211 protein-coding genes and 5 tRNA genes (1 of these 216 only partly in view) are annotated in these 230,686 nt (G+C 61.1%); 122 read left to right on the top strand and 94 right to left on the bottom strand.

Annotated elements, in window-relative coordinates; genetic code table 11:
* The 3 genes from THALAR_RS05310 to gyrA form a co-directional block, all read right to left on the bottom strand.
* Positions 1-458, bottom strand: partial view of a class I SAM-dependent DNA methyltransferase gene (locus THALAR_RS05310; RefSeq protein WP_021100470.1) — the 5' portion only. The gene continues 154 nt to the left of window position 1, outside the view; 458 of the gene's 612 nt are visible here — the first part of the coding sequence; the start codon lies at positions 456-458; its stop codon lies beyond the left edge, outside the window.
* Positions 459-479: 21 nt separating this feature from the next.
* Entirely contained in the window at positions 480-1,838 is a 1,359-nt protein-coding gene (gene trmFO / locus THALAR_RS05305) for a methylenetetrahydrofolate--tRNA-(uracil(54)-C(5))-methyltransferase (FADH(2)-oxidizing) TrmFO (protein WP_021100469.1), read from the bottom strand.
* A 75-nt stretch (positions 1,839-1,913) separates the two neighbouring features.
* Complete coding sequence (gene gyrA / locus THALAR_RS05300) at positions 1,914-4,667, bottom strand: DNA gyrase subunit A (protein WP_021100468.1); 2,754 nt, start codon at positions 4,665-4,667, stop codon at positions 1,914-1,916.
* Between the two features lie 204 nt (positions 4,668-4,871).
* On the opposite strand from gyrA, the gene THALAR_RS05295 reads away from it, so the two are divergent.
* Entirely contained in the window at positions 4,872-5,141 is a 270-nt protein-coding gene (locus THALAR_RS05295) for an usg protein (protein ID WP_021100467.1), read from the top strand.
* On the opposite strand, the gene THALAR_RS05290 is transcribed toward THALAR_RS05295, so the two are convergent.
* Both THALAR_RS05290 and THALAR_RS05285 read right to left on the bottom strand, forming a co-directional pair.
* Complete coding sequence (locus tag THALAR_RS05290; RefSeq protein WP_021100466.1) at positions 5,138-5,596, bottom strand: disulfide bond formation protein B; 459 nt, start codon at positions 5,594-5,596, stop codon at positions 5,138-5,140. The genes THALAR_RS05295 and THALAR_RS05290 overlap by 4 nt on opposite strands.
* A 2-nt stretch (positions 5,597-5,598) precedes the next feature.
* Positions 5,599-6,177, bottom strand: a complete 579-nt coding sequence (locus THALAR_RS05285; RefSeq protein WP_040817743.1) for a YqaA family protein — start codon at positions 6,175-6,177, stop codon at positions 5,599-5,601.
* A gap of 118 nt (positions 6,178-6,295) precedes the next feature.
* Here THALAR_RS05285 and ypfJ point away from each other — a divergent pair, with 118 nt between their 5' ends.
* The 3 genes from ypfJ to THALAR_RS05270 all read left to right on the top strand — a co-directional run bounded on the left by ypfJ (position 6,296) and on the right by THALAR_RS05270 (position 9,174).
* Positions 6,296-7,156 carry a KPN_02809 family neutral zinc metallopeptidase gene (gene ypfJ / locus THALAR_RS05280; RefSeq protein ID WP_021100464.1) on the top strand — a complete coding sequence of 287 codons (861 nt, stop codon included), beginning with the start codon at positions 6,296-6,298 and terminating at the stop codon, positions 7,154-7,156.
* Between the two features lie 84 nt (positions 7,157-7,240).
* Positions 7,241-7,825 (top strand): TRAP transporter small permease, encoded by a 585-nt coding sequence (locus tag THALAR_RS05275; protein WP_021100463.1) that lies wholly within the window; start codon positions 7,241-7,243, stop codon positions 7,823-7,825.
* Positions 7,822-9,174, top strand: coding sequence for a TRAP transporter large permease (locus tag THALAR_RS05270; RefSeq protein WP_021100462.1), 1,353 nt, complete (start codon positions 7,822-7,824; stop codon positions 9,172-9,174). Before THALAR_RS05275 ends, THALAR_RS05270 begins: the two co-directional genes overlap by 4 nt.
* Here THALAR_RS05270 and THALAR_RS05265 read toward each other — a convergent pair.
* A complete protein-coding gene (locus tag THALAR_RS05265) occupies positions 9,171-9,689 on the bottom strand; it encodes a glutathione peroxidase (protein ID WP_021100461.1) in 519 nt (172 codons plus the stop codon). The genes THALAR_RS05270 and THALAR_RS05265 overlap by 4 nt on opposite strands.
* Positions 9,690-9,847: 158 nt before the next feature.
* On the opposite strand from THALAR_RS05265, the gene THALAR_RS05260 reads away from it, so the two are divergent.
* From THALAR_RS05260 to THALAR_RS18035, 3 genes are all read left to right on the top strand, one after another.
* Positions 9,848-9,931 (top strand) — tRNA-Leu (locus THALAR_RS05260).
* An 889-nt stretch (positions 9,932-10,820) separates the two neighbouring features.
* Positions 10,821-10,973 (top strand): hypothetical protein, encoded by a 153-nt coding sequence (locus tag THALAR_RS18340; RefSeq protein WP_021100460.1) that lies wholly within the window; start codon positions 10,821-10,823, stop codon positions 10,971-10,973.
* On the top strand, positions 10,973-15,730 hold the full coding sequence (locus THALAR_RS18035; protein ID WP_021100459.1) for a cadherin-like domain-containing protein: 4,758 nt from the start codon (positions 10,973-10,975) through the stop codon (positions 15,728-15,730). The genes THALAR_RS18340 and THALAR_RS18035 overlap by 1 nt, the downstream gene beginning before the upstream one ends.
* Positions 15,731-15,945: 215 nt before the next feature.
* On the opposite strand, the gene THALAR_RS05250 is transcribed toward THALAR_RS18035, so the two are convergent.
* The 7 genes from THALAR_RS05250 to THALAR_RS05220 all read right to left on the bottom strand — a co-directional run bounded on the left by THALAR_RS05250 (position 15,946) and on the right by THALAR_RS05220 (position 21,090).
* Positions 15,946-16,533: a nucleotidyltransferase family protein gene (locus tag THALAR_RS05250; protein WP_040817253.1), complete on the bottom strand. Its 588-nt coding sequence runs from the start codon at positions 16,531-16,533 to the stop codon at positions 15,946-15,948.
* Positions 16,530-16,865, bottom strand: a complete 336-nt coding sequence (locus THALAR_RS05245) for a DMT family transporter (RefSeq protein ID WP_021100457.1) — start codon at positions 16,863-16,865, stop codon at positions 16,530-16,532. Before THALAR_RS05245 ends, THALAR_RS05250 begins: the two co-directional genes overlap by 4 nt.
* A gap of 125 nt (positions 16,866-16,990) precedes the next feature.
* Entirely contained in the window at positions 16,991-18,199 is a 1,209-nt protein-coding gene (locus THALAR_RS05240; protein WP_021100456.1) for an NADP-dependent isocitrate dehydrogenase, read from the bottom strand.
* 115 nt (positions 18,200-18,314) lie between these two features.
* Positions 18,315-18,893 (bottom strand): HD domain-containing protein, encoded by a 579-nt coding sequence (locus THALAR_RS05235; protein WP_021100455.1) that lies wholly within the window; start codon positions 18,891-18,893, stop codon positions 18,315-18,317.
* Positions 18,894-18,938: 45 nt separating this feature from the next.
* Positions 18,939-20,063 carry a hypothetical protein gene (locus THALAR_RS05230; RefSeq protein ID WP_021100454.1) on the bottom strand — a complete coding sequence of 375 codons (1,125 nt, stop codon included), beginning with the start codon at positions 20,061-20,063 and terminating at the stop codon, positions 18,939-18,941.
* Between the two features lie 104 nt (positions 20,064-20,167).
* Positions 20,168-20,434 carry a hypothetical protein gene (locus THALAR_RS05225; protein ID WP_021100453.1) on the bottom strand — a complete coding sequence of 89 codons (267 nt, stop codon included), beginning with the start codon at positions 20,432-20,434 and terminating at the stop codon, positions 20,168-20,170.
* Entirely contained in the window at positions 20,434-21,090 is a 657-nt protein-coding gene (locus THALAR_RS05220) for an alpha/beta hydrolase (protein WP_021100452.1), read from the bottom strand. The genes THALAR_RS05225 and THALAR_RS05220 overlap by 1 nt, the downstream gene beginning before the upstream one ends.
* A 172-nt stretch (positions 21,091-21,262) precedes the next feature.
* Here THALAR_RS05220 and iscR point away from each other — a divergent pair, with 172 nt between their 5' ends.
* From iscR to THALAR_RS05165, 11 genes are all read left to right on the top strand, one after another.
* Positions 21,263-21,724 carry a Fe-S cluster assembly transcriptional regulator IscR gene (iscR, locus tag THALAR_RS05215; RefSeq protein ID WP_040817250.1) on the top strand — a complete coding sequence of 154 codons (462 nt, stop codon included), beginning with the start codon at positions 21,263-21,265 and terminating at the stop codon, positions 21,722-21,724.
* Position 21,725: 1 nt separating this feature from the next.
* Positions 21,726-22,769, top strand: a complete 1,044-nt coding sequence (locus THALAR_RS05210) for a cysteine desulfurase family protein (RefSeq protein ID WP_021100450.1) — start codon at positions 21,726-21,728, stop codon at positions 22,767-22,769.
* A gap of 17 nt (positions 22,770-22,786) precedes the next feature.
* Positions 22,787-24,313 (top strand): Fe-S cluster assembly protein SufB, encoded by a 1,527-nt coding sequence (gene sufB, locus THALAR_RS05205; RefSeq protein WP_021100449.1) that lies wholly within the window; start codon positions 22,787-22,789, stop codon positions 24,311-24,313.
* Positions 24,314-24,426: 113 nt separating this feature from the next.
* Positions 24,427-24,999: a hypothetical protein gene (locus THALAR_RS05200; protein WP_021100448.1), complete on the top strand. Its 573-nt coding sequence runs from the start codon at positions 24,427-24,429 to the stop codon at positions 24,997-24,999.
* Positions 25,000-25,086: 87 nt separating this feature from the next.
* A complete protein-coding gene (locus tag THALAR_RS05195; RefSeq protein ID WP_021100447.1) occupies positions 25,087-25,593 on the top strand; it encodes a hypothetical protein in 507 nt (168 codons plus the stop codon).
* A gap of 86 nt (positions 25,594-25,679) precedes the next feature.
* Positions 25,680-26,435: a Fe-S cluster assembly ATPase SufC gene (sufC, locus tag THALAR_RS05190; protein WP_021100446.1), complete on the top strand. Its 756-nt coding sequence runs from the start codon at positions 25,680-25,682 to the stop codon at positions 26,433-26,435.
* Between the two features lie 43 nt (positions 26,436-26,478).
* Positions 26,479-27,720, top strand: a complete 1,242-nt coding sequence (gene sufD, locus THALAR_RS05185; protein WP_051153655.1) for a Fe-S cluster assembly protein SufD — start codon at positions 26,479-26,481, stop codon at positions 27,718-27,720.
* 4 nt (positions 27,721-27,724) lie between these two features.
* Positions 27,725-28,213: a YIP1 family protein gene (locus tag THALAR_RS05180; protein ID WP_021100444.1), complete on the top strand. Its 489-nt coding sequence runs from the start codon at positions 27,725-27,727 to the stop codon at positions 28,211-28,213.
* Complete coding sequence (locus tag THALAR_RS05175; RefSeq protein ID WP_021100443.1) at positions 28,213-28,809, top strand: Yip1 family protein; 597 nt, start codon at positions 28,213-28,215, stop codon at positions 28,807-28,809. Before THALAR_RS05180 ends, THALAR_RS05175 begins: the two co-directional genes overlap by 1 nt.
* Positions 28,802-30,022, top strand: coding sequence for a cysteine desulfurase (locus THALAR_RS05170; protein ID WP_021100442.1), 1,221 nt, complete (start codon positions 28,802-28,804; stop codon positions 30,020-30,022). The genes THALAR_RS05175 and THALAR_RS05170 overlap by 8 nt, the downstream gene beginning before the upstream one ends.
* A gap of 173 nt (positions 30,023-30,195) precedes the next feature.
* A tRNA-Arg gene (locus THALAR_RS05165) sits at positions 30,196-30,272 on the top strand.
* A gap of 76 nt (positions 30,273-30,348) precedes the next feature.
* Here the strand turns inward: THALAR_RS05165 and THALAR_RS05160 are convergent.
* Complete coding sequence (locus THALAR_RS05160; RefSeq protein WP_021100441.1) at positions 30,349-30,918, bottom strand: YcbK family protein; 570 nt, start codon at positions 30,916-30,918, stop codon at positions 30,349-30,351.
* A gap of 325 nt (positions 30,919-31,243) precedes the next feature.
* Here THALAR_RS05160 and THALAR_RS05155 point away from each other — a divergent pair, with 325 nt between their 5' ends.
* From THALAR_RS05155 to THALAR_RS05135, 5 genes are all read left to right on the top strand, one after another.
* Positions 31,244-32,854: a L,D-transpeptidase family protein gene (locus THALAR_RS05155; RefSeq protein ID WP_021100440.1), complete on the top strand. Its 1,611-nt coding sequence runs from the start codon at positions 31,244-31,246 to the stop codon at positions 32,852-32,854.
* Positions 32,855-32,927: 73 nt separating this feature from the next.
* The gene (gene lpxD / locus THALAR_RS05150) at positions 32,928-33,992 is read left to right on the top strand and encodes a UDP-3-O-(3-hydroxymyristoyl)glucosamine N-acyltransferase (protein WP_021100439.1); all 1,065 of its coding nucleotides are present in this window, start codon (positions 32,928-32,930) and stop codon (positions 33,990-33,992) included.
* Positions 33,993-34,058: 66 nt separating this feature from the next.
* Positions 34,059-34,325 (top strand): acyl carrier protein, encoded by a 267-nt coding sequence (locus tag THALAR_RS05145; RefSeq protein ID WP_021100438.1) that lies wholly within the window; start codon positions 34,059-34,061, stop codon positions 34,323-34,325.
* 7 nt (positions 34,326-34,332) lie between these two features.
* Positions 34,333-35,541, top strand: a complete 1,209-nt coding sequence (locus tag THALAR_RS05140) for a beta-ketoacyl-[acyl-carrier-protein] synthase family protein (RefSeq protein ID WP_021100437.1) — start codon at positions 34,333-34,335, stop codon at positions 35,539-35,541.
* A 114-nt stretch (positions 35,542-35,655) separates the two neighbouring features.
* A complete protein-coding gene (locus tag THALAR_RS05135; protein WP_021100436.1) occupies positions 35,656-36,105 on the top strand; it encodes a DUF4399 domain-containing protein in 450 nt (149 codons plus the stop codon).
* Between the two features lie 17 nt (positions 36,106-36,122).
* Here THALAR_RS05135 and THALAR_RS05130 read toward each other — a convergent pair whose 3' ends face one another.
* Positions 36,123-37,121: a GlxA family transcriptional regulator gene (locus tag THALAR_RS05130; protein WP_051153576.1), complete on the bottom strand. Its 999-nt coding sequence runs from the start codon at positions 37,119-37,121 to the stop codon at positions 36,123-36,125.
* A gap of 167 nt (positions 37,122-37,288) precedes the next feature.
* Between THALAR_RS05130 and THALAR_RS05125 the strand changes: the two genes are divergently transcribed.
* The gene (locus THALAR_RS05125) at positions 37,289-38,659 is read left to right on the top strand and encodes a class II 3-deoxy-7-phosphoheptulonate synthase (RefSeq protein WP_040817736.1); all 1,371 of its coding nucleotides are present in this window, start codon (positions 37,289-37,291) and stop codon (positions 38,657-38,659) included.
* Between the two features lie 53 nt (positions 38,660-38,712).
* Here THALAR_RS05125 and THALAR_RS05120 read toward each other — a convergent pair whose 3' ends face one another.
* Positions 38,713-39,426 (bottom strand): PAS domain-containing protein, encoded by a 714-nt coding sequence (locus THALAR_RS05120; protein WP_021100433.1) that lies wholly within the window; start codon positions 39,424-39,426, stop codon positions 38,713-38,715.
* 185 nt (positions 39,427-39,611) lie between these two features.
* On the opposite strand from THALAR_RS05120, the gene THALAR_RS05115 reads away from it, so the two are divergent.
* Genes THALAR_RS05115 through THALAR_RS05105 form a run of 3 tightly spaced genes read left to right on the top strand, consistent with a single transcriptional unit; the run spans position 39,612 to position 41,664 of the window.
* On the top strand, positions 39,612-40,496 hold the full coding sequence (locus THALAR_RS05115) for a YicC/YloC family endoribonuclease (RefSeq protein ID WP_021100432.1): 885 nt from the start codon (positions 39,612-39,614) through the stop codon (positions 40,494-40,496).
* 2 nt (positions 40,497-40,498) lie between these two features.
* On the top strand, positions 40,499-41,140 hold the full coding sequence (gmk, locus tag THALAR_RS05110) for a guanylate kinase (protein WP_021100431.1): 642 nt from the start codon (positions 40,499-40,501) through the stop codon (positions 41,138-41,140).
* The gene (locus THALAR_RS05105) at positions 41,137-41,664 is read left to right on the top strand and encodes a gamma carbonic anhydrase family protein (protein WP_021100430.1); all 528 of its coding nucleotides are present in this window, start codon (positions 41,137-41,139) and stop codon (positions 41,662-41,664) included. The genes gmk and THALAR_RS05105 overlap by 4 nt, the downstream gene beginning before the upstream one ends.
* Here THALAR_RS05105 and THALAR_RS05100 read toward each other — a convergent pair.
* Complete coding sequence (locus THALAR_RS05100) at positions 41,661-42,299, bottom strand: histidine phosphotransferase family protein (protein ID WP_021100429.1); 639 nt, start codon at positions 42,297-42,299, stop codon at positions 41,661-41,663. The two genes, THALAR_RS05105 and THALAR_RS05100, sit on opposite strands and share 4 nt — an antisense overlap.
* 1 nt (position 42,300) lies before the next feature.
* On the opposite strand from THALAR_RS05100, the gene THALAR_RS18030 reads away from it, so the two are divergent.
* The 3 genes from THALAR_RS18030 (at position 42,301) to THALAR_RS05090 (ending at position 44,164) form a co-directional block, all read left to right on the top strand.
* Entirely contained in the window at positions 42,301-42,474 is a 174-nt protein-coding gene (locus THALAR_RS18030; RefSeq protein ID WP_021100428.1) for a DUF3553 domain-containing protein, read from the top strand.
* Positions 42,475-42,545: 71 nt separating this feature from the next.
* On the top strand, positions 42,546-43,313 hold the full coding sequence (locus THALAR_RS05095; RefSeq protein WP_021100427.1) for a GNAT family N-acetyltransferase: 768 nt from the start codon (positions 42,546-42,548) through the stop codon (positions 43,311-43,313).
* Positions 43,310-44,164 carry a lysophospholipid acyltransferase family protein gene (locus tag THALAR_RS05090; protein ID WP_051153572.1) on the top strand — a complete coding sequence of 285 codons (855 nt, stop codon included), beginning with the start codon at positions 43,310-43,312 and terminating at the stop codon, positions 44,162-44,164. Before THALAR_RS05095 ends, THALAR_RS05090 begins: the two co-directional genes overlap by 4 nt.
* Here the strand turns inward: THALAR_RS05090 and THALAR_RS05085 are convergent.
* Positions 44,124-44,765: a thiamine phosphate synthase gene (locus tag THALAR_RS05085; RefSeq protein WP_021100425.1), complete on the bottom strand. Its 642-nt coding sequence runs from the start codon at positions 44,763-44,765 to the stop codon at positions 44,124-44,126. The genes THALAR_RS05090 and THALAR_RS05085 overlap by 41 nt on opposite strands.
* A 115-nt stretch (positions 44,766-44,880) precedes the next feature.
* On the opposite strand from THALAR_RS05085, the gene THALAR_RS05080 reads away from it, so the two are divergent.
* Genes THALAR_RS05080 through THALAR_RS05070 form a run of 3 tightly spaced genes read left to right on the top strand, consistent with a single transcriptional unit; the run spans position 44,881 to position 48,318 of the window.
* Complete coding sequence (locus THALAR_RS05080; RefSeq protein ID WP_021100424.1) at positions 44,881-45,654, top strand: RNA methyltransferase; 774 nt, start codon at positions 44,881-44,883, stop codon at positions 45,652-45,654.
* 54 nt (positions 45,655-45,708) lie between these two features.
* A complete protein-coding gene (gene ctaA, locus THALAR_RS05075; protein ID WP_021100423.1) occupies positions 45,709-46,845 on the top strand; it encodes a heme A synthase in 1,137 nt (378 codons plus the stop codon).
* Positions 46,846-46,848: 3 nt separating this feature from the next.
* Positions 46,849-48,318: a carboxypeptidase M32 gene (locus tag THALAR_RS05070; protein WP_021100422.1), complete on the top strand. Its 1,470-nt coding sequence runs from the start codon at positions 46,849-46,851 to the stop codon at positions 48,316-48,318.
* Here the strand turns inward: THALAR_RS05070 and THALAR_RS05065 are convergent.
* From THALAR_RS05065 to miaA, 7 genes are all read right to left on the bottom strand, one after another.
* Positions 48,306-49,148 (bottom strand): DUF1206 domain-containing protein, encoded by an 843-nt coding sequence (locus THALAR_RS05065; protein ID WP_021100421.1) that lies wholly within the window; start codon positions 49,146-49,148, stop codon positions 48,306-48,308. The two genes, THALAR_RS05070 and THALAR_RS05065, sit on opposite strands and share 13 nt — an antisense overlap.
* A 57-nt stretch (positions 49,149-49,205) precedes the next feature.
* On the bottom strand, positions 49,206-51,293 hold the full coding sequence (locus THALAR_RS05060; protein WP_021100420.1) for a dipeptide ABC transporter ATP-binding protein: 2,088 nt from the start codon (positions 51,291-51,293) through the stop codon (positions 49,206-49,208).
* 77 nt (positions 51,294-51,370) lie between these two features.
* Positions 51,371-52,828: an ABC transporter permease gene (locus tag THALAR_RS05055; protein WP_021100419.1), complete on the bottom strand. Its 1,458-nt coding sequence runs from the start codon at positions 52,826-52,828 to the stop codon at positions 51,371-51,373.
* Positions 52,828-53,877 carry an ABC transporter permease gene (locus THALAR_RS05050; RefSeq protein WP_021100418.1) on the bottom strand — a complete coding sequence of 350 codons (1,050 nt, stop codon included), beginning with the start codon at positions 53,875-53,877 and terminating at the stop codon, positions 52,828-52,830. Before THALAR_RS05050 ends, THALAR_RS05055 begins: the two co-directional genes overlap by 1 nt.
* A gap of 135 nt (positions 53,878-54,012) precedes the next feature.
* Positions 54,013-55,686 carry an ABC transporter substrate-binding protein gene (locus tag THALAR_RS05045; protein ID WP_021100417.1) on the bottom strand — a complete coding sequence of 558 codons (1,674 nt, stop codon included), beginning with the start codon at positions 55,684-55,686 and terminating at the stop codon, positions 54,013-54,015.
* Positions 55,687-55,960: 274 nt separating this feature from the next.
* Positions 55,961-56,743 carry an AraC family transcriptional regulator gene (locus tag THALAR_RS05040; RefSeq protein WP_021100415.1) on the bottom strand — a complete coding sequence of 261 codons (783 nt, stop codon included), beginning with the start codon at positions 56,741-56,743 and terminating at the stop codon, positions 55,961-55,963.
* Between the two features lie 103 nt (positions 56,744-56,846).
* Positions 56,847-57,725, bottom strand: a complete 879-nt coding sequence (gene miaA, locus THALAR_RS05035) for a tRNA (adenosine(37)-N6)-dimethylallyltransferase MiaA (protein WP_021100414.1) — start codon at positions 57,723-57,725, stop codon at positions 56,847-56,849.
* Positions 57,726-57,860: 135 nt separating this feature from the next.
* Here miaA and pyrH point away from each other — a divergent pair, with 135 nt between their 5' ends.
* Positions 57,861-58,586 (top strand): UMP kinase, encoded by a 726-nt coding sequence (gene pyrH, locus THALAR_RS05030; RefSeq protein ID WP_021100413.1) that lies wholly within the window; start codon positions 57,861-57,863, stop codon positions 58,584-58,586.
* Positions 58,587-58,599: 13 nt separating this feature from the next.
* Here the strand turns inward: pyrH and THALAR_RS05025 are convergent, their stop codons facing one another.
* The gene (locus tag THALAR_RS05025; protein ID WP_021100412.1) at positions 58,600-59,256 is read right to left on the bottom strand and encodes a hypothetical protein; all 657 of its coding nucleotides are present in this window, start codon (positions 59,254-59,256) and stop codon (positions 58,600-58,602) included.
* A 259-nt stretch (positions 59,257-59,515) separates the two neighbouring features.
* Here THALAR_RS05025 and frr point away from each other — a divergent pair, with 259 nt between their 5' ends.
* The 13 genes from frr to THALAR_RS04960 all read left to right on the top strand — a co-directional run bounded on the left by frr (position 59,516) and on the right by THALAR_RS04960 (position 74,033).
* A complete protein-coding gene (gene frr, locus THALAR_RS05020) occupies positions 59,516-60,079 on the top strand; it encodes a ribosome recycling factor (protein WP_040817727.1) in 564 nt (187 codons plus the stop codon).
* Positions 60,080-60,173: 94 nt separating this feature from the next.
* Entirely contained in the window at positions 60,174-60,899 is a 726-nt protein-coding gene (uppS, locus tag THALAR_RS05015) for a polyprenyl diphosphate synthase (RefSeq protein WP_021100410.1), read from the top strand.
* Between the two features lie 33 nt (positions 60,900-60,932).
* Positions 60,933-61,724, top strand: coding sequence for a phosphatidate cytidylyltransferase (locus tag THALAR_RS05010; RefSeq protein WP_021100409.1), 792 nt, complete (start codon positions 60,933-60,935; stop codon positions 61,722-61,724).
* The gene (dxr, locus tag THALAR_RS05005; RefSeq protein WP_021100408.1) at positions 61,724-62,887 is read left to right on the top strand and encodes a 1-deoxy-D-xylulose-5-phosphate reductoisomerase; all 1,164 of its coding nucleotides are present in this window, start codon (positions 61,724-61,726) and stop codon (positions 62,885-62,887) included. Before THALAR_RS05010 ends, dxr begins: the two co-directional genes overlap by 1 nt.
* A gap of 32 nt (positions 62,888-62,919) precedes the next feature.
* Positions 62,920-64,254: an RIP metalloprotease RseP gene (gene rseP / locus THALAR_RS05000; RefSeq protein WP_021100407.1), complete on the top strand. Its 1,335-nt coding sequence runs from the start codon at positions 62,920-62,922 to the stop codon at positions 64,252-64,254.
* Positions 64,255-64,687: 433 nt separating this feature from the next.
* Complete coding sequence (gene bamA / locus THALAR_RS04995) at positions 64,688-66,925, top strand: outer membrane protein assembly factor BamA (protein ID WP_245622347.1); 2,238 nt, start codon at positions 64,688-64,690, stop codon at positions 66,923-66,925.
* Between the two features lie 2 nt (positions 66,926-66,927).
* Positions 66,928-67,542: an OmpH family outer membrane protein gene (locus tag THALAR_RS04990; RefSeq protein ID WP_083483390.1), complete on the top strand. Its 615-nt coding sequence runs from the start codon at positions 66,928-66,930 to the stop codon at positions 67,540-67,542.
* Between the two features lie 65 nt (positions 67,543-67,607).
* Entirely contained in the window at positions 67,608-68,063 is a 456-nt protein-coding gene (fabZ, locus tag THALAR_RS04985; RefSeq protein WP_021100404.1) for a 3-hydroxyacyl-ACP dehydratase FabZ, read from the top strand.
* On the top strand, positions 68,060-68,845 hold the full coding sequence (lpxA, locus tag THALAR_RS04980; RefSeq protein WP_021100403.1) for an acyl-ACP--UDP-N-acetylglucosamine O-acyltransferase: 786 nt from the start codon (positions 68,060-68,062) through the stop codon (positions 68,843-68,845). The genes fabZ and lpxA overlap by 4 nt, the downstream gene beginning before the upstream one ends.
* Positions 68,845-69,708 carry an LpxI family protein gene (locus tag THALAR_RS04975; RefSeq protein WP_021100402.1) on the top strand — a complete coding sequence of 288 codons (864 nt, stop codon included), beginning with the start codon at positions 68,845-68,847 and terminating at the stop codon, positions 69,706-69,708. Before lpxA ends, THALAR_RS04975 begins: the two co-directional genes overlap by 1 nt.
* Positions 69,705-70,892 carry a lipid-A-disaccharide synthase gene (lpxB, locus tag THALAR_RS04970; RefSeq protein ID WP_021100401.1) on the top strand — a complete coding sequence of 396 codons (1,188 nt, stop codon included), beginning with the start codon at positions 69,705-69,707 and terminating at the stop codon, positions 70,890-70,892. Before THALAR_RS04975 ends, lpxB begins: the two co-directional genes overlap by 4 nt.
* A gap of 48 nt (positions 70,893-70,940) precedes the next feature.
* On the top strand, positions 70,941-73,715 hold the full coding sequence (locus THALAR_RS04965; protein WP_021100400.1) for a [protein-PII] uridylyltransferase family protein: 2,775 nt from the start codon (positions 70,941-70,943) through the stop codon (positions 73,713-73,715).
* Positions 73,716-73,760: 45 nt separating this feature from the next.
* Positions 73,761-74,033, top strand: a complete 273-nt coding sequence (locus tag THALAR_RS04960) for a hypothetical protein (protein WP_021100399.1) — start codon at positions 73,761-73,763, stop codon at positions 74,031-74,033.
* Positions 74,034-74,091: 58 nt separating this feature from the next.
* Here THALAR_RS04960 and THALAR_RS04955 read toward each other — a convergent pair whose 3' ends face one another.
* Complete coding sequence (locus THALAR_RS04955) at positions 74,092-74,754, bottom strand: invasion associated locus B family protein (protein ID WP_021100398.1); 663 nt, start codon at positions 74,752-74,754, stop codon at positions 74,092-74,094.
* Positions 74,755-75,190: 436 nt separating this feature from the next.
* Here THALAR_RS04955 and THALAR_RS04950 point away from each other — a divergent pair, with 436 nt between their 5' ends.
* The gene (locus tag THALAR_RS04950; RefSeq protein ID WP_040817720.1) at positions 75,191-76,744 is read left to right on the top strand and encodes a helicase HerA-like domain-containing protein; all 1,554 of its coding nucleotides are present in this window, start codon (positions 75,191-75,193) and stop codon (positions 76,742-76,744) included.
* 51 nt (positions 76,745-76,795) lie between these two features.
* Here the strand turns inward: THALAR_RS04950 and mazG are convergent, their stop codons facing one another.
* Positions 76,796-77,605, bottom strand: coding sequence for a nucleoside triphosphate pyrophosphohydrolase (gene mazG / locus THALAR_RS04945; protein ID WP_021100396.1), 810 nt, complete (start codon positions 77,603-77,605; stop codon positions 76,796-76,798).
* A gap of 58 nt (positions 77,606-77,663) precedes the next feature.
* Here mazG and THALAR_RS04940 point away from each other — a divergent pair, with 58 nt between their 5' ends.
* Positions 77,664-78,824 carry a M20 aminoacylase family protein gene (locus THALAR_RS04940; protein ID WP_021100395.1) on the top strand — a complete coding sequence of 387 codons (1,161 nt, stop codon included), beginning with the start codon at positions 77,664-77,666 and terminating at the stop codon, positions 78,822-78,824.
* Here the strand turns inward: THALAR_RS04940 and THALAR_RS04935 are convergent.
* Positions 78,821-79,324, bottom strand: a complete 504-nt coding sequence (locus THALAR_RS04935; RefSeq protein ID WP_021100394.1) for a flavin reductase family protein — start codon at positions 79,322-79,324, stop codon at positions 78,821-78,823. The two genes, THALAR_RS04940 and THALAR_RS04935, sit on opposite strands and share 4 nt — an antisense overlap.
* 118 nt (positions 79,325-79,442) lie before the next feature.
* On the opposite strand from THALAR_RS04935, the gene THALAR_RS04930 reads away from it, so the two are divergent.
* From THALAR_RS04930 to THALAR_RS04890, 9 genes are all read left to right on the top strand, one after another.
* Positions 79,443-80,825: an aminotransferase gene (locus THALAR_RS04930; RefSeq protein WP_021100393.1), complete on the top strand. Its 1,383-nt coding sequence runs from the start codon at positions 79,443-79,445 to the stop codon at positions 80,823-80,825.
* Positions 80,826-81,794, top strand: a complete 969-nt coding sequence (gene speB / locus THALAR_RS04925) for an agmatinase (RefSeq protein WP_021100392.1) — start codon at positions 80,826-80,828, stop codon at positions 81,792-81,794. It abuts the gene before it with no gap.
* Complete coding sequence (gene speB, locus THALAR_RS04920) at positions 81,794-82,735, top strand: agmatinase (protein ID WP_021100391.1); 942 nt, start codon at positions 81,794-81,796, stop codon at positions 82,733-82,735. Before speB (THALAR_RS04925) ends, speB (THALAR_RS04920) begins: the two co-directional genes overlap by 1 nt.
* 70 nt (positions 82,736-82,805) lie before the next feature.
* The gene (locus THALAR_RS04915) at positions 82,806-83,618 is read left to right on the top strand and encodes a glutamate racemase (RefSeq protein WP_021100390.1); all 813 of its coding nucleotides are present in this window, start codon (positions 82,806-82,808) and stop codon (positions 83,616-83,618) included.
* Between the two features lie 55 nt (positions 83,619-83,673).
* Positions 83,674-84,702, top strand: coding sequence for an N-acetyl-gamma-glutamyl-phosphate reductase (argC, locus tag THALAR_RS04910; RefSeq protein WP_021100389.1), 1,029 nt, complete (start codon positions 83,674-83,676; stop codon positions 84,700-84,702).
* Between the two features lie 10 nt (positions 84,703-84,712).
* Complete coding sequence (ccmE, locus tag THALAR_RS04905) at positions 84,713-85,159, top strand: cytochrome c maturation protein CcmE (protein WP_021100388.1); 447 nt, start codon at positions 84,713-84,715, stop codon at positions 85,157-85,159.
* 57 nt (positions 85,160-85,216) lie between these two features.
* Entirely contained in the window at positions 85,217-85,828 is a 612-nt protein-coding gene (locus THALAR_RS04900) for a holin-associated N-acetylmuramidase (RefSeq protein ID WP_021100387.1), read from the top strand.
* Complete coding sequence (locus tag THALAR_RS04895; protein WP_021100386.1) at positions 85,819-86,295, top strand: holin family protein; 477 nt, start codon at positions 85,819-85,821, stop codon at positions 86,293-86,295. The genes THALAR_RS04900 and THALAR_RS04895 overlap by 10 nt, the downstream gene beginning before the upstream one ends.
* 86 nt (positions 86,296-86,381) lie before the next feature.
* Positions 86,382-87,158, top strand: coding sequence for an enoyl-CoA hydratase-related protein (locus tag THALAR_RS04890; RefSeq protein ID WP_021100385.1), 777 nt, complete (start codon positions 86,382-86,384; stop codon positions 87,156-87,158).
* A gap of 53 nt (positions 87,159-87,211) precedes the next feature.
* On the opposite strand, the gene THALAR_RS04885 is transcribed toward THALAR_RS04890, so the two are convergent.
* Together THALAR_RS04885 and gltX are read right to left on the bottom strand one after the other, a co-directional pair.
* A complete protein-coding gene (locus tag THALAR_RS04885) occupies positions 87,212-88,501 on the bottom strand; it encodes a citrate synthase (protein ID WP_021100384.1) in 1,290 nt (429 codons plus the stop codon).
* A gap of 118 nt (positions 88,502-88,619) precedes the next feature.
* A complete protein-coding gene (gltX, locus tag THALAR_RS04880) occupies positions 88,620-90,023 on the bottom strand; it encodes a glutamate--tRNA ligase (RefSeq protein ID WP_040817237.1) in 1,404 nt (467 codons plus the stop codon).
* A 139-nt stretch (positions 90,024-90,162) separates the two neighbouring features.
* On the opposite strand from gltX, the gene THALAR_RS04875 reads away from it, so the two are divergent.
* Positions 90,163-92,247 carry a ComEC/Rec2 family competence protein gene (locus THALAR_RS04875; protein WP_083483389.1) on the top strand — a complete coding sequence of 695 codons (2,085 nt, stop codon included), beginning with the start codon at positions 90,163-90,165 and terminating at the stop codon, positions 92,245-92,247.
* On the opposite strand, the gene lexA is transcribed toward THALAR_RS04875, so the two are convergent.
* The 6 genes from lexA to THALAR_RS04845 form a co-directional block, all read right to left on the bottom strand.
* Complete coding sequence (gene lexA, locus THALAR_RS04870; protein ID WP_021100381.1) at positions 92,241-92,927, bottom strand: transcriptional repressor LexA; 687 nt, start codon at positions 92,925-92,927, stop codon at positions 92,241-92,243. The two genes, THALAR_RS04875 and lexA, sit on opposite strands and share 7 nt — an antisense overlap.
* A gap of 83 nt (positions 92,928-93,010) precedes the next feature.
* A complete protein-coding gene (locus THALAR_RS04865; RefSeq protein WP_021100380.1) occupies positions 93,011-94,183 on the bottom strand; it encodes a molybdopterin molybdotransferase MoeA in 1,173 nt (390 codons plus the stop codon).
* Positions 94,183-94,662 carry a cyclic pyranopterin monophosphate synthase MoaC gene (gene moaC, locus THALAR_RS04860; RefSeq protein ID WP_021100379.1) on the bottom strand — a complete coding sequence of 160 codons (480 nt, stop codon included), beginning with the start codon at positions 94,660-94,662 and terminating at the stop codon, positions 94,183-94,185. Before moaC ends, THALAR_RS04865 begins: the two co-directional genes overlap by 1 nt.
* A complete protein-coding gene (gene trpC / locus THALAR_RS04855; RefSeq protein WP_021100378.1) occupies positions 94,663-95,478 on the bottom strand; it encodes an indole-3-glycerol phosphate synthase TrpC in 816 nt (271 codons plus the stop codon).
* Entirely contained in the window at positions 95,475-96,494 is a 1,020-nt protein-coding gene (gene trpD / locus THALAR_RS04850; RefSeq protein WP_021100377.1) for an anthranilate phosphoribosyltransferase, read from the bottom strand. The genes trpC and trpD overlap by 4 nt, the downstream gene beginning before the upstream one ends.
* Positions 96,491-97,084 carry an anthranilate synthase component II gene (locus THALAR_RS04845; RefSeq protein ID WP_040817232.1) on the bottom strand — a complete coding sequence of 198 codons (594 nt, stop codon included), beginning with the start codon at positions 97,082-97,084 and terminating at the stop codon, positions 96,491-96,493. Before THALAR_RS04845 ends, trpD begins: the two co-directional genes overlap by 4 nt.
* 178 nt (positions 97,085-97,262) lie before the next feature.
* Between THALAR_RS04845 and THALAR_RS04840 the strand changes: the two genes are divergently transcribed.
* The gene (locus tag THALAR_RS04840) at positions 97,263-98,789 is read left to right on the top strand and encodes a divergent polysaccharide deacetylase family protein (protein WP_021100375.1); all 1,527 of its coding nucleotides are present in this window, start codon (positions 97,263-97,265) and stop codon (positions 98,787-98,789) included.
* Here the strand turns inward: THALAR_RS04840 and trpE are convergent.
* The 6 genes from trpE to fabI all read right to left on the bottom strand — a co-directional run bounded on the left by trpE (position 98,786) and on the right by fabI (position 105,351).
* Positions 98,786-100,297, bottom strand: a complete 1,512-nt coding sequence (trpE, locus tag THALAR_RS04835) for an anthranilate synthase component I (protein ID WP_021100374.1) — start codon at positions 100,295-100,297, stop codon at positions 98,786-98,788. The genes THALAR_RS04840 and trpE overlap by 4 nt on opposite strands.
* Before the next feature lie 3 nt (positions 100,298-100,300).
* A complete protein-coding gene (locus tag THALAR_RS04830) occupies positions 100,301-102,157 on the bottom strand; it encodes a peptidyl-prolyl cis-trans isomerase (RefSeq protein WP_021100373.1) in 1,857 nt (618 codons plus the stop codon).
* A 67-nt stretch (positions 102,158-102,224) separates the two neighbouring features.
* Positions 102,225-103,397 (bottom strand): aminotransferase, encoded by a 1,173-nt coding sequence (locus tag THALAR_RS04825; RefSeq protein ID WP_021100372.1) that lies wholly within the window; start codon positions 103,395-103,397, stop codon positions 102,225-102,227.
* Between the two features lie 25 nt (positions 103,398-103,422).
* Positions 103,423-103,923, bottom strand: coding sequence for a xanthine phosphoribosyltransferase (gene gpt, locus THALAR_RS04820; RefSeq protein ID WP_021100371.1), 501 nt, complete (start codon positions 103,921-103,923; stop codon positions 103,423-103,425).
* A gap of 13 nt (positions 103,924-103,936) precedes the next feature.
* A complete protein-coding gene (locus THALAR_RS04815) occupies positions 103,937-104,551 on the bottom strand; it encodes a LysE family translocator (protein ID WP_021100370.1) in 615 nt (204 codons plus the stop codon).
* Positions 104,548-105,351 carry an enoyl-ACP reductase FabI gene (gene fabI / locus THALAR_RS04810; RefSeq protein ID WP_021100369.1) on the bottom strand — a complete coding sequence of 268 codons (804 nt, stop codon included), beginning with the start codon at positions 105,349-105,351 and terminating at the stop codon, positions 104,548-104,550. Before fabI ends, THALAR_RS04815 begins: the two co-directional genes overlap by 4 nt.
* A gap of 225 nt (positions 105,352-105,576) precedes the next feature.
* Between fabI and pdxH the strand changes: the two genes are divergently transcribed.
* From pdxH to THALAR_RS04785, 5 genes are all read left to right on the top strand, one after another.
* Complete coding sequence (gene pdxH / locus THALAR_RS04805) at positions 105,577-106,182, top strand: pyridoxamine 5'-phosphate oxidase (protein WP_021100368.1); 606 nt, start codon at positions 105,577-105,579, stop codon at positions 106,180-106,182.
* A gap of 160 nt (positions 106,183-106,342) precedes the next feature.
* On the top strand, positions 106,343-106,873 hold the full coding sequence (locus THALAR_RS04800; RefSeq protein WP_040817229.1) for a cold-shock protein: 531 nt from the start codon (positions 106,343-106,345) through the stop codon (positions 106,871-106,873).
* Positions 106,800-107,339, top strand: a complete 540-nt coding sequence (locus THALAR_RS04795) for a DUF192 domain-containing protein (protein WP_245622346.1) — start codon at positions 106,800-106,802, stop codon at positions 107,337-107,339. Before THALAR_RS04800 ends, THALAR_RS04795 begins: the two co-directional genes overlap by 74 nt.
* A 45-nt stretch (positions 107,340-107,384) precedes the next feature.
* Positions 107,385-107,461, top strand: a tRNA-Pro gene (locus THALAR_RS04790).
* A gap of 648 nt (positions 107,462-108,109) precedes the next feature.
* Complete coding sequence (locus THALAR_RS04785) at positions 108,110-111,796, top strand: vitamin B12-dependent ribonucleotide reductase (protein WP_021100365.1); 3,687 nt, start codon at positions 108,110-108,112, stop codon at positions 111,794-111,796.
* 188 nt (positions 111,797-111,984) lie between these two features.
* Here the strand turns inward: THALAR_RS04785 and THALAR_RS04780 are convergent, their stop codons facing one another.
* From THALAR_RS04780 to THALAR_RS04765, 4 genes are all read right to left on the bottom strand, one after another.
* A complete protein-coding gene (locus THALAR_RS04780) occupies positions 111,985-112,620 on the bottom strand; it encodes a DUF6639 family protein (protein WP_322786912.1) in 636 nt (211 codons plus the stop codon).
* A 320-nt stretch (positions 112,621-112,940) separates the two neighbouring features.
* Complete coding sequence (locus tag THALAR_RS04775) at positions 112,941-114,554, bottom strand: BCCT family transporter (protein ID WP_021100363.1); 1,614 nt, start codon at positions 114,552-114,554, stop codon at positions 112,941-112,943.
* Between the two features lie 122 nt (positions 114,555-114,676).
* Positions 114,677-114,883, bottom strand: a complete 207-nt coding sequence (locus THALAR_RS04770) for a hypothetical protein (RefSeq protein WP_021100362.1) — start codon at positions 114,881-114,883, stop codon at positions 114,677-114,679.
* The gene (locus tag THALAR_RS04765) at positions 114,880-116,034 is read right to left on the bottom strand and encodes an aromatic ring-hydroxylating oxygenase subunit alpha (protein WP_021100361.1); all 1,155 of its coding nucleotides are present in this window, start codon (positions 116,032-116,034) and stop codon (positions 114,880-114,882) included. The genes THALAR_RS04770 and THALAR_RS04765 overlap by 4 nt, the downstream gene beginning before the upstream one ends.
* A gap of 352 nt (positions 116,035-116,386) precedes the next feature.
* Here THALAR_RS04765 and THALAR_RS04760 point away from each other — a divergent pair, with 352 nt between their 5' ends.
* On the top strand, positions 116,387-116,626 hold the full coding sequence (locus THALAR_RS04760) for an EF-hand domain-containing protein (RefSeq protein WP_021100359.1): 240 nt from the start codon (positions 116,387-116,389) through the stop codon (positions 116,624-116,626).
* Positions 116,627-116,730: 104 nt separating this feature from the next.
* Here the strand turns inward: THALAR_RS04760 and ilvN are convergent, their stop codons facing one another.
* The 7 genes from ilvN to THALAR_RS04725 form a co-directional block, all read right to left on the bottom strand.
* A complete protein-coding gene (gene ilvN / locus THALAR_RS04755) occupies positions 116,731-117,294 on the bottom strand; it encodes an acetolactate synthase small subunit (RefSeq protein WP_021100358.1) in 564 nt (187 codons plus the stop codon).
* Positions 117,295-117,367: 73 nt separating this feature from the next.
* Positions 117,368-117,736 carry a hypothetical protein gene (locus tag THALAR_RS04750; protein ID WP_021100356.1) on the bottom strand — a complete coding sequence of 123 codons (369 nt, stop codon included), beginning with the start codon at positions 117,734-117,736 and terminating at the stop codon, positions 117,368-117,370.
* Positions 117,736-118,347, bottom strand: a complete 612-nt coding sequence (locus tag THALAR_RS04745) for a hypothetical protein (RefSeq protein ID WP_040817226.1) — start codon at positions 118,345-118,347, stop codon at positions 117,736-117,738. Before THALAR_RS04745 ends, THALAR_RS04750 begins: the two co-directional genes overlap by 1 nt.
* A 3-nt stretch (positions 118,348-118,350) precedes the next feature.
* On the bottom strand, positions 118,351-120,111 hold the full coding sequence (locus THALAR_RS04740) for an acetolactate synthase 3 large subunit (RefSeq protein ID WP_021100354.1): 1,761 nt from the start codon (positions 120,109-120,111) through the stop codon (positions 118,351-118,353).
* Between the two features lie 305 nt (positions 120,112-120,416).
* The gene (locus THALAR_RS04735) at positions 120,417-121,184 is read right to left on the bottom strand and encodes a hydroxypyruvate isomerase family protein (protein ID WP_021100353.1); all 768 of its coding nucleotides are present in this window, start codon (positions 121,182-121,184) and stop codon (positions 120,417-120,419) included.
* The gene (gene otnC / locus THALAR_RS04730) at positions 121,184-121,828 is read right to left on the bottom strand and encodes a 3-oxo-tetronate 4-phosphate decarboxylase (RefSeq protein WP_021100352.1); all 645 of its coding nucleotides are present in this window, start codon (positions 121,826-121,828) and stop codon (positions 121,184-121,186) included. Before otnC ends, THALAR_RS04735 begins: the two co-directional genes overlap by 1 nt.
* Positions 121,829-121,886: 58 nt before the next feature.
* The gene (locus THALAR_RS04725) at positions 121,887-123,077 is read right to left on the bottom strand and encodes a winged helix-turn-helix domain-containing protein (protein ID WP_021100351.1); all 1,191 of its coding nucleotides are present in this window, start codon (positions 123,075-123,077) and stop codon (positions 121,887-121,889) included.
* Between the two features lie 102 nt (positions 123,078-123,179).
* Here THALAR_RS04725 and THALAR_RS04720 point away from each other — a divergent pair, with 102 nt between their 5' ends.
* Entirely contained in the window at positions 123,180-124,370 is a 1,191-nt protein-coding gene (locus THALAR_RS04720) for an FAD-dependent monooxygenase (protein ID WP_021100350.1), read from the top strand.
* Positions 124,371-124,380: 10 nt separating this feature from the next.
* Here THALAR_RS04720 and THALAR_RS04715 read toward each other — a convergent pair whose 3' ends face one another.
* The 6 genes from THALAR_RS04715 to THALAR_RS04690 form a co-directional block, all read right to left on the bottom strand.
* Positions 124,381-126,009, bottom strand: coding sequence for a ComEC/Rec2 family competence protein (locus tag THALAR_RS04715; RefSeq protein WP_021100349.1), 1,629 nt, complete (start codon positions 126,007-126,009; stop codon positions 124,381-124,383).
* Positions 126,006-128,204 carry a gluzincin family metallopeptidase gene (locus THALAR_RS04710; protein ID WP_021100348.1) on the bottom strand — a complete coding sequence of 733 codons (2,199 nt, stop codon included), beginning with the start codon at positions 128,202-128,204 and terminating at the stop codon, positions 126,006-126,008. The genes THALAR_RS04715 and THALAR_RS04710 overlap by 4 nt, the downstream gene beginning before the upstream one ends.
* Positions 128,201-129,367, bottom strand: a complete 1,167-nt coding sequence (locus THALAR_RS04705) for a patatin-like phospholipase family protein (protein ID WP_021100347.1) — start codon at positions 129,365-129,367, stop codon at positions 128,201-128,203. The genes THALAR_RS04710 and THALAR_RS04705 overlap by 4 nt, the downstream gene beginning before the upstream one ends.
* 582 nt (positions 129,368-129,949) lie before the next feature.
* The gene (locus tag THALAR_RS04700; protein ID WP_021100346.1) at positions 129,950-130,921 is read right to left on the bottom strand and encodes a glucokinase; all 972 of its coding nucleotides are present in this window, start codon (positions 130,919-130,921) and stop codon (positions 129,950-129,952) included.
* Between the two features lie 3 nt (positions 130,922-130,924).
* Positions 130,925-132,238, bottom strand: a complete 1,314-nt coding sequence (locus tag THALAR_RS04695) for a GH1 family beta-glucosidase (RefSeq protein WP_021100345.1) — start codon at positions 132,236-132,238, stop codon at positions 130,925-130,927.
* Positions 132,238-133,269: a substrate-binding domain-containing protein gene (locus tag THALAR_RS04690; RefSeq protein ID WP_021100344.1), complete on the bottom strand. Its 1,032-nt coding sequence runs from the start codon at positions 133,267-133,269 to the stop codon at positions 132,238-132,240. Before THALAR_RS04690 ends, THALAR_RS04695 begins: the two co-directional genes overlap by 1 nt.
* Before the next feature lie 278 nt (positions 133,270-133,547).
* Here THALAR_RS04690 and THALAR_RS04685 point away from each other — a divergent pair, with 278 nt between their 5' ends.
* From THALAR_RS04685 to THALAR_RS04630, 12 genes are all read left to right on the top strand, one after another.
* Positions 133,548-134,903, top strand: a complete 1,356-nt coding sequence (locus THALAR_RS04685) for an ABC transporter substrate-binding protein (RefSeq protein ID WP_021100343.1) — start codon at positions 133,548-133,550, stop codon at positions 134,901-134,903.
* Positions 134,904-134,976: 73 nt separating this feature from the next.
* On the top strand, positions 134,977-135,954 hold the full coding sequence (locus THALAR_RS04680; protein WP_021100342.1) for a carbohydrate ABC transporter permease: 978 nt from the start codon (positions 134,977-134,979) through the stop codon (positions 135,952-135,954).
* Entirely contained in the window at positions 135,954-137,078 is a 1,125-nt protein-coding gene (locus THALAR_RS04675; protein ID WP_021100341.1) for a carbohydrate ABC transporter permease, read from the top strand. Before THALAR_RS04680 ends, THALAR_RS04675 begins: the two co-directional genes overlap by 1 nt.
* 12 nt (positions 137,079-137,090) lie before the next feature.
* Complete coding sequence (bglA, locus tag THALAR_RS04670; protein ID WP_021100340.1) at positions 137,091-138,743, top strand: beta-galactosidase BglA; 1,653 nt, start codon at positions 137,091-137,093, stop codon at positions 138,741-138,743.
* A gap of 16 nt (positions 138,744-138,759) precedes the next feature.
* Positions 138,760-139,857, top strand: a complete 1,098-nt coding sequence (locus tag THALAR_RS04665) for an ABC transporter ATP-binding protein (protein ID WP_021100339.1) — start codon at positions 138,760-138,762, stop codon at positions 139,855-139,857.
* Between the two features lie 207 nt (positions 139,858-140,064).
* On the top strand, positions 140,065-140,367 hold the full coding sequence (locus THALAR_RS04660; RefSeq protein WP_021100338.1) for a hypothetical protein: 303 nt from the start codon (positions 140,065-140,067) through the stop codon (positions 140,365-140,367).
* Positions 140,368-140,483: 116 nt separating this feature from the next.
* Positions 140,484-141,023, top strand: a complete 540-nt coding sequence (locus THALAR_RS04655) for a peptide-methionine (R)-S-oxide reductase (protein WP_021100337.1) — start codon at positions 140,484-140,486, stop codon at positions 141,021-141,023.
* Positions 141,024-141,230: 207 nt separating this feature from the next.
* The gene (locus THALAR_RS04650; RefSeq protein ID WP_021100336.1) at positions 141,231-141,602 is read left to right on the top strand and encodes a hypothetical protein; all 372 of its coding nucleotides are present in this window, start codon (positions 141,231-141,233) and stop codon (positions 141,600-141,602) included.
* Between the two features lie 123 nt (positions 141,603-141,725).
* A complete protein-coding gene (locus THALAR_RS04645) occupies positions 141,726-142,619 on the top strand; it encodes a phosphoenolpyruvate carboxykinase (ATP) (protein WP_051153567.1) in 894 nt (297 codons plus the stop codon).
* Positions 142,620-142,907, top strand: coding sequence for a PqqD family protein (locus THALAR_RS04640; protein WP_021100334.1), 288 nt, complete (start codon positions 142,620-142,622; stop codon positions 142,905-142,907). It abuts the gene before it with no gap.
* A 93-nt stretch (positions 142,908-143,000) separates the two neighbouring features.
* On the top strand, positions 143,001-144,806 hold the full coding sequence (gene edd / locus THALAR_RS04635; RefSeq protein WP_021100333.1) for a phosphogluconate dehydratase: 1,806 nt from the start codon (positions 143,001-143,003) through the stop codon (positions 144,804-144,806).
* Between the two features lie 68 nt (positions 144,807-144,874).
* Positions 144,875-145,516: a bifunctional 4-hydroxy-2-oxoglutarate aldolase/2-dehydro-3-deoxy-phosphogluconate aldolase gene (locus THALAR_RS04630; RefSeq protein ID WP_021100332.1), complete on the top strand. Its 642-nt coding sequence runs from the start codon at positions 144,875-144,877 to the stop codon at positions 145,514-145,516.
* Here THALAR_RS04630 and THALAR_RS04625 read toward each other — a convergent pair.
* From THALAR_RS04625 to THALAR_RS04610, 4 genes are all read right to left on the bottom strand, one after another.
* Positions 145,513-146,379: an urea carboxylase-associated family protein gene (locus tag THALAR_RS04625; RefSeq protein ID WP_021100331.1), complete on the bottom strand. Its 867-nt coding sequence runs from the start codon at positions 146,377-146,379 to the stop codon at positions 145,513-145,515. The genes THALAR_RS04630 and THALAR_RS04625 overlap by 4 nt on opposite strands.
* Positions 146,380-146,446: 67 nt before the next feature.
* Positions 146,447-147,301, bottom strand: a complete 855-nt coding sequence (locus THALAR_RS04620) for a mechanosensitive ion channel family protein (protein WP_040817218.1) — start codon at positions 147,299-147,301, stop codon at positions 146,447-146,449.
* Positions 147,302-147,389: 88 nt separating this feature from the next.
* Positions 147,390-148,952 carry a trimethylamine methyltransferase family protein gene (locus THALAR_RS04615; protein ID WP_021100329.1) on the bottom strand — a complete coding sequence of 521 codons (1,563 nt, stop codon included), beginning with the start codon at positions 148,950-148,952 and terminating at the stop codon, positions 147,390-147,392.
* A gap of 223 nt (positions 148,953-149,175) precedes the next feature.
* Entirely contained in the window at positions 149,176-150,306 is a 1,131-nt protein-coding gene (locus THALAR_RS04610; RefSeq protein WP_021100328.1) for a TPM domain-containing protein, read from the bottom strand.
* 238 nt (positions 150,307-150,544) lie between these two features.
* Between THALAR_RS04610 and THALAR_RS04605 the strand changes: the two genes are divergently transcribed.
* Positions 150,545-151,147 (top strand): outer membrane protein, encoded by a 603-nt coding sequence (locus THALAR_RS04605; RefSeq protein ID WP_021100327.1) that lies wholly within the window; start codon positions 150,545-150,547, stop codon positions 151,145-151,147.
* A gap of 54 nt (positions 151,148-151,201) precedes the next feature.
* Here the strand turns inward: THALAR_RS04605 and THALAR_RS04600 are convergent, their stop codons facing one another.
* Positions 151,202-151,996 (bottom strand): isocitrate lyase/PEP mutase family protein, encoded by a 795-nt coding sequence (locus THALAR_RS04600; protein ID WP_021100326.1) that lies wholly within the window; start codon positions 151,994-151,996, stop codon positions 151,202-151,204.
* Positions 151,993-153,165, bottom strand: a complete 1,173-nt coding sequence (locus THALAR_RS04595) for a pyridoxal phosphate-dependent aminotransferase (protein ID WP_021100325.1) — start codon at positions 153,163-153,165, stop codon at positions 151,993-151,995. Before THALAR_RS04595 ends, THALAR_RS04600 begins: the two co-directional genes overlap by 4 nt.
* Before the next feature lie 246 nt (positions 153,166-153,411).
* Between THALAR_RS04595 and cysS the strand changes: the two genes are divergently transcribed.
* From cysS to THALAR_RS04580, 3 genes are read left to right on the top strand one after another with little or no spacing between them, the layout of a single operon-like run.
* Positions 153,412-154,812 (top strand): cysteine--tRNA ligase, encoded by a 1,401-nt coding sequence (gene cysS, locus THALAR_RS04590; RefSeq protein WP_040817214.1) that lies wholly within the window; start codon positions 153,412-153,414, stop codon positions 154,810-154,812.
* Positions 154,809-156,425, top strand: coding sequence for a citramalate synthase (gene cimA, locus THALAR_RS04585; RefSeq protein WP_021100322.1), 1,617 nt, complete (start codon positions 154,809-154,811; stop codon positions 156,423-156,425). Before cysS ends, cimA begins: the two co-directional genes overlap by 4 nt.
* Positions 156,415-157,167, top strand: coding sequence for a squalene/phytoene synthase family protein (locus THALAR_RS04580; RefSeq protein WP_021100321.1), 753 nt, complete (start codon positions 156,415-156,417; stop codon positions 157,165-157,167). The genes cimA and THALAR_RS04580 overlap by 11 nt, the downstream gene beginning before the upstream one ends.
* Here the strand turns inward: THALAR_RS04580 and THALAR_RS04575 are convergent.
* Genes THALAR_RS04575 through cobA form a run of 3 tightly spaced genes read right to left on the bottom strand, consistent with a single transcriptional unit; the run spans position 157,164 to position 160,540 of the window.
* A complete protein-coding gene (locus THALAR_RS04575) occupies positions 157,164-158,396 on the bottom strand; it encodes an MFS transporter (protein WP_021100320.1) in 1,233 nt (410 codons plus the stop codon). The two genes, THALAR_RS04580 and THALAR_RS04575, sit on opposite strands and share 4 nt — an antisense overlap.
* 9 nt (positions 158,397-158,405) lie before the next feature.
* On the bottom strand, positions 158,406-159,692 hold the full coding sequence (locus THALAR_RS04570) for a cobyrinate a,c-diamide synthase (RefSeq protein WP_021100319.1): 1,287 nt from the start codon (positions 159,690-159,692) through the stop codon (positions 158,406-158,408).
* Complete coding sequence (gene cobA / locus THALAR_RS04565) at positions 159,689-160,540, bottom strand: uroporphyrinogen-III C-methyltransferase (protein ID WP_021100318.1); 852 nt, start codon at positions 160,538-160,540, stop codon at positions 159,689-159,691. Before cobA ends, THALAR_RS04570 begins: the two co-directional genes overlap by 4 nt.
* A 97-nt stretch (positions 160,541-160,637) precedes the next feature.
* Between cobA and THALAR_RS04560 the strand changes: the two genes are divergently transcribed.
* From THALAR_RS04560 to THALAR_RS04540, 5 genes are all read left to right on the top strand, one after another.
* Entirely contained in the window at positions 160,638-161,681 is a 1,044-nt protein-coding gene (locus THALAR_RS04560) for a cobalt-precorrin-5B (C(1))-methyltransferase (protein WP_021100317.1), read from the top strand.
* On the top strand, positions 161,678-162,415 hold the full coding sequence (locus THALAR_RS04555) for a cobalt-precorrin-6A reductase (protein ID WP_021100316.1): 738 nt from the start codon (positions 161,678-161,680) through the stop codon (positions 162,413-162,415). The genes THALAR_RS04560 and THALAR_RS04555 overlap by 4 nt, the downstream gene beginning before the upstream one ends.
* A complete protein-coding gene (locus THALAR_RS04550; RefSeq protein WP_021100315.1) occupies positions 162,396-163,019 on the top strand; it encodes a DNA-3-methyladenine glycosylase family protein in 624 nt (207 codons plus the stop codon). Before THALAR_RS04555 ends, THALAR_RS04550 begins: the two co-directional genes overlap by 20 nt.
* A complete protein-coding gene (locus THALAR_RS04545; RefSeq protein WP_021100314.1) occupies positions 163,016-163,687 on the top strand; it encodes an alpha/beta hydrolase in 672 nt (223 codons plus the stop codon). Before THALAR_RS04550 ends, THALAR_RS04545 begins: the two co-directional genes overlap by 4 nt.
* A 148-nt stretch (positions 163,688-163,835) precedes the next feature.
* Positions 163,836-164,420, top strand: a complete 585-nt coding sequence (locus THALAR_RS04540; protein WP_040817208.1) for an HNH endonuclease — start codon at positions 163,836-163,838, stop codon at positions 164,418-164,420.
* On the opposite strand, the gene THALAR_RS04535 is transcribed toward THALAR_RS04540, so the two are convergent.
* Both THALAR_RS04535 and THALAR_RS04530 read right to left on the bottom strand, forming a co-directional pair.
* On the bottom strand, positions 164,417-165,316 hold the full coding sequence (locus THALAR_RS04535) for a cation diffusion facilitator family transporter (RefSeq protein WP_021100312.1): 900 nt from the start codon (positions 165,314-165,316) through the stop codon (positions 164,417-164,419). The two genes, THALAR_RS04540 and THALAR_RS04535, sit on opposite strands and share 4 nt — an antisense overlap.
* 9 nt (positions 165,317-165,325) lie before the next feature.
* On the bottom strand, positions 165,326-166,279 hold the full coding sequence (locus tag THALAR_RS04530; RefSeq protein ID WP_021100311.1) for a radical SAM protein: 954 nt from the start codon (positions 166,277-166,279) through the stop codon (positions 165,326-165,328).
* 191 nt (positions 166,280-166,470) lie between these two features.
* On the opposite strand from THALAR_RS04530, the gene zwf reads away from it, so the two are divergent.
* Genes zwf through pgi form a run of 3 tightly spaced genes read left to right on the top strand, consistent with a single transcriptional unit; the run spans position 166,471 to position 170,170 of the window.
* Positions 166,471-167,922, top strand: coding sequence for a glucose-6-phosphate dehydrogenase (zwf, locus tag THALAR_RS04525; RefSeq protein ID WP_021100310.1), 1,452 nt, complete (start codon positions 166,471-166,473; stop codon positions 167,920-167,922).
* Complete coding sequence (pgl, locus tag THALAR_RS04520) at positions 167,922-168,569, top strand: 6-phosphogluconolactonase (protein ID WP_021100309.1); 648 nt, start codon at positions 167,922-167,924, stop codon at positions 168,567-168,569. The genes zwf and pgl overlap by 1 nt, the downstream gene beginning before the upstream one ends.
* Positions 168,569-170,170, top strand: a complete 1,602-nt coding sequence (gene pgi, locus THALAR_RS04515) for a glucose-6-phosphate isomerase (RefSeq protein WP_021100308.1) — start codon at positions 168,569-168,571, stop codon at positions 170,168-170,170. Before pgl ends, pgi begins: the two co-directional genes overlap by 1 nt.
* On the opposite strand, the gene THALAR_RS04510 is transcribed toward pgi, so the two are convergent.
* The 7 genes from THALAR_RS04510 to THALAR_RS04480 all read right to left on the bottom strand — a co-directional run bounded on the left by THALAR_RS04510 (position 170,167) and on the right by THALAR_RS04480 (position 176,496).
* Positions 170,167-170,640, bottom strand: a complete 474-nt coding sequence (locus tag THALAR_RS04510; RefSeq protein WP_021100307.1) for an acyl-CoA thioesterase — start codon at positions 170,638-170,640, stop codon at positions 170,167-170,169. The two genes, pgi and THALAR_RS04510, sit on opposite strands and share 4 nt — an antisense overlap.
* 6 nt (positions 170,641-170,646) lie before the next feature.
* A tRNA-Gly gene (locus THALAR_RS04505) sits at positions 170,647-170,720 on the bottom strand.
* A gap of 34 nt (positions 170,721-170,754) precedes the next feature.
* Positions 170,755-172,788, bottom strand: a complete 2,034-nt coding sequence (locus THALAR_RS04500) for an ASKHA domain-containing protein (protein ID WP_021100306.1) — start codon at positions 172,786-172,788, stop codon at positions 170,755-170,757.
* A gap of 124 nt (positions 172,789-172,912) precedes the next feature.
* On the bottom strand, positions 172,913-174,055 hold the full coding sequence (locus THALAR_RS04495) for a sterol desaturase family protein (protein WP_021100305.1): 1,143 nt from the start codon (positions 174,053-174,055) through the stop codon (positions 172,913-172,915).
* A gap of 91 nt (positions 174,056-174,146) precedes the next feature.
* Positions 174,147-175,229 carry a methyltetrahydrofolate cobalamin methyltransferase gene (locus THALAR_RS04490; RefSeq protein WP_021100304.1) on the bottom strand — a complete coding sequence of 361 codons (1,083 nt, stop codon included), beginning with the start codon at positions 175,227-175,229 and terminating at the stop codon, positions 174,147-174,149.
* A 12-nt stretch (positions 175,230-175,241) separates the two neighbouring features.
* Positions 175,242-176,165: a methylenetetrahydrofolate reductase gene (locus THALAR_RS04485; RefSeq protein WP_021100303.1), complete on the bottom strand. Its 924-nt coding sequence runs from the start codon at positions 176,163-176,165 to the stop codon at positions 175,242-175,244.
* A gap of 31 nt (positions 176,166-176,196) precedes the next feature.
* Entirely contained in the window at positions 176,197-176,496 is a 300-nt protein-coding gene (locus THALAR_RS04480; RefSeq protein ID WP_021100302.1) for a virulence factor, read from the bottom strand.
* A gap of 264 nt (positions 176,497-176,760) precedes the next feature.
* Here THALAR_RS04480 and THALAR_RS04475 point away from each other — a divergent pair, with 264 nt between their 5' ends.
* Together THALAR_RS04475 and THALAR_RS04470 are read left to right on the top strand one after the other, a co-directional pair.
* On the top strand, positions 176,761-177,903 hold the full coding sequence (locus THALAR_RS04475) for a Ppx/GppA phosphatase family protein (RefSeq protein WP_021100301.1): 1,143 nt from the start codon (positions 176,761-176,763) through the stop codon (positions 177,901-177,903).
* Between the two features lie 73 nt (positions 177,904-177,976).
* Entirely contained in the window at positions 177,977-178,720 is a 744-nt protein-coding gene (locus THALAR_RS04470; RefSeq protein WP_021100300.1) for an RlmE family RNA methyltransferase, read from the top strand.
* Here the strand turns inward: THALAR_RS04470 and THALAR_RS04465 are convergent.
* Together THALAR_RS04465 and THALAR_RS04460 are read right to left on the bottom strand one after the other, a co-directional pair.
* On the bottom strand, positions 178,701-179,765 hold the full coding sequence (locus THALAR_RS04465) for an acyltransferase family protein (protein ID WP_021100299.1): 1,065 nt from the start codon (positions 179,763-179,765) through the stop codon (positions 178,701-178,703). The two genes, THALAR_RS04470 and THALAR_RS04465, sit on opposite strands and share 20 nt — an antisense overlap.
* Entirely contained in the window at positions 179,762-180,217 is a 456-nt protein-coding gene (locus THALAR_RS04460; protein WP_040817205.1) for a YaiI/YqxD family protein, read from the bottom strand. The genes THALAR_RS04465 and THALAR_RS04460 overlap by 4 nt, the downstream gene beginning before the upstream one ends.
* A 114-nt stretch (positions 180,218-180,331) precedes the next feature.
* Between THALAR_RS04460 and guaB the strand changes: the two genes are divergently transcribed.
* From guaB to THALAR_RS04445, 3 genes are all read left to right on the top strand, one after another.
* Positions 180,332-181,780, top strand: a complete 1,449-nt coding sequence (gene guaB / locus THALAR_RS04455; RefSeq protein ID WP_021100297.1) for an IMP dehydrogenase — start codon at positions 180,332-180,334, stop codon at positions 181,778-181,780.
* Positions 181,781-182,959, top strand: coding sequence for an RsmB/NOP family class I SAM-dependent RNA methyltransferase (locus THALAR_RS04450; RefSeq protein WP_021100296.1), 1,179 nt, complete (start codon positions 181,781-181,783; stop codon positions 182,957-182,959).
* Between the two features lie 144 nt (positions 182,960-183,103).
* Positions 183,104-185,356, top strand: a complete 2,253-nt coding sequence (locus THALAR_RS04445) for a hybrid sensor histidine kinase/response regulator (RefSeq protein ID WP_021100295.1) — start codon at positions 183,104-183,106, stop codon at positions 185,354-185,356.
* 13 nt (positions 185,357-185,369) lie between these two features.
* On the opposite strand, the gene THALAR_RS04440 is transcribed toward THALAR_RS04445, so the two are convergent.
* Positions 185,370-185,984 (bottom strand): hypothetical protein, encoded by a 615-nt coding sequence (locus tag THALAR_RS04440; RefSeq protein WP_021100294.1) that lies wholly within the window; start codon positions 185,982-185,984, stop codon positions 185,370-185,372.
* A gap of 180 nt (positions 185,985-186,164) precedes the next feature.
* On the opposite strand from THALAR_RS04440, the gene recA reads away from it, so the two are divergent.
* The 3 genes from recA to THALAR_RS04425 all read left to right on the top strand — a co-directional run bounded on the left by recA (position 186,165) and on the right by THALAR_RS04425 (position 190,338).
* Positions 186,165-187,259 (top strand): recombinase RecA, encoded by a 1,095-nt coding sequence (recA, locus tag THALAR_RS04435; RefSeq protein ID WP_021100293.1) that lies wholly within the window; start codon positions 186,165-186,167, stop codon positions 187,257-187,259.
* 138 nt (positions 187,260-187,397) lie between these two features.
* On the top strand, positions 187,398-190,046 hold the full coding sequence (gene alaS / locus THALAR_RS04430) for an alanine--tRNA ligase (RefSeq protein WP_021100292.1): 2,649 nt from the start codon (positions 187,398-187,400) through the stop codon (positions 190,044-190,046).
* Position 190,047: 1 nt separating this feature from the next.
* The gene (locus THALAR_RS04425) at positions 190,048-190,338 is read left to right on the top strand and encodes a DUF1330 domain-containing protein (RefSeq protein ID WP_021100291.1); all 291 of its coding nucleotides are present in this window, start codon (positions 190,048-190,050) and stop codon (positions 190,336-190,338) included.
* A 72-nt stretch (positions 190,339-190,410) separates the two neighbouring features.
* Here the strand turns inward: THALAR_RS04425 and THALAR_RS04420 are convergent, their stop codons facing one another.
* Positions 190,411-192,819 carry a GcvT family protein gene (locus THALAR_RS04420; RefSeq protein ID WP_021100290.1) on the bottom strand — a complete coding sequence of 803 codons (2,409 nt, stop codon included), beginning with the start codon at positions 192,817-192,819 and terminating at the stop codon, positions 190,411-190,413.
* Positions 192,820-192,919: 100 nt separating this feature from the next.
* On the opposite strand from THALAR_RS04420, the gene THALAR_RS04415 reads away from it, so the two are divergent.
* Together THALAR_RS04415 and THALAR_RS04410 are read left to right on the top strand one after the other, a co-directional pair.
* Positions 192,920-194,254, top strand: a complete 1,335-nt coding sequence (locus THALAR_RS04415; protein ID WP_021100288.1) for a DUF2254 domain-containing protein — start codon at positions 192,920-192,922, stop codon at positions 194,252-194,254.
* Between the two features lie 95 nt (positions 194,255-194,349).
* On the top strand, positions 194,350-196,761 hold the full coding sequence (locus tag THALAR_RS04410; protein ID WP_040817200.1) for a GcvT family protein: 2,412 nt from the start codon (positions 194,350-194,352) through the stop codon (positions 196,759-196,761).
* Positions 196,762-196,865: 104 nt separating this feature from the next.
* Here the strand turns inward: THALAR_RS04410 and THALAR_RS04405 are convergent, their stop codons facing one another.
* The 6 genes from THALAR_RS04405 to THALAR_RS04380 form a co-directional block, all read right to left on the bottom strand.
* On the bottom strand, positions 196,866-198,170 hold the full coding sequence (locus THALAR_RS04405) for a branched-chain amino acid ABC transporter permease (RefSeq protein ID WP_021100286.1): 1,305 nt from the start codon (positions 198,168-198,170) through the stop codon (positions 196,866-196,868).
* The gene (locus tag THALAR_RS04400) at positions 198,167-199,177 is read right to left on the bottom strand and encodes a branched-chain amino acid ABC transporter permease (protein WP_021100285.1); all 1,011 of its coding nucleotides are present in this window, start codon (positions 199,175-199,177) and stop codon (positions 198,167-198,169) included. The genes THALAR_RS04405 and THALAR_RS04400 overlap by 4 nt, the downstream gene beginning before the upstream one ends.
* The gene (locus THALAR_RS04395) at positions 199,177-199,521 is read right to left on the bottom strand and encodes a hypothetical protein (protein ID WP_021100284.1); all 345 of its coding nucleotides are present in this window, start codon (positions 199,519-199,521) and stop codon (positions 199,177-199,179) included. The genes THALAR_RS04400 and THALAR_RS04395 overlap by 1 nt, the downstream gene beginning before the upstream one ends.
* A 2-nt stretch (positions 199,522-199,523) precedes the next feature.
* Positions 199,524-200,360, bottom strand: a complete 837-nt coding sequence (locus tag THALAR_RS04390) for an ABC transporter ATP-binding protein (protein ID WP_021100283.1) — start codon at positions 200,358-200,360, stop codon at positions 199,524-199,526.
* Complete coding sequence (locus tag THALAR_RS04385) at positions 200,357-201,136, bottom strand: ABC transporter ATP-binding protein (RefSeq protein WP_021100282.1); 780 nt, start codon at positions 201,134-201,136, stop codon at positions 200,357-200,359. The genes THALAR_RS04390 and THALAR_RS04385 overlap by 4 nt, the downstream gene beginning before the upstream one ends.
* 70 nt (positions 201,137-201,206) lie before the next feature.
* The gene (locus tag THALAR_RS04380; protein ID WP_021100281.1) at positions 201,207-202,388 is read right to left on the bottom strand and encodes an ABC transporter substrate-binding protein; all 1,182 of its coding nucleotides are present in this window, start codon (positions 202,386-202,388) and stop codon (positions 201,207-201,209) included.
* 197 nt (positions 202,389-202,585) lie between these two features.
* On the opposite strand from THALAR_RS04380, the gene THALAR_RS04375 reads away from it, so the two are divergent.
* Complete coding sequence (locus THALAR_RS04375) at positions 202,586-203,674, top strand: PQQ-dependent sugar dehydrogenase (RefSeq protein ID WP_021100280.1); 1,089 nt, start codon at positions 202,586-202,588, stop codon at positions 203,672-203,674.
* An 87-nt stretch (positions 203,675-203,761) separates the two neighbouring features.
* Here THALAR_RS04375 and THALAR_RS04370 read toward each other — a convergent pair whose 3' ends face one another.
* From THALAR_RS04370 to THALAR_RS04360, 3 genes are read right to left on the bottom strand one after another with little or no spacing between them, the layout of a single operon-like run.
* Positions 203,762-205,162 (bottom strand): TRAP transporter large permease, encoded by a 1,401-nt coding sequence (locus tag THALAR_RS04370; RefSeq protein WP_021100279.1) that lies wholly within the window; start codon positions 205,160-205,162, stop codon positions 203,762-203,764.
* Positions 205,163-205,792, bottom strand: coding sequence for a TRAP transporter small permease subunit (locus tag THALAR_RS04365; protein ID WP_021100278.1), 630 nt, complete (start codon positions 205,790-205,792; stop codon positions 205,163-205,165).
* Between the two features lie 56 nt (positions 205,793-205,848).
* On the bottom strand, positions 205,849-206,862 hold the full coding sequence (locus THALAR_RS04360; RefSeq protein ID WP_021100277.1) for a C4-dicarboxylate TRAP transporter substrate-binding protein: 1,014 nt from the start codon (positions 206,860-206,862) through the stop codon (positions 205,849-205,851).
* Positions 206,863-206,963: 101 nt separating this feature from the next.
* Between THALAR_RS04360 and THALAR_RS04355 the strand changes: the two genes are divergently transcribed.
* Genes THALAR_RS04355 through THALAR_RS04340 form a run of 4 tightly spaced genes read left to right on the top strand, consistent with a single transcriptional unit; the run spans position 206,964 to position 211,243 of the window.
* Positions 206,964-207,728, top strand: coding sequence for an HpcH/HpaI aldolase family protein (locus tag THALAR_RS04355; RefSeq protein WP_021100276.1), 765 nt, complete (start codon positions 206,964-206,966; stop codon positions 207,726-207,728).
* Between the two features lie 24 nt (positions 207,729-207,752).
* A complete protein-coding gene (gene gloB, locus THALAR_RS04350; protein ID WP_021100275.1) occupies positions 207,753-208,508 on the top strand; it encodes a hydroxyacylglutathione hydrolase in 756 nt (251 codons plus the stop codon).
* A gap of 60 nt (positions 208,509-208,568) precedes the next feature.
* On the top strand, positions 208,569-209,804 hold the full coding sequence (locus tag THALAR_RS04345; RefSeq protein WP_021100274.1) for a putative DNA modification/repair radical SAM protein: 1,236 nt from the start codon (positions 208,569-208,571) through the stop codon (positions 209,802-209,804).
* A complete protein-coding gene (locus tag THALAR_RS04340) occupies positions 209,801-211,243 on the top strand; it encodes a UdgX family uracil-DNA binding protein (RefSeq protein WP_021100273.1) in 1,443 nt (480 codons plus the stop codon). The genes THALAR_RS04345 and THALAR_RS04340 overlap by 4 nt, the downstream gene beginning before the upstream one ends.
* Here the strand turns inward: THALAR_RS04340 and THALAR_RS04335 are convergent.
* From THALAR_RS04335 to THALAR_RS04325, 3 genes are all read right to left on the bottom strand, one after another.
* Positions 211,233-213,683, bottom strand: a complete 2,451-nt coding sequence (locus tag THALAR_RS04335; RefSeq protein WP_021100272.1) for a GcvT family protein — start codon at positions 213,681-213,683, stop codon at positions 211,233-211,235. The two genes, THALAR_RS04340 and THALAR_RS04335, sit on opposite strands and share 11 nt — an antisense overlap.
* 119 nt (positions 213,684-213,802) lie before the next feature.
* Positions 213,803-214,765, bottom strand: a complete 963-nt coding sequence (locus THALAR_RS04330; RefSeq protein ID WP_021100271.1) for a LysR family transcriptional regulator — start codon at positions 214,763-214,765, stop codon at positions 213,803-213,805.
* Between the two features lie 105 nt (positions 214,766-214,870).
* Positions 214,871-214,960: transfer RNA gene (locus tag THALAR_RS04325), tRNA-Ser, on the bottom strand.
* 181 nt (positions 214,961-215,141) lie between these two features.
* Here THALAR_RS04325 and THALAR_RS04320 point away from each other — a divergent pair.
* The 16 genes from THALAR_RS04320 (at position 215,142) to THALAR_RS04245 (ending at position 230,654) form a co-directional block, all read left to right on the top strand.
* Positions 215,142-215,963 (top strand): hypothetical protein, encoded by an 822-nt coding sequence (locus tag THALAR_RS04320; RefSeq protein ID WP_021100270.1) that lies wholly within the window; start codon positions 215,142-215,144, stop codon positions 215,961-215,963.
* Between the two features lie 190 nt (positions 215,964-216,153).
* Positions 216,154-216,885, top strand: coding sequence for a 50S ribosomal protein L21 (locus THALAR_RS04315; RefSeq protein ID WP_021100269.1), 732 nt, complete (start codon positions 216,154-216,156; stop codon positions 216,883-216,885).
* A 12-nt stretch (positions 216,886-216,897) separates the two neighbouring features.
* Positions 216,898-217,167 carry a 50S ribosomal protein L27 gene (gene rpmA, locus THALAR_RS04310; RefSeq protein ID WP_021100268.1) on the top strand — a complete coding sequence of 90 codons (270 nt, stop codon included), beginning with the start codon at positions 216,898-216,900 and terminating at the stop codon, positions 217,165-217,167.
* Between the two features lie 81 nt (positions 217,168-217,248).
* Positions 217,249-217,848, top strand: coding sequence for a LysE family translocator (locus tag THALAR_RS04305; RefSeq protein ID WP_021100267.1), 600 nt, complete (start codon positions 217,249-217,251; stop codon positions 217,846-217,848).
* Positions 217,848-218,384: a GNAT family N-acetyltransferase gene (locus THALAR_RS04300; RefSeq protein ID WP_021100266.1), complete on the top strand. Its 537-nt coding sequence runs from the start codon at positions 217,848-217,850 to the stop codon at positions 218,382-218,384. Before THALAR_RS04305 ends, THALAR_RS04300 begins: the two co-directional genes overlap by 1 nt.
* A 56-nt stretch (positions 218,385-218,440) precedes the next feature.
* Positions 218,441-219,478, top strand: a complete 1,038-nt coding sequence (obgE, locus tag THALAR_RS04295) for a GTPase ObgE (protein WP_021100265.1) — start codon at positions 218,441-218,443, stop codon at positions 219,476-219,478.
* Positions 219,466-220,581: a glutamate 5-kinase gene (gene proB / locus THALAR_RS04290; protein ID WP_021100264.1), complete on the top strand. Its 1,116-nt coding sequence runs from the start codon at positions 219,466-219,468 to the stop codon at positions 220,579-220,581. The genes obgE and proB overlap by 13 nt, the downstream gene beginning before the upstream one ends.
* Positions 220,582-220,599: 18 nt before the next feature.
* Positions 220,600-221,865, top strand: coding sequence for a glutamate-5-semialdehyde dehydrogenase (locus THALAR_RS04285; RefSeq protein WP_021100263.1), 1,266 nt, complete (start codon positions 220,600-220,602; stop codon positions 221,863-221,865).
* A gap of 20 nt (positions 221,866-221,885) precedes the next feature.
* On the top strand, positions 221,886-222,911 hold the full coding sequence (locus THALAR_RS04280) for an ATP-binding protein (protein ID WP_021100262.1): 1,026 nt from the start codon (positions 221,886-221,888) through the stop codon (positions 222,909-222,911).
* A 142-nt stretch (positions 222,912-223,053) separates the two neighbouring features.
* Positions 223,054-224,034, top strand: coding sequence for a PstS family phosphate ABC transporter substrate-binding protein (locus THALAR_RS04275; protein ID WP_021100261.1), 981 nt, complete (start codon positions 223,054-223,056; stop codon positions 224,032-224,034).
* A 61-nt stretch (positions 224,035-224,095) separates the two neighbouring features.
* The gene (gene pstC / locus THALAR_RS04270) at positions 224,096-225,472 is read left to right on the top strand and encodes a phosphate ABC transporter permease subunit PstC (RefSeq protein ID WP_021100260.1); all 1,377 of its coding nucleotides are present in this window, start codon (positions 224,096-224,098) and stop codon (positions 225,470-225,472) included.
* A gap of 21 nt (positions 225,473-225,493) precedes the next feature.
* Positions 225,494-227,263, top strand: a complete 1,770-nt coding sequence (gene pstA / locus THALAR_RS18025; protein ID WP_211264783.1) for a phosphate ABC transporter permease PstA — start codon at positions 225,494-225,496, stop codon at positions 227,261-227,263.
* Positions 227,264-227,304: 41 nt separating this feature from the next.
* Positions 227,305-228,069 (top strand): phosphate ABC transporter ATP-binding protein PstB, encoded by a 765-nt coding sequence (gene pstB / locus THALAR_RS04260; RefSeq protein ID WP_245622345.1) that lies wholly within the window; start codon positions 227,305-227,307, stop codon positions 228,067-228,069.
* 12 nt (positions 228,070-228,081) lie between these two features.
* Positions 228,082-228,801, top strand: a complete 720-nt coding sequence (gene phoU / locus THALAR_RS04255; RefSeq protein ID WP_021100257.1) for a phosphate signaling complex protein PhoU — start codon at positions 228,082-228,084, stop codon at positions 228,799-228,801.
* Position 228,802: 1 nt separating this feature from the next.
* A complete protein-coding gene (phoB, locus tag THALAR_RS04250; protein WP_021100256.1) occupies positions 228,803-229,489 on the top strand; it encodes a phosphate regulon transcriptional regulator PhoB in 687 nt (228 codons plus the stop codon).
* Between the two features lie 166 nt (positions 229,490-229,655).
* Positions 229,656-230,654, top strand: a complete 999-nt coding sequence (locus tag THALAR_RS04245; protein ID WP_169788514.1) for an IS30 family transposase — start codon at positions 229,656-229,658, stop codon at positions 230,652-230,654.
* Positions 230,655-230,686: the final 32 nt, after the last annotated feature.

The raw sequence follows: 230,686 nt of genomic DNA, 5'->3' as shown, positions 1-230,686 counted from the left end.
AAGCCGAACAGGCCGCCCGACGGCAAAAGATTCATCAACGTATCCATCAATGACGCTGGCCCCGCGCCGGTCGAGATTACACCGATGGCGGTGATCGCGTGATAATCGCCGGTCTGGAATGGTAGGGGCTTTGACAAATCCAGCTCGATCAGATTTCGAAAATGGCCTGTCTCACGCGCCTGTGACAGCATGCCGGTTGAAGGATCGGCGCCATCAATGGTGATAAATCCGGCCGACTTCAATGCGCCGCCGGATAGCCCCGTGCCGCAGCCATAGTCCAGTAGTGGTTTGGTCAGATCGTGGCTGACCTGCGCCATGGCGCGTGCCAGACGTGCGGGTGTCTGATAACCGTTCTCTGCGATTTCGGCATCGTAACTCTCCGACCATTCGTCATAAAGTTTGCGCGTCGCGTCTTCGCCAGTGGTCTCGTAAACCTTATCGAGAAACTTGTCCGCCATCGTGACAGCGTGACAAATTCCTCAAGCCGCGTCCAGTCGCGCGTCTTCAAGCCAGCGTGTCCAGGCCTCTTTTGCGCGGTCGGTATACATTTTGTAGCGCGTCGCGCGGTTCTTGCGGCCGGTTTTTGCGTCAACCACAGGAGGAAACAGGCCGAAGTTAATGTTCATCGGTTGGAACGTCTTGGCATCCGCTCCGCCGGTGATGTGAGTCACCAATGCGCCCATTGCAGTCGCTGGCGAGGGTGTGCCGAGGTCACGGCCCAGAATTTCAGCGGCAGCATAGCGCCCGGCAAGTAGACCCATGGCAGCGGATTCAACGTAGCCTTCCACGCCAGTGATCTGGCCCGCGAAGCGCAGATGCGGCTTTGACTTCAGGCGCATCTGGTCGTCGAGCAGCGTCGGCGAGTTGATGAACGTATTGCGGTGAATACCACCAAGCCGCGCAAACTCCGCCTCTTCCAGCCCGGGGATCATGCGCAAAACTTCTTTCTGCGCGCCGTATTTCATCTTGGTCTGAAAGCCGACGATGTTGAACAAGGTGCCAAGCGCGTTGTCGCGGCGCAGTTGCACGATGGCGTGAGCCTTAACTGTCGGTTGGTGCGGGTTTGTCAGCCCGACAGGCTTCATCGGGCCATAACGCAACGTCTCGCGGCCACGCTCGGCCATGACCTCAATAGGCAGGCAGCCGTCGAAGTAGCCTGCGGTTTCACCTTCCTTGAACTCGGTTTTCTCTGACGCCAGCAGCGCGTCGATAAACGCCTCGTAGGTGTCCTTGTCCATCGGACAGTTGAGATAGGCGGTGCGGTCCTCCTCGGTCTCTCCCTTGTCGTAGCGGGATTGGAACCAAGCCTTTTCCATGTTGATCGTGTCGAAATAGACGATCGGCGCGATGGCGTCGAAGAAGGCCAGCGCGTCCTGTCCGGTCTCGGCAGCGATGGCGTCGGCAAGCTCGGGCGAGGTCAAAGGCCCGGTGGCGATGATCCAGTGACCGTCGGTGGGCAACTCGTTAACCGGTTCGTAAGAGACCGAGATATTCGGGTGCGCCTTCAGCTTCTCTGTTACCGACTGCGCGAACGGGTCACGATCCACGGCCAAGGCACCGCCAGCGGGCAGGGCGTGTTTGTCGGCCATTTCCATGATGATCCCGCCCGCCTGACGCATCTCCCAATGCAGCAGCCCTACGGCATTCTGCTCGCTATCGTCGGAGCGGAAGGAGTTGGAACAGACCATCTCCGCCAGATCGCCGGTACGGTGGGCGAAGGTTTCGACCTTGGGGCGCATTTCGTGGATGACCACTTTGACGCCCATATTGGCGGCCTGCCACGCGGCTTCAGACCCCGCCATGCCGCCGCCGATGATATTTAGGATGCTATCTGTCATGGCGCTGATCTAGCGCAGCGCGGGCGGAAGCACAAAGCAAAATGGCCGCCTGTGTAGGCGACCATATATCTATGTTCAGCTTTCCTCAGAAGGGGTCTCGCCGCCCTCATCTGCGACGTCTTCCTCGCCCTGATCGGCAATCCATGCCACCGAGACGACTTCCTCGCCCTTGCCGGTGTCAAACACCTTGACCCCGCCCGCAGAGCGGGAGCGGAAGGAGATACCGTCGACAGGGCAGCGGATCGACTGGCCCTTGGAAGTGGCGAGCATGATCTGGTCGCTCATCTCTACGGGGAAGGAGGCGACGATCTCGCCGCCGCGCATTGCCTTGTCCATCGCGGTGACCCCCATACCGCCGCGCCCGCGCACGGGGTAGTCGTGCGACGAGCTAAGTTTGCCCGCGCCGCCCTTGGTGATGGTCAGGATCAGATCCTCGTAGGCGGACATCTCGGCGTAGCGTTCCTGCGTGATGTCGCCAGCGGGTGCTTCCTCATCTTCTACTTCAGCATCATCCGCCAAGCCCATGACTGCACGGCGCATTTTCAGATAGGCGGTACGCTCTGCCGGGTCGGCCTCGAAGTGGCGGATCACCGACATAGAGACGACTTTCTGGCCGTCCTTCAGGCGGATGCCACGCACGCCTGTGGAGTTACGCGACGAGAAGACACGCACATCGGTCGACGGGAAGCGGATGGCGCGGCCCGCATTGGTGATCAGCATGATATCGTCGTTTTCGTCGCAGATGCGGGCATTCACCAGTTCCACGCCGTCCGGCAGCTTCATCGCGATCTTGCCGTTGCGCATGACGTTGGTGAAGTCCGACAGCGCGTTGCGGCGCACGTCGCCTGCGGTGGTGGCAAAGACGATCTGCAAATCGCCCCAATCTTTCTCGTCACGGTCCACCGGCATGATCGCCGCGATGGAGACGCCGGTCGGAATTGGCAGGATGTTGACGATGGCCTTGCCCTTGGCGGTGCGGCCCCCTTGCGGCAGGCGCCAGGTCTTGAGCTTGTAGGCCATGCCATCCGTCGTGAAGAACAGCAGTTGCGTGTGGGTGTTGGCCACGAAGAGTTGCGTGACCACGTCGTCGTCCTTGGTGGCCATGCCCGACAGCCCCTTGCCGCCGCGCCGCTGTGCGCGGAATTCGGCCAGAGGGGTGCGCTTGATCCAACCCGATTGGGTGATCGTGACGACCATGTCCTCTTTCTCGATCAGGTCTTCGTCTTCCATGTCGCCGGACCAGTCCACGATCTCGGTGCGGCGGGGAACGGCGAATTGTTCTTTGACCTCTTGCAGCTCGGTGCTGATGATCTCCATGATCCGCTCGCGGGAGCGAAGGATGGCGAGGTATTCGGTGATCTTCTTGGCAAGCTCTTCCAGTTCGTCGGTGACTTCCTTGACCCCGATTTGGGTCAGGCGTTGCAGGCGCAAATCGAGAATGGCGCGGGCCTGCGTTTCCGACAGGTGATAGGTGCCATCGTCGTTGACCGTATGGGTCGGGTCGTCGATCAGGCGAATATATTGCGCGATGTCAGCCGCAGGCCAAGCGCGGGTCATAAGGCGGGTGCGGGCCTCGGCAGCGTCGGCGGAGGAACGGATGGTCTGGACCACCTCGTCGATATTGGTGACGGCCACGGCCAGACCACACAGGATATGGCTGCGTTCGCGGGCTTTGCGCAGCTCGAACGCTGTGCGGCGGGCGACGACTTCCTCGCGGAAGGCCACGAAGTTGGTCAGGAACGTGCGGAGGGTCAACTGCTCCGGCTTGCCGCCGTTCAGCGCCAGCATGTTGCAGGCGAAAGAGGTCTGCATGGGCGTAAATCGGAACAATTGGTTCAGCACGACTTCAGCAGTCGCGTCGCGCTTCAACTCCACCACCACACGCACGCCCACGCGGTCGGATTCGTCCTGCACGTGGCTGATGCCTTCGATCTTCTTGTCGCGGGCGGTTTCCGCGATCCGCTCGATCATAGTCGCCTTGTTCACCTGATAGGGAATCTCGGAGATAATGATGGCGAAGCGATCTTTGCGGATTTCTTCCACATGGGTCTTCGCCCGCACGATGACGGAGCCGCGACCCTCGGTATATGCCTTGATCGCGCCGGAGCGGCCAAGGATGATGCCACCCGTCGGGAAGTCCGGGGCGGGCACGTATTCCATCAACTGATGCTCGTCCAGATCGGGGGCCTCGATCAAAGCCAAAGTTGCGTCGATCACCTCACCCAGATTATGCGGCGGAATATTCGTCGCCATACCAACCGCAATGCCGCCAGCGCCGTTAACCAGCATGTTTGGGAAGCGGGCGGGCAGGACCGTCGGTTCGCGGTCCTTGCCGTCATAGTTGTCCTGGAAGTCGACCGTGTCTTTTTCAATGTCCGCGAGCAGGGAGGCCGCGGGCTTGTCCATCCGCACCTCGGTATATCGCATCGCGGCGGGGTTATCGCCGTCCATGGAGCCGAAGTTGCCTTGCCCGTCCAGAAGCGGCAGTGACATGGAGAAATCCTGCGCCATCCGGACCAGCGCGTCGTAGATCGCGCTGTCGCCGTGCGGGTGGTATTTACCCATGACATCGCCCACGGGGCGGGCCGACTTCTTGTAGGATTTGTCGTGCGTATTGCCGGTCTCGTGCATCGCGTAGAGGATGCGGCGATGCACCGGTTTCAAGCCGTCACGCAGATCGGGAATCGCCCGCGAAATAATCACGCTCATCGCGTATTCGAGGAAGGAGGTCTTCATCTCTTCCGAGATGTTGATCTGCGGCCCGTCATGATGCATGCGGAAGGGCGTGTTTTCTTCTTCGTTTTCAGGGGTTTCCGGCGTGTCGCTCACGGTGGGTCCGATCTCGTGTTGGATGCGCCTCAGGGCGTCTATATCTAGTTGGGCGCACTATAGACCAACCTAGGTTTAGGGTGCAATGGGGGCGGGGCGATTGCGCTGGCAGCCATCACATGCAAGTGACAACATCATGTTTTTGTTGCTTTTTTATACGAATGTGGAAATCTGATTGTGCAGGGATCAAAAAGGGAGGCGAAAATGCCCCAATCAGAGACCGAACTGATGCTGAGCGGATACGGGCTGACCACAGCGGAAATGTTCTACCGGATGCCCGACTATCAAAGCGTGCTGAATTCGTATGTCTGGCAGGATTACGACCTGGCTCCGGACTACCCGAAGCTGTTTGGCTTTATCGAGTTTTGGCAGGACAAGATCGAAGGCCCGCTTCATTCGGTGAGGTTTTGCCATCGCAAGCTGATAAGTCCGGGAGAGTGGCGCAACGTGGTGCAGGAAATCACCCTACACTAGGCGCTGCGCCGTGCGGCGACGATCCATAGCCCCGCAAGGAACAACGAGATGATGGCGTTCCATCCGGCCATGGAAATACCGGCCAGCGCCCACGGAATTTCGTCACAGCGCACCAAGGGGGCGGCCATGATCTGTTCCAGCAATTGCTCGGGCGTCAGGTTCGAGATGTCGCCAGAGCTGCAAGCCGTCGGGCCTTCCCACCATTTCTGCTCGACCCCTGCGTGGTAAACACCGATCAGACCCGTCGTCGCAGCGGCGAGGGCGCCAAGCAGCGCCACAATACGACTGGGTATGACCAGAAACGCTATGCCGATGACGAATGCGAAAGCGTGGGGCCAGCGTTGCCAGATGCACATCTGGCAGGGGGGATAGCCCAACATCTGAAAGATGAACGCCCCGGCCAGCAGCAGCGCGGAGCCACCTGCAGCCGTGACCACAATGTGGGCGCGGGACATGCTCATAGATATCTCACCAATATAAAGCCGCCCAGAAGCGCGGCAACGAAAAGCGACAGGACCAACCCAAGCCGCCTTTCGATGAAGTTACGGATCGGATCACCGAATTTCCACAGCAGGGCGGCGACCAGGAAGAATCGCGCCCCGCGGGCGATGATGGATGTAACGATAAATGTGCCCAAAGGCATCCCGGTCCAGCCTGACATTATGGTGATGACCTTGTAGGGGAACGGTGTCAGTCCCGCGATCAGCACGGGCCAGAACCCCATATCGTTGAACCGGGTGTTGAACTCCAGCGCGGCGTCGCCTTTGCCCAGCATCTCCAGAATGGGTCGCCCGATCTGTTCGAACGCCAGCGCGCCGATAGCATAGCCCAGCAGACCACCGGTGACAGACGCCGCCATCGCCAGCCCCGCGATCAGGAAAGCTTTGTTGGGGCGCGCAATGATCATCGGGATCATCAGCAGGTCCGGCGGGATCGGAAAGAAAGAGCTTTCGGCAAACGCCACAATAACCAATGCCCACATGGCATAGGGGTGATCAGCCAAGGACAGCGTCCAGCGGTAGAGACGTTTCATTATCGGTCCTGCTCGTCCAGTTTGCACCTGCTTATGGTTGCCGGTTGCAAAAAGGGTGTGTTTTGCCTTCAATGCACCATGGCCCCATTGAGCCACCAAGTCCAGCACGAGGAGCACTGAAATGCGTTGGAAAGGCCGGCGAGGTAGCCGCAACATCGAAGATCGTCGCACGCAACGCGGATCAGTGCGCGCAGGCAAGGCAGGCGGAATCGGCGGATTGGGCCTGCTTGCCATCGTCGTGGTGGGGTATTTCCTTGGTGTGGACGTGACGCCACTCTTGCAGGCGACGGGCGGCGGGCAGGTCACCACCGGTGGTGGTGAGATTACCGAGGCCGACCGTCAAGCCGGACAGTTCGTCTCTGTGGTGCTGGCAGATACCGAAGAAGTCTGGACCGAGATTTTCCACGAGCAGGTCGGCCAGCCCTACAACCCGGCCACCTTGGTGCTGTTCAAGGGCGCGACCCAAAGCCCGTGCGGCGGCGCGTCCGGCGCGTCGGGGCCATTCTATTGTCCTGCAGACAACAAGGCGTATCTGGATACGGAGTTCTTCACCACGCTGTCCCGCCGCCTCGGCGCATCCGGCGATTTTGCGGCGGCTTACGTGGTGGCCCACGAAATCGCCCATCATGTGCAGGACGAATTGGGGATCCTGTCCCAAGCCAACCGTATCCGCCAACAGGTGAGCGAGGCGGAGAGCAACGCCATTTCCGTGCGGATCGAGTTGCAGGCCGATTGTCTCTCGGGCGTCTGGGCGCGCTACGCGCAGGCCCGCTTCAACTCGCTGGAAAACGGCGACCTGAAGGAAGCGGTCAACGCCGCCAAGCAGATCGGAGACGACACCTTGCAACGCAACGCGGGCCGCCGTCCGAACCCGCACAGCTTCACCCACGGCACCTCCGAGCAGCGCCAGCGCTGGTTCTCCATTGGCTACAAAGAGGCCTCGATTCAAAGTTGCGATACCTTCAGCACCGACCGTCTGTAGCACGTCCTGCGGAAAAGCCCTGTAAATCGTCGGCAAACCTCTATAGGTGCGCGCTGAAAGGTTTTGGCTAGGCTAGGGGACGGCATGGCAATCGCGGCTCACTGGGAGGCCCGTATCGGTCGGGTGCTCGGCGTTTTGTGCCGATGGCTCGCCTATGCTGGCGGCTTTGTCCTCGTTGCCGCAGCTTTGGTCACCGTGGTTTCCGTAATCGGGCGTTACTTTGTCTTCGCGGGTCTGGCTCCCGTGAGGGGCGACTTCGAGTTGGTTGAGGCCGGTTGCGCCATCGCCATTTTCAGCTTCCTTCCATGGTGCCAGTTGAACCGCGGTCATGTGACCGTAGATGTTCTCGTCGATCGCATGCCTGCGCGAGCAAAGGCCGTGCTTGGGCTGGTTGGGGACATTACAATTACGGTGCTGTCCGGTCTGATCCTGTGGAGGCTCTATCTGGGGTTCGGCGAGAAGTTCCCCTACGGCTCTGACACGTTTCGCAGCGTGTTGGGGATGGGGTCAAAGCCCTACTATCCCGAAACCACCTACGAGTTGGAATTGCCCGTCTGGATACCCTACGGGCTTGCGACCATCGGGGCTGCGCTGTTTTTCGTCGTCAGTCTCTATACCGTCTGGCGCGCGCTAAACTGGGTGCTGGCCGGGGGCGAGGTCGCCATATGAGCGGTTTGGAGCTGGCCCTATCCGGTTTTGGCCTGATGCTGCTGGCAATTTTCCTGCGCGTCCCGATTGCCGCCGCGATGTTCGGGGCGGGGTTTATCGGCACGTGGATCGTGCTGGGCCGCCCGTCCGCCACACTCAGCCAAATGAAGACACTGACCTACGACACGTTCTCCAGCTACTCGCTAACCATCGTGCCGCTATTCCTGCTGATGGGGCAATTCGCCACCAAGTCCGGCATGAGCGCGGCCTTGTTCCAAGCCGCCTCCGATTGGCTGGGGCACCGCAAGGGCGGCGTGGCAATGGCGGCTGTGGGAGCCTGCGCGGGGTTTGGCGCTGTCTGCGGCTCGTCCCTGGCCACGGCCAGCACGATGGGGCAGGTGGCCTTGCCGGAGATGCGCAAACGCGGCTATTCCGACGCGCTGAGCACCGGTGTACTGGCGGCGGGTGGCACGCTGGGCATCCTGATCCCGCCCTCCATTATACTCGTGATCTACGCGATCCTCACCGAGCAGAATATCGTCAAACTCTTCGTGGCCGCCTTGATCCCCGGATTGCTGGCCGCATTGGGCTACATGCTGACGGTTGCGATCTACGTGCGGATCAAGCCCGGCTCGGGGCCGGTGGCGGAGCGCAAACCGATTGCAGAAAGGCTGCGCACCTTGGTGCGGGTCTGGCCAGTGGTGGTGATCTTCGTGCTGGTGATGGGCGGCATCGCGGCGGACTGGAACTGGGCCATGCCCGGCGTGCAGGCGCTGTTCACACCAACCGAGGGCGCGGCGGTGGGCGCGATTGCCACCGGTCTATACGGCGTTGCTACGCGCACCCTGAACTGGGCGGCGTTCAAGCTGTCGATACTGGAGACCGCGCAGGCCTCCGCCATGATCTTCCTGATCGTCTTCGGGGCGCAGGTGTTCAACTCATTCCTGGCTTTCACGCAGGCACCGCAAGCCTTGGCCGAATGGGTCACCGTGCAAGGCTTCGCCCCCATGACGGTGCTGCTGGCGATGTTGTTGTGCTATCTGGCTTTCGGCTGTGTGATGGATAGTCTTTCGATGATCCTGCTGACGGTGCCGATATTCTTCCCGATCGTCGAGACGCTGGATTTCGGCATGAGCGCAGAGGCCACCGCGATCTGGTTCGGTATTCTCGCCCTGATCGTGGTCGAGGTTGGGCTGATCACGCCGCCGGTAGGCATGAACCTGTTCATCATCAATCAGGTGGATCGCGACATTCCGATTTCGCAAACCTATCGCGGGGTCTTGCCCTTCGTGGCGTCCGATCTCGTGCGCGTGGTTTTGCTTTTGGCTTTCCCAAGCATCACGCTTTGGCTTGTCGGGGTGATGTTTTAGGAGCCCGCCAGCAGCGCCTCGATCCGGCTGCGGATGCTGTTACCCATCGGCTTGGCACCGGAGCCGAACGTGGCAACCACCTTGCCGTTCCCATCCAGCAGAACCTTGTTGAAGTTCCAGCGCGGGGAAAATCCGACCTGCGCTTTGACGTCTTTATAGAACGGGTGCGCCTGCGTGCCGCGCACGCGCGTGACCTCTGTCATCGGCAGATCCAACGCGAAGTTGACGGCGCAGAACTCCTTTACCTGCTCGTCCGTGGCAAGCTCCTGATTGAAATCGTCTGACGGCACCGCAAGGACCACCAACCCCTTGTCGCGATAGGTGTCGTAGAGCGCCTGAAGCCCATCATATTGTTTCGTGAAAGCACACAGCGAGGCGGTGTTGGCCACCAGAACGGGTCTGCCTTTCCATGCATCGAGGTCGATCTTGCCCCCGTCAATGCTGGCGAAGGTAAACCCGAAAGCAGGTGTCAGGGTCAGGAAAACTGCGGTGGCAAAGGAAAGCAGGGCGCGCATGATGAAATCTCCATTCGTTAAGAGGGGATATAGCGGTCGGCAGGCAAGTTTCAAAAACTGTTCGATATGGCAATCGACGAATTGACGCGCCTGACCGCATTGGCTAAACCGCTCGCACCTCTGGTGGCGGCTACCACGTCACCCGTCAGAGACAAGGGGCCCGAGTGGCGGAATGGTAGACGCGACGGATTCAAAATCCGTTGCCGCGAGGCGTGTCGGTTCGAGTCCGACCTCGGGTACCAACTTGAACCACCACGCATGAGCGGGTGTCGGCTTCCTCTCTCCGGCTGTGATATTTTGGGTATGACCAAATTTTGTGACTTCGATGGAAGAATTGCGGCAGAGGGCGACGGTGAGGGCAATCTTTAGTTTAAGCCCATACTGTTGCTGATGGGAAAACGGTCTCCTTGGATCTGTCAAAGCTGACGGGGGGAGCTAGGCGGCACTCCGAATCAAAAATTGAAAATTCTCAACATTTTCGGAACAGTCGTCCGAATTTCGATCGATTGTGTTGTCGTTTCTTAGGGAGAAAAAGTTCATAACTGTTCCCTTGGTTAATTGAAAACGTAAGAAAAAACATATCCGCTGGAAGGGTTTTGTGCAGATTACGCCGCCACTTGATCAAGACGTCGTAATTTTTGAGAATGTCGGCACAATACCTTGATACGGATGAATTTTACGCCCTCTCTGAAATGACGAGCTGCCGACCGGCCGCCCAGTTTTAGCGTCTCATCCTACCTCGGGTCTCGCTAACTTCGTTCCCCATATTTTGTCGCTGGCCAGTCCGCGCATTTCAAAAAAGAAGACCATTCCAAGGCGAGCAGGCGAGATTCCGCTTTTGAGCCCAGTCAAAGGTAAGTAAAATCATACCAAGCTCAGCTGGGGGGCGAAGACATAAGGCCACGGGGGCGGCCGCACGACAGCGCATCACTGCCGGATGCGGGAGCGAGTTGTGTGACTGCACGTGTGCCGGATCGGATTTCGACGGTTAGTTTGCTGACGGCGCACCGTCGGCACATGTGGTCACCTGAAACTCCCCCTCAATTTGGTACCGCGTCGAACGTGTGGCTGCTGCGGTGGCGTCTTCGTTTCGAAACGGGTGAAATGAAACGCAATGCCTAAGGGGATATCATGGCTGAAACACTGGTGATCGCAGGTCTGTTGACCACGTCGTTTACCATGCTGGTCATGTTTAATCCGCCACGCATGCGCGTTGCGAAATTAACGAATTTGCGAGACCAGAAGCTTATAGACCGGTTGTCACGCAATCACGGGAGCTTTTAGTGCCTGATATTCTACTGACATTCGAAGATCTGCGCGCTGGAGACGTGGTTAATGGTCAATATGCGGCCGATGGCGTGACTATCAGCTCGGGCGATGCCAATAAGCCTCCGATGGTTTTCGACACCGACAATCCGACTGGCGGTGACAAAGATCTTGCGACCAACAATCTTGGCAACGTCATGATTATCTCGGAAGATGGCGACAGCAATGACCCTGATGACAACGCAGGCGGCGGCACTTTTGTTTTCAACTTCGACGATCCCTCCAAGGTCGTAAATTTCCGCGCACTGGACGTCGAGGAGGGAGGCACTGTCCGCCTCTATAATGACAACGGTCAGCTGGTCAAAACCGTTGATATTCCCTGCACCAGCAACAATGGCCAGGTCACCGTAAACCTGAATGCCGAAGGCGTTGCGCGGATGGAGGTTGAGCTTTGCGGCTCCGGTGCCATCGACAATATTTTCTACGTAACGCCCGAAGTCGCTCTGGAACTTGACGGTGTGGTGGAAGGCTCCGCCGGGGCGGATGTGATCGACGTGGCCTACGACGGGGACCCGGACGGCGACCGGATCGACGCGAATGACGAAATATTGCCGGGCGAGGGGCCGAACGACGATATCGTTGACGCTTTTGGTGGTGACGACACTATTTCTTCCGGTGAAGGTAACGATGAGGTTTATGCAGGCTCGGGCGATGACACCGTCGATGGCGGCGCAGGTGATGACATCATCTATGGCGACAGCAATTACGAGGGCCCTGGCGCGGGTGTCTCCGGTCGCGAAAGCCTCAAGTGGAGCGAAGCGCCCGGCTTCGGAAACAACGCAGATGCGTCGGGCTTCACCCAAAACACGGGCGACGTCGACGTAACATTTTCGATCCTGCGGGAATCCGGCCGTGCCGATACCGGCTATGAGACCGATACGCAGTTTGTCGACGGTATCGACACGGGCTCCGACACCGCAAATTCCCAAAGCTCGCTCTACTCTGTGACCAACGGCGAGGACAACGACGCCGACTACAAGCTGGAGTTCTCCGATGCGGTCGAGAACGTCCAGTTCCGAGTTAACGACATTGATGGCGATGGCGTTGTGCGGATCAAGGCGTTCGACGAGGAAGGCAACCCGATTGAGGTTCTGCTGGAAGCGGGTGACAGGGTCAGGCTGAAAGACACGGATGGCGTGTCCGGCAACGACACCGGCGACAGCCGTGGCGGGTATGGCAGTGACGACGATGCACGCTTCTCGATGCTGGTGACGATTCCGGGCCCGGTTTCCCGCATTATCATCGAGCACGATCAGAACGACGACGACAATTCCGGCATAAATATCACGGATGTGTATTTCGACGCACCGGAACTGGTCGATAACGGCGAGGATGGCGACGACACCCTGTCTGGCGGCGCCGGAGACGATACAATCTTCGGCGAAGGTGGCGACGACACGTTGCAAGGCGACGAAGGCGACGACACGCTGGATGGCGGCGACGGCGACGACATGCTGACGGGCGGCGCAGGGGCAGACACCGTCTCGGGCGGCGCAGGCCGCGACACAATCATCGGCGGTAACAACGGCGACAGCGTCGACGGCGGCACGTCCGGCGATGACTACGACGTGCTGGATCTCACAGGTGAAGGACCGTTCCGCGTTGTGAACGAAACCGAAGACGGCGACGGCGATAGCACGTCCGGCACCGTTGAATTTCTTGACGGCAATGGCGATGTGACCGGTTCTCTCCAGTTCACCGAGATCGAGCAAATCATCGGCGACCGCGTCAATCAGGGTCCGGACGCAGAAGACGATGAGGCATCGACGGATGAAGATGTGTCGGTCGATATCGCGGTATTGGGCAACGATACCGATCCCGAAGACGACACGCTGACCGTCATTTCGGCAGAGGCGGAAAACGGCACGGTCACCATCAACTCAGACGGCACCATCACCTATACGCCTGACGCAAACTTCAATGGCCATGACACGATCACCTACGTGATCGAGGATGAAGCCGGCAACACGGATACGGCGACGGTCTTGGTGACCGTCTCCCCGATCAAGGACGATCCGGACGCCGTCGACGACAGCGACAGCACCGACGAGGACACTCCGATCACCGTGGACCTGCTGGCCAACGACACCGATGTGGACGGCGACACGCTGAGCGTCGCCAGCGCCACGGTTCCGGCCGAGCAGGGCAGCTTGGTCGACAATGGCGACGGCACAGTGATTTTCACGCCGACACCGGACTTCAATGGAACGGCGACGATCTCCTACACGATCTCCGACGGCAATGGCGGCACCGACTCGGCAATCCACACCATCGAGGTGACGCCGGTCAACGACGCGCCCGAGGCGGAAGACGACACCGCGCAGACCAACAACCTTACGCCGGTGACCATACCCGTTCTTGATAACGACACCGATCCCGATGGCGACATGCTGTCGGTGACCGAAGCGACCGTGGATGTGGGCGAGGTCAGCATCAACCCGGATGGGACGCTGGAATATACCCCCGTGCCCGAATTCGGCGGTGAGACGACAATCACGTATACGATCACCGATGGAAATGGCGGGTTCGACACTGCGACCGTTGCGGTCAACGTGAACAACGGCATCGTTGAAGGCACCGTCGGCGACGACTTGATCGACGTCAACTACACCGGCGACCCCGAGGGCGACATGATCGACGCGGGCGACGCATTCCTGCCGGGCGAAGGGCCGGATGACGATATCGTTCTGGCGGGTGCCGGTGACGACACCGTGCTGGCAGGGAATGGCGATGACACCGTTTACGGCGAAGACGGCGACGACACGTTGAGCGGTCAGGTCGGGGACGACTTCCTATCTGGCGGCGCGGGCGACGACGAGATTGCCGGTGGCCTCGGCGACGACACCATTGAGGGTGGCGATGGCGATGACGTCATTCGCGGCAACCAGGGTGAGGACGTGATTGACGGCGGCGACGGCGACGACACCATCGGCGGCGGTGATGGCAACGACATCATAGATGGTGGCGCTGGCGATGATACAATCCAGGCCGGTGATGGCGATGATACCGTCGTAGGCGGTCTAGGTGAAGACAACCTCCAAGGCAATGACGGTGACGACACCATCGAGGGCAACGACGGGGATGACACCATCTCAGGCGGGGCAGGTAACGACAGCATCGACGCAGGCGACGGGAACGACAACGTCATGGGTGGCTCTGGCGACGACGTCGTCGATTTGGGTGCTGGTGACGATACCGCCCAAACGGGCTCTGGCAACGATACCGTGTCGGGGGGCGACGGTGACGACACCATCACGACCAATGACGGCCGCGACACCGTGTTTGGCGGGGATGGCGACGACATCATCGACACCTCGGGTCACAGCCCTTTGCCTGATCTGGGCTATCCCGGGCTGTTCCCAAGCGACCCGAACCCCAACGACGATATCGACTTTGTTGATGGCGGGGATGGCGACGACATCATCCGCACCGGCGACGATGCCGACACCATTCTAGGCGGCGCAGGCAACGATACGATCGACGGCGGGCTTGACGCCGACATCATTGACGGTGGCGATGGCGACGACCGGATCGTCGGTGGCGAGGGTTCCGACATCATCAATGCAGGCGCGGGCGACGATATCGTCTATGCAGGCATCGACCCCGATCTGGGGCTGCCGGACAATCTGGACATCACCGACGAGGATACTGGTGGATTAAGCCCTGACTTAGTGACCAATAACGGCCAGGACGTGGTTAGCGGTGGTGACGGCAACGATACCATCTATGGTGCAGACGACGATGACGTGCTGAGCGGGGACGCAGGCGATGACTTCATCGACGGTGGTCTCGACGACGACACAATCGACGGCGGCACCGGCAACGACACGCTGATCGGTGGTCAGGGCGCGGACACCATTTCCGGTGGCGACGACCGCGACACGATCATCGTGGACAATGCCGAGGACGGCATCGGCGACGTCATCGACGGCGGCACCGGCTCCACCGCGCCGGGGGATGTGGACGACTTTGACACCTTGGACCTGACCGGCTCCGGCCCGCTGCGGATCGTGGGTCAGACCACGGATGCGGACGGCAACTCGACCTCCGGCACGGTCGAGTTCCTCGACGGTGTTGGCGGGAATGTCGTCGGGTCGCTTCAGTTCTCTGAAATCGAGCAGATCGTGCCATGCTTCACGCCGGGCACCTCGATTGCTACACCCCGCGGCGAAGTGCTGGTCGAAGATCTGATGGTCGGCGACAAAGTCATCACGCGCGATAACGGCATTCAGGAGATCCGCTGGATCGGCGCCAAGCGTATGGATGGCCGCGAATTTCAGAACAATCCGCACCTCCAACCGGTTCGCATCCAGCAGGGCTCTCTCGGGAATGGTCTGCCCGAACGTGACATGATGGTCAGTCCCAACCACCGGATGCTGGTCAACAACGACCGTGTTGCGCTTTACTTTGAGGAGAACGAGGTGCTTGTCTCGGCCAAGCATCTTGTGAACCCGAGTGAAGGCATCCAGAGCATTGCCTCGATGGGGACGAGCTATATTCATTTTATGTTCGACAATCATGAGGTGGTGCTGTCCAACGGTGCATGGACAGAGAGTTTCCAGCCGGGTGACTACAGCCTGAAAGCCATCGGAAACGCGCAACGCAACGAAATTTTCGAGCTGTTCCCTGAGTTGCAGGGCGAAGCCGGTCGGGAAGCTTATGCCTCTGCCCGACTCACGCTGAAGAAGCACGAAGCGAAATTGCTGTTCAAATAGTATGATCAGCGATCCGGCGGTCCCTTGAGGGGAGCCGTCATAAGAGTAACGAGTAACGGTTTGTGGATAGGCCGCCCTTCGGGGCGGCCTTTTCCGTTCGACGGGCCCGACCCTAGTTTCGGCACTTCATGCCGGCGCATGAGAATGCAATTTCCGGACTGATGTCTAAGGTTTGATCAGGGCAGGTAGAGACAAGCTGGTCCGATCCTGAACCCTCACCGCCGGGCCCGCCACTCTGCCCAGTCCTCGGGTGTATCGAGGTCTCTCAACGCGGCGGGACCGATGGGAACGAGCACGGTTTCTGCCTTGTGACGTCGCAATACCGGCTGCGCGCCAGTGTCGCCTTCGAGCTGCGCCATTTCGCTGAACAGCGCCTTGCGGATCATCACAGGATGACCAGCCTTGCCGCTGTGATCCGAGCCGCGCAGGGCCTTGGCCAGGGGATGCGCCTTCGCCGCCGCCACGACCTTGTCCAGATGCGTCGTGGTCAGATCCGGCATGTCGGCCAATACGATCAAGGCCGCGTCAGCAGTCAGGCCGTGCAAACCGACATTCAATGAATGGGAAAGCCCCAGGCCCGAAGCTTCATTGACGACGATCTCCACGTTCAGACCTGACAGAGCCTGCCTGTGTTCAAGGCGGTCAGGCGGCAGCACAACCCGTACCGCGTCGACCGCCGCATTCAGGCACGTGATCGCGCGGTCCCTGAGAAGCGGCACACCGTCGATATCCTCCAGCAACTTGTCGCGCCCGCCCATCCGCGACGACGCCCCGCCCGCCAAAAGAAGAGCTGTTACTCTCAATGGGTCGCCGTGGAAGAAAACAGGTTGATGACTATGATGCCTGACAAAATCAGGCTCATGCCCAGCACCGCCGCGAGATCCAGCTTTTGCCCGAAATAGAGCCAGCCGATCAGGGCGATAAAGAAAATGCCAAGACCCGACCACAACGCATACATGACGCCCACGGGCATGAATTTCAGGGTGAGCGACAGGAAGTAGAACGCAATCGCAAAGCTGAAAAACGCCAGAACGGAAGGCCAGAGGCGCGTAAACTGCTGCGAAGCCTGTATCGACGAGGTGCCGATGGTCTCGGCGGCGACGGCGATAATCAGATAGATGTAGTGGGTGGGCATTCTTATCTCCATGCTCAGCCGAGATGCTTGGAGGCTAGTGCTAATTTCCGCGAAATGCCACTGGCAGAACGGAAAAAGGGCCGGCGTTGCAGCCAGCCCTTTTCTGAATTCATTACAATACGTTGTTACATCGCCTTGTTGAGGTTTTCGTCGATTTTCTCGAGGAAGCCTTCGGTTGTCAGCCATTTCTGATCCGGCCCAACCAGCAAGGCGAGGTCTTTGGTCATGAAGCCGCTTTCAACGGTGTCCACGACAACCTTCTCCAGCGTTTCGGCGAAGTTCAGCAGCTGGCTGTTGTCGTCCAGCTTGGCGCGGTGCTTCAGGCCACCGGTCCATGCAAAGATCGACGCGATGGAGTTGGTCGAAGTGCCCTCGCCCTTCTGGTGCTGGCGGTAATGGCGGGTCACGGTGCCGTGTGCCGCCTCGGACTCGACGATCTTGCCATCGGGCGTCATCAGCTGCGAGGTCATCAGGCCAAGCGAGCCGAAGCCTTGCGCCACGGTGTCGGACTGCACGTCGCCGTCGTAGTTCTTACAGGCCCAGACATACCCGCCCGACCATTTCATCGCGGACGCGACCATGTCGTCGATCAGGCGGTGCTCGTAGGTGATACCGGCTTCCTTGAACTTGTCTGCGAACTCAGCGTCGAAGATGCGTTGGAAGATCAACATGAACTGACCGTCATACTGCTTCAGGATCGTGTTCTTTGTAGACAGATAAACCGGATAGTTCCGCTTCAGGCCGTAGTTGAACGACGCGCGGGCGAAATCCTCGATGCTGCTGTCGAGGTTATACATGCCCATGTAGATGCCGGACGACGGGGCGTCGAAGACTTCCTCTTCCATCACGGTGCCGTCTTCACCGACGAATTTCATCGACAGCTTGCCCGGCCCGGGGAATTTCATATCCGTGGCGCGATACTGGTCACCGAAGGCGTGACGGCCAATGACGATGGGCTGGGTCCAGCCGGGCACAAGGCGGGGAACGTTGGAACAGATGATCGGCTCGCGGAACACAACACCACCGAGGATGTTGCGGATCGTGCCGTTGGGGGAGCGCCACATCTTCTTGAGGCCGAATTCCTCGACGCGGGCTTCGTCCGGCGTGATGGTCGCACATTTGACGCCAACGCCGTATTTCTTGATCGCCTCTGCCGCGTCGATGGTGATCTGGTCGTCGGTCTCGTCGCGGGCCTCGATTCCGAGGTCATAGTATTTCAGGCCGATGTCCAGATAGGGCAGGATCAGTTTCTTCTTGATGAAGTCCCAGATGATGCGGGTCATTTCGTCGCCGTCGAGTTCGACGACGGGGTTTTCTACCTTGATCTTGGACATGTGTGCCTCCGGCAAATGGGGAATCTATTGCGCGTCTCATAGCGCACCTTGTAACGCTTGGGAAGACGGTATGCCGTTGTATACGAAAATGATGCGGGTTGACGCTTGCGGCGTCTCAGCGGGCGTCAAACCATGCGTCGATGCGGGATCTGAGGTGCTGCCAAAGCATCGGAGCCCCGCGCCGGACCTTGACACCGACGCGCGTCTCCAGCTGCGCGGCGCTGACGTTGAATTCCGGCCAGGTGCCGCCCCCGGTCTCCAGATTGGCGACGACAGGCTGCACACGGTCTACGGATTTCGCGAAGATTGCATCGTCGGTTTCTGCCGCCTCGAATTCGTCCCAGAGCGCACGGAATTCTGCGGCTTGGTTCGGAGGAAGCAGTCCGAAAATGCGGTCGGCGGCGGCCTGCTCGATAGCCTCCATCGCGGCGGGGTCGTGATCGCCGTGGATAGGAGTGTCGCCTGCGTCGATCTCCACCAGATCGTGGAGCAGCAGCATTTTGATGACGCGGTCGATGTTGACGGGACGGTGCGCATGCTCTGCCAGCACCATGGCGTAAAGCGCAATGTGCCAGCTATGCTCGCCCGAGTTTTCACAGCGCGAGCCGTCGCAGAGTGACGTGGCGCGGGATACGGATTTGAGTTTGTCGGCCTCGATGAGAAAGGCCATTTGCGCGGAGAGGATATCGGTCATGGCGCGACCCTGACATAGGATCGCGCCGGAGAATAGTAGCTTTGACTAGCGCCCTGTGATGACCCTCGCAGGGGCGCGGAACTTGTCGAGATCGTCCGATGTGCCAGCCGACACCTTGCCGTCACGGTAGAAGGCAAAGATCATGTTATTCTCGCCATCCACCGCCATGCCGACCACGTCGTTCGGGGTGTAGCCCGGTGCCAGCGTGTAGCGGTAGGGCGCGCGACGACTGCCCAGATTGTCGGACGTGCCGACGGACACCCGCCCGTCGCGATACCACGCGAAGTTGTTGTTGTTCTCGCCGTCTACGCCCATGCCGACGATATCGTTCGGAGTGTACCCCGACGGTAGGCGGTAGCGGTAGGGCGCACGCTTGCTGTCCAGATCGCTGGTAGATCCAGCGATCACACGCCCATCGCGCAGCCATGCGAAGACCATGTTGTTGAAGCCATCCAACCCGAAACCCACGATGTCATTGCGGTTGACACCGGGTGCCACAAGGAAGGGGTAGGGGTGCCGGTAGTTGTGGATGCGGGTCGTTGAGCCAGCGAAGGCGGTGCCGTTCACGTCCCAGCCGAAGACGTAGTTGTTCTCACCATCCAGAGCGAAGCCTAGCATCTTCGTCGCGTCGTAGCGACCGCGGCCCGGACCGGCATAGTCGTAGGGTTGTAGCCGTTGCACGCAACGCATCATCTGCTGTGGCACGGTATTGTCATACAGGTCCGAGCCCTTGTCGTTGCTGCTGTGTTTATAACCGGCATTGTGCATGAGTTCATGGGCGATCAGGCTCGCAACGACATCACGATCATTGTCGCGCACAAAATCGCGGTCGATTTTCAGTTTGCCGCGCTTGAAGATCGTCCGGTGCGCCCGGCCGTCGGCTTCGGTGATCTTTCGGCACTGGAATGTGGTGACCGCAGCACGGCGTAGGTTTTCAACCATCTTCTTGGGGCCATGACGCTGATGCTCGACCACGTAGGCGCGGTCCATGCAGTTCTCCAGCTCGGAGCGCTGACTGCCGCGCCTTGTATTGAGAAACCGGTAAGCCTCGATGAGCTTTTCTTTGACGGCAGTGCCGCAGCTTTGAAATCGCACGCCCGTCTGGGCCTGGGCCGGTGCTGTGGAAGTGGCGACGAGAGCAGTGGCCACCATGAATGCGTAAATGCGCATGGGTCGTCCTCCTGATGAAATCCGTGGGGCGGGCCAAATTGAGCGGCCCGCCTTCAGGGTAGATCAGGGGGTGCGTGAACTCCGAGTGAGAAGGGCGTGAAGCGCTAGTGGTCGGAGGTCTCGATCAGGTCGCCGGTGCTGGGCAAATCGGACTCGACCACCTTGCCTGCCAGCTTGTCCTTGAGAAACTTGATCGCCCGCGCCTCGGCCTTGCGGACGCGCACGGCTGTCAGGAAGGCCTCTTGCGTGGTCTGGGACGACGCGCCGATCAGCGTGGCCACATGCGGAATGACGCTTTCGTCATCCAACTCGTTTTCGACAGCAATTGCCTTCTTTGCAAGGTTGTCTGCGATGTCTTCGGTGATACCCATCAGCGCGTGTTCTCCGTCAGGCGGCGCTGGACATATTCCTCAACGGAGCCTGTCAGCGTGTCCATGTGGTCGTTCTCAAAGAAGTGGCCGGCGCCTTCGACTTCTTGGTGGGTGATGGTGATCCCCTTTTGCTCGTGTAGCTTGCCAACCAGATTGACGGTGTCCTGCGGCGGCGCCACGCGGTCGCCGAGGCCGTTGATCACCAAACCCGAGGACGGGCAGGGGGCGAGGAACGAGAAGTCATACATGTTGGCGGGCGGCGAGACCGAGATGAAGCCGGTGATCTCGGGGCGGCGCATCAAGAGCTGCATGCCGATCCACGCACCGAAGCTGAAGCCTGCGACCCAGCAATGCTTGGCGTTCTGGTTCATCGACTGAAGGTAGTCGAGCGCCGAGGCCGCGTCGGACAACTCCCCGATGCCTTGGTCGTATTCACCTTGGCTGCGGCCGACGCCACGGAAGTTAAACCGCAGCACGTTGAAGCCCATGTTATGGAACGTGTAGTGCAGGTTGTAGACCACGCGGTTGTTCATCGTGCCGCCGAATTGCGGATGCGGGTGCAGGATGATCGCGATTGGCGCGTCGCGCTTGCCTTTGTGGGGGTGGTAGCGGCCTTCAAGGCGGCCTTCCGGTCCGGGGAAAATCACTTCGGGCATAGGCGTCTTTCCTTGCGTCAGATTAAGAGCTGCCCCATATAGTTGACGAGATTGCTCAGGTAATCTAGAATAATTCTAAGTTGTCCGACATAGGCGCCGGACAGGTCAAATTGAGTTAAGGTCTGCGCCTGCCAGCGTCAATGTTATTCGCCTATTTTCGAGGGATTACACGATGAAACTCAGCACTAAAGGCCGCTACGCAATGGTCGCGCTGGCGGACCTTGCGCAAAGCGCAGGTGACGGGCTGGTGTCCTTGGGTGAAATTTCCAAACGCCAAGACGTCTCACTGCCGTATCTGGAGCAACTTTTCGTCAAGTTGCGCCGCGCGGGTCTGGTCGAGTCCGTGCGTGGTCCGGGGGGCGGGTACCGCCTTGCCAAATCGCCTGACGCTATCCGCGTATCGGAGGTACTTGAGGCGGTCGACGAAACCGTAAGCGCAATGCACACCGGCGCGGGCGCGTCGGGGGCGTCGTCGGGGTCCAAGGCGCAAAGCATGACGAACCGGCTTTGGGAGAGTCTGTCGGCGCATGTGTATGTGTTTTTGCACCAGACCCGCCTGTCGGATGTGATCGAGAACGAGTTGACCCCGTGCCCTGCGGTGCCGACCTTATTCACCGTGGTGGACGAGAGCTGACATGGCGCGCGTCTATCTGGATCATAACGCGACGATGCCACTGCGCCGGGAGGCGCGGGACGCTATGATCGCGGCGATGGATGTGGTGGGGAACCCGTCATCGGTCCATGCCGAGGGGCGCGCGGCTAAGGGTGTCATCGAGAGGGCGCGGGCGCAGATATCCGACGCGATTGGCGCATCCGGCGCGGATATCGTTTTTACCTCCTCCGCGACTGAGGCGGCGGCTCTGGCTTGCGCCGGACGCGGATTGCAAAGCGCGGCGGTGGAGCACGATGCGGTAGCGGCGTGGACGTCCGGCGATTTGCCGGTGGATGAACGCGGCAAGGTGACTGTGAGCGACCCTGAACGGACTGCGTTGCAACTGGCCAACAGCGAAACCGGCATATTGCAGGAATTACCCGAAGGGCTTGCGGTTTCGGACATGACGCAAGCCTTCGGCAAGATCCCTGTCGCCTTTTCCTGGTCTGGCGTGGATATGGCGCTGATCTCCGCGCACAAGCTGGGTGGCTCCAAAGGTGTCGGCGCATTGCTGTTGCGCCAAGGGCTGGATGTGGAGGCACGGATCAAGGGCGGGGGACAGGAAATGGGCCGCCGCTCCGGCACGGAGAACGTTATCGGCATCGCCGGATTTGGTGCGGCAGCAGAGGCTGCGGCGCGTGATTTGGCCGCTGGGGTATGGGATCGGGTTGCGGAACTTAGAAATATTCTAGAAAAGGCCATTGAGGCCGAAACAAAGAATACTATTTTAGTAGGGAATGGATCGGACCGGCTGCCCAACACGCTGTGTTTTGCAACGCCGGGCTGGAAAGGCGAGACGCAGGTGATGGCGATGGACCTTGCGGGGTTTGCGGTGTCTGCGGGGTCGGCCTGCTCCAGCGGCAAGGTCAAGGCCAGCCGGACGGTGGCGGCCATGGGATATGACGACACGGTCGCGGCCAGCACCCTCCGGGTGTCTCTTGGTCCCGACACGACGGAAGAACAAATCCTTCGCTTCGCGGATGCGTGGTTGAAGGCAGAACGGAAATTTCACGCCAAGGCGGCGTGATAACAAGGAGACAGGGCATGTCGCTTGAGGAAGTCGTAGACAACGTCAAAGAGGGCGTCGATCAGGATACCGTAGATGCGGTCCGCGAAGTGGGCGGCAAGTATAAATACGGCTGGAACACCGAGATCGAGATGGACTACGCGCCGAAGGGCCTCAACGAGGACATCGTGCGCCTGATCTCCGAGAAAAACGAAGAGCCGGAATGGATGCTGGAGTGGCGTCTGCAAGCCTATCGTCGTTGGGAAAAGATGACCGAGCCGACATGGGCGATGGTGCATTACCCGAAGATCGACTTCCAGGACCAGTACTACTACGCCTCGCCAAAATCCATGGCAGAGAAGCCCAAGTCGCTGGATGATGTCGACCCCAAACTGCTGGAAACATACAAAAAGCTGGGAATTCCGCTGAAAGAACAAATGATCCTTGCGGGTGTCGAAGGCGCGGAAGAGTTGACCGATGCGCCACGCAAGGTGGCTGTGGACGCGGTGTTCGACTCCGTCTCGGTCGGGACGACGTTCCAAGCCGAACTGAAAAAGGCTGGCGTTATTTTCTGCTCCATCTCTGACGCGATCAAAGAGCATCCTGAACTGGTAAAGAAATACCTTGGCTCGGTCGTGCCACAGTCGGACAACTTCTATGCGACGCTGAACTCTGCCGTCTTCTCTGACGGCTCGTTCGTCTACATCCCGCCGGGGGTTCGCTGCCCGATGGAGCTGTCCACCTATTTCCGCATCAACGCGGAAAACACCGGCCAGTTCGAACGCACGCTGATCATCGCCGACAAGGAGTCCTACGTCTCCTACCTCGAAGGTTGCACCGCGCCCATGCGCGACACCAACCAGTTGCACGCGGCGGTGGTGGAACTGGTACTGCTTGAAGACGCTGAGATCAAATATTCCACCGTCCAGAACTGGTATCCGGGCGACGAGGAAGGCAAGGGCGGTATCTACAACTTCGTCACCAAGCGCGCCGATTGCCGTGGCGACCGCTCCAAGGTGATGTGGACGCAGGTGGAAACCGGCTCTGCGGTGACGTGGAAGTACCCCAGCTGCATCCTGCGCGGCGACGATTCACAGGGCGAGTTCTATTCCATCGCCATCGCCAACAACATGCAGCAGGCCGACACCGGCACCAAGATGATCCATCTTGGCAAGCGCACCAAGTCGCGCATCGTCTCCAAGGGGATTTCTGCGGGCAAGGCGCAAAACACCTATCGCGGGCTGGTCTCGATGCACCCGAAAGCCAAGGAATCGCGCAACTATACGCAATGCGACAGCTTGCTGATCGGCGACAAATGCGGCGCACACACGGTTCCCTATATCGAGGTGAAGAACAATTCTTCGCGGGTGGAGCACGAGGCAACGACATCGAAAGTCGACGACGATCAGGTCTTCTACTGCCGCCAGCGCGGTATGGACGAGGAAGAGGCCGTCGCGTTGATCGTGAACGGTTTCGCCAAGGAAGTGCTGCAAGCGCTGCCGATGGAGTTCGCCATGGAAGCGCAGCAACTGGTTGCAATCTCGCTTGAGGGGAGCGTGGGGTAAGCTCCACACTCCTGTACCGTTGTTAAGGATACCTAAAATCTCCAGCTTCTTGCCATATTCCGGCCCTGATGCCCCTCTAACCCTATCCGTGACCACGGATGGAGGGGCTTCCCATGAGTATGGCGGACGCGAGCTTTCAGGAGCGGCTGGCACGGATCAACGCAGGACAGAGTTACGTGGCCGAAGGGCTGCTGGCCAATGGCGAGTTGCACAAGATCCGGAAGCGACAGGAAAAGGGCAAAGCGCCAAAGCCTGTGGCGACCATGGGTGTTCAGGAAAAGAAGAAGTTTCCGTTCAAGCGGTTGATCATATCCTTCCTGATGGGGATCTTCGCCTTCTTCGGCGGCAGCCTCGGCGCGTTTCATGCGACCCAGTCGGTGCCGTCGGAATTCGATCAATACCGCCCCTTGGTGGAGGCACTGGGACCACTGGGAATGTCGGGTGTACTGGCGTTCTTCATGTTCTATGTGTCCGGCTTCCGCTCGGTCTGGTTGGTCGGCACGATCGTCGCCGGACTGTCGGCAGCCAGTTTTGCGGAACCTCACCTGGCGCGCGCCGCGCCGGACCTTTGGACGCAGATGTATTCGGCCGACTACGCCGACGCGAAGAAGTTCGAAGCCTTCGCGCAAGCGACACGCTGGGGGTTGGCCCCGCCGCCCGAGCTTGCTGCGCCGGAGGCGGACTGACACCTTGCCCAACTGAAGTTGAGTTTTCGCCCAACTTCGGTCCCAGTTTTCAGCAAGATCATTGCTACAACAGCAAGGATCTCGGCAATGGCACAGATGGACGACTTTCAGGCACGCCTGTCCCGCATCGGGGCGGAACAGAGCAATCAGCCCGCGGGGCTGGTGCAGCCAACGCGAAAACCGACGCAGGAGGTCAACCTCAACGGCTCGATGCTGGAGAACGCAAAGTATCCGGCAAGCATCGCGGGAGCGTTTGTTCTGGGCCTGTTGGCGGTGTTCTTCAGTCGCTTCGTTCGCTTTCATTTGTTGGGGCTCGCCGATCCAGAGTCCGATATCTTCCTCGCAACTGTGGCGGATGGCGGCATGGCGCTGGCCGTGGGCTTTTGCCTCAGGCAAATGTTCAAGCTGGAAGGTGCAGAATGGATTTCGGCGCAGGCCGCTGGCGTGACTGTAATGGTCGCCGCGATGCACAATCTTGTGCACATCTGGCCGGATACGTTTGCGCTGATCTTCGATCCGGAGTGGACCGCGTTCGTGCTGGATACGACGGAGTTTCGCACAATGCGAATAATGGAATATATCCTGCCGTTCTAGGCGGAAACACCACAACCACATTCAATTCGAAATCTGACAGGCGTTGCTTTGCGACGTCTGTCTTGCTGTGACAAGAGAGAAAAACTATGTTGGAAATCAAAAACCTGCACGTCGAACTTGAAGAAGAGGATAAGCAAATCCTCAAAGGTGTGGACCTGAGTGTCGGTGCGGGCCAGGTGCATGCGATCATGGGGCCGAATGGCTCTGGCAAGTCCACGCTTTCCTACGTGCTGTCCGGGAAGGATGGCTACGAGGTCACTGATGGCTCCGCCACACTGGACGCTGTCGACATTCTGGACATGGACCCTGAGGAGCGTGCGGCGGCTGGCCTGTTTCTGGCATTCCAGTATCCGGTGGAAATTCCCGGCGTGGGCAACATGACATTCCTGCGTACGGCAGTGAATGCGCAGCGCAAGGCGCGGGGCGAGGACGAGATGTCCGCAGGCGACTTCCTCAAGTTCATCCGCGAGAAGGCCAAAAGCCTGAACATCGACGCGGAGATGCTGAAGCGCCCGGTCAACGTCGGGTTCTCCGGCGGTGAGAAGAAGCGCAACGAAATCCTGCAAATGGCGATGCTAGAGCCCAAAATGTGCATCCTCGACGAGACCGACTCGGGTCTTGATGTTGATGCGATGAAACTGGTTGCCGAAGGCGTCAACGCGCTGCGCTCGGAAGGACGGTCGTTCCTGGTTATCACGCATTACCAGCGCCTGCTGGACCATATCAAACCGGACGTGGTCCATATCATGGCCGACGGGAAAATCATCAAATCGGGCGGGCCGGAGCTGGCGCTGGAGGTCGAAAACAACGGCTACGCAGATCTGCTCGCAGAGGTGGCCTGAGATGGTGGGAATGTCAGCAACAGCGAACACGCAAGCCGGAGCCATGCGTGAACTGCCATTGGGGCAGGGCGCATGGGCACAAACTGCGCGCGGTGATGCGGCAGCGCGCCTGCTTGAAATGGGACAGCCCCACAAGCGCGATGAATATTGGAAATACACCGACCCGACTTCGCTCACGGCCGTAGAAGCTTCGAAAGCAGAGGTGTTCGACGATGACGAGAGCCCATTGTTCGAAGACATGGACATGCTGCGCGTCGTCTTCGTCGATGGCGACTTCGACGAGGAAGCCTCCAGTGATCTGAGCATGGAAAATGTCGAAATCACTCGCCTGGCGAACGCCGCAGGTGCCGATATCCACTGGGCGAAGGATCTATACGGCGTTCTGGAAGCGCGGGGCCAAACTCCGGTGAAGCGGCCTTTGGCTGCCATGAACACGGCCTATGCCACGGACGGTTTGCTGGTTAGGGTAACGGGTAAGGTGTCGAAGCCGATCCATCTGGTTTACCTGCACCGCGACGAGACCTCCGACGCGATCCTGCACCATTGCATCAGCGTGGAGAAGGGCGGCGACGTGACGATCATCGAGAGCGGTCCGGCAGCGGCGCGGTTCAACAAATGCATGGAAGTCGAGGTGGCCGATGGCGCGGCCTTCCATCATGTTCGCGCTCAAGGGCGTGACCATGAGCGTCGCGCCGCCACGCACATGTTCGCGCGTCTCGGGCGGGAAAGCTCCTTCAAGAGCTTCACGCTGACCTTTAATGGTGTGTTGACACGCAATGAGTGCATTATCGAGCTGACCGGCGACGACGCCGCGGCCCACGTTGCCGGAGCGGCCGTGGGTGATGGTGACTTCCACCATGACGATACGGTTTTCATCACCCATGACGCGGTGAACTGCGAAAGCCGTCAGGTTTTCAAGAAAGTGCTTCGCAACGGTGCGACCGGGGTGTTCCAAGGCAAGATCCTCGTCAAAGCCGGTGCTCAGAAGACCGATGGCTACCAGATCAGCCAGGCGCTTTTGCTGGACGATGACAGCCAGTTTCTGGCCAAACCGGAGTTGGAAATCTACGCCGACGACGTCGCCTGCTCGCACGGGTCCACCTCCGGCGCGATTGACGAGGATGCACTCTTCTACCTGCGCTCGCGCGGCGTGCCGGAGAATGCGGCACAGAACCTGCTGGTGCTGGCGTTCCTTGGCGAAGCGCTGGAAGAGATCGAGAGCGAAGAGCTGGCAGCGGAACTGCGGGACCGGCTAGAGGCGTGGTTCTCGCGACGTCACGGCTGATCCTGTGTCCACGGCCAACGCCATATTCAAAAGCTACCGCGCCCCGCGCGCGGTAGCGCGGTCCTTTCGTGACGCCGGAGCGGACGAAGCAACGGGGCTGGGCTGGCTGTTCGCGGCCTGCATCCTGTTTTTCGTGGCGCGTCTGCCTGCGCTGGCTCGCACGTCGCATCTCAGCGAAGGGGAAGTCCCGTTGTTCGGGCTGGCCCTCGGCACGTTTTTCGGAACGATGCTGCTTGCGCCGATCTTCTTTTACGTTTTGGCGAGCCTGAGCCATTTGATCGCCCGCCAGTTCGGCGGTCAAGGCAACGTTACCGATGCGCGGCTGGCAATGTTCTGGGGGTTGCTTGCGTCGGCTCCGTTTGTGTTGTTTCAAGGCTTGGTCGCTGCGTTGATAGGTGCGGGCGTTCAGGCGAACCTTATGGCCGTGCTGTCATTCGCCGTTTTCTTGTGGGTCTGGATCAACTCGTTGTTGGAATTGGAAGGGCGGGGCTGATGTTGGGCTACCTGATACAACTGACGACCGAGACATTGCGGCGTCCGACGGACGCGGCCAATACAGTGCTGGGCATCAAGCTGGATCGCAAGGTGCTTTGGATGGCACTTGCGTTGGTGTCGGTGGTGTCGGTGCTGTTCACCGAGCTGACCATGCTGTTCGTGCCGTCCGAAATGGTCACAGGGCAAGGCCCGATGCCAAGTAGCCCGCTGCTATTGGGGCTGGTCATCTGGGGCCTGCTGGTCGTGTCGGTGTTCTTCACACACTATGTCGGTCGCGTTTTTGACGGTCAGGGTGATCTGGACGGTAGCCTGAAAACGATCATCTGGATGCAGATGGTTCTACTGGTTTTGCAGGTTGGTCAGATTGCCCTGTTCCTGATCTCCCCGGTTCTTGCGATCCTGTTTGGATGGCTCGCTGCGCTTTATGTGTTCTACGTGTTTCTGCAATTTGTCCGCGTGCTACACGGGTTCAATTCACTTGGGCTGGTATTCGCGGGGGCGATGATTTCGCTGTTCGGCTTGATATTCGGAATTGCGATAGCGATTGGGCTGATCGCAGCCATATTTGGATTGGAGGTGGGCGCGAATGTATGACGTCCAGAAGATACGCGCCGATTTCCCGATCCTGAGCCGGACGGTCAACGGCAAGCCTTTGGTGTACCTCGACAACGGCGCGTCGGCGCAGAAGCCGCAGGTGGTCATTGACGCCGTCACGCAGGCTTACGCACACGAATACGCCAATGTGCATCGCGGTTTGCATTACTTGTCCAATCTGGCGACCGACAAATACGAGGCGGTGCGGGGCAAGGTGGCATCCTTCCTTGGGGCAAAATCCGAGGACGAGATCATCTTCAACTCCGGTACCACCGAGGGCATCAACATGGTGGCCTACGGCTGGGCGGCGCCGCGCATGGAGGCGGGCGACGAAATCATCCTGAGCGTGATGGAGCATCACGCCAATATTGTGCCTTGGCATTTCCTGCGCGAGCGTCAGGGCGTGAAGTTGGTGTGGGTCGACGTGGACGCCAATGGCGACCTGGACCCGCAAAAGGTGATCGACGCGATCACGCCGCGCACCAAGCTGATTGCGGTGACGCATATGTCGAATGTGCTGGGCACCGTAGTAGATGTGAAAACGATTTGCGACGCCGCGCGGTCGCGGGGGGTACCAGTTCTGGTCGATGGCTCGCAAGCCGCAGTGCATATGCCGGTGAACGTGGCCGAGATCGGGTGCGACTTTTATGCGGTAACCGGGCACAAGCTCTATGGTCCGTCCAGCTCCGGCGCGATCTATGTGCGGGCCGAGCGGATGGCGGAGATGCGACCGTTCATCGGTGGCGGTGATATGATCCGCGACGTGCACAAGGACGAGGTGATCTACAACGACGCGCCGATGAAGTTCGAGGCAGGCACGCCCGGTATCGTACAGATGATCGGTATGGGCGTCGCGTTGGACTATATGAGCGGTATCGGGATGGAGAACATCGCGGCGCATGAGCGCGAGTTGTGCGCCTATGCGCGCTCGAAGCTGGACGGGCTGAACTGGGTGAACGTGCAAGGACAGTCCGCCGGGAAGGGCGCGATCTTCTCGTTCACTTTGGAGGGTGCGGCGCATGCACATGACATCTCGACCGTGCTGGACAAAAAGGGCGTGGCCGTGCGCGCGGGGCAGCATTGCGCCCAACCCTTGATGGAGCATATGGGTCTGACCGCGACCTGTCGCGCGTCCTTCGGGATGTACAACACCAAGTCGGAGGTGGATGCGCTGGTCGACGCACTGGAGCTGTGTCACGAACTGTTCGCTTGATCCAAATGAGCGCTACCGCGCACTTCTGAGTCTACAGGGTTGCGACGCGACGCCAGAATTTCTGACGCTGAGCCGCAGGATAGGGCAGGAGCCTCCGGCGGAGGTATTTGGAGAAAAAAGAAGTCCGATTTAGCGTTGCGGCAGCGTGGGTGCGCTTGTATAGCGGTGCGCAGGCACCCGTAGCTCAGCTGGATAGAGCGCTGCCCTCCGAAGGCAGAGGCCAGAGGTTCGAATCCTCTCGGGTGCGCCAAATTCTTTGGGTTTGAACACGAAAAAAGCTGCCCTCGAAACGAGGTCGGCCCAGATTTTCGGATTTTAGATGATGCCTAGCGACCCCAGACGCGCACCGGACCGCAATCCATATGGACGAAGTTGGAGCTGGAGTAGCGACCTACGCCGCCTGCGGAGCATGACGACGCCGCGCGGGAAATCTGACCGACAGAGCGTGACGACAGACGCAGATCTGCTGCCTGACCCTTCATATGCAGCGAGTTCTTGGCAACACCGCGCGAGCGCGAGCGCAGCATGGCGTTGGTTTTTGGCGACCGGTAGCCCGATAGGAGCATATAGGGTTCGCCGACACCCATCAGGTTGTGTGACGCGGCCATGATGTCGATCGTACGAGTGTCCATGTTGATGGCGCTGTTCTGACGCCAGTCGCGCATGAAGTAATTCACCTCTTTCAGCGCTTCTTTGATATATTCCCCTTCGATCCAGTAGATCATGTCGATCTTTTCGCCGGTACGGCCGGAATACATCTTGATGCGGCGCACATCACCTGCGCCTTTCAGGAAGCCGAATGCTTTGGAGTAAACCGGTGCCGCGCTCAAAGTGGTTGCTGCGAAAGCGCCCAGAAGCGCGCGCCGAGTCATCAGTGCGGAAGAAGTGTCGCTCATGATAGTGTCTGTCCCGTATTGCCCTAAGCCGCTGCCACGGCTGTCGTCTTTTTGGTCCCCAGATGCGGACTGCTATGCCACAAGTTGATTCTATTACCAAGTACAGTCTCAAACAGAGGCGTTAATAAGGTAGAAATAGGCGAAATTTTGCGCAGTTGTCTTTGCGGCAGGTCAAGGTGGCGACCACTACATCCGGTAGTCAGAAGGTTGCTCAATCGCAACGTGATGAAAAAAAGGCAGCATATTGTCATGAATGTGAGTGGACTCTGAGCGTGCCGTCAAATGTAGTTGTTGCAAACCAGTGTTTGTTTAGAGGTGTGCTGCCATGACCCTTTCCCCGACCCGTCGGTCAACTTTGAAACTTATCGCCGCAGGCGTGGCGGGCGCTATGTTGCCGAGTTTCGGGGCGGGGCGAGCGGATGCCGCTGTCACCGCGCTCAAGCAGTCCATTGCAGAGGCCGCGGCGCGGGACGAAGGGCTGTCAACTTTCTACCGTAAAAGGAACTACAAGCCGGTCTTCGTCGGCAAGGGGGATAGCCGTCGTTGCGCGGCGTTGCTCAGAGCGTTGGAGCGTGCGGGGGATCACGGCCTTCCAGTGGGCGCGTATGACGCGGATGGATTGAAGGCCGCAATGAAGGATGCGCGCACGCCATCCGATATGGGGCGTGTGGAGGTCGAGGCGGCCAAGCGGATGCTGGATTTTGCCGACCATATGCGGTCAGGCGTCCTAGATCCGCGCAGTGTTGACAACATGTTGGTGATGGACGTCCCGCGCTACGATCGCGCCTCCACCATTGATGCGTTCGCGAAATCCAATCCGGCCGCGTTCCTGAGAAAGATGGCGCCGCGCAAGCCGGAATATGTCCGGCTTCAGAAAGAGAAGCTGAAGCTTGAAAAACTGCTGGCGCGTGGCGGTTGGGGTGACAAGGTTCAGGCCAAGACGCTCAAACCCGGTGAGACAGGTGGGGCCGTCATCCAGCTTCGCAACCGGCTGATCCGCATGGGTTATCTGCGGAAATCGGCGTCGCAAACCTATGACGCCAAGATGCAGGCGGCAGTTCAGTCGTTTCAGGTAAATCACGGTTTGGCGCCCGATGGTGTCGCGGGCGGCTCGACCATCGCGCAGATCAATCAGGACGTGCAGGATCGGCTACAGCAGGTTCTGGTCGCGATGGAGCGGCAGCGGTGGAACTCCAGGCCGATGGAAAAGCACCACATCTGGGTCAACATTCCGGATTTCCACGTGGATATCATCAAGAACGGCAAGTCCACGTTCCGGTCCCGTGTGGTGGTGGGCAAGAACACGTCTGACCGACGCACGCCCGAGTTCTCCGACAAGATGGAATTCATGGTGGTCAACCCAAGCTGGTATGTCCCACGGTCCATTGTCACCAAGGAATACCTGCCCTTGATGCAGCGCAACCGGGGGGCGGCCCGGCAGTTGCAAATCATCGGCCGGAACGGGCGTCCGGTGAATCGCGCAAACATCAATTTCGCGCAGTATAACGCCCGCAACTTTCCATATTCGATGAAGCAGCCCCCCTCCAAGGGGAATGCTTTGGGTTTGGTCAAGTTCATGTTTCCCAACAAGCACAACATTTACCTGCACGACACGCCGTCCAAATCGCTGTTCGGACAAGAGATGCGCGCGTTCAGCCACGGCTGTATTCGTGTCCACAAGCCGTTTGATTTTGCCTACGCGCTGCTGGCCAACCAGGAAAGCAATCCGGAGGGGTTTTTCCAGAACGTCTTGCGGACAGGGCAGGAGCGACGGGTCGATTTGCGCGAGCCGATGCCGGTTCACATTGCCTATTACACCGCTTGGGTGGATGCGAAGGGGCAGGCGCATTACCGCAATGACGTCTACAACCGCGACAGCCGGATTTTTGACGCCTTGAGCAGGGCCGGGGTTTCGCTGGGCTCGGTTGCAAGCTAAACCTGTTTGGTAAGGTCTTACAGGCGCGTTGCGGGCGGACCGCGGCGCGCCTTTTCATTTGCCGGAGCATAGCATGACGGAATTCACCCTAGACCAAATCGCGACCGCTTTGGGTGCCGTGGTGGAAGGCGATGCGGAGCTGACCGTGGTCGGTGCGGCGGAGCCGGCATCGGCGCGGGCGGATCAACTGGCGCTGGCGATGGACCCGAAATACGCCGATGGCCTAGCGAAGGGGTCTGCGCAGGCGGCGATCCTATGGCAGGGCGCAGACTGGCGGGCCTTGGGGCTGAAGGCAGCCATCTTTGTGCCGCGTCCGCGCTATGCCATGTCCGGCCTGACCACGCTGATGGACCCCGGCCCGGAGATAGAACCGGGCATCCACCCGACAGCCATTGTCCACCAAAGTGCAAAGATCGTCGATGGCGCGGCCATTGGTCCGTTCGTTGTGATCGGACGCGATGTGATCATCGGGGAGAACGCGCGCATAGCGTCGCATGCGTCGGTGGCGGAAGGATCAACTATTGGCCGCAATGCACTGATATTGCAGGGGGTTCGCATTGGCGCGCGTGTGGTTGTTGGCGACAACTTCATAGCGCAACCGGGCTGCGTCATTGGCGCTGACGGGTTTTCCTTCGTGACGCCCGAGAAAAGCGGCGTCGAGAATGTGCGCAAGTCCTTGGGGGATCAGGGAGAGGCCGCGCAGCAAAGCTGGACGCGCATTCATTCGCTTGGGGGCGTCAGGATCGGCAACGATGTCGAGATCGGCGCAAACAGCGCGATTGACCGCGGCACCATTCGGGACACCTCGATTGGCAACGGCACCAAACTCGATAACCTCGTCCATCTCGGCCACAACGTGCAGGTTGGCGAGGATTGCCTGTTGTGCGGACAGGTCGGCATCGCGGGCTCCTCGCGTATTGGCAACCGCGTTGTACTGGCGGGGCAATGCGGCGTGAACGACAACATCTTCGTCGGCGACGATGTGATTGCGGGCGGGGCCTCCAAGATATTTACCAATGCCCCTGCGGGACGGGTTCTGTTGGGCTACCCTGCGGTGAAAATGGAGAGCCATATCGAAATGCAGAAGTCGCTTCGCCGCCTGCCGCGCTTTATGAAGTCTTTGAAACCGGACAATTAGCCTGTGGCAAATCCTGCCCCAAATGCTTAAATCTTCGACAACACGATCAAGACTGGGGACGGTTGTATGGCCGAGAATGTCGACCACAGGGTAATCGCGATCATCGCCGAACAGGCGGTGCTGGAGGTGGAGGACGTCAAGATGGACTCCACGCTTGAGGATTTGGGGATCGACAGCTTGGGGCTGGTCGAAAGCATTTTTGCCATCGAGGAGGAATTCGATATCTCGGTTCCGTTCAACGCCAATGACCCTAAGGCCAGCGAGTTCGACATATCAAGCGTGCGCAGCATCATCGCCGCCGTGAAGGGCCTTCTGGCCGAGCAGAAAGGCTAGCCGCACAATGCACAGGGTTGTCATCACCGGCCAAGGCACGATCAACGCCTTGGGGGCCGATGTGGCGCATACATTGGATGCATTCAGGGCGGGTCGCTGTGGTATTGGCGAGTTGGACATTCGGGATGTTGAGCGCTTGTCCATCCGTATCGGCGGGCAAGTGAAAAACTACGACCCCAACGCAGAGTTCAACCGCCAGAAGATCGCGCTCTACGACCGCTACACCCAATTTGCCCTGCTCGCCGCAAGGGAAGCGTTGGCCCAGTCAGGGCTGACATTCTCGGACCAGCTGGCCGCTGAGGCGGGCGTTGTGCTGGGCACCGCAGGCGGCGGGATGAACACGCAGGACGAGAACTATCGCGCGGTTTATGAGGAGGGGAAAAACCGGGTGCATCCCTTTGTCGTGCCGAAGCTCATGAACAACGCCGCCGCGTCGCATGTGTCGATGGAATACAACCTGAAAGGCCCGTCCTTCACGGTCGCCACCGCCTGCGCTTCGTCCAACCATGCGATGGGGCTGGCGTTCCAGTTCGTGCGCTCCGGTATGACCAAGGCGATGGTGACAGGCGGCTCCGAATCCATGCTGTGCTTTGGTGGGGTGAAGGCGTGGGAGGGGCTTCGTGTCATGTCAAAGGACGCCTGCCGCCCGTTCTCGGCCAACCGGAACGGCATGGTGCAGGGCGAGGGCGCGGCGATCTTTGTGTTCGAGGAGTACGAGCACGCCAAGGCGCGTGGGGCTGAAATTCTGGCCGAAGTCATAGGCTTCGCCATGACATCGGATGCGGCGGATATCGTGATGCCGTCCAAGCAAGGGGCGGCGCGGGCCATCTCCGGCGCATTGACTGACGCGGGGCTAAACCCTTCCGATGTCGCCTATATCAACGCGCATGGCACCGGCACGGCGGCCAATGACAAGACCGAATGCGCGGCTGTCGCGGATGTGTTCGGAGCCCACGCCGACAAGTTGATGCTCTCATCGACCAAATCCATGCATGGTCATGTGATCGGCGGCACCGGTGCGATCGAGCTTCTGGCCTGCATCATGGCGCTGCGCGAGGGCGTGGTGGCACCGACCATCAACTATGAAGAGCCCGACCCCGAATGTGCGCTTGACGTGGTCCCGAACGAGGCGCGTCAGGCGCAGGTCGATGTGGCGCTGTCCAATGCGTTCGCCTTCGGGGGCATGAACGCAGTGCTGGCGCTGCGGGCGGTCTGAAAGCAAGTCACGGAAATTTTTCTTGAAGATATAGGTCATTAACCCACGTTATTGCCAGTGAAAGCGTGAGAGACGAAATCTCCGCCAAGTGTTCAAAACAGGAAGGGTGAAAGAATGAAGCATATCATGTTCGCCGCAGCTCTTGGCTGCGCTCAGATCGCTGGCCTTGCGGCGTTTGCCGGTGACCGTCCGTCCGTGCCGGGGACCGAGACCTACATCGTCAATCTCAAGGACGGTGATGTCGTGAGCAGTCCTGTCACCATACTCTTTGGCGTCAAGGGCATGGGCGTCGCGCCAGCAGGGATCGAGAAGGACGGCACGGGTCATCACCACTTGCTTATCAACCGTCCACCTATGGGGCAGGGCGAGGATGGTGCGGAAGAGTACGACTATGGCATGGTCGGCTCCGACAACCTGATCCACTACGGTGGCGGGCAGACGGAGACTGTTCTCGACCTGCCGCCCGGCGATCACACCCTGCAACTGGTGTTCGCGGACCTCAACCATGTGCCGTTCGAGCCGTCGGTCGAATCCGAGCAGATCACCATCACGGTTTCGGAATAATCAAAGCGGCGCGGGTGCTAAGGAGTCCGCGTCGCCTGCGCTCCACGCTCGCGGTAAGGCGTGGTGTCGTAATGCGCACGGTAGCATTTGGAGAAATGCGACGGCGATGCGAAGCCGCAGGCTAGCGCCACGTTAATCACGCTCATGTCGGTTTGCATCAGCAGGTTTCGTGCCTTTTGCAGGCGGATTTCCATGTAGTAGCGTTTGGGGCTGCGGTTCAGATAGCGGCGGAACAGGCGCTCCAGTTGGCGCGTGGACATGCCGACCTCTTTGGCCAGCAGCGACGGGCTGATCGGTTCTTCCACGTTGATCTCCATCATCTGGATCACGCGGCTCAACTTGGGGTGGCGCACCCCGATGCGTGTGGGGATAGATAGGCGCTGCTGGTCCTGATCGGTGCGGATGGAGGAATAAATCTGCTGGTCGGCCACCATGCTGGCGACGTCTTCGCCAAGGTCCGAGGCGATGATCTTCAGCATCAGGTCAATGGACGACGTGCCGCCCGCTGTGGTCATCCGGTTGCCATCTACGACGAAAACGGATTTGGTCAGTTCCACATCCTCGAATTCTTCGGTGAAGCTGTCCTGATTTTCCCAGTGGATCGTCGCCCGCTTCCCGTCCAGCAAACCTGCGCGGGCAAGCGCATAGGGCGCCGTGCAAAGCGCACCGATCACTACGCCGCGCCGCGCCTCTCGACGTAGCCAGTTCAACAGACGTTTGGTCGTCGCTTCCTGCACATGGGTGCCACCGCACAGAATGATCGTGTCATCGCGCAGGACCTCGTCCAGATCCATATCCAGCTTGTAGCTGATGCCGGAAGAGCACGAGATCGTGTCGCCACCTTCGCCTGCCAGCAGCCACTCGTAGCTGTCCGGCACCATGCGGTTGGCGATACGCAAGGCATCGACCGCGCCCGCAAAGCTGAGCATGGTGAAATTGTCCATCAATACGAAAATATAGCGCCGCTTCTTGGTGGGGACCAACGGAGCCGCGCTCTGGGTATCTTTGTGAGCCACGCGGCGGACCTCCCAATCCTAACGCCTCAAGGACGGAAAACGACATTGGTGATGTCGATTCCGTGTCTCCACCCTTAGCTGAGTTTTCGACATTGGCAAGCCCTTGAGTGTGGGGTAATACACGAGGCTTAATTACGGCAACGCTATCATTGATGGAGTATATGACCATGGCACAGGCTTGGACAAAGTCGGACTGGCGCAACAAACCACGCGTGCAGATGCCCGATTATCTGGACGCAGACGCCCTCGGGGCCGTCGAGGCCCAGCTTGCCAAGTATCCGCCATTGGTTTTTGCAGGCGAGGCACGCAAGCTGAAATCGGCGCTGGCATCGGTGTCGCGCGGCGAGGCGTTCCTGCTGCAAGGCGGCGACTGCGCCGAGAGCTTCGCAGAGTTCTCCGCAGACACGATCCGCGACACGTTCAAGGTGATGCTGCAAATGGCGATGGTGCTGACCTACGGCGCCAAGGTGCCGGTAGTCAAAGTGGGCCGCATGGCCGGGCAGTTCGCCAAGCCGCGTTCCGCGCCGACCGAGGTGAAGGATGGCGTGGAGCTGCCCAGCTACCGCGGCGATATCATCAACGAGCTCGAGTTCACCCCGGAAGCCCGCATCCCTGACCCAAAAAAGATGCTGCAAGCCTACACGCAGGCGGCGGCTTCGCTGAACCTGCTACGCGCGTTCTCGACAGGTGGCTATGCCGACGTGCATCAGGTCCATGCGTGGACGCTTGGCTTCACCGAGGGCGAGAAGGCGGCGCAATACCGTGAGATGGCGAATAACATCTCTGCCGCGCTGGACTTCATGAGCGCCGCTGGCGTCACGCAGGAAACGGCGCATACATTGCAGTCTGTGGACTTCTACACCTCGCACGAGGCGCTGCTGCTGGAATATGAAGAAGCGCTTTGCCGGATCGACAGCACCTCCGGCTTACCGGTGGCGGGTTCGGGTCACATGATCTGGATCGGCGACCGCACCCGTCAGCCTGACGGGGCCCATGTCGAGTTCGCGCGCGGTGTGCAAAACCCCATCGGTTTGAAATGCGGCCCGACGACCACGGCAGAAGACCTCAAGGTATTGATGTCGAAGTTGAACCCGACGAACGAGGCGGGCCGTCTGACCCTGATCGCACGCTTTGGTGCGGGCAATGTGGGCGAGCATCTGCCGCGGCTGATCAAGACCGTCAAGGACGAGGGGGCCAACGTCGTTTGGACCTGCGATCCCATGCACGGCAACACGATCAAGTCGTCGACGGGCTACAAAACGCGGCCGTTTGACTCGGTGCTGCGTGAAGTGCGCGAGTTCTTCGCAATTCACGCCTCCGAAGGTACGATCCCCGGTGGCGTCCATTTCGAGATGACCGGCAAGGATGTGACCGAATGCACCGGTGGTGTTCGTGCTGTCACCGACGAGGACCTGTCTGACCGCTATCACACTGCTTGCGATCCGCGCCTGAACGCGTCGCAGTCGCTGGAACTGGCGTTTCTGGTGTCGGAGGAACTGTCAGCCCTGCGCGAGGAGCGAAACCGCGCAGCGGGCTGATTTTGCGTTAGGTTCAAGACTTGAAAGCCGGACCCGAGGGTCCGGCTTTTTTGTTAGTCCTGCGGGGTGTCGCTGACCACCAGACGCAAATGCGGTCCGCCTTCGGGGCAACCGGCCTGCGCAGTGAACGGCTGCTGTGTCTCGCCAAAGCCGCTCGCGAGCGGTGTGTCCTTTACATGCTGCTCTTCCGGCGAAACCTCTCGGGTCTGTTCGCCGTTGATCAAGCTGGTGACCCGCGTTTCCTGAACGCGGAAACGTCTTGGGGCAAGCCCTACGACTCCCTCGGTCGTGAAGCAGCCGATGGCGCGGTCGACCTTACCACCGTCGCTTTTAAGCGGCAGGATCAGAAGGCGCGCACGTAACAGGCTGCCATTCGTGTCCTCGGAGATCATAATGTATTCGTGAATTTCCGGCTGCGTGAACACGCGCTCCAGCATGGCCGAGAAGCGGGCACGGCTGGATGGCGAGATAAACGAGCGCAGTGGCATGCCCCGCACTTCCATTCCCATCAGATCGTTCAGGTGCATCCCCGCAAGGCGGAACCGGATTGCTCCGGGTTGCAGGCGTTCCAGGATGAAGCCGTATTCCAGAGCACCGGTAATCTCGCGCGGGTCTATTTCCGAGCGCAGCGGCACAAGGCGCCCGCCGCGCAAGCTTTCCCAATAGCTGCGCATTTCGCTGAGGGCGGATATATCCCGCTTCGCCTGATGCTGCCAAAGCGAAACGATTTCCGCACCGTGAGAAGTTTGACTGTGCTGCTGTGTCATCCGTCTACCCCAAGCGTGGCCCCCCGACCGCGCATCCGATTTTCAATGTCTTAGCGTTTCGTCAGAACGCGTTGTGATCATTCGCAGGGTTTGGTACCCCGAAGGTGCAAATGATTACTATTGTCTTAATATGGCACAGATGTTGCCCGAAGTGGGTTTCTAAAGTGTTAACAGGTTAACCCGCTATGATCCGATCCATGACCGCCTTCGCTTCCCGCACCGACCGAGCCGGTCAGGTCTCGTGGACACTTGAGATGCGTGGTGTGAACGCCAAGGGCCTTGATATCCGTCTACGCTTGCCCGAACGACTGATGGCACAGGAGCAGCCCATTCGCGCCAAGCTGGCCAAGGCTTTTGCGAGAGGAGCGATCAGTGCAACATTGCGGCTGGATGAAGACGGCTTTGAGAGCGCTGTACAACTCGATGAGCATGCTCTGGAAAGCTACATCCTCGCCGCAATCCGTGTGCGGTCGATGGCGAAGAACAAGGGATTGCGGCTGACCGAGTCGACGGCAACGGACTATCTGGCCCTGCGCGGCGTCATGCAGAGCGCTGCCGGAACGGGGCCACTGCCGGAGGCCGATATTCTTGCCAGCTTCGATGCCGCTATCGTCGATTTTGCCGCGATGCGTGCCTCTGAGGGGGCAGCGCTCGATGAGGTGTTGCGCCAGCACCTGGCACAGATCGCTGGCCTGACCGCCGAGGCATCACAACTGGCAGCCGCGCGGAAGGATCAGGTGGCGTTGCAGCTAAAAACGAACCTTGCCCGTATTCTGGACAATGCGGACGGTGCCGACCCGGACCGTGTGGCGCAGGAACTGGCGTTGCTGGCCGTGAAAGCCGACGTGTCGGAAGAAATCGACCGCTTGTCCGCCCATGTCGCTGCGGCTGAGGTCTTGCTCGACAGTGACGGACCTGTCGGCCGCAAGCTCGATTTCCTGATGCAGGAATTCAACCGCGAGGCGAACACGTTATGCTCGAAGTCCGGCGCAGCGGAGCTGACGCGCGTGGGCCTTGACCTCAAAGCCGTGATCGACCAGATGCGAGAGCAAGTTCAAAACGTGGAGTAGCTATGACAGCCCGGCGCGGAATTCTGATCATCCTTTCGTCGCCCTCAGGCGCTGGCAAATCCACGCTGGCAGGGCGCTTGATGAAATGGGACGACAGCTTGTCCTTTTCCGTCTCCGCGACGACCCGCCCCCCGCGGGAGGGCGAACAGGACGGGCGTGAATACTACTTCCGCAGCCACGACGACTTCCGCAAGATGGTCGCGGAGGGTGAAATGCTGGAACACGCAGAAGTTTTCGACAATCTCTACGGCTCCCCCAAAGGGCCTGTGGAGGACGCGATCAAGGAAGGGCGCGACGTGATCTTCGACATCGACTGGCAGGGCGGCCAGCAGGTGCGCAACTCCGGTCTGGCCGAGGATGTGGTGTCGATTTTCATCCTGCCGCCGTCGATCGTGGAGTTGGAAAAACGCCTTAGATCCCGCGCGCAGGACAGCGACGAGGTGATCGCCGCCCGAATGCAGAAAAGCCGCGACGAGATCAGCCATTGGGCGGAATATGACTACTGTCTGGTGAACCACGACCTTGATGTCGCAGAAGAGCAGTTGAAAGCTATCCTTATCGCGGAGCGCCTGAAGCGCTCGCGCCAGCCGCATCTGATGACTTTGGTGCGCGAACTCAATGAAGAATATGAGGCCCGCAAATGACCCTTTACGCACTCGACGGTGTTTCCCCGCAACTGCCTGACAGCACGGATTTCTGGATTGCGCCCGATGCAAATCTGATCGGCGACATCTTGATCGAAGAGGGCGCGTCGGTCTGGTTTGGCGCGACCCTGCGCGGTGACAACGAACGGATCACGGTGGGGCGCGGCTCCAACATTCAGGAAAACTGCGTGCTGCACACCGATATGGGCTACCCGCTCGTCATCGGTCCGAATTGCACTATCGGGCACAAGGCGATGCTGCACGGCTGCACCATTGGCGAAGGCTCCTTGATCGGGATGGGCGCGACGGTGCTCAACGGTGCAAAAATCGGCAAGGGTTGCCTTATCGGGGCAGGGGCATTGGTAACCGAAGGCAAGGAAATTCCCGACGGCTCGCTGGTAATGGGTGCACCGGGCAAGGTCGTGCGGGAACTTGATGACAAAGCGAAAGCCGCGCTGATCGCGTCCGCAAAGGGCTACCAAGCCAACATGCGCCGCTTCCGCGACGGGTTGCAAAAACTCTAGACGTCGTAGCGCAAGGAGACAGCACTGTCGGAATGGCCCGCCTGCGCGGTTGCGCCAAGCTGAGCCAGTGCATCGCGCAACAAGATGAACTGAACCTGCGCTGCTGACAGGTCTCCCGCCTTGGTCGCTTTCGGCATCAACACGCTCCAGACCTCTGGCTCGACGCGGATCTTCTCGCCGTAGGCCTGCATCTGCCAGCTTCCCCGGTCACAGCGCAAAACGATCTTGCCGCCCGCAGGCAGCGCGGTTTCAAGGCATAGCACGCCCAGCAGCGCGATCTTTGCTTCCTGACGGCTGACGTCGGAGGTCGGCTCCCACATCACCTGAATGCGGCCACTGGCGTAGCAATCTCCAAGGAGCTTGACGATGTCGCCGCGCGCCATGCGCTGTCCCGCACTTGCTACCCCGAAAGCCAGCCGGAACAGGCGCACCCGTGCATTGGCGTTTGCGATACTCTCCTCGATCAGCGTAAGTTCGGGTGAGGGTGGCAGGCCGGACATGACCAAAAGCTCCATCCCGTTGCTGATCGCGCCTATAGGACTGATAAGATCGTGGCAGATGCGGGACGCCAGAAGGGACGCGGTGTCCTTCAGGTCAATCGCATCATCGACGTCGGAGAGTGCTTTGTCGGACAATATGAACTCCTTGCTGGAACCCGGAATGCTGGTGCGAAATCCGGCCGAGCCCGAATGGGGCCTCGGACAAGTTCAATCTAACATAAATGGTAAAATAACCGTTAATTTTGAGAATATGGGAAAAATGACATTGGAAAGTGCCAATATTGCACTGACACTGCAATTCGACCCCTGAGCCCGCCGGCATTGCCTTGAGCGCCGTTCGCGCTTATCTCCAAACAACTCCTGTTCCTAGTCTTGTTGGCCATGACCCTGTCAAAACCGCAGTTTCAAACCCGTCTGGCCCAATCCCCTGCCGATCTGCGTGCCTCGCAACAGCTGCGCTATCGCGTGTTCGTGGAGGAATTGGACGGCGACGGGGATCAAGTTGATCACGAAGCCGGATTGGAGCGCGATGCGTTCGATCCGTTCTTCGATCACCTGATTCTGCTGGACCACGCGCACAAGCCGGAGCAGGTCGTAGGCGTCTACCGTCTGCTTCGCGGTGATGCGTTGCCCGACGGCATGTCGTTTTACAGCGAGGGAGAATACGATCTGGGACCGCTCAAGCGCAGCGGGCGCCGCTTGCTGGAGTTGGGACGGTCCTGCGTCCATCCCGACTACCGGGGCGGGGCGGCCATGTTCCATCTGTGGCAGGCCCTGGCGGAGTATATCCAGCTCCACAGGATCGACATTCTGTTCGGCGTGGCTTCTTTCCATGGTACCGATGTCGACGCCGTGGCGCATTCCCTGTCGCTCTTGCACCACGCACATCTCGCGCCGCCAGAGTTGCGGCCACGCGCATTGACACATCAGCCGATGGACCTGATCCAGCCTGATCAGATCGACCGCTTGAAGGCCATGCGCGACACACCAGCTCTGATCAAGGCCTACTTGCGGCTTGGCGGCATGGTTGGGGACGGGGCCTATATTGATCACGAATTCAACACGATAGACGTCTGTCTTGTGATGGACACCGCGCGGATGTCACAAAAGCACCGCGCCATCTATTCCCGCGATCGCGCCGCAGTATGAAGGCGACTTGGGATAGCGGACAGCCACCGCCGCATGAGCGGCTTGGGCTGATGGCGTGGCTCCGCGTGGTGATGCGGGGGGTGCCGTTGGCGTTTCTGGTGTTTGGCGGCTTGATCGTCCTGCTGCTGGTTCGTCTGATCGAACGCCCGTTTCATGGCTTTCATCGCCCTTGGACCCCGCACATCACCCGCGTCGTTTGCCGCTCTTCGTTCGTCCTGCTGGGCATCAAGTTCCGGTCCGAAGGACACCCGATGACCGAGCGCGGCGCGGTCGTGGCGAACCACTGTAGCTGGCTGGACATCTTTGCCCTGAACGCCCGCAAGCGGGTTTATTTCGTGTCGAAATCGGAGGTGGCGAAGTGGCCCGGCATCGGCTGGCTGGCACGGTCCACCGGCACCGTCTTTATTGACCGCGATCCGCGTCAGGCGCGGGCGCAGAAAGAACTGTTCGAGAAACGTCTGCTGGCCGGTCACAAGCTGTTGTTTTTTCCTGAAGGAACAAGCTCTGACGGCATTCGGATTTTGCCATTCAAATCAACGCTTTTTGCGGCGTTTTTCACACCTCAATTGAAGGACGCGCTAAATGTGCAGCCGGTGACGCTCTCCTATCAGGCGCCCGACGGGGCCGATCCACGAATGTACGGCTGGTGGGGCGATATGGAGTTTGGCCCGCATTTGTTGCAAACGCTGGCTGCGTCGCCGCAGGGGCAGATCACGGTGACATACCACGCCCCGCTCAAAGTCTCAGACTTCGCCAGTCGCAAGGATTTGGCCATGACCTGCGAGAAGATCGTGCGGTCGGGGCTGAAACTCAGCCCAGCGGCGCAAGCACTGCTTTCAGAGCCGCGCTAGGGTTGTCGTCGCGCCAGATTTCCTCGCCGATGGCGAAGAAATCGGTGTAGGGGGCAAGACGCTCGACTGCTTCAACATTCACAGCGCCTTCGGCGACGACTGGCAATTCGATCATCTGCGACCACCACTCGAACGCCTCGGTCTCGGCCACCTGACCGTCGCCCAAAGCGGTTTCCCCGATTGGGCCGAGCGAGATGTAATCCGCGCCGCTTTCGCCCGCGCTCATGCCCTCGTGACGTGACGGGCCGCAGAACGCGCCGATCACCGCGTCGCCGCCGATTTCCTTGCGCACGTAGCGGACGGAGCGGGCGCCATCGAGCAAATGAACGCCGTCGAGGCCCAGCTTTTCGACCAGCAGGAAGTGGCTTTCGATCACCAGCGGAATATCGCGGGAATGTGCTTGTTCGCGGATCAGGTCGGCGGCGCGTGCGATCTTGTCCTCGTCCTTGGTGGCAAGGCTTAGACGCAGACAGGCGATCTCTACGTCATCAAGGACGCGGGCCAGCTTTGCGGGGAAGCTCGACAGCTCGAATTCGGGCGGGGTGATCAGGTAAACCTGTGGGGTTTCAGGGCCCTCTTGGGCAGTGTCGTTCTGGGCCATGGTCGTCTCCGCCGTTGTTTGGCCCCTCATAACGGGGGCGGCTGGCGCTCACAAGGGTGTTGCGGGGCAGGGCGTGCGGGCCTAAACGGTGCTGCACTGAACTAGGCGAGGCTTCATGTCCGGCACCGACCACCAATCCCAAGCCCCGTGGGGCGGCCCGCAACCCACGGTTGTGTTGGTCGCGCCGCAAATGGGCGAGAATATCGGCTCCTCCGCCCGCGCGATGTGGAATTTCGGGCTAGAGCGGATGCGGCTCGTCAACCCGCGCGACGGATGGCCGAACCCGGCGGCGGTCGCGACGGCCTCGGGGGCTGCGCGGGTGCTGGATCACGTGCGGGTTTTCGACGGCACAGCCGACGCTTTGGGCGATATGGACTATGTTTTCGCCACCACCGCACGGTCGCGCGATCTGACCAAGCCCGTGATGACGCCGGAGCGCGCGATGGAACACGCCCGCGCCATGACGGAGGCAGGTAAGCGCGTCGGCATCATGTTCGGGCCGGAGCGGGCAGGGCTGGAAAACGTCGATATCGCGCAGGCCAATGCGCTGATCTCGGTGCCGGTGAACCCCGGTTTCGCGTCGTTGAACCTTGCGCAATGCGTGTTGCTGGTGGCCTATGAGTGGCGCCGTCAAACCGGTGAGGACGCGCCGGAAGTGGTGGAGATGGCAGGCACCGAATTCGCCACGCAGGTCGAGGTGGAGAAGCTCTACGAGCATTTCGCACAGCGGCTGGACGCCGCGGGATTCTTCTTCCCCGACCACAAGGCGGATTCGATGCGGCTGAACCTGCGCAATATGTTCTCGCGCCTGCCAATGACGCAGGCGGATATCCAGACGTTCCACGGCATGCTGCGACAGTTTGTGCGGTGGAAAGAGCGTGGCGACTGACTTGTCGGCCTTGGCCCCTCGGCCTAGGTTGAACGCGAACAGATGAGGCATGAAATGGCAGGCAAGCGCAGCATTTTCGAAGAGGTCGACAAGGCCGAGAAACCCGTAGCCCAACCCGGCGCGATTGACCGCGCGGCCAGCCGTGGCAATCGTCGCGGCATCCGCGCGTGGTTGATGGTGCTGTTTGCGCTGGTCGTGGTGATGATCGCCGTGGGCGGGCTGACCCGTCTGACCGATAGCGGGTTGTCCATCACGGAATGGAAACCCGTCACCGGCGCGATGCCACCCATGTCGGAGGCCGCATGGGAGGTTGAGCTGGAGAAATACCGCGCCATCCCCGAATACCAGTTGCAAAACAAGGGCATGAGCATGTCCGAGTTCAAGACGATCTACTGGTGGGAATGGGGTCACCGCCAGCTTGGTCGCTTCATTGGCGTCGTTTGGGCCGTGGGCTTCCTGTGGTTTCTGCTACGCAAGCAGATCCCGACAGGCTGGACCGGCCGCCTGATCGCGGTCGGCGCACTTGGCGGGCTGCAAGGGGTGATTGGCTGGTGGATGGTGTCCTCCGGGCTTACGGGTCAGATGCTGGACGTGGCGTCCTACCGGCTGGCGACGCATCTGGGACTGGCCTTCGTCATCCTCGGGTTGATCGCGTGGTATGTGTTCTTGCTGGGCCGCCGCGAAGCGGATCTGATGCAGGCGCGGCGCTCCGGTGTGCCATGGCTGACGCGGCTGGCGACTGTTCTGGTGGCGCTGGCATATCTGCAAATCATAGTCGGCGCACTGGTTGCGGGCATCGACGCGGGGCGCACCTATACGGACTGGCCGCTGATGGCGGGCGACGTGTTCCCTGAACTGGCGTTCGAACACACCCCGGCATGGCGCAACTTCTTCGAGAGCGAGGCGCTGGTGCAGTTCAACCACCGGATGCTGGGTTACGTCCTGTTTGCGTTCGCCATGTTCGTCTGGTGGCGTTCCCGCCGCGCGGCAAGCCGCGCGGTGAAGCAGTCTTTCGACTGGATGGCGGTGATGATGTTCGGACAACTGGTGCTGGGCATCGGCACCGTGCTTTACGCGGCCCCGTGGCACCTGGCGATCATCCACCAGTTCGGCGCAGTGGTGCTGATCTGCCTGATCCTGCGCGCGCGGTTCCTGAGCATCTATCCCATCGCACAATCCGTCAGGACCTGAGGCATGACCGCATTCGAAGACTTGATGGCGTTCGAGCGCACGACGCAGGCGCTGGCTTCCGTCGCAGGGCGCACCGGCTGGGATCAGGAGACGGTCATGCCCGAAGGCGCGGCGGCGCTGCGGTCCGAAGAGATGGCGGCGATGGAAGCCGTGCTTCATGCGCGGCGCACGGATGGTCGGATCGGGGAGTGGCTGGAAAAGGCCGAAGCGCCGGATGAGGCTGGCGAAGCGGCGCTGCGCCACCTGAAACGCTCCTTCGCGCGCAATACCAAAGTGCCGGAGCGGCTGGCGACCGACATCGCACGGCAGACCTCTGCGGGGCAGGGTATCTGGGCCAAGGCGCGCGCGGAGAACGACTTTGCCTCTTTCGCCCCGACGCTGACCCGTATGATCGAATTGAAGCGGGAGGAGGCGGCGTGCCTTGCAAATGGCGGCGATCTTTATGACGCGCTGTTGGAGGACTACGAGCCCGGCATGACCGGCGCGGAGCTGCAAAGCCTCTTCGACCGGATGCGTCCGCGTCTGGTGGACTTGCGCCGCCGCGTACTGGAGGCTGACGCCCCCGCGCCGCTGGACCGTGAATTCGACGAGGCGGGGCAGATGGCGCTGTCGTCCAAGCTGGCTCAGGTGTTTGGCTACGATCTGACACGCGGGCGGATCGACAAGGCGGTGCATCCGTTCTCCAGCGGCTCCGGCACCGATGTGCGCATCACTACCCGCACCGCGCCGCGCGATCCGTTCAACTGCTTCTATTCTACCATCCACGAGGTCGGACACGCCTGCTACGAGCAGGGCATCCGCGACGACTACGCTCTCACGCCTTTGGGTGCGGGCGTGTCGATGGGCGTGCATGAAAGCCAGTCGCGGATATACGAGAACCAGCTTGGCCGCTCGCGGGCGTTCACCGGCTGGCTCTACGGCCAGATGCGTGACCAGTTCGGCGATTTTGGCGTGGCGGACGAGGATGGGTTCTACAAGGTCGTGAACCGCGTCGGCTCCGGTTATATCCGCACCGAGGCGGACGAGGTGCATTACAACCTGCACGTGATGCTCCGCTTCGACCTGGAACGCCAGTTGATCGCCGGACAGCTTGAGGTTGCCGATCTGGAAGACGCATGGAACGCGCGGTTCGAGGCGGATTTCGGCATTGCCGTAGACAAGCCTGCGAACGGTGTGTTGCAAGACGTTCATTGGTCCTTCGGGCTGTTCGGCTATTTCCCGACCTACAGTCTGGGCAATGTCTACGCGGGGTGCCTGTATCAGACGCTGCGGGATGCGGTGCCCGCTTTGGACAGTGACTTAGCACGCGGCGATACCTCGGGTGCTACAACATGGTTGCGTGACAACCTCCAGCAGTTCGGTGGGTTGCGGGAGCCAAGCGACACCATCGAGCACGCCTGCGGCTTCGCGCCGTTCGAGGGGCCTTTGCTGGACTATCTGGAAACGAAGTTCACCGCGCTCTACGAGGTCTGAGCCTTGGCCCACGCGCCCAGCGTCTCGATATTTCCGTGGCTCAGTTTAGGCACGGAGCGGTATGCGGCGTTGACGAAGCAAAACAGCGCGAAGGCGAGCAGGCCAACGCATAAGCCGGTGACGAATATCTGGCCGTAAAGTTGGCTTGACAGCGTGTCAAACACCTCCCCCAAGCCTCCGGCTTGCTGTGCTTGGGCTCTCCAACCGGCAAGGCTGAGCAATCCGCCGATGATGGAAATCGCGATGCCCTGCGCCGCTATACCGGCCTCCAACACGTAGTTGAGATGTTGGGTCACGGGATTGGATTCGAGATGATCCTGATAGGACCGAGACACCGCCTTGTAGAAGTAATAGAGCCCCGCACAGATCGTAATCGCGCCGGCGCCCATGACGGCATAGCGGCCCAACGGGGCGGACAGCACGGCGGACACCACCTCATCTATTGAGCCGCCGCCGTCGTCTGACTCATCGACAGAGAAGGCCGCGATTATTGCCACTGCGCCGATCAGCAGGTGCAGAAGGCCTGTCACGCCTTGGGCGACACGGGCAATGATGCCTTTAGGCGAGTTGCCATGGTCCTCCAGATCGAACACCGCGCAGACCAGGCGCCACACGCAATAGGCCAGCATCCCCACGGCGATCAGACCTAGAAGCAAGTCGCCAAGTGTCGATCTGCTGAGGTCGGAAAACACCTCGGACGGACCGCTGGCGCTGCCCCCTTGCCAGATGGTCCAGAGCGACACACCCGCCACGCTCAGATAGGCGAGACCGCGACCGGCATAGCCTGCGCGCATGAGGTGGATGGTCCAGTCGAGATCGGATTGCGCCACGGGCGTGCTCCCTTTGTTCAAGGAAGAACCCGCAATAACGTCTTTCGTTCCCTGCGCCTATTCGGCTGCGATTTTGATGACCGGCTCCATACGGGCAAGGATGTCGTCGGCGAGGTGGCATTTGACCTGATGGCCTTCCGCCAATGTGCGCACGGGCGGGACATCCTTCTCACACAGGTTGCCCGGCACCTGATCCTTCCAGCGGCAGCGCGTCTGGAACGGGCAGCCGGGCGGCGGGTTCATTGCAGACGGGATGTCCCCCTCCAGCACGATATGCTGCTTCTCGATGGAGGTGTCAGCAATCGGAACCGCTGACAACAGCGCTTCGGTATAGGGGTGGTAGGGCGGCTGGAAGACCTGATCGGTCGTGCCCATTTCCACGACATGTCCAAGATACATTACCATAACGCGATCAGACAGATAGCGCACGATGCTCAAGTCGTGGGAGATGAACAGAAGCGTGGTTTTGTTCTCACGCTGGATCTCCATCAAGAGGTCCGTGACTGCTGCCTGAACCGACACGTCGAGGGCGGAGACAGGCTCGTCCGCGACCACGATCTTGGCGTCACCGGCGAAGGCACGGGCGATGCCGACGCGTTGCTTTTGCCCGCCTGACAACTGGCGTGGCATGCGGCCCGCAAATTCACGGGGCAGTTTCACGAGGTCGAGCAGTTCCAGCATACGTTGCTTGCGGTCGTCCTCGGTATCCCCGATGCCGAAAATTTCCAGCGCCCGGATGATCTGGCGGCCCACCGTCATCGACGGATTGAGCGTGTCGAACGGGTTCTGGAATACCATCTGCACGTTGGAGATCGTCTTGGTGTCGCGCTCCTCGATGGGAATATCCTGAATTTCGCGATTGTGGAGCAGGATTTTGCCGTCTGTTGCCGTCTCCAGACCCATCAGAACCTTGGCGAAGGTGGACTTGCCGCAACCGGACTCGCCGACGATGGCGAGGGTCTCGGATTCGCGGGCCTCGAAGCTGAGGGTTTCGTTGGCTTTCACCACCTTCTTGTTGGACCCGCCGAACAGCGCTGATGCCGCAACCTCATAGTATTTCTTGAGGTTTTCCATCTTCAGCACGACGTCGCCCGGCTCGGCCTTCTCAGTGGTGACCGCAGCGGCGATGGGGGCGTTCCAGTCGATTTCCTCGATGCGCAGGCAGCGGGAGCCGTGGCGGTCGTTGCCCCTGATCTTTTGCATCTTGATGTCGCCCTGATCGCACAAGCCCTCCTTGAAGTAGTCGCAACGCGGGCCGAAATTGCACCCTTGAGGGCGCTCGTGGGGCAGGGGAAAGTTGCCCGGAATGGCGACCAGCGGTCGCGCATTTTTGTCGGCACCCGGTAGCGGGATGGAGCGGAACAGGGCCTGCGTATAAGGGTGCTGCATATCGTCGAAGACGTCTTCGATGGAGCCAGTCTCCACCGCCTCGCCGGAATACATCACGCAGATGCGGTCGCAGGTTTCCAGCACCAGCCCGAGGTTGTGCGAGATGAACAGCATGGACGTGCCGTATTTCTTGCCAAGGTCCTTGACCAGGTCGACCACGGCGGCCTCCACTGTCACATCCAACGCGGTGGTCGGCTCGTCGAGGATCAGCAGAGAAGGCTTTGACATCAAGGCCATAGCGATCACGATGCGCTGTTGCTGACCGCCCGACAACTGGTGCGGGAAGCTATTAAGAATGCGCTTGGGGTCGGGCAGTTTGACGTCTGTGACGACTTCCAAGGCGCGCTCGTAGGCCTCTTTCTCGGAGGTGCCGAAATGGATCATCGGCACTTCCATAAGCTGCTTGCCGATGCGCATGGCGGGGTTGAGAGACGCCATAGGCTCTTGATAAATCATGGCAATTTCGGAGCCGCGGATGTTGCGCAGCTCCTCGGCGCTCATCTGGCCCAGATCGCGGCCTTTGAACTTGATGGAGCCACCGACGACGCTGCCGTTGACGCCTAAATCCTGCATGACGCCAAGGGCCACGGTGGACTTGCCGCAACCGGACTCGCCCACGAGGCCCATGGCCTCGCCGGGTTGCACGGTGCAGGAGAAATCCATCACGGCGGGGATCTCTCGAAGGCGGGTGAAGAAGGAAATGGACAGTTGGTCAATTTCCAGGATCGGGCCGGAATAGGTCTCTGCGTCAGCCATTTTGCAGGCCTCCCTGAGGTTGTTTTTGGGGGTCTGCGAAGCGTCGGCAAAGTGTCGGCTTTTTGTCGGGCATCATGTCAGTCCTTCAGGCTTTCTTCGCGCAGGCCGTCTGCGAGCAGGTTGAGCCCCAGAACGAGGCTCATGAGCGCGATGGCAGGCACGATTGCAGGATGGGGATAGACGCTGAGCAGGCGTCGGCCGGCGTTGATCGTCGTTCCCCAATCAGGGCTTTCCGAGGACAGGCCAAGGCCGAAGAAGCCCAAGGTGCCGAGCAAGATTGTCGTATAGCCGATGCGCAGGCAGAAATCGACGATCAGCGGGCCACGGGCGTTGGGCAGGATTTCCCACAGCATGATATACCACGGACCCTCGCCACGGGTTTGACCCGCCGCCACATAGTCCCGCGTTTTGATGTCGAGCACGAGGCCCCGCACGATCCGGAACACGGTGGGGGAGTTCACGAACACCACCGAGACGAACACGATCAACACGCCGCCATCAATGGAGATCAGGCCGAGCGGGTCCGCGTCCCATGCCAGCCCCAGATAGAGATAGCCGCCGATGAGGACCGTCAGGCCCACATAGAGGTTGCGCTTGGACGGCTGCGTGAAAAAGCGCGAGTCGAACAGGACCACGAGGAAGACCAGCGGGAACAGGAACAGGATCGACGCGAGGATCGTCGGCACGGTCCAGATATAGTTGGTGCCGGGGATCGGGATGCCTGCCGCGCGGATTTCCGGCGTGACCAGCAGGAAGAACAGCAAGATCACCGGGAAGGCGAGGACCAGATTGGCAAGGAAGCTGATGATTGTGTCCAGCTTGCCGCCGAAATATCCGGCGGGCAGGCCCAGCGTGATGCCGACCATGAAGGCAAACAGCGTCGCCGCTGGTGCAATCACCAGAACCACCTGAGAGCCTTGGACCACCCGGCTGAACACGTCGCGCGCAAGGTTGTCGCCGCCTAATAGGTAGTGGCTGTAATCGCCTTCCTCCGCGCCGCGCAGGGGCGTTCCGGGCAGCTTGTTCTTCATGCCGGAAACCTGACCGAGCGGATCATGGGTGATGACCATATCCATCGCCACGAAGATGGCGGTGAACACCCAGAACATGACGATTGCGAAACCGACCATGCCGATGGGACTGTCGAACAGCTTGCCGTAAAGGCCCAGCTTGCGTTTGTAGGTGATCGACAGGACGAAGGTCACGGCGAGCGCGATCCAGACGGGCAGGAAGCGCATACCAAGTTCGCCGATGATGCCCGCCGCGCCAAAGGGTAGCACGATGCCCGCAAGCGGGTAGATCAGCGCCAGAACCAGCGTGACGATCCCGAGCGGCAGGATGAAGCGGCTGAGCGCGTCGGAGTTTGTGCCTCCCGCCGCCATCGTGCCGTCCGAGGAAGTGAAGGTGTATTTGGCGTTCTCGTAGGTGCTGAGGAGGATGTAGCCGATAACGGCGAGGATCAGCCCAAGCGCTGCGAGCGCGAAAAGCGGGTTCAGGTAGGTGCCGAGCGCACCCGTCCAGGTAAGCGGCTCCATTATGAAATCCTAATGCGTGGGTTGAGGAACACGTAGCCGATATCGGAGATCAGCTGCGTCACGAGCACGACGATCACCGCGACGACAGAGCCGCCGAGCAGCAGGTCGATATCGTTGTTCGAGGCGGCCTGCACCAGCATCCAGCCGAAGCCCTTGTAGTTGAACAGGGTCTCGGTGATGACGACGCCGGTCAGCAGATAGGGGAACTGCAACATGATGACGGTGAACGGCGCGATCAGCGCGTTGCGCAGGGCGTGCTTCATGACGATGTTGGGGAAGCTCACGCCCTTGAGGCGGGCGGTGCGGATGTATTGCGCGGTCATGACCTCGGCCATGGAGGCGCGGGTCATGCGGGCGACGTAGCCCACGCCGTAAAGCGCGATGGTGGCGACGGGCAGGGTGATGTTGGCCCATGTGAAGTCTTCCATCGCCGATGTGGCGGAGCCTTTGAACCATTTGAGGCCGAAGGCAGACGAGGCAAACACGGCGATGAAGATCACACCGGAGACATATTCGGGCGTCGCAGACGACGCGATGGAGAAGGTGGAGAGCGTCCGGTCCATCCGGCTGCCCTCTCGCATACCCGCCAGCACGCCGATGATAAGCGCGGCGGGGATCATCACGGCGAAGGCCAGCAGCGCCAGCCAGCCGGTTAGCGCGAGGCGTTTGGAGATGATCGTGCCTGCGTCGTCCTTGAAGGTGGACGAATATCCCCATTCCCCCTGCAACACCCCGCAATAGCGTGGCGCGGTCTCGGGCGTGTTCACGCCCTCGCGGATACATTTGCCGGTGGTTACGCCCGCCTCGTTCGTGGTGACGTGGTTGGGCAGCACCCCGAGCCAGCGTCCGTATTTGACGGGCAGGGGGGCAAGATAGCCTTCGCGCGTGAGATAGCTGGCCACGGCCTCGTCCGACATACGGAAGTTGCCTTGGGTTTTGGCCAGCTTTTCGAGGTTGGGGTAGAGGTTCGTCATGAAGAACACGATGAAGGTGAGGCAGAGCGCCGTCAGTAACATCACGCCGACACGACGGAGGATAAACATTCCCATCGGGTGTCCCTGTTGGTTGGCTGCCGCGCCGCGCCCTTGGGGCGTCTTGTGACCGGATACAAGTGCAGCCGGATGCGGTAGCTAGTTGGCAGGAAGGGCCGCCTTGGCGGGCGGCCCTTCTTGGTGGTTGGCCGCTTAGGCGGCGAAGCCGTATTTGTAGATCTGGGGCAGATACGCGATGTGCATCTCGGTGCCCACGACCCCCGGCTTGCTGTGGCGGTAAAGCGAGCGCCAGTAGGGCTGCAACGTCACGCCTTCGTCGCGCATGATGGTCTGGAGCTTTTCCGAGACCACGCGGCGCTTGTCTGCATCGGCGATGGAGTTGGCCTCGGCCAGCGCCGCGTCAAACTCGGCGTTGGAGAAGGCGGCTTCGTTCCACGCCTCGCCGGAGCGGTAGGCGAGACCAAGGATCTGGACGCCCAGCGGGCGGTGGTTCCAGTTTGTCGACGAGAAGCCGTATTTGGTCCAGTCGTTCCAGAAGGTTGTGCCCGGAATGATGGTCCGCTTGATGTTGAAGCCCGCGTCGCGCAGCTGCGCGCCCACCGCGTCGGTGGTGTTCTTGCGCCAGTCATCGTCGATGGAGATCAGCTCGAACTCGTAATCGGCCATGCCTGCTTCTTCGAGCAGCGCTTTGGCCTTGGCTGGATCGTATTCCAGACCTGGCACGTCAGCGTGTTCGGGATGCATCGGGCCGACATGGGTGTTCTCGGCGACCTGACCCTGATTGGCGTAGCCCAGCTCAAGGCAAACGGCGCGGTCTACGGCATGAGCGATGGCTTGGCGGACGCGCACATCTGCGTAGGGCTTGTTGCCGTCGGCATCCACAGCTTCCTGGTTCGGACGGATGACGATGGTAGCGCCGGACGCAACCTCGGAGCGTTCCCAGCCTAGGCCGTCGAACACGTCCACGAACTCGCCGACGTTTTCGTACATCGTGTCGATCTCGTCAGCTTCGGCGGCGGCGAGCCATGCGGCGGGGTCCTGACCGTAGTCGATATATTCGATCCGGTCGAGATATGCGCCTTTGCCTGCGGCGTAGCCCCACCAGTCATGGTCCTCGTTGCGCACGATGACCGCCTTGACGCCGACTTCCAGCGATTCAGGTTTGTAGGGGCCGGTGCCGACCGGGTTGGCCAACATGTCCTCGGGCGTGCCGGTGGCGGAGCCGTGGTAGACCGCTGCCGGATAGTCCGACATGCCCGCGATCAGGGTGATGTCGGGGGCGGGCAGGTTCAGCTTGACGGTGTGGCTGTCCACGACCTCCACGGCGCCGTCGATGACCTTGTTGGTGTTGGCGTCGATCAGAATGGCGAAGCGGCCCGCCATGGAGTTGCCTTCCACATCCTTGTCGCACCATGCGCTGATGACACGCGCCACGTCTTCGGCGGTGAAGTCGTCACCGTTGTTCCACTTCACGCCCTGACGGACGTTCAAGGTGTATTCGGTGGCGTCGTCGTTGATCTCCCACGACTCCAGCAACATCGGCGCGAACGTGCCGTCATTGTTGTACTCGACCATGTATTCCAGCCAACCGGCGGTGAAATAGGCGATCTGGGTCCAGTCGAATGTGCGCGGGTCTTTCAGCGCGCGGACTTCCATTTGCATCCGGAGCGTGCCGCCCTGCTGGGCGTGGGCCTCGGCTGCGGCGGGCGTCGCGCCGATCATGCCGTAGGCGGCGGTGGCGGTGACGCCGAGCATGGTTGCCCGTGCCATGAACTCGCGGCGATCCATCAGGCCCGCCTTGTGTTCTTCCGCATACATATCGACCGCTGGATGCACCGGCTGGCCGTTGATGGTTTCAATCGTCATGTTTGTCTCCCTGTAGACTTTGACTTGCAGAGGGCAGGCAACTCGACCGGATTTTTCCGCGTCGGCCTGCATGAATTGTGGATTGAGTTAAACTCTTGCGTCTCCCCTCAACGCTCCGGACGTCATTGCGCAATATATTTGGCGCGAGGTCAACGGCTGGAACCGTCAGGCTGGCGTCTGAAAGCGACATACCCTACGTCAATTAGCGACATTGTGAGGACGCTTTTCTGCTATCCGGCAAAAAATGCTTAGAAAGCAGGTCCGTTCGGGAAAATTATCTGGATTTGCGGAAAGCAGAGGGGCTTTTTCCCGTATGTGTCTGAAAGGCCCGTGTAAAGTAGGCAGGACTGGAGAATCCCAGTTTTTCCGCGATGTCCTGAACGGGGCGGTCGGTGTGCAGCAATGCCTCGCACGCGGCCTGAATGACGCGTTCCTGCAACAGCGCGGAGGCGGGTTTGCCCACCGCGTTCTGGGTCAGGCGTGTCAGGTGGGTCGGTGTCACTTGCAGATCGGCGGCGAACTCGCCCAGCGACTTGCCGTCGCGGTGGCCGATACTGACAACATGGCTGAACTTGCGCAGCACACGTTCCGACTTGCCAAGCTCGCCCTGCGGCTGGTCGGCCAGGGCACGGTCCAGCCAGACGCCGAGCATCATCGCATAGGCCATCACGGCGCGGCGTTGTCCGGGCCGCTCCTCGTTCGACTCGCGCAACAAGGAGTCGATCAGACCTGTGATTTCGCTTTGCATCTGCACCGTGGTCGCCTTGAGCAAGGCGGGCCATTTCGGAAATCCTGCGCTTTCATCGAGGGGCAGGGAGACGACCATGCCCTGCGGGCTGGCGAACATCTCGTAGCTGAACAGGGTATGGGGCGGGATGAACACGGCGGTATTTGGCCCGATGCCGCGCATCCGGCAATCCACCATAATGCGACCCTGACCGCGGGTAATCCAGAACAGGATCGGGTAATCGAGCGATTGCGCGGCGTCGGTGCGCCACGCCTCGGAGCGCTGATGGGTCGCAAGAGTTTCGACTTTGGGTAATGGCTGGTGGGTCATTGAACGCCTGAAAATCTGGAATTGCGAGAAAAGCACGCTTGATCAGTCAATTAGTAGATGGCGCGGCTTGAGGCGTCAAATGTCGAATTACGGCAATTTTGTGTCAAAGGCCCAAATTATCGGCGGAAATTTGCGCCCAGTCCTTCATGCGGGCGCGAAACCATGTCCGTTGACGCTTTGCATATTGGCGCGAAGCGATAATTGCGCGCTCGCGGGCCTCGTCGAGCGAAATTTCGCCGGTCAGATGTGCCATAAGCTCAGGCCCGCCGATTGCCTTGGCGGAGGGGCGCTGGATGTCCCAGTCGTGCTGCAAGGCCCGCACCTCGTCCAGAGCGCCCTGTTGCAGCATCAGATCGAACCGGCGTGTGATCCGGTCATCTAGCCAAGGGACGGGAGCGTTGAGAACGAAGGCGGCGCAATCCTCGCGGCGGAGCGTCGGGGGCGGAGTGTCGGCCTGCCATGAGGTGATGGAGCGGCCGGTGGTCTCCAGCACCTCCCACGCGCGTTGCACCCGTGCGCGGTTGAGCGTGTCGATGCGGGCGGTGGTCTCGGCGTCGAGGGCGGCGAGCATGTCCTCGCGGGTCAGGGCTTCGGCCTTCTGGCGCACATTCGCGGGGATCGGCGGGATATCGGCCAGCCCTTGCGTGAGTGCCATGAAGTTCAGCCCGGTGCCACCGACGATGATCGGGCGGATGCCGCTGTCCAGCAGCGCGGTCACATCCCGAAGCCAGTGGCCGGTGGAGTAGGTGTCGCGGTAGGATATGTGCCCGTAGAGCGCATGGGGCGCCTGCGCCAGTTCGCTGTCATCGGGGCGTGCCGACAGCACCCGCCAGCAGTCGAACACCTGCAAGGCGTCGGCATTGACGATCGTGCCGCCCTGCGTGGTCGCGATATGCAGCGCCAGCGCCGACTTGCCCGACGCGGTCGGGCCTGCGATCAAAACGGGCTGCGTGGCGTCGATCTGGTCAAGAATGGGCGTCATGGGGCGGGGGGATTCCGTTTAATATGTGTCTGGTTCGCGGGCGCGGACGCTTGGTCGTTGAAACCTGTGCGGTTTTCGGACATTTTGCCGACAATTTGCAACTGCTCAAATCGCCCCGCAGAAAGGCTGCCCCAAATGACCGACGAACCCAAGACGACCTACAAGCGTGTCATGTTGAAAATTTCCGGCGAGGCGCTGATGGGGGATCAGGGCTTTGGCTTGCATCCGCCGACCGTGGAGCGTATCGCGCGGGAGGTGCAGTCGGTCCACGAAATGGGCGTGGAGATCTGCATGGTGATCGGCGGCGGTAACATCTTCCGTGGGCTGCAAGGCTCGGCGCAGGGGATGGAGCGGACCACGGCGGATTACATGGGAATGCTGGCCACGGTGATGAACGCGCTGGCGATGCAGGGTGCGCTGGAGGCGTTGGGCATCCACACGCGGGTCATTTCGGCGATCACCATGAACGAGGTGGCGGAGCCCTATATACGCCGCCGCGCGGTGCGCCACCTTGAGAAAAAGCGGGTCTGCATTTTCGCGGCCGGCACCGGCAACCCCTATTTCACCACCGACACCGCCGCGACGCTGCGCGCCAACGAGATGTCCTGCGAGGCGATCTTCAAGGGCACCAAGGTTGACGGTGTCTACGACAAGGACCCCGCCAAGTTCGACGATGCCGTGCGCTACGACGAGGTCAGCTTCGACGACGTGCTGCAGAAGCGGCTCGGGGTCATGGACGCCTCCGCCATCGCGCTGGCCCGCGACAACGACCTGCCGATCATCGTATTCTCGCTGGACGAGCCGGGCGGGTTCAAGGGGATCCTTGCGGGCGAGGGGACCTATACAATCGTCAAGGATTGAGGCTAAACAACCACTAAGCCGTGGGCAGCGTCAGCAAGTTGTCCCTGCTTCCACCGCTGAGTGGAACCTCGAGAGTTACCGAAGTGCCATTGATATCAAGAGTACAGGGGAATGTGACGAGGTGGTAGTTGTAGGTCGCCGCTGCATGGGTGGTTGAGTAATAGATCAGCATTTCCCCGCGGCACATTGCGGTGGTAGCGCGGCCGTCTTCGGATGCGACGACCAGGTGGTACTCCTTGAACGGGCCCTGAACGGCATTGACCTGCAAAGCCGGCGTGGTGTTGTGCTGCTTTTTGCGGTCGTGATTGGCGCCATTTCCGTTGACGATAGCCAGAATGCCCGGACGTCTTGCGGTGGGTATGTTTTTGAAAGAAATGGTGTGCTTGCCGCCGCTGCCCTTTCCCTTCACACGATCAATAAGATCGTGGTTGAGGGACAGGATGCGGTTTTCCATCTCACCCAACCATAGATGATGTTTGTCAAAATTTTCGCAGTCCTGAACCATCGTCTTTATAATGGAGCGTGCTACAGCTTTTCGGCATTTGGACGCGCCTTGGCGGTCGTTCCATTTGGCCATGGCGGTTTGCTCGTCGTATTCCACACCATCGACGGTAAGGCCGTCGGCAAGAAAATCGTAACTCCGTGTGGCTGGGTTCCAAACTTTTTTCATGGGAACTCCTCTGTATTGAAATGGAGGGACACCAAGGCAACCTGATAAAAATGCGGCGCGTCGAAAATGGCGAAAGTGCCGTCGCCTGCGGGGTAGTGAACAAATAACTTACGCTACGTTAATTGAGCGTGTGGAACTCGCTGTTGCAAGAAAATTCCGCATTTGGGCACATTGCGAAGCGTCTTGATTGTGAACTGGCCTTGCTGCGCGTGTTGCTTTAGATAAGGCGCAAATTCAACGAATGTACACGGATCATACCATGTCTGACGACTTCATGCTCGACACCGACGATATCCAACGCCGCATGGACGGTGCCATGGCTTCCCTGCGGACCGAATTCGGCTCTCTGCGCACGGGGCGGGCTTCCGGCTCGATGCTGGAGCCTGTGATGGTGGATGCCTATGGCTCCATGACACCGATCAACCAGGTGGGCACCGTCAACGTGCCGGAGCCGCGCATGGTGACGATCAACGTGTGGGACAAAGGGCTGGTCGGCAAAGTGGAAAAAGCTATTCGGGAAAGTGGCTTGGGGATCAATCCTCAACTAAATGGCACAATCATCATGCTGCCGATCCCGGAATTGAACGAGGAACGCCGCCGCGAGTTGACGAAGGTGGCGGGTCAGTATGCGGAGCATGCCCGCGTGGCCATCCGCAACATCCGCCGTGACGCGATGGACCAGATCAAGAAAGCCAAGGCCGACGGCATCTCCGAAGACGACCAGAAATTCTGGGAGACAGAGGTGCAGAACATGATCGACGCGCAGATCAAGCTGGTGGATCAGGCGCTGGAGAACAAGCAAGAAGAGATCATGCAGGTCTGAGAGGCCACACATTTCGCCAAGGTTGAAAAGGCCGCCTGACAGGGGCGGCCTTTTGCAGTAAAGAGTATCCAAGAACATAATTCGAGGTCACACATTGAGCATTGTCGACATCAACCCTGACGGGCCCAAGCATGTGGCCATCATCATGGATGGCAACGGACGTTGGGCCACGCAGCGCAACCGTCCGCGGTTGTTCGGCCACCAGGCGGGCGCCAAGCGCGTGCGTCAGGCTGTGGAGACATGCCCGAAGCTGGGCGTCAAGTATCTGACAATATTTGCCTTTTCCACCGAGAACTGGAAACGCACCCAGTCCGAGGTGTCCGGCCTGATGGCGCTGTTCCGCCGCTATATCCAGCGGGAGGCGAACTATCTGCACCGGCTCGGCACCCGCGTGCGCTTTATCGGCGACCGCGAAAAACTGGACAAGAAGCTTCAGGCGCTGATGGACTATCTCGAAAAGCTGACCGAGAATAACGACACGACGCACCTGACCATTGCGCTGAACTACGGCGCGCGGGACGAAGTGACCCGCGCCACGCAGCGTCTGGCGGTCGAGATTGCGGAAAAGCGCCTACGGCCCGAGCAGGTCAATTCAGAGGTGCTGGCCTCGTTCCTTGACACCTACGTGCTGCCGGACCCTGATCTGGTGATCCGCACGTCGGGCGAGGCACGCATTTCCAACTTCCTGCTGTGGCAGTCGGCCTATGCGGAATATGAATTTATCGACACCCACTGGCCCGATTTCACGCCTGAAGTGTTCGAGGCCGTGGTGGCACGCTATGGCAACCGCGACCGCCGTTTCGGCGCCGTGAAGGCCTGATAGGCAGCTCGCCTGCAACTATGGGGAGCCGACATGAGCGCACCATCTGAAAAGTTCTCGGATCTTGCGGCCCGCATGAGTTCCGGCGCGGCGATGGCCGTGGTCGGCATCGGCGCGGTTTGGGCTGGCGGCATATGGTTCATGGCCTTGCTGACGCTGGTTTGCGCGGCATTGATCTGGGAGCTGGTCAAAATGCTTGGCGGCGACCAGAACCGTGCGTTGATCATGGCCGCAATCGCGGCGGTGTCGTTTCTGGCGGTGAGCCTGTTGCCGACCGGTGTCGGCCTGCCGTTCATCCTGCTGCCCGCCATCGCGGGCATCGCGCTTTTGCAGCAGAACCGCACGCTCTACATGGTCTTCGCCGCGTTGATCGTCATTTCCTGCTACGGGCTGGCGATCTTGCGGGGGGATTTCGGCTTCGAGTGGATGCTGTGGCTGACACTGGTGGTCATAGCGACGGATGTGCTGGGATATTTCGCGGGGCGCATCTTTGGCGGGCCTAAGTTCTGGCCTCGCGTCAGCCCCAAGAAGACGTGGTCCGGCACCGTGGCGGGCTGGATTGCCGCGGCAATCGTGGGGGCGATGTTCATGAGCATCCCCGGCGTGGGATTTGAGATTATTGGCATTTCCATAGCGATTTCAATGGCGTCGCAGATGGGCGACATTGCCGAGAGCGCGATGAAGCGCAAGATGGGGGTCAAGGATTCCTCGAACCTGATCCCCGGCCATGGGGGTGTGTTCGACCGGTTTGACGGGATGCTTGGCGCGTCGGTGTTCTTGCTGCTGATCGAGCAAATCGTGGACTTCCCGCCGGTTCTGGGCTGATGCGCAAGGTTACGATTTTCGGCTCCACCGGCTCGATCGGGGAGAATACGGTTGATTTGATCGCCGCTGCGCCGGAGCGCTACGACGTGGTGGCCCTGACTGGCGGGCGCAATGTGGCAAGGCTGGCGGAGCAGGCGATCGCGCTGCGGGCTGATCTGGCGGTGACTGCGTTTGATGACAAGTATGACGAGTTGAAAGCCGCACTTGCGGGCAGCGGCGTCGAAGTCGCGGCGGGGGCGCAGGCCGTGGCGGACGCGGCGGACCGTCCGGCGGATTGGTTCATGTCCGCGATCGTAGGGGCCGCCGGTCTGGTTCCGGGGCTGCGGGCCTTGCGCCATGGGACGACTCTTGCGCTGGCGAACAAGGAGTCGCTGGTCACCGCGGGGCCGCATTTGATGGCGGAGGCGGCGAAATACGGGGCCACGATCCTGCCGGTGGACAGCGAACACTCGGCGGTGTTTCAGGCGCTGGTGGGCGAGGATATTCAAGCGGTGGAGCGGGTGATTATCACCGCATCGGGCGGCGCGTTTCGTGACTGGCCGCTTGAGGCGCTGGAGAATGCCACCTTGGCCGAGGCCTCGGCCCATCCGAATTGGGACATGGGGCAGCGGATCACCATCGACAGCGCGTCGATGTTTAACAAAGCCATGGAGCTTATTGAAACCAAAGAGTTCTTTGGCGTTCATCCTGACATGATCGAAGCGGTTGTGCATCCCGAAAGCCTGATCCACGCGCTGGTGGGGTTCCGCGATGGCGGGTTGATGGCGCATCTTGGGCCGCCCGACATGCGCCACGCCATCGGCTACGCGCTGCATTGGCCGGACCGCGGGCATGTGCCGGTGGAGCGGCTTGATCTGGCGCAGATCGGCAGCCTCAATTTCCGGGTCGCGGATGAGGCCCGCTATCCCGCCTTGCGCATCGCACGGGATGTGATGGAGACCGGCGGGCTGTCGGGGGCTGCGTTCAACGCCGCGAAAGAGGCGGCGCTGGACGCGTTCATCGCCGGAGAGCTTGGGTTTCTTGGCATGGCGCGGGTTGTTGACGAAGTTTTGAACCGTTTGCAGCGGGACAATGGCCTTAGTTGCGACATACTCACCCTTGATAAGGTGCTGGAAACAGACCATTTGGCACGCAAGGCTGTGAAAGATGCGCTGGCGCGTTAGACGCCGGATCAAGAGACGCGAAAGGGCGGTTTATGGATATTTTGGGGATGCTTCCCTCGTTCGGTGGCTTTTTCGGCTCTGTGCTGGCGTTTATCGTGGCGCTGAGCGTCATCGTGGCGATCCATGAATATGGCCACTACATCGTCGGCCGCTGGTGCGGCATCCATGCGGAGGTGTTCTCGCTCGGGTTCGGGCCGGTGCTGTATTCTCGCGTGGACAAGCGCGGCACACGCTGGCAGGTCGCGGCGCTTCCTTTCGGCGGCTACGTCAAGTTTCTGGGCGATTCCGACGCGGCGTCTGGCAAGGACGGGGAGGCGATCTCCTCGCTGTCGGATGCAGAGCGGAAACGCACGATGCATGGCGCGGACCTTTGGCGACGTGCGGCGACCGTTGCCGCAGGACCGGTGTTTAACTTCATCCTGTCGATCTTTGTTTTTGCAGGGATTTTCCTGTTTTCCGGGACGACGACCGACGACGCGGTGATCGGCAAGCTGAAACCGCTGCCCGGTCCGGTGGACATGTTCGAGCCGGGGGACCGGCTGCTGAAAGTGGGCGATGCGGAGATCGCGTCGCTGGAGGATTTTTACACCGCCGCGCGCGATGCCGAGCCGTCCCCGACCGTGACCTATGAGGTCGAGCGCGACGGGCAGGTCACCAGCTTTGACAGCGTGTTTCCGTTCCCGCCGGTGATCGACCAGTTGCAGCCGAAATCGGCAGCAATGGATGGCGGGCTTGAAGTGGGCGACGTGATCCAGTCCGTCAATGGCACGCCGGTCTATGCGCTCAGCGAAGTGCAGGCGGCGGCGGCTGAGGGTCAGGACAACCCGATGGAGCTGCTGGTCTGGCGCAATGGCGAGGTGCTGGAAAAGACACTGACGCCGCGCCAGCGTGATCTGCCGACGGCGGACGGATTCGAGAGCCGCTGGCTGATTGGCTTTTCCGGCGGTGCCTTCTTCGAGCCGCCGCGCATCACATTGGGGGCAGGGGATGCGTTCTGGGGCGGCATCCAGCAAACATGGTTCATCGCCCAATCCAGCCTGTCGGGCATGTGGCATATGGTGACCGGCGCGATCAGCTCATGCAACATTCAAGGGCCCATCGGGATCGCTCAGACATCCGGCGACATGGCATCGCAAGGCGTGGCGGAGTTCATCTGGTTCATTGCGGTGCTGTCCACGGCGGTGGGTTTGCTGAACCTGTTTCCGATTCCGGTGCTGGATGGCGGCCACCTGGTCTTCTACGCCTACGAGGCGGTCGTGGGGCGTCCGCCCAGCGATAAAGCCTTGAACGCCATGATGATGACAGGCCTGTTTTTACTGCTGTCGCTGATGGTTTTTGCCCTGTCCAATGACTTCTTTTGTTCGTGATGTTGCCCCAATTGCGCCTTAATTGAGCGCGATAATTGGTTAGTCTTCTGTTAGGGAATGGACCAATGCAACATATTCAGAGCAGCTACCGGGGCTTGAGCCTTCTGCTTAGCATCAATTGGGACCGTTTGTTGTGGCCCGTGGCAATTGTCGCGGCGCTTACTACGGCAGGGCTGTTGGCAGGCCTCTAGGCTGATATTACATCTGTAACAGTGACTGGCTGAAGGCTGCTTATTTTTAGGCGTCTTTTCTTGGGCTTCGTTTTGACAAGTGTGTGAACACGGGATAGACCGAACACACAATATAGAGTGTCAGAGCGGGACCCGAGCACATGAAGATCGCATCAGCGACGCAGCACGCACGTCAATTCATTCAGATTCAGTGTGTTAGGGCGGCCTTGTCCGGTCTTGCCATTGCGGCCGTAGGCGGTGTGATGACCGTCGCACCGGCATATGCCCAGACTTTCCCGATCTCATCGGTCGAGATCGAGGGCAATCAGCGGATCGAGGATGCGACGATTCTCAGCTATCTGCGCCTTGAGCGCGGGCAGAGCGCGTCAGCCGCGCAACTGAATGACGCCGTGCAACGGCTGCAACGCTCCGGGCTGTTCGAGACTGTCGATGTGGTCCCGGTTGGCAACCGCCTTGTTGTGACCGTCAAGGAATACCCGACGATCAACCGCGTGAATATCGAAGGCAACAAGCGTCTGAAAGACGCCGATCTGCTGCCGTTGCTGAACTCCAAATCGCGCCGTGTCTACAGCCCTGCCACTGCCGAGGCCGACGCGGCCTTGCTGGCTGAAGGCTACAACCAAGCCGGACGGATCGCCGCGACGGTGACGCCGCGGATTATTCCGCGCTCCAACAACCGTGTGGATCTGGTCTTTGAAATCTCCGAAGGCGACGTGGTCGAGGTGGAGCGGATCAGCTTCATCGGCAACCGTGCATATTCGGACAGACGGCTGCGCCGCGTGATCGAGTCCAAGCAGGCGGGACTTCTGCGTTCGATCATCCAGTCGGACACGTTTGTCGGCGACCGCGTTGCGTTTGACCGCCAGTTGCTGCGCGACTTCTATCTATCGCGCGGCTATGTGGACTTTCAGGTGCTGTCGTCCACGCCCGAGCTGACCCGCGAACGCGATGGCTACTTCATCAGCTTCAAAGTTCGCGAAGGTCAGCAATTCAAGGTGGGACAGGTCACGACGACCTCCGACCTGCCGGAAATCGACGCTGCTGAATACCAGCGCGTTGCCCGGTTGAAGCCGGGGCAGGTCTACTCGCCCGCCAAGATCGAGAACACCATCACCCGCATGGAGCGTCTGGCGCTGCAAAAGGGGCTGAACTTCATCCGGGTCGAGCCGCGTATCACCCGCAATGATGCTGCCGTGACGCTGGATGTGGAATTCGCCATCATCCGCGGACCGCGTGTGTTCGTGGAGCGCATCGACATCGAAGGCAACGCCACCACGCTTGACCGCGTCGTGCGCCGTCAGTTCAAGACCGTCGAGGGCGACCCGTTCAACCCGCGCGAAATCCGTGACGCCGCCGAACGCATCCGTGCGCTTGGCTACTTCTCCACGGCGGATGTGAACACCCGCCAGGGCAGTGGCCCCGAGCAAGTCGTGGTCGATGTCGACGTCGAGGAAACGACCACCGGCTCGCTTGGGTTTGGTGTCAGCTACGGTGCGGATACGGGCGCGACCTTCAGCGTCAATTTCATCGAGCGAAACTTTCTGGGACGCGGGCAGACTTTGTCCTTCTCCTTCGATACCGGATCGGACAACCAGAACACGTCAATCGGCTTCATCGAGCCTGCTTTCCTCGGGCGCGATTTGTCCTTGGGTGTTAACACCTACTACCGCACGACAGACAGCCAGTACGCGGATTACGACACGCAAGCTGTGGGCTTCGAGCCGAGCGTTGAATTCCCCGTCTCCGAAAACGGCCGGCTTCGTCTGAACTATCGGATCTCGAAAGATTCGATCAAGAACGTCGATCCTACCGTTTCGCCTATCATCCAGCGCGACGAGGGGGGGGCCTATACCTCGGCACTCGGCTACCTCTACTCCTATGACACACGCCGCACGGGTCTGAACCCGAATGGTGGTGTTTTGCTGCGCTTCGGGCAGCAGTTTGCAGGTATCGGCGGTGGGTTGCAATTCATCCAGACCACCGGTCTTGTGTCTGCGGAAACCAAGGTTGCCCGAGAGGAAGTTACGCTGCGCGCGCAGCTTGAGTTCGGTGCGAATACCCGATTGGAAGGCAACAGCCGCATCACCGAGCGGTTCTTCCTGAACTCGAACAAATTGCGCGGCTTTGATGGCGCGGGCATGGGGCCACGCGATCTGGCCAGCACCAATCAGGACGCCTTGGGCGGTAACTTCTTCGCCGTCGCACGGCTGGAAGCAGACTTCCCGTTGGGCTTGCCGGAGGAATACGGCATTCGCGGCGGCGTCTTCTTTGACGTGGGTTCTGTCTGGGGCTTGGACGATGTGAACGGCGCGGGCGGCACGATCGTGGATGACAGCCTGAACCTTCGCTCTGTCATCGGCTTCTCGGTCCTGTGGGACACGCAGATCGGGCCGTTGCGCTTCAACTTCTCCAAGGCTCTGGTCAAGGAAGACTATGACCGCGAGCGCACGTTCGACCTGACCGTCTCCACGAAGTTCTGAGCATGATATCAAGATGTGCAGCCGGGGCACTGGCAGGGGCTTTGGCCCTTGCCAGCCCTGTTATCGCGCAAGGCATCCAGCCCAGCCCTATCCTGACCTTGGATCAGGACCGCATGTATGCGGGGTCCGCCTTCGGGAAGCGTGTCCAAGAGGATCTGCAAAAGCAGTCCAGCGAACTGTCGCAGGAAAACCGGAAGATCGAGACCGCGCTTGAGGAAGAAGAGCGTCGCCTGACTGAGGAACGCGCAACTATGGAGCCTGAAGAGTTCCAGAAGTTGGCGGCTGATTTTGACGAACGGGTGACCGGCATACGCGGTGCGCAGGCGGCCAAGGCCGACAATATCAGACGTCAGGCCGACGTGGAGCGGGCGCGGTTTTTTGAAGCGGCGTTTCCGATCCTGCTGGAACTGGTCGAAGAAACCGGCGCGATTGCCATTCTCAACAACACGGCGGTGATCTTTTCGGTGCGTCAGATCGACATCACCGACGCGGCCATCGCGCGTATAGACGCGGCGATCGGTGCGTCACCATTGCCGGAGGCTCCCGGTCAACTGCCGGTTCAGCGTCCTGAGCAGGATAGCAACACGGCGGAGCCGGAACCTACCACCGACGAATGACGCGAACTTGTGTCGCAAGGGGGCGAGTGCTACCCAAAAAAGAGCCAAGGCCAAAGGATACCTCTATGACGCAGACAACCGCCGATATCGACCTGATCCAGCGGATCATTCCCCACCGTTACCCGTTTCTGCTGATCGACAAGGTGGTCGACATCAAGGCTGGTGAAAGTGCGCGCGGTATCAAGAATGTCACGTTTAACGAGCCGCATTTCCAGGGCCACTTTCCCGGCGCGCCGATTATGCCCGGGGTGACTATTATCGAAGCCATGGCGCAGACCGCGGCCGTTATGGTGGGCGTGACCATGGATATGGCTGACAAGGATCTGCTGGTCTATTTCATGGCCATCGACGGGTGCAAATTCCGTCGCAAGGTCGTGCCGGGCGATGTGCTGCATCTGGATGTGCAGGTGACGCGGGGCAAGGCCGGGGCGAAGGTCTGGAAGTTCAAAGGCTCCGCCAGCGTCGATGGCGAAATGGCAGCGGAAGCCGAATTCACCGCGATGATGGACCTGCCAAAGTGAGTGCTGCCATCCATCCAACCGCGATTGTGGAAGAGGGCGCGCAGATCGCCGACGGGGTGACCGTCGGGCCGTTCTGCACCGTAGGCGCCGAGGTGTCGCTTGCGAAAGGGGTTGTGCTGAAAAGCCATGTGGTGGTGACAGGCAAGACCTCGATTGGCGAGGACACGGTCGTGTTTCCTTTCGCGGTGATTGGCGAAATACCGCAGGATCTGAAATTTGACGGCGAGGAGACCCGCCTTGAGGTCGGCGCACGCAACCGCATCCGCGAAGGCGTGACGATGAACACCGGCACCTCTGGCGGTGGCGGCTTGACCAAGGTGGGCGACGACTGCCTGTTCATGACCGGCGCGCATGTGGGCCACGACGCCATCGTCGGCAATGGCGTCATCATGGCCAATCAGGCCGCGTTGGCGGGGCATTGCATCATCGACGACAAGGTCATCATCGGCGGGCTTGCGGGCATTCATCAGTTTGTGCGGATCGGTCGCGGGGCCATCATCGGTGCGGTCACCATGGTGACCAATGACGTGATTCCCTACGGGCTGGTGCAGGCTCCTCGCGGCGAATTGGACGGGTTGAACTATGTCGGGCTGAAACGTGCGGGCGTTGCACGATCCGACATCACCGCACTGAGGGCCGCCTACCAGATGCTGCGACAGGGCGACGGGGCATTTCAGGACCGCGCTCGGCGTCTGTCAGAAGAGACCGACAGCGACTATGTGCGCGAGGTTGTCGACTTCATTCTGGGCGACAGCGGCCGGTCGTATCTGACCCCACGCTGATGCTGGCGCTGGTTGTTGGCGAGGGTGAACTGCCGGAACTCCTGATGGAGCATCTGTACGAGACGGAAACGCCCTATCAGCTGTGTCAGATGGAGTGGCAGGGATCGGACGCGCGGGGCGACCGGCCCGTCAAGAAGTTCCGGATCGAAACGCTTGGCAGTTTCATCGCGTGGCTTAAGGAAAAGGGCGTGGACCGGATCTGCTTTGCGGGCCGAGTCGACCGCCCGCCGCTGGACCCCGCAAAGATCGACGCGGCGACCATGCCGCTGGTGCCGCGCATGATGCAGGCCTTACAGGTCGGCGACGATGCCGCACTGCGGCTGGTGCTCGGCTTTTTTGAGGAGGCGGGCATACGAGCAATTGGCGCCCATGAAGTGCGACCGGACATTCTGCCGCCAGCGGGATATCTTGGCGCGGTCCGGCCCAGCGACGAGCACGCAGGCGACGCAGATCGGGGTGTCGAGATCATCGCCGCCATGGCGGTGGCGGATGTAGGGCAGGCCTGCATTGTTCACAAACGTCAACCGCTGGTGATTGAAGCACAGCCCGGCACGGATTTTATGATGCAAAGCCTGTTGCAGGAACGCGTGGCGCTGCCTTGGGGCAGCGGTATCCTTGGGCCTGGCAGGAGTCCGCGCGCGAAAGAGATCGCGCCCAAGGGCGGCGTGCTGGTCAAGGCAGCCAAGCCGGGTCAGGAGTTGCGCATCGACATGCCCGCCATCGGTCCCGACACGATACGCCGCGCGGTTCAGGTCGGCTTGGACGGTATCGTCATCGAGGCCGGGCGCGTTATCGTGCTGCAATCGGCGCTTTGCGCGAAACTGGCCGAGAAATACGGCATCTTCGTCTGGGTGCGGGAATGAAAGTCTACCTCATCGCGGGCGAGCCGTCGGGGGACAAGCTTGGCGGTGCCTTGATGGAAGGTCTGAGGCAGATCGACCCTGACGTGCAGTTCCAAGGGGTCGGCGGCCCGCTGATGGAAGCACAGGGCATGGTCTCGCTGTTTCCGATGGAGGAGTTGTCGGTCATGGGGTTGGCCGAGGTACTGCCAAAATTGCGGGGCCTGTTCCGGCGGCGTGACGAGACGGTGGAGGATATCATCGGCTCCGGCGCGGATGTCGTGGTGACGATCGACAGCCCCGATTTCTGCCTGCGGGTACTGCGCAAGCTGCGCACCATTTCTCAGGTGCCGACCGTGCATTATGTCGCGCCGTCCGTCTGGGCGTGGCGACCCAAACGCACCGAGCGGATGATCGGCATCGTCGATCACGTCATGGCGCTATTGCCGTTCGAGCCGCCCTATATGGAGCGGGCGGGTCTTCCCTGCGACTTCGTTGGCCATCCCGTGGTGGCGGAGCCGTTGGCCGATATCGACGATGCCAGCGCGTTTCGGATGGCGCACGGGCTTGGGGACGCGCCGGTTGTTCTGGCCTTGCCCGGATCGCGCAAGGGCGAAGTCTCGCGGCTGATCGGGGTGTTTGGTGAGAGCCTGCACAAGCTCGCGGCGGAGCGGCCGGATATTCGCGTGGTCGTTCCTGCAGCCGCCCCAGTCGCCGCCATGGTGCATCAGCAAGTGAAAGGCTGGCCGGGCGAGCCTGTCGTGCTTGATCCGCGCGGCATGGACCCCGACATCGCGCTGGCCGAAAAGCGGGCGGCCTTTGCTGTCGCAGATGTTGCGCTGGCGGCGTCGGGGACGGTGTCGCTGGAACTGGCCGCGAACACGGTGCCGATGGTGATTGCCTACGACATGAATTGGTTTTCGAGGATCATGATCCGCTCAATGTTGCAGATTGACACGGTGACGCTGGTCAACCTGGTCTCGGAAACCCGCACAGTGCCGGAATTTCTGGGTGAGGCGTGCAAGCCGGATGACATCGCGCGGGCGCTTGATCTGGTTTTGCAGCCCGGACCAGAGCGGTCCGCGCAAGCGGCGGCCGCGGAAATCACCATGGAGCGGCTGGGGCGCGGCGACGAGCCGCCGGGCCTTCGCGCCGCAAAGGTCGTCGCGCGGGTTTCCGGCGTACGACCTGTGGCAAACGGCGTATAGCTGCAAGCACCTGTTGACGGCGGGCGCTAGCGGTTTCATCGTCGGCATATGGCATTTGCAGACCGCATCACCCGACACCCGCTACCCTATAACCCCGAGCGCTGCGCCGAGGCGCACGCGACCTTTAACGGGTTGCCTGCGGCTTTGCATGAGTTGCTGGAGAACACCGCAAGTTGCAGCCCTTATCTGGCCGGTCTGATGGCACGGGAGGCAGACTGGATCGCACGTCTAGCCGATTGCGAAGCGGAGGACTTGCGCGACGAAGTCTGGGCCGACATCACGCAGACGGATGGTGATCTGAAGGCCGTCTTTCGCCAAGCCAAGCGCCGCATTGCGCTACTGGCGGCGGTTGCGGATTTGGGGGGCGTATGGCCGCTTGAAGACGTTACCCGCACTTTGACGGAGCTTGCGGACCGCTGTTTGCAGCGCGGGCTGACCCATCTGACAGCGGCGCAGATCGCGCGAGGGAAGTTGCCGGGGCAGACCGAAGAGGATGCCGAAGAGGGGGCGGGCATGTGTGTCTTGGCAATGGGGAAGGGCGGGGCCTATGAGCTGAACTACTCCTCCGATATCGACATGATTTGCCTGTTCGACGAGACCCGCTTCGCGGCGGACGACTATCTGGATGCGCGCACAACTTTCGTGAAAATCACACGGGCCTTGATGTCCCTGATGTCGGACGTGACGGCGGACGGGTATGTGTTCCGCTCTGACTTGCGGCTGCGCCCTGATGCCGCCGTGACGCCCGTGTGCATCGCCATGGAAACCGCCGAGCGCTATTACGAGAGCGTCGGCCGCACATGGGAGCGGGCGGCTTTTATCAAGGCGCGTCCCTGCGCGGGCGATCTGGCAGCGGGTCACAGGTTTCTTGACCGGTTGAGCCCGTTCATCTGGCGCAAGCATCTGGACTTTGCCGCGATCGAGGACGCCCACGACATGCGCCTGAAAATTCGCAGCCACAAAGGGCTTGGCGGGGCGATGCAACTCGAAGGCCACAACATAAAACTGGGCGCGGGCGGCATTCGGGAGATAGAGTTCTTCACACAGACCCGGCAGTTGATTGCGGGTGGGCGTGACCCGGACTTGCGGGTGCGCGGCACTCGGGAGGGGCTTGACCGTCTGGTCGATGCCGGGTGGGTGCCCAAGGAAGCCTCCGAGCGGTTGCAGGCGAATTACGTGGCACACCGCGAGGTGGAGCATCGCTTGCAGATGATCGGTGACGCCCAGACGCACGAGTTGCCGAAGACCGATGAAGGATTTCAGCGCCTTGCCCGCTTCATGGGGGAGGAAGACACGGGTAAATTTCGCGCCGGACTGTTGGCGCGGCTGGAGGAAGTGGCGGCGATCACCGACAGCTTCTTCGCGCCGGACGAGACCGAGGAGGCGCCGGAGACGGAAGGGCTGGCATCCGCAAGCACCTATCTGGAGCAATGGCGCAGCCTGCCTGCCTTGCGCTCGGAGCGGTCGGTAGCCTTGTTCAAACGGGTCTTTCCCGCGATCTTGCGGCAGATGGCGCAGGCGACCCGCCCGCCTGAAGCCATGGCCGAGTTTGAACGCTTCCTGTCGGGGTTGCCTGCGGGTGTTCAGGTGTTCTCGCTATTTGACGCCAATCCGCAACTGACGAAACTGATCGTCGATATCTGCGCCACGTCACCCGCCTTGGCGACATACTTGTCGCGCAACGCGGATGTGTTGGATGCCGTGATCGGGGGGGACTTCTTCAAACCATGGCCGAAGGTCGCAGGGCTGACCGAATTCCTGACCGAGAAAATGGACGCCGTTGACGACTACGAGAGCCGGTTGGATGCGGCGCGCCGGTGGCAGAAGGAATGGCATTTCCGCGTCGGCGTGCATCATCTGCAAGGCTTGCTCAGCCCCGAAGATGCCAGCGCACAATATGCCGACCTTGCGGATGCGACGCTGACGGCTTTGTTGCCTGTGGTCAAAGCGGAGTTTGCACGCAAGCACGGTGCCGCGCCCGGTCGTGGCGCGATCGTGCTGGCGATGGGCTCGGCAGGGGCCGGGGCGTTGAGTGCGCAGTCTGATCTGGACCTGATTGTCATCTACGACGCCCAAGGGGTTGAAGGCTCTGACGGCCGCCGCCCGTTGGATACCCGCACGTATTTCGCGCGTCTGACGCAAGCCTTTGTCACGGCGCTGACCGCTCAGATGGCGGAGGGGCGGCTTTACGAGGTCGACTTGCGGCTTCGACCGTCGGGGCAGGCGGGTCCGGTTGCCACGTCGCTGGAGGCGTTCCGGACCTACCAGATGAACGACGCGTGGGTGTGGGAGCATCTGGCGCTGACCCGTGCCCGCAGCATCGCGGGGGATGCGTCCTTGCGCGACGATGTAGAGCAGGTCAGGCGGACGGTTCTGGAAGGCACGCCTGACGTGACCAAGATCAAAACGCAAACGCAGGAGATGCGCGTGCGGCTGGCAGACGCGTCCGGTCCCCCCGGTCCTTGGGATGTGAAGTCCGGCGCGGGGGGACGGCAGGATATCGAGTTGACCGGTCAAGCGCTAAGCCTGATTGCGGGTGGCACCGAACGCCAGACCGCAGAGCAGCTCGAACATGCCGTGAAAGCCGGTTTGCTGACGGATGCGCAGCTCAACGTTCTGTCAGAGAGCCACAAACTGTTTACACGGGTTCAAATGGCCTCGCGCCTTTTGACGGATAAGGCCCTTGAGCCGGAGAAAATGGGCGCAGGAAGTCTCGCGATCTTACTGCGCGACTGCGATTGCGACACCGTCGAGGCGCTGGAAGGTCGGATCGCGCAGTGTCGCAATCAAGCGGCCGACGTCGTGGAACAGGTACTGGGCTGACGTGAACTGCGCTAGATATCACTCAACCTTGGAATGGAGCGTCCGATGGATTTGCAATTGATCGACCGAAAAGGCCTGATGCGCGAGGCCTTTCGTATTGACGGGATCACGTCGGGCGAGTGCCGCTCGATCTTTCTGGACTGGGCGCTGAATTTGCCGGACGGGCAGGACCAGCGCGCGGCCATTGAGCATCTGCTGGACAGCTACGCGGACTCTGACGTCGACCACCCTATGCGAGCAGTTCTGCGAGAGGGATTGGCGGAAGTGCCAACTGCTACGCGTCGTGGCGGACGAAGCGCCAGACTGAAGGCCAAATAGAAACGCCGCCGTCCTGCGGTGAGGACAGCGGCGCGGTCTTGTTTGTCGAAGGCGGTGCTTACTCGCCAGCGGTCGCTTTAGTGACAGCGTCGAAGCCTGCGGTGAAGCCGCTGAGGGACATCGTCAACTCGACCTTCTGGTCAGGGGCCTGCGCCGGAACAACCACGATCTTGGCAGCGTTGCCAGCCTTGAAGGCAGCGACATCACCAGCGGTGAAGCCCACGCGGGAGAAGCAGCCGATCGCGGTGCAGAAGGTGAAGGGGTAGACCTTCGCCTTGCCGCCATCGACCGACAGCAACACGTTTTGCGTCAGCAAAGTTTCAAGCGGGGTCACGATGGTAGCACCTGCGGCCAGATTGTCGTCACCCGGCAGGTTGAACATGTTGATCTCAGCCACCGAGTTGCCCTGCTGGTCTTCGAGCAGCTGGTACAGCTGGCAGGGGTCTTTGGTGCCTTCGGGCGCCTTGATGCAGCGCAACTCCCAGTCGCCATGTTCCGACACGCGGTAGGTTTTGCCCACTTCGATGACTTCTTCGCCGGTGCTCAGACCATCGTCGCGTGTGGGCTCGGATGCCGGTGCCTCTTCGGTGGGTGTCTCGGCCTCAGCCTCGGCGGCGGGCGCTTCGGTGGTGGTTTCGGTCGCGGTTTGTGCGACAGCGCCGGTGGCTATGAACGCGCTGACTGCGGCGCTGATCATCACGGTTTTGATATACTCAGACATGGGGTCCTGTTGCTCTTTTTGATGTTGTCTGCCGTTTAACACGCACGGTGGCCGGTGTCAGGCCGGAAATCACATTGCACGGCGAGCGTGGGGCGAATTCCGCTTAGGGACGTAACAAATGAAAAAAGGGCCCGCAAGCAGGCCCTTTTTCCGAATGTTCTCTCCCCGTCGGACTAGGCCGACTTATTACGCGAAGACTAAGCGGCGATTTTGGGGCCGTCAACAAGAAAGCTGCGACAAAATGTTCACATTTTTGGCCTCACTGCGCAGAAAAAAGGCCGTGTCACGAAGACACGGCCAAGTCGACAGGGAGGAAGTCATGCAACGTGCCGCCAAGACATGCACATCGCATGAGGTTCATACTGGCACAGAGGTGTTAACAAGCTATTGTGAAGCGAGATATAGCTGCGAACGCAGGGGCCTCGGGGGGACAATGATGGCAAACACGGACAGTATTTTTGTAGGAGGCGGCGGCGAAGGCTACGCGGATGCACAGCAGCTTTTGCTGAAATATGCGAACCGGCACGGCTTGATTGCTGGCGCCACGGGCACCGGCAAGACCGTTACGTTGCAGATTCTGGCAGAAAGCCTGTCGAATGCTGGCGTTCCAGTGTTTATGTCCGATGTGAAGGGTGATTTGTCCGGCCTCGCAGCGGCTGGCACGGAAAGCCACAAATTGCACGGTGCGTTCATGGAACGCGCCGCCAAGATCGGGTTTTCCGACTACAGCTACGACGCGTTTCCGGTCACGTTCTGGGACATGTATGGCGAGAGCGGTCATCCTGTTCGCACAACGGTCAGCGAGATGGGGCCGCTGTTGTTGTCGCGTCTGCTGGAGCTATCAGAGGCGCAGGAAGGTATCCTGAACATCGCGTTTCGTGTCGCGGATGAAGAAGGCTTGCCGCTGCTGGACCTCAAGGATTTGCAATCGTTGCTGGTCTGGATCGGCCAGAACGCCAAGGCTCTGGCCTTGCGCTACGGCTTCGTGTCGTCGCAATCGGTTGGCGCGATCCAGCGTCGGTTGCTGGTGCTGGAAAATCAGGGCGCGGGGGATTTCTTCGGGGAACCGGCGCTTGATCTGGAGGATATGTTCCATATCGGTGCCGACGGGCGCGGGCAGATCAACGTTCTTGCCGCCGACAAGCTGATGTCGGCCCCCAAGCTTTATGCGACTTTCCTTTTGTGGTTGCTGTCAGAGCTGTTCGAGACGCTTCCGGAAGTGGGCGATCCCGACAAGCCGATATTCGTCTTCTTCTTCGACGAGGCGCATCTGCTGTTCGACGGCGCACCGAAGGCGCTGGTGGATAAGGTGGAGCAGGTGGCCCGCCTGATCCGATCCAAAGGGGTGGGGGTTTATTTCATCACCCAGAAGCCCGCCGACGTGCCGGAGGACATTTTGGGCCAGCTTGGCAACCGCGTGCAGCACGCCTTGCGGGCGTTCACGCGGAAGGATCAGAAAGACCTGCGGGCGGCGGCGGATACATACCGCGAGAACCCGCGTTTTGACGTGGAGGACGCCATCAAGGAAGTGGGCGTGGGGGAGGCGGTGACGTCCTTTCTGATAAAGAAGGGTATCCCCGGCGTGGTGGAGCGGACATTGATCCGCCCGCCGTCCTCGCAATTGGGCCCGATTTCCGCCAAGGAGCGCCGCGCGATCATCGACGGCTCGCCGGTTGCTGGCAAATACGAGACCGTCATGGACCGCGAGTCGGCGTTCGAGATGTTGGCGAAGCGGGCCGAAGCCGCGGCGAAAGCGGCCGAAGAAGCGGAAGCCAAAGAGGAGCAGTTGGAGGCCCGCGAGCGCGAGTATCAGACCGGGCGACGCTATTCAGGCACGCGGGTGACACGCTCGACCTCGAAGACCACCCGAACGCGCCGTGGTGATACGGTGACCGAGGCTTTCACCAAGTCGATGATGCGCTCGCTCGGAACGAAGACCGGCACGGCCTTGGTGCGCGGGATCATGGGAAGCCTGTTCAAAGCGCGGTAATGCCGGGCTGATCGACCCTCCGGGGGGAATATTTTGGAAGCAATGAAGCAGTTATGGTTTTTCTTCGGCCTTGACCGCGTCCCAGAGGGCATCCATTTCGCTGAGGTTTGATTGGGCAGGTGTTTTGCCAAGTTCGTGGAGTTTGGCCTCGACCGCCTCGAAGCGACGGGTGAATTTGGCGTTGGCGGCGCGGAGGGCGGCTTCGGGGTCGAGATTTAGGTGGCGGCCGAGATTTGCCATGACGAACAGCAAGTCGCCGTATTCTTCTTCGATCTCGGAATGTGTGAGTGCGTCCCTGGCCTCAACCAGCTCGCGGCATTCCTCCTCGATCTTGTCGAGCACCTCCTCGGTTGAGGGCCAGTCGAAGCCCACGCGGGCCGCGCGTTTTTGCAGTTTGAGCGCCCGAAGCAGCGCGGGCAGGCCGATGGCGACGCCGTCCAGCGTCCCACCCTGCGCCTTGTCTGCGCGTTCGGCGGCCTTGATCTGCTCCCAGTCGGCGACCTGCTGTTCGGCGGATTTGTCCCGGCTCTCGCTGCCGAAGACATGGGGGTGGCGAGCGATCATCTTGTCGGAAATGGCATTGGCGACGGAGGCGAAGTCGAACAGGCCGGCCTCGGTTCCCATCTGCGTGTGGTAGACGGTCTGCAATAACAAGTCGCCCAACTCGCCTTCCAGCTCCGCCCAGTCACCGCGCTCGATCGCGTCGGCGACCTCATAGGCCTCCTCGATTGTGTAAGGCGCGATGGAGGCGAAGTCCTGCTCGATATCCCACGGGCAGCCGGTGTCAGGGTCGCGCAGGCGGCGCATGATCTCGATCAGGCGGGGCATGGGTTGGGTGGCGTCGTAGACAAGATCGGGCATTGCAGCGCCTTCGCGTTTGGTGGATCAATGCGCGCAGATAACCAGAAGGACCGCCGCCATGCCACCCGTGAACCGCATCGCAGACTACGCCGAAGACATGACGGCGTGGCGACGGTGGATGCACCGCAACCCCGAGCTGCAATTTGACTGCCATCAGACAGCCGCCTTTGTGGTGGAGCGCCTGAAGGAGTTTGGCATCACCGAGATTCATGAGGGGATTGCGCAAAGCGGGGTCGTGGCGATCATCCAAGGTCAGGGCGATGGGCCCACGATAGGCTTGCGGGCTGACATGGATGCGCTGCCGATGCAGGAGGCCACGGGGCTGGACTATGCGTCTGCCGTTTCGGGCCGCATGCATGCCTGCGGCCATGACGGGCACACGACAATGTTGCTTGGGGCCGCACGGTATTTGGCTGAGACGCGGAACTTCAGAGGCCGTGTGGCGCTGATCTTCCAACCTGCCGAGGAAGGTGGCGGCGGTGCGGAGGTCATGGTGAAAGAGGGCATCATGGACCGGTTCGACATTGGCGAGGTTTACGCGCTGCACAATAACCCCGGCGTGCCGTTCGGGGAATTCGTGACGACGCCGGGCCCGATCATGGCCGCTGTGGACACGTTTCACATTTATATCGACGGGGTTGGCGGGCACGGGGCCTTTCCGCATGAGACCAAAGACCCTGTGGTCGCGGCCTTGGGGATTTGCAACGCCATCCAGACCATCGTGTCACGCAACCACCGTGCGCTGGATGATCTTGTGGTGTCGGTGACGCAAATCCACACCGGCTCGGCAGACAACGTGATTCCTGACACGGCCTATATCAACGGCACCGTGCGCACCTTCGATAATGAGGTGCGGTCGATGGTCGAGCGGCGGATGACGGAGATTGTTGAGGGTCAGGCTGCAAGCTACGGCGTCGAGGTCCGGCTTGACTACGAGCGCGGATATCCCGCCACGGTCAACGACGCGGCCAAAACCGCGCTGGCGGCGAAAGTGGCGCGGGATGTCGCTGGCAGCGGTGCGGTAACTGACGATGGCGGGCGCGAGATGGGGGCGGAGGATTTCTCCTACATGCTGGAAAGCCGACCCGGTTCATACCTGTTTTTGGGTCAAGGAACGGATGCCGGGCTGCACAACCCGAATTACAACTTCAACGACGAGGTGGCCCCGATAGGGGCGTCCTTCTTCGCCAAACTCGTCGAGACCGCGCAGCCGCTCTAGGCGAGGGCCTGATACGCGCGGTTGCCATATAGCAGGGGCAAGCCGCCAAGGCGGGCCACCTGCATCACGGACCCGATCATCACGTGATGGGTGCCGATGCGTTCGTCCGATAGCAGTTTGCAATCAAAACGCGCTAATGCTGTTTCGAGTCCGGGCGCGCCGCTACGCATCTTTGCGAAAGGGCCTGCGGCGAACTTGTCACCATTCGGGGCAGGGACACGACCGGCGAACACGTTGGCGATGTCGGATTGATCGGCACTCAATACGTTGATGCAAAAGCACCGGTTTGCCAGGATTGCGGGGGCGGCGGTCGTCTCGTGGTGCAGGCAGACCAGCATCGTCGGGCTGTCGCCATCAGCGGAGACCGACGTCATGGCGGAGACCGTAGCACCCGCCGTTCCTGCCGGTCCGTCCGTGGTGACGATCGTGACAGAGGCCACAAGCTGGCTCATCGCGTCCAGAAACTCGCTGCGGAGTTGTAGTCGTTCGGGAGTGGTCATATCGGCCTTTTTATTTTGCAGCGTGTATCCTGTCTGCCTGTGCAACGAGATAGGTGCAAGACTTGCATTGTCACGAACGTATCGGCAGGTTGGCCATAACGCCACAACAGGAGCCGCTATGAGCGCCGATACCAACCTCGACATCGCAGCACTCGACAAGGCCCACGCGCTTCATCCCTGGACGCATTTCGAGAGTTTCAGCCGCGACGGGGCGCTCGTCATCGAGCGCGGCGACGGCTGTTCGTTATGGGACAGTGACGGTCGTGAATACCTCGACGCTGTGGGCGGATTGTGGTGCACGAATATCGGGCTGGGACGGCGCGAGATGGCGGATGCCATTGCCGCGCAAGCCGAAAAGCTGGCGTTCTGCAACACGTTCGTGGACATGACCAACGGCCCGGCAGCTTTGCTGAGCGCCAAGCTGGCAGAATTGGCACCCGGCGATTTGAACCATGTGCATTTCACCACGGGCGGCTCAACCGCGATCGACAGCGCGTACCGGATGGTCGCCTATTATCAGAGCTGCGCAGGGCGGACGGACAAGACCCACGTGATCGCGCGGAACAGCTCCTATCACGGCTCTACCTTTGCGACGATCTCGATCGGCAAGCGGGCCGGTGATAAAATGCCGGAGTTCGATTACAAGACGGATGGCATCCATCATATCAGCGCGCCGGATTGCTACCGTGCCATTAGCGACCGCAGCGAGGCCGAGTTCTGTGACGATCTGGTCGCCGAGTTTGAAGCGAAGATCGAGGAGGTTGGCCCTGACAAGGTCGGCGGTTTCTTTGCGGAGCCTATTCAGGCCTCTGGTGGCGTCGTCGTTCCGCCGGAAGGCTACTTGAAGCGCATGGCAGAGGTCTGCCGCAAGCATGACATCCTGTTCATCGCCGACGAGGTCGTGACCGGTTTTGGGCGACTGGGGCACTGGTTTGCGTCCTGGGACGAATTCGGTGTTCAACCGGACATTATCTGTTGTGCGAAGGGGTTGAGCTCCGGCTACCAACCCATTGGAGCAACGATATTTTCGGACCAGATTTGGGACGCTATGCAGGGCGACCGCTGGTACGCGTCAGGCTTCACCTATGCGGGCCATCCTGTCGCCTGCGCCGCCGCGTTGAAGAACATCGAGATCATAGAGCGGGAAAACCTGCTGCATCACGCGGCGCAAGTCGGGCGGTATTTCGAGGAGCGGCTGAGTGTTCTTGAAGCACTGCCGCTTGCCGGGGATGTGCGCGGGCGCAAGCTGATGATGTGCGTCGAGAGTGTCGCGGACAAGGTTACCAAGGCGCTGCTGCCGGATCATCTGGACGTGGGGAAGCGCATCTCCGACGCCGCCGAAGCGCGCGGATTGATGGTGCGCCCGATGGGGCATCTGAACGTCATGTCACCGCCTTTGGTGATCACACAATCTCAGGTGGACTTCGTCGCGGAGACGCTGGAGCATGCCATTGTCGAGGTCACGGACCAGCTAGTGAAAGACGGGCAGAAGGTAGGATAGATGGCACTGACAGATGCAGCGAATGACGTGGACAGCGCCTTTACCCGTAAGGGCTACAAGGGGGCCAGCTTCGAGAACGCATTTGGCGGGGCGACCAGCTTTTTGCGGCGCACGTATACGAAGGATTTGACGGGCGTTGACCTTGCGGTGACAGGCGTGCCGTTTGATCAAGCGGTCACAAACCGACCCGGAACACGATTGGGACCGCGGGTGATCCGGGAAGCGTCCAGCTTGCAGGCTTTCGATCCGCCATATGGCTGGGATATCGACCCCATGGTGGATTTCAATGTGGCAGATTATGGAGATTTAGCGTTTGATTATGCGGATATACCCGCATTTCCTATGGCAGTAACGGATCACTTCCGCACGATCCTGAAGGCGAATGCAGGCTCGCTTTGTCTGGGCGGTGATCACTACATCACCTTCCCGATTCTGCGCGCCTATGTGGAGAAGTTCGGCCCGCTCTCTCTGCTGCAATTCGATGCGCATTCCGATACATGGCCCGACGACGACATGAACCGCGTGGATCACGGGACGATGTTCTACAAAGCCGTGAAGGAAGGGCTGATCGTGCCGGAGCGCTCTGCACAGGTCGGCATTCGCACCGTGTGCGAGGATTATCTGGGTGTCACAGTCATCGACGCGCGGGAGGTCCATGAAAGCGGGACCGCTGACGTTGTGAAGAAGATCAAGGAGGTCATCGGCGACAACCAAACCTATGTCACATTCGACATCGACTGCCTTGACCCCGCTTTCGCCCCCGGCACGGGCACACCTGTTTCAGGGGGTCTGAGTTCGGCGCAAGCCTTGCATATCCTGCGTGACCTCAAGGGGTTGAACATGGTGGGCGGCGACGTGGTCGAAGTCTCGCCCCCGTTTGACGTTGGCAGCGCCACGGCTGTGGCTGGTGCGCATGTCGCGACGGAATTGATGTGCTTATATTGTTATAACAAGCGGGAGCGTGCGTGATGCCGAACCAACCAATATCTGGAAATGATCTGGCCCGATTTGCCGGGCAGGGCACCTTCATGCGCCTGCCGCGTGTGGAGACCGCGGACGGGCTGGATGTGGCCTTCGTCGGTATTCCTATGGATCACGGGTCCAGCTGGCGCTCCGGCACGCGGTTCGGGCCTGCGCAGGTGCGTAGTGAAAGCTCCATGATCCGGCCTTATGCGGTGCAAACCGGTGCCGCGCCTTTCGATGCGTTGCAATGCGCAGACGTGGGTGACGTTGCGATCAATACGTTCAATTTGCAGGAAAGTATCCATATAATTACAGAACACTACGACGACTTGTTAAAGCATGACGTGATCCCGATGACCATCGGAGGCGACCATACGATCACGCTTCCGATCCTGCGGGCCATCGCAAAGAAGCACGGGCCTGTGGGGCTTGTACATGTCGATGCCCACGCGGACGTCAACGACGAGATGTTCGGCGAGCGTGAAACCCACGGCACCGTGTTCCGCCGCGCCTATGAGGAAGGGTTGCTGCGCCCCAAGGACGTCTATCAGATCGGCCTGCGCGGCACAGGCTACACGGCCGAAGACTTCGACGAGCCGCGCGATTGGGGGTTCAACCTGACACTGGCGCAGGAGCTTTGGCACAAGTCCACGGCGCCGCTGGCCGCCCGGATCAAGGACAGCATGGGCGAGGGGCCGGTTTATATCACCTACGATATCGACAGCCTTGACCCGTCCATAGCACCCGGAACGGGCACGCCCGAGATCGGCGGGCTGACCACGCCGCAGGCGCTGGAGCTGATCCGCGGGCTGCGCGGGCTGCCCATCGTCGGCTGCGATCTGGTGGAGGTCTCGCCGCCCTATGACACCTCTGGCAATACGGCGTTGACCGGTGCCAACATCATGTTCGAGATGCTCTCGATCTTGCCGGGGGTGCCGTACCGATAGCTTCAAAACGCGGTGGACTAGCGCTGCAAATTGGACGACAAGGGGCGAAACTCTAGAGCGGCACAGGCACATGGCGGTAGGCATCTTTGACAGCGGGCTAGGCGGATTGACCGTCTACAAGCAAATCGCGGCGGATATGCCCGATCTGCCGGTGTGCTATTTTGCCGACAGCGCCAACACGCCGTATGGCGTGCGCACCGCCGATGACATTTACGACCTGACCTGCGCTGCGACGCAGTCACTGTTCGACGCGGGCTGCGATCTGGTCATTCTGGCGTGCAATACGGCGTCGGCCGCCGCGTTGCGGCGGATGCAGGAGAACTGGGTGCCGACGGACAAGCGCGTGCTCGGGGTTTTCGTTCCGATGATCGAGGCACTGACCGAACGCAACTGGGGGGACAATTCCCCGCCCCGTCAGGTGGACGTGCGGGATGTGGCGTTGTTCGCAACACCTGCGACCGTTGCCTCGCGTGCGTTCCAGCGTGAACTTGCGTTCCGTGCGGTCGGTGTCGATGTGGAAGCGCAACCCTGCGGCGGTCTGGTCGATGCGCTGGAAGCTGGTGACGAGATGTTGGCGGAGGCGCTGGTGCGCTCGCATGTCGATGCGCTGAAACGGCGGATGCCGAAACCGCAGGCCGCCATTCTGGGCTGCACGCATTACCCGCTGATGGAGCAGGTATTTCAGGACGCGTTAGGTGCGGATGTAAAAGTGTTCTCACAGGCAAATCTGGTGTCTGCGAGCCTTGCTGATTACTTGAAACGGCATCCAAACATGCTGGGCGAAAGCTCCGAGACGCGGTTTCTGACCACGGGCAACCCTGCGCAGGTCAGCGACCGAGCGACGCAATTCCTGCGACGAAAGATCCAGTTCGAAGCGGCATGATTGCCGCGCGCCTGTCTTTCTTCTAAACCGTTCTTAAATACATACGGAGTCTCTCATGACCCATAAAATCGCCATTCTTGGTGCGTCCGGCTATACCGGCGCAGAGCTTGTCCGGCTCATCTCCACCCACCCGTCCATGTCCATCGCGGCCCTGTCCGCGGACCGCAAGGCGGGTATGGAGATGGCGGATGTCTTCCCGCATTTGCGGCATCTCGACCTGCCTACACTGGTCACAATTGACGAGATCGACTTCTCGGGCATCGACCTGTGCTTTTGCGCACTTCCGCACAAGACATCGCAAGAAGTGATCCTGAAACTGCCCAAAACACTGAAGATCGTGGACCTGTCCGCCGATTTCCGGCTGCGTGACCCTGACGCCTACAAGCAGTGGTATGGCAATGATCACGCAGCGCTTGAGATGCAGAAAGAGGCGGTCTACGGCCTGACCGAGTTCTACCGCGACGACATCGCCAAAGCGCGGCTGGTGGCGGGCACCGGCTGTAACGCGGCGACGGGACAGTTCGCATTGCGGCCGCTCATTGCGGGCGGCGTGATTGATCTGGATGACATTATTCTGGACCTGAAAGTCGGTGTGTCCGGTGCGGGGCGGTCGTTGAAAGAGAACTTACTCCACGCCGAACTGTCAGAAGGCAGCAATGCCTACGCCATCGGCGGCACGCACCGGCATTTGGGGGAGTTCGATCAGGAGTTCTCCGCGATTGCGGGGCGGCCCGTGAAGGTCCAGTTCACCCCGCATCTGGTGCCGATGAACCGGGGTATTCTGGCGACGGTCTATGTCAAAGGCGATGCCGCCGAAATCCACGCCACGCTGGCAGAGGCCTATAGCGACGAGCCGTTCATCGAGATCCTGCCTTTCGGGGAAGCGCCATCGACGCATGAGACGCGCGGCTCCAACTTCGTGCATATCGGCGTGACCGGTGACCGGATCGAGGGGCGGGCGATCGTGACTGCGGCGCTCGATAATCTCACGAAGGGCTCATCCGGTCAGGCGTTGCAAAACGCAAATCTGATGTTAGGTCTTGAAGAGACCGAGGGGCTGATGATGGCCCCGCTGTTCCCGTAAAGGATACGCAATGAAGGGCCTCAAGAAAAAGCGTCGTATTCAGGTTATAGCCGTTGCCGCAATCGCGCTGGCTTTGTCGACCGCATTGATCGGATATGCCTTGAAGGACGGGATTAACTTTTTCCGTTCGCCTACCGAGGTGGTGGAAACACCGCCCGGTGAATCCGAGACGTTCCGCATCGGCGGGCTGGTCGAAGAGGGCAGCCTGAAAGTCAACGAGTCGCAGCAAATCACCTTCAACGTGACGGATGGCAACGCGGTTGTGGCTGTGTCCTATACCGGTATCCTGCCGGACCTTTTCGAAGAGGGTCAGGGCATGGTCGGCACCGGTCGCTACATCAGCGGTGTTTTCCAAGCGTCTGAAATTCTTGCGAAACACGATGAGACTTACATGCCCAAAGAGGTCATCGACGCGTTGAAGGAACAAGGCGTTTACCAGACACCGGACGGTGCCTAGAGGCTCCGTTAACCATTTAGGCGCAGCTTCGGCCCCGCATTGTAGCGGAGGCCAGATATGCAGACAGTGTTTGAAATTGCCCACGACATCGTTCGCCGGGAAGGCGGCTATGTCAACGACCCCGCCGACCCGGGTGGGCCGACGAACCACGGTGTCACAATCCATACAATGCGCCGACTGGGGCTTGATCTGACCGGAGACGGGCGGGTGAGCATCGCGGATGTCAAAGCCCTGACACAGGATCAGGCGGTCGAGATTTTTATCGACCATTATTTTCGCGCCCCGCGGATCGACGCATTGCCCGAACCGCTTCAAGCGAGTGTGTTCGATATGCATGTGAATGCCGGCGCAAACGCGGTCAAACTGCTGCAAAATCTGCTCAACGACATGGGCCATGATGTCGCAGTAGACGGGCGGATCGGGCCGCACACGGTTCGGGCAAGCTACGCTGCCTATCAAGACGCGCCGGACTATATGGCGGACGCCTACGGCATCGCACGGCGTAACTACTATTACGATCTGGCAGACCGCCGCCCGGCATCCCGAAAATATGCTCGCAGACGTGACGGCGGCAAAGGCGGATGGATCAAGCGGGCAGAAGAATTTCTGTCCCCAGCCTATCACTTCTCTTCAGCGGAGCATCGCGCGCGGGTGGCGTCATGGGGCTGATCTCTACCATTCTGAAGGGCGGCATGGGCAATGCTGCCGGTGCTGTGGTGGATGTTGCTGGCGCGTTTCGCCCCAATGCCACTCGGCAGATGGAACTTGGGCATGAGGCATTCACCGCTGCGCTCGACCAGCACGGCGCGGAGTTTCAGTATGGCCGTCTGGGTCTTTTCGACCGCCTGATGAATGGTCTCAACCGGCTGCCCCGCCCGATGCTGGCGCTCGGGACGTTGGGCCTGTTCGTCTACGCCATGCTCGACCCGGTGGCTTTTGGCAGCCGGATGCAGGGGCTGGCTTACGTGCCGGAGCCGCTGTGGTGGTTGCTTGGTGCGATCGTCAGCTTCTATTTCGGGGCGCGCGAGTTGCACTATGTTCGACGCCCGACCGACATGCCAAAGCCGAAGGTCATGCGCAAAACTCCGACGACAAACCCCGCGCTGGAAGCGTGGAGGGCCGAGCGCGGCGGATAAATCTGCCGCGTGACGGCGCGTTTCGCTTTTTCTGAACTGACCGGTTCGCTATCGTGAGCGGCAACACAGAATTTGGAGACGTGCCGATGCAATACGAAACCCTGCGGCTCAGCATTGCCGATAATGTGGCGGTGATCGAATTCACACGCGACGAGGTGATGAACGCCCTGAACACGCAAATGCGCGCCGAGATATTGCACGCGGTCAAGGCCGCCGAGAGCGAGGCGCGGGTTCTGGTTTTGACCGGCAAGGGTCGTGCGTTCTGTTCCGGGCAGGATCTGGGAGATCGCGCCACTGTCGCCTCCACCGATCTGGAACGGACGTTGCGCGACGAGTATGTGCCGATGTTGATGGCAATTTATAACTGCCGGATACCGACTATTTCGGCGGTGAACGGGCCGGCGGCGGGGGCAGGGGCCAACCTTGCCTTGGCGGCTGATGTTGTGATTGCGACCCAATCCGCGGTCTTTTTGCAAGCATTTACGCGGATCGGTTTGATCCCGGATGCGGGTGGCAGCTACTTTCTTCCGCGTCAGATCGGCATGGCAAAAGCGATGGGGGCCGCGCTGTTCGCAGAACCGCTTACCGCCGAGCAGGCCAGCGCCATGGGGATGATCTGGGAAGCTGTGCCCGATGACAGCTTTGCGCAGCACTGGCGCGACCGTGCCAGCTATCTGGCGAACGGGCCAACAGAAGCCTACACGCGGGTTAAGAAGATCATCCGGTCCAGTTTCGACAATGATCTGGAGAAGCAGCTATTGCTTGAAGCGAAGCTTCAAGGCGAGTGCGGCAAGACCCATGATTTCCGAGAGGGCGTATTGGCGTTTCTGGATAAACGTGCGGCGAACTACGAGGGTCGCTGACGCCTCATCCCATCCAACAAAAATAAGGCCACCCGAAGGTGGCCTTATTTATATTAGCGGTTTTCGATGTCGACATAGTCGCGAAGCGTTTCGCCCTTATAGAGCTGGCGAGGCCGTCCGATCTTCAGTTTTGGGTCGGAAATTTGTTCTTTCCATTGCGAAATCCAACCCACTGTGCGCGCCAGCGCGAAGATCGGTGTGAACATCGAGGTCGGGAAGCCCATCGCCTCCAGAATGATGCCGGAGTAGAAGTCCACGTTGGGGAACAGTTTTTTCTCGGCGAAGTAAGGATCGTTCAGCGCCTGTTTCTCAAGCTCTTTGGCGACCTGCAACTTGGGGTTGTCCTCGATGCCCAGAAGATCAAGAACTTCGTCGGCGGACTGCTTCATCACCTTCGCGCGCGGGTCGAAGTTCTTGTAGACGCGGTGGCCAAAGCCCATCAGGCGGAATGGGTCGTCCTTATCCTTTGCACGCGCGATATACTCGGGGATGCGGTCGACGGTGCCGATTTCCTCCAGCATCTCCAGGCAGGCCTGATTGGCGCCGCCATGTGCCGGACCCCACAGACATGCGATACCTGCGGCGATACAGGCGAACGGGTTGGCACCGGATGACGACGCAAGGCGCACGGTTGATGTAGACGCGTTTTGCTCGTGATCGGCATGGAGCGTGAAGATGCGGTCCATGGCACGGGCGAGGATCGGATCGACCTCGTATTTCTCGGCGGGAACCGAGAAGCACATGTGCAAGAAGTTTGCCGCGTAATCGAGATCGTTGCGCGGGTACACGAACGGCTGACCGATCGAATACTTGAACGCCATCGAAGCGATCGTCGGCAGCTTGGCAATCAGCCGGATCGCGGCAACTTCGCGCTGCCAGTCGTCGTTGATATCGGTGCTATCATGGTAGAACGCGGACATCGCGCCGACCACACCCACGAGCGTCGCCATGGGGTGCGCGTCGCGGCGGAAGCCGCGGAAGAAGTTGTGCATTTGTTCGTGCACCATAGTGTGACGGGTCACACGGGCTTCGAAATCCTCCAACTCGGCGGCGGAGGGCAATTCGCCGTAGAGAAGCAGAAAGCAAACTTCGAGAAAATGAGACTTTTCGGCCAACTGGTCGATTGGGTAGCCGCGGTGCAGCAATTCACCCTTGTCACCGTCGATGAAGGTGATGGTGCTGTCGCAAGCGGCGGTCGAAGTAAAGCCGGGATCATAGGTGAATACGCCGCCCTTGGAGTAGAGCTTTCTGATGTCGACCACATCAGGTCCAGCAGTCGGGGTCAGGATTGGCAATTCGATCTCTTCATTGCCAATTATCAGTCGTGCGGTCTTGTCTGACATACATTCACCTTTCGTGTGTCCGGAGGTGAACGCGGTCGCAACCTCCTGTTATATATGGCGTTATCGGCCACCTAAGTCTTATTATCTTGTCATCTGCCACCGAATGCGGCTTGGAGCATCAACTATCGACTGCAACCAGTCGGGCAAGTGTTTCGTCACGTCCCAAGACCATCATCATGTCAAAGACGCTTGGGGAAACCGCGCGGCCCGAAAGCGCAACCCGAAGCGGGCCTGCAAGTTTCCCGAATTTGAGTTCCTGAGCCTCGGCGAACTTCGTCACGGTTTGCTCCAACTCCTCGCGGTTCCAGCTAGCAGTTTGCAGGTGCGGCGTCAATTGCGTCAGTATACCACGGGATACCGGGTCAAGCAGTTTCTCGGCCTTCTCATCCAGCGTGAAGGGCGGCTCATCGAGCACAAATGCAAATTTCCCCAGCAAATCCCCGACGGTTTTGTCGGCAACATCCATCTGACCGAAAGCCTGCACAAATGCCGTTGCCTTGTCGTCAGGCAACGGGGACTCGCCGATTGCCGCAAGGTAATTTTGCACATCACGCAGCATGGTCTCGGAATCACTCATGCCGATGTGATGGCGGTTAATGTTTTCCATTTTCTTAAAGTCGAGCCGTGCAGGCGCTTTGCCGATGCCACCAAGGTCGAACCATTCCAGCGCCTTTTCGGTCGTGAACACTTCGTCGTCGCCATGGCTCCACCCCAGCCGTGCCAGATAATTGCGCATACCGGCAGGCGTATAGCCCATGGCGGCGTATTCCATCACCCCCAACGCGCCGTGGCGTTTGGAAAGTTTTTTGCCATCCGGACCATGGATCAACGGGATATGTGCGAAGACAGGTAGATCCCAGCCCATTGCCGTATAGATCATCGACTGACGCGCCGCGTTCGCCAGATGATCATCGCCGCGGATTACATGCGTCACGCCCATGTCATGGTCATCCACGACCACCGCCAGCATGTAGACAGGGCTTCCATCGGACCGGAGGAGCACCATGTCGTCCAGCGTGTCCGCCTTCCAAGTTACGTCGCCCTGGACGGCGTCCTTGATTGTGATCGCGCCAGTTTGCGGCGCTTTGATGCGGATAACATAAGGGCCGTCTGGATGATCGGCATCCGCCACGTCGCGCCAAGGCGAGCGGAACAGGGTCGAGCGCCCCTCGGCCCGAGCGGCTTCGCGGAATGCCTCGATTTCCTCTTGCGTCGAAAAGCATTTGTAAGCGGTGCCTGCCGCAAGCATTTCCCGCGCGACCTCGGCATGACGCTCGGCGCTCTCGAACTGGCTGACGGCGTCGCCGTCCCAATCCAGTCCCAGCCATGTCAGGCCGTCCAGAATGGCTTGCGTCGCCTCCGGCGTGGATCTTGCGCGGTCCGTATCCTCGATCCGCAACAAGAATTTGCCGCCACGTCCCCGCGCATACAGCCAGTTGAACAAGGCGGTGCGGGCGCCCCCGATATGCAGGTAGCCGGTTGGCGAAGGGGCGAAGCGGGTGACCACGGGGGCGTCTGTCATCGAGAGTTTAACCTTTTGGAAAGCATGTTCGGGCAGGACTTGCACAGGGGAGCATGGCCTGAAAGGCCAGCTCGTTGGCGCTCAGGTGTAGGCAATAGAAACGATTGAGACAAGAGCAGCTGACGTCACGCGACCGTCCTTGGTCCTCGCGGTGCTGCACGCTGTATCCGGAAGCTTTGGACGTCAGCAATCGCACCTGTTCCCGTGGGCACCGGTCTGTCTGGGCGTCGGCATCGGAATTTATTTCAGCTTGATGCAGGAGCCACCCTTATGGGGATTGGGCCTATGCGCCGCCGTGCTGCTGTTATGCTGGCTTGTGGCGGTCTGGCGCGGATGCCACCGGGGCAGCTGGGTCTCCCTCGTTTTGTGGGCGCTGACCCTGTCGCTTACAGGGGCTGTGGTGGCGACATACAAGGCCCATGCGGTTGCTGCCCCCGTCCTGTCGTACCGCTACTACGGACCCATCGAGGGGCGTATCATTGCCATCGACAAGTCGGCCTCCGAGAAAATGCGCCTCACTCTCGACAATGTCCGGCTTTCGCGCGTGCCGCCTGCGCGGACGCCGGTGAAGGTGCGGGTCTCGCTGCATGGGCCCGATATGGGCACGACTTTCACGCCGGGGGATGTTGTGATCACAACGGGCCATCTGGGTCCGCCATCGGGTCCCGTCGAGCCGGGCGGCTTCGACTTCCAGCGCCACCTTTGGTTTCAGCAGTTGGGAGCGTTGGGTTATACCCGCAATCCCATGCTCAGATACAAGCCTGCGGCGATAGAGAATGCGGATGCGGCCTTGCGCCTCTACACGATCCGCCGCGCCTTGTCGGAGGGGATCAAGTCCCGCATGTCGATGCGCGAAGGTCCGTTCGCTGCCGCTATCATCACCGGAGACAGGTCTGATCTGGATGCGTCCGCGCTGGAAATTCTGCGCGCGTCCAATCTGGCTCATCTGCTTGCGATTTCGGGGCTGCATATGGGGCTGCTTACGGGGGCCGTGTTCGCGGTGATAAGGCTTTGCCTCGCGGCAATCCCCGCTGCGTCTCTCAGACTTCCGATCCGTAAGGTCGCCGCCGTCGCCGCCTTTGCCGCCGCGCTGGTCTACCTTGGCATCTCCGGTGCCAGCGTTGCGACGCAGAGAGCGTTCATCATGGTGTCGGTCATGTTGCTGGCCATCTGTCTGGAGCGACCGGCGCTGTCGCTCAGGGCGGTGGCCATGGCGGCTCTCGTGATTTTGGTAACTACCCCGCAGGCGCTTGTCGGGCCGGGGTTTCAAATGTCGTTCGCAGCGACCATAGCCTTGGTGGCAGTCTTCGGAGCCATACGGGACCGCGGGACATTCTTGCGCGTCCCCAAGTGGCTTTCGGGCGTTGTGGCCTTGCTGGTCTCATCCTTCATCGCAGGCGCTGCGACTGCGCCCTTTGGGGCCGCGCATTTCAATCAGGTGTCGCAATACGGCCTGCTCGCCAACTTGCTGTCTGTTCCGGTGATGGGGTTCGTTGTTATGCCCGGCGCATTGCTGGCGGGCTTACTGGCACCCTTTGGGCTGGAAGCGGCTGGCTTGGCGGTCATGGAACTTGGGCTGGCATGGATACTGGGCGTCGCCGACTTCGTTGCGGGGCTAAACGGCAGCACGCGTGCGATTATGGCCCCATCCGTGCATGTCTTGCCGCTCGTGGCGCTTGGAGGGCTGTTCCTCTGTCTTTGGCAAGGGGCAGGGCGCTTGATCGGCCTATTGCCGATTTGTGCCGCATTGCTGTTTTGGGCGTCGACAGAACGGCCAACGGTGCTGATCTCCGAAACGGGTCGCCTCATCGGAGTCCTCGGCGAAGGTGGACGCGCTTTGAACAAGCCAAAAGGCGATGGTTTTTCCGCGCAGGTGTGGCTGGAAAACGATGGCGACACAGGAGATCAGGCTCACGCCGCCACGCGGGCCGGTTTTGCCGCCAATGACCTGCGTGTGAACCTGAACGGTGTGAAGCTCGTCTTCAACGCGGCGAACCCTGAGAAGATCGACCTTGCACAAGCCTGTGCGACCAACGATCTGGTGGTGCTGCCACGTCTCACGGATTTCTTGCCCGAAGGGTGTCAGGGATGGAGCGGCGCAGATTTTCTGACAGGTGGGTCGGTGGCCATTTACGAAACTAAAACCGGCCTGAGATATGAAAACAGCCGGTCCCGCCAAGGCGACCGGCTGTGGGTTCCCAAACCGCGCAAGCGACGTCAGTAGGAGCGGATCAATCCGACCAGACGTCCCTGCACCTTGACCATGTGATCAGGCAGGACACGGGTTTCATAAGCAGAGTTCGCAGGCTCCAGCGCGATGGACGATCCATGCCGCCGGAAGCGTTTCAAGGTGGCTTCCTGATCCTCGACCAAGGCCACGACAATATCGCCGTTGTTGGCGGTGATCTGTTCGCGGATGACGACCACGTCGCCGTCATTGATGCCAGCCTCGATCATGGAGTCGCCTTTGACCTCCAGCGCATAATGATGGCCGCTCCCCGCAAGCATCGAGCCGGGTACTGCCACATGATGCGACACTTCGCTGATCGCCTCGATTGGCGTACCCGCAGCGATGCGGCCCATCACCGGAAGTTCCAGCGCATGCACGCCTTCAAGCGCCATTGCGGCGGGATTAGCGGCAGGGCGGTCGCCCTCAATGATCCGAGGGGTAAAGCCGTTCCCTTCCATCGCGTCGGGCAGTTTGATGATCTCCAGCGCCCGCGCCTTATGCGCCAGACGTTGAATGAAACCGCGCTCTTCCAACGCCGTGATCAGGCGGTGAATCCCCGACTTCGAGCGCAAGTCCAGCGCATCTTTCATTTCGTCGAACGAGGGCGGAACCCCGTCACGTTGAATGCGGCCATGGATGAATTTCAACAGGTCCAGCTGTTTCTTCGTCAGCATCGGCTCAGAACTCCCTGAATGGCGGCGCATTTTTGCGCCATGTTCCCTGTTGTTCTACCGTTGTTCCCGTTTTGTGTCAACGCCTACAAAGCGATAACCTGCACCGGCTCTCCCACGTTGCGGGCCGGATCGCCGGGCGGGCGGACGATCAGGGCATTGGCTTGCGCCAGCACTGTCAAAAGCGAGCTGTCCTGACGTGCGAACGCCCGAACGGTCCCGTTCTCAACAACCGCCCGCATGTAGTGTTCGCGCTGGCTGTTCGCCTCAAGCGGCTCCGTCAGAGGCAGCTCGATACGGGCGCGCGGGCCACTGGGCAAGCCCAGATACTTGTCGAGCAAGGGGCGAATGAAAACTTCTCCACAAACCATTGATGACACGGGATTTCCGGGCAGTCCAATCATCGCCATGCCGCCAATCCATCCCGCCATCAGCGGTTTGCCGGGACGCATGGCTACCTTGTAGAACTGCCGCTCCAGCCCCATGCTTTCGGCCACCTCGGCCACAATGTCGTGGTCGCCCACCGATGCCCCGCCAATGGTGACCAGCAGGTCAGCCCCTTCGGCCAAGGACAGGTCCATTTTCAGCGAAGACGGCGTGTCTTTCGCAATAGGCAACACGCGCGCCGTCGCACCAGCGCGGCGGAACATGGCCGCAAGACCCAGCGAGTTGGAGGCGATGATCTGGTCGTCACGCGGCGTCCCGCCAGCACTCACCAACTCGTCCCCCGTCGCAATGATCGCGACAACTGGATGTCGGCGGACGGGCACGAAAGGGACATTCATCGAGGCCAGCAAAGCCACGTCGGATGGGCTCAATCTGCGCGGGGCGGACAGAACGTCGCCCGCTTTGAAATCACCTCCCGCAGGGCGCACATGATGACCGGCACCAAGTTTCCCGCCCACAGTGATCGCATCATCTTCGCGCGTCACGTCTTCCTGAATGATTACCCGCACGCCGCCACCGGGCAACGGAGCGCCGGTGAAGATGCGCACCGCTTCGCCTGAACCGATGGTCCGTTCGAACCGGTGACCGGCGGCAGCCTCGCCGATAACGGTGAAACGATCCCCCTCAGTCACATCTGCGGTCGCAACCGCGTAGCCATCCATGGCGGAGGCCGAAAACGGAGGTTGGTCGCGCGTCGCGGCGACGTCTTGCGCCAATACGCGGCCATCGGCCTGATCCAGCGGCACATGTTCCACCTCGACAGGCGCGCCAAGGTCCAGAACGGCGGCCAGCGCTTCCGACACTGAAATCATTACCGCTTGGCCTCAAACAGACCGGACTTGCCACCGTCTTTAAGGACGAGACGTATGTTGCTGATCTCCATGGTTTTATCAGCGGCTTTTACCATGTCGTAGACCGTCAATGCGGCAGTGGATACGGCGGTCAGCGCCTCCATCTCCACGCCGGTTTGCCCTGTGGTCTTAACCGTCGCCTCGATCCGGACCCCCGGCAGTGAGGCATCCGGTACCAGATCGACCGCAACCTTGGTGATCGGCAATGGGTGGCAAAGCGGGATCAACTCGGAGCATTTCTTGGCCCCCATGATCCCCGCCAGACGCGCGACCGACAACACGTCGCCTTTCTTGGCGCGGCCCTCCGCGATCAGGGCGAAGGTGTCGGCATTCATCTTCACGCAGCCCTCGGCCACCGCGATGCGCGAGGTCACGGCCTTGTCCGACACATCGACCATATGCGCATTCCCGTCCCCGTCGAAATGGGTCAGCTCGGACATCTAGAGACCTCCGGTCATGGGCTTGTCGCTGAGGATATGGCGGGTCGCCTGGGCCACGTCCTCTTGCCGCATCAGGCTTTCGCCGATCAGGAAGCACCGCGCGCCGTAGCGGGCAAGGTCGGACAGGTCGGTCGGCTCGAACAACCCGCTTTCGGCGATGATCAGCTTGTCCTCCGCCACCTGCCGCGCCAGTTTGCGCGTCGTATCAAGCGTCACCTCGAACGTGTGCAGATCACGGTTGTTGATGCCCAGAAGCGTGCTGTTAAAGTTCATCGCACGCTCTAGCTCCTCGGCGTTGTGAACCTCTACCAGCACGTCCATGCCCAGCCGCGTTGCGGTATCCTCCAACTCATGCGCCAGCACGTCATCCACTGAGGCCATGATAATCAGGATGCAATCCGCGCCAAGCGCACGGGACTCCACGACCTGATAAGGATCGTAAAGGAAATCCTTGCGCAGGATCGGCAGATCGCAGGCGTCATGGGCCTGCCGCAGAAACTCGTCCGCGCCCTGAAAGGACGGTCCGTCTGTCAGCACGCTGAGACAAGTCGCGCCGCCTGCGGCGTAGGCTTTCGCCAGTTCCGGCACGTCGAAATCCTCGCGGATCAGGCCCTTGGACGGGCTGGCTTTCTTGATCTCGGCGATCAGGCCGTAGCCGCTGATCGCGGCGTCGGACAGCGCCTCGGCAAAGCCGCGAGGCTCGGGGGCGTCCGCGGCGTCGGCTTCCAGATCCTCGATGCTGCGTTCCGCTTTGCGGGCGGCGATCTCTTCAAGTTTGTAGGCCTTGATCTTTTCCAGAATGGTAGGGGTGCTCATTTGGCCTCCGAGGTAAATTTCGCCAAGGCATCGACCTTGGCTTTGGCTGCACCACTGTCGATGCTGGCGCGGGCCATGTCCACACCCTCACGCAAGTTAGCGGACTTGTCGGCCACGACCAGTGCCGCAGCCGAATTCAGCAGCACCGCATCGCGATAGGCCGACGCTTCGCCCGCCAGCAAGGCGCGGAACGCATGGGCGTTTTCTTCGGGTGTGCCGCCGATGATATCCTCGAACGGGTGCGGGGTAAGGCCTGCATCCTCCGGCGCGATTTCCATGTCACGCACCGCGCCGTCCTCCAGCACCGCGACCTTGGAGGGTGCCGAGATCGCCAATTCATCCGTGCCGTCGCCGCCATGGACCAGCCACGCTTTCTCCGAGCCGAGCGCCAGCAAGGTCTCTGCCATCGGGCGGATCAGGTCGGCGGAGAATGCACCGGTCAGCTGCCGTTTCACGCCCGCCGGATTGGTCAGGGGGCCGAGGATGTTGAAGATCGTGCGCGTGCCAAGCTCGGTGCGGGTGGGCATGACATGGGCAATGGCGGGATGGTGCATGGGGGCCATCATAAAGCCGATGCCGATTTGCGAGATGGCGCGGCTGACCACGTCGGCCCCCACCATCACGTTGATACCCATCGCCCCCAACGCGTCCGCTGCGCCGGATTTGGACGACAGGTTGCGGTTGCCGTGCTTGGCCACCACGACACCGGCACCCGCCACGACAAAGGCGGTGGCCGTCGAGATATTCAGCGTGCCCATGCCGTCGCCACCGGTGCCGACAATGTCGATCGCGCCGTCAGGGGCGTCGACCGCGTGACACTTGGCGCGCATCACGGTAGCGGCGGCGGCGTATTCCTCGACTGTTTCGCCACGGGTGCGCAAGGCCATCAGCAACCCGCCGATCTGGCTGGGGGTGGCGCGGCCCTCGAACAGCGCCTTGAACGCGACCTCGGCTTCGTCACGGGTCAGGGGACGGTCGGCGGCAATCCCGATCAGCGGCTTGAGGCTGTCACTCATGCGGCCACTCCTTCGCCTGCGGGCAACAGGTCGAGAAAGTTCTGCAACATCTGATGCCCGTGCTGCGATGCGATGCTCTCGGGGTGGAACTGAACGCCATGGATCGGCAAGTCGCGGTGCATCAGGCCCATGATGGTGCCGTCCTCCAGCTGCGCTGTGATTTCCAGCGCGTCGGGCAGGGTGGCGCGGTCTACCACCAGCGAATGGTAGCGTGTCGCCTCGAAGGGCGAGGGCAGGCCTTTGAACACGCTCTTGTTGTCATGGACGTAGCGCCCCATCTTGCCGTGCACGATTTCGCTGTGGCGCACGACCTTGCCGCCGAACGCCTCGCCGATGGTCTGGTGGCCGAGACATACCCCGAACAGCGGTGTTTTCGTCTCTGCCGCCGCCTGCGTGAGGGCAAGACAGATGCCCGCGTCGGCGGGGGCCTTGGGGCCGGGGCTAAGGACAATGCCGCGCGGGCGCAGGGCCATGGCCTCTTGCACATTGATCGCGTCATTGCGCACGACCTTCATCTGCGCGCCCAACTCCCCGAAATAATGCACCAGATTGTAGGTGAAACTGTCGTAATTATCGATCAATAGCAGCATCATCTTACCCTTTGCCCCGAAAGGGCTTTCCACCGCCTTCCGTGTCGCGGTATAAATGCCCAGAGCGACGCGCCGGGGTCAAGGCCGCTTATCCGGCTATCCCCGCGAAGATAAGGGCAAAAGCCTGCAAATAGCGTATGCTCGATGAAGGGCACAGGATCGGGCGAGGATCAGAACGATGGGCAAAGGACTAGGCGCGGGTTTGGTATCGGGCGGCTTTGTGGGCGCCGTGGTCATGGCGATGTTGTCGCTCTACGCGCCGCTGCCTCAAGATCGCATCGACGCTGCACCTAAGATCAACGCCGAAAAGCCCGAGCCCGTATCTGTCGCTCCCGAAAGCGGGGCAAGCAGCGCCGCTCCCCGTGTCGAAGAGAATGCTTCGTTGCCAGCAACTGCATCCCAGAGCGAGGCGGCAGCCACCTCCGAGGTCGCTCGTGCGCCACAGCAAACGGGAACCCAGACGCTGAACGAGCAGCAGGACGCGCCGGTCGTGCAACCCACGGTTGCACAGCCAGAGACGGCTGAAGCGACGCGTTCCGACAGCCCTGCGGCTCCTGTCGTCGGTACAGACACCCAGATCTCGCAAACCACGCCTGACGCTCCCGCGTTGAAAGCCGACGGCGACGACGCGATCGTGATCGCGCGTGTTGACCCCGCTCCGTCCGCCGCGTTGCGCGTGGACGAGGCCACGCCCTTGCCCTCGGCAGACGCCGCGCCGAATGTAGAGGCCGATCCGCAGACCGCCACGCTTAAGGTCCAACCCAGCACGTTGCCATCGACCACTGTGGTCGGTACTGAGCAGCCTGACCCCGATGCTATGCCTCGTGCCTCCAGCTTGCCAACGATTGGCAGTGACGCACCTGAAGAAGGCGACTCCCTCGACGTAGCTTCGGCGGACACACCCATCACCTTGCCGCGGATCAACTCTGGTGTGGTGACCAACCGTCTGCCCAGCGTCGGTGACGCGGCACCTGAGCCTGAAGCGGAGCGCGCTGAGGTCGCACCGGCTCCCGTCGAAGACCTTGGTGCGTTGCGCAACTTCGCGGCGCAGGTTGACGGCATCGAAGGCAAATCGCTGTTCGGGGTGATCCTCATCGACAGCGGCGAGGACGGTATCCCGCGCGAGGATCTGATGAAACTCAGCATTCCCGTGACCATCGCCATTGATCCGACCGCCGCCGACGCCGCAAGCACGATGCAGGCCTACCGCGACGCGGGGATGGAGGTCGTGGCAATCGCCAACGAGCTTCCCACATCCGCCGGGCCTGGTGATGTTGCCGTCGCTGTGGAGGCCTATTTCAACATTCTCGATCAGGCGGTCGGCCTGATGGACCCGCTGGACGGGCGTATCCAGTCAAACCGCACGCTGCTCCAGCCGGTGCTGGGCGCAATCCGCAACAGCGGCCACGGGTTGATCACGTTTGATCGTGGCCTCAACACCGCCCAACAAGCCGCCCGCCGCGAGAACATTCCCGCTGCAACCGTGTTCCGCGTCTTGGACGGTGAACTGGAAGAAGCGCCAAAGATCAAACGCTATCTCGACCGTGCGGCGTTCAACGCCAACCGCGACGGTGCCGTTGTCGTCGTAGGGCGCAGCTACCCCGACACGGTGAAGGCCCTTGTGGAATGGGTGCTGGAGAAGAAGGAGGCCGGGATCGCCATGGTGCCGGTCTCGGCGGTGATGCTGGCGGACGACGCGCCTTAGCCGTTGCCGCCGCGCAGGAACAATCCGGCCTCTTTGGCGGCCATCAGCAGCGCCTTGGATTTGTTGACGGTTTCCTGAAACTCTGCCTCGGGGTCGCTATCATAGACCACGCCGCCGCCTGCCTGAATATACAGCTTCTCGTCTTTGACGACGCCTGTGCGCAGGGCGATGCAGATATCCATGTCGCCATTAGCCGAGAAATAGCCGCAGCCGCCGCCATAGATGCCGCGTTTTTCCGGCTCCAACTCGTCGATGATTTCCATCGCGCGGACCTTTGGCGCACCCGAAACCGTGCCCGCAGGCAGGCCGGACAGCAGCGCGGACAGGGCGTCCTGATCGTCCGCCAACTCGCCGGTGACGTTGGAGACGATGTGCATCACGTGGCTGTAACGCTCGATGATGAACTTTTCGGTGGGGGTCACGGTGCCGATCTTCGACACCTTGCCCGTGTCATTGCGCCCGAGGTCGAGCAGCATCAGATGCTCCGCACATTCTTTCGGATCGCCTAACAGGTCGGCCTCCAGCGCGCGGTCCTCCTCGGGCGTCGCACCGCGCGGTCGCGTGCCAGCGATCGGTCGGATGGTGACCTCGCGGCCAAAGACCCGCACCAGAATTTCGGGGCTTGCGCCGACGATCTGGAAGCCGCCCATGTTGAAATAGAACATGAAGGGCGACGGGTTGGTGCGGCGCAGCGCACGATAAAGCGAGAAGGGCGGCAGCGGGAAATCCTGCGTCCATCGTTGCGACGGGACCACCTGAAAGATGTCGCCCGCACGGATATATTCCTTGGCGGCCTCGACCGCATCCAGATAGCCCTTATGGGTGAAGTTGGAAACGGGCGGCGCGACCTCGGTTTCCTCGCCGAAGTCGCGGGCGTCGGTGGGCACCGCGCGGTCCAGATCGCGCACCGCGTCCATCACCCGCTCTGCCGCCTGCGCATAGGCCGCGCGTGCAGACAGACCGGAGGCCACCCATGCGGGGCTGACGACGATGACCTCCCCCTTGACCCCGTCCAGCACCACCACAACCGAGGGGCGTTGCATCACCGCGTCAGGCAGGCCCAGCGGGTCGGGGTTCACGTTTGGCAGGTTCTCGACCAACCGGATCATGTCGTAGCCGAGATAACCGAACAGTCCGGCGGACGCCGCCGGAAGCCCGTCCGGCAGGTCGATCCGGCTTTCCGCCAGCACTTCGCGCAGGGCGGTTAACGGGTCGCTTCCGCAAGGCTCGAACGCATCGCGGTCAAAGCGGGCGGAGCGGTTCAGCTCGCTCGTGGTGCCCCGGCATTGCCAGATCAGATCCGGTTTCATGCCGATGATCGAATAGCGCCCGCGCACTTCGCCGCCAGTGACTGATTCCAGCACGAAGCTGTCCGGCTGCGCGGCGGTGAGCTTGAGCATTAGCGAAACCGGCGTGTCCAAATCTGCGGCAAGCCGCGTGTAGACCACCTGATTTTCGCCAGCCTCGTAGCCTTTGGCGAAGTCCTCATATGCCGGTAGCAAAGCCATGTGTCAGCGCATGCTCGCGTTGACGGCGTTGACCGCAACCTGATCAAGGCTCAGCCCGTGCCGCGCCTGAACCGCTTGGCCGTATAGCTCGAACACATCGCCCGCAAGGCCCGCGCTGGCCTGTTGCGACAACTGGCTCAGGAAGTTCTGCGCCTCGTCCGTCTCCAGGTCGGCGGGGGAGATATCCAGCAACTCCAAAAGCACCGCGCCGCCTTCGGTCGGCACCAGCGCGGTCTCGGATGCCTTTTCCAGACTGAAGGCGGTGATCAGAACGGCAGGAGACACGTCCTCGATGAAGTCGGTGCGGCCCCGGTCTGTCTCGGTGCGGCCTTCTAGCCCAAGCGCTTCCATCGCAGTGCCTTGGTCGAGCTGTGCCTTCAAGCTTTCGCCAAGCTCTGTCAGGCGCCGCTTGGTTTCGGCCGCATTCCACGCTGCCACAACATCGTCGCGGATGTTCTCAAGAGGCGGCACGGCGGGCGGCACGATTTCGTCAAGCCGCGCGGCGAAGATGCCGCCATCGGACAATTCGCGCACTTCGGGGAAGTCACCTTCCTTGAGCAACACGGCTTCCTCGCGAAAGTTGTCATAGCCCGCGATGCCGTCGTTTGAGGCGTCGGAGAATTCGATCTGGCCGAACTCCATTTCGCTGTCTTTGCCAAGCTCTTCCAGCGTAGCGCCGCTGGCCAGCAGATCGTCGATTTCACCGATCCGGTCTAAAACCGCACGCCGCGCCTGATCGGCGGCCGCTTCGGCGACCAGGTCGTCGCGCACGTCCTCGAAAGCGGTGTTCTGCGCTTCAAGCACCGCATTCACACGGTAAAGCGCAGGGCCGAGGGTCGTCTCCACCGGCTCTGAAATGCCCGGCTCGGTCAGGGCGAACACGGCGTCGGCGATGGGGCCATCCAGATCGTCGCGCGAGACTTCGCCCTGATCCACGTCCTCCAAGGTCAGACCGCGTTCCGTCACCAGATCGTCAAACGTGGTCTCGCCAGCCTCAATCGCGGTCTTCGCTGCGCTGGCCGCGTCCATATCGGCAAAGCCAAGGCGTTCCACGATACGACGCTCGGGCTGGTTCAACTCGTCGGAGCGTTCTTCGTAAAGCGCACGCAACCTGTCCTCATTGGGGGTGATGTCGTCGACCAGCATGTCCGGTGTCAGCCAAGCATAGCTGATCTTGCGGATTTCGGGCGTCTCGAATTGGGCGCCGTTCTCGTCATAATAGCTCTGCAACTGCGCATCGGTCGGTTCGTCGTTCGGTGTGGCGAGCAGGTCGGCGTTCAACTCCGCCCAGCGGAAGGAGCGGCGCTGCCCCAGAAAGCCGTAGAGCGTTGCGGCATAGGTCTCGTTCAGCGTCAGACCGCCGGTTACTGCCTGTTGCAACAACTGGCGCGCGGCGGTCGTGCGCAAATCCTGCTCGAACTCGGTGGGGCGCAGGCCGTTTCGCTCCAGCGTGAATTCGTAGGCCTCGCGATTGAATTGTCCGTCCGGTCCCTGAAACGCGGGCACTTGCTGCAACTGGCGCAGAACCTCTGCGTCGCCGACCGACAGTCCCATCACGCGGGCCTCTTCGGTCAGCGCGGTGCTGCCTGCCAGTCGTTGGCGCACGCGCAGGTCCAACTGTTCCTGAAGCGCCGTTTGCATGGAGACTGGCTGGCCACGACGACGGGATTCGAACTCCAGTTCCTGCTGCAAGGCGCGTTGGTATTCCTCAACGGTGATCGGCGTCTCGCCGACGCTGCCGATGCTTGAGATGTTGCCGCCCAAGCCGCCCGAGCCGAAGCCCGCCAAACCTGCAACCAACAGAAGCAAAATGCCCCACACCGCGTAGCGCGATGCGCTAGATTTGCCTGCCTTGGCCATGTCTTACCTTCCCAGAAGAAAACCAGTTGGAACCTGTTAAACCGTTGCCCCCAGAGGGGCAAGCGGGTCAGAGAGTTTCCATACGCTCAAACAGCTCCGCGATGCCGTCCGCGTCGATATTCGCAAAGGCGATGCGCAGGCATTTCGCGCCGGAGGGGTCATCATCAGGCACAAACATCGTGCCGGGCAGGCACAGAACGCTGATCTCTTCCACCATGCGTTGCGCCAGCTTGTCGGACGGCTCGTCGAACGGGTGGGTCACATAGGCGAAATAGGCGCCGTTGCCGTGCAGCACCCAGCCTTTTGCGGCGAGCTTTGGGAAATGCTGCTCGATCGCCGCGCGACGAGCGAGGATCTCTGCCCGCTGCTCTGCCAGCCAGTCGCCCAGATTCTTCATCCCCCACAATGCCGCCCGTTGCCCAAGCTGGTTGGGGCAAATCGTGACGGTGTCCAGAAACTTCTCCGCCTCGGCCAGCCGCGCCTCGGACGCGACGACGGCCCCGACACGGTGGCCTGTGAGCCGGTAGGCTTTGGAGAACGAATAGAGCTGGATCAGCGTCCCATCCCATCCCTCGCGGGCAAACAGGTCATGGGGTGCTCCGGAGCGGCTGTCGAAATCACGGTAGGTTTCGTCCACGATCAGGGCGATGCCTTTGTCCTTGCACAGATCATAGAATGCCCCGAGCAGGTCGGACGGATACTCCACGCCACCCGGATTGTTGGGTGATACCAATGTGATGGCGCGTGTCTTCGATGTGATCAGCTGCGCGGCAGCGTCAACCGATGGCAGCAAACCTTCGCCCGCCTTCAACGGGACGGAGGTGATGCCGCCCATGTCGAGCCACATCTTATGGTTGAAATACCACGGCGTCGGCACGATCACCTCGTCGCCCGGCGCGCAGAGCGTGGCGATAATTGCGGCGAAGGCCTGATTGCAGCCGGAGGTAATGGCGACCTGCGACGGGGTTACGGTGCCGCCATAGGCGACACTCCACTGCGATGCGACTTCGGCGCGTAAGGCGGGTAGGCCAAGAACGGGGCCGTAAAGATGGGTTTCGTCATCGTCCAGAACGAACCTCGCCATCGCTTCGCGCAGCGCGGCAGGGGGCGGATCAACGGGGGCTGCCTGAGAGACATTGATCAAAGGGCGGTCCGCGGGGAACTCAACCCCGTCAATCCAGCGCCGTGCCTCCATAACCGGAGGAGGGGAGGTCGCGGCCATATTGGGGTTCAGACGCATGGGTGCCGTGTCCTGTCAGGTAAATTCAGTCGCCGCGATACGGCTTCACATATTGCATCGCCATGTCCCACGGGAAGAAAATCCACGTATCCTGAGACACTTCGGTGATAAACGTGTCCACCTGCGCACGCCCTTTGGGCTTGGCATAGACGGTGGCGAAATGCGCGTTCGGGTAGAGCGCGCGGACGACCTCAAGCGTTTTGCCGCTGTCGACCAGATCGTCGATGATCAGGATGCCGGTGCCGTCGCCCATCAACTCCGGGTCAGGCTTTTGCAGGACGGTCGCCTCGGACTGGTCCTGGTGATCGTAGGACTTGATCGAAATGGTATCCACGGTGCGAATGTCCAATTCCCGCGCGGCGATCATTGCCGGGGCCATGCCGCCACGCGTGATGGCGACCACAGCCCGCCAAGCGCCGTCATCCGGTCCGTGCCCGTCCAGCCGCCACGCCAACGCGCGACTGTCGCGGTGGATTTGATCCCAGCTGATGTGGAAGCCTTTTTCGTGGGGCAGGCGGTCGGTCATAGGTCAGGGTCCCTCAGGTGATGGCGATTTTGGCGCCGAGTAGTGCAATCAGTCCGCCAAAGGTGCGGTCCAGTTTTGATTTGAAGTGGCCGTAGCCCGCACGGGCGCGGGGCAGGGAGAATACCCGTGCCACGATCATATACCACGCGGCCTCCACCCAGAAGATGTTGAGCAGCACGACCAGCTTGTCGGTCAGGCTCGCCTCGACCGGCACCACGCCGACGAAGACCGCGCCGAAAAACACCGCCGGTTTTGGATTGGCCAGCATGGCTAGCAGCCCCAGCCAGATCGCGCGCGTCGTGGACCGCGGTGGCGTGCCTTCGGTCAACACGGGCATCGGCTCCGGCGCGTGACGCCACATCTTGTAGGCGATGTAGATCAGGAACAGGCCGCCCACGACTTTCAGCGCGGTAAACAGAGCGGGGACGACTTCGAACAGCAATGACAGGCCCAGCAACGCCGCCGCCGCCCAAAGCATCGCGGCAAGGCCAAAGCCGATGGCGAGGCCCACGGCCACGCGGAAGCCTTCCGACGCGGCGGAGCGCACGCTCAGCACAAAAGAAGGCCCCGGCGACATCGCCGCGAGCAGATGGATCAGGGCAACGGTGGCGAAGCCCGCGAGTGTCATTTCTCGATATCCGGCGCGTCCACCGCCTTCATGCCGACCACGTGATAACCCGCATCCACATGCAGCACTTCGCCGGTCACGGCAGAGCTGAGGTCGGACAGCAGGTAAAGCGCGGACTTTCCGACCTCTTCCTGTGTCACCGTCCGGCGTAGCGGGGAGTTGTACTCGTTCCACTTCATGATGTAGCGGAAATCACCGATGCCCGACGCCGCAAGTGTCTTGATCGTGCCAGCGGAAATGGCGTTCACGCGGATGTTGTCCTTGCCCAGATCCTCGGCCAGATATTGCACCGACGCCTCCAGTGCGGCCTTGGCGACACCCATCACATTGTAATGCGGCATAACCTTTTCGGCCCCGTAATAGGTCAGCGTAAGCAAGGATCCGCCGTCGGTCATCAGCTTCTCCGCGCGTTGTGCGACTGCGGTGAAAGAGTAGACGGAGATGTCCATCGACATGCGGAAATTGTCGGGGCTGGTGTCGACATAGCGGCCGCGCAACTCGTTCTTGTCGGAGAACCCGATGGCGTGAACCACGAAATCCAGCGTGCCCCAGTCCTCCTTCAAAGTCTCGAACAAGGCATCAATCGACGCGCCGTCGCCCACGTCGCAAGGCAGGACATGTTTGGCCCCGATACTGTCGGCCAACGGGCGCACACGTTTCAGCAGCGCGTCGCCCTGATAGGAGAACGCGATCTCCGCGCCTTCGTCGGCGCAGGCCTTTGCAATTCCCCAAGCGATGGACTTGTCATTGGCCACCCCCATGATCAGACCACGTTTGCCCGCCATCAATCCATTTGACATATCGTCCCTCAAGGCCACTTCTTGTTGTAATTAAGACCGTTTAGGCCAAACCTTGCGCTGCATCAAGACGCGCTTGCTCCGGCAGCATAACATTACTCCGGTCGCGCAGCCTTCAAAGCAACGGCGGTTTTCTGCCCGAACCTGGATTTCGGACGTCGCGTCATCATTGAGGGAATATTTTATGGCTACTATAGCCGCTAACAGTGATGGTGGGCATCAAGACTTATGACAGACCGAACAGGAAAATTCGCGGGCGACGATCCGTTCCAGATCATTCGTGACTGGATGGATGAGGCGGAGCAGACCGAGCCGAACGACCCGAACGCGATTGCTCTCTCCACCGTCGACGCGGACGGGTTGCCGAATGTCCGCATGGTGCTGCTCAAGGATGTCGAAGACGACGCCTTCGTCTTCTACACCAACTATGGAAGCGCCAAAGCTGCGGAGATCGACCAGGCAGGCAAGGCCGCTTTCGTCATGCATTGGAAATCTCTTCGCCGTCAGGTGCGTGTTCGTGGTATAGTCACACGGGAAGAGGGACCGCAGGCGGATGCCTACTACAAGTCCCGTTCGCTCAAAAGTCGCTTGGGGGCGTGGGCGTCGCGGCAATCGCAGCCGCTGTCGTCTCGTGGGGCATTGATGACAAAGGTGGCCAAGGTCACCGCAGAACACGGGTTGAATCCGGACAGGCCGCCTTTCTGGGGCGGCTACCGGATTTCGCCCGTCGAGATAGAGTTCTGGGCCGATGGCGCGGCAAGGTTGCATGACAGGTTCCGTTGGACCCGGTCTGCGCCGGGCGATGCTTGGAATATCGAAAGACTTAGTCCATAACGCGCTAGAACATAAAGATAATTGACGTACACGTAACCGTTCAGGGGCAGGAAACCCTTACTATCATGAAACCTCACGATATGAGACCTTGGACATCAGATTTAGTTAGGGGTACTCCATGGGCAATCTTGGAGGCGTCGCAAGACTCGACGCAGTGTGGATGACACAAAATAACGAGGTAACCGACACGACACGTTTTGTCGTAGGTCAGGTGAAATGGTTCGACGCGGTGAAGGGCTTCGGCTTTGTCGTCGCGGATGACGGCGGACCGGATATTTTGCTTCATGCCAATGTGTTACGCAATTTCGGCCAAGGGTCCGTCGCTGACGCGAGCAGCGTTGAGCTGCGCGTGCAAGAGACAGATCGTGGCCTTCAGGCGGTGGAAGTACTCAGCCTGACGCCGCCGGAAACCGATTGGGAAAGCGGCGAGTCCCTTACCCCAAACGCTGATTTGTCCGACATCGAGATGATTCCCGCCCGGGTGAAATGGTTTGACAAGGGCAAGGGCTTCGGCTTTGCAAATGCCTATGGATCAAGCGAAGACATATTCCTGCATATCGAAGTGCTGCGCCGCTGCGGGCTTGCGGATCTTCTCGCAGGCGAAGCAGTTTGCGTACGTGTCGTCGAAGGCGAGCGCGGCCAAATGGCGGCCGAAGTTCACGCTTGGGATCACGCGATCTCTCACAACTAGATCATTTATTGCGGCATTCTGCGTTGCGCTCGCCGCGACAAGCGGTGCGTTTGCGGAGGCCTGCTCCACGGATCGTGTCAGCGTCAAAGGGCCGTTCGGGCAAATCACCTTCCGCGTTGAAATCGCCGATGACGCGCAGGAACGCGCGACCGGCCTGATGAACCGGAAATCACTCCCGACACTTTCAGGAATGCTTTTCGTCTACGAGCGCCCGCAACCGCTGGCATTCTGGATGCGCAACACGCTTATCCCGCTCGATATCATTTTTGTGGAACCGACGGGTCGGATCGCCAAAATTCACCCCAACGCCGTCCCGCTTGACGAAACACCAATCCCCGGCGGGGACGGGCTGAGCCATGTGCTTGAGATCGGCGGCGGACTGGCGGCGCGGTTCGGCATTTCCGAGGGCGATATTCTGCGACATTCCAGTTTCAATCAAAATGAAGCGCTTTGGCCTTGCGGTTAGGGCTTTTCAAACCTTGCGAAGGCGGTTAGGAAGCCTGCAGATCGTCGGGGCGTGGCGCAGCCTGGTAGCGCACCTGTTTTGGGTACAGGGGGTCGGAGGTTCGAATCCTCTCGCCCCGACCATCTAAAGAGCCGCAGGGCGGCGTATCTTCCTCACTCACAACAACATCTTTCGCCGCCATTTGTTGCGGTTCGCATTTTAGGGGCGATTCTTCTTCGCGCACCGTCTGCTCGCGCATTGATGTGGCATTTTGATCGAGCTCGGCGCCTCCTAGATATTGCCTCATTTAACCTTATGCACCCCTACATATGGTTTTGCAGGCGGCGTTCGCGCCATTGAATCTGGGGACAAGTCTGTGGATAGCTAAGGTATAACCCTAGCTCTGAGCGATAACCCGCCTGTTATCTTTGATTTTTCGGACTGCCCAAACCTGTGCATGAAATGCGCGGCTTCACGGACAAGAATCGACGCGCCTTTTTCGCTTTCTCGGTCAACAAGTTTTTGTCCGAAAAAGAGGTAAAAAATCCGTTGACCGGAGGGGGGCATATACGTCAGGTTGTGCAAGCCGACACAGAAGCCACCACATATAGTGGCGAGTATCGGCAACGGGACGGGACAGCACTCCACACACGCAGTATCGGTTAACGATGCTCACCCATGCGTTGGCATGGGATTGGTGGACTTGTCTTCGCACTGAACCACGACCCGCATGAGGCAGGTCACATTGTTAGAGTTAGCGCAGCTTCGCGCATGGGATCGGGGAAAGACGAATGAAGATCGACCGCAAACTTACCAAAGCCGGACAGGACGCCTACGCAGAGCTGGAGTTTACCTCCACGGCTTCGGAGATTCGCAACCCTGACGGCACCATCGTCTTCAACCTCGATAATGTAGAGGTGCCCGCTGGCTGGAGCCAGGTCGCCTCGGACGTGATCGCACAGAAGTATTTCCGCAAGGCGGGCGTTCCCGCAGCCACGAAGAAGGTTCAGGAAAAAAGCGTTCCCGAATTCCTGTGGCGCTCGGTGCCCGACGAGGCCGCGCTCAAGAAAATGCCGGAAGATCAGCGCTATAGCGGTGAGACCTCATCCAAGCAGGTATTCGACCGTCTTGCAGGCGCATGGTGCTACTGGGGCTGGAAAGGTGGCTACTTCACCACCGAGGCCGACGCCCAAGCCTATTATGACGAAATGCGCGTGATGCTGGCCAAGCAAATGGCCGCTCCGAACTCCCCGCAATGGTTCAACACCGGCCTGCACTGGGCTTACGGCATCGACGGTCCGGCCCAAGGCCACCATTATGTCGACTTCCAAACCGGCAAGCTGACCAAATCCAAATCCTCCTACGAGCACCCGCAGCCCCATGCCTGCTTCATCCAGTCCGTCTCCGACGATCTGGTGAACGACGGGGGCATCATGGACCTGTGGGTCCGCGAAGCGCGCTTGTTCAAATATGGCTCCGGCACCGGCACGAACTTCTCCTCCCTGCGTGCTGCGGGCGAGAGCCTGTCCGGCGGCGGCAAATCCTCCGGCCTGATGGGCTTCCTGAAAATCGGTGACCGCGCGGCTGGCGCGATCAAATCCGGCGGCACCACGCGCCGCGCAGCCAAGATGGTGATCGTCGATGCCGATCACCCCGATATCGAGGAATTCATCAACTGGAAGGTGCTCGAAGAGCAAAAGGTGGCGTCCATCGTCGCTGGCTCCAAAATGCACGAGCAGAAGCTCAACATTATTTTTCAGGCAATCAAAGGCTGGGACGGCAAACTTGAAGACGCCGTGAACCCCAAAACCAACGAGCAGTTGAAAAACGCGATCCGCGAGGCCAAAAAGGTCGCGATCCCCGAGACTTACGTCAAGCGCGTGCTGGATTATGCGCGGCAGGGCTACACCTCCATCGAGTTCCCGACCTACGACACCGACTGGGACTCCGAGGCGTATAATTCCGTCTCCGGCCAGAACTCCAACAACTCGATCCGCGTCACCGACGCTTTCCTGAAGGCGGTTGAGGCTGACGGCGACTGGGAGCTTATCAACCGCAAGGACGGCAAGGTCTGCAAGACCATCAAGGCCCGTGACCTGTGGGAACAAGTGGGCCACGCCGCTTGGGCCTGCGCCGATCCGGGCATCCAGTATCATGACACCGTCAACGCCTGGCACACATGCCCCGAAGACGGCCCGATCCGCGGCTCGAACCCGTGCTCCGAATACATGTTCCTGGACGACACGGCCTGTAACCTCGCGTCGATGAACCTGCTGACCTACCAAAAGGACCAGAAGTTCGACGCAGAGCTGTATATGCACGCCAGCCGCCTGTGGACGCTGACGCTGGAAATCTCCGTCACCATGGCGCAATTCCCGTCCAAGGAGATCGCCCAGCGGTCCTACGACTTCCGCACCTTGGGTCTGGGCTATGCCAACATCGGCGGACTGTTGATGAACATGGGCTACGGCTATGACAGCAAGGAAGGCCGCGCCATGTGCGGTGCGCTGACCGCGCTGATGACCGGCGTGTCCTACGCGACCTCCGCCGAGATCGCCAAGGAGCTGGGCCCGTTCCCCGGCTACGCCAAGAACGCCAACCACATGCTGCGGGTTATCCGGAACCACCGCAACGCGGCCCACGGCCACGACGAGGGTTACGAGAACCTTGATATCAAACCGTTGGCGTTGGACCACGCCAACTGCCCTGACCAGGACCTCGTCAACCTTGCGATGGCCGCTTGGGACGAAGCGCTGGAACTGGGCGAGAAGCACGGCTACCGCAACGCCCAATCCACCGTGATTGCGCCGACCGGCACCATCGGTCTGGTGATGGATTGCGACACCACCGGCATCGAGCCTGACTTCGCACTGGTGAAGTTCAAGAAGCTGGCCGGTGGCGGCTACTTCAAGATCATCAACCGCGGCGTTCCGGGCGCGTTGGAAAACCTCGGCTATGCCAGCAACCAGATCGAGGAAATCGTGTCCTACGCCGTGGGCCATGGCACCATTGGCAACGCTCCCGGCATCAACCACACATCTCTAGTGGGGCACGGCTTCGGCGAGGCCGAGTTGGCGAAGATCGAAGCGGCTCTGCCATCGGCCTTCGACATCCGCTTCGTGTTCAACCAGTGGACCTTGGGTGAAGAATTCTGCACGCAAACATTGGGTATTCCGGCCAAAGAGCTGAACAACCCCAGCTTCGACATGTTGCGCCATTTGGGCTTCTCGAAAGAGCAGATCGACGCGGCCAACGACCATGTTTGCGGCACCATGACCTTGGAGGGTGCACCGCACCTGAAGGAAGAGCACTACTCCGTCTTCGACTGTGCGAACCCGTGCGGCAAGAAGGGCAAGCGCTTCCTGTCCGTGGACAGCCACATCTACATGATGGCTGCCGCGCAATCCTTTATCTCCGGCGCGATCTCCAAGACGATCAACATGCCAAACGACGCCAATATCGAGGACTGCCAGAAGGCTTACGAGCTGTCCTGGTCCCTGGGCATCAAGGCCAACGCGCTCTACCGTGACGGCTCCAAGCTGTCGCAACCTCTGGCCGCAGCACTTGTGGAAGATGACGAGGACGCGGCCGACATCCTTGAGAGCGGCTCCACCCAAGAAAAGGCAGTGGTGCTGGCCGAGAAGGTGATCGAGAAAATTATCGTCCGTGAGGTCGAGAAAGCTACCGCCCGCGAAAAGATGCCGGAACGCCGCAAGGGGTACACCCAGAAGGCAATCATCGGCGGCCACAAGGTCTACCTGCGCACCGGTGAATATGCTGACGGCCAGCTTGGCGAAATCTTCATCGACATGCACAAGGAAGGCGCAGGCTTCCGCGCCATGATGAACAACTTCGCCATCGCGGTGTCCGTCGGTCTGCAATACGGTGTGCCGCTGGAGGAGTTCGTGGACGCCTTCACCTTCACCAAGTTCGAGCCTGCGGGCATGGTTCAAGGCAATGACAGCATCAAGAATGCCACGTCGATCCTTGACTACATCTTCCGTGAGCTGGCCGTGTCCTATCTGGACCGCACCGATCTGGCGCATGTGAAGCCAACCGGCGCGACCTTCGATGATCTGGGCCGTGGCGAGAACGAGGGACTGCAAAACATCGACGACCTGTCGGAAAATGCGGCGTCCAAATCCTTGGAAGTGCTCAAGCAGATCAGCTCCACCGGCTACCTGCGCAAGCGTGTGCCGCAAGAGTTGAAGGTGCTGCAAGGCGGCATGGCCTCCATGGGTGCCACCGCACTGGACACAGCTACCGATCCGGTTGCGGCATTGCAGACACTGGTGCCGGAAACGAGCGTCGCCACGACAGCACTGGCCTCGGCCTCGCTGACGATGGACGCGCGCAGCAAGGCAAAGATGCAGGGCTACGAGGGTGAGGCATGCGGCGAATGCGGCAACTACACCCTGGTGCGGAACGGCACCTGCATGAAGTGCAACACCTGCGGCGGGACGTCGGGGTGTAGCTAAACAAGATACCGGCGGTGCTCCTCGCGGAGCATCGTCCGGGTTCCGGGGCGGGTGCGCTCGCCCTTGACGCGGATCAGGCCGCAGGCAAAAAAACTACGGGCGGTATAACGACGAGCCTGATCAGTGAACCTCGGCCCCTTCTTCGGAAGGGGCCTTTTTTCTTAGGTAATCAGGGCTTCCAAACCTAGCTAGAACCGCTCAAAATCAAACAATATCGTGCCATTCAGAATTTTCCGGAGATACCCGCACTGATCATCGCGCTGCGACAGGTGCGCCCAAGCTTTTCGGGCGAATAAGGTCGGCGCCATGAAAAGTATGATCGCACTCAACTCGTCGCGTGAGACCTTGCCGTCCACTCCGGACCTCTCGACAAACTCGGCTCTTTGCTCTGGGGTCAGGGACATGATCTGCACCGTATAGGCAACGTATTCGTTGGCTGCGATACAACTGTCGAACGGGCAGGGGGTCGCATCAAAGATCGCGTGCGACAGCTCATGCACGATAACGCTTTCGAAATAAGAAGCGATGTCCAGAAACGCCAGCGCATCTTGCGGGCTGCGTCGCGCCTGCATCGGTCCGGGCTCAAGCACCTCGATGAAGTCTTCCCCACAGTGGTATAGCGCAACGCATCGCGGTTTGAGGTCGCTGACTACCTCTATTCTAAGCGGACGGGTGAGTTTCGGAAGATCGCACTGATCAAAGAGCAGCTCGGCACTTTTGACAGCATTGCACACCATTTCGGCAGCGACCGATTGGTCTGAGGTGACGCTCACATCGGTCTCTGGGCACGTTATTGTTCCCGAAAATGCGGGCAATACTGACATTGGCACCAAAAGAGCCCCAAGTAGCCTGCCTAGCAGCATAATAAACCTCGCTTGGTTGTTGTTCCTTTCGCTTGTTCCGCCGATTGACCCGCACATGTCTGTGCTTGCCCGAGAAGTCGGTGCGCTGATAGCGTTAAAAGTATAGCAAAAATGCAGGGTAGCTGCATTGCGCTAGGTCATTTTGCGTTTCCCTTGAAAACCTTCCGGATAGCCGAGGAACTGCTGCTGACTTTCTGGCGTCCAGCAGTACCTCTGTATGTCGGGCCGCAAAAACCCGCCCTAAAAGGGCGGGTAGTCACGTTTGTTTTGCCAAGTGGGAGCTAGCGCGGCTCGGTGCGCAGGCCTTGGAAGATGGTGTAGCACATCACCAGCATCAGCACCGCGAAGGGCAGGCCGGTTGCGGTGACGCCTGCCTGAAGTGCCGACAACCCGCCGCCGATCAGCAGCACGATAGCGATCAGTCCCTCGACGATGCACCAGAAGATGCGCTGCGGCACCGGCGCGTCGATCTTGCCGCCTGCCGTGATGGTATCAACCACCAAAGAGCCGGAGTCCGACGAGGTCACGAAGAACACCAAGGCGAGGAAAATCGCTATGGTCGATGCGATCTTGGTGAAGGGCAGCTCGTTGAGCATCCCGAACAGGGACAACTCGGGCGAGTAGCTGTCGATCACGTTTGCCTTCACCATAGACGTCTCGGGGCTGGTAAGGATCTGGTCGATGGCGATGCCGCCGAAGACGCCCATCCAGATGAAGATGATCAGTGACGGGATCACCAATACACAGATGATGAACTCGCGCACGGTCCGGCCACGGCTGACACGGGCGATGAACATGCCGACGAAAGGCGCCCAGGACACCCACCAGGCCCAGTAAAACGCGGTCCAGCCTTCGCGGTAGGCGTCGTCATCGCGCCCGAACGGGTTGGACAACGGGATGATTTCGGCGGTGTAGGCCACAAGGCCGGTCCAGAACCCGTCCAGCCCCGCCAGCGTTGGCCCGACCAGTAGCACGAACAGGAAGAACAGCACCGCCAGCACCATGTTGATCTCCGACAGGACTTTCACTCCGCCGTCGAGCCCGCGATAGACCGACACCAGCGCAACAGCCGTAACCAAGATGATGATGATTACCTGCGCATCGGTTGAGATTCCCAGACCGAATGCGAAGTTGAAGCCCGCATTGGCCTGCTGCGCACCAAGCCCTAGGGAGGTGGCCAGCCCGAACAGGGTGGCGAACACCGCCAGAATGTCGATGAAATGGCCCCACCAGCCCCAAACCCGCTCGCCCAGAATGGGGTAGAAGCAGGACCGGATCGAGAAGGGCAAGCCCTTATTATAGGTGAACAAAGCCAGCGCCAGCGCCATGATCGCATACACGGCCCAGCCATGCAGGCCCCAATGGTAGAAGGTCGCGGCCAGCCCCATGGAACGCGCGGCGTCCACGTTTTCTGCAATTATGCTGCCATCCTCTGCGATCGGGGAGGGGACACCCAAAGGCTCGGAGACGTTCATGTGATAGACCGGCTCCAGCACGCCAAAGAACAAGAGACCGATGCCCATACCCGCCGCAAACAGCATGGCAAACCATTCAGGGTAGGAATATTCCGGCACCGCATCCGGCCCACCCAGCCTGACTTTGGACATTGGCAGAAAAATCAGGGCCAGACAGAAGATGACGAAGAAATTGACGATGATCATGAAGAACCAGTCGAGCTGGGTCGTCGCAAAATTGCGCACCGCCAGAAAGGTGGCGCCGGCTTGCTCAGGGAAAATCAGCGTCAGAAGCACGAAGGCCACTGCGGTCAGCCCCGAAATGACGAAAACCGGATTGTGAATGTCAAAGCCGAACGGCCCCAGAGTGCCGTCGATATTGTCTTGTCCAACTTCGAAATCGGTTTCGATCTCGCCGTCGTCAGATGTTGAATCAGTCATGGTTTTCCTACTCTTAGCTCCCTGTCACACCGCTATGTGGCGGCTGGACATATCGGTTTCGTAGTAGGTTGGATGTTTGCATGGCTCCGCGTTTGTCGCAAGGTAAGGCAATTCTACGCCATTCAAAGCCGCCCTTGCGCCCGAAGCTGCTGTGCCAGCTTGGCGGCCCGCGCATCCCCCGCTTCCAGCGCGAAGACATAGGCGTGGGTCAGGTAGAAGCCCGCTGCAACCTCATTCGTGGCGGCCTCGGATGCGCGGGTATACAGCGTGACCAGCGACGCCACATCGCCCGCCGCATGGGCGGCAAGCAGCTCTGCGTCAAGGCTCACTGCGCCGCGACCGCGTGGCCCCGTCGGTAGTCCAGTATCCGCTGCGCCACCCATGCGTGGAAGCAATGCGTCGGGCCGTCCATCGCAGGGCTGAAGCGTCCGCCGTCGAAGCCCGGCCCGTAGCGGCCACGTTGCATGCCTTCGACCACAAAGATGTCCTCCTCGAACACCTCTTTCCACAGCGCGGTGTTTTTGGCGCGCATAGCGTCGTCGACCTTGGGGGCGGCGTAGTAGATATGGACATGCTCCAGCGTCTCGTTGATCGAGGTCGGTTCCAGAATGATCGCGTAGGCGTGGTCGCGCTGCGCGGCCAGCAGCACGTTGGGATAGACCGCGATATATTCCGCACCCTCGTTCCATTTGTCGCTGAGACCGGCAAAGTCGGGGAACCGCGCACCGTTCTCGCCTTTGAACTGGCGGTAGACCAGCGTGCCCTGACCCGAATACTTGTGCGGCTCCTCTATATTATAGTGGTCTTCCAGCCGCGAATAACTGTTCAGGCCGGGATGGACCCAGGGCAAATGGTAGCTTTCACAGTAGTTCTCCACTGCCAGCTTGTAGTTGGTCTTGGCGCTTAGGGTGAAGCTGCTATCCGCGCCGCCATGATATATCGGTTGGTCGAACTCAGCCCAACGGGCGATCAGGTCAGCATGGACCTCCTCGAACGGGGCGGCGGTGCCGGAGATGTTCACGAAGACGACGTCGCGCCAGACATGCGAGCGGATTTCGATCAGGCCCAGCGTGTCGGTGTCGATCGCCTCATGGGTGTTCATGCCCGGTCCGCCCACATGCGGCGTTGCCACCAGCTTGCCCTTGGTGGAGTAGCACCACGAATGATAGGGACAGCGGATCGCGCCCTCGATCTTGCGCGGCTCGGAGACGAGGATCATTCCGCGATGGCGGCAGGTGTTCTGGAATACCCGCACGCAGCCATCCTTATCGCGGATCAAAAGCAGCGGCAGGCCGAGAAATTCCAACGGCTTGGCGTCACCCGCCTCTGGCACATCAGCCCCCACCGCCAGCCCCGCCCAAGAGGCGTGCAGCACCGCTTCGCATTCCTCCGCGAAGGTGGCCGCGTCAGTGTAATGGGCGTTGGGCAGGCCACGGGCCTGCGTGATCGGGGCCACGACGGCGGTGAGATCGGTGGACATAGAGAGGCCTCCCAACAGCTATAGTAGGGGAAGGCTCCCAGATTCGGGCAGTTGCGGCTTGTATCACTGCGACACCTCTTGCCTCACTGCGACCGATGCACGGCTTCTTGCCCAAACGCCGGCAAAGCGTCGGAAACTTCCCGCCGAGAGGGCGGGCAGGGGTCTTGCTCGGCAACCCTGCGCCTGCGCGACCGCTTGGAAATGGCAGCGAATGGCCCGTTTCGGGGCGGTTTGCACGACACTCTCCCCAAAGCGCGGCGGCGGGTCCATCTATTGTTTCGAGACCACCGCACAGGTGGCTCGGGCCCTGAAGGACGGGCCTTAACCTTTAAACGACCAAACGGAGAGTTCTATGAAAACCGCTCTTATTGCACTGACCACCGCAACTGTGATGGGCACCATGACGGCATCCGCCGCAGTGGCCGATCTGGACAGCGACGGCGATGGCGTCGTGTCCTTCACCGAAATGCTGGCGGTCTATCCGACCATGACGGAAGAAGGCTTCGCCGCAGTCGACACCAATGGTGACGGCGTGGTGGACGAAGAAGAACTGACGGCTGCCACCGAAGGCGGTCTGATCCCCGAGGCCTAAACCAAATTCGTCACGGCGGAAGCCAGCACCCTTGCGCCGTGGCGACAGATCCGTGTTCCTGCTCTTGTTCGATCTGCCTCGGGCGGGCGGGGGCGCGGATCGCTCTATTTGGCGCCGCGCGATAGGGCCGCGACGCCGGTGCGGGCCTGTTCAATCAGGCCGAGCGGGCGCATAAGCTCCGCAAAAGCATCAATTTTTTCGGAATGCCCCGTCATCTCGAAGACGAAGCTTTCCAGCGTGCTATCCACTACATTCGCCCTGAAAATCTCTGCCAGACGCAGCGCCTCGATGCGGTCGTTGCCGGTGCCTGCGACTTTGAACAGCGCCAGTTCCCGCTCGACGCTGGCCCCTTCTTCGGTCAGGTCGTGGACGTCATGGACGACCACCATCCGCTCCAGCTGGGCCTTGATCTGGGTGATCACGGCGGGCGTTCCCACGGTGACAATGGTGATGCGGGAGCGGTGGCCTTCATGGTCCACCTCCGCCACGGTGAGGCTTTCGATGTTGTAGCCGCGCCCCGAGAACAGCCCGATCACCCGCGCCAGAACGCCCGCCTCGTTGGTGACGACGCAGGCCAGCGTATGGCGTTCGATGTAGTCGGCGTTGGGGTCTTTCAGGTCGTAGGCCGAGTGCTTCGACGAGCCTTTTTTGATTTTCAGCGGGGACATTTTTGGGCCTCTTTTCGGTGTCTGATATGTGTCGGCTTTGCGTCTGCCATGCGTATGGCAAAATTTCGGGCGGCTATCTTATGTCGATCACGGGCGTGCCGGACTTCGCCGGATAGCCCGCTTGTGTCAAGAGTGTCAGGCGCAGCGGCTCCTGCGCCGGTTTGTCGATGCAAATGCTGGCGGGTTTCACGGTGACTGGTACGCCGTCAATTTCGATCCGGTCCGAGAAATGCAGCACCTGCGCATCGCCCGATTCCGTGGCGGTGGCGGTCACCAGATAGCCGCCTTCAGGCGCGTCGTCGCAGCCCGTGCCGCAAACACAAACCTGCGCCGCTTGCGTGAAGCGCAACTCCTGCTGGTAGACGTCGCGGTTCAGGTCGAAGTCCGGCACGACGGCAGGAGGCAGGGCGGCAGCGAAGAGGGAGGTGAGCCAGTTCCACATTAGTTAACGTCTCCTGGCGTATAGTAGCCAAGCGAAACACCTCTTTGAGCGTCCGACGCCCGGTTTCTTTCCTGCGCGACAACGTCGATCCGAGCGATAAAAGCTGGTCCGCGATAGGTATTTGCGCCCACCTCGATCCAGTCAGAGCACTTTTGGCATTCAAAAGTGTGACTGACGAAATCGGAACCAATAAACTTGTCGTTTGGAAATTGATTGAGAAGCTCGTTCAAGCACTCTTCGACGTCTTGCTCGTTGACCTTTTGATGCATCGCACGAACGAGAGCGAAACGACCATCGCGGGTGCGCAATGCCAAACGTGCGGCCTCGGCCTCATAGTCGTTTTTCGTCATGGCCACCTCAGCTACGGGCACTCCACACTCACAGGTGGTCGATCCTTCCTCGGTCACAGTCCCGTCGCTCCACAGCATATAATAGCGATATCTCTCGTTCTCGCGCCGAAAGCTTGTCACTGCGACGGTCTTGCCCCAGAGCTTTTTCCTGATCCTTCCGAGGTGTCGCGCAGGCTTGGACAATATCTCACCGTCCTCGAACACCAATTCATAGGTGTCCGATGTCTGGCGAAATTTCACTCCCTCAGCCGGTTCGAGCATGCCCTACACCAACACCGCGCCTTTGGTGCCGATGGCGTCCTCGCCGGTATCCTCGCCCATCAGCATCTCGTTATGCGGTGCACCCGACGGGATCATCGGATAGCAGTTTTCGTGTTTCTCGACGCCGCAATCGAAGACCACGGGGCCGTCAAACTCGAGCATCTCCATGATCGCGTCGTCCAGATCGGAGGGGTCGGTGCATTTGATGCCTTTCGCCCCAAAAGCCTGCGCCAGCACCACAAAGTCGGGCAGGGCCTCGGACCACGAGTGGCTGTAGCGGTTGCCGTGCAGCAATTGCTGCCACTGGCGGACCATGCCGAGGCGCTCGTTGTTCAGGATGAACTGCTTGATGGGCAGGTTATACTGACGTGCGGTGCCCATTTCCTGCATGTTCATCAGCCATGACGCCTCGCCCGCCACGTTGATCACCAACGCATCGGGATGCGCCACCTGCACACCGACGGAGGCGGGCAGGCCGTAGCCCATGGTGCCCAAGCCGCCGGAGGTCATCCAGCGGTTGGGGTCCTCGAAGCCCATATATTGCGCGGCCCACATCTGATGCTGGCCCACCTCGGTGCAGATGAAGCGGTCCTTGCGGTGCTTGGTCAGCGCCTCAAGCCGTTGCAGGGCATATTGCGGCTTGATGATGGTTTCAGAGTTTTTGTATTCCAAGCAGCGCTTTGTGCGCCACTCTTCAATCTTTTTCCACCACTTCGCCAGACCGTCCTTATGGGTCTTGCGCCCGCGCGATTTCCACACCCGCAGCAGGTCTTCGAGCACATGGGCCACGTCGCCGATGATCGGCACGTCCACATGGATGATCTTGTTGATGGAAGACGCGTCGATGTCGATATGCGCCTTCTTGGAATGGGGCGAGAACGCATCCACACGGCCTGTGATCCGGTCGTCGAAGCGCGCCCCGATATTGATCATCAGGTCGCAGCCATGCATCGCCATATTGGCCTCGTAAAGCCCGTGCATACCGAGCATACCGAGCCACTGATCGCCGGACGCAGGATAGGCACCAAGACCCATCAGCGTGGAGGTCACGGGGAAGCCGGTTTCCTTCGCCAACTCGCGCAGCAGCGCGGTCGCGCTGTCGCCGGAGTTGATAACTCCGCCGCCGGTATAGAGGATCGGGCGCTGCGCCTTTTCCATCATCTCCACCAGTTCGGTGATCTTCTCGATATCGCCCTTCACCTTGGGCGCGTAATGCTGCGTGCTGGCGGCTTTGGGCGGCACATAGGTGCCTTTGGCGAACTGCACGTCCTTGGGGATGTCGATCAGCACGGGGCCGGGGCGGCCGCTGGTGGCGACGTGGAACGCCTGATGGATCACGTCGGACAGCTGGTCGGTGTCCTTCACCAGCCAGTTATGCTTGGTGCAGGGGCGGGTGATGCCGACGGTATCAGCCTCCTGAAACGCGTCGTTGCCGATCATGAAGGTCGGCACCTGTCCGGTCAGCACGATCATCGGGATGCTGTCCATCAGCGCGTCGGTCATGCCGGTCACGGCGTTGGTGGCACCGGGGCCTGAGGTCACCAGAACCACGCCCGGCTTGCCGGTGGAGCGCGCGTAGCCCTCGGCGGCATGGGTCGCGCCTTGCTCGTGGCGCACGAGGATGTGGTTGATTTTCTCTTGCTGGAAAATCTCGTCATAGATCGGTAGCACGGCGCCACCGGGATATCCGAATACCGTGTCCACGCCCTGATCTATCAGGGCCTGAACCACCATCTCCGCGCCGGTCATCTGCTTGTTCGCCATCGTGCTGTCCTTAGCTATCCATCTTTTCATCTGCTCACAAAAAAGCCCCCGTGTTTGGCGGGGGCGCATGGGGTCCGATATGGAGTATCGTTACCGACCCATGCACCGCTTAACTAGAATGACGACTACATCGGCCATGCCGGATGCTCCTTCGTGAGTGTGCGGGGACATTACCAGCCGATTCAGGGGGGTCAACCGCCAATTGGCTGAATTTTGTGTCTCTGGGTGCGGTATTTTGGTATTTTTGTTTCGTAAGGGCCAGTTTTCTGGGAAGGTTCGCAAAATCTCACCCCTGAACCGCCCGTTTAACGGTAGGATTGCATCCAGCCGAGTCCGTCTTCCATGGCCCCGCGCGGTTTGTATTCCGCGCCGAAGGGCCTGGCCCAGCCCAGCCGCGCCAGTTCCGGCAAGAGCTGCGTGTAGTCGACCTCGCCGCTATCCGGCTCGCCGCGATCGGGGACGGCGGCGAACTGGACGTGGCCGATGTGATCGCGGCAGCCCTCGAACAGGTTTGCCAGATCGCCCTGCATGATCTGCAAATGATAGCAGTCGAACATGATTTTCAGGTTCGGCAGGTCGACGGCGGTCAATGCCTCCTGCGCCTGTGGCACCGTGCCGATGTGGTAGCCTTTGGCGTCGCGGCTGTTCAGCGGCTCGATCAGAATCGTGCGCCGCGTCAGGGCGGCCTGCGCGCAGGCGTAGCGCAGGTTCTGGGCGAAGGTTGCTTTCGCCTCCGCGCTGCGGTCGGTGAAGCCCGCCATGACATGCACATTCGGCGCGCCGATCTCGCGGGCATAGGCCAGCGCCTCGTCGATATAGCCGCGTGCTTCCGCCTCGCGGCCCGGAATGGCCGCGCAGCCGTTATCGCCGCCTGCGACGTCCCCGCGCTGCGTGTTGAGGCCGAGGCAGGGCAGGCCGGTTTCGTCCAAGGCGGCTTTCACGTCAGCGGAGGGCGTGGTGTAGGGCCAGTGCAATTCCACCGCGACGAAGCCCGCGTCCTTGGCCTTTTGGATGGCGTCGGGCAGGGGCAGGTCGTTCCACAGAAAGCCCAGATTAGCCGAGAATTGTAGCATCAGTCCCACTCCACATTGAATTTGGTGACCACGTTTTGCACCTGTTCCGGCGTCAGTGCCTTGGCGTCATAGCCGCGCATCAAGATAGCGAGGCGGGCGGTGTCTTCCAACTCTTCGATGGCGTTACACGCCGCCTCGATATCCTTGCCCGCCACGACGGGGCCGTGATTGGCCAGCATCACCGCCGAGCGTTTGCCCGCCAGCCCGCGCACCGCGTCGCCCATCGCCGGATCGCCGGGCAGGAAGAAGGGCAGCAGCTTGACGCGGCCCAGCTTCATGATCGCGTAAGGCGTCAGGGGCGGCAGGAAGTTGTCTTCGTCCACATCGGGCATCAGCGACCACGCGACGGAGTGGCAGGAATGCAGATGCACCACCGCCCCCGCGTTGGAGCGGGTGTCGTAGAACGCGGAATGCAGCGGCATTTCCTTGGTGGGCTGGTCGCCGTCGATCAACTGGCCACCCGCGTCAAACCGCGACAGGCGGGCGGGGTCCAGGCGCCCGAAGGAGGTGCCGGTGGGCGAGACCAGCAAGCCGCCATCGTCGGTGCGGGCGGAGATATTACCGGTGGAGCCGCCGGTCAGCCCACGGTCGAACATGGATTTGGCAAGCAGGCAGATCTGCTCGCGCAACTGGGTCTCGGTCATGGGGCCTCCGTACGGGTCTGCGACGTTCATCGCCGGAAAACGCAGTCCGATCAAGTTTTTACCGCAGCCAATCCGCCGCGAACTCGATGTCAGCGACTGCCGCCAGCTTTGCGCTGCGCCCGATGGCCGTGGTCAGCGCCTTGATGCGGCCGGACCCCATGCGCACGCCCGCCTCGGGCCAGAATGCCCGCACCGCCATGGTGTTGCGCGCGCGGTCGGCCTTCATGTCGATGCGCCCGATGATGCGGTCGCCTTCCAGCACGGGGAAGACGTAGTAGCCATATTTGCGCTTGGCCTCCGGCACGAAGACCTCGATGCGGTAGTGGAAGTCGAACAGCCGTTCAGTGCGCTTGCGGTCGCGCAACGCCGGGTCGAAGGGGGACAGGATGCGGATGCGCTTGGTCGGCTCCATCAGCGGGACGTCCAGCACGTCGGGCCGCGCGAAGGAGCGGCGGGGCTTGCCTTGGGCGGTCTCCAGCATGACCTCGATCAGATCGCCTTGCGCCAGTTCGCTTGCGCACCAGTCCTTGGCCTCGGCGGGTGTGATGATGTCCCAGAACGCCGCCATCTCGCCCGAGGTGGCGAAGCCCAGATTGTCCAGCGCGGTGGTGCAGGCGTGGTTAACCGTTTCTTCAGGGGTGAACCGCGCGTTGAGATGTTCCGGCGGGATCACCCTTTCGGTCAGGTCGTAGAACTTGCGGAAACCCTCGCGCCGCGTCACCGACAATTCGGCCGAGCGCCACAGATATTCCAGCGCGGTTTTCGACGGATGCCAGTCCCACCAGCCGCCGGAGCCTTTCTTCTCATCCTCCCCCACATCGCCGGAGCAACATGGCCCATGGTCGGAGATACGCTTCAGGATGGTCTGGAATTTCTCATCATAGCCCGCCCGACGCCAGTTCTTGTAGCGGGCCTTCAACGTGACCGCATCGCGGGCAAATTTCAGCCGCCAATGGGCAAAGTTCTCGATGTGGATTGCTGAGGCGTCGTGCGTCCAGTGCTCGAACACATGGCGGTCCGCCAGCATCCGGTCCAGCGCCTTGGGGCGGTAGTTCGCACGGCGGGCATGCAGGATCATGTGATGCGCGCGGGCGACCGTGTTGATGCTGTCGAGCTGCACGAAGGTCAGATCCTCAAGCATCTGCTGCAAGTCAGCGCCCTTGCCGGGACCGGTCGGGGCCTCGCACAAGCGGTGCCGCGCAAGGTGGTGGTGGCGCACGGTGGCAAGCGGGATCAGGGGCAGGGTCATGGCGGCTCCAGCGGTGTTTTGCCACTATGGCCAGTCGGGGTCTTTCGCGCCACCCGTATCCTGCGTATCAATCTTCAAAACAAAAGCGGAGCAGCGAATTCCATGACCAAAAGACGCGCGGTTATTGCGGGAGGCGGTATTGGCGGGCTGGCCTGCGGGCTGGCACTGGCGCAGACCGGCTGGGAGGTCGAGGTGCTGGAACAAGCACCGGAACTGGCCGAGGTCGGCGCAGGCATTCAGGTCAGCCCCAACGGCATGGCCATGCTGGACCGGCTGGGCGTGACGCCAATGATCGAGGAAACCCTGTTCGAGCCGGAGGCGATAGAGCTGCGCATGGGCCGTACCGGCCGCCGCGTGTTCCGCCTGCCGATGAAGGGTTATGCGCAGGCGCGGTGGGGCAAACGGTTTATCCAGATACACCGTGCGGACCTGCATAACGCCCTGGCGCGGGCGCTGCATGCGCAGCCTTCGGCGCAGTTGCGCACGGGCGCGAAGATCACCGGATATGTGCGCGAGCGCGGCGGCGCGTCGGTCTATCTGGAACGCGGCGACCGTGTGTTCGGCGACCTGTTGGTCGGCGCGGACGGTGTGCGGTCCGAGATACGTCAGCAGATGTGTGGTGCGGACCGGGCGCGGTTCACCGGCAATGTCGCGTGGCGCTCGGTGGTGCCGGTTGCCGCGTTGGGTGACCTTGCGCCGCCGCCGTTCGGTGTGATCTGGGCGGGGCGGGGCAAACATGCGGTGACGACACGGGTGAGGGGCGGTGCCTACGTCAATTTCGTCGGCATTGTCGAGCAGGACGACTGGACCGAGGAGGGCTGGTCGATCCCCGGCAAGATCGAGGACGCGTTGGCCGATTTCGGCGCATGGCAGCCTTGCCTGCGGGCGGTGTTGGAGGCGTCGAACGGTCTGTTCCGCTGGGCGCTCTATGGCCGCCCGCCACTGGCGACGTGGTGTGACGGGCCGGTGACGCTTCTGGGTGACGCGGCGCATCCGATGCTGCCGTCGATGGCGCAAGGTGCCGTGATGGCGCTGGAGGATGCGGTGGTGCTGGCGGACGTGCTGTCGGGCGAGCCGGACCGCGCCCGCGCGGTGCAGGCCTATGAAGCGAAGCGCAAGCCGCGGGTGACGCGGGTGCAGGAACGCTCGGCTTCAAACGCGCGGATGTTCCACCGACATACGGGGCTGGGGCAGTTGGCGACCTACGGGCCGATGGCGGCGGCGTCGCGGTTGTCGGTGGGGGCAATCCAGCGTCAGCAGGACTGGATTTATGGTTTTAACGCAGCGGGTTGATGGGTGATATTCAAGTGGTTGCAGCCGGGGGCTTGTCTTCCACCACATGCTCCACCGCGACATCCTCGGCTTTGGTGCGCTTGAGGAAGGCCTGCCACATCGCGTCGAACTCCGGCCCCGCATGGGCGTCATGGCGTTCCGGCTCGTGCGGCTCGATCATCAACACGCGGGACCGCGCCTTGTCGATCAGCGCGTGTTCAATCGCCTTCATCGGGTGCCGCCACGGGCGTGTCTTGCCCCATGCCCATGTCTTGTTGCTGGGCACCATGGCGACGAAATCCTGCGCGTAGTCGCCTTGGGCCAGCCAGTTCAGGTTGGCGTGCGGGCTGTCCAGCGTGCCGTTCAGCGTCGCGTTATGCGAGCCGTGATGCCCCGCCTTGTAGAAGGTGCAGCGGGCCAGCAGGTCTTTGGCGGTGACGGTCTGGCCGGCCACGTCCCACGAAAGATCGGCCCATGACACCCAGGAGCCACGCTGCGCGTCGCCGGTGAACAGCAGGGTGCGACCGCTCTTTTCCAGTTCAAAAGCAAGCACTAACGAGGTATTGTTGACCTCGGAATTGAGCCGCAGGGCCAGCGCCTCGGCCTCGCCCATCCAGTCGCCGTCGATCCGGCGGGACGCGGCGTCCTCGGCCAGATAGGTCATCGACAGGTAGGCGCGTTCCGGCGGCGCGTCTTCGGCCAGCGCGTCGGTGATGGTGTCATCGGGGATCACGTAGCGCGGTGCGAACGGCGATGAGGTTGCGCCGTTCGCGCCACCTGCGAACGCCGCGAAGAGGCCCGCGCCGACATCGCCCATGGCGAAGGGGCCGAGGTGGAATTCTTCGTCCTGATAGGGGTCCAGGCTGGTCAGCAGTTGCAAATCCCGTGGCGGGCCGAACGGGAAGACCCGCACGCCTTTGACGCCTTTCAAGGTCAGCGGCGCGTCACCCGGCGACAGGAATTTAATCTCGCCCTTGACCATCGCCCGCAGCCCCGCAAGGCGTTCCTTGTAACGTTTGCCGCTGATGCCAAGGCTGCGTGCGGCGGCAAAGGCCTGTTCCGGCCCCGCCGCGATGTCGCGCGGCGCGGCGCCTGCTTCGATGGCCGCCTCTTTCAGCACTTCCGCGCCGGTGCGGTGGCCGGTCTCCAGTTCCAGAAACTCCGCGATTTCGTCGGCCACACCGTCCGGTGCGCCCACGCCTTGCAACGCTCGCAGCTTCTCATGCGCCAGCGCCAGTGTCAGCAGCTTGTCGCCATAAAGCTCGCGGTAGCGGTTGGCGTCGGGGTCGGTGCCGTCCTCGGTCCAGGCGAGCCACAGGTCCTCGACGTGGAACTTGGAGAACGGGTGGTCATCGTCGCCCTTTTTCGGGAAGCCCGAGACGTGGTCCTGATGCTCGTGCGTGACCACGACCACATCCAAGCGTCCGCCGGTGTCCTTCCAGATCGCGTCGATCACGTCATCGCTGTTGATGCCCTTGTCCTTCAGGTCGGCGGGGGTGCTGCCGCCTTTGCGCCCGCAGTCGATCAGCATGAAGAACGGCTTGCCCCCGCGCGAGCGACGGAAAGTCAGCAAAAAGCAGTCGCCATGGCCCTGGCGGTACATGCGCACGCGCACGCCGGATCGCGGGGCCTTGAGGCGCGGGGTCGCTGGGGTATTCATCGGAAACCGTCCTTTATGTGGGGCGGGTGGTGCAGGTCGGCGAAGGCCGCCGCGCGGGACGAGCGGCCCGAGTGGAACGCATTGGCCGCCTGCGCGTCGGTGCCGTCGACATAGGTGCGGGCGATGGCGAGCCCTGCGGGATCGTCGACCGGATGGGCGGAGCGGATCAGCCGCCTGATGCGGAAGCTGCGGGCGTCAACGAGGAACGTGGTGCCCGCGCGGAACAGGAAGTCGCACGAGCGATCCGCGTCCTCAGACGCCGGAGGGCGGGCGTCCTCATGAGCCTGACGCTCGGGGTCGAGATAGCCGCGCCTGCTCTGGATCACCTCGATCACGTATTCCCGCTCCGGCTGGCCGCCCTGACCTTGCCTGCGTGCGATGCGCAGCGCGGCGACATGGATCGAGGGCAGGTCGGTGATTTTCGAGCGGCGCACGGTGGCCGGTGCCTCCCGCGAAAAGGTCAGGCCGGTGAGCTGGGCAAATCGGGGCGAACTGGCGGAGTTCATCAGGAGCCACAACAGCCGCTGGTAATAGGCGGACGCGTGGTAGCCGATCTCGCGGTCGCGGCTGTCATCGACCTCCAGCAGGTTTACGTCCAGCTTCAGGGTGCTGGCCGGACCCGTCTTGCGCACGGTCATGGTGGTGCTGGCGTCGTTGAAGCGGGTCAGGTTCTCGTGGATCAGCAAGCCCACATGCTCGGACTCCTCCTCGGCTTGCTCCACCGCGCGGCGATAGCGCGCGCGGCGCTCCTTGCCATCGACGATCATGGGGCTGGCCAGATGCGACAGCATCTTGCGCGGCTGGGACAGCATCAGGCCCAGATTGGAGTGGATCTTGTCGAGCCAGGCCATGTCCTCCGATATGCCGCGCATGGCCTGCCGGTCGGCCTCGGCGACGGCAAGGGTCGGCCAGCGCAAGGCCGGCTCCGAGATCGTGGGCAGGTTCGCGGGCAGGATGCCCCAGCTGGCGAACGCTTCGATGAACGCGGCACGGTAGCCTTGGGTATCCTCGGGGAACAGGTCGCGGTCGGCGGTGACGATGGCCCGCAGGTAGTCGCCGAAGGTGACGTTGACGGGCGGCATGTAGTCCATGGCGCGGATGCAGATGCGCATGACGCGGCGGGCGCATTGAGCGGCCTCGGCGGCCAGGCGGCGCTTGAGGTCGGGGTCGATGGTGCCGTCGCGCAGCACGCCGGAGCCGCCCGACGCGATGCGGAACAGGTCGCCGACACGGGTCTTGTAGATCGTCAGAAAGGCGCGGAACGCGGCGGCGACCAATATCGCACCGCGTGCGTGGGGGCCGTCGGCGTCGCGCAGCTTGGTCGGGTCGGGGTCTTGGGCGACCCAGACGCCGTGCTCGTTATACCCGCCCAGAAAATCCCGCAACGCGCAGCCGCGCCCGACCGCTTTGCCGAATTCCTGCGCCAGTTCTCCCAGCAGGTTCTGGCGGCTGAGGTCGCCTCGGGTCTTGGCGATCTGGCCTTCCAGCACGGAAGGGAACGAGAACAGTTGAAACAGCGCGATGATGTCGGCGAACGCCTCGTGCAGCGCGCGCATGTCGGGGTTGGAATCCTCGGCAAAGGTGGGGTGCAACCCGTCGAGGATGGCGTGGACGGTTTCGTGCACGATGATGTCGTGGCTCAGGCAGGTGAACACGGTGGTGCCGGAGGGCGCACTGGTGCTGTCCGGCCCGGCGGTGAAATAGCCGAACAGCAACGCCTTTTTGTCGGGGTTGTAATAGGCATTCGCCTCGCGCAGGGCGTGAGGGTAGATGCGCAGGCGGCGGGTGAAATCGTAGCGGGTTTCGCCGTTCTCGGAGACCTCGGTCGGCGCCCACTGGATGACGCGGCCCAGAGCCTCCTCGAAGGCGGCGATGGTGTTCATGGAGACCGCATAGACCATTTGCTGGTGGAATTGCGGGTTCTCCGGCGAGGGGGTCAGCCCGTCATTGAACAAAACCGCGTCGTCATTGAGGTTGACCGGCGCGTAGAACGCGCCGCTGGCGGGGTCGTAATCGACCACCTCAACGTATTTGCCGCGCGGGCCGTAGAAGGGTTTGCCCAGCTCCTGCGGGTCCAGCTCGTAGGGCAGCGTGATCGTGACCGTGCGCGCGTCGCTGTCAGCGAAGCTGCGCGCGGTGGAGGGATCGAAGGCGAAGACCTGAAGCCTGCGCGGCGGCCGGAATTCCGACATCATGGCAAAAGCGGCGCTTTGTCAGGGGCAGGGGCCTCTGGCATCAGGTATTTGCGGATCGTGCCATCCGCATAGGAATAGCCCGCGAGCACCACCGCGCGTTGGTCATCCATCGGGAATTTCTTGAGCCGGGTCGCCATGGCTGCGGCTTGTTTCAGTTGCGCGGGGCTGGCCTTGAACCCGTCCCATGCCAGATATTTCGTCGGCGTCTGGATCGTCCAGAACGCGCCGTTGCGTTCCTTCAGCCCGTCGGCCAACTGGTTGCGGAACATGTTGACCAGCATCCGCTCGCGCCAGTTCACCGACACATCGAGGAAGGTGTTGACCACGCGTAACATCATTCCCAGCCGGAATTGCGACACCTTGGCCGGGTTGTTGGAGCCCGCGTTGGACGCGATCAGGATACCGCAACGCTTCCAGATCGGCTCCAGCCCGATATTGTCATAGACGCCGCCATCGACCAGCACCGGCTTTCTGCGCAGGGCCTCGTTGTCGTAGATCGCGCCTGCGGGGGCGTTGACGGTTTCGCCGCTGAGGTCCAGACGCAAGGGGGCCAGGAAGGGCGGGAAGCCCGAGGACGCCGCGACCGCTTCGCTGAGTTTTATGGTTTGCGTCGTGGAGAAAAACGCCTTCCAGTCGGCCACATATTCCTTGGTGAACCGCACCAACCCGCCGGTTTGCAGGTTCGCCGCGCAGAACAGGAAGCGGCGGCTGGATGTGATGGAGTTGAGCTTGGCGTCGTGGAAGATGTGCTTGTCATAGGTCCGCGCCAGCTGGTTGCCGCCCGAGATGCCCGGCACGAAACCAAGGATCGACACGCCCACGTCGATGCTGCGGGAGGTGGCGTCCATCAGCGGCCTGATGAAGTGCTCGGTCATGTCGTCATGGGTGGCGACGCCTTCGGACTTGCCGTTCCAGTCGATCTTGTCCCAGTTCATCGCCAGAATGCCCGTGGTGATCGAGCCGCCGGAGACCGACGCGATGCGGGACGCTTTCGACAGGATGCCCAACTCGTTTAGCCGGATGATAGAACCTGCATGAAACAGCGACGCCCGGTAACCGCCACCCGAGAAGGCAAGGCCGATCGCAGCGGGATCGTATTTGCTGTCACGGCTCTCGGAGGAGCGGAAAAAGCCGATCTCGGTCGAGGCGGGGTCTAGCGGCATGGGACGTACTCCGGATCAAAATTCGCGCGGTTTGATGGTGTCGGTCTTCATTCGTTTTTATCACCCTAGCCGAGAAATTGAGATTTGTGGAAAATTGCGAGAGATGCCTCCGATGCCACCTGTTTGCGCGGCCAGTGCCAACAGGCGCTTCACCCCGAGACGCCCGCAGATCCTCCGGTCGTGCGGGAGAGCCACGACCGGAGGATCAAACGCAGCAACACCTAGGGACCTGGTGCTGGGGGGCACCGATGTGTTGCCACGCGGAGCGCGTGATGCCCGACGGCCTGCAAAGGGAAAATCCTCGTCGATAGCAGCGCGGCCGGGCGGAAAGTAGAGTTACGTCATCAAATAAAGCGGTTAACTTTCCGCTATGGGGAAAATCCTGCGATATTCCCCGTAAACCGATCAAGGGTGGAGTTAACCTTAACGTAAGCCTGTGAGTAGATATCACGTAATATCAGCGAGTTATGAGGCGTGAATAAGGTGTGAAACAGATTTCACACCCGTGAAACGGGGTTTTGGATTGCCTGAAGCTACGATTGCACGCGCTGGATTCGCCCGCGTCCTGAGGGCTTTTTCGCCTCAGATACGGGCCGCCAGATAGTTCGCGCAGCCTGTGAGCGCGGCGTAGTCGTCTTCGATCACGCTGACCTCGAAATTGCCCATGAATCCTGCGAAGCGGCCCTTGTCGCGGAACGCGTCGGCAAAGCCAAGAGTGGCGAAATGTTTGGCGAATGCTCGTGCCACCCCGCCTGAGAAGAACACCCCGCCGAACGGCAGGTGGATCAGGGACAGGTTGCCGGCCACGGTGCCGAGCATCCGGACGAACATCTCTGCCGCTTCGCGCGCGCGCGGGTCGGAGCGGTCCTCGAAGCCCGCCATGATCTGCGCGGCGCGGGCCTCGCGGGGGTCTCCGGCCTCGCGGCCCAGCCATGCGTAAACACGCTCCAGCCCGCGACCGGACATCATGTCCTCGACCGCGGGGAAGCCGTGGGCGGTCTCGAAGGATTGCGCCAGCCGCAACTCGGCCTCGGAGCGCAGGGGCAGGTTGGCGTGACCGCTTTCGGACGGGGGCACGTGGCGACCCCAGCGGGTCTCGAACACGGGCGCGATGTTGAAGCCGGTGCCGACGCCGATCACCAGTTTCGTGGCGTTCGGGTCGGGGTCGCTATCATGCGCGGCGACCAGCCGCGTCACCGCCCCGTCTGCCAGCGAGCCCAAGGCGTGGCCTTGCGCCTGCAAATCGTTCAACAGGCGGGCGGTTTCGGCCTTGGTGGCCCGGGCGAGGGTGGCCTCGTCCAGTTCCCAGTCCAGATTGGTCATCGAGCCGCGCCCGTCCTTCACCGGCCCTGCAAGGGCGACACAGGCGGCCTTGCAGTCGACCTTCTGGTCTTCGATGAACACACGCAGCACCGATTCAAGCCCCGCATAATCGGTGTTGGCATAGCGTGTCACCGTGTCTGTCAGCAGCCGTGTCCTTTCGGCCAAAGCCACGCGAGTGTTGGTGCCGCCGATATCGGCGACGAGGGAATAATGGTTTGCGGGGCGGGTCATGGGTCAGTCCTTCAAGGCGCGGGCTAGCGCGTGGTAGGAGGCTTTTGGCGTGCGTTCAAGCGTGTCGAAATCCACATGGACCAGGCCGAAGCGCTTCTCGTAGCCCAAGGCCCATTCATAATTGTCCATCAGCGACCAGAACGTGTAGCCGCGCAGCGGCACACCGTCGGCAATGGCGCGGCGCGCGGCGGCGAGATGCTGGTTCAGGTAGTCAATGCGGGCAGTGTCCGGCTGATCCGGCGTGTCGGGGTTCGCCATGCCGTTTTCAGTGACAAAGAGCGGCAGGCCCTTGGTGTAGTGCTGATGCACCCATGTCAGGAAATGGTGCAGGCCGTCGGGGTAAACCTCCCAACCCATCTGGGTTTTGGGCAGCGGGCCTTCGACTTCCTCATGCGCAGGCCACGCGCCATCCGTCGCGGCGATGCGCTTGCAGGTGTAGTAGTTCAGCCCCAGCCAGTCGATCTTCTGGCCAATCAGGGGGAAGTCGTCCTGCCAGCCCTTCGGCATATGCGGCTCCAGCCCCTCCATGACGTCCGAGGGGTAAGCACCGTTGAACAGCCCGCCAAGGAAGAAGCGGTTGTAATAACCGTCATAGAGCGCCGCTGCGTCGCGGTCGGCATCGCTGTCCGTTGCGGGGTGGGCGAATTCGAAGTTGCAGACCGCGCCGACATTGGAGACGCCCAAGTCGCGCAGCACCTCCACCGCGCGGCCATGGGCGCACAGGACATGATGCATTGCGTGGGCCGTGGCGCGGATGTCGCGCAGGCCGGGGGCGTGGTGGCCAAGGAAGTGGCTGAGCCAGCCGACGCACCACGGCTCGTTGATCGGCGCCACCGAGAACATGCGGTCCCCGATACGGTCCATGATGACGCGGGTGTAGTCGGCGAACCATTTGGGCAGGTCGGGATTGCGCCAGCCGCCAAGGTCGGCCAGCGGCGAGGGCAGCTCCCAGTGGTAGAGCGTGGCCATGGGCTTCAGGCCGCGCTCCAGCATGGCGTCGACGAGGCGGTCGTAGAAATCCAAGCCTTGCGGGTTGGGCGTTCCGCGCCCCTCCGGCATGACCCGCGCCCATGAGGTCGAAAAGCGGTAGGCGTCCAGCCCCATCGCCGCCATCAGGTCCAGATCCTGCGTGTAGCGGTGGTAGTGGTCGCAGGCGACAGCGCCGTTTTCGGCGCGAACCACATTGCCCGGCGTCGCGGCGAAGTCGTCCCAGTGGGTGCGCCCCGCACCGCCGAAGCTGTGACCTTCGATCTGGTAGGCGGAGGTCGCCGCGGCAAACAGGAAGCCGTCGGGGAAGTCGGAGCGTTTATGATCCATCATGTCGCCATAGGGGCAGGGCCGGTGGAGCCGCCGACGACCAGCTCCGCCTCCCATAGCTCGTGCACGGGGTCGGTGGTCTGGCCCTCGATCTGGTCCATCAGCATCTCGCCGCAGCGCCGTCCGGCGTCGCGGACCGAGGACCGGGTGGCGGTGAAAATCGGTGATCCGGCACCGTTGGGCAAGTAAGACAGCGCGTCGTCAAAGCAGATGATCGAGACGTCTTTTCCCATGACCAGCCCGCGTTCCTCGACCGCCCTGCGCACACCCAAAGCGGGAATGAGCGAGGAGGCGATGATCGCTGTGGGCGGTGCGTCCCCGTCCAGCATCTCGCAGGTCTTGGCGTAGCCGAACGGCTCCGTCATCTCGAAGGCGTGGGTGAGCGCGGGGTCGACGACGATGCCACGGTCCTGCAACGCGCTGGTATAGCCGTCGCGGCGGCGGTGGGCGAAGTCCATCTCCTCGATGCCGTTGACCAGCCCGAAGCGCCTGTGCCCCAGATCAAGCAGGAAATCCGTGGCGCGCCGGAAGGCGGAGCGGTTGTTGACGTCGAGCCAGCTATAGGGCGTCTCGCAATTGGTGGAGCGTCCATGCACCACGAAGGGCAGACCAAGGTTGTGCAGCAAGGGGATACGCTCGTCATCAAGGCGCGGGCCGTGGACGATCACGCCATCCACCTTGCCGGTTTGGGCCAGACGCATATAGGCTTCCGCCTCCTCGGCATCGTCAACGACGGAGACACGCATATCGTAGCCGCGCCGTGCATAGGACTCGCCCGCGCCGGCGATGAAGTCGGAGAACACGCAATTTACCATTTCATGCTGGCTAGACAGCGGAATCACATGGCCGATTGACATGGTGCGGCCCGTGGCAAGGCTTTTGGCGCGGGTATTGGGGTGGTAATTGTGGGCCTTCGCGGCCTCTGCTACGCGCTTGCGGGTGGCTTCTCTGACTTCAGGATAGCCGTTCAACGCGCGGCTGACCGTTGTCTGGGACAAGCCAAGCAGGTCTGACAGTTCTCGCAAATTCATCGTGGCCAATCCCTGAATGGTTGTCAAAGCGCTTTGAGCTTTTCCTTAATTCTTAAGGACAGTTGCAACAGTGGTCAAAGCACAAAGTCAACGCCGCATCGCGGAAATTTACTGTGCAGGCGCAGAAAAGATAAGGAAAACATTACCTCGCCTCCGGGATTTGTTGACAGAGGAACGTTGCTGCTTCACTTTTGCAGATATCCAAAGCGCTTTGGAAAACGATTCTCCGGCGCGTTAGATATTTACGGCGAAGCACACGCCGAAACCGGGAGGAACTCATGAAATCTACTCTATACACCTCGGCCGCCATTGTCGCGCTGAGCAGCGCCGCAGCGTTCGCGGATGGCCATCTCGCCTTTGGCATGGAAGGCGGCGACTTCACATGGGACAGCTATAACGCCTATGCAGACGCGACCGACCTGTCGGGCCAGACGGTGACGATTACGGGACCGTGGACCGGCAATGAGAAGGAAAAGGTCGAAAAGATCCTCGCCTATTTCAACGAGGCCACGGGGGCCACGGCGAGCTATTCCGGCTCCGACAGCTTCGAGCAGGATATCGTGGTGTCCGCACGCTCCGGCTCCGCGCCGAACCTTGCCGTGTTCCCGCAACCCGGTCTTGCCGCCGACATGGCGAGCCAGGGCCTGCTGACCCCGCTGCCTGACGGCACCGCCGAGTGGGTCCGCGACAACTTCGCCGCCGGTCAGTCTTGGGTCGATCTGGGGACCTACGCCAACGCGGATGGCGCAGACGAGCTGTATGGCATGTTCTACCGCGTGGATGTGAAGTCGCTGGTCTGGTATTCGCCCGAGGCCTTTGACGAAAGCGGCTATGATATCCCCGAAACCATGGAGGATCTGAAGGCACTGACCGACCAGATCGTCGAGGATGGCGGCACGCCATGGTGTATCGGTCTGGGGTCGGGTGCGGCCACCGGCTGGCCCGCGACCGACTGGGTCGAGGACATGATGCTGCGCACCAACTCGCCCGAAGACTATGACGCATGGGTTGCCAACGAGCTGAAGTTTGACGACCCCAAAGTGATCGCCGCGATAGAGGAATTCGGCGCGTTTGCCCGCAATGACGACTATGTGGACGGTGGTGCTGCGGCTGTGGCCTCTACCGACTTCCGCGACAGCCCGGGCGGTTTGTTCGAGATTCCGCCGAAATGCTATATGCACCGTCAGGCGTCTTTCATTCCGGCTTTCTTCCCTGAAGGCACCGAAATGGGGCAGGACGTGGATTTCTTCTACTTCCCCGCATATGAGAGCAAGGATCTGGGCAAGCCGGTGCTGGGGGCAGGGACGCTGTTCGCGATCACCAACCCGTCCGACGCGGCAAATGCGTTCATCGACTTTCTGAAGCTGCCCATCGCGCATGAGATGTGGATGGCACAAGGCGGCTTCCTGACGCCACATGCAGGCGTGAACACCGACGCCTACGAGAGCGAGAGCCTCAAGGCGCAGGGTGACATCCTGCTGAATGCGACGACTTTCCGCTTTGACGCGTCCGACCTGATGCCGGGCGAGATCGGGGCAGGGGCGTTCTGGACCGGCATGGTCGACTACGTCACCGGTGCTGACGCCGCCGAGGTGGCGAAGGGCATTCAGGACCGCTGGGACGCGATTCAGTAAACGCTAAAGCAATAGCCGCGAGGGGCGTGATCCCTCGCGGCCCGACCGCTTCCCCTTATCGAAGGACCGCGCCATGTCACCATTGATCCAAGGTATGCTCACCATCCTTATCGGCGTGGGCGGCTGCGTGGGCTACTTCTACGCGTCGAACCTGATCCTCGATAAGGTCATCTTCCCGACCCAGGCTAAGAACCCCGGCAAGAACATAAATCGCGCCAATATGGTGCGCCCGTGGCTGTTCCTGTTTCCCGCGCTCGCCGCATTGGGGCTGTATCTGGTCTATCCGGTGGTCGGCTCCTTCTACCGCTCGCTGTTCAACCGCAGCGGGGACGAGTTCATAGGTTTCGGCAACTACACGACCATGTTCGGCGATGACGGCTTCCAGACCGCGCTACTCAACAACTTCCTGTGGGTGCTGGTGGTGCCCGCCTCCGCCACCTTCCTTGGCCTGCTGGTCGCGCAGCTGACCGACCGGCTGTCATGGGGCAACATCGCCAAGTCGCTGATCTTCATGCCCATGGCGATCTCCTTCGTGGGCGCGTCGCTGATCTGGAAATTCGTCTACGCAAACAACCCCGATATCGGCCTGATTAACGCCATTCGTGACGTGTTTGGTGCGGCCCCGCTGGACCCGCTGCAACTGCCGTTCTGGAACAACTTTTTCCTGATGTTCATCCTTGTGTGGATACAAACGGGCTTTGCCATGGTGATCCTCAGCGCCGCCCTGCGCGGCATCCCCGAGGAGACCATCGAGGCCGCCATCATCGACGGCGCCAACCCGTTCCAGATATTCTTCAAGATCAAGGTGCCGCAGATCATGGGCACCATCGTCGTTGTCTGGACCACCATCACCATCCTTGTGCTGAAGGTGTTCGACATCGTCTACACCATGACCGGCGGCAATTTCGGCACGGAAATCCTGCCCAGCTACATGATGGCCTACATGTTCCGCGATGACGGACGCGCCACGGCGGTGGCCTTCGTGATCATGATTATCGTGCTGCCGGTTATGATCTGGAACATCCGCCAAGCCCGTCAGGAGATGAAGTAATGGACAACATCGCCGGAACCAAATCCTCCCTCTCGTGGGCCGTGAATATCTCGGTCGTGTTGCTGGTCGTGTTGTGGCTTATCCCGACCGTGGGCCTGCTGGTGTCTTCCTTCCGCGACCGCGACCAGATCAGCGCGACGGGCTGGTGGCTGTCTCCGTTCCCGGTGTCGGAGAACTATCAGGTCAAGGCCCCCGCAGACGACGCCACGGCGGATGGCGGGGTGAACACCATCACCGGCAATGTGTTCGGCGAAGGCTCCGGCAAAGTGTCCCGCTTCGGCGGCAAGCGCGCCGCACCGACCGAGTTCAAGGCGGGAGAGACGGCACAGCTGACCCGCGACCGCACCCTGACGGTGCAATCGGATGGCTCGTATATCTACACCTCACCGGAGGAGATCACCCGCGACCCGTCGATTTACTTTGCCGCCGCGTCGCCGCCGGATTTCTCGCTGGACAATTACCGGACCATTATGGCGTCGGACAACATGGACCGCGCGTTCATCAACACGCTGACGGTGACCATTCCGGCCACAATCATCCCGATCCTGATCGCGGCCTTCGCCGCCTATGCGCTGGCATGGATGGATTTCAAAGGGCGCGGCTTCCTGATCGCGCTGGTCGTCGGCCTGCTGGTCGTGCCGCTGCAACTGGCACTGGTGCCGCTGCTGACATTGCACAACAAGGTGGGCATCGGGCAGAGCTTCCTTGGCATCTGGATGGCGCATACCGGCTTCGGACTGCCGCTCGCCATATACCTGCTCCGAAACTACATGGTCGGCCTGCCGCGCGACATTATCGAGAGCGCCAAGGTTGACGGGGCCACGGACTTTCAGGTGTTCACCAAGATCGTGCTGCCGCTGAGCTTCCCCGCGCTGGCCAGCTTCGCCATCTTCCAGTTCCTGTGGACATGGAACGATCTGCTGGTGGCCAAGGTGTTCCTGCCGTCGAACTCGGAATCGTGGGTCATGACCGTCAAGATCGCCGATGACCTGCTGGGGTCCAAGGGTGGCGACTGGGGTATTCTTGCAGCTGCGGCTTTCATTTCGATCGCCGTGCCGCTGATCGTCTTCTTCACAATGCAACGCTATCTGGTGCGCGGTCTGCTGGCCGGCTCCGTCAAATAGGATACGAACCCCATGACGAAAATGGACCCCAAGCTGAAAGCCGCTTCTGCCGCCGACAAGGACTGGTGGCGCGGGGCGGTGATCTACCAGATTTACCCGCGCAGCTTTCAGGACAGCAATGGCGACGGGGTGGGGGATCTGCTCGGCATCGTCTCTCGCATTCCCTATATCGCCTCGCTTGGCGTGGATGCGATCTGGATTTCGCCGTTCTTCACCTCGCCTATGAAAGATTTCGGCTATGACGTCAGCGATTATTGCGACGTTGACCCGATGTTCGGCCAGCTCAGTGATTTCGATGCACTGATCGAGGCCGCGCATGAGCGCGGGCTGAAGGTGATGATCGACCTTGTGCTGTCGCACACCTCCGACCAGCACCCGTGGTTTCAGGAAAGCCGCGCCAGCCGCGACAACGACAAGGCCGACTGGTATGTCTGGGCCGACCCCAAGCCCGATGGCACGCCGCCCAACAACTGGCTGTCGATCTTCGGTGGCCCCGCGTGGCACTGGGACGCGCGGCGCGAGCAGTATTATTTGCACAACTTCCTCGTCTCGCAACCCGACCTGAACTTCCACAATATGGAGGTGCAGGACGCGCTTCTGGACGTGACCCGCTTCTGGCTGGATCGTGGCGTGGACGGTTTCCGGCTGGATACGATCAACTTCTATTTCGCCGACAAGGAATTGCGCGACAACCCCGCGCTGCCGCCCGAAAAGCGCAACGCCACCATTGCGCCGTCGGTGAACCCGTATAACCATCAGGAGCACCTGTATTCCAAGAACCAGCCCGAAAATCTCGCCTTCCTCAAAAGCTACCGCGCGTTGCTGGACGAGTACCCCGCGACGACGTCGGTGGGCGAGGTCGGTGACGCGCAGCGCGGCTTGGAACTTCTTGGCGAGTACACTGCGGGCGATGACCATGTGCATATGTGCTACGCGTTCGAGTTCCTCTCCGCCGAGAAGCTGACCGCATCCCGCGTTGTGGAAACCATGACGCGTTTGGACGCGGCCGCGCCTGATGGCTGGGCCTGCTGGGCGTTCTCCAACCATGACGTGATCCGCCACACGACCCGCTGGAACCTGACGCCCGCCGCACATCGCTGCTACACCACGATGATGATCGCCCTGCGCGGCTCGCTGTGCCTCTATCAGGGCGAAGAGTTGGGCCTGCCCGAGGCCGATGTGGCCTTCGAGGACCTGCAAGACCCCTATGGCATCGAGTTCTGGCCGGAGTTCAAAGGCCGCGACGGCTGCCGCACGCCGATGGTCTGGGAGCCGTCCAACCAGAATGGCGGTTTCTCCGCAGCACAACCTTGGTTGCCGGTGAGCCACGACCATGTGATGCGCTCGGTCGAGACCCAGGAACATGATCCCGCCGCGCCGCTGCACCACTACCGCCGCGCGCTGGCCTTCCGCCGCACGCATCCGGCGCTGGTGAAGGGCAGCCACGCAAACCTGATGGCGCAAGGCGACGTGCTCAGCTTCACACGCAGCTACAAGGGCCAGACCATCTTCTGCGCCTTCAACCTGTCGGACACGCCCTCCACGCTGGACATGCCTGCGGGTAATTGGGTGGCTATCGGGACGGAGCTTGGCTCCACCGGTGCGGCGTCGGACGGACGACTACATTTAGGGCCGTGGCAGCCATGCTTCGCGCTGCAACGGTAAAGGGGAGGGAACGACCATGGCAGACCTGAAACTCACGGATGTCGGCAAGACCTATGGCGGCTCGGTCGAGGTCCTGAAAGACATCAACCTCGATATCACCACGGGCGAGCTGATCGTGTTCGTCGGCCCGTCAGGTTGCGGCAAGTCCACGCTTTTGCGGATGATCGCGGGGCTGGAGAAAATCACCGCCGGCGAGTTGCAGATCGACGGCGAGGTGATGAACGACGTCCCCCCCGCGCAACGTGGCATCGCCATGGTGTTCCAAAGCTACGCGCTCTACCCGCATATGACGGTGCGCGACAACATGGCGTTCGCGTTGAAGCTGGCCAAGAAAACCCCGTCCGAGATTGACGAGGCAGTGAACCGCGCGGCCAAGGTGCTGCAACTGGACGACTACCTCGACCGCTTGCCCAAGGCGCTGTCCGGCGGTCAGCGTCAGCGCGTCGCCATCGGGCGCAGCATCGTGCGCGACCCGAAGGTCTACCTGTTCGACGAGCCGCTTTCCAACCTGGATGCGTCCTTGCGCGTCGCCACCCGCATCGAGATTGCGCAGCTTAAAGAGTCGATGCCGAACTCTACCATGATCTACGTGACACACGATCAGGTGGAGGCGATGACGCTCGCCTCGCGCATCGTGGTGTTGGCGAACAAGGGCATCGCGCAGGTCGGCTCCCCGCTTGAATTGTACGAGACCCCGGAAAACGAGTTCGTCGCGCAGTTCATCGGCTCCCCCGCGATGAACCTGCTGGCGGGCGAGATTGTCGGGACCGGCAAGGTGACCACCGTGGCGCTGCCCGAAGGCAAGGGCACCATCACCGCCAATATTCCGACCAACGCCGATGACATGGGACTGAAAGTCAATGTCGGCATCCGCCCCGAGGACATGGTTGAGACCGACGGCGACAACTACGCATATGCAGGCACCGTCGCCATCGTCGAGGCTTTGGGGGAAGTGACGCAGCTCTACTTCGCCAAATCCGCGCCGGAACACGAGCCGGTCATCGCCAAGCTGCAAGGTATCCACACCGATGTGCGCGGCAAGGTGGTGAACATGACCGCCGACCCGTCCAAGGTGCATCTTTTCACGGACGGCAAATCGCTGCTCTATCGGTAGGATTTTGTCTGTAACATTTCAGCGCAATTGCTGACTTATAGTCACGGACGCGGGTGCGGCTTGGTTAACCCTGCGTAAGTGGTCGGGTAACGTCCTGTTCCGCCAAGAAACTACACTGTCATCCAGAGTGATTGGGTAGGTGCGCCGCGGCGCGCTAGCCTGTTGTTGTCATCCCGACACAACATTTTTTCAAACTGGAGCCGATCCATGAAACTTCCCATCATTACTTTCGCTGCTGCCATCGCTCTGGCCGCGCCATCCTTTGCTGATGGTCATGCGCCAAGCGTCGCAGAGCTGCTGGCCATGAGCAATAATTCCGCCGCCGAGATCATGCTGAACGACAGCTCCATGGGCGATGTCGATGCTGCGCAGATGCGCTTTGCACTGGGCAATATGAGTGCCGCCGAGCGCGAGGCATTCTTCTCGTCGGACACCGTATCGCGCAAGCAAATCCTTGCGGCTCAAATGAAGCTGATGGAAAGCGACAGCGCTGCCGAAATGAACAACTGAGCCCAATGCAGACGGTGCGCCCTTTGACTAAGGCGCGCCGTCTTACCTGAAACTTCGTGGTCTGCCACTGTCTTTGCATGGCGTGTGCAGGGCGCGCATACCGGAAGGGAATTGCCATGCCGTCGATAATCAATACCTCACTGAACCGCCGCCGCTTTTTCGCCTATTCCAGCGCCGCCGCGCTGACGGCGGGCACTTCGTCCAGTGCGCTCGCGCTCGACTCCGAGGGCGGGTCGACCTTTGAATACGAAATCACCCGCACCGACGCCGAATGGCGTGAGCGGCTTAACCCCCTCGAATACGCCATCTTGCGCGAGGGCAAGACCGAGAAGCAAAAAACCAGCCCTCTTTGGAACAAGACCGATGAAGGCACCTATCATTGCAGGGGCTGTGACCTGCCCAGCTTTGACGGGAGCTGGAAAGTCGTTCTTGAGAAAGGCTGGGCCTTTTTCTACCACGCCATCCCCAATAACGTGCTGATGGGTATCGACGGTGTGGTGACCGAATACGGCGACATGGCCGCGGGCTACGCCGCGACGCCCGAGATACATTGCCGCCGCTGTGGCAGTCACTTGGGCCACTTCCTCATCGTCGAGGGCATCCAGACCCACTGCATCAACGGCACATCCCTGGTCTTCAAGCCTGTGACCGCTTGACCAGCGACAGCGATAGCCGTGGGGCCGGTGTTGTGCCAGTTTTCAACCGCTCGCAGGGGATCTATTTCTGCTCCGTCAATACGCATCAGGCCCGTCGGCACCATGGCGAGTTGCTTACCCGTTGCTTTTATCTTGACGCTACGTCAATGTAGTCGGGTTCGCCTGCAGAAAACGGGCGGCAGGACAGCGTATTAAGGAGAGGAAGTTATGACAAAGAAATCTAACGACGACAAATTCTTGACCGACGAGTTCTTGACGCGCCGCGGCGCGCTTCAAAGGCTTGGTCTCGGAGCGGCGATTTTCGTCATTCCAACCATGACCACAGTGAGTGAGGCCCGGGCAATCGAGGATCCCGGGACCCCGGACGACCCCGACAAATCCAACAAGTCGGGCAAATCCAACAAGTCGGGCAAGTCCAACAAGTCGGGCAAGTCCAACAAGTCGGGTAAATCCAACAAGTCGGGTAAATCCAACAAGTCGGGTAAGTCCAACAAATCGGGTAAATCCAACAAGTCGGGTAAGTCCAACAAGTCGGGCAAATCCAACAAGTCAGGTAAGTCCAACAAGTCACGCAAATAGCGCGTGCTGTAAGGAGAGTGTCGACATTATCTGACCTTTCCGCAATGGCTTGGCATAAGTCAGAATGGCCCTCGTCATCTGGGGGCCATTTGTTATGGTGCCGGTCAGGATTACAGGAATGTCATGGTAGCAATTTCTAGCGACACCCTCCCGGCTCGGCTGGTGCATTTTGGCCCCTACGCGTCATTGGTTGAGTTCGACGATTGCGACGATCTGCTTGAGGGGTTCAAATCAATCCTGCGCGGCTGGCACGTCCGAGAGGTGTCTGAGCAGGGTACGCCGCCGCCGATCATCCGCTTCAGCAAGCGCGATGGCAGGTTTCAATGGCAGTCAGAGCGTCTGCCCCCACCCGACGATTGGTCACCGCGCGGGCCTCGAAAAGTCATGGATGGGGTCGCTGACTTCCACTACCGCTTTCTGGACTGGCACGCACTTGAGTTCACCAACCAGTTCTGCCTGCACTGCGCCGCCGTCAGGGTCGGTGGGGGACTGGTGATCTTTCCCAGCGGCAAGAAGGCCGGCAAGTCGACCTTGGTGACCGAACTGGCCTTGCGCGGATACCAGATCTTCTGTGACGATGTACTGCCCATAGAACTGGGGGGGAACGACGGGCTCGCCATGGGTATCCTGCCGCGGTTGCGACTGCCCTTGCCGGAAAATATCTCGCCGGACCACAGCCGGTTTGTAGACCGCCGCATGGGGCTGGCGGATCGATATGCCGCCTACATCAACTTCAGACCTTCCGAGTTGGCCGCGTTCGGTACCACGGCACCGATCCGCGCCATTGTGCTATTGCGCCGCAGCGATGCCCCCGTGTCCGCACGCCTCCTCCCTGCAGGGAGGGCCGAAACTCTGGCCAGGATGATCGATCAGAACTTCGCGACCCATCTATCGCCGACCCTGATCTTTGACGAGATGTCGGCGCTCATGGACCGCGCGGAGCTGCGGACGCTGGAGTTCAGCGATGTGGGACAGGCGGCCCAATGTATCGCGGAAACTTACGGCGGCGGTGCATGAATGGCCAGATTGCTGCGACAGAACGAATGGTTGGATGTGCGACAGTTGGAAGGGCAGATATTCCTCATTGACGAAGAAGGCGGTCGGATCCATCACCTGAACGAAACTGCTTCGGCGCTCTGGCGGCTGCTCGATACGCCCGCGACGCGCAAGGAGGTGGTGGCCGAGTTCCGGTTCCTTTTTCCCGAGGAGGACCCGGTGCGCCTGAAGAGCGCCATCAAGGGGCTGCTTCGCGATCTTGTCGAGACAGGCATCCTCAAAAAGTCGGAGCGCCAGCCGCCCGATTGAGCGCGGGTGCCCGCTTCTGTCGGATTGCGGCGATATTACACTGGACTGTTAGCGCTAACGAGCGTATGTCATATTTAACCTACGGAGGTCGATATGCAGCTCAACGCCACAATCCAAGACGTCACCCAGCGGATCATTGCCCGCTCCAAGGACAGCCGCAGCACCTATATGGCCCGTATGCGTCAGGCCGCCGAAGAAGGCCCGCGCCGTGCCCATCTGACTTGCGGCAACCAGGCCCACGCCTACGCGGCGATGGAGGAGGACCAGGCCCCGATGCTGGAAGGGCAGGGCGGCAATATCGGCATCATCACCGCCTATAACGACATGCTCTCGGCCCATCAGCCGTTCAAGGATTTCCCTGATCTGATCAAGGCCACTGCCCGCGCCAATGGCGGCACGGCGCAGGTCGCTGGCGGGGTGCCTGCCATGTGCGACGGCGTCACCCAAGGGCAAGTCGGGATGGAGTTGTCCCTGTTCTCCCGCGACGTGATCGCGCTGGCCGCTGGCGTCGGCCTCAGCCACAACACGTTCGATGCCGCCGTCTATCTTGGCGTGTGCGACAAGATCGTTCCGGGCCTCGTCATCGCCGCCGCGACCTTCGGCTACATCCCCGGCATCTTCCTGCCCGCTGGCCCCATGCCATCGGGTCTGCCCAATGACGAGAAAGCCAAGGTCCGCCAGAAATTCGCCGCAGGCGAGGTAGGCCGCGACGCGCTCATGGCGGCTGAAATGGCCTCCTACCATTCCCCCGGCACCTGTACCTTTTACGGCACCGCCAACTCCAACCAGATGCTGATGGAGTTCATGGGCCTGCACCTGCCCGGCGCCAGCTTCGTCAATCCCGGCACCGAAATGCGCGAGGCGCTGACCAGATACGGTGCCAAGCGCGCGCTCGAAATCACGGCCCTCGGCAATGACTACACCCCCGTTTGCGACATCCTCGACGAAAAAACCTTCGTCAACGGCCTTGTCGGGCTGATGGCCACCGGCGGCTCCACCAATCTGGTGATCCACATCATCGCCATGGCCCGCGCCGCGGGCGTGATCCTCGATCTGCAAGACCTGTCCGACATCTCGGATGCCACGCCTTTGATGGCGCGTGTCTATCCCAACGGGTTGGCCGACGTGAACCATTTCCACGCGGCGGGCGGCCTGACCTACATGATCGGCGAGCTTCTCGACGCAGGTCTCATGCACCCCGACACCCGCACCGTGATCGGTGACGGGATCGCGCGGTATGCGCAAGACCCCAAGCTGCGCGACGGAAAACTCACTTGGGAAGACACCCCGCGCGAGACGCAAAACGACCGCATCCTGCGGCCTGCGTCCGATCCCTTCGCGCCCGAGGGGGGCCTGAAGCAACTCACCGGCAATCTGGGTCGCGGCGTCATCAAGGTCTCCGCCGTAGCACCCGAGCGTCATATCGTCGAGGCCCCCGCCCGCATCTTCCACTCGCAGGAAGCCGTGAAAGATGCCTTCAAGGCGGGTGAGTTCACCAGCGACACCATCGTCGTCGTCCGCTTCCAAGGCCCCAAATCCAACGGCATGCCAGAGCTTCACGCGCTGACGCCGGTTCTGGCCGTGTTGCAGGATCGCGGCCTCAAGGTGGCGCTGGTCACCGATGGCCGCATGTCCGGCGCGTCCGGCAAGGTGCCCGCCGCCATCCATGTTTGCCCCGAGGCGGTTGATGGCGGCCTCATCGGCAAGCTGCAGGATGGTGACGTGATCCGCCTTGATGCCACGAAAGGCACGCTGGAGGTGCTGACCGAGGGCGTCGACGCCCGCACCGCGGCCACGCCCGATCTCGACGACAACTCGCACGGTGTCGGTCGCGAACTGTTCTCGATCTTTCGCCAGACCGCCGGTATCGCCGCCGAGGGGGCAGGGGTGGTGGTCTGACCCGCTTCATTGCTTTATAAATATTCCCGCCGGAGGCTCCTCCGGCTTGCCACGAAGGACGATCTCAGATGACCCCACTCCACGCCAGCCAACTTGCCCGCGAAATCTGCGAGCTCGCCCCGATCATCCCCGTCTTGGTGGTCGATGACGCAGCCCATGCGCAGCCCTTGGCGCAAGCACTTGTCGCAGGCGGCTTGCCCGCGTTGGAAGTTACCTTGCGCACGCCCGCCGCGCTCGAAGTTATCGCGGAAATGGCCAAGGTCGACGGCGGCGTCGTCGGCGCTGGCACGTTGCTGACGCCCGAAGATGTTCATGCGGCTATCGACGCTGGCGCAAAATTCGGCGTCTCGCCGGGCGCCACTGACCGCCTGCTCGACGCCTGCGAGGAAGCGGGCCTGCCCCTGCTCCCCGGCGCCGCCACCGCGTCCGAGGCCATGCGCCTGCTGGAACGCGGCTACACCATGCTGAAGTTCTTCCCCGCTGAGGCCAGTGGCGGCGCGCCCGCCCTCAAGGCCATTGGCGCGCCGATCCCACAGGTCAGCTTTTGTCCGACAGGCGGCGTCAGCCCGTCCAACGCGACCGACTACCTGAGCCTGTCGAACGTTATCTGTGCAGGCGGCTCATGGGTCGCACCTGCCGACAAGGTCAAGGCAGGCGACTGGGACGCGATCACCAAGCTGGCCAAAGACGCTGCGGCGCTGCCGCGCTAACCGGCCCCGTGGCTTCGGTCATAGCCTGACGGCGCGGGCTTCCTATGCGCTGCCCGTGCCGCCTTGCCGGGGTTGAAAACCTCGATAAGCAGGGGATAGCACGCGGCACTGTCCGACGAATGCTCCGCCGAGCAGTCCCCGCCGGGGCAGGCGGACAGGCCGACGATCAGGTCGATCTCCGCGTAGAATTCCAGATAGTCGCCGGGCCGCACCGGGCTGGCCTTCATGAAATACTGCCCTGTGTCGCGGGTGAAGCCGGTGCACATGAACACGTTCAGCACGTCATGCACATGAGCCTCCGCCGCGTCCAGCGGCAGGTCGCAATGTCCCGCCAAGGCCCGCGTCAGGTTGGAATGGCAACAATGGTGGTAGTCGGTGCCGGACAGCAGCCGCCCCGTATAGGGATCGCAGCGCGTCCCGATCACATCATGGACCGAGCCGCCGAAGGCGTCGAATCCGTACCAGTCCAGCGTGTCGGCGGTGATTGTGCCCATCGGTCTCATATGCGGGAAGCTGGACCACATGCGGTCGCCGGTGGACAGATGCGTGCCATGCAGCGCCCGCGTCTTGCCGGAATAGAACCGCTCGGTCAGATCATCCTTGCTCCACAGGTTCAGATCGCCCACCTGCGGCCCGTCCACCGACAGGATGCGGAAAAACTGCCCCGCTTTCACGTCGATGCACGCGGCATCTCTGGGTGGAACCGTCACGCTTGCGCATCTTTCGGCCCCGTCCCGCAGCTTTGACAGGGCCGCAATATCCGGCGCGGGCAGGGCGTCCGGCGGGTAGCATATCACGGGTGCCACGCGCCGCCGCTCCTGCGCATCCTCGGGGGGCTGAAAGCTGGGGGTCTCTGGTTTCATGGCGGCTCTTTCCGGAATTGATCCTCCAGAAATACGCTGAAAGCAGACGTTTCAGCAACGCCGCGTCTTATGCGTCGTCTTTTTCCGATTGTCCCATAAGCGGCAAAGGCTCCTTGAAGGTCAGCGTGCGGTAGGGGAACGGGATCTCGATGCCTGCATCGTCCAGCGCCCGCTTGACCTTGGCCACAACCTCATCTTTCGAGCGGCGCGTGTCCACCGGCTTGGAGCCGGTCCACCATGTCACCTCGAAATTGATCGAAGACGATCCGAACTCCTGCGCGAAGATCTGGATTGGCTTGTCGTCTTGCGAAACGGTCGAACATGACGCCACCGCATCCGCAATGACCGACCGCGCCTCGTCCACATCCACATCATAGGCCACGCCGCAGATGACGGTGACACGGCGCAGGTCCTGATCGGTGCGGATGGTGACGGGGTTTTTGAACAGCAGCGCGTTGGGCACGATCACAAGCTGCCCGTCGGTCTGGCGGATATGGCTTTCGCGGATAGCGATGCGGGCGACCTTACCTTCGATATCCTCGCATTCGATGAAATCCCCGATGCGCATCTCGCGGCGGAACAGGATGATGATGCCCGCCAGAAAGTTCTCGAACACATCCTTGAAGGCAAACCCGATGGCGACCGAGCCGATACCAAGGCCTGCCAGAATACTGGCAGGCGTCAGCCCCGGAAACAGGATTACGGCGGCGATCATGATTCCCATAGCCCATACGAAAATGGACATGAGAAGCGTGAAAACCTCCTTCAGGCTCGGGCGCAGGCGGCTGCGATCAAGCGCTTTACGGAGGAGGGCGACGGCGACTTTGACCACCAGCCAGGTGATGATAATGACAAGCAGAGCAACGGCCAGTTGCGGCAATATCGCGATGGAGGAGCGTGCGATAGACTCCAACTGCTCCATCAAAATTCTGACTGGTTCCAACGTCGTCCCTCCCGTTATTTTCGAAATAACGCGGGCAGGGCGCAGAAAGTTTCATTTGTGTTCAGCGCTAAAGCGGCAGATGAACCTTGAAGCGCCTCCGGATCGCGGCATCCACCGCCGGGTCAAACTCCGCCAAAGACCGCTCCGCCAATATGAACTCTTTCTTCGCGGTGGCCTTTTCCAGTAGGTCCGGTTTGCCTTTCTCGGCCCATTCTTTGGGCGAAGTCCGGTCGCCCAAACCGGGATAGACGTAGTCGCTTTCCATCCGGCTCAGCGTTTGTTCCGCGCCCAAATAATGCCCGACGCCCTTGGCTCCGCCCGTGCCGAGGCATGTTGCCCGCATCACATCCAGCGCCAGCGTTTCGTCACTCACCTCAATGCCGCGCACGCAACGCAGGGCCTGCCCGATCAGGTCGTCGCCCAAGATGAGGCTCTCGTGGCAGAACCCCAGCAGAGACGCGTGCATCCCCGCCGCCTCGTAGACCATGTTCAGCCCCGACAGCCCTGCCATGACGTTGGAGCACATCTGCTCCCAACCCGCCTGCATGTCCGGCAGTTTGGAATCCGACGCCCCCGCCGCGGCCCCGCCGGGGATACCGTAGAACTGGTGCATCTGGGCGCAGCCCGCCGTCAACAACGCCTGCTCGCCCGATCCGACCGACATGGCGCCCGTGCGCAAATCCAAGCCGAACGGCCATGTGCCGAACACCGCCGGATGCCCCGGCTTCAAGGCGTTCACATAGACCACGCCCGCCAGACATTCCGCCACCGCTTGCACAATCGCGCCAGCCACAGGTTGCGGAGCGGTTGCGCCTGCCATGCCCGCCGACAGCAACAGCACCGGCATCCCGCCGTTGATACATTCCTCCATCACGCGGCAGGCTTCGGTGGCGAATTTCATCGGCGGTACCACGAAACAGTTGGAGTTCGACACGAAAGGCCGCGCCCGCCATGCCTCTTCGCCACCCGCGATCATGTGCAACAACTCCAGCGCCCCCGCGACATAGTCCGGCTCTGTGAACGAGGTGCCGACATGCTTGGTGGTGCCGCGGCAGCAGGCGTAGATGGTGTTCAAATCCATCTCGTAATTGTCGGAAATATCGCGGCACACCATCGGGCGTTGCAGAAAGTGGATGTTGTCCAACCGGTCCGCGATCCGCGCCGCGTGGAACAGGTCTTGCACGGTGCTTTCGCGGTAGTCGCGCCCCGCGACATCAACCACATGCACGGCGGCGCCTGCGGTGCCGAAATGGACCTTCTTGCCGGTCAGGTGCAGGTCGTTCGCCGGGCCGCGTCCGCACAGGGTGATGTCCTTGCACGCCACCGCCAGCATGTCCTCCACCAAGGCCCGCGGGAACCGGATGCGGCCATCGTCGCCCAACACCGCTCCCGCGCCGGTCAGTATCTCGACGCCCGTGTCCGGCGCATCGGCCAGCCCGATCTGCTCCAGCGCCGTCAGGGCGGCCTCGTGGATGCGGGCAATATCGGCGTCGGAGAGCACCCGCAACTGCCCGCCTTCCAAACCTGCCCGAACAGGGCGTTTATCGGCACTCAACGGGGCGGCCCGCATCGCACGGCGCGCGGCGCGGCCGCCGGAGCGGCGGGCAGGGCTGGAGGTTTGATCGTTCATATCGGAGGCTTTCAGGGATAAGGGACAGGGCAGGGTAAAGCTCAACCCCGCGCCGGCCGTCCCCGCGCTGCACGTCCGCGTCGTGCGCCGATTGTGCGCACCACCAGAACCGTCATGCATCCCTCTTGGTGCATTTGCGTCCTCCCTGCTGCCAGTTTTGGCCTCGGAAAAGCGTTATGCTGTCCTGTTTGCGCCAAACGGGTCCGTTTGCGTCATCAAAACGCTACCAGCTGCCCGATGCGCCGCCTCCGGAAGACGAGCCGCCCCCGAAGGATGACGACGACGAGGACGAGCCGCCAAACCCGCTGGAGTTGTCGGACTGGGTCACCATCGGGATCGACACCGTCTCGCTGGTGGTGTGCTTGCAATGGGCGCAGCTATGATCCAGCTGCGCCACGCCCGTGCTTGTGGTCGTCGCAGGGCTGCGTACGAACCGCTGGGTCTCGTAGGTGTGATAGCCGCATTCCGGGCAGGCCTTGCTCTTGGAGAACAGCGTGGGGTAGCCGATCACGGTGACATGCTCGTCATTGGTGCAAAACCAGACGCCGTAATCCTTGGACTTGATCCGCTCCTCCACCAGTTGTCCGTGGTCCAGATACTGGTCCTCCTGCGCGTCGCCCAGCCGCAGCATCATCTGGCCGCATTGCGGACATTTGCGCGGGCGATACCGCTTTATGCCCCGCAGGCCGAAGAACCCGGCGACCGCAGCAAGGGCGGCAAGCATCAGCGCCAGAATGGGGCTGCGGTTTATGAACTCCATGATCCGCGCCCCGATCCCCGCCGACCGCGGTTCTGGCGCCTGTTCGATGATGCGCGGGGCGGTGGCGATCTGCGGGGTCGTTTCGACGGCAGGCACGTCGTCGGGATGCTGGATGCGGGCCAGCGCCGCGCTTGTGCCCGCCAATATGCCGTCGGCTATGCGGCCTTCTTTGAAAGCGGGGATGATCTCGGTCTGGATAACCCGCGCCGCGATCCCGTCCTGGCGCGCGGGGTAGCCCGCACCAAGCGCGATCCGCATTTCGCGGTCGTCCATGGCGACCAGCAGCAATATTCCGTCATTGCGCGTCGCGTTGCCGATGCCCCAGCCGTTGAACAAATCCTTGGCGAAACTCTCGATGCTGTCCGAGGGCAGGTAGTCCTTACGCGACCGGATGGTCACCACCGTCATTTCCCGCCCGCGCGTCTCGCGGGCCTGTTGCAGGACGGCGTTTATCTGCGCCTCCGCCTCCGGGGCGAGGATATCCGCGAAGTCGTTGGTCAGGGTGGTGTAGTATTGGGGGTAGGGCAGTTTCTCCTGAGCCTGCGCGATTGTCGGCAGCAACGCCATCACCAAAACAAATAGAAAACGCAGCATTATCAATCCTTACTCGACCTCTGAGGCGATCTGATGCCGCCATGAACGTCTTTTATCCAGCTTTGATGTGGTGGCAGCCTTTGGCGCGCATAGGCGTTATGCCGCGCCGCCACCTGTCGCATTTGTGCAACTATTCGCTGAGCCGGACTTCGTGGTGGAACTGTGCTCCAAGACGGGCGTTTTCTATGTGAACGTCAGTGAAGAGAACGTTCGATCGAAATAACTCTAGGAGCAGAACATGAAACGCATTCTGACCAGCACCGCAATCGCAGGCCTCGCCGCAACCTCCCTTGCCGGAGCGGCCTTTGCGGGCAATCTCGATGACGCACCTGTGGAGCGTCCCGTCTACGCTCCCGTTCCCGCCCCCGCCAACACAGGCGGCGACTGGACCGGTTTCTATGCCGGTGCGCAGCTTGGCTACGGCGATGCCGATAGCAGCGTGCCAGCCCTGAACGGCAATGACAGCCTTTACGGTATCCACGCGGGCTACGACTACGATTTTGGCCGCTTCGTACTTGGTGGCGAGCTGGATTATGACAAAGCCGATATCGACCTCGGTGGCGGTGCCGCCAGCATCGACTCGGTCGCCCGCGCTAAAATCCGCGCCGGTTACGACATGGGCCGGACGCTTCTTTACGCAACCGGTGGTGCGGCACGCGCCGACACCTCCGTTGGTGACGAATCCGGACCGTTCCTGGGCCTCGGCGCAGCCTACAAGGTGACCGAGAGCTTCACCGTCGGCGGCGAATTCCTGACCCACCAGTTTGACGATGTGGGTAGTGTGGCTGGTAACGACATCGACGCCAACACCTTCACCCTGCGCGGGTCGTTCCGGTTCTAAACCGCAGTCGCGTAGTCTATAAAAGTTAGCCGGAGCGTCACCACGCTCCGGCTTTTATGTAATCAGCTTGTCCACCTCAGCGCCCGACAGTCCTGTGCCGAGTGTGGTGAAATCGCCTGCGCCGAACATGTCGCGCGCCGCGTCATGGATCACCCGATGCGTCGCCCGCGCCAGTGCCGAGCCGAGCGAAATCCGCGCCGCCCCAAGTGCTCCATATTCCTTGAGCGAGTGTTTGGAATACCGCCCTGCCGCCAGCACGTTCACCGGCTTGTCCGTCGCGTCGATCACCCGTTTCAGGTCGTCCATGCTTTTGGGCATCGGCACGTACAGCCCGTCCGCACCGGCGCCGTCGAAGGCGCGGATGCGCCGGATTGCCTCGTCAATATCGTAGGCCCCTGTCATCACACCGTCAGCCCGCGCCACGAAGAAGAAGTCGTCCTTCAGCGCCCGCGCGGCGCTGGACGCGGCCCGCACCCGCTCCACGGCCAGATCGAAATCGTAGACGCGGTGGGGCGCCTCTATAGTGTCCTCGATGCAAATCCCCGCCAGCCCGATCTCACCGGACAGCCGCACCGTCTCCGCGCAGGTCTCCGGCGCTTCGCCAAAGCCATCCTCGAAGTCCCCCGATACGGGAACAGCCACCGCTGCGATTAAATCCTGCGCATGGGCCAGCGCCACGTCGCGCTCCACCTTGCCGCCGTCGGGCTTGCCCAAGGTGAACGCATGGGCGGCGGACGACGTGCCGATCGCCTGCGCCCCCAACGCCGCCAGCATCTTGGCCGAGCCGACATCCCAAGCATTCGCCAGAATAAACGGGTCGCCCGGTTTGTGCATCTCACGAAAACTCATGGCTGCAACTCCTTGGCAAAGCCCACCAGTGTCTTCAGCGACGCCTCGAAAGCGCTGTCTTCAACCGTCATCGCCACCCTGACATGGCCTGCCGCCGACGCGCCAAAGCTCTCGCCCGGCATCACCGCAATGTGGTGCGCGTCCAGTAGCTTGTCTGCAAAGTCTTCACCGCTCAACCCCGTGCTGCGCACGTCCAGCATCATATACATGGCCCCTTCGGACGGCACCAAACCCACCACGTTCTGCTCCGCCAGAATGTTCTGACCAATGGCGCGGCGGCGTCGGAACGGCTCCGCGACCTTCTCCTCCAGCGCAAGCCCTTCGCCCAAGGCAAACACCGCCGCGTCCTGAATATAGCCCGGCACACCATAGGTCGTGTGGGTCGCCAGGTTGAACAGGTTCTCCACCACGTCTTCCGGTGCCACGATCCAGCCGATGCGGCTGCCCGTCATCGCGTGGCTCTTTGACATGGAGCCGACCACCAGCGTCCGCTCCGCCATCCCGTCCAGCGTGCGCGGGCTGATATGGGTGCCGTCCCAGACCTGCGTGTCATACACCTCGTCCGAGATGCACCACATGTCATACTCGCGACATGCCCGCGCGATCCCCTCCACGGTCTCGCGCGAATAGACCACGCCCGTGGGGTTGTTCGGTGTATTCACCAGCAGCGATTTCGCGCCAGCGGATTTCTCCGCAATGTCCGAAAACGTCGGCTGAAACGCATTCTCCGGCAAGCACGGAACAGCACGCGGTATCGCCCCCACGCCACGCAAGGTGCCGGGGTAGGTGGCGTAATAGGGGTCGCAATAGAGCGCCACGTCGCCCTCGTCGCACACCGCATGATGCGACGCGAAAAGCGCTGACTGTCCGCCCGGAGTTACCAACACATTGTCGCGTGTGGTATGCACGCCGGTGCGCGCAGTCAGTCGTGCTGCCACCGCATCGCGCATCGAATTCGTGCCGGGGACTGTCGCGTACCCCGTATTACCACCACTGGCGGAGCGGTACATGGCGTCCAGAATGCTTTGGTCCGTGCGGATATCATGCTCGCCTTGCGTCAACTCCGTCACGCTGACGCCCGCGCCGATCATCCGCCGCGCTTTGTAAAACACGTCCCACCCGTCAGAACCGCCGCCCGTCAGCCCCTGTATCCTGTTCGACAAATCCATGCACGCCTCCCTCAATGATCTGCCGAAAGGGCCAGCCCGCGCCGCCCGTGTCAAATCGAAATTTGTGATCGCCTGCAAAACCATGCTCGACCGATGCCGCCCGACCTGCTAGCAAAGCCGGATGACGACACGCACACTCATCTGTTGCTGCATTACCATCTGAGATTTCTCAGGCGGGTCGTTTTGCGTTTTCCATCTCAGGTCAGTTTCGCTAAACCCGCCGCAACACCCGCGCGCGAGGCTCCTATGACGATCAAGCTCTACAACACCAAGACACGGCAAAAAGAGGTCTTCAAACCAATCGTAGACGGCAAGGCATCAATGTATGTCTGTGGCCCCACCGTCTACGAGCGCGCCCATCTGGGCAACGCTCGCCCCGTGCTGGTCTTCGACATGCTCTACCGCCTGCTGCGCCATGAATACGGGGCGGAGAACGTCAAATACGTGCGCAATTTCACCGACGTGGACGACAAGATCAACGCCCGCGCCGCCCAGACAGGCCGCCCGATTTCCGAGATCACCGACGAGACGATCCAGTGGTTCCTAGACGATATGGGCGCGTTGGGCGCTTTAGAGCCCACCGACATGCCCCGCGCCACCGAATACATCGCGCCGATGATCGCGATGATCGAGGACCTGATCGCCAAGGGCCACGCCTACGCCGCCGAAGGTCACGTCCTGTTCAAGGTGCGCAGCTACAAGGACTACGGCAAGCTGTCCGGCCGCTCCGTCGACGACATGATCGCCGGCGCGCGGGTAGAGGTGGCACCCTACAAAGAAGACCCGATGGATTTCGTCCTGTGGAAGCCGTCCTCCGACGATCTGCCCGGTTGGGACAGCCCGTGGGGCAGGGGCCGTCCGGGCTGGCATATCGAATGCTCCGCCATGGCCTACGAGCTGCTGGGCGCGGCGTTCGACATCCACGGCGGCGGCAACGACCTGACCTTCCCGCACCACGAGAACGAGATCGCGCAAAGCAAATGCGCAGGCCACGATTTCGCGAATGTCTGGATGCATAACGAGATGCTACAGGTCGAGGGCAAGAAGATGTCCAAGAGCTTGGGCAACTTCTTCACCGTGCGCGATTTGCTGGACCAAGGCGTGCCGGGCGAGGTGATCCGGTTTGTGATGCTGAGCACGCATTACCGCAAGCCGATGGACTGGACGGAGAAGAAGCGGGAGGAGGCGGAGAAGACGCTGCGGAAGTGGCGGGCCCTGACGGCAGGTGTAATTCCAGCAGGCAAACCACTTGCTCAGGTTCTCAATCCGTTAAACGATGACTTGAATACCCATGGTGTGCTCGCAGAATTGCAACAACTGGCGCTCGCTGGTGATGTCACCAACTTGCTCGCATCTGCCCAAGCGATGGGATTTTTAACGGAAGAACTGGGAGATTGGGTTGAGCAAGGCCCAGCCGATGGTGCGGATCTTTCGAAGCTACATGACGTAGCCCGTTGGTTTGGTGCGGCACGTAAGAAAGCAATGGAAACCAAAGACTTCTCTGCTGTAGATCACTACAAGGCGCAGCTTTCCAATGCTGGCGTGGATGTCAAAATGTCGAAGGACGGGGTGGAGTTGGAACCTAACGGTAAATTTGATAGCAGCCTGCTATGGGCCATTGAACGTGATCGAGGGGCCGAACTTTGACGCGCGAACGCCTCACCCTGTTCGACACCACCTTGCGCGACGGGCAGCAGACGCAAGGGGTGCAGTTCTCGACCCCTGAGAAGGTCGAAATTGCCAAGATGCTCGACCAGCTTGGCGTCGACTATATCGAAGGCGGCTGGCCGGGGGCAAACCCCACCGACAGCGAATTTTTCTCGAACGCGCCGAAGACGAACGCCACCATGACTGCGTTCGGCATGACCAAACGCGCGGGCCGCTCGGCGGAGAATGACGACGTTCTGGCCGCTGTCCTGAATGCCAATACCCCCGCCGTTTGCCTTGTCGGCAAGACCCATGACTTCCACGTGAAGACCGCGCTCGGCATCACTCTCGACGAAAATGTTGAAAACATTGAAAAAAGTTTTCAGCATATTGTCAGCCAATCCCGCGAAGCCCTGTTCGACGCGGAGCATTTCTTCGACGGCTACAAGTCCAACCCCGACTACGCCCTGTCCTGCATTCACGCCGCCTTCAACGCAGGTGCGCTGGTGGTTTTGTGCGACACCAATGGCGGCACCCTTCCTGCGGAAGTAACAGAAATCGTTGGGAAAGTCATCGCCAGCGGCATCCCTGGCGACCGTCTTGGTATCCACACCCATAACGACACCGACAACGCCGTCGCAGGCTCCTTGGCCGCCGTCGACGCAGGCGCGCGCCACATCCAAGGCACCCTTAACGGTCTGGGGGAGCGGTGCGGCAACGCCAACCTCACTTCCCTGATCCCGACGCTGCTGCTGAAAGAACCCTACAAGTCCCGCTATGCCATTGGTGTCAAAGCAGAAAACCTGCATCTACTGACACTGGCCTCCCGCAAGCTGGACGACATCCTGAACCGCGTTCCCAACAAACACGCGCCCTATGTGGGCGCCTCCGCGTTTGCGCATAAGGCGGGCCTCCACGCGTCGGCAATCCTAAAGGATCCAACGACTTACGAGCATATTGACCCCGCTTTGGTCGGAAATGCCCGCATCATCCCGATGAGCAATCAGGCAGGGCAGTCCAACCTGCGCAAACGCCTTGCCGAAATGGGATTGAAAGACATTGATACCAATGCCTTGCCGCGCATTCTTGATGTGATCAAACAGCGCGAGGACGAGGGCTATTCCTACGACACCGCCCAAGCCTCGTTCGAGCTTCTGGCCCGGCGTGAGTTAGGCCAACTGCCACAGTTTTTCGAGGTCAAACGCTACAAGGTGACGGTGGAGCGGCGGAAGAACAAATACGACAAGATGATCAGTCTGTCCGAGGCTGTCGTCGTGGTAAAAGTGGGCAAAGACAAGATGTTATCGGTGTCGGAGAGCATGGACGAGACCGGCTCCGACCGCGGCCCCGTGAACGCGTTGTCCAAGGCGTTGGCGAAAGATCTGGGGCCGTATTCAGCACTGATCGACGACATGCGATTGGTCGATTTCAAGGTCCGTATCACCCAAGGCGGCACCGAGGCCGTGACCCGCGTCATCATCGACAGCGCCGACAGCAAGGGTCGCCGCTGGTCCACAGTGGGCGTGTCGCCAAACATCGTGGATGCCTCGTTCGAGGCGCTGCTGGACGCGATCAACTGGAAGCTGGTGCAAGAGGGCGCCCATGTCTCTTGAGGCGTGCCGCTCCTTGGTGGAACGTGCTGATCCCGAACGGTTTTCCGCCGCACAGCTGGGCACGGAAACGGCGCAGAAGGTGCTCTGGCCGCTTTATGCGATGAATGTCGAAGTCAGTCGCGCGCCATGGGTGACCCAAGAGCCGATGATCGCCGAAATGCGCCTGCAATGGTGGCGCGACGCGCTGGAAGAGATCGCGGAGGGCAAGCCGATACGTGCCCATGAAGTCACCACGGCGCTAGGTGCGGCCATCGGCGCAAGGGAGGCAGCGCTGCTGGACGAGCTGGTGCAAGCCCGCCGCTGGGATATCTACAAGGACGGTTTCGACGACGAGGCGGCGTTGCTGGCCTATCTGGACAACACCGCCGGATTATTGATGTGGGCCGGGGCCTTAGCGCTCGGGGCGCCGGAGGACGCGAAGGCTGATGTGATCGCCTATGGCCGCGCAGCGGGACTGGCCCGCTTCCTGCAAGCCGCGCCAGAGTTGGAGGCGCGGGGCCGCAGGCCGCTGGTTGACGGGACGCCAGAGGGCGTCAGGGTGTTGTGCAAAACCGTGTTGAGCGACATGCCGAAAGCCACCACGCTCAAGCGCCGTTTGGGCAAGGACGCCGCGTCAGTCATCACTGAAGGTTGGCAGACACGGGCGCTCTTGCAACAAGCCATCAAGAATCCGACCCGCGTGGCGGAGGGGGCGTTGGGTCTCAGCGAGTTTGGCAAGCGCTGGCGGTTGCTGTTGAGCTAGACCGACTGTTTCGGGCGCAGCGACAGCCAGATCAACGCGCCGCCCGCCAAGGTCAGGAACGGGATCATCGCGATATTGACGGCGTTCCACCCCTCAACCGCAGAGCCGCCGGAGCAGTTCATCAACCCGCCCGATGCCAGCGACGCCAGCGTCACGCAGCCGAACACGATAGAATCGTTGAGGCCCTGCACCACGCCGCGCTCGGAGACGGTGTGTGCCGAGGCCAGCATCGTGGTCGCGCCGATGAAGCCGAAATTCCAGCCTAGGCCCAGCAGGATGAGGGCGATGAAGAAGTTGGCCAGCGTCACGCCGGTCAGCGCAACGACCCCTGCAAGGCCGAGGATCACAAGGCCGGTGGCGACGATCTTTTCGACCCCGAAGCGGTTGATCAGGTGGCCGGTGAAGAAGGACGGCACGAACATCGCCAGCACGTGGGCAGAGACGATGTCGTTGGCGCTGTCCGCCTCAAAACCGCAACCCATGACCGCCAGCGGTGTGGAGGTCATCACGAGGTTCATCAGCGCGTAGGAGACCATGCCGCAGATGATCGCCACGGCGACGCGCGGGGTCTTGAGCAGCTCTAGTTTGGAGCGCACGGCGTCGTTGGTTTTGGCAGCCGCCAGTGCGGCGGCGTTGGGCAGGTCCAGCAGGAAAAACAGGAACAACCCGACGAGGTTCAGCACCACGATCGCGACATAGCTGCCGAGAAAGGGTATCACGCTGAAATCAAACATCAGTTTGTTGAGTTGCGGACCGATGATCGCGGACATCAAGCCGCCAGCCATCACATAGGAGATCGCCCTGGGCCGGAACTGTTCGGACGCGCCATCGGCGGCGGCGAAGCGGTAGAAGCCTTGGGCAGACATGTATATGCCGCTGATATAGCTGCCCAAAAGCAGCATCAGGAACGAGCCAATATAAAGGCCGTAGCCCGCGACTGCCGCCCCCAGAGCGCCACCCAAGGCCCCTATGACGAAGCCCGTGCGCCGCCCGCGACGCTGCATCAGCGGGCTGATCCATGGGGCTGTGGTCATGGACCCGAACACGATCATCGAAATCGGCAGGGTCGCCAGACACGGGTTCGGCGTCAGGGTGTTGCCCACCAGACCGCCCACCACGAACAGCATCGGCATCTGGCTGCCCAGAATGGCCTGTGCCGCGACCAGCACCGCCACGTTGCGGCGGGTGCGGGGGTCGGATCTGGCGGGGGCGTTCACGATATCGGTCATGCGCTATCGCTAGCCCTTGTCGACAGGGGTGTCCAGACGGTCGATCACATGCGCGAAAGAGCCGCAGACGCGCCCTTGGCGCAGGCCCATGGGCGGGAGAGTTGTGCCTTCGGCGTCGGTGGCGTGAAACAGCGGCTCGCCCTCGGCTTTGAGCGTTGTGGCATAGTGGAATTCGTGGCCTTTAAATTCGCCTTTCATCGGGCCCTGAGTCGCGCTTAGGGTGCGGTAGCCCAGATGCAGCCTCCGCTCGGCAAAACTGGTGTGCAGGGGCAGCAGGCCCGCCATCTTGTGCCCGGTGCCGTTGGCGTCTGTCAGGGTCTCTCCCAAGATCATGTAACCGCCACATTCACCATATATGTCAGTGGTTTGTGATGTCTTTCTCAAGCTATCCATAAAATTGGAATTACCAGCTAGCGTTCCCGCGTGCAGCTCGGGATAGCCACCCGGCAGGAATATCATATCGCAGGGTGGCACCGGCTCGTTCTTCAGGGGGGAGAAGGTCGTGATCTGCATCCCACCAGCACGCCATTCGTCCAGCAGGTGCGGATAGGCGAACGCGAAGGCTTCGTCCTGCGCCACTGCGATGCGGGCATAGGGCAGGCGTGTTATCGGCTGATTGGCCGCGTTCTTGACTGCGCTTGAGGGCAAGGCGTCCAGATCAACATGGCCCTCGATCATGTCTGCCACGGCGTCCAGCCATGCCTCCAGATCCGGCCGCTCGGACGCCTGAACAAGGCCAAGATGGCGCGATGGATGCGCCAGATCTGTCCTTCGCGGCAAAGCCCCCAGCACGGGCATATATGCGGGGAAATGGCGGCGTAGCATCGCCTCGTGGCGGGCGCTGGCGACCTTGTTGAGAATGACGCCCGCCACATGCACACCCTTGCGGTGCCGCGCGAAGCCTTCCGCAATCGCCGCCGCACTTTGCCCCATGCCGGAGCCGTCGACCACCAGAACGACCGGAATCCCCAAGATTTCCGCCACATCGGCGGCGGAGCCTTTTCCGTCAGGCATCGCCCCGTCGAACAGGCCCATGGCGCCTTCGACAACCAGAAAGTCACCGCCTGCTTGCGCCAGAGAGCGTATACGGTCGGGCTGCATGGCCCAGGCGTCAAGGTTGTAGCAGGGCTTGCCGCAGGCCGCTTCGTGGAAGCGGGGGTCAATGTAGTCGGGGCCGGACTTGGCCCCGCCCACGGCACCGCGCCGCGCCAGGGCGCGGAGCAATCCCAACGTGACGGTGGTTTTCCCGCTGCCCGAGGAGGGCGCAGCGATCAGCAGCCCGTTGCCCGGTGTCATGCGCTTTCGGCCGGACGGCCCCGACCCAGCGGGTCCAGATTGCGCGGGGCCTCTCCGGCCATTTGCCCTTGCCAGTCCAGCACCTGCCGCATGGCCGCCGCGCGTCCGACGCAGATGATGGCGGGCGGCTCTGTGCCGGCGGCTTCAATATCGGCGACGCAGGTACCAAGGGTCGTCTCCAGCACCTGCTGATGCTCGGTGGTGGCGTTGGTGACGATGGCGACCGGCTCGGACAAAGGGCGGCCTGCGGCGAGAAGCTGCGCGGCGATGTGGGCGATGTGCTTCATGCCCATATAGATCACGATAACCTGCGAGCCTTTGGAAATCGCCTGCCAGTCAAGGCTGCCCGTGGCGTTGCCGCTCTGGTCGTGGCCGGTGACGAAGGTCACCGATTGGTTCACATCGCGGTGGGTCACAGGGATGCCTGCATAGGCCAGCCCGCCGATGCCCGCGCTGATACCGGGAATAATGCGGATGGGAACACCGTGTTGCACCAGCGTCTGCGCCTCCTCGCCACCACGCCCGAACACGAAGGGATCGCCGCCTTTCAGACGCAAAACGCGTTTGCCGTCGCGGGCAAGATCGACCAGATGCAGGGAAATATCGCGCTGCTTGGCGGACGGTTTGCCGCCGCGTTTGCCAGCGTAGATGTGTTCCGCTTGCGGCGCCCAGTCCAGAATGGCCTCCTGCACCAGCGCGTCGTAGATTACCACATCCGCCTGCCTCAGCGCGTTCAGCGCGTGCAGGGTTAGCAGGCCGGGATCACCGGGGCCTGCGCCACACAGCCAGACCCAGCCGGGCTGCAAAACCGGCCATTGGCCTTGGGGAAGGGGCATCGAGTCGCTCATGGCCCCCTTTATGACCCGTAACCCCCGCCAGCAAAAGCGAAAGAGCGACGCCGCAATCGCCATTGGCGGCGCGAAGTCGGGGCGCTAAGGTCCGCCCATGAGTGACGAGACCCTTCCCAAACTGCGCCGCGGCTGGACCACAGGCGCCTGCGCCACGGCGGCGGTCAAGGCGGGGTTGCAGATATGGTGGGGTGGAGCGGTGCCGTCGAAGGTGTCGATCACCTTGCCGAAGGGCGAAACACCGGTTTTTGCACTCTCGACCGTGGCGCAGGGCGACGGCTGGGCCGAGGTCGGCATCGAAAAGGACGCGGGCGATGATCCGGACGTCACGCACGGGGCGATCATCAAGGCGCGGGTTGCGGCCTCGGATGGCGGCGTGGTCTTCCGCGCAGGCGAAGGGGTCGGGATCGTTACCAAACCGGGCCTGCCCATCGGCGTGGGAGAGCCCGCGATCAACCCCGTGCCACGAGCGATGATGGACGAGGTCGTGGCTGAGATGGCCGGTGAATACGGGCGGATGCCGGATGTGGAGATCACTGTCTCCGTCGTCAACGGGGCGGAGATTGCCAAGAAGACCTGGAACCCGCGTCTGGGCATTGAAGGGGGCCTGTCGATCTTGGGGACGACGGGCGTGGTGCGCCCGTTTTCGTGTTCGGCCTGGATTGCGTCGATCCATCGCGGGATTGACGTGGCGCGGGCGGTCGGATTGACCCATGTGGCGGGCTGCACGGGGGCCACGTCGGAGCGTGTGGTGCAGCAGATGTTCGGACTGCCGGGCCACGCCATGCTGGATATGGGCGATTTCGCCGGTGGCCTGCTGAAATACCTGTCGCGCCATCCCATAGACCGGATCACCATTGGCGGCGGGATCGGCAAGATCACCAAGCTGGCGCAAGGCGCACGGGATTTGCACTCCAAGCGGTCTCAGGTTGATTTTACCGCTTTGAATGAATGGGTTGCAGCGGATATTTCAGGTGCCAACACGGCGCTGGAGGCGGTAACGATTGCGCCGGAACTGGCAGAGCGCGTAGCGCAGGAAGCGTTGGCGCAGGTGAAGCTGATCCTGAAAGACGCACAGGTCAAGCCGGACATCGTGGTGATTGATCGGGCAGGCAATGTGCTTGCAAAGGCGGGGCGATGAGAATTCTACTGCTGGCAGGTACAAGCGAGGCGCGGGATCTATCGCAGGCATTGGTCGCGCAGGGGCATGAGGTCACCGCCTCGCTGGCTGGTGCTACCCGTGCGCCGCGCGATCTGGGCGCTGAAACCCGCGTCGGCGGTTTCGGCGGCGAGCAGGGCTTCCGCGACTGGCTGGCCGCGCATCCGGTCGATCTCGTGATCGACGCGACGCATCCGTTTGCGACGCAGATTTCCGAGCGGACAGCGCGGGTTTGTGCGGATGAACAAATCGTAAATCTGCAAGTGATACGTGAGTCGTGGATGCCAAAGAACGGAGATAACTGGACTTTCATTGACAGGCCAGAGGAGGCAGCGGATGTCATCCCCCAAGGCGCGCGTGTGTTTCTGGCGACGGGGCGTCAGACGCTGCCTGATTTCCACGGCTTGTCGTCATGCTATCTGATCTGCCGCCAGATCGACCCGCCCGACGGGCCGTTCCCGTTCGACAATGGCGAATTTCTGGTAGGCCGCCCCCCGTTCTCTATCAAGGACGAAGTGGAGTTGTTCACCAAGCTGCAAATCGACTGGCTGGTGGTGAAGAATGCAGGCGGGACAATGTCACGCTCCAAACTTGACGCAGCGCGGGCTTTGGGGATGCCGGTGCTGATGATCAACCGGAAACGTCCGCCTGAAGGGCCGAAAGTGGCCACTGTCGAGGGCGCGTTGGAGTTTGTCGATGCGTATCATCAAGGGTGATCCTTGCGTTGCGGAGGGGGCTGCGTGGCTGGCAGCGCGAGAGCCGCGCTTTGCCGAAGCGCTGGATCAGGTCGGCCCGTTGCCGTTGCGATTGAAGCCGGAAGGGTTCTTGGAATTGTTGTCGGCGATCATGGGGCAACAGGTTTCGATCGCGTCTGCCGCCGCCATCAACGGGCGTCTGCGGGAGGCCGGACTGGTAGACGAGCGGTCTGTCGATGCGGCCAGCGAGGCGGAGTTGCGCGCCTGCGGGCTGTCGCGGCAGAAAATCCGCTACGCGCACGCCTTGGCCCGATCAGGAATTGATTTCAACGCATTACGGGGCATGGATAGTGCCGAGGTGGTCAGGACGTTGACGAGAGTTCCGGGCATTGGGACATGGACCGCCGAGATATATGCGATGTTCTCGCTGGGTCATGCAGACATTTTTGCGTCAGGGGATCTGGCGCTACAGGAGGCTGCGCGGCTCCTGTTCGACTTGCCCGACCGCCCCAAGGAAAAAGACATGCGCCGGATGGCGCTGGCATGGTCCCCGTGGCAAAGCGTTGCGGCCCGCATCTTGTGGGCCTATTACCGAATTGCAAAGGATCGAGAGGGGATCGCATGACACGGGTTTTGGACAGCAGCCGCAAGGGCTCGAAATCAGGCGAGGACAGCTCGCTGGTGATCTTCCTGCACGGCTATGGCGCGGATGGCGCCGATCTGCTGGGGCTGGCGGACCCGCTGGCGGAGCATCTTCCCGACACCGTCTTTGTGGCCCCGAACGCGCCGGAGCGCTGCACGGGGAACCCGATGGGCTTTCAGTGGTTTCCGATCCCGTGGATCGACGGCTCCTCCGAAGAGGAATCGGAGCGGGGCATGATGCAAGCCGTGGACGACCTGAACGCCTATGTCGATGCGGCGATGGAGGACGAAGGTGTGTCCGAGGCCGAAACGATTCTGGTGGGCTTTTCCCAAGGCACAATGATGGCGCTGCATATCGCGCCGCGCCGCGCGAACCAGTTTGCGGGCGTCGTCGCGTTCTCGGGCCGTCTGCTGAGGCCTGAATTGCTGGCGGACGAGGCCAAGTCAAAGCCGCCCGTGATCCTGATCCACGGCGATCAGGACGATGTGGTGCCCCCGATCTCGATGCCGGAAGCGGGCGACGCGCTGCAAGAGGCGGGATTTCCCGTTTATGGCCACGTTATGAAAGGCACCGGCCACGGCATCGCGCCGGACGGGCTTGGCGTGGCGCTGTCCTTTATCGGGCAGCAGTTGGGGATGGATCTGGGCTGAGAATTTGCCGCTTCATGCCTACCGGATGACCGCCACATAGCGGGGCTTGTCAGATGAGGAGAACGATATATAGTTTTCCCCACAACCGGGGCGGGGCTCCCCGCTCTGGTGTTCATCATAGCACGACAGAGCAGGAGACCTCTTCTCTATGGACGGCGACTTCAGGCAAGACTTTGTGCGCGAACCGGGATGCTTGAAACACAATCCGGCGCTTGTACTAAACGCAGATTACCGACCACTTTCATATTTACCCTTATCCCTGTGGACATGGCAGGAGGCCGTGAAGGCCGCGTTCTTGGACCGTGTCACCATCCTGAGCGAGTATGACGAGGTCGTCCGCTCTCCCACGACCGAGATCCATATCCCCAGCGTGGTTGTGCTACGGGACTATGTGAAGCCGCAAAAGAAGGTGGCTTTCACCCGTTTCAACCTGTTTCTGCGCGACGAGTTTTGCTGCCAGTATTGCGGCACACGGGGCGATCTGACCTTCGATCATGTGGTTCCCCGGGCGCATGGCGGCATCACCTCATGGGAAAACGTCGTGGCGGCGTGCTCCAAATGCAATCTGCGCAAAGGGTCGCAATGGCTGCATAAGTCCGGCATGTCCCTGCGCCGACCGCCAACACGGCCAAGCTCGGGGCAGTTGTTGAACATGGGGCGAAAGTTCCCGCCAAACCATCTGCACGAAAGCTGGATCGACTTTCTCTATTGGGACGCCGAGCTGGAAAGCTAGCCGTGGCCGATCGTGTGGGGGTGGTCGCAGGCGTCCGAGGGGGCTTCAAGCTCCAGAAACGATTCCGCTATTTCATGTTTTGATTTTAACATGGATTTCAGTTCATTACGGGTCGTTCCTAATTCTGTTTCAGTCACGATATGGGCGCTCAGCGCGGTCTGGTTTTCCTCCATCATCCACACGTGAAGATGGTGAACACTGGAGACCCCCTCGACCGAACGCATGTCATCTAGCAGCGCGTTGACGTCAAGCTCTGGCGGGCTGCCTTGCATCAGAACACGGATCACCGGCCCGATTTCGCGGAAGGACTGCCACAGGATGTATCCTGCGATCAGGAAGGTGATCAGCGGGTCGATCAGCCGCCAGTCGAACAGCAGGATCGCCGTGCCTGCAATGATCACCGCGACCGAGCCCAAGGCGTCGGCCAGATTGTGCAGAAACGCGGCGCGGATATTCATGGATGACTTCGACATGGTATAAGTGAGCGCGGCAGTCACCAGATCGACGATAAGCGCCACGGCGGCGATCCAGACAACCAGCCAGCCATCTACAGGTTCTGGCGCGAAGACGCGCATCGTGGCCTCGTAGAGCAGGTAAAGCCCGATGATGATCAGGGTCGTGTAGTTGATAAGCGCCGCAACGGTTTCGGCACGGCCATAGCCGAAGGTCATGGACGCATCGGCGGGTCTGCGGGCGATCTTGCGGGCGGCGAACGCGATGATGAGAGAAATTGCGTCGGAGAAATTGTGCAGCGCGTCCGCGATCAGAGCAAGGCTACCTGACAGAATGCCACCAATCACCTGAACAACGGTGAGTCCCATATTGACGGCAATGGCCCAAGCGACTCGCGCGTCGCCTGCTTTCGGGTCTATATGGTGGTGATGGTCATGGGGCATGCACCGTGTCTACGCTGAACAACTGGCGCCGCCAAGCACACAAAACTTCGCGCAGTGCGGGTGGTTGAGCTGAACGTCACGCTCTGCCTGCTCAAGGCTCTCGCCCAACTCGAACTCGGGGGAATAGGCGAGCAGGGTGCAGGCCAGCACGGCCGGTTTGTCGGCACCCTTGCGCTTGACCACCATGCGGGAGGAGGAACACATGACGTCGCTCGGGGATTTGCCAAGGATGTCCCAACAATCGATGGTAATTTCCGGCACCTCCACGCTTTCGTCCATTTCTGGAAATAGAACTGTCATGGCGGGGTCTTGCGCGTCGATCTTGAAGTTTTTTTCAGCGTAGAGCGCCGCGTAACCCTCTCGCGCGGCAGCGTCGCTTTCCGCCCAGACCGAACGGCCCGCGACCGCCATGCGCGCGCCTTGGTCACGCAGCCAGATCATGCCTTCGATGGTCTTTGCGAACGCATCCTTGCCGCGTTCCTTGTCATGGACTTCTGGTGACCAGTGGTCGAGCGAGATGCGCAGGGTCAGCTTGTCACCGAAATTCCCGATCAGCTTCGTCAGTTCGGCACGCACCGATTTGCGCATCATCGGGCGCATGGCGTTGGTCAGGATCAGTACATCGTAGCCGCGATCCAGCGCGGCGCGGGCCATGTCGCACATATCGGGATTCATGAACGGCTCGCCGCCCGTGAAGGCAATTTCACGCACGCCCCATTTGCGGGCTTCAAGCTGGTCCAGATACGTCTCGACCTCGGCGGTTGATATATAGACCAGCGCGTCGTTCTGCGGAGAGGAGAGGATGTAGCAGTTTTCGCATTCGATATTGCACAGCGTTCCAGTGTTGAACCACAGCGTTTGCGGCTTGCTCAGCGCGACCGAGGCACGGGTGTCACCCTTGGCTGTGACGAACGGGTCCGCGAACTTTCCCGCGTTCGCCGCCACTTCGATCTGGTCTTTCATTCAGTTTGCTCCCTTGCCCATTGTCCGTGGCTAACCTGTCATGCTGCGAAGAGAAAGTGTCGAGAGTATCATCTGACACGCTTGTGACTAATCCGGAGCCTGCTAGGATCGCAATGCGCGATTTACACTAGAAATATGTCGCAGTTAGCGCTAACAACGCGGCTGTACGAAGTCCGCAGGAAGGTAAACCCATGGTCTCACGCGTCATTCCGGTCGAAAGCTTTGATCTGGTCATTTTCGGCGGCACAGGCGATCTGGCCCGTCGCAAGATCCTGCCGGGCCTGTATCGCCGGTTCCTTGCCGGCCAAATGCCCGAAGACGCCCGCGTGATCGGTGCGGCCCGCAGCGACATGGACGATGACGGCTACCGCGCGATGGTGCGCGAGGCGATCGAGGAATTCGTCTCCGAGCAGAAGCGCAAGCCGGATGTTGTAGAGGCGTTTCTGGGGCAGCTTCACTACACCGCCATCGACGCCAAGGGCGAGGGCGGCTGGGACAAGCTGGCCAAGCTGGTGCGCAAGGACGTGGTGCAGGCGTTTTATTTCTCGGTCGGTCCAAGCCTGTTCGGCGATCTGGCCACCCGACTGCACAAGCACAAAATCGCCAACCCTGAGAGCCGCATTGTCGTGGAAAAGCCCTTCGGTCGCGATCAGGACTCGGCCAAGGCACTGAATGCCGTTCTGGCTGCCAGCTTCGACGAGCATCAAATCTACCGCATCGACCATTACCTGGGCAAGGAAACCGTGCAGAACCTGATGGCGGTTCGCTTTGCCAACATGCTGTTCGAGCCGCTCTGGAACGCCCAGTATATCGACCACGTCCAGATCACCGTGGCCGAGACCGTGGGCGTCGGCGGGCGCGGGGGGTACTACGACAAATCCGGCGCCATGCGGGACATGATCCAGAACCACCTGATGCAACTTTTATGCCTGACCGCAATGGAGCCGCCCTCGCAATTCGAGCCGGACGCCGTGCGTGACGAAAAGCTCAAGGTGATCCGGGCGCTCGATCCCGTTGCTGCCGAGAACATCGTGCGCGGGCAATATGCGGCGGATGAGGATCAGGCGTCCTATATCGAGCATTCCGAGAACCCCGAGAGCAAGACCGAGAGCTTTATCGCGATGAAGGTCGACATTTCCAACTGGCGCTGGAAGGGGACACCGTTCTACCTGCGCACCGGCAAGCGGCTCAAGGCGCGCATGTCGGAGATCGTGATCCAGTTCAAAGAAGTGCCGCACTCCATCTTCGAGGAAGACGCGGGAAGCAAGGCCAACGTGTTGGCGATCCGGCTGCAACCGGACGAAGGCATGGATTTGCGCGTAACCATCAAGGAGCCCGGGCCGGGGGGTATGCGTCTGGTGGACGTGCCGCTGGACATGACATTTGCCGAGGCGCTCGGGCCGGAAGGCGCGGATGTGCCGGACGCCTACGAGCGGCTGATCATGGATGTGATCCGCGGTAACCAGACGCTGTTCATGCGCGGTGACGAGGTCGAGGCCGCCTGGGCCTGGACCGACCCGATCATCGAAGGCTGGCAGAAGCGCGGCGACAAGCCTGCGCAATACGAGCCGGGAACCACCGGCCCCGAAGATGCGTTGATGTTGCTGCACCGTGACGGGCGGCGATGGAGGGAGCTGAAATAATGGAATTCATCGAATACCCCGACCGCGACCTGATGATGTTCGACCTTGCCAACGCATTGGCGGGGGAGTTGAACGCAGCATTGATGACCCACGACACGGCCAGTTTCGCCGTTCCCGGTGGCTCGACGCCGGGTCCGGTGTTCGATGCGCTTTGCGCAGCGCCGCTGGAATGGGAGCGTATAACTGTCCTTGCAGGGGACGAACGGCGGGTGCCTGCCGACCACGAACGCTCCAACGAGCGGATGATCCGCGCGCGGTTGTTGACCTCCAAGGCGGCCGCGGCGAACTACGTCTCGATCCGTCCGGACGGTGATAAACTGCCCGACATCTCCGCCCATTTGCCCTTGTCGGTGCTGGTGGTCGGCATGGGCGAGGATATGCACACCGCGTCGCTTTTCCCCGGCTCGCCCGATCTGGAAGCGGCTTTGGCGCCCGACGCGCCCGACTTGATGCTGGTCGAGGCCTCTGACGGGCTGGAGCCGCGTGTCACCTTGAGCGGCCGTGTGTTGGAGGAAGCGATGAGCACCCATGTGCTGATCGCGGGCAAGGAAAAACGCGAGGCGCTGGAGCGGGCGCAACACTCCACCCGTCTGGAAGCGCCGATCCGCACCGTCCTGGCGAACGCAACCGTGCATTGGGCACCGTGATGGACTGGGGAGAGCTGAAAGCCCGCGCCGACAACCGCGCCAGTTTGGCGGAGCTGTTCGACGCCAACCCGAACCGCGCGGCGGAGTATTCGCTGCGGCATGGTGATATGCTGTTCGACTACTCCAAGACCCATATCGGGGCCGACGACCGTGCGTTGCTTTTGTCGATGGCAACGAACGCAGGGGTCGAGGCGCGACGCGATGCGATGTTTGCGGGGGAGAAGATCAACGAAACCGAGGACCGCGCGGTGCTCCATACCGCGTTGCGCGAGATGGGAGACCGTGCGGTGCTGGTCGATGGCGAGGACGTCATGCCCGGCGTACGCAACACGCGTGACCGGATGGCCGAGTTCGCCGACGCCGTGCGCAGCGGTACGTTCAAAGGGCAGGGCGGGGCGATCACTGATGTGGTCAATATCGGCATCGGCGGCTCCGACCTTGGGCCAGCGATGGCTGTGCTGGCGCTGGCACCCTATCACGACGGGCCACGGGTGCATTTTGTCTCCAACGTAGATGGCGCGGATGTGGCCGATACGCTGCGAGAGCTGGACCCTGCGACGACACTGGTGATCGTGGCCTCCAAGACCTTCACCACCATCGAGACCATGACCAACGCCCGCACAGCGCAGGAGTGGATGGCGACATCCGTGTCCGATACCGGCGCACAGTTCGCGGCCCTCTCAACCGCCGATGAGAAAACCGCCGAGTTCGGCATCGCGCCGGAGCGCGTGTTCGGCTTCGAGGATTGGGTCGGCGGGCGCTATTCCATGTGGGGATCGATTGGCCTGTCACTGATGATTGCCATCGGGCCGGATGATTTCAACCGGTTCCTGCGCGGCGGCTATGACATGGACCGTCACTTCTGCGAAGCTCCGCTGGGTAGCAACCTGCCCGTCATGCTGGCCTTGGTCGGCATCTGGAACAATCAGGGCTGCGGCCATGCCACCCGCGCGGTGCTGCCCTATGACCAGCGCCTGACGCGGCTGCCTGCCTATTTCCAGCAGCTTGAAATGGAGAGCAACGGCAAGTCGGTGGCGATGGATGGCTCTGCCTTGGAAGTGAACTCAGGCCCTGTGGTCTGGGGCGAGCCGGGCACCAACGGGCAGCATGCGTTCTACCAGCTGATCCACCAAGGCACGCGGGTGATCCCGTGTGAATTCATGGTCGCCCGCGAGGGGCACGAGCCGGCGCTGGCACATCAGCACGAGCTGCTGGCGGCGAACTGTCTTGCGCAGTCCGAGGCGTTGATGGTGGGTCGCAGCCTCGAAGAGGCGACCGCAATCATGGCCAAGCGCGGGCTGACCGGCGACGAGTTGAACCGTCAGGCGCGGCATCGGGTGTTCTCCGGCGACCGGCCTTCGACCACGCTTGTCTATCCGAAGCTGACACCCTTTGTTCTAGGCCAGATCATTGCGCTATATGAGCATCGGGTGTTTGTCGAAGGGGTGATGCTGGGCATCAACTCCTACGATCAGTGGGGCGTGGAGTTGGGCAAGGAGCTTGCCAATGCGCTGACGCCCGTGCTGCGGGGCGAGGCGTCGGAGGAGGGCAAGGACAGCTCCACCCGTCTGCTATTGAACTATCTGCGCCAGCCCGATTAGCCGTCGACCGCGCCGTCGCGGGTCTTGAGCAAGTTTCGCATCCCGGCGCTCATCGGACGTTTCGTGCCGTCTGCGTTGAGCAGCACGATAATGGCATGCGACGTGGTCCTCAGTTTTCCGCCGGACCAGACTGCATAGTCCATTCTGAAACTCGAATTGCGAAGCACAGTTGCACGACCTGTGACAATGTAATCCTCCGCGAGCTTCATCTCGGCCAGATAGTCGACCTGCACCTGTCGCAGCACCAGTTGCGGTGCGTCGCCGCCCGTATAAGCGATGCCGTAGCTCTGCATATACTGGATGCGGAAGCTCTCGAACCAACCCAGATAGGCGGCGTTGTTGATGTGGCCCAACGGGTCCAGCTCGCTGAACCGCGTGCGATCCGCGACGCCGAAAGACCACGGCTCCGGTATGTCAAGGGCGCGAAGGGCGTCTGCGTCCAGAGGGGTATGGTAGGGAATGTCTGTCATGAGATTTGGAGCGGGTAACGAGAATCGAACTCGTAACTAAAGCTTGGGAAGCTGCCGTGATACCTTTTCACCATACCCGCCTAAAGCCTGATTTATGTGTGCCGCGCGGTGGCGTCAAGAGCGTCTGCGCCTGCGTCGCCCGCCGTCTTTGTCCCCGCCGCCCGTGTTGAAGGTGATCTGCGGGATGGTGACGATGGAGTTGAGGATCGGGAACGGCTCCACAGCATTGGGGATGTTGGAGGCGTTCACGAAATGCTCCTGAAAGCGTGGCTCGATGGCGGTTTCGATCTTGTGGATGTTGTGAACCGTTTCTTCGATTTCCCTGCGGGCGTCGGTGTTGAGCAGTGCAATCCGCGCACCGGTTCCGGCGGCGTTGCCAGCGGAGGTCACCTTGTCCAGCGGCGCGTCGGGGATCATGCCCAGCACCATGGCGTGTTTGGGGCTGATATGCGCCCCGAAAGCGCCCGCCAGCACCACGCGGTCGACTTTGTCGACACCGAACTTGTCCATTAGCAGACGCGCACCGGAGTAGAGCGCTGCCTTGGCCATCTGGATCTCGCGGATGTCGCGGTTGGTCACGGTGATCTTGCGATCACCCTCTTCCCAGACGAGATAGCTGTAGGTTCTTCCATCGAGAAAACAACGGGTTGTGCCGGTTTGTTCAGGTGATCCGATCAGGCCGGGGCCGTCGACTATGCCCGCCAGACGCATCTCGGCCACCATCTCGATAATGCCGGAGCCGCAGATGCCCGTGATGCCTGTCTCGGCGACGACCGTCTCGAAGCCGTCTTCGTCGGACCATAGGTCGGAGCCGATGACACGGAAGCGTGGTTCCTTGGTGACGGGGTCGATTTCCACCCGCTCGATCGCGCCGGGGGCGGCGCGCTGGCCGGAGCTGATCTGGGCGCCCTCGAAAGCGGGGCCAGTTGGGGACGAGCAGGCCAGCACCTTGTCTTTGTTGCCCAGCAGGATTTCGGCATTGGTGCCGACATCGACGACCAGCACGAGATCCTCCGATTTGTCGGGGGCCTCTGATAAGGCCACCGCCGCTGCATCCGCGCCCACATGGCCCGCGATGCAGGGCAGAAGATAGACGCGGGCGGATGGATGAAGGTCGAGGCCTAACTCCATGCCCCTCAAAGAAAGTGAGTCAGACGTGGCCAAGGCAAAGGGGGCTTGCCCCAACTCGAACGGGTCGATGCCAAGAAACAGGTGGTGCATCACCGGATTGCAGACGAAGACCGCGTCGACGATCAGATTCTGGTCTATCTGTGCTTCTTCCGCGACCTGCGCGAACAGGGCATTCATGCCCTCGCGGACGGCTTGGGTCATTTCATCCGCACCGCCGGGGTTCATCATGGAATAGCTGACGCGGCTCATCAGGTCTTCGCCAAAGCGGATCTGCGGGTTCATGATGCCGGAGGACGCCACGACCTCGCCGGTCGCCAGATCGCACAGATGCCCTGCGATAGTGGTTGAGCCCAGATCGACCGCCAGCCCGTAAACGGTGCCTTCATAGAAGCCCGGCCAGATATGCATGATACGCGGGCCGGATGTGGCGTCGCCCAGATGCACGGCGCAGGTGACCTTCCATTCGCCCTTGCGCAGGATGGGTTGCAGCGTCTTGAGCAAGCCCAGATCGGCCTCCAGCTCGGGCAGGTCCCAGTCATGGCGCAGCGCTTTGACCAGCCGCTCCAGATCGCCGGAGGGTTCGTGCATGTCGGGCTGCTCGACCTCGACATAGAACAGCTTGGTCGACGGGTTGAGCGTGATATCCCGCGCCTCGACCCGCTTGCGGACCACCTGTTTGTGGACTTGGCTCTCAGCGGGCACGTCGATGACAATGTCGCCCTGGACCTGCGCCTGACAGCCCAGACGGCGGCCTTTGGGTAGGCCGCGCTTGTCGTCATATCGCTGCTCGACACTGTTCCACTCACTAAGGGCACCGTCACGGACTGTCACGCCATGCTTGGGGAACTCGCCATAAGATGGCGTCACCTGACATTTGGAGCAGATACCCCGCCCGCCACAAACCGAGTCCAGATCGACCCCTAGCTGGCGCGCAGCCGTCAGCACGGGCGTGCCTTTGGCGAAACGACCGCGTTTGCCGGAAGGGGTAAAGATCACAAGAGGGTCATGGTCGGACATTGGCGCACCGAAGCAGTTGTTTCTACTTAGTGTTGTAGGCGTTTGCCCCCCGTCCGCAATGGCCGTCTGCGACCTGATCTTGCAAGAATACGCATGGTTATCATGAATGAGATCGGGTGAGCGTCTATTCCGCCTCCGGCACCTTCTTTTTGGTGAAGGGGTGCAGGAACTGCTTCACGAAACCGCGCGGGACTTGCTCGCCTGCCACGCCGTAATATTTCGGCCAGCGGCCTTCGGGCATGTGGTAGGTGCCGAACAGTCGGTCGAGGATCGGGAAGTGGATGGCGTAGTTGACGTCGATGGCCTCCGGCTCCGCGCCGTGATGCCAGTGGTGGAAGCGCGGCGTCGCAAAAGTGCTCTCGATGGGTTTCAGGTTCCAGCCGATGTTGGAATGGATGAAATGCGAGTAGAAATACACGATCAGCACATAGGCCTGAATGGCCGCCGGATCGAAGCCCAGCGTAAACATCGGGATCGCGGTGAAGCCGCGCAGGATGGCGATTTCAATGAAATGCATGCGCGAGCCCGCCAGCCAGTCCAGTTTCTTGGCGGAATGGTGAACCGCATGGAAGCGCCAGAGCGCAGGGACAGTGTGGAACAGGCGGTGCACCCAGTATTGCACGAAGTCGGAAAACAGGATGATCAGGAAAAGCTGCACCACGAAGGGCAGGGCGAAGATCCATTCCTGAATGGCGCTCATGTTGAAATAGCCGGTGATCAGGTTCGACGGCATCAGCGTCAGGAAGGTCAGGACCTGCACCATAAGGGAGGACACGAGGTAGTAGAACATATCCTCCTGCCATTCGGGGCGGAAGACGGTTTGGTCTTGGTCCTGCGGGAAGTAACGCTCCAGCGGGACGAAGAGGAAGCCGAGGAACACCACGTTCAGGATGAAGAAATCGATGCCGAAATAAAGCGGTGCTGTCAGGGTCGAGCCATCGTCGGGCGTGCCGATCAGCGAGACGATCACGATCATGAACAGCGCGGTCCAACCGAGGATTTTGTCGCGGGACAGCAGCAGGGACACCAGCGCGAAGGCGTAGCCTACGAGAAGCACCACTTGCAGCAGCAGTTGCAGATGCGCTTGCGTGATGACTTTCGACAGATCGGGGGTGGAGAACAGCCCGGGGAAATACATGACCGCCAGCAAGGCGGCCGAGGTCAGGCCCGCCAGAAGCGCGCCACCGCCGGAGAGCCAGCCGCTGCCAAAAGGGCGTTCCTCGCGCGGGCGTTCGAGCTCAGATTTCAGGCGGCGGATAAATGACATGGGGCAAAACTCCTTAAAGAATGGAGGGCTTTTGCCGCATTTGCGCAATCAGGCAAAGCGAAATATGCCGCTTTGCCTGTGATTTCTGGCTTCAACCCCGGCGGCGACGCCCGCCAGCGCGACCACCACGGGCGGCGGCTGCGGTGCCGTCTGCGTTCTTCGGCTTGTTGAACTTGATCCATTCGCCGCCAGACGGGTCCTGATTCATCAGGAAGTTTGCGGCGCGGATGGCCTCCATCTCCTTGCCGGGTTGCGGCTTGGTGGAGCCGAGGCCCGTCAGTTGTGCCAGCAACTCCGGGTCGATGTCGTCGGGAACGATGATGCCAGCCTTCGCCAACGCATCCAGCTTTTCCTGCATCTTGATCGGGCCGACGGGCAGGGCGACGGGGTTCATGATCGCCGATGTCATGCCGGCGGCCATGGCCATCGGCAGGAAGGCGTTGTTCACGCCGTGACGGTTGGGCAGACCGAACGAGATATTCGACGCGCCGCAGGTGGTGTTCACGCCAAGCTCCTCGCGCAGGCGGCGTACGAGGGTGAAGACCTGCAAGCCAGCCGTGCCCATGGCACCGATGGGCATGACCAGAGGGTCGACGACGATGTCATGGGCCGGAATGCCGAAATCGGCGGCGCGTTCTACGATCTTCTTGGCGACCGCAAAGCGCACATCGGGGTCTTCGGAAATACCCGTGTCATCGTTGGAGATCGCCACGACGGGGACGTTGTATTTCTTGACCAGCGGCAGCACCAGTTCGAGCCGTTCTTCCTCGCCGGTGACGGAGTTCAGCAGCGGGCGGCCTTCGGCGGCGGCAAGGCCGTTTTCCAATGCGCCGGGGACCGACGAGTCGATGCATAGCGGAATGTCGGAGACCTTTTGGACCCGCTCCACCAGTTCTTTCATCAAGGTAGGCTCGACGAAGTTGTTGTCGGCGTAGCGGGGGTCTTCGGCCATTTTGTTGGAGAAGACCGCGCCGGAGTTGACGTCGAGCACGTTGGCACCGGCCATGGTCTGCGCGATTGCGTCAGCTTCGACGCGGGAGAAGTCGCCGCGTTCCAGCTCTTCGTTGAGGATCTTGCGCCCCGTGGGGTTGATCCGTTCCCCGATCACGCAGAACGGCTCGTCAAACCCGATCACAGTGGTTTTTGTTTTTGATTCCAGTACGGTGCGGGTCATTCTTGATCTTTCTTAAGCGTGGTTGGCCGGAACGGCAGAGGCGCCGCCATTGGCGATGGCCCAGTTGGAGTTGGTCTTGATGCCGCCAAGCGGGAAGAAATGCACGGCTTCGATGTTGAAGTCGGGGTTCGCGGCCTTGTGCGCTGCCAGCGCCGCGATAACATCGTTCGGCTCATAGGGCAGCAGCAGTTTGGTCACGTCCATTGCGCGTTTTTGCAGCACCTTCAGCGACGGGCCGACGCCGCAGGCGATGGCGAACTTGATCAGCGTTTGCAGCTTTGCAGGGCCGGCGATTCCGATATGGACGGGCAGGTCGATGCCTGCCGCCTTGATGGAGTTGGCCCATTCGATGATCGGGCCAGCCTCAAACGCGAACTGCGTGGCCAGCGCCATCTTCGCGTCAGTCGTCTCCGAAAATTTCTGTTTCCATGCAAGCGCATCCGAGACGTTCTTCATGCTGCCATCAGTGTCGATGTCGCGGTTCCCTTCGGGGTGGCCCGCGACGTGCAGGCGGTCGAAGTCACCGAACAGGCCGGACTCTAGAAGCTGCATGGAGCTGTCGAACTCCCCATGCGGCGTCGCGACGCCGCCAGCCAGCAGCAACGCTTGCTTAACATCTGCTTCCCCTTGGTAGCGTGCGATCCAGTCAGCGAGCGTTGCGCGGTCCTTGATGATGCGTGCGGGGAAGTGGGGCATGACCTTGTAGCCGTCGCGGTGCAGGCGGCCGGCGGTGGCGACCATTTCGTCAATCGGCGTGCCTTCGATATGGGCGATGTAGACGCGGGTGCCTTCTGGTAGCAGCTCGCGGAAATCCTCGACCTTCTCGGCGGTGCGGGGCATGACCTCGATGGAGTAGTCCTTCAGGAAGGTCTCTACCTGTGGGTTCACGGTGACATCTTGAGCCGGTGCGGTGCGTTTGAAGTTCAGCAAGGCCATGAGCCCCTCCCTAATGCGCGTTGTGATCGTGTCAGGCGGCATTGCCGTCATTCGCGATCAGCTGCTTGATCCTGTCGGTGTCGTATTCGGCCTCCAGCCTTGCCGCTTCGGCTTTTGCGACCTCTTGAGGGTCGCCATCGACTTCGTAGGGGGTCGCCTTGCGCCAATCGGCGAGATAGGCGTCTGCATCCTTGGCGCCCACCTTCATCGCCGCGCGGTCGATCGCCTGCTCGAAGCGTTCAGGAAGCTGCACCTTATGGCCTCGACGACCCTTGCCCACGATGACCTGAGCGGGGATGTCGCGCCAGTAAACTATTGTCACATCGGGCATGGGGTCGAATCCTTTCAAGGCGTGCCGTTCGGTCAAGACTATGCGCCTGACCTGCGGGCAAGAGGTGCGTTTTCGACATATGGGCAAGGGGGAGCGACCAAGCCCGTGTCGTGCCTCTAGTTAGGGTGTATCGCATCAATGGGCCAGCGGGGGCGTGTCTCATATTGCTCATGGTTTTTATGAGGCTGCGGCGAGGTCTTTACTTGCTTCAACGGGTTTGCGCTCCTACGTTACACCTAACCCTGAATTAGGAGGCCCTGCGCCATGGCGAAACGTCCGCCGCACAGTGCGGGCCCGTTCGTCAAACCGGCCCTTGTGCCGACCGCGCGGCCCGCGACCCAGCCTGCACCCGCAGGCAAACCCGACCCGGCAGACCTCTATGCGGCGCTGGATCTGGGCACGAATTCCTGCCGCATGTTGATTGCGCAGCCCAAGGGCAGCCAGTTCCATGTCGTCGACAGCTTCTCCAAATCGGTGCAGCTTGGGGCGGGGCTGGAAAGCTCCGGCAAGCTGTCGCGCAATTCCATGGCGCGCACGGTCGGGGCGTTGAAGATTTGCCAGAAAAAGCTGCGCCACCATGAGGTAAAGCGGATGCGGCTGGTCGCAACCGAAGCCTGCCGCCGCGCCAGCAATTCTGTGGAATTCATCAATCTGGTAACCCGCGAGACGGGGCTGGAACTGGAGATCATCAAGCCCGAGGAAGAAGCGCGGCTGGCGGTCATTTCCTGCGCGCCGCTGGTGTCGGTGCAGACCGAGCAGCTTCTGGTGGTCGATATCGGCGGCGGCTCAACCGAGTTGGTGTGGATCGACCTGAGCCGAGTGCCGAAGGTGGACCGCCCCCGCGCCATCATGCGATTGCACACGGGGTTTGACCCAAAAGACAGCGAGTTTCCGGCCGCCAAGGTGGTGGACTGGATATCGGTGCCGCTGGGTGTCGCCACATTGCGCGACCAGTTCCACGATGTGACCGATGACGGGGCGCGGTTCGCGTTGATGTCGTGGTTCTTCGAGGAAAATCTGGCGGAGTTCACACCCTATATCGACGCCGATCAGGTGCGGGCGGGGTTCCAGATCGTCGGCACGTCGGGCACGGTAACCACCGTCGCCGCGTCGCATCTGGGATTGAAGCGTTATGACCGCAACAAGGTCGACGGGCTGCGGATGACCTCGGACCAGATCGACCACGTGATCCAGAGCTATCTGCATATGGGGCCCGAAGGCCGCCGCACCGACCCGCGTATCGGCAAGGACCGCCATGCGCTGATCATGTCGGGGGCGGCAATTTTGCAGGCCTTGCTGCGGGTCTGGCCCACCGACCGCTTGTCTGTGGCGGATCGGGGCTTACGTGAAGGACTGCTCTACGCCCAGATGTCGAGTGACGGGGTTTTGGAGGAAGGGCCTTACTAAGCTGGCCTTTGCGCGGCTGGAGGGGTAGGGAAGCCTCCGGCGGGAATATTTTTACCAAGATGAAGTTGAGAACATGGCCAAATCACCAACCGGACCAAAAGGCGGCAAGACCGGCAATACGTCGGGGCGCGGGCAGCGCGACCTGAAGGTCAAGGTGAAGTCAGCGCGCGGGCGCACCATGTCCTCGACGCTATGGCTGCAACGGCAGTTGAACGATCCTTACGTGAAACGCGCCAAGGCGGATGGCTTGCGCGGGCGGGCGGCCTACAAGATTTCCGAGATCGACGACAAGTACCGCTTCCTGACACCGGGCAAGCGGGTGGTCGATCTTGGCTGCGCACCGGGTGGCTGGTGCCAGATTGCCTCCAAACGTGTGAACGCGTTGGGAGAGCGGGCGGGCAAGGCGCAAGGCTCGGTGCTGGGGATTGATATCCAAGAGGTGGAGCCGATCCCGGGCTGCGAATTGCATGTGCTGGATTTTCTGGAGGAAGGTGCGGACGACAAGGTCAAGGAATGGCTCGGCGGCCCTGCGGATGTGGTGATGAGCGACATGGCGGCGGCATCCTGTGGGCACAAGCAGACCGACCACCTGCGCATCATCGCGCTATGCGAGGCGGCGGCCTATTTCGCGTTCGACGTGCTGGAAGAGGGCGGCGTGTTCGTCGCCAAGGTTCTGGCCGGCGGGGCGGAGGGCGAGTTGCAGCAAATCCTGAAGCAGAAGTTCAAGAAGGTGGCGAACTTCAAGCCGGGGGCCAGCAGGTCCGACAGCTCCGAGAAGTTCGTGGTGGCCCAAGGGTTCAAAGGGCGGGGCGATTAGGGACCATTTGCTTGCCAATGAGATTCGTAGGGCGCTCAATATACAGGTAAGTCATGGTCGAGAATGCGGCAGTAGCGCTTGTGACCATTATGAAGTTCAGCCATGACATGTTCGTACTAAAGCCCAACTGCTCCGAAATATAGATGATCACGGGATGAAACAGATAGATCGAGTAGCTGATTGACCCCAAGTACAACACGGGGCGGGCAGTTAACATCACATTGAGCGTGCGGCCTCGGCTTGGTGTTTGTAATGAAAGTAACATCAGAGTCGAAAGCGCGATAATTTCACCTCTTAGTGGTATTGTGGTGCTCAGACCGAGTATGAACAATATGACCGCTCCGACAATAACGCCTTGGGCTTTTGCCAGAATCAAATTCGAGAATCGTTCTCGCCAACGAAAACTGAGCGCTCCCAGCAGAAACAAATGTCCGTAGCTTGTGGGAAGCCACGCATTGGGCAACGATGTTCCGAAAGCTTTCTTCGTCACATAGGCGAGCAACGCTTTTGTTATCAGAGATATGCCCAAAATCAACCAGACGCGGCGCGATGTGTTGGCCCAAATTAGTACGAAGGGCAGAGACAAATACCAGAATACTTCGATTGGAATGGACCATTCGACTCCCAAAATGGAGTTGGCGTGCGTGTAATCAAGATAACTGAGCAGAGACATGTGGATTGCCCAGTTGTAGAAGCTAGCCTCTGCACCAAGGGCAGTCAGATGCGGAGGTGTTCCGAATAGCCCAGAGGCCCAGAGGCCCAGAGTCGCTGTAATTGCGAGATAGTAAAGCGGTAGGATCCTCCACATACGTTGTGTCAGATAGGCGTGATATGTCGGCGCGTCCTGAAAGGTCTTGGCAATCGTGAAGCCTGAGATAACAAAGAACATGTCAACGCCGTATTTGCCCGCATCGCTGATTGAGTGACCAATGTCTCCAAAGTCGCGCCATGCGCCAGTGTGGATCATTACAACCATAAGGGCTGCGATAGCCCGGAGACCGGTAATAAAGTCAGTTTCGCCATAGCGTCGTAAAACTCCGTTCATAGCGAAACTCGCTTCAACCTTTGCAGCTCGCGATCCAATGCGTTCAGAAAGTTTGAGCGATCTTTGCCTGAAAACGGCGCAGGGCCGGAGGTTTGCTCCAGACCCGCGCGCAGGTCGGCCATGATGGCGCGGGTGGCGATTGCGCCACCTATGTTGGAGGAGTTGAACGGCTTGCCCGTGGGGGCGAGCACGGTCGCGCCCGCTTCGATACAACGCCCAGCCAGCAGGATGTCGGCGGTGATGACCAAGGTGGATGGCCCCGCGTTCTCCGCAATCCAGTCGTCTGCCGCGTCGAACCCGTCGGACACCACCTGCATGGAAATCAGCGGATGGTTCGGCGTGCGCAGGTAGCTGTTGGCGACCAGAATGACGGGCGTATTCAGGCGGTAGGCGGTCTTGAAGACCTCCTCCTTGACGGGGCAGGCGTCGGCATCGACGAGGATTGAGGGCATATTTCGGTGCTCCGCGCGGGTTTGCGCCCCTTTGCCACAAAATCCGCCCTTTCGCATCAGGGAAATCCGTGAAATAGGAAACTGCCAAACGAACCCTCCCCAAGGAGTACCCCCATGGAGATTCGAGAGGCCCTCACCTTCGACGACGTATTGCTGGTTCCCGGCGCATCAAACGTGCTGCCATCCACGGCTGACACGCGCACATTCGTGACCAAGTCCATTGCCATGAATATCCCGCTGCTGTCTTCCGCCATGGACACGGTAACCGAGGACCGCATGGCGATCGCCATGGCGCAGGCGGGCGGGATCGGCGTGATCCACCGGAACCTCGATACCGAAGAGCAGGCGTCACAAGTGCGCCGCGTCAAGCGGTTTGAGAGCGGGATCGTCTATAACCCGATTACCCTGACCGCCGACCAGACGCTGGCGGACGCCAAGGCGCTGCAAGCGCGCTACAATGTGTCGGGCTTTCCGGTGGTCGATGAAAAAGGCCATGTGCTGGGGATCGTGACCAACCGCGACATGCGCTTTGCCAGCGACGACAAGACGCCGGTATCGGCGATGATGACGAACGACAATCTGGCGATGCTGCGCGAGCCTGCGGATCTGGACGAGGCGAAATCCTTGATGGAATCCCGCCGGATCGAGAAGCTGCTGGTGGTCAACGGCAAAGGCAAGCTGACGGGGCTTCTGACCATCAAAGATATTGAGCAGGCGGTGCTGAACCCCCATGCCTGCAAGGACGAGCTAGGCCGCCTGCGTGTGGCTGCGGCGACGACCGTCGGGGATGCCGGGTTCGAGCGGTCCGAGGCGCTGATCGACGCGGGCGTTGACCTCGTGGTGATCGACACGGCGCACGGTCATTCCGAGGGCGTGGCCATCGCGGTGGAACGGGTCAAAAAGCTGTCCAACAAGGTGCAGGTCATGGCAGGCAATGTCGCAACCGCCGAGGCCACGCGTGCGCTGATCGGCGCAGGGGCGGATGCGGTCAAGGTCGGGATCGGGCCCGGCTCCATTTGCACCACGCGGATGGTGGCTGGAGTGGGCGTGCCGCAGCTGACCGCAATCATGGATTGCGCATCGGGTGCGGGGGATATTCCTGTCATCGCTGACGGGGGCATCAAGTTTTCGGGCGATTTTGCCAAGGCGATCGCGGCGGGGGCAAGCTGCGCCATGGTCGGCTCGATGATTGCGGGAACGGACGAATCCCCCGGAGAAGTTATTTTGTATCAAGGCCGTAGCTTCAAAAGCTATCGCGGTATGGGCTCTCTTGGCGCGATGGCCAGCGGCTCTGCCGACAGGTATTTCCAGAAGGACGCAGCATCCGACAAGCTGGTGCCGGAAGGTATCGAGGGGCAGGTGCCCTACAAGGGCTCGGCGGCGGCAGTGGTTCACCAGATGGTTGGCGGCCTGCGCGCGGCGATGGGCTACACCGGGTCTGCCACGATCAAGGACATGCATGAGCGGGCGAATTTCGTGCGCATCACTGGCGCGGGGCTGAAGGAGAGCCATGTGCATGATGTGCAGATCACCCGCGAGTCGCCGAATTACCGGATCGGCTAGATGACCCCTGCGGCGCGACTTTCGGCGGCGATTGAGGTTCTGGACCAGTATCTGGCCGGAACAGCTGCCGAGAAAGCGCTTACCAACTGGGGCCGACGCTCGCGATTTGCGGGGTCAAAAGACCGCGCGGCCGTGCGTGATATCGTGTTCGATTGCCTGCGTAATCGGGGGGCCTATGCCCGGCTTGGACTGAGCGGGCGCGGGCTGGTTCTTTGCCACGCTGCGCAAAACACGCCGCGAGCCGATCTCGACAGCCTGTTCAGCGGAGAGGGTCATGCTCCGGCCCCGCTAAGTGACGCCGAGAACGTCGGCTTGTTTCAAACGCGTTTTACCGCATCGAAAGAGATGCGATACAATATGCCGGACTGGCTTACCGCCGAGCTTGTCGCCTCGGTCGGAGACGACGCGCCCGCGATAGCCGCCGCGCTGACCGAGCGGGCGGCGGTTTATCTCAGGGTGAACCTGTCACGGGGTTCGGTTGACCAAGCGATCACATCCCTCGCCGCCGACGGGATCTCCGCTGAACCGCACGATCTGGCGGAAGCCGCCCTTGAAGTTATTGATAACCCCAGAAAAGTTTCTGGAAGTACCGCGTATCTGAGCGGGCTTGTGGAGTTGCAAGATGCCGCCTCGCAGGCCATTTGCGCGGCGCTTCCTCCGGCCCAGCGGATGCTGGATTACTGCGCGGGCGGCGGCGGCAAGGTATTGGCCTATGGTGACCGAAATGATGGCGCGCTGTTTGCCCATGATGCCAACCCCCAGCGGTTGCGCGACCTTGAACCGAGGGCGAAACGAGCTGGCCTCAAGGTTCGAGTTCTGAGCACGGCTGCGTGTCGGACGGCGTCGCCGTTCGATCTGGTCTTATGTGACGTTCCATGTTCGGGCAGCGGGGCGTGGCGCCGTTCGCCCGAAGGGAAATGGTCGCTCACCCGTGGCGCATTCGAAGCGTTGCTGGAAACCCAGCAGGACATTTTACGCGAAGCGGCGCAATTGGTCGCACCGGACGGCGTGCTGGCATTTGCCACCTGCTCGTTGTTCCGAAGGGAGAACGAAGACCAGATCGTACGGTTTTGCGCCGAAAACGACGGCTGGCATTGCTCGTTCGAACGCCGCTATTCGCCGCTAGAAGGGGGTGACGGGTTCTATATCGCTTACTTGACGCAAAAACCTAGGCCTTAATATGTGGGGCGAAATCGCCCGTTAAGAACCGGTTAACGGTTCTGCGGGATGGTTTAGAGGATTGATTCTATTGGGAGTGTTGGTTTGGGCCAACTAGGCGAGGCAGGCGGTAGCTTAAAGACGCCGAAAATACGTCCGAATACAATGTTGCGTGTCTTGCTGCCCATCGGGCTGGCTGCTGCGGCAATCGTGGCGTTTGCGATGAACATTAGCAATTTGACCCTCCTGCTTGGCGCGGTTGTCGGTCTGCTGATGGCTGTTTTGCTACTGGTGAAGCAACGGTCCAACTCCGCTGGTCCAGAAGCAGTTCTCACCGCGCAAGACCTTGTCGCCCACGATGAGCGCTCGATCTTCATCACGGATTCAACAGGTGAAATCCTCTACAGGAACGCAGCGGCGAAGAAGCTTCTTGACGCACCGGACGCCGGTTCGCTCGACAAAGTGCTGGGCCAGTTCATGTCTAATGCAAGCGCAATCGTGTTCCGCCTTCAGGCTAAAGCACAAAAAATTGACGCGGCACATGAAGATGTCGTGACCAGACGGGGCAACTTTCGCATCGCGGCACATCGGATCGCCAATTCTGACTACCTGAGCTGGCGCATTCACTCCAATACGGAGTTCTCTGGCCCTGGTCACGCCGCAGAGCGGTTATCGCTGCCGATGTTCACAGTCGGGGGATCTGGGGCGGTGCTGTTCATGAACGACGCAATGCGTCAACTGGTGGGCGGCCGCACAAAGAAATTGGATGCGATTTTTGTCGATATACCCAGGATTTCGGGCCAGCATGTCGTCGTAAGCGGGACTGACGGAGGGATCAACGCCATGGTCATAATCGTGGCCGGCGCTTTGGGGCGCACGGAGTATTTTCTGGCGCCGGTCGCCGAACAAATTGCGTCCGAGACTACAATGACGCAGCTTGAAGACTTTCCGATCGCCTTGTTGGAACTTGATCCTGACGGGCGTATCAAGGATTTTAATCGGATTGCCAGTTCACTGCTATCTTTGGAAGACCAGCCGGCCGAAACGATGGGCGACCTGATTGAGGGTCTCGGCCGACCGATTAAGGACTGGCTGTCCGATGCCGCCGAAGGGAAGGGCTTGCACAAGCCAGAAGTATTGAAGTGCAGCCGTGGCCCGGACGAGATGTATGTGCAGGTCACCCTGGGTCGCGTTATCAGTGACGGGGAAGTGTCGCTCATCGTAATGGTCAATGACGCGACCGAGTTGAAATCTCTTGAAGCGCAGTTCGTACAAAGCCAAAAAATGCAGGCAATCGGCCAGTTGGCCGGTGGCGTCGCCCATGACTTCAACAACCTGTTGACGGCCATATCAGGGCATTGCGACCTGCTGATGCTGCGCCATGATCAAGGCGACGGAGACTATGCGGATCTGGAACAGATCAACCAGAACGCCAACCGGGCGGCGTCGCTCGTTGGCCAACTGCTGGCCTTTTCGCGTAAACAGAACCTCCAGCTGGAGGTATTGGACATGCGTGATACCCTGTCGGATCTGACCCATTTGCTCAACCGGCTGGTTGGTGCGCAAATATCCCTGACCCTGACGCATGATCCCAATCTCATGTCCGTGCGCGCCGACCGGCGCCAGCTTGAGCAAGTTTTGATGAATCTGGTTGTGAACGCCCGCGATGCATTGGACGGTCAGGGCAAGATCGAGATCGAGACCCGCAACATCAAGCTCACGTCGGATCTGCGTCGCGACCGGGCCGTCGTCCCGGCCGGCGACTATGTTGTTGTCAAGGTCACGGACGACGGATGCGGAATCCCCGCGGACAAAATGCCCAAGATTTTCGAGCCGTTCTATACGACCAAAAAGACCGGTGATGGCACTGGATTGGGGCTTTCTACCGCCTACGGTATCGTCAAACAGTCCGGCGGTTTCATCTTCGTCGACAGTGATATGTCCCGAGGCACCGTTTTTACGGTGTATTTCCCAACGCATGATCGACCTTTGGCTCCGGTGGAACCGGTCAAGGTGGCGGATGCGCCTATCGAAACCGGTCCGGCTGACGGGGTTGTGCTGCTGGTGGAAGACGAGGCGCCTGTGCGCGCTTTTGCCAGCCGTGCGTTGCAGTATCGCGGATTTGAGGTGATCGAAGCGGATTGCGGTGAAACGGCGCTTGATCTTATGAATGACAGTACATTGAATATTGACGTGGTTTTGACCGATGTAATCATGCCGGGTATGGACGGCCCCACATGGGTCAAAGAGGCACGCAAAACCCGCCCGAATATGCGGGTGGTGTTCATGTCAGGCTACGCGGACGGGAGCACGGTCGAAGAACAACTGACAATTCCTGAATCTGCGTTCTTGCCGAAACCGTTTTCTCTGGACGAATTGACGTCAGCGGTGCGCAAGCATCTCAGAGCTGCCGCGTGAGGCATCCGGTCGCCTAGGAAACGGAGAGCGGACCCTCTTCCAGTGCCGCATAGATTTCGAAGTCCGCAGCGTAGATCGTGCGGAGTTCGGCGTCCAACTCCGCAGATAGCGACAGGTCGCGTTTCGGCGACTGGTTGACCGGTTTCAACACAATTTTCTCGTCCAACCGGCGTTCTAGAAAATCGACTGCCGTGGACAGGTGTTCATAGCAGAACAGATGATTTATCAAGAGATCGCCGTCCTGATCGGTCACAAAGCGCGCTTGACTGCCTATCTGGGCAAAGGGGGGCTGGGTTTCTGAGAGATAGGCCTCGATGAATTGGTCGAAGCTGACATCTGCTGTGCTGTTAGGATGACCGTTCAATGCCGCACGCTGGCGATAACGGTACCAACTGCCAAGCCAGTCCAGCGGTTCTCGCATCACGGCCATCGTCTCGAGCGGCGGAAGTTTCCCACGCTCGAATAATTTGCGGTATTTGGCCTCGAAACTGCGCGCATTCGTGTGTTTCATTCCCGGCGGGTCACGAAAGATGGCCGAGGCTTTCTGCCCCAGTGCCCGTTCCAGCGCGGATGTTCCCGTTTTTGGAACAGCCAAGAAAGCCAGACGTTGCTGGAAAAAGATCATCATAGATGGGCCGTTCGCCTGATTTTGTTATACTTTTAAACTACTCTTTAACTTGCTTCCCTAAAAGATACCCGAAGATTTTACTTGAAGTGTTCTACTTTTGTCCGCATATGTACCAGAACAAGAGGCGAACATAAGCAGTCATTGCCGCGCTTAAAGCGGTGTGAAATAAGGGATGAAACCATGGCAACAGCAGAACTCCTCCAAATGAACCCCAAAGACCAAGCGAGCAAGCAAAAGGCGTTGGATTCGGCACTGGCACAGATCGAGCGCCAGTTCGGAAAAGGCTCCATCATGAAGCTGGGGGGCGAGAACGCCATTCAGCAAATCGAATCTGTTTCGACAGGGTCGCTCGGGCTGGATATTGCGCTCGGGATTGGCGGCTTGCCCAAAGGCAGGGTTATCGAGATCTACGGCCCGGAATCGTCCGGCAAAACCACCCTGACGCTGCATTGTGTTGCTGAAGCCCAGAAGCAAGGCGGCGTTTGTGCATTTGTCGACGCAGAGCACGCTCTGGACCCGCAATATGCGCGCAAACTGGGCGTTGATCTCGATGAGTTGCTGATTTCCCAACCAGACACCGGCGAGCAGGCGCTTGAGATTGTCGATACGTTGGTCCGCTCCGGTGCTGTCAGCATGGTTATCGTCGACTCGGTTGCGGCCCTGACGCCAAAGTCCGAGCTGGAAGGCGACATGGGCGACAGCTCGGTCGGTGTTCATGCGCGACTGATGAGCCAGGCGATGCGTAAACTGACCAGCTCCATCTCTCGGTCCAACTGCATGGTGATTTTCATCAACCAGATCCGGATGAAAATCGGCGTCATGTTCGGCAGCCCCGAGACGACGACAGGTGGCAATGCGTTGAAATTCTACTCCTCCGTGCGCCTGGATATTCGCCGCATCGGCGCGTTGAAAGACCGCGACGAAGTGGTCGGCAACCAGACCCGCGTGAAAGTGGTGAAGAACAAGGTCGCCCCGCCGTTCAAGCAGGTGGAATTCGACATCATGTATGGCGAAGGCATCTCCAAGATGGGCGAGCTGCTGGACCTTGGTGTGAAGGCCGGCGTTGTCGAGAAATCCGGCTCCTGGTTCAGCTACGGCGACGACCGCATCGGGCAGGGGCGTGAGAATGCCAAGACCTTCCTGAAGGAAAACACCCGTATCGCGCTGGAGATCGAAGATAAAATCCGCGCGGCCCACGGGCTTGAGTTCGACATGCCCGAGGTCGAGAAAAAGGCCGTGGCGGAAGATGACACGGACGGCCTGATCGAAGGCTGATCCTTCCACGCGCAGACTTCTGAAGGGGCGGCTTTCAAGCCGCCCTTTTTCGTTTCATCGCGGCAATTCGCAGCGGATGGCTTTACCTGCACCGCGCGGGGGGATATTTGCTGTTTCAAACAACGCAAAGTGAGCCTTATGCCCAGCCTGAACGACATCCGCTCGACCTTCCTGCGCTACTTCGAAAAGCAGGACCACAGGGTCGTGCCCTCCAGCCCGTTGGTGCCGCGCAACGATCCTACGCTGATGTTTGCCAACTCGGGCATGGTGCAGTTCAAGAACCTGTTCACCGGCGTTGAGACCCGTGACTACACCCGCGCGACGACGGCGCAAAAATGCGTGCGCGCCGGCGGCAAGCATAACGATCTGGACAATGTCGGTTATACGGCACGGCACCATACCTTCTTTGAAATGCTGGGGAATTTCAGCTTCGGCGACTATTTCAAGGACGAGGCGATCGCCTTCGCGTGGGAACTGATCACCAAGGATTTCGGCATCGACAAGGACCGCCTGTCGGTCACCGTCTACCACACAGACGACGAGGCCTACGCCATCTGGAAGAAAATGGGCGTGCCGGAGGAACGGATTATCCGCATCGCGACCGCCGACAACTTTTGGCAGATGGGTCCGACAGGTCCCTGCGGTCCCTGCACCGAGATTTTCTATGACCATGGCGATCACATCTGGGGCGGCCCGCCCGGTAGCCCTGAGGAAGATGGCGACCGCTTCATCGAGATCTGGAACATCGTGTTCATGCAGAACGAGCAGTTCGAGGACGGCTCGATGCGCGCGCTGGACATGCAGAGCATCGACACCGGCATGGGGCTGGAGCGCATCGCGGCGTTGTTGCAAGGCAGCCATGACAACTATAACACGGACCTTTTCCGCGCGCTGATCGAGGCATCGGCCAATGCGACCTCCACCGATCCGTTCGGCGAACAGAACGTGCATCATCGGGTGATCGCGGACCATCTGCGCTCGACCTCGTTCCTGATTGCGGACGGGGTAATGCCGTCCAATGACGGGCGCGGTTATGTGCTGCGCCGGATCATGCGCCGCGCGATGCGGCACGCGCACCTGCTGGGGGCGAAAGACCCTGTGATGTATCAATTGGTGCCCGCGCTGGTGGGCCAGATGGGGGCTGCCTATCCGGAACTTGGCCAAGCTCAGGCGTTGATCGAAGAGACCCTGCGGGCCGAGGAAACGCGGTTCAAGCAAACACTGGAGCGCGGATTGCGGCTGCTTGATGACGAAGTGGGCAGCTTGCCGGACGGCACCGATTTGCCGGGGCAGGCGGCGTTCAAGCTCTATGACACCTACGGCTTCCCGCTTGATCTGACACAGGACGCGATGCGCGAGAAGGGCCGAGGTGTTGACACCGAAGGCTTCGACGCCGCGATGGCGGAGCAAAAGGCCAAGGCGCGTGCGTCCTGGGCGGGCACCGGAGAGGCCGCCGACAGCACCGTTTGGTTCGACATTGCCGATAAGCATGGCACGACGGATTTTCTGGGCTACGACACGGAGCAGGCCGAAGGGCAGCTACTAACTATCCTCAAAGACGGCAAACAGGTGGATGTCGCCAAGGCGGGCGATACCGTGCAGTTGGTGTTCAACCAGACGCCGTTCTACGCTGAAAGCGGTGGTCAGGTCGGCGACAGCGGCACTGTGAAAACCGACGCTGGCGCTGGTGTTATCACCGATACCCGCAAGGCGGCTGGGGTGTTCATCCACTTCGCCGAGGTGACCGAGGGCGAGTTACGCGTGGGCGCGGGTGCGGAACTGGTCGTGGATCATGCGCGGCGCAGCGCGATCCGGGCGAACCACTCCGCCACGCACCTGTTGCATGAGGCGCTGCGTGAGGCATTGGGCGATCATGTCGCGCAACGCGGCTCGCTGAATGCCGATGACCGGTTGCGGTTCGATTTCAGCCACAATGCTGCGCTGTCGCTGGAGCAGTTGCGACAAATAGAGGCGGATGTGAACCGCTTCATCCGGCAAAACAGCCCGGTCGAGACGCGGATCATGACGCCGGATGATGCACGCGAATTGGGCGCTCAGGCGCTGTTTGGCGAAAAATATGGTGACGAGGTGCGTGTCGTGTCGATGGGCCGTGATGCGACGGGTAAGGGCTCTGACGGGCAGACTTATTCGATTGAATTGTGCGGCGGCACCCATGTGAAACAGACAGGCGACATCGGGATGTTCGTGACACTGGGCGACAGCGCATCAAGCGCGGGGGTGCGCCGGATCGAGGCACTGACGGGGCAGGCGGCGTTTGACTACCTCAGTGCGCAGGATGCACGATTGGCCGAGACGGCGCTGATGCTGAAAGCCTCCGCCGAGGACGTACCGACACGGGTCAAAGCCTTGCTGGATGAGCGAAAGGCGCTGTCGAATGAGATCGCAACGCTACGCCGCGAACTGGCGATGAGCGGAGGTGCTGCTCAGGTCGCTGATGAAGATGTGGGTGGCACGGCGTTCTTTGCGCAAGTGCTGTCGGGCGTGTCGGGCAAGGACCTGCCCGCGCTGATTGACGAGCACAAGGCGCGGATGGGGTCAGGTGCGGTTTTGCTGATAGCCGACGCTGATGGCAAGGCGGCGGTAGCGGCCGGTGTGACGGATGATCTGACGGGAGCGTTGTCCGCAGTCGATCTGGTCCGCGCCGCAGTGGCCGAGCTTGGCGGCAAGGGCGGCGGAGGCCGCCCAGCAATGGCGCAAGGCGGCGGTGCCAGCGCCGAGAATTCAGACGCAGCAATCAACGCGGCCAAGGCCGTGATCGGAGGATAGAATGCCCGCAGCTTTGTGGATCGCCCATGTGAAAGTCACCGACGCGGAGGCTTATGCCAAATATGCCGCCGGTGCGACCAAGGCCATCGCCGACCATGAGGGCGTGTTCATCGCCCGTAACGGGTCCTATGAGCAGTTGGAGGGCAATGACCGCGCCCGCAATGTGGTGGCACGGTTTCCGTCCCTTCAGAAGGCGCATGAGTGTTATTATTCAGACGCTTATCAGGCGGCATTGAAGTTTGCCGAAGGCGCGGCGGAGCGTGATTTGGTGATTGTGGAAGAGATCGAGTAGCACGCGCCAGCGGTGTGATGAGTTGCCCGCCGGGGATGCCTCCGGCGGGAATATTTTGCCAAGATGAAACCCTTAGCCGCGCATTCTGGACCCGTCCGCGTCAAACGGTGGCGTGGTCAGGAGCGTTGCGGGGCGCATTTGGCCCAGGATTTCGATCTCTACGCGAAGACCCTCTGCCGCGTGTTCGCGCGGGATCAGGCCGAGCGCGATGGACTTGCCGGAGTGGTGCGCATAGCCGCCTGAGGTGCAGAACCCCTGTACGTTGCCGTCGATGAAGATCGGCTCGTAAGCCACGACATCGGCGTCGTCCGCATCGACCTCGAAGGCGCAAAGCTGGCGGGCGGGAGGCGCTTGACGCTCTGCCTCTGCGGCGGCGCGACCGATGAAACCGGCGTCTTTCCTGAAGCTGATGAAGCGGTCCATGCCGGTCTCGGCAGCGGTGTAGTCGGGGGAAAATTCCGACAGCCACGAGCCGAAGAACTTGTCGAGCCTGAGCGACATCATCGCCCGCATCCCGAACGGGGTCAGGCCCTTGGGCTGACCTTCCGCCCAGAGCGTATGCCACAACTGACGTTGGTCCATCGGATCGCAGTAAATCTCGTAGCCCAGATCGCCGGTATAGCTGACGCGCTGCACGCGGCAGGCAACCTGGCCTATGGTCATCGGACGCACGTCAAGGAAGCGCATGGAGGCCACGTCGTCGCGGGTGCAGGCTTGCAGGATCTCGCGCGACAGGGGGCCTGCGATCTGGAAACCGGTGAGCTTGTCGGAGATGTTTTCGACACGCACGCCGTCGGCTGCGTTCTGCTCGAACCAGCGGAGGTGGTAGGCTTGTGAGCCGTAGGAGGCGGTCAGGTAGAACTCGGTCTCGGAGGCGCAGGAGACGGTGAAATCGCCAATCAAGCGGCCCTTGCGCGACAACATCGGGGTTAGAGACAAGCGGCCTGCGTCAGGAATGCGGCCCGCCATGATCCGGTCGAGCCATGCGCGTGCGCCGTCTCCTGTGACGCGGAATTTGCCGAAATTCTGCACCTCGTTGATGCCCGCCTTTGTGCGCACAGCCTTGACCTCGCGGGCGGTGGCGGCGAACGCGTCGGAGCGGCGGAAACTGGGTGTCTCATGTGTCGGCTCGTCGCCTTGGGCGAAGTAGTTGGCGACCTCCAGCCCGAATTGCTGCCCCCAGACGGCGCCCATTTCGGTGAAGATGTCATACATCGGCGTCGTGCGGTGGGGGCGTGCGGCGGGCAGTTCCTCGTTCGGGTAGCTGACCGAAAAGCGACGCTGGTAGTTCTCGACCACCTTTGGCCGCGTGTAACCCGGCGTGATCCAGTTGCCGAAGCGGGAAACATCCATGGCGAAGGTGTCGCGCTCGCATTCCCCCTCGATCATCCATTGCGCAAGCATCAGACCGACACCGCCGCCTTGGGAAAACCCCGCCATGATGCCGCAGGCCGACCAGTAGTTGCGCAAGCCCGGCACAGGGCCGACCAGCGGATTGCCGTCAGGGGCGAAGGTGAACGGGCCGTGGATCACCGATTTGACGCCCGCGCGTTCCAGCACGGGGAAGCGTTTGAACGCGAAGGTGACGCTGTCCTCGATCTTGTCGAAATCGTCAGGCAACAGCTCGTGGCCGAAATCCCATGGCGTGCCATCGACGGCCCATGGGCGGCAGGGTTGTTCATAGAAGCCGATGCACAAGCCGCGGCCTTCCTGCCGCAAGTAGCTTTCGCCTGCCGGGTCCATCACATGCGGGTGCTCGGTGTCGCGCTCGTAGATCTCGGGGGTCTCTTCGGTCACCAGATACTGATGCTCCATCGGATGCAGCGGCAGGTAGATGCCCGCCATAGCGCCCACTTCCCGCGCCCAAAGACCGGCGGCGTTGACCACATGCTCCGCGTGAATGTTGCCCTTGTTGGTCACCACATCCCAAGTGCCGTCGGGGCGCTGCATAGTGGCCTCAACCTTGACATGGGTTTCAATCGTGGCCCCGCCCATGCGGGCGGCCTTGGCGTAGGCGTGGGTCGTGCCGGAGGGGTCAAGGTGGCCGTCCAGAGGGTCGTAGAGCCCGCCGACGACCCCGTCCAGATTGGTGATCGGCGCGATCTTGGCGATCTCCTCTGGCGACACGATCTCGGTCTCCAGCCCCATGTAGCGGTGCTTGGCGCGCTCCGCGACCAGCATGTCGAAACGGTCCTTGTTATCCGCCAGCGTCACGCCGCCCACGTGATGCAACCCGCAAGACATGCCGGTGATTTCCTCCAACTCGCGGTAGAGTTTGATCGTATAACCCTGCAGCGCCGCCATGTTGGTATCGCCGTTCAGCGTATGAAACCCGCCCGCCGCGTGCCATGTGGAACCGGAGGTCAACTCCGAGCGTTCGACCAGCATGACATCGCTCCAGCCCAGCTTGGTCAGGTGATACAGCACCGAGGCCCCGACGACGCCGCCGCCGATGACACAAACGCGGGTGGAAGTTTGCATGGAAGTTCCTCACAGTTGGTTTTAGCCTACCTTATGAGAAACGACGCCCCCCAATTGCATGAAAGCGACGCCCGATGTCGATTAAGACCAAGGCCCCGACATGGATAGACTGAAGTCGATCCTCAATCATTTCACCGCTTGGCCAAACACATTGTTGCGCTTTGCCAAGGAGTTGTGGCGCGAACTATGGGTGCGCGTCGTTGTCATGGGATTGGTCGCGATCGTGGCCTTGCTTCTGGCGCAGGCCATCGGGCATTTCCTGCCGGAGAAGATGAACGGCTATATTTCCGGCAAGGCGGCGGACCGTTTGCTGAGCATCATCGCCAACGCCATGCTGGCGGTCACCACGTTCTCGCTGACGGTGATGGTGACGGTCTATCGCAGCTCCTCGTCGCAATTCACCCCGCGGCTACACCGTCTGATTATTCAGGACCCGACGACCCAGAACACGCTTGCCGCGTTTATCGGGGCGTATGTCTATGCACTGGTCGCGATCATCCTGCGCGAGCTTGGCGTTTTTGCGGATGAGCGCGCGGCGGTGCTGTTCATCACCACGGTGTTGGTGCTGGCCTATGTGGTTGTGTCCATGATCCGTTGGGTGCTGCATTTGCAGACCTTCGGCAGCCTGATGGACACGACGCGGCAGATTGAAGGGATCACGCTGAAGCAGTTCGAGGCGCGGCTGGCCAAGCCCTGTCTGGGCGCTAATCCGTGGACGGATGATGTAAGCCTGCCTGACGGCGCCGAGGCCGTTCGCGCGTCGGAGACCGGCTATATCCAGCAGTATTACGAGGAGTCCCTGAACGAGGCCGCACATGAGAATAACGCCGACGTCTATTTAAGCGCGGCGGTAGGCAAGTTCGTGATGAAGGGCGAGAAGATCGCCTATTGGGTCGGTCGTGACGGCGGGCCTGATGATGAAAAGGACATGGGTGAGATCGTGCATTCTCACATCCAGATCGGTGACATGCGGACCTATGACCAAGACCCGCGTTTCGGATTGATGGTGCTGGGCGAGATCGCGTCCAAGGCGCTGTCGCCCGGGATCAACGATCCGGGGACGGCCATCGACGTCATCACCCGAGTGGCGCGTATCCTGTACGGGTACAAGGATGAAACGGAGGTCACCGACGAGCCCGAACACCCCCATCTCTGGGTGCGCCCGCTCGACCCGAAGGACTTGATCGAGGACGGCTATGGCGCTTTGGCAAGGGACGGCGCGGCGTTGATCGAGGTCCAGCAACGCCTGCAATCGGCCCTGTCCCGTCTGATGCAACATGACAGCGCTGAAATGGCAGAAGCTGCACATATCGCAGCGGTTCTGGAGTTCCGGCGCGCAAAGGCAGCCTTGCTGTTCGAGCCTGACATTGACAGATTGCGCAGCTCCACCGCGCGAACTGTGTTGAAAGAGGTGGACGGCGAAACAGCGCAGTAGATTTGTCGCGGTGAGAAAAGTTTTGTCGCCTTGGGGGGATGAATGACGCCGCCCGACAGGTCAGTTTGGTGAAAACCAAACGAGGAAGCCCCGCCATGAAGACCCACGCACAGGCCGTTGTTATCGGGGGCGGCGTGATCGGCTGCTCGATCCTGTACCACCTGACCAAGCTGGGTTGGAGCGATGTGGTGCTGCTGGAGCGTGACGAGCTGACCTCCGGCTCCACATGGCACGCGGCGGCGAACATTCACGGGCTGCATGACAACAACAACATCACCCGCATCCAGAATTACACGATGGATCTGTATAACGCGCTGGAGGCCGAGACCGGGCAGTCTTGCGGGGTGTTCCAGCCGGGATCGCTCTATCTGGCGCAGACCGAGGCGCGGGAACATCAGCTGCGTCTGCAAGCGGCGAAGGCCAAGTATTACGGGCTAAACTTCTACGAGGTGGACCGCGCCGGGGCAGAGCGCCTGCATCCGTTGGTAAACTACGATGGCATCCGCTGCATCATGTACGAGCCGTCCGGCGGCAATGTGGACCCGTCCGGCGTGACCAATGCCTACGCCACCGGCGCACGGCAGAACGGGGCGGAGATCTACCGCTTCACCCCTGTGACCGCGACAGACCAGCAATCGGACGGGACATGGGTGGTAAAGACGCCCAAGGGCGATATCGTGACGCCCGTGGTGGTAAACGCCGCCGGATTGTGGGGCCGCGAAGTGGCGGCGCTGGCGGGGATCGCGTTGCCCTTGCAACCGACGGAACACCAGTATTTCGTCACGGAGACAATTCCCGAGATTGCCGCGATGGACCGGCGGCTGCCTTCGGTCGCGGACCGCGATGGGGAGTATTACCTGCGGCAAGAGGGTCAGGGCCTGTTGGTTGGCGCCTATGAAAAGGACGTGCGTTTCTGGGCGGAGGACGGCACCCCGCAAGGCTTCGGGCATGAGCTGTTCGCTGACGATCTGGAGCGGATCGAGGACAACATGATGCGCGCCATCGACCGCGTGCCGGTCGTCGGCACTGCAGGGATCAAGCGGGTCATCAACGGCCCGATGATCTGGTCACCCGACGCCAACGCGCTGTTCGGTCCGGTGCCGGAACTGAAAGGGTATTTCTGCTGCAACGGCATCATTCCGGGGTTCTCGCAATCCGGCGGGCTTGGCTCGCTCACGGCGGAATGGATTGTCACGGGCGAGCCGCATCTGGATATGTTCCCGTGGGATATGGCGCGGTTTGGCGCGTGGGCGGACAAGAAATTCACCAAGGCAAAGGTTGGCGACCAATATGCCAACCGCTTTTCGATCCACTTCCCCAATGAGGAACGCTCCGCCGGACGTCCCGCCCGCGTGCGGCCGATTTACGAGGCGCAAAAAGCCATGGGCGCGGTGTTCGGGCTGAACTACGGGTGGGAGCATCCATTATGGTTCGCAGATGAGGTCGGTGTTCAGGACACCAACGGTTTCACCCGCCAAAACTGGTTCGAGCCGGTCGGCGATGAGTGCCGTATGCTCCGCGAGCGGGCGGGGATCATCGACATCTCCAACTTCGCGAAATACTCGGTGCGCGGGCAGGGGGCGTCGGATTGGTTGAACGCAGTGTTCGCCAATAACATGCCGAAGGCCGTGGGGCGGTCCTGCCTGACACCGCTGATCGGCGTGCGCGGCGGGATCGCGGGCGATTTTACCGTGACCAAGCTGGGGGACGAGGAGTTCCTGATCGTCGGCTCCGGTATGGCGGAGCGGTATCATCTGCGCTTCTTCAACATGGTGGAGCGCCCCGACAGCGTCGTGTTTGAAAGCAAGACCGAAGCCATCTGCGGCTTCAACGTCGCAGGGCCCGACAGCCGCGCGTTGCTGGAGCGGTTGACCAACGCGTCGCTGGCGACCCGGGATTTCCCGTTCATGCGATCGCAGCGGATCACGCTAGCAGGGGTGGACCTCATCGCGCTGCGAGTCTCTTTCACCGGCGATCTGGGCTGGGAGCTGCATTGCAAGACCCAGGACCAGCAGCGCCTTTACGCGGCGTTAATCGAGACGGGACGGGCATTCGGTGCAGGGCCCGTCGGCTCCCGCGCGCTGATGTCGCTGCGGATCGAGAAAGGGTACGGGTCGTGGTCGCGCGAATACAGCCCGGAATACTGGCCGCAGGAGGTGGGGCTGGCGGATCTGATCAAGATGGACAAGGCGTTTTTGAACAAGGACGCCTATGCGGTGCTGCAAGAGAACGCACCGCGCGAGCGGTTGAGCATTATCGAGGTGCTCGACGTGGATCAGGCGGATGCAACGGGCGGCGAGCCGGTATTTTTGCCAGACGGAACGCCTGTTGGCCGGGTCAGTTCGGGGGCCTATGGGTATAGCGTCGGCAAGTCTCTGGCGCTCGGGTTTTTGCAAGGCGTCGAGGCGGGCGCTGAGGTCGACGTGATGATCCTCGGGCGGCCGCATCGCGGGGTGGTATTGGCAGAGCCGCCGTTTGATCCCGAGGGGCGTAAGCTGCGGGCATAGTGTGAGCTGAAGCCCAGGCTCTTTGAGTATTTTTAACCAAATGGAAACGAGGTCCGCGCGCCCCTGATCAGACCGGGGCGCGTTAACCTTAATGAGCGGTTACTTTAGCGTTCGGGGATCAGGCCGCGCGGGCTGAACCGGAGCACCAGAAGCAGGACCAGACCCATGGTCAGCAAACGCATATGCGCGGCGCTGTCGATGAGGTGGTCCTTCAGCCAGAACCCGTCCGACATGCCCGCGGTGATAAGCTGCATCAGAGCAAGGCCCATTGGCTCGACCTGAACCCAGAGGAACCAGATCAGGAAGCCGCCGAGGACCGAGCCGAAATTGTTGCCGGAGCCGCCGACGATCACCATCACCCAGATCAGGAATGTGTAGCGCAGGGGCTGGTAGCTGGTGGGGGTCAGCTGGCCGTCGAGTGTCGTCATCATCGCGCCTGCGATGCCGCAAATGGCGGAGCCGAGGATGAACACCTGCAGGTGCCGCGCGGTCACGTCCTTGCCCATGGCCTCGGCCGCGACCTCGTTGTCGCGGATCGCCCGCATCATCCGGCCCCAAGGCGAGTTCAGGGCCTTTTGCGCCAGCCAGAGCAGAAGTACCAACACCACGGTGAACAGAACCGAATAGCCAATTTTTACGTAGAGCGTGGACGCGGTCGCAGGGTCCAGACCGAGGCCCGCCGCGCGTTCCACGAAGCCTGCGTTGTTCTGCAAGTCGATCTCGTAAGGCACACCCGTTGGGCGCGGCAGACCCACGACGTTTTTCACGCCGCGCGACAGCCAGTCCTCGTTTTTGAGGATGTAGATGATGATCTCGGCGATGCCCAGTGTCGCGATGGCCAGATAGTCGGAGCGTAAGCCAAGCGCCGTCTTGCCGATGATCCACGCGGCCCCGGCTGCCAGCAGACCGCCCATGGGCCATGCCAGCAAGACAGGCAGGCCCAGCCCGCCAAGGTAGCCGGTGGAGGCCGGATTGACTGCCTCGATCGCCTCGACCCCGCCGTCGAAGACGTAGCGGAACAGGAAGAAGCCGCCGATGAGGATCGCCAGTGTCGCGAAGGTTCGGGCGCGGCCCTTGGACATGCGTCGCCGCGCAATGATGGTTGCGATGATCGTGCCGGCACCCAGAAGCAGGCCGAAGATGACGCGCAGGCCGCCGACGCTCCATTCCTCGGCATTGGGGGGCATGGAGGTGATGACAGTCGCCAACCCGCCAAGTGCTACGAACCCCATGACGCCCACGTTGAACAGGCCCGCGAGGCCCCATTGCAGGTTGACGCCCAAAGCCATGATGGCCGAGATCAGTCCCATGTTCAGGATCAGCAGCGCCGAGTTCCACGACTGGGTGAAGCCGGTGCCGAGGATCAGGAAACCGACGAATACGAAGAGAAGTGCGTCGCGGCGGGTCATACGGATTGTCCTTTGAACAGGCCGGTCGGTTTGAACAGCAGCACGATGATCAGGATCGAGAAAGACACGGCGAACTTGTAATCCGTGCTCATTAACTGGAGCAGCCCGTCGGGTGCCAGCGCATCCGGCAGGATGTAGGTCGCGACCTTCTTGAAGGCGTAGGTCACCGTCACCTCGGAGAACGCGATCACGAAACCGCCGGCGATGGCACCGACCGGGTTGCCCAGGCCGCCGACGATTGCGGCGGCGAAGATCGGCAGCAGCAACTGGAAGTAGGTGAACGGCTTGAACGACTTATCAAGCCCGTAAAGCGTGCCTGCAACGGTCGCCAGAGCCGCCACAATTAACCATGTGTAAAGCACCACACGTTCCGGGTTGATGCCGGAGAGCAGCGCCAGATCTTCGTTGTCGGAATAGGCACGCATGGATTTTCCGGTGCGGGTCTTGTTGAGGAACCAGAACAGGATCGCCACCACGATCACGGCGGTGATGACGGTGATGCCTTGGGTCGTCTTGATCGCCAAACCTTCCTCCAGACCGGTCATTTCTTTGAAAGTGCGGGCGGAGATGATGAACCGCTCCCCATCGGCGAAACGTTGGTCGTCGGGGCCGATGATGAAGCGCGTCAGCCCGTTCATGATGAACATCACCCCGAGGCTGACCATGACCAGCACCACGGGCTTCACCTTCCGCTGCCGGTAGAAGCTGTAGACCATCTTGTCGGTGCCGATCAGCACGAAGCCCGTCAGCACGATCCCGAGGGGCAGGGCCAGCAGGGCAGTGGGCAAGGGGCCGAAGCTGATGCCGAGACCTTGGAAGCCCCAAGTGATCAGGATCACGAACATGGTGCCGAAGGCCATGGTATCGCCATGGGCGAAGTTGGAGAACCGCAGGATGCCATAAATCAGTGTCACCCCGAGCGCACCAAGCGCAAGCTGTGCGCCGTAGGCGGTGCCGGGGACCAGAACGAAGTTGGCGAAGGCGACGATTGCGTTCAAGAAATCCATTATTCTGCTCCCTCGCAGCTTCCGAGGTAATTCACCATTATCGGCCCGTCATAGAGATGTGTCGAATAGCGGGCCACGCCCGATGCGCTGCTGCTCATCAGGTGGAAGGCGCTGTCTGTCACGCCTACGTAGACGCGGGCGGCGTCGCTGCCGCCGACGCTGACGGGGATAGTTTCGGCGTCGCTGACCAGACGGGTCGCACCGTCTTTTTCCTCAATGGCGACCGTAAAGGCGCTGTCTGCGCAGGCTTCCGCCTCGAAACACTCTGTGGTGAACGTGCATGTCGTGGCGAGCGCGGGTGCGCTCACGAGAGCGGCGGCGATAGCGATATACAGGTGCTTCATCCTCAGCCCCCCAGAAAACTTTTGCGGACTTCGGGGTCGTTCAGCAAAGCCTGCCCCGTATCGGTGAAGCGGTTGCGGCCCTGCACCAGAACATAGCCTTTATCCGCAATTTCAAGCGCTTGTCGGGCGTTCTGCTCCACCATCAGGATGGAAATACCGGTGCGGGCAACCTCGATGATCCGGTCGAACAGCTCGTCCATCACGATGGGCGAGACCCCTGCGGTCGGCTCGTCAAGCATCAGCACTTTCGGCTGGGTCATCAACGCGCGGCCCACAGCGACCTGCTGGCGTTGACCGCCGGACAACTCACCCGCCGCCTGATTGCGTTTCTCGCGCAGGATCGGGAACAGCTCATAGACCTGCTCAATGGTTTTCTGGATGTCGTCGCGGCGCAGGAAGGCACCCATTTCCAGATTTTCCTCGACCGTCATGGAGGTGAAGATGTTGGAGGTTTGCGGCACGAAGGCCATCCCCTTCGCCACGCGCGCCTGCGGGGTCAGGGCGGTGATATCCTCGCCCCCCAAGCGCACTGCTCCACGGCGCACGTCGAGCATCCCGAAGACCGCCTTCATCGCCGTGGACTTGCCTGCGCCATTGGGGCCGACGATCACGGCAATCTCGCCTTCGTTCACGGCGATGGTGCAGTCGTGCAGAATGTCAGGGCCTTGGCCGTAGCCGCCGGACATCGCATCGCCGATCAGATAGGGCTCGTCAGGTGTACCCTTGGTGGGCGCGTGCTTGGTGCGCTGCGTCTCGATGGTGCCGCCGACCGCTTGCGTCGGGTTCTTGCCCAGCGACGCATCCTTGTTACCGCGGGCGCTATACTTGTCGTCGCTCATGCGTGGGCCACCTTGTTCTTCAGACCAGTGCCCAGATAGGCCTCGATCACATGCTCGTTGGCTTTGATCTCGTCCAGCGTGCCTTCCGCCAGCACGCGGCCCTCTGCCATGCAGATGACGGGGTCGCAGAGGCGGTCAATGAAATCCATGTCATGCTCGATCACCACGAAGGTGTAGCCGCGTTCCTTGTTGAGCCGGATGATCGCGTCGCCGATGGTGTTGAGCAGGGTGCGGTTCACGCCTGCGCCGACCTCGTCCAAGAACACGATCTTGGCGTCGACCATCATGGTGCGGCCCAACTCCAGCAGCTTCTTTTGCCCGCCCGAGATATTGCCCGCCCGCTCGTCACTGATATGGTCGATGGTCAGGAACTCCAGCACCTCGTCGGCCTTGGCCGCCAGCGCGCGTTCCTCGTCGGCGATGCGTTTGCGGCCGAACCATGTGTTCCACAGCGTCTCGCCGGACTGGTTGCCCGGCACCATCATCAGGTTTTCGCGCAACGTCATGGAGGAGAACTCATGCGCGATCTGGAACGTGCGCAGCAAGCCTTTGGAAAACAGCGTGTGCGGCGGCAGGCCGGTGATATCCTCGCCCGCCATGGTCACCCTGCCGGACGTTGGTTGAAGAACGCCCGCTATCACGTTGAAAAGAGTGGTTTTGCCAGCGCCGTTCGGTCCGATCAATCCGGTGATTGATCCTTCCTGAATGGTCAGGCTGGCGCCGTCTACGGCATGGAATCCGCCGAAATGTTTATGCAAGTCGTCTACGACGATCATTATTTTTGTCTCCCCTAGCAAAACAGCCCGGAATTGCTCCGGGCTGTTTTCAGATCTTCGTCGCTACAACCTAGCGGTACTTGACCACTTCCAACTGGCCGTCGGTGAAGGTCACCTGACGGTAGTTGCCAGCAGACTCGCCGCCACCGATCAGCTCGACCGCCGACGCACCGACATAGTCGATATCTTCGCCCGCCTTGATCAGGTCCAGCGCCTTGCCCAACTCGCCGGGGTAGATTTTCTCGCCCGGTGCGTTGGCCACATCCATGACCTTGTCCTTGAACTCGGACGAGTCAGCGGAACCCGCAGCCTGCATCGCCAGCATGATCAGCGCGGCAGCGTCATAGCTTTCCGCAGAGAAAGGCGATGTCGCGTTGAACGCATCGCCGATGATCTCTTGATACTTCTGCGCGCCGGGGCTGTCGGTGCCGGGGTTCTGACCCGTGGAGCCGTCGATTTCCGAACCGAAATTCTCGACCAGCTTGTCGGAGATCATGCCATCGGGGAAGTGGAACGTGTCGAAGGCACCGGAATCCAGCGCAGCCCGCACGATGCCGGAGCCGCCCTGATCAACATAACCCGCAACGACCAGACGGTCACCACCGGCAGAGGCCAGTGCGCCAACTTCGGCGGAGTAGTCGGCCTTGCCATCTTCATGCGCCGCAGAGATGGTGACGGTGCCGCCAGCTGCCTCGTAGGCGGTCTGGAACGCGTCAGCCAGACCCTTGCCGTAGTCGTTGTTGGTGTAGGTCAGTGCGACCGACTCGATACCTTCTTCCAACAGCACTTCGGTCATCACGACACCTTGGCGGGCATCGGACGGGGCGGTGCGGAAGAACAACCCGTTATCCTCGGCATCGGACAGGCCGGGGGACGTCGCGGATGGCGAAATCATCACGGTGCCGTTTGCCAGCGCCACGTTGGACAGGATCGCGCCGGTCACGCCGGAACAGTCCGCGCCCATGATGGCGTTTACCTTGTCGGATGTGACCAGTCGTTCCGCAGCCGATGTCGCGGCGGCAGCGTCGACACAGGTGCTGTCCGCGCGGATGCCCTCGACAGTCGCGCCATCCAGCAGCTTGCCGGACTCGCTGACTTCCTTGATCGCCGCTTCAGCGCCGCCAGCCATCTGTTGGGCCAGCGATTCCAGCGGGCCGGTGAAGCCCAAAATGATGCCGATCTTGACGTCTTCAGCAAATGCCGCGCCGGACAAAAGGGCCGTGGCGGTAGTTGCAAGCAACAGTTTTTTCATGAGTGATCTCCCTGATCGTAACTTGTACTGCCTGACACTACGCACCGATTCCCTAAAAGAAAAGGGGCCTTGCGCGGCTTGCCTTTACGGCAATTTGCCGGTTAATCCCGTCGGATTCCATCATCACAATAGGGCGAACCCTATAGAACGGCGGCGCTGATGTGTTATCTTTCCGCCAACGCCTTCCGGAGAGATCAATGACCCCGAAAATCGCCCTGTTTTCCATAGTACTGGCTGTCGCAGCCCCCGCCTGCGCGCTCGAGTCCAGCGTCGGGACGCTTAAAATCACCAAGATTGCCGACGGGTTCGACGAGCCTTGGGCGGTCGCGCCACTGCCCGACGGCGGAATACTGGTCAGCGAACGCGGCGGCACCCTCATTCATCTGCTTTCTGATGGCACCCGCGTGAACGTGGCTGGCGTGCCGGAGGTGGTGGATCGCGGGCAGGGCGGCTTGCTCGACATCATGATCCCGCGCGATTTCGAGGAAAGCCGGGAGGTCTATCTCAGCTACGCCAACCGTGACGGTGACAGCTACGGCACCGCGTTGGGCCTCGGCAAACTCAACACCATCGGCACCGAGCTGGTCGGGTTCAAACGTATCTTCCAGCAGGCGGCCGGCAGCACGCAGGCCAAACATTTCGGCTCTCGCATCGTCGAGGCGCATGACGGCACGATCTTCATGACCATAGGCGAGCGGGGCGAGCGGCCGGAGGCTCAGAACCTGCAAAACCACAATGGCACGGTGGTGCGTCTGCGCCGCAGCGGCGTCGTGCCCCCGGACAATCCCTTCGTCGGCATGCCCGGCGCGGAGCCAGAAATCTACTCCTACGGCCACCGCAACCCGCAAGGCGCGGCGCTGGACCTGAAGGGAAACCTCTACATCTCGGAACACGGCGCACAAGGTGGCGACGAGGTCAACGCGATCACCGCTGGCGCGAATTACGGCTGGCCGGTCATCAGCTACGGGCGCCATTACTCGGGTGCAAAAATCGGCGAAGGAACCGCCAAGGACGGCATGGAGCAACCGGTGCACTACTGGGACCCGTCCATCGCGCCCTCGGGGATGATGATCTATTCCGGCAAGCTCTGGCCCGAATGGACAGGCGACATCTTCGTGGGCTCCCTGAAATTCGACATGATCTCGCGGCTCGACGGTGAAACCATGGCCGAGGAACGCCTGAGCGCCCCCGAGACAGGCCGGGTGCGCGATGTCGTCGAAGGGCCCAATGGCGAAATCTGGTTCCTGTCGGTCTATGACGGCGCGCTCTACGAGATCACTCCGTAACAGTCCATTAAGGTTAACCGCCGCGCGCTCTGGTCAGGAAGCGCAACACCCTGTCTCCATTTGGTCCCAAATACTCAAAAACCACGGCTACCCCGCAAGCGACGGCAGCCAGAGCACGATGGACGGAAACGCCACCAGCATCGCAATAGTCAGCCCGTCCGCGATAAAAAACGGTGTCACGCCCTTGAACACATCCTGCACGGTCAGGTCGTCCCGCACGCCCGCGACGACAAAACAGTTCAACCCGATGGGCGGCGTGATCAGACAGAACTCCGCCATTTTGACCACCAATATCCCGAACCAGATCGCACACATCGTGCCCGACATGCCGAACGCGCTGTCGGCGGCTGCAACCGTCTCGCCGCCATTCAGCGCCATGACCGCCGGATAGACCACCGGCAGGGTCAGCAGCAGCATCCCGATCGCGTCCATGAACATGCCCAGCACCGCGTAAGCCAGCAGGATGCACACAAGGATCAGCATCGGTGACATCTCCAGCGAGGTGATCCAATCCGAAAACGCGCCGGGCAGGTCGGCGAAGCCAAGGAAGCGCACGTAGATCAGCACGCCCCAGATGATCGTGAAGATCATCACCGTCAGCTTGGCGGTCTCCAGCAGGGCCTCTTTCAACTGGCCCCACCGCATCCCGCGATAGAGCGCCATGAGAAATACGATAAACGCGCCCACGGCGCCGCCCTCGGTGGGCGTGCCCCACGCGTCGCCGAACGGGTTGTAGACGAAAAAGATAATGATCACGACCACCGCGACGATGGGCAGGGCAGGCGGCAGCGACACGAAACGCTCGCGCCATGTGAAGCCGGACACTGGCGGGCCTACGTTTTTGAACACCACGGCGATACCGATGATGAGCAACGCATAGACCACTGCCGAGAACGCACCGGGAATGAAGCCTGCCAGCAGCAGTTTGCCCACGTCCTGCTCCACAATGATCGCGTATATCACGAGGATGGCGGAGGGCGGGATGAGAGACGCCAAGGTGCCGCCCGCCGCGACCACGCCGGCTGCGAACTGCTTGTTGTAGCCGATCTTGAGCATCTCGGGGATGGCGATGCGGGCGAAGACTGCGGCTGTTGCCACGGACGCGCCGGACACCGCCGCGAACCCGGCAGTGGCGAAGATCGTCGACACGGCCAAACCGCCGGGCACCCACGCGATCCAACGTTTGGCCGCCTCGAACAGGGCGGTGGTCAGCTTGGCGTAATAGGCGAGATAGCCAATCAGGATGAAAGTCGGGATCAGGCTAAGCGCCTGAGAAGATACCTTGGAATGAGGCACTTGGCCCGCGATCTTCACGCTGATCTCGATGGATTTCCACAACCGGTCGGGGTCGTAGTCAAACCCGTTCCAGCGCAACCAGACCAGCCCGACCAATCCGGCCATAGCTGCCGCAAAAGCCACGCGCATGCCCAGAACGACCATGACGAGCATGCCGCCCGTGACCCACAGGCCAATGGTGATCTCATCCATCTAGTCGGCCCCTTCCAAGGCATCCGCCTCAAGGCGGGCCTGCTCGGCCACAGTCAGGATCAGCGGCACCGCGACTGGATTTTCCAGCCCCAGCACAAAGGCGCGGGCATAGCCCCAGGCTTGCAGGATCAGGCGCAATGCAAGGACCGAGAACGCGACGGGGACCAGCAGCTTCGACGGCCAGATCGGCAGCCCGATATCAATGGAGCTGTCCCGGCTCCACAATGGTTTGCTCATATCGAAGGAGCGGTCGAAATGCGCCCAGCTTCCCCAGATCAGCCCGACGATCAGCAGCAGGATCAGCAGAACGGACACCAATTCGAACAGCCACAACGCGCGGCCTTTCAGCGCCGCGATCAGGATGTCCATGCGGATATGCCCGCCGGAGCGCTGGACGTAAGAGACCCCCATGAAAGCGATCAGGGGCATGGCCGCCTCGATGTAGTCCACATAGCCCGACAGCGGCATGTTGAAGAATTTGCGCCCCGTCACGGAATAGGCGGCCAGAAACATCAGGGAAAACACCGCCAAGCCTGATTGCAACGCAAAGAAGCGCTCCAGCGGCAGCAATGCGCGGTCGAGCCTGCTGAGAAGACTGGAGTCTTCCAGCACGGCGGCTGATCCGGCCATAAGCGATGTCCCCCGATAAGGTTGCGGCGCCCGCTTGGGGCGCCGCGTTTTGGGCGTTAGCTGCCGCGCTTGTCGGCGAGCGTTTTCACCACGAGGTCATAAAGCTCCTGACCGGGAATACCTTGTGCCTCCATATCCGCGATCCATGCCTCGCGGGCAGGGTCGGCGGCCTTGGCGCGGAACTCGTCGATCACCGATTGGTCAATCTCGACCTTCTCCACGCCTTTTTCCTCAAGCACTTCGTCCCACCGCTTCAACAACTCGCCATAGTTGGCAAGGTAGTGGTCCAGCGCTTCGGGGACGGAGCTGTCGAGCGCGTCGCGCTCTTCGTCGGACAGCGCCTCATAGGCGTCGATGTTGACGACCACCGGGCAGTTGACCGTGCCGGGGTTCAGGTTGGCAGTCCACCAGTCGGCCTGATTGATCGTGCCGAAAGACAGGTGGGCATGCTGGGCGAAGGCCACGGTGTCCACGACGCCCGATTCCATCGCCTGATAAGCCTCTGTCGCGGTCACCGATGTCGGCACCGCGCCTGCGGCCTCGAATGCGGCACCGAGCCCGCCGGTCGCCCGAACGCGCATGCCTTGCATCTTCTCAAGGGTGTCGCGCGGCTCGCCGGTGCCGACGATGTTGTATTGCGGCATGGGCGAGGTCATCAGAAGCTTTGCATTCCACTGCGCCATTTCCTCGGTGGCGGCAGGGTGGGCGTAGACCGCATTGGACACCGCGACCTCTTCCTCAAGGTTCGACACACCAAGGAAGGGCAGCTCCAGCACGGTCACAACGCGGTTCTTGTCGGGGTGATAGCCTGCGCAGAATTGCGCCATCTCAAACGCGCCGATGGAGATACCGTCGAGGTTCTCGCGGTTCTTCGACAAGCCGCCATAGCTGACATTCATGGTGAATTCGCCGCCGGTCTTCTCGGCGACCAGCTCGGCCAGCTTCTCAACATGTTCGGTAAACGCGCGGCGTTTGCCCCAGACAGAGACGTTCCATTCCGTCGCCGCAGCTTCGCCGACAAATGCAAAGGTCAGGGCCACCACCGAAGTGGTTTTCATAAGTTTTTTCATAGAGTCCTCCCAGACAGGATGTATTTCATCCAAATTTATGAGACAGAGCATGGGATTAATTCCGCACGGGTTCAACCCGTTTTGTTTCGAAAGGTAGTCATATGGGATCACTGAAAGCGAGGCTTCAGGCAGGACAGGTGCAACGCGGGCTCTGGCTGGGGCTGGGTTGCCCCGCCAGCACGGAAATCGCATCGACCGCCGGTTTCGACTGGTGCCTGATCGACGGGGAGCATGGGCCATACGACATCTCCGCCATCGCCGCGCAGGCGCGGGTGCTGGGGCCGGAGGCCTGCGTGCGTATCCCGCAGGCGGAGACGTGGATGATCAAGCAGGTGCTTGATCTGGGGCTGCATACGGTCGTGGTGCCGATGGTCGACACGGCCGAGCAGGCCCACGAAATGGCCTGCGCGATGCGCTACCCGTCAAAGGCGTTCCCGAACGGGACGCGCGGGATCGGGGCATCGCTGGTGCGGGCGTCGGGGTACAACCATGACAAGGACTACATGATGCAGGCCAATGACCGCGTGTGCCTGATGGTGCAGGCCGAAAGCGTCACCGCGCTGGAAAACCTCGACGCCATTTGCGCGGTGAACGGCGTCGACGGCGTATTCATCGGCCCCGCTGATCTTGCCGCCTCGATGGGGTATTTGCACGATCTGGACGCGCCGGAGGTGCAGGCGGCGATTGACGACGCGCTGCGCCGGATCGTGGCGTCCGGCAAGATCGCAGGCGCGTTGAGCTTCGACGCCGACCGCGCGGCGCATTACGTCGATTTGGGCGCGCGGATGGTGGCAGTGGCGTCGGACATTGCGCTGCTCAGCACCGCCTTGCGCGACTGCGCCAAGCGCTTTACGCCTGAGCCCTGAACCCGACCGCCGGAGGCCCGCACCATGTTAGAGATACATCAATTTCCCCACCCGCCACTCGATAACTACGGGGTGCTGATCCACGACACCGACACCGGCGAAACCGCCGCAGTCGACGCGGGGGACGGGACGTCCTATCTGGCCGCGCTGAAGGAGACGGGCTGGACGCTGACGCAGATATGGGTGACCCATCATCACCACGACCATGTGACCGGACTGGCTCAGGTGAAATCCGCGACAGGCGCAAAGGTTTACGGCCCTACGGGGATTGACGGCGTTGACCACGCCTTGTCGGGCGGCGACAGCTTCACATTCGCAGGGCGGCAGGTTGATGTGATCCACACGCCGGGGCATACCTCGGACATGTTGAACTTTCATATCGCCTCGGAACGCGTTGTTTTCACAGGAGATACCCTGTTCGTCATGGGCTGTGGCCGCTTGTTCGAGGAAAGCCCGGAGACGATGTGGGACAGCCTGCAAAAGCTGGCAGAGCTGCCGGAGGACACCAAGGTCTATTGCTCGCACGAATACACGCTGGCCAATGCCAAATTCGCGCTGTCGGTGGACCCCGACAACATCGCGCTGCGCAACCGCGCCATCGAGGTGGAGCAATTGCGCGACCAAGGCGACCCGACGGTGCCAAGCACAATCGGCGCGGAACTGGAGACCAACCCGTTCCTGCGCTGCGCCGACCCGTTGATCCGCAAGGCACTGGTGCTGGAACATGCCAGCGATGCGGAGGTTTTCGCAGAGCTTCGCAAGCGCAAGGACAACTTCTAGGGCAGGGCTGCCCGCAACAGGGCTATTGCGTCAGGCGGCGTGAGAACATATGTAGAACATATGACCAAACTCACCCTTGAACGCAAACTTGCAATCCTCAGCGAAGCGGCGAAATACGACGCCTCCTGCGCCTCTTCGGGGTCGACCAAACGCGACTCGCGGGGCGGCAAAAGCATCGGCTCGAACGAGGGGAGCGGCATCTGCCACGCCTACGCCCCCGATGGCAGGTGCATCAGTTTGCTGAAAATCCTGATGACCAATTTTTGCATCTATGATTGCAGCTATTGCGTCAATCGGGTGTCGTCGAACGTGCCACGCGCGCGGTTTTCGGTGGATGAAGTGGTGCAGCTGACCATCGACTTCTACCGCCGCAACTATATCGAAGGGCTGTTTTTGTCGTCCGGCATCATCCGCTCGCCCGATGCGACGATGCAGGACATGGTGCAGATCGCCCGCAAGCTGCGCGAGGAGGAGAACTTTCGCGGCTATATCCACCTCAAGACGATCCCCGACGCCGCCCCCGAACTGATCGCGGAGGCGGGCCGTCTGGCGGACCGGCTCTCGATCAATGTGGAACTGCCCACTGACGCCTCGGTGGAGCGCTTTGCGCCGGAAAAGCGCCCCGCCCAAATCCGCGAGGCGATGGCGAATGTGAGGGTACAAAAGGAGGTCGCCAAGGACCGGAGCCATACAGGCAAACGCCCCCCGAAATTCGCGCCAGCCGGACAATCCACCCAGATGATTATCGGCGCGGACGGCTCGAACGATGCGACCGTTCTGGGCCAGTCGACGCGGCTTTATTCCAGCTACAAGCTCAAGCGGGTCTACTATTCCGCGTTCTCGCCCATTCCCGACAGCACCGACAAGCTGCCGCTCATCAGCCCGCCCTTGCAGCGTGAACACCGGCTCTATCAGGCGGACTGGCTGCTGCGCTTCTACGGTTTTGGTCTGGAGGAAATCACCTCCGTGACGCCGGACGGCAACCTCGATTTGCAAATCGACCCCAAGCTCGCATGGGCGCTGGCGCATCGCGGTCTGTTCCCGCTGGACGTGAACCGCGCCAGCAAGGAGTTGCTGCTGCGTGTGCCGGGGTTCGGGGTCAAGACCGTGTCGCGGATACTTACGACCCGCCGTCACCGGCATTTGCGCTACGAGGATCTGGTGCGGATCGGGGCCTCCATGAAAAAGGCGCGGGCTTTCATCACTGCGGGTGGTTGGTCACCCGCAGGGCTAACGGATAGCGCAGATTTGCGAGCGCGGTTCGCGCCCCCGCCGCAGCAGTTGAGCCTGCTATGACGCGGGCAATCGTCTTGCCCAGGATCGGCACGGCAACCGCGTGGCGGGACGCCGCCCGCGGACTTCTGGCTGAAGGCGTGCCGCCGGAGGAAGTGTGTTGGGGCGACGACACCGCAACAGCGGGGCTGTTCGACACCCACACCGCCCCATCGTCAAAGAGGCAGGTCAGCGTGCCGCGCAGCTTCATCTCCATGGCAGAAACCGTGGTCTGGCACAGCGACCCGCAGCGCTTCGCGCGGCTATACGAATTCCTGTGGCGGCTGCAATCCGCGCCATGGTTGATGACTGATCGTGGTGACGCGGGGCTGGCGAAACTGCGCGCGCTGGAGAAGAACGTGCGCCGCTGCCAGCACAAGATGAAAGCGTTCGTCCGCTTCCGCGAAATCGGCGACCCGAAGGCGCCGCGCCGTTCCTTCGCCGCGTGGTTCGAGCCGACGCATCACACGGTGGAACCCACGGCGCAGTTCTTCCGGCGGCGTTTCGGGGATATGGACTGGCGTATCCTGACACCGGACGTCTCCGCCTATTGCACCGACGGGGTGCTGAGTTTCGATCTGGACCAGCCGAAGCCGGACTTGCCCAGTGACGCGCATGAGGATTTGTGGGTCACCTATTTCCGCAATATCTTTAATCCGGCGCGCCTCAAGGTTCAGGCGATGCAGTCCGAAATGCCGAAGAAATACTGGAAGAACATGCCCGAAGCGGCTGCTATCGCCGAGTTGATCGCGACTGCACCGGCCCGCGCGCGGGCGATGGCGGAGGCCGCACCGACATTGCCACCCGCCCGCGCCGCACAAGCTCAGGCGATGCAAAGCCGCAACGTGTCGGCATGGGCGCATCCGGCAGAGGATTTGCCAGCCGCCATCCGCGCCTGCACACGCTGCCCGCTGCACGAATGCGCCACGCAAGCCGTACCGGGGGAGGGGCCGCCGGACGCTGACCTGATGATCGTGGGGGAGCAGCCGGGCGATCTGGAGGATTTGCAGGGCCGCCCCTTCGTGGGACCGGCGGGGCAGCTATTCGACGCCTCCGCGCAGGCGGTGGGTCTGGACAGGTCACAACTCTACCTGACCAACGCCGTCAAACACTTCAAATTCACGCCGCGTGGAAAGCGCCGGATACACCAGCGACCCAACACATCGGAGATCGATCATTGCAAGTGGTGGCTGCACGCGGAGCTTCGGGAAGTGTCCCCGAAACTGGTGGTGGCCATGGGCGCGACCGCCGCTCTGGCGCTGACGGGCGATGGCAAGGCACTGAGCACGCGGCGCGGAACGGTCGAGAATGGCTCGGACGGGGTGCCGGTCCTGATCACCTACCACCCGTCCTACATTCTGCGGCTGACGGACGCCGTCCGGCGCGAGCAGGTCTTGCAGCAATTCAGGGCAGATTTGTCGCTGGCAGCCGATATCGTCTCGATAGAAGCGACTACGCCCTGATCCGCTCATAGGCCGGATCATAAGGGCCACTCTCGATCACACGCGCCGCAACCGGATCGCCTATGACGTCGACCGTGAGGTCCGTGTCAACGGCGGCAAAAGAGGGCTCCACAAACGCATAGGCCAGATTGAGCCCTACACGATGCCCCCAATCCCCTGACGTCACCGTCCCGATGATGCGTCCGTCCGAACGCACGGACGCCCCGCCATGGGCCGGGGCTTCCTCGGTATCGACGACGATCGTCACCAGTTTGCGGTGCGGGCCACGGGCGACGCGCTCGCTCAATGCGGCTTTGCCAATAAAATCGCCTTTCTCCATCCTCACGAAGCGGTCGAGCCCTGTCTCGAACGGGTCGAACTCCGTCAGGATTTCGGCTTTCCAGTGCAGAAAACCCTTCTCAAGGCGCATCGACTCAACGGCTCGCGACCCGAACAGACGCAGGCCGAACGGCTCGCCGGCCTTGCGCAGGGCTGCATATGCCGCGCTCAAGCTCTCGTTGGGGACGTGAATCTCGTATGCCAACTCGCCCGAAAAGCTGATGCCCAGAACCGTCGCGGGGGCGATGCCGATATGGGCCTCGCGCACCGACAGCCACGGGAAGGCGTCCCGCGACCAGTCACCGCGGGCGGCGGCGGACAGGACGTCGCGGGATTTGGGGCCTGCCAAGACAAGGATCGTTTGCGCGTTGGTCAGCGACCGGATCGCCACGTCCTCATCCTCGCGCAGATGGGTTTTCAGCCAATCCATGTCGTGGAATTCAGAAGCCGCAGCCGAGCCGTACCAGACGCGATTGCCGCCGCGATCCGACGCGGGGATGTTGGCGATGGTCGCCTCTCCCTTCAACATTCCGTGCGCGTTGAGCAGATAGCCCAGCCCGACGCGGCCCCAACGTTTGGTGACAGTCCCGCACATCATCCGGTCAAGGAAACTGTGGACGTCCTTGCCGGTCAACTCGAACCGGTTGAACCCCGACACCTCCGTCATGCCGACACCGTTGGCAATCGCCTTCACCTCGTCCGCGACCACGTCCTTCAACTCATTGAAGCGGAAGCCCAGCGTCTCTTCGAAATCGGGCGAGGGCTTGATGTAGTCGATCCGTTCCCAACCGTTCACGATGTCCATTTCCGCACCCTCCGCCACAAAGGTCGAGGTTAGCGGTGTCGTCTTCATTGGCCGCCCCGCGGTGCGGTGCTCGTGCGGGAAGTGGAAACGGAATTCGTTCTGGTAGTCCTCGATCGCCTTCAGCGCCGTCAATTCGACGGTGGCATGTCCGGTGAAGCGGCGCGGGTCGATGACCCAGGTGTCATACTGCGCCTCGCCATGCACGATCTGTTGCGCCAGAAGCCAGCCATGTCCGCCGCCTTCGCCCAGACCGGCGCGCAACCCTATGATACAAAACGCATTACGCTTGCCGGGGATGGGGCCGACCAGCGGTGCGCCGTCGATGGTGTAGGTGATCGGGCCGTTGACGACCTCGCGGATGCCGGTTTCCATCAAAACAGGCATCCGCTCGAACGCCCCCTCCAGCACATCTGTCACCCGGTCCAGATCGTCGGGGCAAAGCGCATTGGTGAATTTCGGGTCGATCCCGTCCATCCCCCAGGTGCGGCAGTCCTGCTCGTAGAAGCCCAGCAGCAGGCCGCCTTTCTCCTGACGGGAGTAGTAGCCGCTGATCGGGCAGCGCAACAGCGGGATGCGATGGCCCGCCTCGGCAATGGCGGGAATGTCCTCGGTCAGGAAATACTGGTGCTCCATCGACGCGACGGGGTGTTGAACCCCCATCATCGCCCCGATTTCGTTGCAGCGGTAGCCACCCGCGTTCACCACGATCTCGCATGTCACATCGCCCTTTTCGGTGTGGACCGTCCAGGTGCTGTCGGGATGCTGCGTCAGCCCCGTGACGGGCGTGTGGCGGTTGACCTCTGCGCCAGCCAGACGGGCGCGGCGGGCCAGCGCCTGACACAGCTGCGCGGGATCAATATGGCCGTCGCTCGGGTCCCACAGCGCGCCGAGCAGGTTGTCGGTGGAAATCAGCGGGTGGCGGCGGCCGCATTCAGCGGCGTCGATAACCTCGAACTCAACCCCCATGCCGGCGGCCATGGAGGCAAATTGCCGGTAGCCGTCCATCTGCGCCTGCGTGTTGGCCAGACGGATGCCACCATCGCCGTGATTGTAGCCGACAGGATATTCAGGATCGTCGCGCAACTCTTTGTAAAGATTTATGGAATGGGTCTTCAGCCCGACCATGGTCTGCGTCATGCCGAAGTTGGTGACCTGCGCCGCCGAGTGCCATGTCGTGCCGGATGTCAGCTCGTCCCGCTCGATCAGCATGACATCGGTCCAGCCTTCCTGCGTCAGATGATACAGCGCGGAGCAGCCAGCGATCCCGCCCCCGATAACGACTACTCTTGCCTGATCTCTCATATCGTCCGTGTCCATGCTGCGGTTCCCAGTCCACTCCATGAACGCAGGACTCTTTCACCGGTCAACTTGAATTCATCTGTTTCGATTATTTCGAAACTGTTTTTCGCCAGAACGCTTGGGTGTTTACCGCATCCTCACTCTTCTATCTCCAGAAGACCGGTCAGCCACGGATATGTGTCGCAGGCCTGGTTGACCACCTCGCGCCGGATAATCTGGCGCAACAAGACGCCAAGCGCCTGCCGCAACGCCTCGTCAAAACTGTCACGCGATACAAGGGCCAGCCTGCGCGAGAAAGCGGGCAGCGGGAGAGGGTGCAACCGGACGCTTGCGGCGAACCGCTGGGCCCGCATGAACCCCAGCGGCGTCAGGATTGACCAGCCCGCGCCGCCAGCGATGACGGCAAGGATCGACTGGGCGGTGTCGAACTCGAACCGGCGTGGCAACTCGATCTGGTTTCGCGCCAGATGCGCCTCGATTTGCTGCCCAATCAGATGGCTTTGATTGAAGCGCAGAAAGGCAAGCTCGCTGCGGCCTGCCAGCAACTCGGCGGGATCGACGTCGAGGTCTTCCGGAGTCGCCAGAACGAACGGATCACGCATGACTTGCAGGCTGGTTGTACCGATGCTGGTGCGTCCGCTGTCGGACACCACCGCAAGGTCGATATCGCCTTTTTGTAGAAGGGCCGTCGCCTGATGGCTCAGGACATTGCAGATTGAAAGCGTGGCGCGTGGCATCTGTTGCGTCAGATAGACCGCAAGCACCGGTGTCACGCTGCTTTCGAACTCCTCCACGATACCAATCCGAAGGGAGCGGGTGCCCAACAGGCCGGAAATTGCCGTGTCGTCAGTTGCACGCCTGATATGAAGCAGCGCCTTTGCAAGATGCTGCAACGCCTGATGCCCCTCGCGTGTTAGGCTGAAGGGGCGCGAGGACCTGTCGAACAGCGTCACACCAAGCTGCTCTTCAAGCCGCGCCAGATGATGCGACACCGAAGAGATGGACAGCTTCATCTCGGCCGCCGCGATCTGCACCGAGCCGGAACGGGCCACCCGCTCAAACGCATCCAGTGCCTGAAGTGATATACGAGGCAGGAACACGCAATTAGGCCCAATAGTTTCGATACAATCGGAACTGTGCTTTAAGCCCACGAACAAGTCAAACTCAGGAAGCCGTCAGCTGCGAGGGCGTTGTTTCTTGGAAGATGGCGGAGAGACAGGGATTCGAACCCTGGGAACCCTCTCGAGCTCAACGGTTTTCGAAACCGTCCCGTTCGACCACTCCGGCACCTCTCCGCAAAGGCTGATTTGTGATCAGGTGGGCGCGGTTTAGCGGGCAAGCACGCGCCTTGCAAGCCCATCTGTGCCGTTTTCCGCCCACGGCACTGCCGCTCGCAATAAATTCACCTGTGCGCCCATTGTGGCAGGCGGGGCACGGGCTTATCCTAACGGTAACTTATACCCAAAGGGATACCTGATGCGCCTTCTGACTGTTACTCTCGCCTCCTTGATACTCAGCGCCTCCGTCGCGTCGGGGCAGACCGCGTCTATGGTCGAGCGGTATTTCAAAGCGCTGGACATGGAAACGGTGTTCGAAGTGCTGCGCGACGAGGGCGTCGCCGCGGGCCAGGACTTGTCCAGCCCCGAAGGCGTGCCGCCGTCGCCCGCATGGACCGCACGGCTGGAGCGTATCTATGACCCCGACAAGGCCAAAGCGTTGTTTCTGGAAGGTATGCAGGGCATCGACGATATAGAAGCATCCGAGGCGGCGCTGGCCTTCTTCGAGGGGGATCTTGGCGCGAAAATCGTCCAGATCGAGATCGACGCCCGCAAAGCGCTCAACTCCGAGGCGGGCGAGGAAGCCGCCGCCGCAAAGGTCGCGGACATTCGCGACGAGGATCCGTCCCTCTACCTGATGTATCAGGAATTCATCAAGGTGAACGGGCTGGTGGAAAGCAACGTCGCCGGGGCCTTGAACTCCAATCTCGCATTCTATCGCGGGATGGCGACGAACGAGGATTACTCCGAAGGGTTGTCAGAAAGCTTCATGCTGAATTCCGTCTGGGAGCAGGAGCCGAAAATCCGGCAAGAGATGGAGGAGTGGACGATCAATTTCTCCGCCGTCGCCTATAGTGCCCTGACCAAGGCAGAGCTTCAGCGCTATATCGACATCTCGAAAACTCCGGCCGGGCAGCGCCTGAATACGGTCCTGTTTGCGGGATTCGACAAGATGTTCGAACATCAAAGCTACGAGTTGGGCCGCGCCACCGCCGAGTTCATGATCGGCGAGGACACTTAAGGGCGCATAGGCGCTTTTGGGCTGTTGACAGCGAGGCGCAATTCCAACATAAGCCCGCATCTGCGCATGATGCGTAGATTTTGCAATGTCGTCCCGATCCGGGGGCGCGCTGTCCGAGGTGGCCCGAACGGGCCCATGAACGCCGCGAAATGCGGGGCCACAGGACGCGGAAGATAAAAGGGTATGCGATATGTTCGCGGTTCTGAAAACCGGCGGCAAGCAGTATAAGGTCGCCTCTGGCGACGTTCTGCGCGTCGAAAAGCTGGACGCCGCCGCTGGCGATAAAGTCCAATTCAACGAAATTCTGATGGTCGGCGGCACCGTGGGTGCGCCATTGGTCGAAGATGCAGGCGTTCAGGCCGAAGTCATCGACCAGATCAAAGGCGTCAAGACGATCAACTTCGTCAAGCGTCGCCGTAAGCACTCGTCCAAGCGCACCAAGGGCCACCGTCAGCAACTGACGCTGCTGCGCATCACCGACATCCTTGAGAAGGGTGCGGGCAAATCGGGCATCAAAGCCGCCGTTGGCGGTGCAGGTCTGGCACTGGCATCCGTGACCGAGGGTCGCTATGCCAAGAACAAGACCGACCAGGCCGAGATGAAAAAGCGCGTGGAAGAGGGTGAGGCCAAGGCCAAATCCGCAACCAAGACGAAGAAAGAGGCCGCTCCCAAGAAGGAAGCTGCACCGAAGAAAGCCGCGCCCAAGAAGGCCGCCGCGAAATCCGAAGGCGGCGACGATCTGAAACAGCTGTCGGGCGTTGGCCCCGCGCTGGAGAAGAAGCTGCTTGAGGCTGGCGTTACGACCTTTGCCCAAATCGCGGCATGGACGGAATCGGACGTGGCTGATATGGACGAGAAACTGTCCTTCAAAGGCCGGATCGAGCGTGAAGGCTGGATCGAGCAAGCCAAGAAGCTGGCATAAGGAGACTACGAGATGGCACATAAAAAAGCAGGTGGTTCATCCCGCAACGGCCGCGACTCAGCTGGTCGCCGCCTTGGTGTGAAGAAATTCGGCGGCGAGACCGTGGTCCCCGGTAACATCATCGTGCGTCAGCGCGGCACCAAGAAGTGGCCGGGCGAGGGCGTCGGCATGGGCCGCGACCACACGATCTTCGCAACCGTCGAAGGCAACGTGAAGTTCCACAAAGGCCTGAAAGGCCGCACCTTCGTCTCGATCGTCCCGGTGGCGGAGGCCGCCGAGTAACCGAGACCCACAAGGTTTGAAAAATTTGAGGGATCGGTTGAAAAGCCGGTCCCTTTTTCTTTTGATACGTTAGGGCCGCTCATGAGCGTCGCCGCTGCATCATTCGCCATATTCGCCGCCTCGCAGGTCGGCACGCCGGGGCCGGCAAACATGGCCCTGCTGGCAACGGGTGCGCGCTATGGCCTGCGCACGGCGCTGCCCTTCGTGGCAGGTGTGGCCCTTGGCAAGCAACTGGTAATCTGGCCCGTGGGGTTTGGCCTGATGCAACTGGCCGAAAGCGCCCCTTGGGTGTTCGTGACGCTTAAGTGGATATCCGCCGCGTATATTATTTGGCTGGCGTGGAGGGTGGCAAATCTGCGGCTGGATACCAATATAGAGGCCAAGGCGCCCGGTTTTGCCGCCGGTCTGATCGTCCATCCGCTGAACCCCAAAGCGTGGGCGATGATTACCGCCGGATTTACCGCGTTCACCGCGCCCGGGACGCCTAGTCTTGAGGCAACGGCGGTGATCGCCATGATTTTGCTAGGTGTGCAACTTATTTTGCACCCGATTTGGACATATGCAGGGGAGCGCATCGCGCGCAGCGTCGCCGGGACTCCGGCGGAAAGATATTTGATGTGGACCTTGGCGGCGCTCACCGTTGCCAGCGTTCTGTTTGTTCTATTTGCGGGAGGCAAATGATGAGTTTTGTAGGCACCTACACCCAGCCGGTTATCGAGGCGGACGGTTTTGTGTTGCGACCTGTACGTCGGGAGGATGGCGGCCAGATCGGCCTTTATGCGGGTGACGCGCGGATCGCCAAGGGCACCTCGGCCATTCCGCATCCATTGCCCCCCGGCACGACCGAGAATTTCGTCGAGCGGTGCCTCGCGGAAGACCGCACCGAAGATGTCTGGGTGATCGACCCGTCGGAGGACCGCTCGCAAGTTCTTGGCCTTATCAGATTGACCCGCATGGACCGCGAGCAGTCGGAAATCGGGTATTGGGTCGCGCCGCAGCTGTGGAACAACGGCTTTGCCTCCAAGGCGGTCGGGGCCTTGGTGGCGGCAAACCCTCAAGCCTGCCGCACGCTGTTCGGGTCGGTGTTTCAGGACAATCCGGCCTCGGCGCGGGTGCTGACAAACGCGGGCTTCGAGTATATCGGCGACGCGGAAAGCTATTCGGTGGCTCGGGACACGACCGTGCCGACATGGACCTATATCAAGAAGCTGGATTGAGCGCAGCGGTCGGGTGCGGTAAGGCAACATGACCGCGCTAGAAAAGGCCAAAGACGATGAAATTCCTCGACCTGACCAAGGTATATGTCCGCTCCGGCAGCGGCGGCAGCGGCAGCATCAGCTTCCGCCGCGAGAAATATATCGAATTTGGCGGCCCTGACGGCGGTGACGGCGGCAAGGGCGGCGACGTGATCGCCGAGGCTGTCGACGGGCTGAACACGCTGATCGACTTCCGCTACCAGCAGCACTTCTTTGCGAAATCGGGGCAAGGCGGCATGGGCCAGCAGCGCACCGGCAAGAGCGGCGATGACATCATCTTACGGGTGCCTGTCGGCACCGAAATCCTTGACGAGGACGAAGAGACGGTAATCGCCGACCTCACCGAAGTGGGCCAGCGCGTCGTGCTGGCCAAGGGCGGCAATGGCGGCTGGGGCAACCTGCACTTCAAATCAGCCACCAACCAGGCACCGCGCCGCGCCAATCCGGGCCAGCCGGGGGTGGAGCGGACGCTATGGCTGCGTCTGAAGCTGATCGCCGATGCGGGGCTTCTGGGCCTGCCCAATGCGGGCAAATCCACCTTTCTGGCGGCATCTTCCAACGCCCGCCCCAAGATCGCCGACTATCCGTTTACCACACTGCATCCTAATCTTGGCGTGGTCGGCGTGGACAACGCCGAATTCGTCATGGCCGACATTCCCGGCCTGATCGCCGGCGCGTCGGAAGGAAAGGGCATCGGTGACCGCTTCCTTGGCCATGTGGAGCGTTGCTCGGTCCTGCTGCACCTGATCGACGGCAGTTCCGACACGGTAGCGGAAGATTACGAGACGGTCATTCAGGAACTCGAAGCTTATGGCGGCGAGCTGGCGAATAAGCCGCGCGTCACGGCGCTCAACAAGATCGACGCGCTGGATGATGACGAGCGCGCGGAGAAAAAGGCAGAGCTTGAGGCCGCCTGCGGCTGCGAGGTTCTGCTGATGTCCGGCGTGTCCCGCGAGGGGCTGACGGAAGTGCTGCGCGCGGTGCGTGCCGAAATTCAGGAGGATCGCCTGCGCCTTGTCAAAGCAAGCGAGGAGCCTGAGCCGTGGCGTCCGTAAGATCGGTTCAGGATGCCCGCAGGGTCGTCGTCAAGATCGGCTCGGCGCTGTTGGTGGACCGTCAGACCGGCGCGTTGCGCGAGGACTGGCTGCGCGCGCTGGCCCGCGACGTGCTGCGTCTGAAGCAACGTTCGCAGGATGTGGTTCTGGTGTCGTCCGGCTCTATCGCGCTTGGGCGCACGGTGCTGGGGCTGGGGTCCGGCCCGTTGCCGCTGGAACAGTCGCAGGCCGCAGCCGCCGTCGGCCAGATCCGGCTGGCCCGCGCCTACGAGGATGCGCTCGCACCTCACGACATCACCACGGCGCAGGTGCTTGTCACCCTTGAGGACAGCCGCGACCGCCGCCGCTACCTCAATTCCCGCGCCACAATGGAACAGCTCTTGAGCATGGGCGTCGTGCCCATCGTCAACGAGAACGACACCGTCGCCACCGATGAAATCCGCTATGGCGACAATGACCGTCTTGCCGCGCAGGTGGCGGTGACCGTGGGTGCCGATCTGCTGGTGTTGCTGTCCGATGTGGACGGGCTCTACACCGCCAATCCGAACACGGACCCCACCGCAATACGGCTGGAGGTCATCAACGAGATCACCCCTGAGATCGAGGCTATGGCAGGCGATGCGGGCTCCGGCCTGTCCAAAGGCGGGATGAAAACCAAGGTGATGGCCGCCAAGACCGCGATGGCGGGTGGTGCCGCGCTGGTGATCACCGAAGGCTCCGTCGCGGCCCCGTTGCAGGCGCTGGAGAACGGCGCGAATGCCAGCTGGTTCATCTCCGACATGGACCCGCAACAGGCCCGCAAGCGCTGGATCTCCGCGATGAAGCCGCAAGGGGCGTTGCAACTGGACGATGGTGCGGTCGCAGCCCTCGGGCGGGGCAAATCCCTGCTGCCCGCAGGTGTGACGCGCATTACCGGCCAATTCGAGCGTGGCGATCCTGTGTCCTTGCTGCGCTCTGACGGGGCTGCGATCGGTGTCGGCCTGTCCCGCTACACGGCGGAGGAGGCGGAGCTTCTAAAGGGCCACCAATCCTCCGAGATCGAAGATATCCTTGGCTACCCCGGCCGCGCCGCCCTTGTGCACCGCGACGACATGGTGCTGTAACTCACGAAAGCCGATGACATGACCGACGACCAGAACATCCCCGCCCTGATGGCTGAAATCGGCCGCAAAGCCCGCGCCGCCGCAGCCGAGCTGTCTTTCACCAGCGCGGAGCGCAAACACGCGGCGCTCATCAGCGCGTCGGAGGCGGTTTGGGAGAACCGTGCCAAGATCATTGAGGCCAACAAGCTGGACATGGAATACGGCCGCGAGAAGGGCCTGTCGCCCGCAATGATGGACCGCCTGATGCTGGACGAGGACCTCATCCGCGCCATGAAGGACGGGCTGCGCACGGTGGCCGACCAGATCGACCCGGTGGGCGAGGTGATCGCGGAATGGGACATGGCGTCGGGCCTGCATATCAAGCGGGTGCGCACGCCATTGGGCGTGATCGGGGTGATCTATGAAAGCCGCCCGAATGTGACCGCCGATGCGGGCGCGCTGTGCCTCAAGGCAGGCAACGCGGTGATTTTGCGGGGCGGCTCGGAGGGGTTCAACTCGTCGCGCGCCATTCATGCCTGTCTGGTTAAGGGCTTGCGCGACGCGAAGCTGCCAGAGGACGCCATTCAACTGGTGCCCACCCGCGACCGCGCGGCGGTGTCGGAAATGCTGAAAATGACCGACCATATCGACGTGATCGTGCCGCGCGGCGGCAAGGGGCTGGTGGGTCTGGTGCAGCGCGAGGCCCGCGTGCCGGTTTTCGCCCATCTCGAAGGCATCGTGCATATTTATATCGACAAGGATGCCGACCCGGTCAAAACCCTCAACGTGGTCCTGAACGCCAAGACCCGGCGCACCGGCATTTGCGGCGCGGCGGAATGTCTGCTGATCCATGAGGACGTCGCCGACACGATCGGGCAGGGGGTGATCCGCGCGCTTATGGACAAGGGCGTGACCGTGGATGCGGATATGAAGCTGGCCGGCATCGACGGCACGACGCCCGCAACGGATGAACATTGGGGGCGTGAATTCCTCGACATGGAAATCGCCGCCAAGACCGTTGCCAACGTGGAGGAGGCGATGGACCATATCCGGCAATACGGCTCCAGCCACACCGATTGTATCATGACCGAGGATCAGGCGACCGCGGACCTGTTCCTGTCCCGCCTTGATAGCGCGATCCTGATGCACAACGCCTCGACCCAGTTTGCGGACGGGGGCGAGTTCGGCATGGGCGCGGAGATCGGCATCGCGACGGGCAAGATGCATGCGCGCGGGCCGGTCGGGGCGGAGCAGTTGACCAGTTTCAAGTACATCGTCACCGGCAACGGCACCGTGCGCGACTAGTGATCTAGGGGGCGGGGGCGATGACGGTTGAAGCAGTTCTAGAGGCCGTGCCGCTACCGGTTCTGATTCTCAATTCCGACCATCGCATCACCCTCGCCAACAGCGCCTCAACCGATCTGTTCGGGCGGAATGTGACCGGTGAGAACGGGGTTGGCGTGCTCCGGCAGGCGGCCGCGCTGGATGCGGTGGAGCGGTGCCTGACTGAAGGCCAACAATCCAGCGCGCGGTTCGTGCTGTCCGGCCAGTCAGGGGCGCACATCTTCACCCTGCGCGCGCATCCTTTGCCGGACCACCGTGCGTTGCTCAGTTTCGAGGACCGTTCGCAGCATGAAGACAGCGAGGCCATGCGGCGGGATTTCGTCGCCAATATAAGCCACGAGCTGCGCACGCCGCTGACTAGTCTCATGGGGTTCATCGAAACGCTGCGCGGTCCCGCCCGCGACGACCCCGACGCGCAAGAGCGGTTTCTGGAGATCATGGAGCACGAAGCCCAGCGGATGAGCCGCATGGTCACCGACCTGCTGTCACTGTCCCGCGTCGAGGTGGACGAGCGCATCCGTCCGCGCGATCAGGTGGATCTGTCGAGCGTCCTGCGTTCGGTCATCGCCACGTTGGAAGGTAAGCTGTCAGACGCCGGTGTCACCGTCTCGGCCCCTGATCTGGACGCCAGAGCGCTCATTCGGGGCGACCGCGACCAGCTTATCCAGCTGTTTCTGAACCTGCTGGAGAACGCGATCAAGTATGGTGGCGCTGGCAAGGTGATCCATATCGCAATACGGCGGCTGGAGCGTGACCCAACTCTGCGCCAAGCGGCCATTCAAGTCGACATCCGCGACGAGGGCGAGGGAATCGACCCGCTTCACATTCCCCGCCTGACGGAGCGGTTTTACCGCGTGGACGACCACCGGTCGCGCGACATGGGTGGCACCGGACTGGGACTGGCGATTGTGAAACATATCGTCAACCGGCACCGCGGACGCTTGAAAATCGCCTCAGAACAAGGTGTTGGAAGCTGCTTCTCAATTATCTTTCCTGATGAGGTCTGAATAAAATTCGGGCTGCACCTTCGGTTGTCATGAAACCGTTACGAAACCTTCACAAAAGGTCAGCACGGCGTCTCTAGACCGCCGGTCATGCGCTGCCACCAAGGGGGTGGGGGCGCGCACATGACACCAAAGGAGTGACCTTATGTCGTTCGTCAAAACCGTGGCCTCTGCCGCAATCCTCGCCGCTGCTGCCACTGCCGCAGATGCACGCGACCAGATCCGCATTGTCGGCTCGTCCACCGTATTCCCGTTTTCCACGGCCGTTGCCGAACAATTCGGCCGCTCGACTGATTTCCAGACGCCCGTGGTCGAAGCCACCGGCTCCGGCGGCGGGCTGAAGCTGTTTTGCGCAGGCGTCGGCACCGAGCATCCCGACATCACCAACGCATCGCGCCGCATGAAGGCGAAGGAATTCAAGCTTTGCGCCGACAATGGTGTGACAGAAGTGACCGAGGCCATCATCGGCTATGACGGCATCGTCATCGCCAACGCCAAGGGCGGCCCCGTCCTGAACGTCACCCGCGAACAACTGGTCACGGCACTTGCCGCCCAAGGCCCGCTGCCTGAAATGTGGTCCGACGTCGACCCGTCACTTCCCGCCATCAAGATCGAGGTGCTTGGCCCGCCCCCATCCTCCGGCACCCGCGACGCGTTCGAGGAACTTGTCATGCATGAAGGCTGCGACGGCGCGGGCATTGCGTGTGAAGGCATCACCATCCGCGAGGACGGCGCCTTTATCGAAGCAGGCGAGAACGACAATCTGATCGTCTCCAAGCTGGAAGCCAACCCCAACGCGATCGGCGTGTTCGGCTTCTCGTTCCTCGACCAGAACTCGGACGTGCTGCAAGGCTCCAGCGTCGACGGGGTCGAGCCTAGCTTCGACAACATCGCAGATGGCGCCTATCCGGTGTCCCGCTCGCTCTACTTCTACATCAAGAACGCGCATGTGGGCGTGATCCCCGGCCTGCACGAGTTTGCGGACGAGTTTATGTCCGACGCGGCTGCCGGTGAAGAGGGCTACTTGGTCGACAAGGGCCTGATCCCGCTGCCGGAAGACGCGTTCGGGACCGTCTCGGGCAATGTCAAATCGCTGACTGCGATGACGGGCAACGAGTGGAACTAGACGAAAACGCGGTGCAGGGGCGGCATCTCGCTGCCCCTGCACCAGTCCTTCGGGGGAACGGATGCTGACACTGACCTTCTTTGCGATCCTCGCGCTGGCGCTGGTGTTTTTCGTCGTCGGGCGCAGCCGGGCGGTGGCTGTGGTGCGCGGGGACGTGCGCCTGCTGCATTCACGCCCGAATTTCCACGGCACGCTGGCCATGCTGATCTCCGCGATTTGCGGCATCGCGATGCTGGTGGTCGTCGGTTCGCTTTGGGCCGCATGGCTGGAGCGCGACCTGATGGCCGCGATCCTGAACGCCGACCAGAACCTGTCCGCCATCGAGGCCGAACTGGTCCTGTCCGACGCGCGTGCGCTCGCATCCGGCGGCATTGCCTCCAAGACCGACCCGCTGCGCGAAGGCATCGCCGCGCAGGTGGCAAGCAAGGACGCATGGCTGAAATGGGGCACCATCGCCCTGTCCATGCTGTTTGCCATCGCGGGCGGCATCTGGGCCTTGCGCAGCATCGCGCCAGACTGGCGCGCGCGCAACCGGTCGGAGACCATCATCCGCCGCATCCTGATGCTGACCGCCGCCATCGCGGTGCTGACCACTGTGGGCATCGTCCTGTCTCTGATTTTCGAGACGATAAACTTCTTCAACAACATTGACTGGCAGATCCACAAGTTCCTGTTCGGCACCACATGGTCGCCGCTGTCCGGTGTGCAGGCGGGTAAGCTGGACCCCGAAAAGGTCGGTGCCGTGCCGCTGTTTGCAGGCACGTTGATGATTACCGTCATCGCCATGCTGGTCGCCGTTCCGGTGGGGTTGTTATCCGCAGTTTACCTGTCCGATTTCGCCAGCCCCCGTGTCCGTGCGTGGGCCAAGCCGATGCTGGAGCTGCTGGCCGGTATTCCCACCGTCGTCTACGGCTTCTTCGCCGCAATCACGCTGGCGCCGTCCATCCGCAACTCCGGCGAGGCGATCGGGCTGACCATCGCGTCCGAGAGCGCATTGGCGGCGGGCATCGTCATGGGGATCATGATTATTCCCTTTATCTCCTCGCTCAGCGATGACGTCATCAACGCCGTGCCGCAGAGCTTGCGCGACGGCTCCTACGGGTTGGGGGCGACCAAGGCGGAAACCATCCGTCAGGTCGTGCTGCCCGCCGCCTTGCCCGGCATTGTCTCCGCCGTGCTGCTGGGCGTGTCCCGCGCGGTGGGCGAGACGATGATCGTAGTGATGGCCGCAGGACAGGGGGCGAACCTGACCGCCAACCCGCTGGAGGCCGTGACGACCGTGACCGTGCAAATCGTCATGCTGATTACCGGCGACACCGAAGCCTCCACCGCCGCTGGCCCCGCTTTCACCTTGGGTTTCACGCTGTTCTGCGTGACCTTGCTGATGAACATCGCGGCGCAACGCGTGGTGCGCAAATACCGCGAACTGTATGACTAGGGGCTGGCTACAATGGTTGATATGACGACACTCAGCGGGCGCCACGGGGATGCCGCCTCGACCAAGCGCGTTCGCAAGCGCCGCGCCGCCGAGACGCGGCTGAAGGCTTACGGCATCATCGCGCTGTCACTGGCGGCGGCGGCGTTGATTGCGCTTCTGGGCTCTGTGTTCACCAAGGCAGGGGGTGCATTAACCGAAACCTACCTGACGCTGCCGATCACTCTGGAGGCATCCAAAATCGACCCTGACGGCACGGGCAATCCCAAGATCATCCGCCGCGCTGATTTCTCGGGGCTGACCAAGGATATGCTGAAAGAACAGTTCCCCAACGCCAAGGGCCGCACGACACGGCGCGAGCTGTATGACCTGACCTCGTCCGGTGCCGCGTTCGAGTTGGCCGACAAGGTGGCCGCCGACCCGTCGCTGGTGGGCCAGACCATCGACTACCCGTTCCTCGCCTCCGATGTGACCGATCTGTATCTGAAAGGTGCGTTCGGGGAGCTGGTATCGAAGCCGGTCACAGGCAATCTGACGCTTTCCCGAAATGGGGACACCTACCTTGTGTCCTCGACCGCCGATGACTTTTCCAAAGCGCTGGATCGCGTGAAGGAGGGCTTGGTCGCCGAGGCCGCCAAGCTGCGCGGTCAGGCGCGGTTGCAGGACAATGGCGTAGTGGAATTCAGGCGACGCGCCGAAGTGGCAGACACCGCCGAGGAGCGGGAGAAGAACGAAAGGCTGGCCGAGGCCCGCGCCGCCGCCCGTGATGCGCTATTGGCACAGGCGGACGATCTGGAGACCCGTGCCGCCGCAGAAGGCGGTGACGAGGTGCTGGACGAAAACAACCGTTCGGTGCTGATAAGCGTGGCGGGAGGCTGGCTCAAGATGACCCGCATCACACCGAACGGTGGTCTGGCCGAGGCCGTCGTACCGATGGAGCGCGCGGTGGAGGCAACGAACGCGTGGGGTCTTCACACCACCGACCTGCCGGAAGCGTCGCGTAAAGTTTCCGATAACCAGATCATCTGGATCGAGCAGCTCAAGGCGCAGGGCAGGGTGGATGTGGTGTTCAACACCCGCTTCTTCACCGCAGGCGACAGCCGCGAGCCGGAACTGGCGGGCATCTGGGGGGCGGTCGCAGGATCGTTCTGGACGATGCTTGTCACCTTCCTGCTGGCCTTCCCCACGGGCGTTCTGGCGGCGATCTACCTTGAGGAATTCGCACCGAAAAACAAGCTGACGGATTTCGTGGAGGTCAATATCAACAACCTCGCCGCCGTGCCGTCCATCGTGTTCGGCCTCTTGGGCTTGTCAGTGTTCCTTGGCGTCTTCGGCGTGCCGCGCTCCGCACCCTTGGCGGGCGGCATTGTGCTGGCGCTGATGACGCTGCCCACGATCATCATCGCCGCACGGGCCGCGATCCGTGCGGTGCCGCCATCAATCCGCGATGCCGCCGTGGGCCTTGGCGCGTCACCGTTGCAATGCACGTTCCATCATGTGCTGCCGCTCGCCATGCCCGGCATCCTGACCGGCACGATTATCGGCATGGCGCAAGCCTTGGGCGAAACCGCGCCGCTGATCATGATCGGCATGGTGGCGTTCATCGTGGATATCCCCGGCTCCATCACCGATAGCGCGTCGGTTCTGCCGGTGCAGGTGTTCCGCTGGTCCGACTTCCCCGAACGCGCGTTCGAGGCCCGCACATCCGCAGCGATCTGCGTGCTGCTGTTCTTCCTCGTGGTGATGAACGCCATCGCCGTGATCCTGCGCAAACGATTTGAAAGACGGTGGTAGACATGCTCGATACAACCCAGACCCTTTTGACGGAGCGGACCATGTCCAAAGATATCAAGATCAGCGCCAAGGGCGTGGACGTGTTCTACGGCGATACCCATGCGATCAAGAACGTCGACATTGAGATCGAAAACAAGGCCGTGACTGCTTTCATCGGGCCTTCGGGTTGTGGCAAATCCACCTTCCTGCGCTGCATCAACCGGATGAACGACACGATTGATATCTGCCGCGTGACCGGGGACATCCTGCTGGAGGGGCAAGACATCTACGCCAAGTCCGTCGACCCCGTGCAGCTGCGCGCCCGTGTCGGCATGGTGTTTCAGAAGCCGAACCCGTTCCCGAAGTCAATCTATGACAATGTGGCCTATGGTCCGACGATCCACGGCTTGGCGAAGAGCAAAGCGGAACTGGATGAAATCGTTGAGCAATCCCTGCGCCGCGCCGCGATCTGGGATGAGGTGAAGGACCGTCTGCACCAGCCCGGCACCGGCCTGTCAGGCGGTCAACAGCAGCGCCTGTGCATCGGCCGCGCCATCGCCACAGCGCCCGAGGTGTTGCTGATGGACGAGCCATGTTCGGCCCTTGATCCCATCGCGACGGCGCAGGTTGAGGAATTGATCGACGACCTCCGGCAGAACTACACTGTGGTCATCGTAACCCATTCGATGCAACAGGCCGCGCGGGTCAGCCAGAAGACGGCGTTCTTTCACTTGGGCCATGTTGTGGAATATGGCGATACGAACAAGATTTTCACGAACCCCGAAGACAGCCGGACCGAGAGTTACATCACCGGACGGATCGGGTAGGGAGTAGGGAATATGATGGACCAGGAACATATCGCCTCCGCCTATGACCGCGACCTTGATCGCGTTCAGTCACTGATTATGCGGATGGGTGGCATGGTGGAAACGGCCATTTCTGATGCTGCGCGCGCGCTGGAGATGCGCGACACCGAGTTGGCGGATCAGGTCCGCGCCAATGACAAGCTGATAGACGCGCTGGAAGAGCAAATCGCCTCCGAGGTTGCCCGCGTCATCGCGGTGCGCTCGCCAACTGCCGGAGATCTTCGCACCGTGCTGTCTGTGCTGAAAATATCGGGTAACCTGGAACGCATGGGTGACTACGCTAAAAACCTCGGCAAACGAACGTCCGTGCTGTCGGAGATGCCCGCAATCAGCGGTAGCGGCGGCGCGTTGCGACGTATGACGCAGCTGGTAAACGTCATGCTCAAAGACGCGCTAGACGCCTATATCCAGCGCGACGTGGAATTGGCCGAAGACGTACGCCAACGCGACGCTGACGTAGATCAGATGTACAATGCGCTGTTCCGCGAGTTCCTGACCCATATGATGGAAGACCCGCGCAACATCACGGCCTGTATGCACTTGCATTTCATAGCAAAAAACGTCGAACGCATGGGTGACCACGTCACCTCGATCTGCGAGCAGGTCATCTATCTCGTTGATGGTGAACTGCCTGAAGACGACCGCTTGAAGCAGGACCGGACCTCCTACGACATCTCCGTGAGCAAGGTTTAAGATGTCCCTCCAACCAATTGTTCTTGTTGTGGAAGACGACCCCGCACAGCGGGAGGTTCTGGCCTACAACATTCGCGCCGAAGGCTATGTGGTTGAAACAGCCGAAAATGGCGACGAAGCGCTGCTGATGGTGCAGGAACATGCGCCCGATGTGGTGGTGCTGGACTGGATGCTGCCGAAAGTCTCCGGTATCGAGATTTGCCGCCAGATCAAGGCCAAGATCGAGAGCCGCGAGACGCCGGTAATCATGCTGTCGGCACGATCCGAGGAAGTCGACCGCGTCCGCGGACTCGAGATCGGTGCCGATGATTACGTCGTGAAACCATATTCAGTCGCTGAGCTTCTGGCGCGTATCCGCACACAACTGCGCCGCTCGCGACCTTCAGCGGTCGGTCAAAGGCTTGAGTTCGGAGATGTGGTTCTCGATGTGCAGGAGCATCGGGTCTTTAGAGGGAGCACACAACTCAAACTCGGTCCGACCGAATTCCGGCTGCTGGCCACGTTCATGGAACGCCCCGGACGGGTCTGGTCACGCGAACAACTTCTCGATCGCGTTTGGGGCCGTGATATCTACATCGACACACGCACTGTCGACGTCCATGTCGGACGGCTTCGCAAAGTGCTATGCTCCACAGGCGGCTCGGATCCGCTGCGTACAGTGCGTGGCGCGGGCTACGCGTTAGGCTGATTAGTTTCGTTTTAAAACAAAGACATGTGCCATTTACTTAAGTTGCTCCATATTTCTAGAAAGTTTTGATTTACATAATACTGATTATTAGAACTAGCCGCCTTTGTAGGGGCACATTCTAAACTGGGTTGCGACAAATCCCCTATCTTGCTGGAAAGCAAGGAGAATGGAGATGACCCATATGGAGCTGGATTTGCGTGAGAGACGCGCAATTGAGGATATGCTGAACGCGAAGATGCCTGTCGCCAAGATTGCAATCGAGATCGGCAGGCATCGCTCAACCGTCTACCGCGAGATCAAGCGCAACTCTTTCACAGACGAAGAGCTGCCGTATCTGAATGGCTACTATGGGGTGACTGCCCAGAAGTCAGCTTCGGATCGTCGCGCGCGGCGCCGGAAATTGATACGGCCCGATGGGTTGCGTGAAGCGGTAATCGACCGCCTCAAAGAAGGTTGGTCTCCCGAGCAGATTGCCGGACGTCTTGGGTTCGAAGGCCACGCTATCCGCGTCAGCCATGAAACGATCTATGCCCATGTCTACAGTCGCGAAGGTCAATCCGAAGCGCTGGCGCGGTATCTGCCCAGCCGTCGCAAGAAACGCAAACCGCGTTACGCCAGACGGTCGCGGGGCCTTGTATTTCCGCCGGACCGGTCGATCCATGAACGCCCGGAACACGTGAAGACGCGCGAGACATTCGGTGACTGGGAGGGTGATTTGATGATCTTCGAGCGCGCTCAAGGCAATGCGAACGTCGCCTCGCTGGTCGAGCGAAAGACCCGTTTTGCCGTCTTGTTCCGCAACAACGACCGCAGCACGACGCATCTGATGAACCGGCTGATGGACGTCATGGTACCGCTGCCCCTGCCCGCGCGCCGCTCAATCACCTTCGACAGGGGGATCGAGTTCCGGAACTGGCGCAAGCTGAAGCCGGGGATCGGCACCGAAGCCTGGTTCTGTGACCCGCAAGCCCCCTGGCAGAAGGGATCGGTCGAGAACCTGAACAAGCGGGCGCGCCGATACTTGCCCCGCAACACTCAGCTCGCGACGCTCTCAAATCGCTATATAAAGGCGATTTGCGAGCGCCTGAACGGCACACCCAGAAAGTGCCTGGGATGGCGCACCCCAACGGAAGCTTTCACAGAAGAAATGATAAAACTGAGATAGAGGAATCTGTCGCAACGAGACTTGAGCCTTCA

Source organism: Litoreibacter arenae DSM 19593 (genome assembly GCF_000442275.2).
Classification (GTDB): domain Bacteria; phylum Pseudomonadota; class Alphaproteobacteria; order Rhodobacterales; family Rhodobacteraceae; genus Litoreibacter; species Litoreibacter arenae.
Note: the sequence above shows the minus strand (reverse complement) of the source record. Positions and strands in the feature narration are given on the sequence as shown.

Coding starts and splice junctions, on each gene's coding strand:
- trmFO (WP_021100469.1), bottom strand. CDS start 1,838: ATGACAGATAGCATCCTAAATATCATCGGCGGCGGCATGGCGGGGTCT.
- THALAR_RS05295 (WP_021100467.1), top strand. CDS start 4,872: ATGCCCCAATCAGAGACCGAACTGATGCTGAGCGGATACGGGCTGACC.
- THALAR_RS05290 (WP_021100466.1), bottom strand. CDS start 5,596: ATGTCCCGCGCCCACATTGTGGTCACGGCTGCAGGTGGCTCCGCGCTG.
- ypfJ (WP_021100464.1), top strand. CDS start 6,296: ATGCGTTGGAAAGGCCGGCGAGGTAGCCGCAACATCGAAGATCGTCGC.
- THALAR_RS05275 (WP_021100463.1), top strand. CDS start 7,241: ATGGCAATCGCGGCTCACTGGGAGGCCCGTATCGGTCGGGTGCTCGGC.
- THALAR_RS05270 (WP_021100462.1), top strand. CDS start 7,822: ATGAGCGGTTTGGAGCTGGCCCTATCCGGTTTTGGCCTGATGCTGCTG.
- THALAR_RS05265 (WP_021100461.1), bottom strand. CDS start 9,689: ATGCGCGCCCTGCTTTCCTTTGCCACCGCAGTTTTCCTGACCCTGACA.
- THALAR_RS18340 (WP_021100460.1), top strand. CDS start 10,821: ATGGCTGAAACACTGGTGATCGCAGGTCTGTTGACCACGTCGTTTACC.
- THALAR_RS05245 (WP_021100457.1), bottom strand. CDS start 16,865: ATGCCCACCCACTACATCTATCTGATTATCGCCGTCGCCGCCGAGACC.
- THALAR_RS05240 (WP_021100456.1), bottom strand. CDS start 18,199: ATGTCCAAGATCAAGGTAGAAAACCCCGTCGTCGAACTCGACGGCGAC.
- THALAR_RS05235 (WP_021100455.1), bottom strand. CDS start 18,893: ATGACCGATATCCTCTCCGCGCAAATGGCCTTTCTCATCGAGGCCGAC.
- THALAR_RS05230 (WP_021100454.1), bottom strand. CDS start 20,063: ATGCGCATTTACGCATTCATGGTGGCCACTGCTCTCGTCGCCACTTCC.
- THALAR_RS05225 (WP_021100453.1), bottom strand. CDS start 20,434: ATGGGTATCACCGAAGACATCGCAGACAACCTTGCAAAGAAGGCAATT.
- THALAR_RS05220 (WP_021100452.1), bottom strand. CDS start 21,090: ATGCCCGAAGTGATTTTCCCCGGACCGGAAGGCCGCCTTGAAGGCCGC.
- iscR (WP_040817250.1), top strand. CDS start 21,263: ATGAAACTCAGCACTAAAGGCCGCTACGCAATGGTCGCGCTGGCGGAC.
- THALAR_RS05210 (WP_021100450.1), top strand. CDS start 21,726: ATGGCGCGCGTCTATCTGGATCATAACGCGACGATGCCACTGCGCCGG.
- sufB (WP_021100449.1), top strand. CDS start 22,787: ATGTCGCTTGAGGAAGTCGTAGACAACGTCAAAGAGGGCGTCGATCAG.
- THALAR_RS05200 (WP_021100448.1), top strand. CDS start 24,427: ATGAGTATGGCGGACGCGAGCTTTCAGGAGCGGCTGGCACGGATCAAC.
- THALAR_RS05195 (WP_021100447.1), top strand. CDS start 25,087: ATGGCACAGATGGACGACTTTCAGGCACGCCTGTCCCGCATCGGGGCG.
- sufC (WP_021100446.1), top strand. CDS start 25,680: ATGTTGGAAATCAAAAACCTGCACGTCGAACTTGAAGAAGAGGATAAG.
- sufD (WP_051153655.1), top strand. CDS start 26,479: ATGCGTGAACTGCCATTGGGGCAGGGCGCATGGGCACAAACTGCGCGC.
- THALAR_RS05175 (WP_021100443.1), top strand. CDS start 28,213: ATGTTGGGCTACCTGATACAACTGACGACCGAGACATTGCGGCGTCCG.
- THALAR_RS05170 (WP_021100442.1), top strand. CDS start 28,802: ATGTATGACGTCCAGAAGATACGCGCCGATTTCCCGATCCTGAGCCGG.
- THALAR_RS05160 (WP_021100441.1), bottom strand. CDS start 30,918: ATGAGCGACACTTCTTCCGCACTGATGACTCGGCGCGCGCTTCTGGGC.
- THALAR_RS05155 (WP_021100440.1), top strand. CDS start 31,244: ATGACCCTTTCCCCGACCCGTCGGTCAACTTTGAAACTTATCGCCGCA.
- lpxD (WP_021100439.1), top strand. CDS start 32,928: ATGACGGAATTCACCCTAGACCAAATCGCGACCGCTTTGGGTGCCGTG.
- THALAR_RS05145 (WP_021100438.1), top strand. CDS start 34,059: ATGGCCGAGAATGTCGACCACAGGGTAATCGCGATCATCGCCGAACAG.
- THALAR_RS05140 (WP_021100437.1), top strand. CDS start 34,333: ATGCACAGGGTTGTCATCACCGGCCAAGGCACGATCAACGCCTTGGGG.
- THALAR_RS05135 (WP_021100436.1), top strand. CDS start 35,656: ATGAAGCATATCATGTTCGCCGCAGCTCTTGGCTGCGCTCAGATCGCT.
- THALAR_RS05125 (WP_040817736.1), top strand. CDS start 37,289: ATGGCACAGGCTTGGACAAAGTCGGACTGGCGCAACAAACCACGCGTG.
- THALAR_RS05120 (WP_021100433.1), bottom strand. CDS start 39,426: ATGACACAGCAGCACAGTCAAACTTCTCACGGTGCGGAAATCGTTTCG.
- THALAR_RS05115 (WP_021100432.1), top strand. CDS start 39,612: ATGATCCGATCCATGACCGCCTTCGCTTCCCGCACCGACCGAGCCGGT.
- gmk (WP_021100431.1), top strand. CDS start 40,499: ATGACAGCCCGGCGCGGAATTCTGATCATCCTTTCGTCGCCCTCAGGC.
- THALAR_RS05105 (WP_021100430.1), top strand. CDS start 41,137: ATGACCCTTTACGCACTCGACGGTGTTTCCCCGCAACTGCCTGACAGC.
- THALAR_RS18030 (WP_021100428.1), top strand. CDS start 42,301: ATGAACTCCTTGCTGGAACCCGGAATGCTGGTGCGAAATCCGGCCGAG.
- THALAR_RS05095 (WP_021100427.1), top strand. CDS start 42,546: ATGACCCTGTCAAAACCGCAGTTTCAAACCCGTCTGGCCCAATCCCCT.
- THALAR_RS05090 (WP_051153572.1), top strand. CDS start 43,310: ATGAAGGCGACTTGGGATAGCGGACAGCCACCGCCGCATGAGCGGCTT.
- THALAR_RS05085 (WP_021100425.1), bottom strand. CDS start 44,765: ATGGCCCAGAACGACACTGCCCAAGAGGGCCCTGAAACCCCACAGGTT.
- THALAR_RS05080 (WP_021100424.1), top strand. CDS start 44,881: ATGTCCGGCACCGACCACCAATCCCAAGCCCCGTGGGGCGGCCCGCAA.
- ctaA (WP_021100423.1), top strand. CDS start 45,709: ATGGCAGGCAAGCGCAGCATTTTCGAAGAGGTCGACAAGGCCGAGAAA.
- THALAR_RS05070 (WP_021100422.1), top strand. CDS start 46,849: ATGACCGCATTCGAAGACTTGATGGCGTTCGAGCGCACGACGCAGGCG.
- THALAR_RS05060 (WP_021100420.1), bottom strand. CDS start 51,293: ATGGCTGACGCAGAGACCTATTCCGGCCCGATCCTGGAAATTGACCAA.
- THALAR_RS05055 (WP_021100419.1), bottom strand. CDS start 52,828: ATGGAGCCGCTTACCTGGACGGGTGCGCTCGGCACCTACCTGAACCCG.
- THALAR_RS05050 (WP_021100418.1), bottom strand. CDS start 53,877: ATGGGAATGTTTATCCTCCGTCGTGTCGGCGTGATGTTACTGACGGCG.
- THALAR_RS05045 (WP_021100417.1), bottom strand. CDS start 55,686: ATGACGATTGAAACCATCAACGGCCAGCCGGTGCATCCAGCGGTCGAT.
- THALAR_RS05040 (WP_021100415.1), bottom strand. CDS start 56,743: ATGACCCACCAGCCATTACCCAAAGTCGAAACTCTTGCGACCCATCAG.
- miaA (WP_021100414.1), bottom strand. CDS start 57,725: ATGACGCCCATTCTTGACCAGATCGACGCCACGCAGCCCGTTTTGATC.
- pyrH (WP_021100413.1), top strand. CDS start 57,861: ATGACCGACGAACCCAAGACGACCTACAAGCGTGTCATGTTGAAAATT.
- THALAR_RS05025 (WP_021100412.1), bottom strand. CDS start 59,256: ATGAAAAAAGTTTGGAACCCAGCCACACGGAGTTACGATTTTCTTGCC.
- frr (WP_040817727.1), top strand. CDS start 59,516: ATGTCTGACGACTTCATGCTCGACACCGACGATATCCAACGCCGCATG.
- THALAR_RS05010 (WP_021100409.1), top strand. CDS start 60,933: ATGAGCGCACCATCTGAAAAGTTCTCGGATCTTGCGGCCCGCATGAGT.
- dxr (WP_021100408.1), top strand. CDS start 61,724: ATGCGCAAGGTTACGATTTTCGGCTCCACCGGCTCGATCGGGGAGAAT.
- rseP (WP_021100407.1), top strand. CDS start 62,920: ATGGATATTTTGGGGATGCTTCCCTCGTTCGGTGGCTTTTTCGGCTCT.
- bamA (WP_245622347.1), top strand. CDS start 64,688: ATGACCGTCGCACCGGCATATGCCCAGACTTTCCCGATCTCATCGGTC.
- THALAR_RS04990 (WP_083483390.1), top strand. CDS start 66,928: ATGATATCAAGATGTGCAGCCGGGGCACTGGCAGGGGCTTTGGCCCTT.
- fabZ (WP_021100404.1), top strand. CDS start 67,608: ATGACGCAGACAACCGCCGATATCGACCTGATCCAGCGGATCATTCCC.
- THALAR_RS04975 (WP_021100402.1), top strand. CDS start 68,845: ATGCTGGCGCTGGTTGTTGGCGAGGGTGAACTGCCGGAACTCCTGATG.
- lpxB (WP_021100401.1), top strand. CDS start 69,705: ATGAAAGTCTACCTCATCGCGGGCGAGCCGTCGGGGGACAAGCTTGGC.
- THALAR_RS04965 (WP_021100400.1), top strand. CDS start 70,941: ATGGCATTTGCAGACCGCATCACCCGACACCCGCTACCCTATAACCCC.
- THALAR_RS04960 (WP_021100399.1), top strand. CDS start 73,761: ATGGATTTGCAATTGATCGACCGAAAAGGCCTGATGCGCGAGGCCTTT.
- THALAR_RS04955 (WP_021100398.1), bottom strand. CDS start 74,754: ATGTCTGAGTATATCAAAACCGTGATGATCAGCGCCGCAGTCAGCGCG.
- THALAR_RS04950 (WP_040817720.1), top strand. CDS start 75,191: ATGGCAAACACGGACAGTATTTTTGTAGGAGGCGGCGGCGAAGGCTAC.
- mazG (WP_021100396.1), bottom strand. CDS start 77,605: ATGCCCGATCTTGTCTACGACGCCACCCAACCCATGCCCCGCCTGATC.
- THALAR_RS04940 (WP_021100395.1), top strand. CDS start 77,664: ATGCCACCCGTGAACCGCATCGCAGACTACGCCGAAGACATGACGGCG.
- THALAR_RS04935 (WP_021100394.1), bottom strand. CDS start 79,324: ATGACCACTCCCGAACGACTACAACTCCGCAGCGAGTTTCTGGACGCG.
- THALAR_RS04930 (WP_021100393.1), top strand. CDS start 79,443: ATGAGCGCCGATACCAACCTCGACATCGCAGCACTCGACAAGGCCCAC.
- speB (WP_021100392.1), top strand. CDS start 80,826: ATGGCACTGACAGATGCAGCGAATGACGTGGACAGCGCCTTTACCCGT.
- speB (WP_021100391.1), top strand. CDS start 81,794: ATGCCGAACCAACCAATATCTGGAAATGATCTGGCCCGATTTGCCGGG.
- THALAR_RS04915 (WP_021100390.1), top strand. CDS start 82,806: ATGGCGGTAGGCATCTTTGACAGCGGGCTAGGCGGATTGACCGTCTAC.
- argC (WP_021100389.1), top strand. CDS start 83,674: ATGACCCATAAAATCGCCATTCTTGGTGCGTCCGGCTATACCGGCGCA.
- ccmE (WP_021100388.1), top strand. CDS start 84,713: ATGAAGGGCCTCAAGAAAAAGCGTCGTATTCAGGTTATAGCCGTTGCC.
- THALAR_RS04900 (WP_021100387.1), top strand. CDS start 85,217: ATGCAGACAGTGTTTGAAATTGCCCACGACATCGTTCGCCGGGAAGGC.
- THALAR_RS04895 (WP_021100386.1), top strand. CDS start 85,819: ATGGGGCTGATCTCTACCATTCTGAAGGGCGGCATGGGCAATGCTGCC.
- THALAR_RS04890 (WP_021100385.1), top strand. CDS start 86,382: ATGCAATACGAAACCCTGCGGCTCAGCATTGCCGATAATGTGGCGGTG.
- THALAR_RS04885 (WP_021100384.1), bottom strand. CDS start 88,501: ATGTCAGACAAGACCGCACGACTGATAATTGGCAATGAAGAGATCGAA.
- gltX (WP_040817237.1), bottom strand. CDS start 90,023: ATGACAGACGCCCCCGTGGTCACCCGCTTCGCCCCTTCGCCAACCGGC.
- lexA (WP_021100381.1), bottom strand. CDS start 92,927: ATGCTGACGAAGAAACAGCTGGACCTGTTGAAATTCATCCATGGCCGC.
- THALAR_RS04865 (WP_021100380.1), bottom strand. CDS start 94,183: ATGATTTCAGTGTCGGAAGCGCTGGCCGCCGTTCTGGACCTTGGCGCG.
- moaC (WP_021100379.1), bottom strand. CDS start 94,662: ATGTCCGAGCTGACCCATTTCGACGGGGACGGGAATGCGCATATGGTC.
- trpC (WP_021100378.1), bottom strand. CDS start 95,478: ATGAGCACCCCTACCATTCTGGAAAAGATCAAGGCCTACAAACTTGAA.
- trpD (WP_021100377.1), bottom strand. CDS start 96,494: ATGAGTGACAGCCTCAAGCCGCTGATCGGGATTGCCGCCGACCGTCCC.
- THALAR_RS04845 (WP_040817232.1), bottom strand. CDS start 97,084: ATGCTGCTATTGATCGATAATTACGACAGTTTCACCTACAATCTGGTG.
- THALAR_RS04840 (WP_021100375.1), top strand. CDS start 97,263: ATGGGCAAAGGACTAGGCGCGGGTTTGGTATCGGGCGGCTTTGTGGGC.
- trpE (WP_021100374.1), bottom strand. CDS start 100,297: ATGGCTTTGCTACCGGCATATGAGGACTTCGCCAAAGGCTACGAGGCT.
- THALAR_RS04830 (WP_021100373.1), bottom strand. CDS start 102,157: ATGGCCAAGGCAGGCAAATCTAGCGCATCGCGCTACGCGGTGTGGGGC.
- THALAR_RS04825 (WP_021100372.1), bottom strand. CDS start 103,397: ATGCGTCTGAACCCCAATATGGCCGCGACCTCCCCTCCTCCGGTTATG.
- gpt (WP_021100371.1), bottom strand. CDS start 103,923: ATGACCGACCGCCTGCCCCACGAAAAAGGCTTCCACATCAGCTGGGAT.
- THALAR_RS04815 (WP_021100370.1), bottom strand. CDS start 104,551: ATGACACTCGCGGGCTTCGCCACCGTTGCCCTGATCCATCTGCTCGCG.
- fabI (WP_021100369.1), bottom strand. CDS start 105,351: ATGTCAAATGGATTGATGGCGGGCAAACGTGGTCTGATCATGGGGGTG.
- pdxH (WP_021100368.1), top strand. CDS start 105,577: ATGACAGACCGAACAGGAAAATTCGCGGGCGACGATCCGTTCCAGATC.
- THALAR_RS04800 (WP_040817229.1), top strand. CDS start 106,343: ATGACACAAAATAACGAGGTAACCGACACGACACGTTTTGTCGTAGGT.
- THALAR_RS04785 (WP_021100365.1), top strand. CDS start 108,110: ATGAAGATCGACCGCAAACTTACCAAAGCCGGACAGGACGCCTACGCA.
- THALAR_RS04780 (WP_322786912.1), bottom strand. CDS start 112,620: ATGTCAGTATTGCCCGCATTTTCGGGAACAATAACGTGCCCAGAGACC.
- THALAR_RS04775 (WP_021100363.1), bottom strand. CDS start 114,554: ATGACTGATTCAACATCTGACGACGGCGAGATCGAAACCGATTTCGAA.
- THALAR_RS04765 (WP_021100361.1), bottom strand. CDS start 116,034: ATGTCCACCGATCTCACCGCCGTCGTGGCCCCGATCACGCAGGCCCGT.
- THALAR_RS04760 (WP_021100359.1), top strand. CDS start 116,387: ATGAAAACCGCTCTTATTGCACTGACCACCGCAACTGTGATGGGCACC.
- ilvN (WP_021100358.1), bottom strand. CDS start 117,294: ATGTCCCCGCTGAAAATCAAAAAAGGCTCGTCGAAGCACTCGGCCTAC.
- THALAR_RS04750 (WP_021100356.1), bottom strand. CDS start 117,736: ATGTGGAACTGGCTCACCTCCCTCTTCGCTGCCGCCCTGCCTCCTGCC.
- THALAR_RS04745 (WP_040817226.1), bottom strand. CDS start 118,347: ATGCTCGAACCGGCTGAGGGAGTGAAATTTCGCCAGACATCGGACACC.
- THALAR_RS04740 (WP_021100354.1), bottom strand. CDS start 120,111: ATGGCGAACAAGCAGATGACCGGCGCGGAGATGGTGGTTCAGGCCCTG.
- THALAR_RS04735 (WP_021100353.1), bottom strand. CDS start 121,184: ATGCTACAATTCTCGGCTAATCTGGGCTTTCTGTGGAACGACCTGCCC.
- otnC (WP_021100352.1), bottom strand. CDS start 121,828: ATGACCGAGACCCAGTTGCGCGAGCAGATCTGCCTGCTTGCCAAATCC.
- THALAR_RS04725 (WP_021100351.1), bottom strand. CDS start 123,077: ATGACCCTGCCCCTGATCCCGCTTGCCACCGTGCGCCACCACCACCTT.
- THALAR_RS04720 (WP_021100350.1), top strand. CDS start 123,180: ATGACCAAAAGACGCGCGGTTATTGCGGGAGGCGGTATTGGCGGGCTG.
- THALAR_RS04715 (WP_021100349.1), bottom strand. CDS start 126,009: ATGAATACCCCAGCGACCCCGCGCCTCAAGGCCCCGCGATCCGGCGTG.
- THALAR_RS04710 (WP_021100348.1), bottom strand. CDS start 128,204: ATGATGTCGGAATTCCGGCCGCCGCGCAGGCTTCAGGTCTTCGCCTTC.
- THALAR_RS04705 (WP_021100347.1), bottom strand. CDS start 129,367: ATGCCGCTAGACCCCGCCTCGACCGAGATCGGCTTTTTCCGCTCCTCC.
- THALAR_RS04700 (WP_021100346.1), bottom strand. CDS start 130,921: ATGACCCGCCCCGCAAACCATTATTCCCTCGTCGCCGATATCGGCGGC.
- THALAR_RS04695 (WP_021100345.1), bottom strand. CDS start 132,238: ATGGATCATAAACGCTCCGACTTCCCCGACGGCTTCCTGTTTGCCGCG.
- THALAR_RS04690 (WP_021100344.1), bottom strand. CDS start 133,269: ATGAATTTGCGAGAACTGTCAGACCTGCTTGGCTTGTCCCAGACAACG.
- THALAR_RS04685 (WP_021100343.1), top strand. CDS start 133,548: ATGAAATCTACTCTATACACCTCGGCCGCCATTGTCGCGCTGAGCAGC.
- THALAR_RS04680 (WP_021100342.1), top strand. CDS start 134,977: ATGTCACCATTGATCCAAGGTATGCTCACCATCCTTATCGGCGTGGGC.
- THALAR_RS04675 (WP_021100341.1), top strand. CDS start 135,954: ATGGACAACATCGCCGGAACCAAATCCTCCCTCTCGTGGGCCGTGAAT.
- bglA (WP_021100340.1), top strand. CDS start 137,091: ATGACGAAAATGGACCCCAAGCTGAAAGCCGCTTCTGCCGCCGACAAG.
- THALAR_RS04665 (WP_021100339.1), top strand. CDS start 138,760: ATGGCAGACCTGAAACTCACGGATGTCGGCAAGACCTATGGCGGCTCG.
- THALAR_RS04660 (WP_021100338.1), top strand. CDS start 140,065: ATGAAACTTCCCATCATTACTTTCGCTGCTGCCATCGCTCTGGCCGCG.
- THALAR_RS04655 (WP_021100337.1), top strand. CDS start 140,484: ATGCCGTCGATAATCAATACCTCACTGAACCGCCGCCGCTTTTTCGCC.
- THALAR_RS04650 (WP_021100336.1), top strand. CDS start 141,231: ATGACAAAGAAATCTAACGACGACAAATTCTTGACCGACGAGTTCTTG.
- THALAR_RS04645 (WP_051153567.1), top strand. CDS start 141,726: ATGGTAGCAATTTCTAGCGACACCCTCCCGGCTCGGCTGGTGCATTTT.
- THALAR_RS04640 (WP_021100334.1), top strand. CDS start 142,620: ATGGCCAGATTGCTGCGACAGAACGAATGGTTGGATGTGCGACAGTTG.
- edd (WP_021100333.1), top strand. CDS start 143,001: ATGCAGCTCAACGCCACAATCCAAGACGTCACCCAGCGGATCATTGCC.
- THALAR_RS04630 (WP_021100332.1), top strand. CDS start 144,875: ATGACCCCACTCCACGCCAGCCAACTTGCCCGCGAAATCTGCGAGCTC.
- THALAR_RS04625 (WP_021100331.1), bottom strand. CDS start 146,379: ATGAAACCAGAGACCCCCAGCTTTCAGCCCCCCGAGGATGCGCAGGAG.
- THALAR_RS04620 (WP_040817218.1), bottom strand. CDS start 147,301: ATGGAGCAGTTGGAGTCTATCGCACGCTCCTCCATCGCGATATTGCCG.
- THALAR_RS04615 (WP_021100329.1), bottom strand. CDS start 148,952: ATGAACGATCAAACCTCCAGCCCTGCCCGCCGCTCCGGCGGCCGCGCC.
- THALAR_RS04610 (WP_021100328.1), bottom strand. CDS start 150,306: ATGCTGCGTTTTCTATTTGTTTTGGTGATGGCGTTGCTGCCGACAATC.
- THALAR_RS04605 (WP_021100327.1), top strand. CDS start 150,545: ATGAAACGCATTCTGACCAGCACCGCAATCGCAGGCCTCGCCGCAACC.
- THALAR_RS04600 (WP_021100326.1), bottom strand. CDS start 151,996: ATGAGTTTTCGTGAGATGCACAAACCGGGCGACCCGTTTATTCTGGCG.
- THALAR_RS04595 (WP_021100325.1), bottom strand. CDS start 153,165: ATGGATTTGTCGAACAGGATACAGGGGCTGACGGGCGGCGGTTCTGAC.
- cysS (WP_040817214.1), top strand. CDS start 153,412: ATGACGATCAAGCTCTACAACACCAAGACACGGCAAAAAGAGGTCTTC.
- THALAR_RS04580 (WP_021100321.1), top strand. CDS start 156,415: ATGTCTCTTGAGGCGTGCCGCTCCTTGGTGGAACGTGCTGATCCCGAA.
- THALAR_RS04575 (WP_021100320.1), bottom strand. CDS start 158,396: ATGACCGATATCGTGAACGCCCCCGCCAGATCCGACCCCCGCACCCGC.
- THALAR_RS04570 (WP_021100319.1), bottom strand. CDS start 159,692: ATGACACCGGGCAACGGGCTGCTGATCGCTGCGCCCTCCTCGGGCAGC.
- cobA (WP_021100318.1), bottom strand. CDS start 160,540: ATGAGCGACTCGATGCCCCTTCCCCAAGGCCAATGGCCGGTTTTGCAG.
- THALAR_RS04560 (WP_021100317.1), top strand. CDS start 160,638: ATGAGTGACGAGACCCTTCCCAAACTGCGCCGCGGCTGGACCACAGGC.
- THALAR_RS04555 (WP_021100316.1), top strand. CDS start 161,678: ATGAGAATTCTACTGCTGGCAGGTACAAGCGAGGCGCGGGATCTATCG.
- THALAR_RS04550 (WP_021100315.1), top strand. CDS start 162,396: ATGCGTATCATCAAGGGTGATCCTTGCGTTGCGGAGGGGGCTGCGTGG.
- THALAR_RS04545 (WP_021100314.1), top strand. CDS start 163,016: ATGACACGGGTTTTGGACAGCAGCCGCAAGGGCTCGAAATCAGGCGAG.
- THALAR_RS04540 (WP_040817208.1), top strand. CDS start 163,836: ATGGACGGCGACTTCAGGCAAGACTTTGTGCGCGAACCGGGATGCTTG.
- THALAR_RS04535 (WP_021100312.1), bottom strand. CDS start 165,316: ATGCCCCATGACCATCACCACCATATAGACCCGAAAGCAGGCGACGCG.
- THALAR_RS04530 (WP_021100311.1), bottom strand. CDS start 166,279: ATGAAAGACCAGATCGAAGTGGCGGCGAACGCGGGAAAGTTCGCGGAC.
- zwf (WP_021100310.1), top strand. CDS start 166,471: ATGGTCTCACGCGTCATTCCGGTCGAAAGCTTTGATCTGGTCATTTTC.
- pgl (WP_021100309.1), top strand. CDS start 167,922: ATGGAATTCATCGAATACCCCGACCGCGACCTGATGATGTTCGACCTT.
- pgi (WP_021100308.1), top strand. CDS start 168,569: ATGGACTGGGGAGAGCTGAAAGCCCGCGCCGACAACCGCGCCAGTTTG.
- THALAR_RS04510 (WP_021100307.1), bottom strand. CDS start 170,640: ATGACAGACATTCCCTACCATACCCCTCTGGACGCAGACGCCCTTCGC.
- THALAR_RS04500 (WP_021100306.1), bottom strand. CDS start 172,788: ATGTCCGACCATGACCCTCTTGTGATCTTTACCCCTTCCGGCAAACGC.
- THALAR_RS04495 (WP_021100305.1), bottom strand. CDS start 174,055: ATGTCATTTATCCGCCGCCTGAAATCTGAGCTCGAACGCCCGCGCGAG.
- THALAR_RS04490 (WP_021100304.1), bottom strand. CDS start 175,229: ATGACCCGCACCGTACTGGAATCAAAAACAAAAACCACTGTGATCGGG.
- THALAR_RS04485 (WP_021100303.1), bottom strand. CDS start 176,165: ATGGCCTTGCTGAACTTCAAACGCACCGCACCGGCTCAAGATGTCACC.
- THALAR_RS04480 (WP_021100302.1), bottom strand. CDS start 176,496: ATGCCCGATGTGACAATAGTTTACTGGCGCGACATCCCCGCTCAGGTC.
- THALAR_RS04475 (WP_021100301.1), top strand. CDS start 176,761: ATGGCGAAACGTCCGCCGCACAGTGCGGGCCCGTTCGTCAAACCGGCC.
- THALAR_RS04470 (WP_021100300.1), top strand. CDS start 177,977: ATGGCCAAATCACCAACCGGACCAAAAGGCGGCAAGACCGGCAATACG.
- THALAR_RS04465 (WP_021100299.1), bottom strand. CDS start 179,765: ATGAACGGAGTTTTACGACGCTATGGCGAAACTGACTTTATTACCGGT.
- THALAR_RS04460 (WP_040817205.1), bottom strand. CDS start 180,217: ATGCCCTCAATCCTCGTCGATGCCGACGCCTGCCCCGTCAAGGAGGAG.
- guaB (WP_021100297.1), top strand. CDS start 180,332: ATGGAGATTCGAGAGGCCCTCACCTTCGACGACGTATTGCTGGTTCCC.
- THALAR_RS04450 (WP_021100296.1), top strand. CDS start 181,781: ATGACCCCTGCGGCGCGACTTTCGGCGGCGATTGAGGTTCTGGACCAG.
- THALAR_RS04445 (WP_021100295.1), top strand. CDS start 183,104: ATGTTGCGTGTCTTGCTGCCCATCGGGCTGGCTGCTGCGGCAATCGTG.
- THALAR_RS04440 (WP_021100294.1), bottom strand. CDS start 185,984: ATGATGATCTTTTTCCAGCAACGTCTGGCTTTCTTGGCTGTTCCAAAA.
- recA (WP_021100293.1), top strand. CDS start 186,165: ATGGCAACAGCAGAACTCCTCCAAATGAACCCCAAAGACCAAGCGAGC.
- alaS (WP_021100292.1), top strand. CDS start 187,398: ATGCCCAGCCTGAACGACATCCGCTCGACCTTCCTGCGCTACTTCGAA.
- THALAR_RS04425 (WP_021100291.1), top strand. CDS start 190,048: ATGCCCGCAGCTTTGTGGATCGCCCATGTGAAAGTCACCGACGCGGAG.
- THALAR_RS04420 (WP_021100290.1), bottom strand. CDS start 192,819: ATGCAAACTTCCACCCGCGTTTGTGTCATCGGCGGCGGCGTCGTCGGG.
- THALAR_RS04415 (WP_021100288.1), top strand. CDS start 192,920: ATGGATAGACTGAAGTCGATCCTCAATCATTTCACCGCTTGGCCAAAC.
- THALAR_RS04410 (WP_040817200.1), top strand. CDS start 194,350: ATGAAGACCCACGCACAGGCCGTTGTTATCGGGGGCGGCGTGATCGGC.
- THALAR_RS04405 (WP_021100286.1), bottom strand. CDS start 198,170: ATGACCCGCCGCGACGCACTTCTCTTCGTATTCGTCGGTTTCCTGATC.
- THALAR_RS04400 (WP_021100285.1), bottom strand. CDS start 199,177: ATGGATTTCTTGAACGCAATCGTCGCCTTCGCCAACTTCGTTCTGGTC.
- THALAR_RS04395 (WP_021100284.1), bottom strand. CDS start 199,521: ATGAAGCACCTGTATATCGCTATCGCCGCCGCTCTCGTGAGCGCACCC.
- THALAR_RS04390 (WP_021100283.1), bottom strand. CDS start 200,360: ATGAGCGACGACAAGTATAGCGCCCGCGGTAACAAGGATGCGTCGCTG.
- THALAR_RS04385 (WP_021100282.1), bottom strand. CDS start 201,136: ATGATCGTCGTAGACGACTTGCATAAACATTTCGGCGGATTCCATGCC.
- THALAR_RS04380 (WP_021100281.1), bottom strand. CDS start 202,388: ATGAAAAAACTGTTGCTTGCAACTACCGCCACGGCCCTTTTGTCCGGC.
- THALAR_RS04375 (WP_021100280.1), top strand. CDS start 202,586: ATGACCCCGAAAATCGCCCTGTTTTCCATAGTACTGGCTGTCGCAGCC.
- THALAR_RS04370 (WP_021100279.1), bottom strand. CDS start 205,162: ATGGATGAGATCACCATTGGCCTGTGGGTCACGGGCGGCATGCTCGTC.
- THALAR_RS04365 (WP_021100278.1), bottom strand. CDS start 205,792: ATGGCCGGATCAGCCGCCGTGCTGGAAGACTCCAGTCTTCTCAGCAGG.
- THALAR_RS04360 (WP_021100277.1), bottom strand. CDS start 206,862: ATGAAAAAACTTATGAAAACCACTTCGGTGGTGGCCCTGACCTTTGCA.
- THALAR_RS04355 (WP_021100276.1), top strand. CDS start 206,964: ATGGGATCACTGAAAGCGAGGCTTCAGGCAGGACAGGTGCAACGCGGG.
- gloB (WP_021100275.1), top strand. CDS start 207,753: ATGTTAGAGATACATCAATTTCCCCACCCGCCACTCGATAACTACGGG.
- THALAR_RS04345 (WP_021100274.1), top strand. CDS start 208,569: ATGACCAAACTCACCCTTGAACGCAAACTTGCAATCCTCAGCGAAGCG.
- THALAR_RS04340 (WP_021100273.1), top strand. CDS start 209,801: ATGACGCGGGCAATCGTCTTGCCCAGGATCGGCACGGCAACCGCGTGG.
- THALAR_RS04335 (WP_021100272.1), bottom strand. CDS start 213,683: ATGGACACGGACGATATGAGAGATCAGGCAAGAGTAGTCGTTATCGGG.
- THALAR_RS04320 (WP_021100270.1), top strand. CDS start 215,142: ATGCGCCTTCTGACTGTTACTCTCGCCTCCTTGATACTCAGCGCCTCC.
- THALAR_RS04315 (WP_021100269.1), top strand. CDS start 216,154: ATGTTCGCGGTTCTGAAAACCGGCGGCAAGCAGTATAAGGTCGCCTCT.
- rpmA (WP_021100268.1), top strand. CDS start 216,898: ATGGCACATAAAAAAGCAGGTGGTTCATCCCGCAACGGCCGCGACTCA.
- THALAR_RS04305 (WP_021100267.1), top strand. CDS start 217,249: ATGAGCGTCGCCGCTGCATCATTCGCCATATTCGCCGCCTCGCAGGTC.
- THALAR_RS04300 (WP_021100266.1), top strand. CDS start 217,848: ATGAGTTTTGTAGGCACCTACACCCAGCCGGTTATCGAGGCGGACGGT.
- obgE (WP_021100265.1), top strand. CDS start 218,441: ATGAAATTCCTCGACCTGACCAAGGTATATGTCCGCTCCGGCAGCGGC.
- THALAR_RS04285 (WP_021100263.1), top strand. CDS start 220,600: ATGACCGACGACCAGAACATCCCCGCCCTGATGGCTGAAATCGGCCGC.
- THALAR_RS04280 (WP_021100262.1), top strand. CDS start 221,886: ATGACGGTTGAAGCAGTTCTAGAGGCCGTGCCGCTACCGGTTCTGATT.
- THALAR_RS04275 (WP_021100261.1), top strand. CDS start 223,054: ATGTCGTTCGTCAAAACCGTGGCCTCTGCCGCAATCCTCGCCGCTGCT.
- pstC (WP_021100260.1), top strand. CDS start 224,096: ATGCTGACACTGACCTTCTTTGCGATCCTCGCGCTGGCGCTGGTGTTT.
- pstA (WP_211264783.1), top strand. CDS start 225,494: ATGACGACACTCAGCGGGCGCCACGGGGATGCCGCCTCGACCAAGCGC.
- pstB (WP_245622345.1), top strand. CDS start 227,305: ATGTCCAAAGATATCAAGATCAGCGCCAAGGGCGTGGACGTGTTCTAC.
- phoU (WP_021100257.1), top strand. CDS start 228,082: ATGATGGACCAGGAACATATCGCCTCCGCCTATGACCGCGACCTTGAT.
- phoB (WP_021100256.1), top strand. CDS start 228,803: ATGTCCCTCCAACCAATTGTTCTTGTTGTGGAAGACGACCCCGCACAG.
- THALAR_RS04245 (WP_169788514.1), top strand. CDS start 229,656: ATGGAGATGACCCATATGGAGCTGGATTTGCGTGAGAGACGCGCAATT.